The organism is Alteriqipengyuania triglochinis (assembly GCF_054655655.1).
In genome coordinates, this window is sequence record NZ_BAAHNC010000001.1 from 1,007,479 (window position 1) to 1,197,117 (window position 189,639).

Consider the following 189,639-nt stretch of genomic DNA (forward strand, 5'->3'; position numbering starts at 1 on the left):
GCTCGGCGACCGCCTCGGGCAGTGTCGGCGCGTCAGGCAGCTCGACCCCGCGCTTGGTCAGCGCCCCGAACACGCCGTGCGCCAGCCGCTTGGGCCCGCCCGAGAGCAGCGGCAGCGCGGTGGCGATCACCGCGTGCGGCGGCGTGTCGAGCCGCAGCCATTGCGCCAGCATAAGCCGCAACACCGTGCGCGGCTTGGCATCCTCGGGCAAAACCTCGCGCGTCGCGCTGTCGATCAGGGCGTCGAAATCGACCAGCCAGCGCAGCGTTTCGGCCGCGATCGCGCGTGCCAGCCCGGCATCGGGCGCGGGCAGTCCATGGAGCGCCGCCGTCTCGTTCTGCTCCAGCGTTTCGCCGCGGCGCAGCACGCCGTCGAGCATGCGCAGCGCTGCGCGACGGGCAGGCAGGCCGGGCACATCGCCCCCGGCTTTGGGCTTACCGGCTTTAGTCATGCTTGAAACCGGGTGCGAACAGGATCATTTCTCTCATATGAAACGCGCTACCGAACGCCCCGAAGACTTCAAGAAGCCTGCGCACTGGAGCGACGATCCCCCGCCCGCGCCCGAACCCATCGACGCGAGCGTGGAAGACCCCAAGGGCCTCAGCCCCACGCGCTACGGCGACTGGGTGAAGGACGGGATCGCGATCGATTTTTGAACGCTAGTCGACCGGCTTGAGCACGATGTGCAACCCGTCCTTGGGCTGCGGAATCGGCCAGGGCTGCCAGTCGGGCGCATAGCCGTCTGCCACCTCAATCCGGTAGCGGGTCAGCATATGCGCCATCAGGATCTTGATCTGCATATAGGCGAAGTGGAGTCCCAGGCACATGTGCGCGCCGCCGCCGAAAGGCACCCAGGCATATTTGTGCCGCGCCTTTTCCGCTTCGCGCGTGAAGCGCATGGGGTCGAACTTCTCGGGCGAGTCCCAGATTTCCGGATCGTTGTGGACGAAGGTGGGGTTCACCCCCACCGGCGTGCCCGCCGGGATGTGATAGCCGCCGAACTCGAACGCCTCGAGCGCCCGTCGCGGGATCGAGGGCACCGGCGGCATCATCCGTAGCGCTTCCTTGAACGCCATTTCGGTCAGTTCGGCCTTGGCCAGATCCTCGTATGCGAGCGCACGCCCTTCTCCGCCGGTGATCGCGCGCAGTTCCTCGCGCAGCTTCTCCTGCCATTCGGGGTTCTTCGCCAGCAGATAGACCAGCGATGTCGCGGACGAGGTGATCGTGTCGTGCGCCGCCATCATCAGGAAGTTCATGTGGTCGACCACTTCGTCGACCGGCAACAGCTCGCCGTCATCGCGCGTGGCGGTGGCGAACTGGCTGAACATGTCTTGCCCGCCGCCTTCGGCGCGGCGGCGCTGGGTTTCTTTGGTGAAATACTCGACCAGATAAGCGCGGCCATCGGTGCCGCGCTTCATCTTGGTGAAGGGCAGCGAATGGCGAATCGGCGCGACCGAGGCCTGCACCATGTCGACGAAGGCTTGGTTCACCTTGCGCGATTCCTCGCCGAAGGGGATGCCGATGAAGCTGTCCGCCGCCAGGTCCAGCGTCAGCTGCTTGATCGCGGGGTAGAACTTCATGCCACCTGCGCCCCATTCCTCCATCCGCTCGGCAATGCCGCGGTTGAGGCTGCCGACGTAATGCCGCATCGGCTCGGGCTTGAAGGCGATCGACAGCGCCTTGCGGTCGGCGCGGTGATGGTCGAAATCCATCAGCATCAGCCCGCGCGGGAACAGCTTGTCGAGGATCGGGCCCCAGCCCTGTTCGCTGGAGAAGATCTTCTGGCGGTCGAACAGCACCAGCTCGTTCGCGTCCGCGCCGATCAGCGATACCGTGGTCCCTCCAAAGGCGTTGTTGCGATAGACCCGGCCGTATTTCTCTACCATGCGCTGGATGAAGCCGGGCGGATCGGCGAGGAGTCGGAAGGTGTTGCCGACGATCGGCAGCCCGGTTTCGCCCGGAATGTGCGAAAGATCGCCCGGGCTCGGATTATCCTCTTTCCAGTGCTGCGGGCGGGCGGATGCGGGCTGGTGAGCTGCAAGCGTTGCCATTGGGTGTCCTCTCCTTATTGACCCCAATGTAAGTTAATCGCTCAATCAAATCCATCCTGCAAGTTCACGCCGCAAGATCGCCTCGAGCATCGCCAGCCCGGCGTCGGACGTGTTGAGACATGCCAGCGCGGCGAACTGCTCTCCGCCCGCTTCCTCGAACTGTTCGTGGCCCTGGATCGCCAGTTCCTCGAGCGTTTCTAGACAGTCGGCGGAAAACCCGGGCGCGACCACGGCCAGCCGCTTGGTGCCCGCCCGCGCCTCTTCCTCCAGCACCGCGTCGGTCGCGGGTTCGAGCCACTTGGCCCGCCCGAACCGCGACTGGAAGCTGGTGCGGAAGCGGAGCCCCGTGCGCCGGCCGGTCTGCGCCATTCTGGCTTCGAGCAGCCGTGCGGTCTTGTGGCAGTGGCAATGGTACGGATCGCCCAGCGCCAGCGTGCGCGCGGGCATGCCGTGGAAGCTCAGCAGCAACAGCTCCGGATCGAAATCGAGCGTGCCCAGCTGCCGGTCGATGTCGTTCGCCAGCGCATTGATGTAGAGCGGATCGTCGTGATAGGGCGGCAGGGTTCGCAGCGAGGGCTGCCAGCGCTGCGCGGCGAGCCATTCGTTCGCCTTGTCGACCACCGTGGCCGTCGTCGCGGCGCAATATTGCGGGTAAAGCGGCGCGAGGAGAATCCGGTCGCAGCCAGCTTCCTGCAAGGCGGCCAGCCGGTCGGGAATGGTCGGCGCGCCGTAGCGCATCGCCCAGTCGACGATCACGCGTCCATCCCCCTCGGAGCCAAGCATCTTGTGCATCGCCCGCGCCTGCGCCTTGGTGATCGCGGCGAGCGGCGAACCGTCCTCGCTCCACACCTTGCGGTAGGCCTCGGCCGATTTCGCGGGGCGCGTGTTGAGGATGATGCCGCGCAGGATCGGCTGCCAGGCGATCGGCGGGATCTCGATCACGCGCCGGTCGGACAGGAATTCCGCGAGGTAGCGCTTCACATCGGCCGCCGTCGGCGCAACGGGCGTGCCCAGGTTTACGATCAGAACGCCGATCCTGCCGGAGCGGACCGGGGGGTGATCCGGAGGAAGCTGCTGGTCTTGCCAAGTCATGCCGGACGCCAACGGCAAGCGCGCCTGTTCGTCAAGACGGCATTATTCACGAAGCGCCGGTGGCGCGGTCCGGGCAGCGGCGAGATCGAGCGGAAGCGAACGGAACCGCTGCCCCGTGGCAGAGGCAAGCGCATTGGCGATCGCGGGCGCGGCGATGACGGTTCCCAGCTCGCCGGGATCGAAGGGTTCGGCGTCGCTCGTCACGAAATCGATCGCGATTTCGGGGCTTTGGGCGAGCGTCGGCAGGTCGAGCGCGGCGAGGCGACTTGTCGTCGGCAGCCCCCCGGCAAAGCCCATTCCCGATCCCAGCGCCAGCGACAGGCCGAAGATCAGCCCGCCCTCGATCTGCTGGCGGGCAAGGTCACGGTTGACGATCCGGCCTATATCCACCGCCACGCTGAGGCGGCTCACGCGCACGCCCCCTTCCCCGGGGGTGGCCTGCGCGACGCAGGCGATCCGGCCGAAACGCTCGCCGAGCATCATGCGGTGACAGGCGATGCCCTGCCCGTTCGCCACCTCGCCGCCATCCCATTCCGCCAGCCGCGCGGCGCGCTGGAGCACTTCGACCATCCGCAGGTCCTGCCCCAGCATGGCGATCCGGTAGGAGAGCCGCTCCCGCCCCAGCGTCTCGGCCACTTCATCCACGAAGCTCTCGGTGAAAAAGGCGGTCAGCGCGTCGCCGCCGCCGCGCATCCGCGCGACCGGCAGGCCGATCGCCACCGGCACGTGATCGATCGCGAGGTTGGGTATGTCGTACACCGGCACGGCGCCCGCCACCGCCAGCGAATCCGCCTGACCCGCCGTATCCTCGCGCGCGGCCCACGTCGTATGGTTGGCAAACAGGCGGGCCCCCTGTTCGCGCATGAAGGGCGGCACCGCGATCCGCCCGGTCAGCGCGACGATCTCGCCGTCGCGGCCCAGCCGCGCACCGATCTCGGCCGCGGCCGGCGCACGCGGGGGGCTCGCGATCATTTCCTGCCAGCGCGACCAGACCAGCTGGACGGGGCGGTCCAGCTCGCGCGCGATCACTGCGGCCTCGATCGCATGGCTATGGTCGAGCCGCGCGTCGAAGCTGCCGCCCGCCGCCATCGGCACCAAGATCACATTCTCCACCCCGATGCCAACCGCGCGCGCGGCCGCGACCCGGGCGCGCTCGGGTGCCTGGCTCGCGATCCACAGCGTCAGCTTGCCATCGTCGAGCCATGCGGTGGCGGTGGCGGTCTCCAGCGGCGCATGGACCGCCGGGGCAATGTCGTAGCGCCGGGTGAGCGTGGGCTTGCCCTCGATCACCTCGCGCGCGCCGACCAGCGCGACACGCTCCGACTCGCCCTTGGCCAACCCATTGCCGAGCGCTTCGGCAATCGCGTCGCTATCGACCGGGTCGTTCACCCCGAAAACCGGCTTCATCGCGGCCAGCGCCTGCTCGGCCGCCCACCAGGTTTCACCCGCTGCGGCTAGCCAGCGATTGCCTTCGACGATCCCGAGGAGGCCGCGCACGTTTGCTGCGGCCTCCTTCTCGTATCGCTTGAGGCGGCTGCGATCGAGCGGCCCGTGGCGAATAGCGACGAAGGCCATGCCGGGCAGGCGGATATCCCCCGCGAACAGGAAACTGCCATCGACCTTGGCCGGAAGGTCCAGCCGGGGGAACGCCGTTTCTGCGGTGGTGCCCGCACCGCGAGGCGGCTCGGCAGGTGGCTCGCTACGCAGGGGCGCGACATCCGGCGGCTCGCGACCGGCCGCGCCTTGCGCAAGCTCCGCGAAACGCAGACGACGCTGGCCGGCGATCACGAAACCGGCCTGCGTCCGGCACTCCTCCGGCGCGACGTCCCAGCGCGCAGCGGCTTCCGCGATCAGCATTGCGCGCGCGGTGGCCGCGGCCTCGCGCGCTGGACGCTCATAGGCAGCAAGCGTGGTCCCTGCAGCAGTCGCAGTGAAGCGGGTACGCTCGGCAAAGCGGCGGGCCAGCAGCGAATCCTCGTCGCTGGCGATTTCGGCCCCGCCCGCCATCCAGAGCGGCGCCCAGTGACTCGCCAGCGGGACATTGGGATAGGCCCCGGTAGGCGGTGCAGGTTCGACCGCGATCTGCCGCCAGTCGGCCCCCAGCTCCATCGCGACGATCTGCGGGAGCAGCGTGCTGACACCCTGCCCCATCTCGCACTGCGGCACGGCAACCGTGATGACCCCGTCGGCCGCGATCTTGAGCCAGGCATCAAAACCGGCCTCGCCCTCTGCGGGGGCAAGCGGTGCGTCAAAGCGCTGGGGTAGCAGCAGGTAGGCTACGACCAGGCCACCGCCCGCCGCCGTGCCTGCCAGCACACCCCGGCGCGAAATTTTCACGCAGCGCCCACGTTGAGCGCGGCGGCGATCTTTTGTGCAATCGCGCGGAACGCCTCACCCTCGGGGCTGTCTCCCAGTGCGATCGGCGTGCCTTCGTCGCTCGATTCGCGCACCGCGTGGCTGAGCGGGATGCGCCCCAGGAACGGCAGTTCGAGGCGGCCCGCCGCGCGCTCCACGCCGCCACTGCCGAAGGGATCGCTCGCCTCTCCGCAGTGGGGGCAGACATAGCCCGCCATATTCTCGACCAGCCCGAGGATCGGCACCTCGCCCTGGTCGAACAGCGATCCCGCACGCGCCGCATCGGCCAGCGCGAGATCCTGCGGGGTCGAGACGATCACCGCGCCATCGGGGCGGAATTTCTGCAGCATCGTGATCTGCACGTCGCCGGTGCCCGGCGGCAGGTCGACCAGCAGCAGCTCGGCATCGCCCCAGTTCGCCTCGAACAGTTGGGCGAGCGCGCGGCCCGCCATCGGCCCGCGCCAGGCCAGCGCGCGCCCCTTGTTCACCAGGTGCCCCATCGAAAGCATCGGAATGTCCGCCGCGCCGACCACCGGCTGCAGGGTCTCGCCCACCGCCTCGGGCTTGAGATGCTCGCTCTTCAGCAGGATCGGTTGCGAAGGGCCGTAGATATCGGCATCGATCACGCCGACCTTCACCCCGGTTTGCTTCAGCGCGACCGCGAGATTGGCGGTGACGGTGGACTTGCCCACGCCGCCCTTGCCCGATCCGATGGCGATGATCCTGCGCTGCACGCGTTCGCCCATGAAGGCGACCGCGACCTGCCGCCCCCCGGCAAGACCGGCCAGCGCTGCGCGAATCTCCTCCTCGGCTCTGGCGCGTGCGCTCTCGCCGAGGCCGCTGCCATCGGCCACCAGCGACAGCGCATCGTCGCGCGCCCGCACCGCTGCCACCCGTTCTGCGAGCTGCGGGGGCAACGCTGCCCGCACCTCATCAAGCTCGATCTTCCGGTTACTCGTCATCGGCGGCTCAATAACAGCAAAAATGCGCGGGCAACCCCTGTTTTTCGCTCGCAACGCTCCCTATAACCAATGCCATGAAAATCTTGGACGGGTTTCACTCGAGAATAGCGCTGGCGATGGCCGGCAAGAATCCATGGGGCGGATCTTCTGACGGCGACGGGCCGGGCGGCGACGAACCGCGTGGCGACAAGGCCGGTGACGGCAAGCCCGGCGAGGGCAAGCCGAAGGGCCCGCGCAATCCATGGCTGCCACAAGGCGGCGACGGCGAGCGGCGCTCCGCCTCGATCGAGGATATCTTCAAGAACCGCGGCCCCGAAGGCCCGCGCCGCCGCTCCGGCGGGCCGGGCGGCCCCGGCGGCCCGAACTTCCGCATGCCCCAGCGCCCCGGCGGGAAGAGCTGGGTGCCTTTCATCATCGGTGCCGTCGTCCTGGTCTGGATTGGCGTGACCAGCACGCACCTGATCGGCCCGCAGCAGAAGGCGGTCGTGAAGACGCTGGGCAACTACACCCGCACGCTCGATTCCGGCCTCCAGTTCACCGCGCCCTTTCCCTTCGAAACGGTCGATATCGAGGATGTCGAAGGTGTGCGCTCGGTGCGCATCCCCGGCGGCGATAGCCAGGCCAAGCTGATCCTGACCGGGGACCAGAACCTCGTCGATCTCAGCTACATCGTGCGCTGGAACATCAAGGACCTCGAAGGTTACAAATTCCGCGTCGTCGACCCGATCGAAACCGTGAACGAAGCTGCCGAGGCGGCGATGCGCGCATCGGTTGCCGAGACCGAACTGGACGAGACGTTCTCCGGTCAGGGACGTGCCGCGATCGAACTGGACGTGCGCGAGCGCATGCAGGCCACGCTCGACAGCTATGGTGCGGGCGTGCGCGTGCTGGGTGTTGAGGTCGAGAAGGCCGATCCGCCCGCACAGGTGGTCGACGCCTTCCGCGACGTGCAGGTCGCCGAACAGAACGCCGACGCGGCACGCAACCAGGCACAGGGCTATGCTCAGCAGGTTCTCGCCAACGCCGAAGGTGAAGCACAGGCCTTCGACAAGGTGTATCAGGAATACCGCATGGCGCCCGAAGTGACGCGCCGTCGCATCTATTACGAGACCATGGAGCGCGTTCTGAGCAAGACCGATAAGACCATCGTCGAGACGGACGATGTGACGCCCTACCTGCCGTTGCCGGAGATCAATCGTCGCCGGACCACGCCGACACCGCCGCAGGCAACCACGCCTGCAGGGGGCCAGTAATCATGACCAGTGTCTGGGACAGATATCGCGCAATTATTCTTGTCGTGGGGATCGTGATCGTCGCTCTCCTGATGAGCATCTTCATCGTGCCCGAGGAAGAACAGGCAGTGATCGTACGGACCGGTGAACCGGTCGCCACGGTCAACACGATCGGCGGCGATGCAAACGCGGGGCTCTACCTGCGCGTGCCCTTCATCGATTCGGTTCGCATGGTGGACAAGCGCCTGCTCGATCTGGAAATGAACGACGAGGAAGTGCTCTCGGCCGACCAGCAGCGCCTGCTCGTCAATGCCTATGCGCGGTTCCGGATCGTCGACCCCGTGCGGATGGTCGAACGCGCCGGATCGACCGATGGCGTGCGCAACGCGCTCGAGCCGATCCTGAACTCGGTCCTGCGCCAGGAACTCGGCCGCCGCACCTTCCAGTCGATGCTGACCGCCGAACGGGGCAATGCGCTCGCCAACGTGCGCGCCAATCTCGACCGGCAGGCCCGCCAGTACGGGGCCGAGGTGGTCGACGTGAAGATCATGCGGACCGACCTGCCCGAAGCACCGCTGCAATCGGCCTTCCGCCGGATGGAATCGGACCGTGAGCGCGAAGCACGCACGATCCGCGCAGGCGGCAGCCGCGATGCGCGCATCATTCGCGCCGAAGCGGATGCGCAGGCGGCCCGGATCTATGCCGAAAGCTTTGGCCAGGACCCGGACTTCTACGATTTCTACCGTGCGATGCAGAGCTACGATTCGACTTTCGAAACCTCGCGCGATCCAGCGACCCAGCCGCAGAGCGAAAGCAGCATTATCCTGTCGCCTGAGAACGAGTATCTCCGGCAGTTCCGCGGACGGCGTTGACGGTTCGTCGAACGGCGTCGGGCCTCCATGGAGTGACCCGGCGCCGTTCAAACGCGATTAAGCGCCTGCGTCCTTGAGTGTGATGCGGGAAAGAGACCGCCCCTTCGCGCGTTGATCGCGCAAGGAGAGGCCGACGAAATGAAAAGGAACCAGAAGGACGTGAGACCCGTGCGATATGCTTATGGCCTGACCACTGCGCTGCTGCTCGGCGGCGCCACCGTTTCCCTCGTAACCGGACAGCCTGCCGGCGCGCAGGTCGCCCAGAACGCCGACCCGCGGATCGAGACCGCGGTACCGCGCGCCGGGGCGCCCGCAAGCTTCGCCGACCTGACCGAACAGCTTGCCCCGGCGGTGGTCAATATCTCCACCCGCCAGCGGGTCGAGGTGCAAACGAACAATCCGTTTGCGGGCACCCCGTTCGAAGGCATGTTCGGCGATCGCCAGCAGGGCCAGCCGACCACCCGCGAAGGCCAGTCGCTCGGCTCGGGCTTCATCATCTCGGCCGACGGCTACGTCGTCACCAACAACCACGTGGTGACGCCGCAGGGTCGCGGGACGGTGGAAGAGATCACCGTGACCATGCCCGACGGCACCGAATACGAGGCGGAACTGGTCGGCAAGGACGCCGAGTCGGACCTCGCCGTGCTCAAGATCGACCGCAGCGAACCCTTCCCCTTCGTGCAGTTCGGCGATTCCGAACAGGCTCGCGCAGGTGACTGGGTGGTGGCCATCGGCAACCCGTTCGGCCTCGGCGGGACGGTCACCAGCGGGATCATTTCCTCGGTCCTGCGCACCGCCGGTGCAGGCGCCTATGATCGCTACATCCAGACCGATGCCGCCATCAACCGCGGCAACTCGGGCGGCCCGCTGTTCGACATGCGTGGCAATGTGATCGGCATCAACAACGCCATCCTTTCGCCCTCGGGCGGCAGCGTGGGCGTTGGCTTCGCGATCCCTGCGGATACCGCAGCGCCCATCGTCGAGCGGCTCCGCCGGGGCGAGGAGATCGAGCGCGGCTACCTCGGCGTCAGCATCCAGCCGGTGACGGACGATTTCGCCGCCGCGCTTGGCCTGCCGCGCAACCGCGGTGAACTGGTGCAGACGGTGGTCGATGGCGAAGCAGCCGCGCTTGCCGGGATCGAGCCGGGCGATGTGGTCATTTCCGTCAACGGCAAGGAAGTGACGACCGACCAGACGCTGTCCTTCCTGGTTGCGAACGTGGCCCCGGGTACCACGATTCCGGTCACGCTGATCCGCGATGGCAAACGCCGTAAGGTCAACGTCACGGTCGGCACCCGCCCCAGCGCGGAAGAAATCGCCCAGTCGCAGATGTTCGGCGGCGAGGACGAAGACGACGATGCGATGAGCGCGGAGATCGACGAAGGCGAGTTCCTGGCCGAGAAGCTGGGCCTGGGCGTCGTGCCGATCAACCCGGCGATTGCGCGCCAGCTGGGCGTTCCGGCAGACACCGAAGGTCTGGCGATCGCCGGGGTGGATCGCAATTCGGATGCCGCCCGCAAGGGGCTGCAGCGCCGCGATATCATCCTGTCGGCAAACTACCGCACGATCACCTCGACCCAGGAGCTTGAGGCCATCGTCCGTGAAGCCGAGGAAGAAGGGCGTCCTTCGGTTGTCCTGCGCATTCAGCGTGCGCGCGGACCGGCTGGCTATATCGCGGTACGCATCCAGTAGGGGTGCCGCCGCTTCCAAAACTTCAAAGGCCCCGTCGGAGCGATCCGGCGGGGCCTTTTTCTTGTGTTACCTGCGGAAGGCGGACGATGACGGCGACGATCCGGGCTGCGTAAGCACGGACCGCTCGCGTTCGTTTCGGCACCGCTGGGCGCGCTAGTAAATCTGCTCGCGTTGTTGCGGCGGGATTGCGGGTGCCTCGCCCCGGCCCGGCTGGGCTGGCTGCGGCGAGGGGCGCGGGGTCGGCGGAGCCTGCTGCTGAGGCGGCTGCGGGCGGGTCGTCTGCCCCTGGTTCCCGCCACCGATCGCGCGTTCGAGGAAGTCGTCGTCGACCGCCTGCCGCTCCCCATCGGCACCTTCGCCGGGCTGCGGACGCGGACGCTCGGTCGCGCCCTCGCTCGCCGGGCCTTCTTCGCCCCCGCGCCGGCCCGGCTCGATCAGGTTGCCCTGCTCGTCGATGAAGTAATAGTCCTCCGGGTCGCCGTAGTAGAACTCCTCGTCCGGCTCGACCTGCCAGTCGGGCAGGTCGGTCTCGGTGTCGAAAGGTTCGACCGGGCGATCCTTGACCGCGAAGCGCATGAAGGCGGAGAACGCCTGCGCAGGGGCCCGCCCGCCCGACAGGCCGCCGACCGCCTTGCTGTCGTCGCGGCCCATCCACACGCCGGTGGTAATCCCCGAGGAGAAGCCGACGAAATAGCCGTCCTTGTTGGAGCTGGTCGTGCCCGTCTTGCCCGCGACCGGACGCCCGATCTGCGCGGCCCGACCGGTCCCTGTCTGCACCGCCGCCTGCATCAGATCGGTCATCTGGGTGGCGACATAATCGGGCACCAGCCGCACCTCGCGCGGGGTTTCCCGCTCGTAGAGCGTTTCCCCGCCGGTCGTCGTCACCTTGGCGATGCCATAGGGCTCGACCGACATGCCGCCCGCAGCCACCGAGGCGAAGGCGCGTGTCATGTCGATCAGGCGGACTTCGGACGTGCCCAGCACCATCGAGGGGTAGGTGGAAATGTCGGAGGTGATGCCGAAGCGGCGGGCCATCGAGGCGACGGTACCGAAGCCGACCTCGTTGCCGAGCTGTGCGGCCACGGTGTTGACCGAATAGGCGAAGGCCTGGCGCAGGCTCATCTCGCCTGCAAAGCGGCCGTTGGAATTGCGCGGGGTCCATCCGTCGATCGAGATCGGCGCATCGACCACGCTGTCATCCACGCGGTAGCCCGACTCCAGCGCGGCGAGATAGACGAACAGCTTCCACGCCGATCCCGGCTGGCGCTTGGCCACCGTGGCGCGGTTGAAGTTGCTTTCGACATAGTCCTTGCCGCCCACCAGCGCGCGGATTGCCCCGTCGCGGTCGAGCGCGACCAGCGCGCCTTGCGCACCATCGGGCGCATTGGACTTGATCGCGGCGGTCGCCGCGTTCTGCATACCGACATCGATCGTGGTCCACACCTCGATCGGCTCGAGCGTGTTGGGCAGCAGGATATCGAGCTGGGGTAGCGCCCAGTCGGTGAAGTAGCGGACCGAGTTCTGACCCGTCTCTTCCTTCAGCTTCACGGCGGACGGATCGACCGATGCCTGTGCGGCGGTGATCCGCCCCTGCTCGCGCATCAGCCGCAGCACGACCTGCGCACGGCCGACTGCGGCATCGACATCGGCGGTCGGCGAATAGCGGCTCGGCGCCTTGACCAGCCCCGCGATGATCGCGGCTTCGGCGGTCGAGAGTTCGGTCGCGGGGTGGCTGAAGAACTTTCGGCTGGCGCTGTCCACACCATAGGCACCGCCGCCGAAGTAGACCTTGTTGAGGTAGAGTTCGAGGATCTGTTCCTTGCTGAACTTCGCCTCCAGCGCCAGCGCGAGGATCGCTTCGCGCGCCTTGCGGTCGAGCGTGCGGTTCGAATTGAGGAAGACGTTACGCGCAAGCTGCTGGGTGATCGTCGACGTACCTGCAACGCGCGCGCGCGAGCCGAGAACGGGTTCGAGGAACGCGCCCCCGGTTCGCACCGGGTCGATACCGAAATGCGAATAGAAGCGACGATCCTCGACCGCGATCATCGCCTGCTTCATGACTTCGGGAATTTCTTCCTTGTCGAGCCATTCGCCCGGGCTCGGCCCCAGCTCCACGATCGCGCTGCCATCGGCCGCGCGCACGACGATGGTCTGCGCGGTCTGCGCCGCCTTGAGCTCTTGGTAGGAAGGCAGTGAGCGCGCGGCGAAAGCCACGGCCAGCAGCAGGAAGACGACCGCCAGCACGCCGAGCCCGAAGAGCCACATAATCGTCAGACGCAGCCAGCGCGGCGTCTTCTCCCAGGTTCGCGCTCCGGGGAAACGACGTCCCTCCTTTACGCGCACCGTCTTCCGTCCCGCCATTGACCCGCTTTATCCCAGCCTGCGGTGCGTCATCGCACCTTTCATGTGGCCGCTATGCATAGGTGAAGCTCAATGCCGAATGAACGACATTTTTTTGCCGCAATTAGCCGATCAGTTGCCGACCGGCGGATCGCCCGCAGCTTCGAACTCCAGCGCGACCGAATTGATGCAATAGCGCAAGCCCGTAGGCTTCGGGCCGTCGGGGAATACGTGGCCCAGATGCCCTTCGCAGGATCCGCACAGCACCTCGGTGCGGGTCATCCCGTGCGATACGTCCTGCCGCGTTTCGACGACACCATCATCCGCCGGGGCGTAGAAGCTGGGCCAGCCCGATCCGCTGTCGTATTTTTCGTTGCTGCGGAAGACGAGCGTGCCGCAGGCAGCGCAGTGATAGTCGCCCTCGTCCTTCAGCTTGTCGTAGGCGCCGGTGAAGGCACGCTCGGTCCCTCCTTCGCGCAGGACGGCGAACTGCTCGCGCGTCAGGCGCTCGCGCCATTGGTCTTCGGTCAGGTCCATCTTATCGGGCATGGTCGGAAAAACTCCTTTCGCACAGCGCATATGGTCCTGCGCAAGCGATCTTCCAGCTCAATCGTCGAGCTGCCCGTAATGCGGCGGCGGCTGGATCGTATCCATCCGCTCGCCCAGCAGGGGATTGAAGCTCGGCCGACTCTTGAAGGCGGCATACCAGTCGCGCGTCGGCCCATGGTCCTTCCAGTCGATCCCGCCGAGGTAGTCGGCGACGGATAGCTGCGCGGCGGCGGTTATGTCGGCGAGGCTCAACTGCGGCCCTGCGACCCAGGCGCGGTGGTCGAGCAGCCAGTCGAGATAGTCGAGATGCGCGTGCGCCAGCTTCATTGCCTCGCGGATGATGCGCGAATCGGGCGGCTGACGCAGGACGAGGCGCTTGCGCATTCGCTCGTGCAGCAGCGGCATGGTGACGTCGCCGAACAGGTTTTCCTCGAACAGCGCGACGAGCCGCCGGATCTCCGCACGATTGAGCGCAGAGCCATTGATCATCGGCGCCTTGTCGACCGTCTCTTCGAAATATTCGCAGATCGCGGTCGAATCGTTAAGGACAATGCCCTTCTCGGTTTCCTCGACCACAGGCACGCGGCCTGCATGGTTCATGTCGAAAAAGTCGTCGTCGGCCTTCCACGGGTCGAGCCGCTGGAGAGCGAAGGGCACGCCTTTCTCACGCAGCAGGATCCGGACCTTACGGCTGAACGGGCACAGGGGGAATTGGTGGATGGTCCACATATGATTTGCGAATGGACCAATCGCGCCTGCAAATCCAGATGCTTGCGACCCGCTTGTCGACAGGCGGTGCTACAGTCCCGACGCGTCAAGCAGCAGCAGGCACGGTGGCATGATCTCGTCCAGCGATTTCTCGGCGAGGATCGTGTCCGCCTCGGCGCGCATGCGCGCGGCCATAGCCTCGCGCGTCAGGCCCGCATCGTCCATCAGCCGTGCGCCGACCTGCACGAAGAACTCGCGCCCGCGCTCCACCATCGGCGGATAGGCCAGCGCGTCCTCATCCCCCGCCCGCTGCCGCTCCGCGACCAGCGCGAAGGCCGCCGCGCAGCGCAACGCACCCTCCTGCTGCGCGGATAACGGCGCGGCTTGCATCGGCTCTGCGGGCTCGGCGGTGCCCAGCGTGGGCTGAAAGGCAAGAAAAACGAGGCTGAGGAGGTTGGCGATCATGCCCGGGGCCTATACCTGAAGGCCACACGTGGCGCTGCCCCTTTCTGGAGAGCGGCACGAAAACAAGACGAACCGTTTGCGACAGGAGCCTGCCATATGACCGACCATTCCTCCCTTCACCTCCTTATCGGTGGCGAAAAAATCTCCGGCGGCGGGCGCGAGACGCAGGACGTGATCGACCCCGCCACGGCCGAAGTGCTCGGCAGCCTGCCCCATGCGACCAGCGAAGATCTCGACACCGCGCTGGCCAATGCCGACAAGGGCTTCCATTCCTGGCGCAAGGAAAGCGCGGACAAGCGCGCCGCCGCGCTCAACAAGGCAGCCGGCCTGATCCGCGAACGCGCAGGCGACATCGCCAAGCTGCTGACCCGCGAACAGGGCAAGCCGGTCAAGGAAGCCTATGGCGAGGTCATCTTCTGCGCGATGCTGTTCGAATTCTACGCCGGAGAATGTAAGCGCACCTATGGCCGCACGCTGGTGCGCCCAGAAGGGCAGAGCGCGCGTGTGATCTACGTGCCCGTCGGGCCCGTCGCAGGCTTCGCGGCCTGGAACTTCCCCGCCATCAACGTCGCGCGCAAGATCGGCGGCGCGATCGCCGCAGGCTGCTCGGTCATCGTGAAACCGTCCGAAGAAACGCCTGCTGCGGGCCTCGCGCTGGTGCAGTGCCTGCTCGACGGCGGCGTACCGGGCGATGTCTGCCAGGTCGTATTCGGCGTTCCGGACGAGGTCAGCCGCCACCTCCTCGCCTCGCCCATCATCCGCAAGGTGACCTTCACCGGCTCGACCCAGGTGGGCAAGCACCTCACCAAGCTGGCGGCCGACGATCTGAAGGTAATGACCATGGAACTGGGCGGCCACGCGCCGGTGATGGTGTTCAAGGACAGCGATGTCGAAAACGTGCTCGACACGATGGTCGGCGCGAAGTTCCGCAATGCCGGGCAGGTCTGCGTCAGCCCCACGCGCTTCCTCGTCGAGGAAGACCTCTTCCCGCAGTTCCGCGACGGTTTCATCGAACGGGCCAAGGCGATCAAGGTCGGCAACGGTATGGAAGACAGCACACGCATGGGCCCGATGGCGAACGAGCGCGGGCCCGAAGGCCTCGCGAAGAAGATCGCCGACGCGAAGGGCAAGGGTGCGAAGCTCGGCACCGGGGGCGAGCGGATCGGCAACCAGGGCTTCTTCTTCGAGCCGACCGTGCTCAGCGAAGTGCCGACCAATGCTGAAATCATGAACGAAGAGCCGTTCGGCCCGGTCGCAATGGTCAACCCGATGGCGAACGCGGACGCGATGATCGAGGAGGCGAACCGCCTTCCCTATGGCCTGGCCGCCTATGCATGGACCAGCGATCCCAAGCTGCGCAGCCGCCTTGCCGCAGACGTCGAAGCGGGCATGCTGGCGATCAACGGCGCCAACGTGAGTGCACCCGATGCGCCCTTCGGCGGCGTCAAGTGGTCCGGCTTCGGCCGCGAGGACGGGGAAGAAGGCGTGATGCACTGCATGGTCCCCAAGACCATCCACGAAAGCTGATGACTGACGAGGGGGCCTTCGCGCCCCCTCCCTTCCTGTCTTTTTCAAATCGAGACTTGCGCGAATTGCATAACGGCGAATAGTCGCGCGCGATGTCTTGCGGGCATCGCCTTTTGCAATCACCACTATTGGTGTATTGCACATCATGGCCTTCACGGAGCATCCCTTGCGGCGTGAACTGGTGCACGAGATGCACCTGCGCCGCTTCGCCCCAGTGAAAGCCCCCGCCCGCATCGTTCAGATGGTGTGCCTCGTCGAAGAGGAACTGCGGGATGCGGAGCAGGACCACCTCTCGCGCCCTCCCGTGCCACCGAGTTCGGCCGAGCGGGAAAGCCGCTACGCGGTGCTGGAATTTGCAGGCGGCACCACCTTCCTGTGGGAACGCCATACCGAAGCGACCACGATCACCCTCATTGCGCCGGGGCGCGATGGCGATGCGATGGACGCGCTGGTCGACTGGCTTGGCTCATGGCCGGGCGCAGTGCTGCGGGCCACGAAAGTATTCGTCGAAGCTAGCGAGGCCGATGCGCAGGCGCTGCTGCCGCAGATGGGGTTCGAGCGGCAGGATCTCGTCTCCTGCCATGTGTGTTCGAACGTACGGGTCTGGTCCGACTTCCGCATTCGCGAGGACGGCCACGGACGCCTGCTGATCGCCGCCCCGATGCACGAGCCCGACGATCTGGGCCGGATCGTCCAGCGGCTGCAGGAGCTCGGCAATTACCGCAATCTTGCGCTGGTCGGCCTGCCGCAGGTCCAGCGCCTCATGCCCGAACTCAAGGCGCTCGAAGCGCGACTGGCCCAGCATGCACAGGCGCTGGCGGACGACGCGGAGAGTGATGACGAGGCCCTCCTGGGCGAGCTTTCCGGCCTCTCCGCCCAGCTGGCCCGGATTCGCGCAGAAAACAGCTACCGCATGAGCGCCAGCCAGGCCTACGCGCAGATCGCGGCGGATCGCCTGGAGGGGCTCCACGTCCAGCCGATCGACGGCTTCCAGAGCCTGACCGACTTCACCGAACGCAGGCTGGTGCCCGCGACGCGCACGATCGAGACCTTCGTCGGACGTCTGCGGCGCCTCTCCGAACGCAGCGGCGATGCCATCGCCCTGCTCAACACCCGGATCGACACGCGGATCAAGGCGCAGAACCTCGACCTGCTACGGTCGATGGAAAGCAGCTTCAACCTACAGCTGCGGTTGCAGAACCTGGTAGAGGTCCTCTCGGTGATCGCCGCGAGCTATTATGCGGTCGCGCTGATCGCCTACATGGCCAAGGGAGCCGAGGCCTTCGGCAAGGGCGATATCGTCGGCATCGCAATCGGTCTGGTGACCCCGGTCGTGATCCTGACGATCTTCCTTCTCGTCTCACGAATTCGCAATCGTTTCATCAGGGAAACCGAAGACGTCACCAATCGTTCATATAAAGGCCGTGCTTTGAAACATGGCAAAAAGGGTCTATAGCTGATGCGTCGAGGACTCAGGCGTGGGTGAGGAGAAAAATATATGAAAAAATCTCATGGTTTTGTCGGAAGCATGGCACTGGCCTGCCTGCTTGTTTCTGCCGGTTGCAACAGCCGCGCCGATGAAGAAGCTGCCGCTCCCGAAACGACGGCCGAAACGCCCGCAACCACGGCTGCGGAAACCACCGCTCCGGCAGCGGATGTCGATTTTGCCAGCCTCACCGGCGATGCGGCTGCGGGCGAGAAGGTCTTCGCCAATTGCATGAGCTGCCACAGCGTGGAAGAGGGCGTGAACAAGGTCGGCCCGTCACTCCACAACGTCGTCGGTCGCGAGGCCGGTTCGGTCGAAGGCTTCAACTATTCGGATGCCAACAAGAGCAGCGGCATCACGTGGACTCCGGAAGAGCTGTTCGTCTACCTCGCCGATCCGCAGGGGACCGTTCCGGGGACCAAGATGATCTTCCCGGGCATCAAGGACCCGCAGCAGCGGGCGGACCTGATCGCCTACCTGCAGACGCAGTCCTAACCACACCCGGGACAGCCACAAAAAAGGCGCTGCCGCGATATGCGGCGGCGCCTTTTTTGTGTGGGATCTGTGGAGCGGGCGTGCCCTCCGACCTCGGAGAAATGGGTCGCTCGGCGGGCGATCAGTCGACCTTGGGGCGGCCTTCCTTGCGGCGTTCCTCTTCCGCCTCGCGGCGGCGCATGTCCTCCGCGGCCTTGCCTTCGGGCGTATCCATCGGATGGCGGTTGGACCGCTGGCGTAGGAAGAACAGGAATGCGACCGCGACCACAGCCAGCACAACCAGCATCGTCACGAGGTTGAGCGGTGCAGCGACCGCGAGGATCGGGAAATTCATGGTAGCCATAGTAATTTCTCGCTTTCTCCCCCATCACCCCTGAAGATCAACGATCTCAAGGGCATACCCGTTCCGCGCCCGACGCGATCACGTCAGGCGGCCGCGCTCATCCGGGCGAGTTCGCACTGCGACCAGATTTCGCTCAGCGCGCCGATCAGCCGGTCGACGTCGCCATCGTCGTGAACGGGCGACGGCGTGACCCGCAGGCGCTCGGTCCCGACCGGGACGGTCGGGTAATTGATCGGCTGCACATAGATGCCGTGGTTGTCCATCAGCCAGTCGCTGATCCGTTTGCACTTGTGCGCATCGCCGACCATCACCGGGATGATGTGGCTCGGATTGTCGAGATGCGGGATGCCGATCGCATCGAGCCTGCGCCGCACCTTCTGGACCCGCTCGCGGTGGATCGTTCGTTCGACATTGCTCGCCTTGAGATGCCGGATGCTCGCCGCCGCGCCCGCGGCCACTGCAGGGGGCAGCGCAGTCGAGAAGATGAAGCCGCTGGCGAAGGTGCGCACGTAGTCGACCAGATCGGCGCTCGCAGCGATATAGCCGCCCATCACGCCGAACGCCTTGCCCAGCGTCCCTTCGATCACGGTGATCCGGTCCATCAACCCCTCGCGCTCGGCAATGCCGCCGCCGCGCGGACCGTAAAGGCCGACCGCGTGAACCTCGTCGATATAGCTCATCGCGCCGTGGCGCTCGCACACGTCGAGGATCTCGGCGATCGGGGCGATGTCGCCATCCATCGAATAGACGCTTTCGAAGGCGACCAGCTTGGGCACGTCGGGCCCGTATTCGGACAGCTGCCGGTCGAGATCCGTCGGATCATTATGCGCCCAGATGCGCCGTTCCGCCTTGGAATGGCGGATACCTTCGATCATCGATGCGTGGTTCAGCGCATCCGAAAAGACCACGCAGCCCGGGATTCGGCTCGCCAGCGTGCCGAGCGCGGCCCAGTTGGAAACATAGCCGCTGGTGAACAGCAGCGCCGCCTCCTTGCCGTGCAGGTCCGCCAGTTCGCGCTCGAGCAGCACGTGGTGGTGGTTCGTGCCCGAGATATTGCGCGTACCGCCCGCGCCTGCGCCGCATTCGTCGAGCGCGGCGTGCATCGCATCCACCACCACCGGGTGCTGCCCCATGCCGAGGTAATCGTTGGAACACCACACGGTGACGTCCTGCGTCTCTTCGCCCACGAAGCGCGTCGCCTGGGGGAAGGAGCCGCGATGGCGCTTGATATCGGTGAACACGCGATAGCGGCCCTCCTCGCGAACCCCATCCAGCTGGTCCTTGAAAAAAGCTTCGAAATCCATCGCGGAAGGTTCCCTCGTCGTCATGGCAGACCCCTCATCATATTAGCAGGTTCTCGCTTGTCCCGGGCAGCGATGGCCCAGCCCCACAGCGCACCGTCACGCAGCGGCAGGGCGAAAAACAGATATTCCAGCGCGCCGAGCGCGGCGAGCGCAAACAGCAGGCTCGCGCCCGTGGCCGCAGCGCCGGGTGCAGCAAGGGCCGCCTCTACGCCGAGCCATGTCGCGAGCGCGATCGCCATTCCGAGACTCAGCGCCAGCAGCGGCGTGAAGCGGTTGGGCCCGAAATAGCTGGTCAAGTAGCGCAGGTGGCGCGGCATGATGTCGGTGCTCGCATTGGGCACGCCTGCGAACAGGTTCAGCTTGGCCAGCAGGCGCAGCGCGAAGAGCAGCGCGAAAACCTGCGCGCCAAGCGGATTGGGCTGGCCCCAGCCAAGCGCGACGAGCATCGCCGCTGTGCCGGCGAGCGCGAGTTCGTGGTGGATGACAGCCGCGCTCGCCTGACGGAAGCGGGCGAGCCCGCGCGCGTGCGGCGCTGCCGGTTCGCGGCGCGGCCCGGTAACGCCGCCGGTAAGGAAGGCCAATTCGTGCCAGCCCCAGATCGACAGCACACCCACAAAGCCAAGATAGGCACCCTCGGTTCCGGTCATCTGCTGCGATGCGAGCACCGCTGCCAGCCCCGCGATCCCGGCCATGCCAGCCAGCACCAGGCTGCGCGCAAAGCCCGCGCGCGGCGCGTTCGCCGCCCACGCGATCAGCCCGGTGGCGAAGAACCACACAAGGATGGTTGCCATCACCGGCAGGATATGACCGGTGAAGCTCACCACGCGGGCTGCATCCTGACGCTTTGCGGCAGCTCGTTGCGGCGCGCGCGATGGAAATACATGCTCGCGAAAGCCAAACCCACCCGCCCCATGCCGTGGGCGCGCTTCGCGAGGCCGCCGATGCCGCCCTGCGTCTTGCCCGCCTCGATCCGGCGGGTGGCGGCGAGCAACCGGTCCATCTTGGTGCGGAAGGCAGGATCGTCGGTCTCAAGTTCCACCGGGAAGACTTGCCGGGCAATCTGGCTGCAGATCGAGAAGACTTCGTAATCATAGTCGGTCGGGTCGATCCCGAGCGCTTCGTGGAAAACGGGACGGCCGTGATCGCGAACATACATCGTGGCGTAGACCGCCAGCAGGAAGAACCGGATCCACAGCTTGTTCGCGCCTTTCAGCAGCTTCGGGTCCGCCCGCATCAGCAGCGCGAAAGCCTCGCCATGACGGAACTCGTCGTTGCACCACTCCTCGAACCACTGGAAGATCGGGTGGAACTGCCGGTCCGGATTGCGCGCGAGATGGCGGTAGATCGTGATGTAGCGCGAATAGCCGATCTTTTCCGACAGATAGACCGCGTACCAGATGAATTTCGGCTTGAAGAAAGTGTATTTCTTGGTCCGCGTCAGAAAGCCCAGGTCGATCCCGATCCCGGCATCCTTGAGCGTGTCGTTGATGAAGCCTGCATGCCGGCTCTCGTCCCGCGCCAGCAGCTTGAACAGACGCTTCACATCGGGGTTCTTCGTCCGCTTCGCGATCTCCGCATAAAGCACGCAGCCCGAGAACTCCGCGGTCAGCGAACTGACCAGGAAATCGATGAACTCGGCGCGAAGGGCCGGATCGAGACTTTCGATCACGCCATCGAAGCTGGCATCGCGCTTGAAGTGATAGCGGTTCGGGTCCGCTTCCATCTCGGCCAGCAGGCCGTCCCACTCGCCGCGCACCAGCGACACGTCGATCCCGTCGAGCGCATCGAAGTCGGTCGTGTAGAAGCGCGGGCTGAGCACGGTCTCGTGCGTCGCCATGGCATAGGTGTCCGGCCGTTGATCCGGACGGGCGGCGAATGCGGTCTGGGCGTTCATTTGAGGCTCCCTGCGCTGAAACTGACTTCGTAGAGCTCACGAAGATCTAGATAGGCGACCAGCTTGGTCCATTCGCGCATCAGCGGCCCGGCGCGGGTGACCGTGGCCATGCGTTCGAACTGCGCGGTTTCGCCGAAGGCGATCTGGATCGGCGCACCGTGGACGCGCACCTTGTCTCCCGGACGGATGCCGACATCCTCGGCCAGTTCGACATGGGCATGGAAATGCTCGTCGCTCTGCTCGACACTGATCCGGCAGGGGATGTCGAACCGCCGGTGCCTGTTGGTCGTTTCCGCCATCACGCCGTCTCCTGTTCCAGCAGCACGGCGAAGGCCGCCCGGTTGCTCTCTCCGAAGCCGACCAGCTCGCGGCTCTCGCCAGTGGCCGGATCGCTCAGCGTCAGGCCGCCATCCTCCCATCCGGTCAGCTCGAAGGGGGTGTCGGGGCCGATGCCGGCGCGCTTGCGGACCAGCACCAGGCCCCGCATCGTGGAGCGCACGAAACCGCCCGTGCCCGGCTCGACCCGCGCGATCGCTTCTCCTGTCGCCGCGTCGGACACCAGCACCGCGCCGTCGGGCGCATCATGGAAATAGAGGCTGCGGCGCGCGGTCTCCTGCGTGCCCGCAGCGATGCGCGATGCCTGCGGCACGGCGTCACGCCCGACGAGGCCAAAGCTAACCGATGCCGCCAGCAGGATCGCAAGCACCGCGATCCCGGCAATCAGCGCGAGCGGAACCTTGAGAACAGGCGCGTCGTGGTCGTGATGCAAGCTCATGCGAAGGCCCCTTCCAGCGTAGGCCGGACGCGGCCCGGAGCCGGCGGCGGCGCCTCTTCGGCGCGCGCGATCGCTTGATGAGCGGCGACCGCCTCGGCCAGACGTTCCGCGACCATCGCCGCCTGCGGCAGGCCGCGCAGCATCGGTTGCGGATGGGCAAAGTGCCATGGCCGCGCGTGCGGCCACAGCAAGAGGTAGCCCAGCGTATGTTCGCCCGCGGGCTCCAGCGCGATCTCACCGAAACCGTTGCTCCTGTCGTTCAGGCGAGCCGCGCCGATCCTGCCGAGCGGGAGGTTGACCGTCTTCTCGATCGCCATGCCGATGTGCAAAATGATCCGGCGGTCGGTCAGGATGTAGCTCGTCGTCCGCGCCGAAATCAGGGCCAGCGCGTAGACGAGCGCGAGCACACACAGGCCCGCGCCCAGCGTGGCCAGCGCGCCGCCCGCGCTGCCCTCTGCCAGCGCCCACAGCGCCAGAGCCACGAAATAGCCTGCGATCCACGGGCTGCGAAACGCGCTGCGCGCCAGCACGCGCGCGTCGGGCTTGCCCTGCCAGAGCACGCTCTCGTCGCGCTGCGGGCTCCACAGCGCCTCGACCTGCGCGGCGCTGAGCGCCGTGCGCGGGCGGGCCGGCTGGCGATCCTGCGCGCTCATAGCAGCGGCTCCTGCCTTTCGGGCGTGGCATAGAGGTAGCCGCCGCCGAAATAGGCGACGATCCGCTCTTCCTCATACATCGTGATCTGATCGGGCGCCGCCGGGGCCGGTGCGCCCGCGAACTGCGCGGCGTTGAGCGCATCGATCACGATCACGCCCCTGCCCTTCTTCACCACCGACATGGCCATCGGTGCGAGCACGGTCCTGCCGCTCCCGGTGGCGATCTGGAGATAGCGGATGACATGCTCGGCCCGGTCGATCCACACCTCGGTCACCTCGCCCACCGGCTGGAAATCCGCGCCGACCACCATCATGCCGACGGGATTGGCGTCGCGCGCGGCGATCGCGATGTCCGATTCCAGGCTCATCGGCACGATCCGCGGGCGCCCGTCATGCGTGACGTCGGGCACGGGCTTGCGGTTCGCCCACGATGCCGGGCCGAGCCCGTCGATCAGCGGATCGCCGGTGGGCACATAGGGCGCGCCATTGGAGCCGAACGCCCGCTTTGCCGGAACATCCACCCGCTCGCGCGCGCCGCTTTCGGGCGAGGACAGCCCGTGCCCGTGGGGCAGCCGGAAGGTCTTGGGGCTCGCGCGGCTCAGCGGCCCGCCGAGACTTTGGACGAAGCCGGTCCCCTCGTCTTCCAGCGGATAGCCTTCGCGCCGGTCTTCGCGCCGCAGGTAAAAGACGAGCGCGATGAAGAACAGCACGAAGGCGAGAAACACCAGCTCCGTGATATCGAGCGTTCCCACCAGATAGGGATCGGTCATTGGGGCTCTCCTTGGGTGGCAGTCATGTCGGGAACTCGCGCAGGCCAAAGGGTCCCGCGAAGGGCTGCACGAAGTCCGGGCCCCGGCGACGTGCGACGAGCGGGCCGAGCGCCACGAGCGCGGCCAGCAGCAGCATGATTTCGATGATGTAGACGCTGCCATAACCGGCGGCGGGATCGTTCAGCGCGCCCGACAGGCCGCCAGCGGTGGCGGTCTGCGAGATGATGTCGCGGATCGTGCCGCCCACCGCGATCGCCAGCCCCGCACAGCTTGCCTGCACCGCGCCCCATGCGCCCAGCGCCAGCCCTGCGCCTTCGCCGCTTGCGCGGGCCATCGTTTCGGTCAGCGTGCCGACCGAAAACAGGCCGAGGCCGAGACCGATTGTGCTTGCACCCGCGAACAGCAGCAGGCTCGACTGGAAGGGTGCGGCGAACAGCACCAGGAGGAAGGCCGTGATCCCCGCGACGAGGCCGGTCCCTGCTAGGCGCAACGGGTCTCCCCCGCGCGAAAGGCTGCGCCCGGCGAGACAGAATCCCGCGAGCGCTCCTGCTGCCCAGGCACCCGTCAGCATCGTCGTGCTGCCGACACTCAGGTCGAGAATTTCGCCCCCATAGGGCTCCAGCAGCGCATCCTGCATCGCGAACGCCGCCGCGCCGATGCCGATCGCGGCGAGCAGGCGTGCGGTGCGCTCCTCCGCCACGAAGGCGCGCCACAGCGCGGTGAAGCTTGGCCCATCCGGGCCGTCAGGCAGGCGCGAGGCCCCGCGCGGCTCCTGCTTCCACAGCGCCACGATGTTCAGCACCATCGTCAGCAGGGCGGCACCCTGGATCACTTGCACCAACCGCGTGGGCGAGAAATCGACCAAAAGCGATCCGATGACCAGCGCGGCGAGCATCGTACCCGCCAGCAACATGACATAGAGCAGCGCGACCGCGCGCGGGCGTTTGTCTTCGGGGGCAAGGTCGGTCGCCAGCGCCAGTCCCGCGGTCTGCGTGGTGTGCAATCCCGCGCCCGTCAGCAGGAAGGCAAAGGCGCTGGCAGTGACGCCCAGCGTGGCGTGCGCAGGATCGGACATCAGCAGCAGCGCGAAGGGCATGATCGCCAGCCCGCCGAACTGCATCAGCGTGCCGAGCCAGATATAGGGCACCCGCCGCCAGCCCAGCAGCGAGCGATGGGTGTCCGACTTGTGGCCGATCAGCGCCCTCAACGGCGCAACCAGCAGCGGCACCGCGATGATCGTCGCGACCAGCCCGGCGGGGATCGACAGCTCGACGATCATCACGCGGTTGAGCGTGCCCGTCAGCAGCACCGTCGCCATGCCCACACTCACCTGGAACAGCGCAAGGCGCAGCAGGCGCGCCAGCGGCAGCTCCACACTCGCGGCATCGGCGAAGGGCAGCCATGCCGTGGCCACCTTCGTCCAGCGTGCAGCAAGAGGCGCGGGATCGTTCATCCGCGGCGCACCAGTTCGATCGCATGGCTGGTATAGAAACCGCTGGAAATGCGCTGGCTGCGCGCAATGCGCCAGTCATGCAGCGGCGCAAGACTTTGGCGCAGGCGGTCCTCGGCGATCGGCACCAGCCGAGGCGAGCGGTCCGAACGCGGGAACAGCTTGCCCGTCTGGTACATCGCGAACAGCAGCGGCGTGCGCGGCACAAAGGTGAAGAGGATGCTGTGCGAAGTCCGCTCACCCAGCCGGGCGAGCGCGGCGACAAGGTCTTCCTCGCGGTAATGGATCAGCGAATCCATCGCGACCACATGGGCGAACTCGCCCAGCGCGGGGTCGAGCATGTCGCCTGCGCGCCAGTGTATCCGGCCGTGCCCGGTAAATGGCTCGCGCTGTCTTGCGACGCCCACCAGCCCGGCGGCGACGTCGACGCCCGTCACCTCCGCCCCGCGACAGGCCGCCTCGATGCTGAAGGCACCCGTGCCGCATCCAGCGTCGAGCACGCGGGTACGGCGCAGGTCCTGCGGCAGCCAGCCGAGCAGCGTGTTGCGCATGGCCTCGCGCCCTGCCCGCACGGTCGCGCGCACGCCGCTGACTTTCGCGTCGGACGTCAGGTCGATCCATGCCTTTTGCGCGGTGCTGTCGAAATAGGTCGCCAGCCGGTCGCGGTTGAGATCGTAGGGGGTGGTTGCGCGGGTAGCCATGCGAATGCTCCTATTCGAAGCCCAGGAAATCGAAGATGTCGCGGTCCTTCATCGCGGTCGCTTCGGAAGGGTCGACCCCGTCCCACAGCAATTGCGCGAGGCGGATGTATTCGAGTTGCGCAGCGAGCACTTCGGGGCACTCCTCCATCTCGAACAAAGTGCATTTCTTGAGACGCGAGCGGCGGATCGCATCGAGATCCCGGAAATGCGCCAGCCGCTGCATCCCGATCTCGTCGCAGAAGCGGTCGATCTCGTCGGTCTCGCGGCTGCGATTCGCGACCACGCCTGCAAGGCGCACGTCGTAGTTCTTCGCCTTCGCGCCGATCGCGGCGACGATCCGGTTCATCGCGAAGATGCTGTCGAAATCGTTCGCGGCTACCACCAGCGCGCGCTCGGCATGTTGCAGCGGCGCGGCGAACCCGCCGCACACCACGTCGCCCAGCACGTCGAAGATCACCACGTCGGTGTCTTCGAGCAGGTGGTGCTGCTTCAGCAGCTTCACCGTCTGCCCGACCACGTAGCCGCCGCAGCCGGTGCCCGCAGGCGGGCCGCCCGCCTCGACGCACATCACGCCGTTGTATCCTTCGAACATGAAGTCCTCGGTCCGCAGCTCCTCGCTGTGAAACTCGACCTGCTCCAGCGCGTCGATCACCGTCGGCATCAACTTCTTGGTCAGCGTGAAGGTGCTGTCGTGTTTGGGATCGCAGCCGATCTGGAGCACCCGGTGGCCAAGCTTGCTGAACGCGGCAGAGAGGTTGGATGACGTGGTCGACTTGCCGATCCCGCCCTTGCCGTAGACCGCAAAAACCTTCGCGCCCTTGATCTTGTCGCTCGGGTCGAGCTGAACCTGGACGGAGCCGTCGCCGTCGGGCGGTGCAAGTGTGCCGGCGTCTAACATTGCATTCTCCTCATTCGGCAGCGACCACGCCTTCGAGCCGATCTTCCAGATCGTCACTCGCCGCGCGCAGGGCTGCCAATGTGTCTTCGTCGGGTTCCCAGAGCTTGCGCTCGCAGGCTTCGAGCAGGCGGTTCGCCACCCGCGCAGAGCTTTTCGGATTAAGCGCGGCGAGCCGCGCGCGCATCGCGTCGTCGAGCACGAAGGTCTCGCTGATCTGCTGGTAGACCCACGGCTTCACATCGCCGGTCGTCGCCGACCAGCCGAGCGTGTTGGTCACGTGGCTCTCGACATGGCGCACCCCTTCGAAGCCGTGCTTGAGCATACCCTCGTACCATTTCGGGTTGAGCGTGCGGGTGCGCGTTTCGAGGTCGATCTGCTCGCCCAGCGTGCGCACCTTCGCTGCACCTTGCGTGGCGTCGAGGATATAGACCGGGGCCTCGCTTCCTTTCGCGCGCGAGATCGCACGGTTCATCCCGCCCAGGCCGTCGACATACTGGTCGAGATCGGTGATCCCGACCTCCACGCTTTCGAGGTTCTGGTAGGTCAGATCGACGCTGGCGAGGGCGGCGGCGAACAGCTCGCGCCGCTGCACGGGCGCGCCCTTGGGCCCATAGGCATAGCCCTTGTGCGTCTCGAACGCGTTGGCCAGCTCGTCCGGATCGGTCCACACGCCGCCGTCGATCAGCTGGTTGACGTTGGCGCCATAGGCACCCTCGGCATTGGAGAAGACGCGCAGCGAAGCAGTTTCCATGTCGCAACCATGCGCCTGCGCAAAAGCAAGGCTGTGCTTGCGCACGTAGTTCTGTTCGACCGGCTCGTCCGCGATGCTGGCCAGCCACGCGGCTTCGGCGAGCATCCGGGTTTGCAAGGGCAGCAGGTCGCGGAAAATGCCCGAGAGCGTTGCGACGATGTCGATCCGCGGACGCCCGAGCTCTTCCAGCGAGATCAGTTCGGCACCGCTCAACCGGCCGTAGGAATCGAGCCGGGGGCGCGCGCCGATCAGCGCCATCGCCTGCGCGAGCTGCGTCCCCTCGCTCTTGAGGTTGTCCGTGCCCCACAGCACCATCGCGATGCTTTCGGGCGTCTTCTGCTCGGCGGCGCGGTGGCGGGCGAGCAATTGTTCGGCCTGCCGCGCACCCTCGGCAACCGCGAAGCTGCTCGGGATGCGGAAGGGGTCGAAGCCGTGAATATTGCGGCCCGTCGGGAGGACGTCCGGGTTGCGGAGCACGTCGCCACCCGGTGACGGCAGCACGTAGCCCCCGTCGAGCGCGTGGATCAGCGCGGACATTTCGTCATTGCTGTCGAGCTTGTCTTCCAGCGCTTCGCGATCGGCATCGGGGTCGGCCTGCTCGATCGCGTCGAGCAGGTTGTCGCGTTCCTCGCCTTCCGGGTTCGCGCCGAACACGTGCAGCCCGTGCGGGATCAGCGTGCGCTCCAGCTCATAGAGGCGGCCCGACAGGTCCTCGATATCGCCCATCTCTATTTCGAGCGTGTCGCAGGCATCGGCGATCATCGCTTCGATCGAGGCGCGTTCTTCCGCGTCGGTCGACGCGCGCCAGCGTTCGGTTAACGCCTTGAGGTCGGCGAAACCCTTGTAGAGCCCGGCCTCGGCCAGCGGCGGCGTGAGGTAGCTGATGAGCGTCGCGGCGGCGCGCCGCTTGGCGAGGATGCCTTCGGACGGATTGTTGGCGGCGTAGAGGTTGAAATTGGGCAGGTCGCCCAGCAGCCGCTCGGGCCAGCAATCGCCGCTCAGCCCCGACTGCTTGCCGGGCATGAACTCGAGAGCGCCGTGGGTGCCGAAATGCAGCACCGCGTCCGCGTCGAAGTCGCGGCGGATCCAGCGGTAGAAGGCGGAGAAAGCGTGGGTCGGTGCAAAGCCGCCTTCGAACAGCAACCGCATCGGGTCGCCCTCGTACCCGAAGGCGGGCTGCACGCCGATGAAGACGTTGCCGAGTTTGGCACCATAGATGTGGATCGTGGAGCCATCGGCCTGCTGCCTGCCCGGTGCGGGCCCCCATTGCGCCTCGATTTCCTTCAGGTGCGGTTCGGCGCGGACATGCTCGTCTGCGGGAATGCGCGCGGCGACATTGGCGTCGGCGCAGAACATATCCGCATTGCCGTGCAGCACCGCATCGCGCAGCGCGTCGATGCTCTCTGGCACATCGACCGCGTAGCCCTCTGCGGCAAGCCGGACGAGCGTGGCGTGGAGCGACTCGAACACCGCGAGGTGCGCGGCGGTGCCGGTTGCGCCCGAATTGGGCGGGAAGTTGAAGATGACGATGGCGAGCTTGCGGCTCGCGCGCGCGGCCTTGCGCAGCGCGACCAGCTTCGCGGCTTTGGCGGCAAGCGCAGCGGCGCGTTCGGGATGGCCACGCATCGCGCGCACCGGCCCCTCGGCATCGTCGCTGCGACCGCCGAACAGGCTCGGCGCGATGGCTCCGTCCAGCTCGGGGATCGCGACCATCATGGTGGTTTCGAGCGGGAGCAGCCCCAGCCGCCCCTCGGCCCAGGATTCGAGCGACTGGAACTCGATCGGGTGCGCCGCAATATAGGGCAGGTCGAGGCCCGAGAGCGTTTCGACCGCCGCTTCGGTGTCGTTATAGGCAGGCCCGCCGACCAGCGAGAAACCGGTCAGGTTGACGATCGCATCGACCGTGGGCTTGCCCTCCTTGACGAAGAATTTCTCGATCGCCGGCCGTGCGTCGAGCCCGGCAGCGAACGCAGGCACCACTTCGAGCCCGGCAGCCTCCATCGCCGCGATCACGCCATCATAATGCGCGGTGTCGCGACCCAGCAGGTAGGAGCGCAGCATCAGCAGGCCCACCCGGCCATGCGCGCCCTTCAGCCGCGGCAGCAGGCGCGTGCTTTCCGAAATGAGCTGATCGGTGCGCGGGTGATAGACGCCGACTTCGGGATATTCCTGCGGAGCCGCGGCATGGGTCGCGCCGCGCCGTGCCTCGCGCTCGCCCGCCGCATACCGGTCGATCAGCGCGCGCGCCATCGCGACCACATTGTCGTCCGACCCGGCGAGCCAGTATTGCAGGGTGAGGAAATAGGCGCGCACATCCTGCGCGGTGCCGGGAATGAACTTGAGGATCTTGGGCAAGCGGCGCAGCATCTTCATCTGCCCCGCACCCGAGCTGGCCCCCGGTTTGCCGGAGCCGCGCAGCTTCTTGAGCAGTGCGAGCGGGCCTTTCGCGGGCGCATCCATGCGATAGCCACCCATGCGGGTCAGCCGCACCACCTCGCCCGCCGACATCAGGCCCAGCATCGCGTCGCACTGCTCGCGGCGAGCCTTCAGCGCAGGCATGATCGCGCGGACATGATCGTCAAGGAACAGCATCGTCGCGATCACGATATCGGCCCGCGCGACGTCCATCTCCGCCTGTTCGAGCGATCCGGGCACCCGGTCCCAATCGGACGCCGCGTGCAGCGCGATCGCGATGTTCTCGCTCGCCAGCCGCGCGCTCGCGCGTTCGACCGCACCCTTGAGGTGGTTGTCGAGCGTCACGATCACGACGCGCGTCTGGGGGAGCGCACTAGCGGGCATAATGCGCCTTCGCGTCGTACAGCGTTTCGAGGTCGATCGCTTCGCGGCCCTGTTCGGCGGCGAAGCTCTCCGTGTTCCGCTTCGCCTTGCCGCGCACGAAGAAGGGGATCTTCTTCAGTTCACGCTCGGCCTCCGCGGTCCACAGCGAATTGTCTCCGTCACCCCGGACGTGTTCCGAGGCCCGGTCTTCCTCCCGACTGCTGGCTACAGCTTGAAGACCGGATGCTGAAACGGGTTCAGCATGACGAGAAGGCGAATGGGCAGCGAGGTGGCTCGCCCCCGCGTCGTCCGAAAACTCGAAATCCTCGCGGAACATGGTCAGCAGGTGCTCTTCCAGCCCCATGACCAGCGGGTGCACCCAGGTATCGAACAGCACGTTCGCGCCCTCGAAACCCATCTGCGGACTGTGGCGCGCGGGGAAGTCCTGCACGTGAACCGGGGCGGAGATCACCGCGCAGGGGACGCCCTGCCGCTTGGCGATGTGGCGCTCCATCTGCGTGCCCAGCACCAGCTCGGGCGAGGCGGCGGCGATCGCGTCTTCGACCTCCAGATGATCGTCGGTGATCAGCGGCTCGACGCCGTAGAGCTTGGCCGCATCGCGAATCTTGCGGGCGAATTCGCGGTTGTAGCAGCCGAGCCCGACCACCTCGAAACCCAGCTCTTCGTGCGCGACCCGTGCGGCGGCGACCGCGTGGGTCGCATCGCCGAACACGAACACGCGCTTGCCGGTCAGATAGGTCGAGTCGACCGAGCGGCTCCACCACGGCACCCGCGACTCACCGTCGACGAGCGCAGGCTCGGGATCGACCCCTGCAAGTGCGGCGACCTCGGCAATGAAGTCGCGCGTCGCGCCCACGCCGATCGGCACGGTTGTGGTGCGCGGCTGCTTGAATTCGCGCTCCAGCCAGCGGGCGGCGCTGTCGCCGATTTCAGGATAGAGCACGATGTTGAAGTCCGCCGCACCGATCCGCGCGATCTCGGCAGGCGAGGCCCCCAGCGGGGCGACGCAGTTCACGTCGATACCCAGCGTGTTGAGGATACCGCGCACTTCGCGCACATCGTCGCGGTGGCGAAAGCCCAGTGCTGCGGGGCCGAGAATATTGACCAGCGGCGCGCGCGCCCCACCGTCTTGGGCACGCGGCGCAGGGCGCACATCGCGGTCCGCGATATGGCGTACGATCTGGTAGAAGGTCTCGCCCGCGCCCCAATTTTCCTTGCGCGAATAGCTCGGCAGTTCGAGCGGGACGACCGGACACGGCAGGCGCATCGCCTCGGCCATCCCGGCGGGATCGTCCTGGATCAGTTCGGCCGTGCATGACGATCCGACCAGCATCACCTGCGGATCGAACCGCGCATAGGCATCGCGCGCCGCGCGCTGGAACAGGTCGGCGGTATCCTTGCCCAGATCGCGCGCTTGGAAGGTGGTGTAGGTCACCGGCGGGCGCGCATCGCGCCGCTCGATCATCGTGAACAGCAGGTCGGCGTAGGTGTCGCCCTGCGGCGCGTGGAGCAGGTAGTGGACGCCGCGCATGGCCGTTGCGACCCGCATCGCGCCAACATGAGGAGGTCCCTCGTAGGTCCAGACAGATAGCTGCACCGCTACACCTGCAAGACGTCGCGGCGGCGCAGCGGTCGCGCAAAGAGTTCGGCGAGGTCGCCCGCCTGCTCGAACCCGTGGATGGGGGAGAAGACGAGTTCGATCGCCCACTTGGTCGAAAGCCCTTCGGCCTCCAGCGGGTTGGCGAGGCCGAGGCCGCACACGGTCAGGTCGGGCCTGTCGGCGCGCACCCGGTCGAGCTGCCTGTCGACATCCTGCCCTTCGCTGATCCGCGTCGTCTCGGGCAATTGATCGAGATCGCGCGCAACCAGCTTGCGGTTGAGATAGGGCGTGCCGACTTCGACCGGCTCCATCCCCAGTTCGGTGGCGAGGAAGCGCGCCAGCGGCACCTCCAGCTGTGAGTCGGGCAGGAAGGTGATCCGCTTGCCCACCAGCTTTTCGCGATGATGTTCGAGCGCGCGCTTGGCCCGTTCGCGGCCCGGCGCGATCACGGCATTGGCGTGAATCTCGTCGATCCCGAAGGCAGCGGCGGCGGCTTTGAGCCAGGCGGTGGTGCCCTCCGCGCCGAACGGGAACGGCGCGTCGATCCGCTGCGCACCGCGCCCTTCCAGCGCCTGCGCGGTCTCGCCGAGGAAGGGTTGTGCGAGCAGCACGCGGGTGTTCGGGCCGACCGCGGGAAGTCCGTCCACCGTGCGCGCGGGCAGCACGCCGACGTTCTCGATGCCCAGCTGCGCGAAGAGGCGCAGGAACTGGTCCTCGACGATGTCCGGCAGAGAGCCGACCATCAGCAGTTCGGGCGCTGCGTCGGGCGCGCTTGCGGGCATTGCGGGGACCAGCGCAGCAAGGCACGCATCCTCGCCCTCGGTAAAGGTCGTCTCGATCCCGCTGCCCGAATAGTTGAGTATGCGGACCTGGCCTGCGTGTTTGGCACCGAGGCGCTCGGCAGCCTTGCCAAGGTCCAGCTTGATAACTTCGGAGGGGCAGGAGCCGACCAGAAACAGCTGCTTGATCTCGGGGCGACGGGCCAACAGCCGGTCGACCACGCGGTCCAGCTCTTCGTGGCAATCGGCCATGCCAGCCAGATCGCGTTCCTCGATGATCGCCGTGGCAAAGCGCGGCTCGGCGAAGATCATCACGCCCGCCGCCGACTGCAGCAGATGTGCGCAGGTACGCGATCCGACCACGAGGAAGAACGCGTCCTGCATCTTGCGGTGCAGCCACACAATCCCGGTCAGGCCGCAGAAAACCTCACGCTGGCCGCGCTCCCGCAAGACTTCGCGCTGCGGGGCAATCGAACATCCGCTATCGGCGGGAAGCGAGAATGCCCCGGCCTTCATGCCGGAGCCGCCTGCATGGTGCCCTCAAGGCGTGCGGCGCGCAGCTTGAGCAGGAACTGGCCCGCATTCACGACATAGGCCGCGTAACCGGCCAGCGCGACCAGCAGGCGGGCCTCCACGCTTCCCATCCCGCCCAGCAGCATCGCGAGATAAGTCGTGTGCAGGCCGATCACGACCATGCTGAAGACGTCTTCCCAGAAGAACGGACGGGCAAAGAGCCATTTGCCGAAGACTACCTTTTCCCAGATCGAGCCGGTGATCATGATCGCATAGAGAGCGAGGGTTTTCGCGATGACCGACAGATCGGCTGCGAAAGCTCCTTCGCCGGTCGCGAGCGTCCGGCCGACCAGCACCAGGCTGACAAGAAAGATGGCAAACTGGAGAGGCGCGAGCAGACCCTGAACGATGGTCCAGATGCTCGAGTCGCGGCGCACACGTTCCTCCGGGGTGTACAGCGCGGCCGCGCCGCACTCCCGGCTGTCGCGCGCCTTCGCTCCTGTATCTGGCATGGCCTCGCGTGTCATGGGACCGGGCGGACCTCCTCTCTCTCACAAGGAACCTACGCCTCAGCGAGAGGATGTGTCAATCTGCAGTGACGACAACTTGATTGGACACTCCACGATTTGCACTGGAATCGAATCAGGCGTACGCTCGTTCGAGCACGGGCGGAGTCGCAAGCTGGAATTGCACGCCCGGGCCGACGCAATCCGCGCCGCCACCAGACTGGGGAGAGTCTGCCAATGGCCTCGGTATTCGGAATGGGATCGACCGCTCTGCGGAATATGATCACCAACCCTCTGGGAGGGCGCAAACGCCCGAACGGCTCGCATATCCATCCGCCTGCCGAAATGCTCGAACACCAGGTGTTCGCACGCCTCATGCTGGCGTACCCCCTTGATCGTTACGCCGACGCCGTGGTCGAACTCGATCCTATCGAACCGCAACTTGCCGCGGATTTCGCGGTCAGCCTGCTGACCTGGGAGGCGGACCGCGCATTGCGCGAGGTCGAAGCGCTGCTGCAATGCGGCTACGACATCCAGGCGGTTTTCCTCGACCTTCTCGCACCGGCTGCACGCCAGCTCGGCACTATGTGGGAAGAAGACGAGTGCGATTTCGTGGAAGTCACGATGGGTCTGTGGCGCCTGCAGGAAGTGATGCGCGAAATCGCTTCCGTCGCCCCGCCGATTGCCCGATCGCTGCGCGCGCCCGCACGGGCGCTGTTTTCCCCCATGCCGGGCGACCAGCACGGCTTCGGCGCACTGATGATCGACGATGTGTTTGCCCGGGCGGGATGGGACAGCGAAGCAATGATCGATCCGCAACGCCGGGAATTGCTGACCCTTGTTTCCCAGAAGTCCTTCGATCTGGTAGGATTGACCATTACCACCGATTCACCTAGCAGCACCGTCCAATCCCTGATCCGGGCCATTCGCACGGTATCGGCCAATCCCTCGACGAGCATTTTGATCGGCGGACGGATGGTCAATGCCAACCCCGAAATCGCGGAGGAAGTCGGTGCCGATGGCACGGCGACCGATGCCTTCGCCGCGCTCGAGGTTGCGGAGCGATTGGTCACCAAAGCAGGACTGCACCTTAACCCCGCACCCTAAGGGGGCGAGTATCTGATGCTGACCACGAAGCACGGTAGTGATCCAGACCGTTCCTTCGACGATTCCGCCGAAGTGTTCGGCTCGCTCGACAGCCAGGCCGCACAGCGTCTTGCGCTGGCGGCGGGCGACATCGCGCTTGTAATCGACGATACCGGCGACATCCTCGATGTGGCGATCGACAGCCGGCAATTCCCGGAATTCGCGGATTGGGCGGGCGAGAACTGGCTCGACACGGTGACCGTGGAGAGCCGCCCGAAGATCATGGAAATGCTTGCGTCTGCCCGCAAGGGCGAGTCGCATCGTGCGCGCCAGGTCAATCATCCCACCACCGACATCGACGTGCCCGTGCGCTACACCATCGTGAACCTCGGCAATGGGCGGCATATCGCCCTGGGCCGGGATCTGCGCGATGTCGCCCGCACCCAGCAGCGGCTGCTGCAGGTCCAGCAGGCGCTGGAACGCGATTACATGCGCATGCGCCAGCTCGAAGCGCGCTACCGCATGCTGTTCGAACGTTCGCGCGAGGCCGTGCTGATCGTCGAAGCCGATACGCACCGCATCCGGGAAGCCAATCCCGCCGCCTGCCGCCTTGCCGGGGTCCGCGCCGACAGCCTGCAGGGCAAGAAGCTGGGCGGATTGTTCGACAGCGCCTCGCGCGACCGGCTGACAACCCAGATCGGCTCGGCACTGGGCTCGGATGCGGCCAGCCCGATCGAGGTCACGCTTTCGAAGGGCAGCCGCGAGGCGATGGTCGCGGCGACCGGCTTCAGCCAGTCGCGTCGCCAGTACCTGCTGCTGATCGTCACTCCGGTCGACGAACAGCCGCCACACGACGACAATAGCCTGTCCGATATTGTCGAGACGATGCCCGATGCCTTCATCCTCGCCGATGCGGACATGCGGATCGTGCGCGCCAATGCTGCCTTCGTCGAACTGGTCGACGCTGCGAGCGAAGAACAGCTGAACGGGCGATCGCTCGCCCGTCTGCTGGGTCGGCCCGGTATCGACCTCGACCTGATCGCGAGCCAGATGGAGAAGGACGGCGTCGCCCGCAACGTGACCAGCGTGGTCCGCAATCTGAGCGGCACGTCCGAAGAACCGGTCGAGATTTCCGCCGTGGCGACGGGCGAAGACAAGGACGGGGACTCGCGTCACTTCGGCTTCGTCATCCGCCCCGTCGGTCGGCGCCTGCGCGAAGCCGCGCCGGGCGGAGAAGACCTGCCCCGTTCGGTCGACGAGCTGACCGATCTGGTCGGTCGCATGCCGCTGAAGGACATCGTGCGCGAAAGCACCGACCTGATCGAACGGCTGTGTATCGAGGCCGCGCTACTCTACACTTCGGACAACCGCGCGTCGGCTGCCGAAATCCTCGGCCTCAGCCGCCAGAGCCTCTACTCGAAGCTCAATCGCTACGGCCTCGGCAAGCAGGGCGAGGATGCGCGCTAGCCCCAGCATGACACAACCTCTGTCAAAATGATTTGACGGCCATGACCGGCGGGCATACGCTCCCGGTCATGGATCGATCGGCGCTCTTCTACCGGACGTCGCCGCCGCCTGCGGCCAGCGATGTCCTTGCGCTGCTCAAGCCGATCACCTGGTTCCCTCCGATGTGGGCCTTCGCCGTGGGCGTGATTTCGTCCGGCGCGGGCATGGAGGGGCGCTGGCTGCTCGTTGCGGGCGGAGTACTGCTGGCCGGGCCGCTGGTCTGCGGCACCAGCCAGGCGGTCAACGACTGGTTCGACCGGCATGTCGACGCGATAAACGAACCCGATCGCCCGATCCCCTCGGGCCGCGTCGGCGGCCGCTGGGGCCTGTATATCGCCATCATCGGTACCGCCCTTTCGCTGCTGCTGGCGCTCGCGCTCGGCCCACTGGTGCTGGCGGCTGCGGCGATCGGACTTGCGCTCGCCTGGGCCTACAGTGCCCCGCCCTTCCGCCTGAAGGCGAGCGGGTGGTGGGGGCCGGCCACCGTCGGCCTGACCTATGAGGGGCTGAGCTGGTTTACCGGCGCCGCCGTGATGCTCGGCGCGATGCCTTCGGGCGACGTGCTGCTCGTGCTGTTGCTCTATTCCCTCGGTGCACACGGCATCATGACCCTGAACGACTTCAAGGCTGTCGAGGGCGACCGCGCGACCGGGCTGCGCTCGCTCCCCGTCACGCTCGGCGTGCGCAATGCCAGCCTGCTGGCCTGCGCGACGATGGCCGGCGCTCAGGCCATCGTCGTCGCAATGCTGTTCGCGTGGGAGTACCGGCTGTGTGCCGCGATCGTCGCAGCCCTGCTTGTCGCCCAATGCCTGCTGATGCCCCGCCTCCTGCGCTCTCCGGCGAAGAACGCCCCGTGGTACGGCGCAACCGGCGTCACGCTCTACGTGCTCGGCATGCTCGCTGCGGGGCTTGGCCTCGGGGGATATATTTCATGAATGCGCCCGCCCCTAGGGGTCTGGGCTGGATCGCCATTATCCGCCTCGGGCTGGTGCAGGCATCCATCGGCGCGATCGTGATGCTGGCGACCTCGCTGCTCAACCGGGTGATGGTGGTCGAGTACGCACTTCCGGCGGCGATCCCGGCCGGTCTGGTTGCGTGGCATTACGCCGTCCAGCTCGCCCGGCCGTTGTGGGGTCACGGGTCCGACCGAGGCCGGCGACGCACGCCATGGATCATCGGCGGAATGGCAGTGCTGGCGGGCGGAGCCCTGCTGGCGGTACAGGCAACCCTCGCCCTGCCCGATACGCCCGTGCGGGGTGCAGCGCTTGCCATCTTCGCCTTCACGATGATCGGCGCGGGCGTCGGCGCGGCGGGGACCTCGATGCTGGCGCTGCTCGCTTCGGGCGTGGCGCCGCAGCGGCGCGCGGCGGCCGCGGCCCTGACCTGGACGATGATGATCGCTGGCATCGTGATAGCGGCGGGTGTCGCGGGCGCGCTGCTCGATCCCTTCAGCGAGGAGCGCCTTGCGAGCGTCGCGACCGGCGTGGCGCTGAGCGCCTTCGCCCTCGCCTGCGTGGCAAGCTGGCGGCTCGAACCGCGTAGCATGGCGACGTTCGCCGCCGTGCAACGAGGCGAGGCCCCGCCTTTCGCCGAAGCGCTGCGCGAAATCATGCAGGAGACGGCGGCGCGGCGGTTCACCGTACTGATCTTCGTCTCGATGCTGGCCTATTCGATGCAGGACCTCATTCTCGAACCCTTTGCAGGCCTCGTCTTCGGCATGACACCGGGCGAGTCGACCAGCCTTTCCGGCATGCAGCATGGCGGCGTGCTGCTGGGCATGATTCTCGCCGGAGTGGGCGGCAGCGCCTTCGCCGGGCGCCTGCCGGTGGACCTGCGCGTCTGGATCGTCGCCGGGTGCGCGGGATCGGGCTTGGCGCTGGCGGGCCTCGCGCTCGCCGCAATCGCCGGTCCCGGCTGGCCGCTGACCGCCAACGTCTTCCTCCTCGGCTTCTGCAACGGCGTTTTTGCCGTGTCCGCCATCGGCGCGATGATGGGCCTTGCAGGCGCGGGCGAGAAAACCCGTGAAGGCGTACGCATGGGCGTGTGGGGCGCGGCGCAGGCGATCGCCTTCGGCCTCGGCGGGCTGACCGGTGCGCTGGGCGTCGATATGGCGCGCCGCGCAATGGCACAGGACGGCGCGGCCTTTCAGCTGGTCTTCGCGACCGAAGCCGGCCTCTTCATCCTCGCCGCCGCGCTGGCGGTGCAGGCGACGCGCAGGACACCGCGGCAAGCAGGGGGAGTCGCAACGGCATGAGCGAGACCATTTACGACGCCGTCGTGGTCGGCGGAGGCCCCTCGGGCGCGACCATTGCCAAAGATCTTGCCGAGGCGGGCCGCCGCGTCCTGCTGCTCGACCGTGGCGGACGCATCAAGCCGTGCGGCGGCGCTGTACCTCCACGCCTGCTCAAGGATTTCGACGTGCCGCAAAGCCTGCTGGTCGCGCGGGCGCGCTCGGCGCGCATGATCGCGCCCTCGGACCGCAAGGTGGACATGCCGGTGGGCGAGATCGGCTATGTCGGCATGGTCGACCGCGACATCTTCGACGAGTGGCTGCGCGAGCGTGCGGAACAGTCAGGCGCGCAGCGGCGCACCGGCACCTTCGAGACGATCGAGCGGGTCGAGGGGCAGGCCCCGACCGTTTGCTATCGCGAACGCCGCGGCGGCGAGTTGCTGCGCGTGCGCGCCCGCCTCGTCATCGGCGCGGATGGGGCTCGCTCGAAGGTCGCAGCCCAGAACATTGCGGGTGCGGAGCGGATGAAATGCGTCTTCGCCTATCACGAGATCATCCGGTCACCCGCCAACGATACAACCCATCCCGACACCGACTCCTTCGACGGATCGCGCTGCGATGTGTTCTACCAGGGGCACCTTTCGCCCGACTTCTATGCCTGGGTCTTTCCGCATGGCGAAACCGCCAGCATCGGGGTGGGCAGCGCGAACAAGGGTTTCTCCCTGCGCGGTGCAGTGGCGCGGATGCGCGGCGATCTGGGCCTTGCGAAATGCGAGACCCTCCGCCGCGAGGGCGCGCCCATCCCGCTGAAGCCGCTCAAGCGGTGGGACAATGGCACGGATGTGATCGTCGCGGGCGATGCCGCAGGCGTGGTGGCCCCGGCCAGCGGCGAAGGAATCTATTACGCGATGACGGGCGGGCGCTGCGTGGCCGAGGCGGCCGAGCGGTTCCTCGCCACCGGCCAGCCCGCCGCGCTGCGCAGCGCGCGCAAGGCCTTCATGCGCGAACATGGCAAGGTGTTCTGGATTCTCGGGATGATGCAGCATTTCTGGTATGCGAGCGACAAGCGGCGCGAGCGTTTCGTGACCATGTGTGCGGACAAGGATGTGCAGCAGCTGACCTGGGAAGCTTATATGAACAAGCGGCTGGTGCGCGCGAAGCCGATCGCGCATTTCCGGATTTTCGTGAAGGATTGCGCCCACCTGCTTGGCCTGAGGGCCCCGGCATGAGGGACGCCCTCTGATGGGTCGCAGTTGGGTATTGCCGATGATCGTTGCCGGCATCGCCGCGCTGGCGGTTGCGATGCTGGGCGGCACGATCACGGATCTTGGCCCCTGGTACCAGGCGCTGGAAAAGCCGGACTGGACGCCGCCGGGCTACGTCTTCCCGATTGCATGGACGACGATCTTTGCGCTGGCGGCGGTCGCGGCAGTGGCCACCTGGCGCGCTGCGCCCACCTCGCGCGTGGCCGATGCGGTGATCGGGCTGTTCGCGCTGAACGGCTTCCTCAACGTGCTGTGGAGCCTGATGTTCTTCCGCATGCAGCGCCCCGACTGGGCCTTTGCCGAACTGTTGCTGCTGTGGCTTTCGGTCGGGGCGCTCATGCTGTTCTGCGGGCGGCATTCCCGCCTCGCGGCAGTGGCGCTGGTGCCCTATCTTGTCTGGGTGAGCATTGCCGGCGCGCTCAACTGGAGCATCGTCGAGCTCAACGGACCGTTTTGACATGGCCGAAACGATGGAGGCGCTGTTCGCCAGCGGCCATGCGGCGGATATCGTCCTGGCGGTGCTGGCGCTCGAGGCGGTGCTGCTCGCGCGGCGAGGCTGGGGCGTGGGCGAAATCCTTGGACTGCTCGGTCCTGCCGCGCTGATCGTACTGGGTCTGCGCGCCGCGCTCACCGGTGCCGAGTGGCACTGGGTATCGCTGCCTCTCGCCCTTGCCTTCCCGCTCCACCTGCTGGATCTGCGCCACCGGTCGCAGCCGCGCGTTTAGCGCACAGCAAAAGGCCCGGCCGCTGTGGCCGGGCCCTTCGCGATCTGCAGTTTGTAAAAGTGGCCATCAGCCGCCGGGCGCGTAGTGATGTTCCTGCGCCCACAGGTACCAGTTATCGACCACCGTGCCGGTCAACAGGATACCGATACCCCCGGTCAGCGTCGTCAGCACCGCGAACCACCACGCCCAGCGGTGGATCGATTCCATCGTCGCGTTGAAGCCCATCGTCCAGCGCCAGAACAGGCCCGCGCGTTCCGCCGCGGTGCCGCGGTCGGTAATCTGCTCGATCTCGCGCTCTCCGCCGTAGCGGCCGACCGCGAGGATCGTGCCCCCGTGCATCGCGAAGAGCAGCGCAGACCCATAGAGGAATACGATCGAGAGGCAGTGGAACGGGTTGTAGAACAGGTTGCCGTAAACCAGCGACAGATTGTTGGTCCAATCGAGATGGGGGAAGATGCCGAAAGGCACCGCTTGGGACCAGCTGCCCATCAGCCCCGGGCGAATGAAGCCGAGTACGAGATAGAGCCAGATCGCGCTGGCGAAGGCCCAGGTCACGTGCAGGCCCATGCCCAGCGCTTTCGCGCGGCGATAGGTCCGCAGCCACCACAGCAGGATCGACGTGGTGAGGAAGAACCCGGCAAGGATCCACCACCCCCCTTCCGCCAGCGGAACGAAGGGCGAGAAGCCCCACTCCGGCCCCGGCGGATCGAGCGAGAGCCAGAAGAACTCGCGTACGAATGCCTGTGGGCTCCAGTTGACCGAAGCGAGCAGGTTGAGCCCGATGATCTCGATCGCGATGAACCCGAACAGGAGCGATGCGAGCCCCAGCCAGCCAAGATAGATCGGTCCGAGCTGTGCCTGGCCGAGCTTGCCGAACCAGTAGGCGTTCGAGTGCAGCGGAATGCGCGGCTCGTCGGCGAAGGGCAGAGCGATGCCCATCTCGGCCGGGGCGTCCAGCTGCACCTGCGTAAAGATGTTTTGGTAGCGTGCCATGACGTCGTACCCTCCTCAGGACCAGATCGGGATGCTGCGCCACCAGTCCCACCATTCGGGGAAGCTGCCCTGGTACAGCGGCCCGGCAAGGATCATGCACGCCGCGCTCCAGAAGCCGGCGTTCAGCGCCAGCAGCAGGCCGAGCCGGTGGATGCCGACGGTGCCGATCGAATAGCCGATGAAATCGCGGAAGAAGGTGTCTTCGTATTCCGGCGACTTGACCTCCGTCCCGCGCGGCACGTTGACCGCCGAGAGCACCAGGCCCCCGTGCAGCGCCAGCGCGAGACACGTTGTGAAGAAGAACGTGATCGCGACCATATGCAGCGGGTTGTAGTGGAAATTGACGTAGGAATAGCCGGTGTTCGACACCCAATCGAGGTGGGTGAATATGCCGTAGGGGAAGCCGTATCCCCATGCGCCCAGCCAGACCGGACGGATCACGACCAGCGTCGCATAGGCGAGGATCGCGAAGCTGAACGCGACCGGCACGTGATAGCCCATCCCCAGCTTGCGGCATATCTCGACCTGCCGCAGCGCCCACGAAACGAAGGCGATCAGGGCGCACACCGTGATGATCTGCCAGTATCCGCCGGCGTTGAGCGGCGCGGCGGCCAGTCCCGCATCGATGGGCGGCGGCTCGATCGAGATCAGCCACGGATTCCACGTCGGCCCCTGCGAGGCCGAGGCGAAGATCAGCAGCGTGCCCAGCAAGGCGGATATCGCCGCGGTGACCCCGAAAAAGCCGACGTAGAACGGACCCACCCAGAAGTCGAACAGGTCGCCACCGATCAGAGTGCCGCCACGCACGCGGTATTTCCGCTCGAAACTCAGGAGTGCCATAGGTCCATCCTTCCCGCCGCCATGGCGGGGCTTGCAGGTTTATCCCGGAGTGTTCCGCCAGTGCGCACGATGCACGCCCGGCTGCGGGGACGGATTTGGGCCCGTCCCCGTCATCGCGGCGGGATCGCTATCCCGTCGTCGCCGGGCCTTCGGCCGCCGCAGCGGTCGCTGCCGGGACGGCGGCTGCGCCATCCAGCCAGTTGTACCGGTTGGTGCTGAGCAGAATGAAGTGGATCAGCAGCGCGAGGACGAAGAGGAAGATGAACAGGGCGACAAGTGCCCTGCGCGGGTCGAAAATGAGCCAGATTCTCCACATTGTTGATGTCCTTTCATGTGGTTGCGGCATGGCCTGTCGGCGCGGGTGCGCGTCGGGCAGGCGCGACGGATAGATCGGATCAGATCCAGGGCTTCCAGACCCACACGAGGATATGCGCGACGACGGCAATCCCGGTGAAGCCGAGGAAGGAGCCCATGAAAATCTTGTGAAATTCCTTGGCTTCCTCGGGCGTCAGATAGGTCCTGAGACCGAAGCGATCGTCGCCAGGTGTCGGATCGTTCATTGGTCAATCTCCAAACTTGCTGGACTTGGATGAGGCGTTGCCGCCCCGGCGGCATCCGCGCCGGAGACGTGTCTCCAGCGCGAATTTCTGGGCCCGATCGAGGGCGCTAGGTGAGCAGGCACGGTCACCGCCCCGCCCCTTCGAGAAGTGCGTCGGCCAGCCGGTCGGCGGTCACGATGGTGTCGCCCGCCCTGCGCGCGGCGGCTTCGGCCGCGTCGCGCCAGCGCTTGGCAGCGGAGATGCGCACCAGGACGGGCTGCGACTCCACGATCTGGTCGAGCCGCGCCTTGGCTTCGGGTTCCCAGCGCAACTGGGCCTGCTTGCGCGTAGGCGTCGCCTCGGCCTTGTCCATCTCGGTTCCGAGCGGGAGGATGTGGAACAGCGCGTCGAACAGCGCATTGCACACCTCCTGCACGAGGTAGGTTGCGCCCGAGTATCCCATGAAAGGGGTGCCCGTGTGGCGCCGGATCGCCGCGCCGGGGAAGCTCGCAGGGATGAACTGACCTTGCGGTCCGTGCCCTTTGCCCGCGACCTCCGCCATGTACATCCGCTCGTTGTAGCTGCCGAACACGACCAGCGGCGGATTGGCGTGGATGGCGGCGCGCACATCCTCGTTCTTCGGCTTCACCCCAGCGCAGCGTCCGAAAGCGAAGCTGCAAGGAAGGCCCATATCCTCTTCGAGGAAGTGCCGGATGCCGCGCGCATAGGTTTCGTTCGCGCAGATCCCGAAATTGGCGGTGCCGAAGAAATCCTGCGTGACCGAACGCCACAGATCCCACAGCGGCTTGATCGTGGTGTGCTTTTCCTTCTCGATGAAGGGTTCGGGGTCGAGGCCCAGCTCTTCGCCTAAGGCGCGCAGGAAACTGGTGGTCGAACTCAGCCCGATGGGGGCCTGGAAAAATGGCCGCTCCAGCAGTTCGCACAGGTTGCGACCATATTCGCGGTACATGCAGATATTGGCGTGCGCATTGGCGAGCTTGCGCATGTCGGCCAGATGGCTGCCGAGCGGGAAGACGCAGTTTACCTCCGCCCCGATCCCTTGGACCAGACGGCGGATTTCGGCCATGTCGCTGGCCATGTTGAACATGCCGTAGGCCGGGCCGATAATGTTGACGAGCGGCTTTTCGCCCTCTTTCAGCGCCTTTGCCTTGGGCATCTTCTTCGGCCCGAATTCGGTCCACAGCCAGCTGAGCGCGCGGTCCGCGCTTTCCCACTGATCTTCGTCGATCGTGCGCGGCAGGAAGCGGCGGATCGTGGTGCCTTCGGGGGTCACCCCGCCGCCAATCATCTCGGCGATCGAGCCGGTCACCACGACCGAGGGCAGTTCGGGGTCGAGCGTTTTCCACGCGCGCTTCATCGCGGCCTCGGTGCCGGTCTTGCCCAGCTCTTCCTCGCCCAGCCCGGTGACGACGATCGGCAATTCGTGCGGCGGCAACCCGTCGGTGTAGTGCAGCACGCTGGTGACAGGCAGGTTTTCGCAGCCCACCGGCCCGTCGATGACGACCTGCAGGCCCTTGATCGCGGTGAAGACGTAGACCGCGCCCCAATAGCCGCCAGCCCGATCGTGGTCGAGAACGAGGGTCATGATCCCACCGCCTCTGCCGCCTTCAGCGCGGCGGCGGTTTGCGCGGCAAACTTCTTCTTGAACTGCGGGCGGTCGACCGGGGTGTCCTGCCAGATACCCGCGTTGTCGTCCGCGCCGACGCCTTCGAAAAAGTCGCGCATCCGGTCGAAGCGCGTCTTATTGCCCAGCGCGGCGTTGACCACCTGCGCAAGGCTGCCCGCCCCCGCCGGTCCCATCAGCGGGCGTGCCGAAATGAGGTTGGTGAAATAGAGCGCGGGCGTCCCGTTCTGTTTGGCGTGCTGGACCACAGGAGTGGTGCCGATAGCCAGATCGGGGCCGAATTCCTCAACCGCCGCGATGTCCTCTTCCAGACTGGCGCGGTAGTTGACCCGCACGCCCTTGGCTTCGAGCCATTCGCGGTCGGGATCGGACCAGCGCGTCTTGGGGCACGCAGTGCCGACGTAGGGGACCTCGGCACCGCTTTCGATCAGGAGCCGTGCAACGAGCAGTTCGGAACCCTCATAGCCCGAGACCGTGATCCGCCCCTTGACCGGCATCGCGCCGAGCGCGCCTTCGATCGCGGGCAGGAACGCGTTCTTGGCCGCATCGATCTTGTCTTGCGCCACGCCGCAGGCCGCGCCGATGGCATCGAGCCAGGCAGCTGTGCCGTCACGCCCCACGGGAGCAGAGCCGACGACGCCACGCCCGGCAGCCTCGAACTCGCGTACGCTGGCGGTGTAGAAGGGGTGGATCGCACCGACCACTGCACAGTCGAGGGCGCTGTACAATTCGCGCCACTCGCGTGTGGGAACTACCGGCCCTGCGGCGAGGCCCAAGGGCTCCAGCATCATCCCGATGCCGACCGGATCAGCGGGGAACATCTCTCCCAGCAGCGCCACGGTCGGGCGCTCTGCAATTGGGCCCTCGGGCCGCGCAACCGGGCCTTCCTCGGCCTCCTCGCGCGCATATTTGAGCATTGCGCCCGCCAGCACATCCTTCGCCTCGGCATGGGTCGGGATGCCGAAGCCGGGCACGTCGATGCCGATCACCCTCACGCCGTTGATCTGGTCGGGCAGCAGCCGCAGCGGCACGCCGCTGGCGGTGGGCACGCACAGGTTGGTGACGATGATCGTGTCGTAGTGTTCGGGGTCGGCGAGCTGCTCGACCGCTTCCTTGATATCCTCGAACAGCTTGCCGGTGACGAGCGTTTCGGAGCTGAACGGCACGTAGCCGACCGTCCGCCGCGCACCGTAGAAATGGCTGGTGAAGGTGAGGCCATAGACGCAGCACGCGCTGCCCGAGAGCACGGTCGCGGTGCGCTTCATCCGCAGCCCGACGCGCAGAGACCCGAAGGCGGGGCACATGCTCTGCGGCTGGTCGTGCGGGCCAGCCTTCGCCTCGTCGAGCGGATAGTCGCGTGCATACTGGTCGAGGATGTCGCTCTTGCCAGCCTTGCGGGCAGCCTCGCGCATTGTGTCGCCGCTGGCGCAGCCGCCCTCCTCGGGCTTGCCGAGATCGAGCCTGTCAGCTGCGCGGGTATCGGAAGTGATGGCGTCGCTCATCCCATCAAACCTCGTCGTAGACCACTTCGAGGCTCGGCTTGGGCTCGAAAGAGCCGCCGCGCATATCGGCCTGGGTGGCAGGGATCAGCTCGACATTGCCGCCGGTTTCTTCCGGGCTGAACAGGTCGAGCAGGCCGTCCTGCTCCAACGGCGTGGGCCGCTGCGGCGGTGCCTTGGCGACGTTGATCGCCAGCTCTTCGAACAGCGATGCCCACTCGCCACCGGGCGTGCCGATGATCTGGTAATTGGCCGACTTCTTGCGGATGTCGTCATTGGCGGGGATCGCGCACAGCACCGGGATATCGACCGCCTTGGCGAAGGCCTGCGCCTCGCCCGTGCCGTCGTCCTTGTTCACGATCATGCCCGCGACGCCGACATTGCCGCCCATTGAGCGGAAATATTCGACCGCCTTGCACACGTTGTTGGCGACGTAGAGCGATTGCAGGTCGTTCGACCCGACGACGATCACCTTCTGGCACATGTCGCGCGCGATCGGCAGGCCGAAGCCGCCGCACACCACATCGCCGAGGAAATCGAGCAGTACGTAGTCGAAGCCCCACTCGTGGAAGCCCAGCTTTTCGAGCAGTTCGAACCCGTGGATGATCCCGCGCCCGCCGCAGCCGCGACCGACTTCGGGCCCGCCCAGCTCCATCGCGAACACGCCGTCGCGCTGGAAGCAGACATCCTCGATGCTGACCTCTTCGCCCGCGAGCTTCTTCTTCGAGCTGGTTTCGATGATCGTGGGGCAGGCCTTGCCGCCGAACAGCAGGCTGGTCGTGTCGCTCTTGGGATCGCAGCCGATCAGCAGCACGCGCTTACCCTGCTGCGCCATCATATAGCTGAGGTTGGACAGCGCGAAGCTCTTGCCGCTGCCGCCCTTGCCATAGATCGCGATGACCTGCGTTTCCTTGGTCACCTCGCCATCGTGCACCGGATCGGGTTCGATCGCGGCCTCTTCGCGCAGGGCGTCCACGGCAGAAAATTGGTCGAGATGGGTCATGCAAGTTCGCTCCAGTCCAGCACCAGCTTGAGGCAGTCGCGGTCCTCGAAAGCTGTGGGGTACGCGGCGCACGCGTCGGTCGCGGGGGCCACATCGGTGACGAGGCCGGCAAGATCGAGCGTGCCGCTTTCGATCAGGGTTCGCGTGGTGGCGAGGTCGTCCGGGCGCCATTCGGCGGCCACGCGCAGCCGCGCTTCGGCGCGGAAGGCGGGTGCGAAATCGAACGCCAGCCGGTCGCGATAAAAGCCCGCGAGCACGATCTCGCCACCATGCCCAAGGCGGGAAATCAGTGTGTCGAGGGCCGAGGCATCACCGCTGACATCGTAGATCGTGCGATAGTCGCTCCGCTCGTCCGTATCGGGGTGCACGACCTCATAGCCATCTGCACCTCCGCAACGTGCCGGATCCAGTTCCCACACGGTCGGCGCAGGTGCGCCGCTCGCAATCGTGATCCGCGCCAGCAAACGGCCGAGAACACCATGGCCGATAATGAGCTCGGGCGGCTCGCCCCCTGCCAGCGCATGACGCGCGGTCGCGGCGAGCGCGAAGAGCACTCCGTTCTCGGCCAGCGACTCAGGAATGAGAAGCGCCCGGGCAGACGGCACGATCAGGGTTTGCGCCGTCCCGCCAAACAGGCCACGCGCGTCGGTATAGCAGTTCGCACCAGGGACGAAGACCCACTCGCCAATCCGCTCCCGCGCCTCTGGCCCGGCATCGACGATGCGGCCGACCGACTCGTATCCGGGCACGAGCGGATATCCCATGCCCGGGAAGGGCGGCATCTCACCGCTCCACAACAGCTTCTCGGTGCCCGAGCTGACACCGCTCCAGTGGACCGAAACGACGACATCGGCTGCCTCGACCGCCCGCAGCCCGAGTCGCTTGAGCGCCAAGCGCCCAGGCCCTTCGAGTGTGACGGCCACAGCTTCCATTGCGTCGCTCCCTCTCTTTTGTCGCGACCTGCCGCATCAAAACGAAGCGACGGTCTGGATGTTGGCTACGCCTTACATTGAATAGTGTCAATTCTAACTGACAACCTATCTGTCACGCCTGCGCGACGATCACCGAGGCGATGATTGGCTGACGCGCGGGAAGCACGCGGCTGCGGCCGAACCCGGCAGCCCGCAGCATGGCGCGAATTTCCTGCGCGGCTCGCGGGCGGCCTTGGCCCATCGCCCAAAGGTAGAGGCCGAAATAGCCGTCCCCCATCGACTCGGCGCCACGCACGCCCGCCATCGGCTCGGCGATGACAAGGGTTCCGCCGACAGGCAGCGCGGCGTGGATATTGGCGAGGATTTCCATCGCAGCTGCATCGTCGTGATCGTGCAGGATGCGGACCAGCGAGATGCAGTCGTACCCGTGAGGCAGCCTGTCGGTGAGGAAGCTGCCGGGATGCGGCGCGATGGCGCCGCTATCGAGTCGCGCGACGACGTTGGGCAGATCGAACAGGCCGAGCCGTAGCCCGGGATGCGCTGCACCGACCGCCTTGAGGAATGCACCATGCCCGCCGCCGACATCGAGCAGCGCGGCATGGCGCGAGAAGTCGTAGGCAGCCAGCACCTCCTGCGAAACCGCCGCCTGCGAGGCGGACATCAACTCGGAATAGGCCTGGGCTTCTGCCGGGCCAGCCAGGTCCCCACTCCCTGCGTAGGACCAGAAACGCGACAGCGCAGTCGGCTCTGCACGATCCTGCCGCAGGAGCGCTAGCGGATCGGCGAGATCGGCATAGAGCAGCCGGTGATGCCGGATCATCGCAAGAGCGCCCTCGTTGCCGTGGAGCGCCGCGCCATGGCGGCCCAGCATCCACCAGGCACCCTCACCCTTCTGGCCGACCTCCTGCGCAATCCCGATCGCGGCAGCGGCGCGCATCAACCGGCCGATCGCCGCGTGCGACAATCCCGCAATATCCGCCAGCTCGGCGCTCGACGCAGGCCCCTCTCCCAAGCGCTGCACACAACCGCTCTCAACCGCAGCTAACAGCACCTGAGAATAGGCGAACCCCGCCACAAGGTCGAACAAAGCCCCTGCACGGCGCCGTGCAATCGGACGCAGGAGAGGGTTGGCCGCAGCATGCCGCTGGAACGCGCCACTGCCGATAATCCGGTTTCGCCAGCCGAGCAGGCGAACCCGGAGGCCTCCGGGGATCTTCGCCATACCTGCCGTCGATTGCGCTTGACCTTGCCGCATATGTCCATTTGATTGGACGTCTGATATGTAAATAGCAATCGGTTTGCGGGAGAGCGCGAGGTGAAGGCCACGGTGGCAGACAGGGCCGTCGTCATAGGAGCGGGTATTGGCGGGCTCGTCAGCGCCGCGCTTCTCGCCGCGCGCGGCTGCGACGTCACCGTGATCGAGAAGGAGCCGAATGTCGGCGGCAAGGCACGTCAGCTCGCGGTCGATGGCGCGGCGATCGACGCAGGCCCGACGGTTTTCACCCTGATCGAGGTGTTCGAGGACATCTTCCGCAGCTGCGGTGGCGACCTCAGATCCGCGCTCGACATCCGGCCCGCGCAGATCATCGCGCGCCATGCCTGGTCGCCGGACGAACGGCTCGACCTGTTTGCGGATCCGCAGCGCAGCGAGGACGCGATCGGCGTCTTCGCCGGCGCGGACGCGGCACGCGGTTACCGCGCCTTCCGCACCGAGGCGCGGCGTATCTACAATATCCTCGATGAAAGCCTTCTGCGGCAGGGCAAGGTCTTCTGGCCGCTGCCGCTGATGCGCCGGATCGGCCTGACGCGCGTCGGCGATCTCGCCGCGATCCGCCCCTACGAGAGCCTGTGGAAGGTGCTGGGCGAGCATTTTGCGGACCCACGCCTGCGCCAGCTGTTCGCGCGCTACACGACCTATTGCGGATCCTCCCCCTTCGCCGCGCCCGCCACGCTGATGCTGATCGCGCATGTCGAGGCCAAGGGCGTGTGGCTGATCGAGGGCGGGATGAGCGCGCTGGCCGACGCGCTGCGCGCGCTGGCCGAACGCAATGGCGCATGTTTCCGCTTCGGTCAGACGGTCGCCCGGATCGAGGCCGGATCGCGCGGAGCCTCCGCCGTCCTGCTCGACGACGGCGATCGCCTGCCTGCCGATGCCATCGTGTGCAATGCCGACCCCGCCGCGATCGCGTCCGGATGCTTCGGCAAAAAGGTGCGCGGCGCTGTAGGCGGCACACCGCAAGGCCGCCGCTCGCTGTCTGCACTCGTCTGGCTCGCGCATGCAGAGACAGGCGGCTTCCCGCTGTCGCGCCACAACGTGTTCTTCTCGCCCGACTATCGCGCCGAGTTCGACCAGCTGGCGCGCGGCAGGCAGATCGCCGACCCGAGCGTCTACCTGTGCGCCCAGGACCGCGCCGCGTGCACGACCGACGCGCCGCCGCAGCCGGGCCGCGAACGCTTTCAGGTGATCGTGAACGCACCCGCCAATGGCGATCGCCATGCCTATACCCAAGAGGAGCTTGATCAATGCACGCAGGCCATGACGCGCAGCCTCGCACGATGCGGGCTGGAGCTGGAACCGCAGTTCCCGCACAAACTCGTCACCCCGGCGGATTTCGAGGCGCTGTTCCCCTCGACGGGTGGGGCCCTTTATGGACGGGCCTCGCACGGATGGGCGGCGTCCTTCCTGCGGCAGGGTGCGGGCACGCGGATCCCTGGGCTCTATTGCGCCGGGGGGAGCACCCATCCCGGCGCGGGCGTGCCGATGGCTGCCTTGTCCGGGCAGATCGCGGCGCGCGAAGCGATGGCACACCTCGCTTCGATGCGGAGATACCACCGGGCGGCTACGGCTGGTGGTACGTCGACGCGATCAGCGAAGACGCCCAGCACGGTCTGACGATCATCGTCTTTCTCGGCAGCGTCTTCTCCCCTTATTACAAGGCGAGCGGGCGCGGCGATCCGCTCGACCATGCTGCGCTCAACGTCGCGCTCTACGGGCCGAAGGCGCGCTGGGCGATGACCGAGCGGGGGCGCGGCGATGTGGAGCAGGGTCGCGATATTCTCTCCCTCGGCCCCAGCAGTGTGCGCTGGACGGGCCAGGCGCTGGAGATCGACATTGTCGAGCAGGACAAGCGCCTGGGCATCCCATGGCAGCGCCCGGTGCGCGGAAGGGTCAGGGTGATCCCCGAAGCGCTCAATCCGGTTTCCTTCGCGCTCGATCCGGCGGAAAAGCACCACTGGCATTGCCTCGCTCCGCGCGCGCGGATCGAGGTCGAGATGCATGAACCCGAAGTACGGTGGACCGGCCGCGCTTATCTCGATTCCAACTTCGGTGCCGAGTCGCTCGAAGAAGGCTTCGACGTGTGGCACTGGTCGCGCGCGCACATGAAGGAGGGGGCGATGGTGTGCTACGAGGGCAAGCGGTCCGACGGATCCCGCTTCGCCAGCGCCATCCGCTTCGACGCCTATGGCCTCCCACAACAGGCCGAATTGCCGCTGACAGCGCCGCTGCCGAACACTGCGTGGCAGATGGAGCGCAGGACGCGCGGCGACCGGGGGCATGCCAGCGTCATCAAGACATGGGAGGATTCGCCCTTCTACGCGCGCTCGACACTCTCGTCGCGGCTCTGCGGAGAGCAGGTGGTGGCAGTGCAGGAGAGCCTGGACATGAGGCGCTTTTCCTCACCGATCGTCCAGTTCATGCTTCCCTACCGGATGCCGAGGGTTGCGGGCTGACTCGCCCTCGCGCTTTGCCCCGTCGCGCTGTTCCCTGTCGCGCAGCTCTCTGTCGCGCCTGATCTCGCGGCTAACCGACCAGTACTGCCAGCCGCCGAAGCCCAGCGCGACGGCGGCGGTGAAGACGATCTCGATCCATCCGAAATGGTCTGCAAAGCTGCCCATGCCCTGCCGCCGATCAGTCCGCGCGCGGGCGTACATCGAGGAAATCGGCGATCAGCGCAGCGACCCGGTCGGGCGCTTCCTCGTGCGCCAGGTGGCCGAGGCCGGGCAGCACTTCCAGGGTTGCATCGGGCAGCGCGCGCGAGGCGTGTTCCACCCCTTTCAGCGGCACCGCATTGTCGCCGCGCGCATGGATCAGCAGCACGCGATTTGAGACCGTCGGCAGCAGCCGCTCGAGCGGCTCCAGATCCCAGTTGGCCATCATCGCAAGCCCGCCACGCGCGTGACGGCTGTTGCCGAGCAGCGCGGCATAGCATCGTGCCCCCCGCGCATCGATGCGCGAGCCGGTCGAGCGCTGGAGAAACCCCTGCGTATCGCCGGCAAGGCGCGTGATGCCCGAAAAGAGCCTGGGCACCAGCGGATTGAGAGCCAGCAACCGCGCCATTGCCGGAAACACCTGCGTCGCCGGCCAGGGAAACGGCGTCACGGCGGGATTGAGGCCGATCACCGCGACATCGGGATAGGCCTTCTGTGCCAGCGTCAGCGCGATGGCCGCGCCCGCCGAATGGCCGATGATCGCGTGAGGGAACAGGCCCATCGTCCCGAGCAGCCCCTGCACCGCATCGGCCATGCCCGGCAGGGTCATCTGGGCATCGCGCGCGCCGCCGGTGAAGGCATGTCCGGGCAGGTCCGGGGCGACCAGAGTGAACCGATCGGCCAGCTCGGGCATGATGCCGCGCCACGAATGGCACGAAGCTCCGGTGCCGTGGAGCAACAGCAGGACCGGCGCGGTCCCCGGTTCGGGCCCCATCACCTGCACGTGCCAGCGCAGGCCGCCACTCTCGATGAAGCGGCTCGCCTCGCGGTTGGGCCAGATGCGCCCTTCACGCTCCCAGTCCAGCGGCTGGCTCATGCGGCGACCGTCTTGGGCTGCGTGGCCTTCACCGCCGCGTGAAGCTTCGCCGCATCGGCCATCGGCAGGGCGAGGAAGCGCGCGTGCATCGCCTTTGCCAGTTCGGCCGCCTCGGGCGCGGTGCGGGCGGAAATATCGACCACCAGCGCATCGAGCGTGCGGGTGGCAATCGCCCTGGCTGCGGCAAGTGCGTCCTCGCGTGCCTGTGCGCGACCGCCCCTGCCCTGCGCGTCCATATTGGCACGCCCGTCGGTCAGTATGACGAGGTGCGCGGTGCGCCCGCGTGCCTCGACCATTTCGGCCACTTCGTGCCCCGCCTTCAGCCCCAGCGCCAGCGGCGTGCCGCCCCCGCCGGGCATCGCGTTGAGCGCCCTGCGCGCACGGGTGAGCGAGCGGGTGGGCGGCAGCAGCAGTTCCGCATCCTCTCCCCTGAAGGCGACCAGCGCGACCTCGCTGCGGGTGACATAGGCCTGCGCCAGCATCAGCTCGACCGCGCCCTTGGCCTCGGCCAGCCGCGCCGCCGCCGCCGAGCCTGATGCATCGACGCAGAAGATGGTGACGCGTCCGCTGCGCTCTTCATAGCGGCGCACGCGAATATCGGCCTTGCGGATGATAAGGCTGTCGCTTGCCGCCCCGCCCTTCTCGCGCCGGATCGCCTGCCACGGAACCGCCGCGCGCAGCGTATCCACCAGCGCGAGCCGCGCTCCGCCGCGCGGCATGCCGGGGCGCGCGCCCAGCGGTTTGCCGCGCTGGCCCGAAACGCGCTTCCTGCCACCGCCGCTGCCGGAGCTGCGGCGCGTGCGCCCTTCGGCCAGGCGTACCAGCAGATCGGGCGGGATCGCAGCGAGTGCAGCTTCCAGAACGACATCGTCGAGCGGGGTCTCGCCCGGGTCTGAGGCATCGTCCCGCTCGCCCGCTTCGGATGGCTCTGGCGGTGGCGCAGGGGCATCGTCCGGCTGCTCGGGCATCTCGGGCCGCTGTGTCGCGCGCGGGGCCAGCACCAGCCGCGCTGCGGCGGCGATGTCCTCTTCCCCGGCAGACGCCCGCCCTTCGAGCGCCGCATGCGCCCGCGCGGCGTGGGCTGCGAAGTTCAGCGCGCGGATCGAGTGCACCCCCAGCGCGGTGGCGGTAGCGGCAAGCGCGTGGAGCGCGTCGCGATCGAGCGGCGCGACAGGCCCCGCCTCTGCGCGCCGCACCGGCCCGTTGGGCATGGCGGCGAGGGTCAGGTCGCAATGAAAGGCCACCCGCTCCAGCAAGGCGATCGGCGGCAACTCCTCAGCCACCCCGTCGTCGAGCAGCACCAGCCCGAACCGCGCATCGCCGTCCAGAGCCTGCGCCAGCCGCCCGGCGGTCGCCGCATCCAGCCGCTCGGCCAGCGGGACCACCAGCGCACCACCCGTCACCTCTTCCAGCAGGCCGCGCGCGCGCACCGTGCGTCCGCTGGCGAGACTGGCGGCGAGATCGACCCCGCCCAGCAGGCGCTCGTCGTCGACATGCGCGGGCATCCGGCGCAGCGGCATGGCCTCGGCCAGCCTGTCGAGCAGTGCATCGCGCGCCGGCCCCGCCCCCCGCAGGCACACGCCGCCCAGCAGGTCCGGCGCGGCGAGGAAGAGCGAAAGCGCCAGCAGCGCGTCGTTTTCGGGACCGGCAGGCATCGGCCGGTGCGCCATCAGAAAATCTCGGCGATCGCGCGTTCGATCCGCGCTGCGGAGCCCGTCTCGTCCAGCACATCGCGGCGCAGACGGTGCCGCAGGGCCGAGGGGGCGACCGCGACCAGATGGCCCTCGCCCAGCTTTTTCGCCCCTTGCAGTGCGGCCAGCGCCCGCGCGGCACGCATCACGGTCAGCTCACCGCGCAGGCCATCCGCGCCGACAGCCATGCACAGCTCTGCCGCGCGGGTCAGCATCGCATCGGGCACCGCCACCTTGGCCAGCCGCTTGCGTCCCCGGTCGATACGGTGGAGCACTTCGTCCTCTTCCTCCGCCCATTCGGCGACGAAGGCTTCGGGGTCGCTCTCCTGCCGCGCGCAGCGGCGCATGATCTCTACCCGCGTCTCGATGTCCTGGGGCGTGCGCACCTCGACCGAGAGGCCGAACCGGTCGAGCAACTGCGGGCGCAGCTCGCCCTCTTCGGGATTGCCGCTGCCGATCAGCACGAACTTCGCGGGGTGGCGCACGGAGAGCCCTTCGCGCTCAACCACGTTCTCGCCCGAGGCGGCCACATCCAGCAGCAGATCGACGAGGTGATCCTCCAGCAGGTTGATCTCGTCGATATAGAGAAAGCCGCGATGCGCCTTGGCTAGCAGCCCCGGCTCAAACGCCTTTTCGCCGGAGCGCAGCGCACGTTCGAGGTCGAGCGCACCCAGCACCCGGTCCTCGGTCGCACCCAGCGGCAGGTCGACGAAGGGCACGGGGCGTTTGCGCAGCGGGCCGGTGCCGCAGACATGGGGATAGCGCGCCTGATCGTCCTTCGAGCAGCCATAGGGGCAGTCCTTCACCGCCGAAATCGGTGGCAGGAGGTTCGCCAGAGCGCGCGCGGCGGTCGACTTGCCCGTCCCCCGATCGCCGAACACCATGACCCCGCCGATGGCCGGATCGACCGCTGCGATCAGGAGCGCCTGCTTCATCTCGTCCTGACCGACGATTGCGGAGAAGGGAAAACGCGCCATCGGGTTGGAAGACTGTCGCAGCATGTCGCCGCTGGCAAGGGCATTGATGGCTTGGCGATTGTGCGCCGCGCTCGCGATGCTAGGAACAGGTTGCAAAACACGACCCACAAAGGAGAGATGAATGTTCAGCCACGTGATGCTCGGCGCCGACGATATCGACGCCTCCAAGGCCTTCTACGATGCGTGCTTCAAGGCGCTCGGCGGGCGCGAAGGCTCGGTCGATCCCAAGGGCCGGGTGATGTACATCCACAACGGCGGGATCTTCATGCTCACCAAGCCGATCGACGGCCAGCCTGCGAGCTGCGGCAATGGCTCGACCATCGGTTTCGCCGCGACAAGCGAGGAACAGGCCAATGCATGGCATGAGGCAGGCCTCGCCCATGGCGGCACCGCGATCGAAGACCCCCCGGGCATCCGTGAAGGCGCAGGCATGAAGCTGTATCTCGCCTATCTGCGCGATCCGGCAGGCAACAAGATCTGCGCGATGTATCGCCCGGGCTGAACCGGCCTGGCTCCTCCCCCTTCAGCGGAAGGTCGGGTGGTGGGGGTACGACGTTCATGGTTTGGCGGAATAAACCACCAGTGCCGAACCCCCACCCCCGGCCCCTCCCCACGGGGAGGGGAGAAGCGGGCCTAACCCCGCTCCACCAGGAACAGGGCGAATTCGGCGCGCAGGTTCGCGCCGAATTCGCCGATCTCGCGGCCCTTGGCGAAGTACCAGCTGCGCGCAATCCGTGCGCCGCGATCGCCCACCAGTTCCTTGAAATCGACCACGGTCAGGTTGCGGATATTGCCGGTCGCGTGCCAGCTTTCGGGCAGCGCGGGTGTCACCGGCATGCGCCCTCCCAGCCCCAGCGCAACCCGCATTCGCCAGTGCGCGAAGTTGGGGAAGCTGATGAAGGCGGCAGCGCCCACCCGCAGCAATTCGTCAATCACCTCGGCAGGCCGGTCGACCATCTGGATCGTCTGGCCGAGGATCGCGTAGTCGAACGCATCGTCGGGGTAATGCACCAGATCCGCCTCGGCATCGCCCTGCACCACCGAAAGCCCCCGTGCCACGCAGGTGGCCACGCGTTCGGGATCGATCTCCAGCCCGCGCGCATCGACACCCTTGTGCTCCGCCAGCGCGGCAAGCAGCGTCCCCTCACCGCAGCCGATATCGAGCACCCGCGATCCATCGGGAATGATCCCGGCAATGGCGGCCAGGTCGGGGCGCAGATCGGGAAGTTTGCTCATGCGTAGATGTCCGGGAAATGGCGCTGCATGAAGATGTTCGGGTCCGGCAGCGACTCCCAACCGAGACTTTCATACAATCCGTGCGCATCGCGGGTCGCCAGCATCCAGCGGCGCAGGCCCTGCAACTCGGCGTGGCCTTGCAGATGGCCGACCATGGCCTTTGCCAAGCCCTTCCCGCCATGCCCGTCGAGCACATAAACGTCCGCGAGATAGGCGAAGGTGGTCCGGTCGGTGATGACCCGCGCCATACCGACCTGCGCGCCGCCATACAGCACGCTGACGCACACGCTGTTGGCCAGCGCCTTCTCGACCGTCTCGAACGGGATGCCGGGCGACCAGTAGCTGTGGGTCAAAAAGGCGTGCGCGGCGCGGGCATCGGCCCCGTTGCGCAATTCGTAGCCGTCGGGAAGATCGCTCACGATACGAACCCCTGCACAACCTCGTCCAGCCCTGGCGTTTCCAGCAGGAAGCCATCGTGGCCGTATGGCGATGACAGCTCGACGAAGCTGACCGGCGCGCCTGCGGCGTTGAGCGCGCGCACGATGTGCCGGCCCTCCTCTGTCGGGTAGAGCCAGTCGGTATCGAAGCTGACCACGCAGAAGCGCGCGGTGGCGTTCGCGAAGGCGTCGGCCAGCCGCCCGCCATGCTCTTCTGCGAGGTCGAAATAGTCCATCGCGCGGGTGATATAGAGGTAGGAATTGGCATCGAACCGCCGGGTGAACCCGCTGCCCTGATAGCGCAGGTAGGATTCGACCTCGAAATCTGCCTCGAACCCGAAGGACTTCGCGCCATCGCTACCATCGGGGCGCTGTTGCAGCCGTCGCCCGAACTTCTCGGTCAGGCCTGCTTCTGAAAGATAGGTGATGTGCGCCGCCATCCGCGCGACTGCCAGCCCTGCGTCGGGGTGCGGGCCATCGTGATACTCGCCGCCGTTCCAGTTCGCGTCCGCCATGATCGCCTGCCGCCCGACTTCGTGGAAGGCGATGTTCTGGGCGGACTGGCGCGCCGCGCTCGCCAGCACCAGCACCCGGTCCGCGCGGGTCGGGAACTGCGATGCGAAGGCCAGCGCCTGCATCCCGCCCATCGACCCGCCGACAAGCGCATGCACCCGGTCGATCTCCAGCGCATCGAGCAGGCGACCGATGGCGCGGACCATGTCGCGGATCGTCACCACCGGGAAATTCAGGGCGTAGGGCTTGCCATCCGGGCCTTCACTCGCCGGGCCGGTCGATCCCATGCAGCCGCCGATTACATTTGCGCAGATGACGCAGAACCGATCCGTGTCGATCGGCTTTCCGCGGCCGACCATGCGATCCCACCAGCCGGGCTTGCCCGTCGCGGGATGCGGACTGGCCACGTACTGGTCGCCGGTCAGTGCGTGGAAGATCAGCACGACGTTGTCGCGCGCTGGCGAAAGCTCGCCATATTGCTGGTAGGCGATGGTGACCGGCGACAGCGTTGCCCCGCTATCCAGCGGCAGGGGTTCGGGCAGGGTAAGAGAATGCTGCGGCGTAATCATGGTCACTTGCGCTGAAAGAGGAAAAACAGCCCTTCGACAAGCTCAGGGCTAGCGGTTAGGGGAAATTCTTCTCACATCCGCCCGTGCTGAGCCTGTCGCAGCACCGCTCTTCTTATGGTTGCGCCTCTATGAATTCGCCGGTTCCCCAGCCCAAGCCCTACATCCTCGACATCGCACCCTATGTGCCCGGCGTGGCGAAGGCGGCGGACGGGCGCCCGCTGACCAAGCTTTCCGCCAACGAGAACCCCTTGGGGTGCAGCGAAGCGGCGCTGGCGGCGATGATGCAGAGCCGCGAGGCGGCGCGGTATCCCGATCCTGACAGTATCGCGCTGCGTACCGCACTGGGCGACCTGCACGGGATCGACCCGGCGCTGATCGTGTGCGGCACCGGATCGGACGAGCTGCTCAACCTCGCCGCACAGGCCTTTGCCGGTGCGGGCGACGAGGTGCTGATGCCGCAATATTCCTTCTCGGTATACCCGATCGCCGCGCGGCGCGTGGGTGCGACGCCGGTCGAGACGCCAGCGAAGGACTTCGGCACGGATGTCGATGCACTGCTGGCGGCGGTTACGCCTGCAACGCGCATCGTCTTCGTCGCCAATCCGAACAATCCGACCGGCACCTACCTGCCCCACTCCGAAATCCTGCGCCTGCACGATGGGCTGCCGGACGACGTCCTGCTGGTGCTCGACCAGGCCTATGCCGAATATCTCGATGACGAAGGCGCACCGGGCCTCGCGCTGGCGGGCAAAGCGGACAACGTGCTTGTCACGCGCACCTTTTCCAAGATCTACGGCCTCGCTTCGGCGCGGGTCGGCTGGGCGACCGGCGCACCGCATCTGGTCGATGCGCTCAACCGCATTCGCGGACCGTTCAACGTGACCGGCGCGGCGCAGGCAGGCGCGCTCGCAGCCCTTGGCGACCGGGATTTCGTGCGGCATTCGCGCGAAGAAAACACGCGGTTGCGTGCCGCTTTCGTCGCGCGGCTCGATGCGCTTGGAAATCACGGGGTCTCGGCCGTGCCGAGCGAGGCCAACTTCGTGCTGGTGCGCTTTCCCGACCAGCCGACGGCGGAAAAGGTTCGCGATGCCATCGCCGATGCGGGCTATGCCGTGCGCCACCTGCCCGGACAGGGCCTTGGCGAAGCGCTGCGCATTACCATCGGCTGTGAAGATGACATGGCCCGCGTGGGCGATGCCATCGAAGCTGCGCTGGGATAGGCTATCGGACGGGCGCCGACGGACGAGCCGCCCTTATCCGTTCAGCGCGTTGATTCCTTCCTTCACGCGCGCCTCCACCGTCTTGCGGTCGAGCCCCGGCGGGATCGGCTCGCCGAAACGATAGGTGATCTGGCCGGGGCGCTTCACGAAATCGCGATAATGCGGCCCGCTGTTCGCCGCGACCGGCACCACCGGCAGGTCGAGGAGCTTGTAGAGACCTGCAAAGCCCGACGCCAAAGGCCCGCTCTGCCCGTGCGGCGTGCGGGTACCTTCGGGGAAGATCACGAACGGTCGCGCTTCGGCCTTCGCGGCCTTCGCCGCGCGCATCAGCGCGCGCAGCGCCTTGGCACCGTCCGCCCGCGCAACGGGGATAAGGCCGTAGGTCGCAGCGGCCCGGCCCCATACCGGTATCTCGAACAGTTCCTGCTTGGCGAAGATCACCGGCGAGCCGAACATGCACGGGGCGTCGATCGCCTCGAAAAAGCTCTCGTGCCGCATGGCATAGAGCGCGGGCCCATCGATCGGGGCCCCCTCCCCGATCACGCGGATGCGCAGCAGGTGCCGCACGCACCAGCGGTGCAGCGCGCTCCATGCGCTCGCCAGTCGCCGTGCACCACGCGCACGCAGAAACGGCACCAGCAACAGGAGCAGAACCGTGCCGGTGTAGAAGACCGCGTAGAACAGGAGGCTGCGCAGCACGCTCATGTCAGGCAAACAGCGGCCCGACGGTGCGGCTCACCAGCCACTTGTGATATTCGACGAACAGCATCCACAGGCTCGGCTCGCTGCGCACCGCATCCTTGATGAGGCGCACGTCGTCCGGCAGTTCGCGCCGCAATTCGACCGAGGCACGGCGCATGTGCCAGTCGCTGGTGACGAGGCGCAGGCTCTTGATGCCGTTCTCTTCCGCCCATGCGCGGGTTTCTTGCGCGTTGCCGCGGGTGTCCGTGGCGGCAAAGCCCAGCGTGACGCAGCATTCCATCACATCGTCGGGCACTTCGAACTCGGCGGCGAATTCGCCCGGCTTCACCTCGGGATCGACCCCGGTGACCAGCAGCGTGTCCGCACTGTCGGTCTGCACGACCTCGAGGCCGCGCGGGATGCGCCCCGGCCCACCGGTCGGCACGATTACCGCATCGGTCCGCTCCATCGGCGCAGGCTCGGGTAGCCACCCGGCAAACCAGATGAAACCGAGCACCCAGACGAGCAGGGCCCCAAGTCCGATACGCCAGATCAAAGCATCTTCCTTACTGCCGACAACACCGTGAAGCGCGCGGTCGCGACCGCGAGGATGACCCCGAAAATAGGGATCAACGCGATCAGTATCCAGTCCACCCAGTCGAGCCCGGCACTGTTCACCATCCCGCTGCCCAGCGCGGCGAACTGGTAGCCGAGGCCGAGGACGGCAGCGACGCCGAGGATTAGGCCGACGATCCCGCCGAGGATCGAATCGTACAGGATGGCGCGCTGGAACAGCAGCGCGATCTGTCCGTCGGTTCCGCCCAGCAGGTGGACGATCGCGATCGTCTCGGAATTGTTGCCCAGTGCACTGCGCGCGGCGAGGAACACCGCCGCCGCGCTGGTCACCGCGAGCAGCAGGACCAGCGCCAGCGCGAGATATTGCAGCGAAGACAGCGCGTCGAACACCGGCTTCAGCCACGAGGACTGCGCGTCCACCCGCGCGTCCGGGGCGATATCCGCAATCCGGTCGCGCAATGCGGACAGCGCGTCTTGATCCGCCCGGCCCGCGAGCCGGACGTCGATCAGCGCGGGCACGGGCACGGTTTCCGCATCGCCCGATCCTCCCAGCCACGGCTCGATCAATGCATCGAGCTCTTCCTGCGGGATCACCCGGCTCTGCGCGACGATATCCATCGCCGCCAGCGCGTCCTGCGCCGCCGCGGCCTGTTCCGCCCGCGTATTCGGATCCGCGTCGAGGATCTGGACCGTCGCTCCTCCGGACAGTTCGGAGCGGGCATCGCCCACGATATTGCCGAGAGCGAGACCCGCTCCCGCAGCCAGCACCGTCAGCGCGACCATGATCGCCAGCACCCACGGCATCGGCCCCGCCAGCCGCGCCTGCGGGATGAGCGCGCGCGCCTTGTCGCCGTCGAAAGACGCATGGCCGCCGCGGACGGCATCGGTGAGCGGGGGCTGCTGGCTCACGTGCGGTCTCCGCTCATCGCGCATCCCCCGAGCCGGAGGGCTTGCGCGGCGGATAGCGCAGCGCGCCGGTTGGATCGGCCAGCCGCCCCTTGTCGAGCCGCATGATCATCGAACTGCGCACGTTCTGGAGCAGGTGCACATCGTGCGTCGCCACGATCACCGTCGTGCCGAGGCGGTTGAGCGATTCGAACAGCCGCATCAGCTTCAGCGCCATGTCCGGATCGACATTGCCGGTCGGCTCGTCCGCCAGCAGCATGTCGGGCCGCCCGATCACCGCCCGCGCGATGGCCACGCGCTGCTTCTCCCCGCCCGAAAGCGTCTCGGGCCGCGCCTCGGCGCGGTGCGCGAGGCCGACCCATTCGAGCATGTCGGACACCGGCTGCACCAGCTCTCGCTCGTCCACCCCGGCAATCCGCAGCGGCAGGGCGACATTGTCGAACGCGGAGAGATGTTCGACGAGGCGGAAATCCTGGAACACAACGCCCAGCCGGCGGCGGAAGCCGGGCAGGCGCGAACGTGGCAGGGTGATCACGTCGCTGCCGAACATGCGGATGACCCCGCGCGAGGGGCGCTGCGCGAGATAGAGCAGCTTCAGCAGGCTGGTCTTGCCCGCGCCGCTGGCACCGGTCAGGAAATAGAAGCTGCCCGGCCAGAGCGAAAAGCTGACGTCGGTCAGCACTTCCTTGCCGGCGCCGTAACGCAGGCCGACATTGTCGAAAAAGGCGACTTCCCCGTCACCCCCCGACATCGTCAGTTCCTGCTATCGCCATCATTTCTCGCCGACCCGTCCCGTGGTTAACGCGCGGGGATATAGGCGGCATTGCGTGTGGAAAAAAGGCGCTAAACCGTCCCGTCCACCGACGGGGCGCTTGCCTACCAATGCTTGGCGGGCGTAATGGATCGAACACCATGATCCTTACATGCCCAGCCTGTGACACGCGTTATGCCGTGCCCGACAGCGCCATTGGTGCGGACGGCCGCACGGTGCGCTGTGCACGCTGCCGCCATAGCTGGTTCCAGGAAGGGACCGAGCTGGATCTCGAAACGCTGGAGAAGGAAGGATTGGTCGAGGCCGAGCCTTCACCCCCGCAGGCCGAGCGCCAGCCCTGGCACGACGTTCCCCCGATCGGCGGCGAAGACCGGCCCGAGAAGCCTTCGGTCGACGACCGCTCGCAATTCTCGGCCGAGCCGCCCTTCCGCCCGCGGCGCAATCCGCTCAAGATGTGGGGCATGGCGGCCAGCCTGTTCGCGGTGATCGCGATCGGAACGATTGCGGCGGTCAGCTATGCCGGGCTGCCCGACTGGGTGCCGGTCAGCCGCCCGACCTTCGCCATGAACGAGCCCGATCTGGTGCTGGAATTCCCGGCGGACCAGCAGGACCGGAGGACCCTGCCCGATGGCAGCGAGTATTTCGGCGTCGCGGGCCAGATCAAGAATGTCGGGCGCGAAACCAAGGCGGTGCCGCCGGTGCTGATCGTGCTCTACGATTCGCGCAATCGCCGCGTCTACAACTGGGAAATCCTGCCGCGGCAGGGCCGCCTCCGCCCGGGCGAGACGCTGAGCATCAATGAAGCGATCACCGACCTGCCGAAATCCGCGCGTTTCGCGGAGATCGGGTGGAGCCCGTCCTGAGCCGCAAGGCGTGCGGAAAAAAGGCTCTGCAAAGGTGCTTGCAGGGTGTCTGCACCCCTGCTAGGTGGCCGCTTCCTCACGGGGCGACGCCCAGCGCGCCCCGGTTACCGGCCCTCTTGAAAAACAGGGCATGTGTGCGGTCGTGGCGGAACTGGTAGACGCGCAACGTTGAGGTCGTTGTGGCCGCAAGGCCGTGGAAGTTCGAGTCTTCTCGACCGCACCATTTTTTAAAAGAAGCCGGGCGAACTGCCCGTGTCTCTTGAGCGCGAGGCGATACCAGCGCCTCGCATCACTCCTCGCGCCACTTCTCCAGCTTGCGATAGATGGTCGATGAATTGACCTCCAGAAGCTTGGCGGCGCGGGTGACGTTGCCGCCAGCCCGCTGGATCGCCTGCTCGATCGCCTCGCGTTCGATCTGAGCGAGAGTCATTCCCTCGAACGACAGCCGCTGCGGCCCCGGTTCCGGGGCGGGCGCCAGTGCAGGCGCAGGCGCGGGCTCGAATGCGCGCGGAGCCATGCTCGGCGCACCCGGCACCGCATCCACAGGGTCGATCGGCGGCGGAGCCTGGCCGGGCCGAACCAGCGGCTTGAGCTGGTCGGACAGGTCGATCGTCCCGCTTGCCGAAGTGATCATCGCGCGGCGCAGAGTATTCTGAAGCTCGCGGACATTGCCGGGCCAGGGTCGCGAGAGCAGCGCGGAACGGCTTTCGGCATCGAAACGGGGCGGATCGAGCCCCTCTTCGCCCGCGATCCGCTCGGCCAGCTTTTCGGCCAGCAGCAGGATGTCATCGCCCCGCTCGCGCAAGGGGGGCAAGGATATCGGGATAACGTTGAGGCGGTAGAGAAGGTCTTCGCGAAAACGCCCTTCGGCCACTTCGCGATAGGGATCGCGATTGGTCGCACACACGATCCGCACATCGACCGGCTCCACCTGCGAGGATCCCACACGCTGGATCATCCCGGTCTGGATGAAGCGCAACAGCTTGACCTGCAGCTTCAGTTCCATCTCGCATATTTCATCGAGGAACAGCGTGCCGCCATCGGCCGCCTTCGCCGCGCCGATGCGGTTCTCCACCGCGCCGGTGAAGGCCCCCTTCACATGACCAAACAGCTCGCTTTCGAGCAGGTTTTCAGGGATCGCCCCGCAGTTGATTGCGACGAAAGCCTTGCTCTTGCGCCGCCCGGCGGCGTGGATCGCCTCGGCCGTCACTTCCTTGCCCGTCCCGCTTTCACCGGTGACGAACACCGCGGCGCGCGAATCCGCGACCTGCTGGATCGTCTGATAGACCTGACGCATCGCCGGCGAGCGCCCGATGAAGCCGTGGAAGCCGTCCTTGCTGGCCGAGACCTTCGGTTTGGCAGGCGCCTTGTCTGCCGGCGTCTGCTCGCAGGCCGTGCGCACCGTAGACAGAAGGCGTGCCCCGGCGACCGGTTTCACGAGGAAGTCGAACGCGCCCAGCCGCATCGCCGCGATCGCGCGGGACAGCGACCCGTCGGCCGTGATGACGACGAATGGCGGCGTATTCAGGTCCGTCGCTTCGAGCAGCGAGAGGCCGTCGCCATCGGGCAGTTGCAGATCGAGCAGTGCGGCCGAAAACGGCGCTTCGGCCAAAGCGGCTTTCGCCTCGGCGAGCGACGCGGCGAGGCTGACCGAATAGCCCGCCTCCTCCAGCTGCGCGGCATAGCCCAGCGCAAGCGATTCGCTGTCCTCGATTATCAGGACCGACGGTTTGGTCATCAGGCGGAGCGCACCAGAACGAAGGCCGCACGCGATCCGTCATCGCTGGCGTGAAGCCATTCGAGCCTGCGCGTATCGCCGAAGTGCTTCATTGCGCCTGCGACGAGGCCATGGGCGATATGGGCGAAGGGCCGGTGCGATGCATATTCGACGATCAGGTCTCCGGAATCGGTGCGCGTCGTGATGGCGGGCGGGCGCGCGTCGGGATAGATCACACGCACTTCCTCATGAATGTGGCCGCCCACATGGGTGAGCAGGGCTTCCGCGCTGGGGTAGCGTTGCACGATGTCGGCGTAGAGAATGGTGAACCGCTCGAACAGGAAGCGGCCAAAGGCCTGGCAAAGCTCGTCCGCCTTGGTCCCGCTGGCACGTGCGGCGGCCTCGACGATCCGCACCGCTTCTTCCCACGGATAGAGCGCCACGCGCGAATAGGCACCGCCATGGGGCAGGTCCGCATCGGCGAGCACCTGCTCGGCAAACAGCGGCCCCCCGGTCCTGTCGAGAAATTCGAGCATCTCCGAAAAAACGATACCTTTCACAATTCGCGCTCCTTGCGTGATCCCAATCTGCCTGGAGGATGCAAGGAGCGTGCCGGGATTTTGCCGCAGAATGTGCCATTTTGCGGCCCGGAACGCCTGCAATATGCGGAATTCGTTTGCAAAATGCAAAAGAGCCCGCCGCATTTTGCAAATTTCGCTTCGCAGAATGCGAAACTGCGATGGCACTCGGTTGGAAAACACTCTGTGTCCCGCGGAAATCCGGGATTGGTACGGCCCTTGAAGAGTGGTGGGCAATAATTTCCCACCGGAGACTGAGACCGTGCCCATTTCCATTACCCGCAAGACGACCGCCGCCCTCGTCAGCGCCACCATGCTGGCCGGCTGCGTCGCGGGGCCTGCGCCGGCCAACTACCAGAGCGCACTCTACGCGCCGCAGCAGGTGACCGAGCGTGGCAGCGAGCATCCGCGCGGCGACTGGATCGAAGCGACCCCGGTCGCCCGCGGTGCGCCGACCTGCGACTGGACCGTCCCGCGCGAGCTGGACAATTACCGCCGCGCGCGGATCGAGGAATTCGCGGACATCAATGCTCCCCTCGCTCCGGGAGACCGCCTCGCCATTCGCGTGATGGGCGATCCTGACGGTCTTTCGGGCACCTATGTCGTCGATACCGACGGCACCGTCTCCCTGCGCGGTGTGCCCCCCACCCGCGCAGGGGGCGGCTCCCCCGATCAGCTTGCCGCGGCCCTGCGCGCGAAGCTCGTTTCCGCCAACATCGTGCGCCCCTTGCGCAACGCCGTGTCCGTCTCGCTGATCGAGGCGGCGGGCGTGTCGGTGTCGGTCAGCGGCGCGGTGTTCGAACCCGCCGCCGTGCGGGCGGGCGAGCGTACGCCAGATAGCCGCATCGGCCTGAAGGAAGGCGAGGTTACCGGCGACGCCAACGTGTCGCGCAGCGTCGCCACCGCGATCCGCGCGGCGGGCGGTGTGCGCCCCGATGCCGACGTGCAGCGCATCTACCTGATCCGCGATCGTGCCTTCGTGGAGCTGGACCTGTCCGGCCTGATCCACGGATGGGCCAGCCGCGATATTCCCATCACGACGGGCGACCGCATCATCGTGCCCAGCCGTACCTGCTTCGATCCGAAGCTGGTCCGTCCGACCCCGCTGACCGCTCCGGGGATTCGCGTCTACATGTCGAACCTCACCCGCAGCGCGAACAACAACGCGGGCGCCGCGATCGGCCAGGAAACCACGTCGCTGCCCTACGGCACGCGCTTCCTGCAGGCGCTGGTCGCCGCGAACTGCGTGGGCGGCAGCTACATGCAGTCGGACCGGCGCGCGGTGCTGATTTCGCGCAATCCGATCAGCGGCCGCAGCGTCGTGATCGAGCGCGATATCGAGAAGCTGGTGCGCGAGGCGAACCGTGACCAGTACGATCCCTACCTGATGCCGGGCGATGCGATCGCCTGCTACGACAGCCGCTGGACCAACCTGGCCGAAGCCATCGGCATGGTCACGCAGGGCGTCAGCGCCGTGACCCCGGCCCTGCTGCTGGACAACGCGCTGTGAAGCACTCTCTCCCCACCTATACGCCGCCTACGCCGCCGCGCTGGCTGGCCAAGGCCTGGATGCTGGTACGCGACGGCCTGCCATCGGTCGGCCGTTACCGCCGGTACTTTGTGGCGCTGGCGATCCCGATGGCCGTTATCTGGGGTCTGACGATCGCCTACATCCTTTTTGCGCCCGATCGGTATGATAGCCGGATGACGCTGATCCTCCCCGGCACCGGCGTGGGCGGTTCGATCAACCTCGAGTCGATCGGCCAGGCGACCACGAACACGAGCTCGGCCTTCTCGAGCCCGTCGCTGAGCCCGACCGAGAATTACAAACGCCTGCTGACGTCCGACGTGGTGCTGCGCGATGCGGCGGAGCGTGCGGGTGAGGCGGAAGGCGGCTTCCCCGCACCCGGGATCAAGCTGATCGACCAGACCAACCTGATCGAAGTGCAGATCGCGGCGGGCGATCCGGAGACCGCGCGCGACCGCATGGAAGCATTGCAAGCCGCATTCCTCGACGCGCTCGAGTCGCTGCGCACCGACGAAGCGCAGCGGCGCGAAGACGCCGATGCAGAGCGTATCCACGAGCTGGAGTTGAAGGTGGACGAAGCGCAAAAGGCGTTGCTGGCCTTCCAGGCGGAAACCGGGCTGGTCTCGCTCGACCAGTTTGCTGGTCGCGTGACCTCGCTCGACCGCCTGAAGGAAAGCGAGCGCGACCGGCGCGTGCTGGTCGCCGAAAGCGGCGCGGCCGCCGGGCGGCTGGCTTCCACGCTGGACATCTCGCTGGGGCAGGCACGCATGGCGATGCGCCTGAAGGCCGATCCCGAGTTTCGCGAGCTGCTGTCTCGCTATGCCAAGACGAGCGCCGAGCATACCGAGCGCGGCGCGACCTTGGGCGATGCCCACGAAGCAATGGAAGAATTGGGCGTCGAGCGTGCGGCCCTGCGCGATGCGCTGAGCGCACGTGGTGCGCGCGTGGCCGGCACCAGCCGCTCCGCCGTGGTCGCATTTGCCGATCTGGCCGTCTCCGACACGCGCGAACGGCTGTTCGCCACGCTGACGGAACGCGATGCGGGCCGGGCGGGTCATGGGGCCGCGCTGGCCGAACTGCGCCGCCAGATCTCGCAAGAATCCGCCAATTCGCAGCAGCAGGTGGAGCAGGCCGCGCGCCTGGCCGACCTGACCCGCGACCTGCGCGTGGCAGAGGCCGTCTTCAGCTCCGCGCTGGCACGGCTGGACACCAACAAGTCGGACCCGTTTGCGTCCTACCCGCTGGTCCAGACGCTGGAAGTCCCCTCGCTGCCGCGTGACCGTTCTTCGCCCTCGCCCATGCTCGCCATTGCCGGCGCGTTCGGGGCGAGCCTGTTCACCCTGTTCGGGTTCCTGCTGTTATGGCTGCGCCAGCCCATCATCCGCAAAATCCTGCCGAACGCCTGATCTCGGTCTCGATCAAGGCCACGTGGATCCTGTGGCTGTTCGGCGGGCTCTACGTGGCCGGACCGGTGATCGGGTGGCTGCTGGCGATGCTGGTCTTCGGCGAACTGTACCTGGGCCGCAAGAACATCGCCGTCATCCCGCTGTCCGTCTGGTTATGGCTGGCAGGGATGGCGGCGATGCTTCCCATACTGTGGATCGGCCACTTCAATTTCGAACTGAGCACGGGCCAGACGATCAAGAGCACCATCGGGTGGGCCAAGGGCTGGGCGCTGATCGCGCTCTTCCCGCTGGCGGGCGCGGTGCTGGATGTGCGGATGGAAGTGATTGCGCGGGCCGCCTGCCGCCTGGGCATGTGGACGCTGGTGATGCTGCCGCTGTTCCTCGTCGCGCCCTTCATCGGCTTGCCGGAAACGCTGTGGGTCTCCCCCCTCAAGGCGATCGGCGGGCCGGGGCCGGAATATTTCGCGACGATCCTCTACACGATCGAGCCGGGCGCGGGCACGCCGCGCTGGCAGTTCTTCGCGCCGTGGTCGCCCGCCGCCGGGATGGTCGCGCTGGTCTACATCTTCCTGTGCGCGCAGGAAAAGAAGCTGGCGTGGAAGGTCACCGGCATTGCAGCATTCCTGCTGGTCGCGCTGCTCTCGCAATCCCGCCTCGCACTTGTCGCGCTGGTCGTGATCGCGCCCTTCGCCTGGGGTTCGGGCCGGATCGACCGCGGGTCGACCTGGCTGGTGGCCGCCCCGGTCATGCTGTTCGTCGGCTTCTTCGGGGCCGACCTGCTCGCGTTTCTGGAGCAGCTGATGGCGGATTTCAGCTCCGCCCGCGCCGATTCCAGCCGCGTGCGCGCAGCGTTGGGCCGGATCGCGGTCGACCGGTGGCAGGACGAGGCGTACTGGTTCGGCCACGGCATCGTCGAGAACGGGCCGCATCTTGTCGAATACATGCCGATCGGCAGCCATCACTCGTGGTATGGCCTGTTGTTCGTGAAGGGGCTGACCGGCGCACTGGCGCTCGCTCTCCCGCTGTTCGCGACCTTCGGCGTGCTGTTCTGGCGCGCCCGCGAGAGCGCGCTGCACCGCTGCGCACTGGCGATGGTCACGATCCTGATCCTGTATTCCTTCGGCGAGAACCTCGAAATCCTCGCCTACCTGTTCTGGCCCGCGCTGATCATCGTCGGCCGCGCATTGGCCGCCCCGCCCCCGGACCTCGAGACCGCTCCGGTCGACTGAACGCCAGCCTCTGGAAGCGGCGTAGGCATCCGGAGGTTACCGGCTGCCTGTAAGAAGAAGCCCCAGCCCCAGCCGCAGCCGCCGGCAGCAGACCGCTTGCGGCATCGAGCTTCTGACGATCCGGGGCCCCTTCGAGAGCCACCTTCAGCCTGCACCTGGTACGCGTGATATGCCTGTCGCAGGCCGCCCCTGCCAAGGGCCTTGCCGCACACCGCCAGGGACACGGCGCACGGCGTCAGGGGGAACACCGCGCCGTAGGGCGACCCGGAGCACCGGACGAAGCGGCAGATCGCTATCGCCCTCCCCTGTCATGTCCGCGATGCTCTGCTCGAAGGGAACAGAGCCGTGTCTCTTCCCTTCGATCAAACCGCCCTCCATCTTCCCGACCGGGTATGGCCCACAGCGACGCCGAGCACAAAAGAAGGGAGCCGCCCCGCCACCTTCCAGCAAAAGGTGAACGGGACGACTCCCTCGCATGCCCGACCAGACGGAGAGAGGAGGTCAGGCTGCGTTCGCTACCTCGATTCCCGGGTGGACACCCGAAGAAGGCCAGTGTCTGGCGGCGCGGCCGATGATGGCGTGCCACCCGGCGATAATGGTGTTGTGCTGGTGCGCGACCGAGTAGCGGCCGGCGGTTCCCATCGCCACGACATCATCCTGCGCCAGCTGGCGGATGCCGTAGGCAATGTCCTCTACCGTGCGCATGGGCCGCACCAGGCCACCGCCGTCGCGCAGTTGCTCGGGCAGGCCGTCGACATCCGCCACCAGAACCGCGCGGCCGGCCATGCGGGCTTCGGTCGCAACGAGCCCGAAGGCTTCCTGGTGCGAAGGCACGATCACCGCGTGGCACTGCGCAAGATATCGCCCGGGATCGGGGCACGGCGGGAGGATGGACACGTTCGGCAGGTCCGCAGCCAGCGCCTCCAGCGCCTCCTGCTCCGGTCCTGCGCCGAACAGCGTCAGCCTGACCTGATGCGGCGCGAAATGCACCATCGCCTGTACCAGCGCAGCGAAGTTCTTTTCCGGCGAGAAGCGGCCATAGGCAAGCAGCTCCAGCGGTCCTTCGCGACTGGGCTTCGGCGTGGGCGGCACATTGGCCAGCTCGAAGCGCCCGCACCACGGACTGATGGTCGCGATCTTCTCGGGCGGGACGCCCACCTCGATCAGCCACTTGCGCTGTGCGTGAGAAACGCTGACGATCTCGTCCACCAGTGCCGCGGCCGTGCGCAACAGCGTGCGGAAGCGCGCACGGCTCGGCACATGGCGGCTTTCGAATGCGCGGGTATAGGAATGTTCGACCTGCACGATCCGGGCATGCGGGTTTTTGACCCGCAAGGCCCCCAGATAGGGCAGCCGGCTCCAGCACGGCGGCACGTGGATCACGATCAGGTCGGCATCGAGGTGCGGCGCTTCGCGCACAGTGCGCCCGATCTCGAGCTTGCGCGACACGGCCTTGCGGCGAATGCGCGGGTTATCGAACAGCGACAGCGCGCGGGTGACCCCGCCCATGCTGAAGTCGTCGAGCAAATGTACGATCCGGATCATGCTGCTGCCCTCAGATAAGGCCGCATCAGCTGGCGGAAGCGATCCGCGCCGATGAGACGTGCCAGACCGATCGCGCCCCAGGTGGCGGCGGACTTGACCGGTTCTTCGATGAAGATGCGCGGGGACAGGGCCTTCGCGCGGGCGAACAGATCCCTCGCCAGATCGACCTTGCCGAGCTGGATCGACCGCCGGGCGAGGTAGCGCATCTGGTACGCACGGGCGGTATCGCCATATTCCTCGACCAGTTCGGGGGCGTATCCACGCGCCTTTTCCAGCATGCGGGTCCAGCTGAGGTACTGCTTGACCACATTCGCCGAAAGCGCCCCGCCGATGATCCGGTATTCGGTCAGCAGTTGGTCGATCCCTTCGAAGCGGACCGCGTGCGCGGCCACCAGGCGGACCCACAGCTCGATATCCTCCGACTGGCGGAAGCTCTCGTTGAACCAGCAGACCCGCTGCGGCTCGTCGGGATGGCGGAATGCCGCCCGGTCGAGCGCGCTGCGGCGCAGCACCGGGGCACTGCCATTGCCGACCGGATTGCGGCACAGCACATCGCGTGCGGTGACATTGGTCAGTTTCGGTCGCTGGGCGACGGCCAGCGGGGTGCCATTCTGGTCGATCAGGCGCGAACCGCAGTAGCTGACGCCGATCTCGGGATTGGCCTCGAGGTGAACGTAGTGCAGCAGCAGCTTGTCGCGGTGCCAGCGGTCGTCGGAATCGAGCAATGCGACATAGGGTGCGCTGGAACGGGCGATCCCCGTGTTGCGCGCGCCGGCCAGGCCCCGATTGGGCTGCGACACGATCTTGATACGATCATCCTCGAAGCTGCGGGCGATCCTGATCGACCGGTCCGCACCGCCATCGTCGACGATGATGAGCTCGAAATCCTTGAACGTCTGGTCGAGAACCGACTGGATCGCTTCGGCGATATAGGGCTCGACATTGTAAACGGGCATCACGACGGACATGCGGGGGGCAGACATTGCTATTCTCCTTGGAATCTTGTGATCAGGCAAACAGGGCGCTTCGGGCCCGGGCTGGCATCGCGCTTCCGGCAACGGTGGCTCCGGCAGTCAGCACGCCGCGCGCGCCGCCGGAGAAAAACGCCTTTCGGTCGCTATCGAGGGCGATCCGCACGAAGTTGCGGCTCGTCTCCATCGTGCTGCCCGCACGCAGTGCGCGGCGCGCCAGGTAGCGGCAGTAGAGCGCCTCGCCCCGGCGCACGTCGATCACGTGCGACCAGCGATCGGCCAGTTCCTTCCACGCGGCGAACATCGCGTCGAAATCGCAGCTCAGGCCGTCATTGCTCATGCGATAGCCGACCAGCGTTTCGGGGATCCCGCGCAGCAGGTGGCCGTAGCCGACGACGCGGGCCAGCAGGTCCTGGTCCTCGACGTAGCGCATGGACCGTTTGAAACCGCCCAGTTCGAGGAAGACATCGCGTTCGATGACCAGGTTCGACATAGTGCAGACCGCGTTCTCGATCACGACGTCTTCCAGATCGCAGTACCCTTCGGGCACGCTGGAGCGGGTCCGCCCCGGCCGCAGCGGGCCGTCGGTACGGTCCGGGCAGAAGGCGATGCGGGCAAAGCTCGCTTCGACCATCGGGTCCGACGCATGCAGCGCATCGTGCCGCGCCAGTTTGTCCGCGTGCCAGACGTCGTCGGCATCGAGGAAGGCGATCAGCGTGCCGCGGGCGATGGAGACGCCGCGGTTGCGTGCGGCCGAAACACCCTGGTTGGTCTGCGAGACCACGAAGATCTTCTCGTGCGCCTCGGCATATTGCAGGACGATCTTGAGCGTATCGTCGCTCGATCCATCGTCGACCACGACGATCTCGAAGTCCTGATGGCTCTGCGCGAGAACGCTGTCGATCGACTCGGCGATCGTGCGTTCGGCATTGTAGGCAGCGACGACGACGGAGAAACGGGGATCGGTCATTTTCAGGCTCCTTGGGTTTTTGTGAAGACACTCGGGGTGCGGGCCATCAGGCGGCTCGCGGCTGCGGGGATGGTCACCAGGGCAAGCCCGGCGCCGTAGCCAAGGCAGGCGGCAGCCAGCCCGGCGGGTGAGAAGAGGGCCAATCCGGCGAGCGCGGCGGCGCAGGCCCAGGCGGTCAGGATGGTTTCACGCTCCGGGCGCCCCTCCACCCGCATCGCCGCACCGACCAGCGAACCGGCGTAGAGCGGCAGGGCGGCCAGCGAGAGCAGCGCGATAAAGGGAACCGCGGGCACCCAGGTCTGGCCGAATACGATCGGCACGTAGATCGGCGACAGCAGCGCCTGGGCCGCGACCACGGGGGCCAGCATCGCGATGCCGGTGCCGAAGGCCTTGCGGAACTCGCTGCGAGCATGCGCCTGGGCCGTCCGCGCCAGGTGCGGGAATACAACCGTGTTGCACGCCGCGACGAAGCTTTGCGTGATGCCCAGCCCCGCATTGAAGGCGAAGAAGTAGACGCCCAGCGTCTCCGTCCCGAACAGCGCGCCGACCACCAGCTTGTCGCCGTGCAGCCGCGCTGCGCCCAGAACTTCGGTCGCCATGATGGCGGGGCCGAACAGCGCGAATTCGCGCATGGGGGCCGGGCTGATGTGCCCATCGGGGCTCCAGCGGGTGCTGCGGCGGGCCAGCAGCGTCCATACCGGCGCGGCCAGCAGCTTTGGCAGCACGATCGCCCATGCGCTCGGCCACACGATCGCCAGAGCCAGCGTCAGCGCGCTGTCGGCAACATTCTGCGACGCCGCGATCCGTGCGACCGCGCCCATGCGGTTATCGCGCATGGTCAGGAAGATCTGCACCAGGCCCGGCGGCATGATGACATAGACCAGCGACAGGCACGCCAGCATCGCGGCAGGCTCGCGCAGGTCGAACAACAGCGCCAGGATAGCCGCTGCCATCAGCTGCACGGCCGCGACGCCGAGGCACACGATCCAGAACAGCCTGTGCGCGGTGCGGCACAGCGCAGGCAGGTCTTCCTCGGTCGCCAGTATCAGGCGCTGGCCGATGCCGGCATTGGCCAGCACGCGGATCAGTTCGAACAGGCTGAGCGCGAGCGCGGCAGCACCGAACATCTCGGGCGACAGGCGCCGCGCAACGATCAGCAAGGCCGCCAGCCGCACAACACGGGTCGCCGCTTCGGCCGAGCCGAAGGCAACAAGCCCCGAGACGAGCGGCTGGCTCGCGATGCGGGTAATAGTGGTGCGAATGGCGAACATTGTGGTCCTCGAAATGCTGAGGTCCGCAACCTTTCAAGGACTGTGCCAATTCCCGAAAATCCAGGGGTTTCTCGAGAATTCGCGGCGAAGCCCACGCCGTTTCGCATTCTGCGCCGCGATATGATGCAAATCGCAACGATTCAGTGTCGCAATTTGCGAAAAGCACCGTGAACGCTTGGGCGGCACTTTCGCCTGCACATGTATTATCGTTCTAAATCAATACGATATGGAAACTGGCACGGTGATTGCGGGTTGGCCGGCATCTTTCACAGGAGCCAAGCCATGGAATACATCCCCGCATCCGCTTTCGAAGCCCCCGCCGGGCCGGCTCGCTTTCGCGATCTCGGTGCTGTCTTCGGCGGTCCTTTCAAGAAGCTGGAGCTCTTCGGGCTCGAGCTCAGCAATGCTCCGCGCGGCGATGTCGCACGCTACATCGTCGATCGCGCGCAGTACGGTCGCAAGACCACCGTCAACTTCATCAATGCCCACTGCGTGAATGTCGCACGGGAAGATGCACGCTATCGCGATGCTCTGGCCCAGAGCGATCTTCTGCTGCCCGACGGCATCGGCATCGAAATCGCGGCGAAGATGTGCATGGCGCCCGCGCCCGCCAATCTGAATGGAACCGACCTCTTCCCGGAAATCTGCCAGCGCGCGGCCGTGGAAGGCGTCGGCATCTTCCTCCTCGGCGGCCAGCCCGGCGTTGCCGAAGACGCAGCCGCATGGGTCTGCGAAACCTGGCCCTCGCTCGCCGTTCGCGGCACTGCCGACGGCTATTTCCGCGAGGAAGACGAAGACGGCCTGATCGAGCGCATCAATGCCTCGCGCGCCGGCATTCTGTTCGTCGGCCTCGGGGTTCCGCTTCAGGAAAACTGGATCGCGCGCAATCGCCACCGGCTCAACATTCCGGTCGTGCTCGGCGTGGGCGGGCTGTTCGATTACTACTCGGGTCGCATTGCCCGCGCGCCGCAGATCGTGCGTGCCTGCAAGAGCGAGTGGATGTGGCGTCTCGCGATGGAGCCGCGCCGGATGGCCAAGCGCTACCTCGCCGGCAACATCGCCTTCCTCGCCTATGCCGCCCGCGAAGCGGCGCGGATCAGGGGGATCGACCAGGCCTGCAGCGACGCGGCCAAGCGCACGCTCGACATCGTCGTTGCCACGCTCGCGCTGATGGCGCTGCTGCCGGTCTTCCTCGTCACCGCACTCGCGATCCGTCTGGAGGACAAGGGTCCGGTGTTCTTCCGCCAGTCCCGCATCGGGGCCAACGGCCGGGTGTTCAGCATGATCAAGTTCCGGTCGATGTTCACCGATGCCGAGGAACGGCGTGCCGCTCTGCTCGCGCAATCGGACCGGGCGGGTACGTGCTTCAAGATGCTGGACGATCCGCGCATCACCCGGGTCGGCAAGACGATCCGCCGGTACTCGATCGACGAGCTGCCCCAGGTGTTCAACGTCCTGGGCGGGAGCATGTCGCTGGTCGGCCCGCGTCCCGCGCTCGCCACGGAAGTGATCGAGTACCGCGGTCGCCAGTGGGAGCGTCTGGGCGGCAAGCCGGGGATCACCTGCGTGTGGCAGGTGAAGGGTCGCGCGGAAATCCCGTTCCACCGGCAGGCGATCATGGATCGCGCCTACCTGCGCCGCCGCAGCCTGCTGACCGACATCAAACTGCTGGCTCTCACCGTGCCCGCCGTGGTGACGGGCCGGGGCGCCTATTAGAAGTCGCCAACCAGAGCGTCGTATAGGTCGTCGATTGCCAGCAGGCAAGCGGCGACCTCTGCACGGAAAGCCTCCGGCGATGCGGCAGGATCCTTCGCGCGCTCTTCCCTGAAGCGCGCCAGTTCCTCCACGATACCGATCGCGCCCACGTTCAGGGCGACCCCGGTCAGGGAATGCGCCATCCTGGACAATTGCTCGTCCTCCTGCGCGTGCGCGGCGGTCAGCACCTCGGTCGCGTAGCGCGTGATGTCCTTGCGCGCGGCGGTGCGCATCCTCTCACGGTACGCGGGCGGCAGATCGGTGAAGCCGCGCCGGAACAGGTCGTGATCGAACCGGGCCTGGTGCGCTTCGGAGCCGCCACGACCGGAAATGATCGCGGTCTTGACCGCGTTCTCCAGCGCATCGCGACGGACGGGTTTGGCGAGGCAGACGGTCATGCCGGAGGAGACCAGCCGGTCCCGCTCCGCCGCCAGGCTATGGGCGGTGATCCCGATGATCGGAACCCGTGCGACCGATCCCGGCAATGCACGGATGGCCTTCGTCGCCTGTTCGCCGTCCATGATCGGCATCATGACATCCATCAGGATGCAGTCGAAATTCGATCGGCGCACCTCCTCCACCGCCGCCGCGCCGTTCTCGACCGCGACGACCTCGCAATTCATCTCTTCGAGCAGGCGCCGGATGACGTAGCGATTGCTCTCGGTATCTTCGGCGACCAGCACGCGTGGCGACTCGGGGATCGCATCCGAGCGGCTGGGTAGCGGTACCGGGGCCCCGGCCAGATCCGGACCGGTCGGATCGTTTGCGTCGGCTTCCTCGAGCAGGCGCGCGGCAATCTGTCCCAGCTGTTCGGATGCCTCCCGGACGACCTTGAGATCGGAATCGTCGGCGGCAAGCTTTCCGCTCACGAGGTCCAGCCCTCCCGCGAGCCCCGAGAGGGGCGTGCGGACCGCGTGCGCCATTTCGGAGATGAAGCGAACCCGGTCTTCAAGCGCGCCCTCGGCCGTGTCCTTCGCCGCCTGCAGTTCCTTGCGCAGGCCTTCCAGCTCTCTCACCCGGCGCTCGGCCAGCAGTTGGAGCGCGCGCACGCGCCGTTCGTTCGCCCGCGCTTCGGTGACGTCGCGGACGGTGCCCATGACGTAGCCCGGCCTTTCGGGCGTGCTGCGCTCGCGCCGGACCGACCAGCTGAGCCAGCGCGTCTCGCCCGTGTCGGCCCTCACGATGCGATGGGCGTAGTGATGGTCCTGACCGGCCGGTTTCTCGCGAAAGAAGGCCATCCCTTCGCGCGTGATCCGCTGCCGGTCCAGCGGATGGAGGGCGGCCATCAGGTCCTCGAGACCGGCCTCCTGATGCGCGGGCAGGCCCAGCATGGCGCCGCCCCCCTGGGAAATCGTGTAGCCGCGGTCACGCTCGCCGTAGATCGTGACCATGCCCGCCGTGGCGAGTGCCCCCAGCAGGAGCGCGCTTTCGATATCGAGCCGCGCGGCCAGTTCGCTTTCGCTTTTCGAAAGCTCTTCGTTGGCGTGCACCAGATCGCGCATCCGCTGTTCCAGCGCCTTCTCCGCATCGAGAAGCGCCCGCTCGCTCCGCTCAAGCCTGGCGGCAAGGATTTCGGCTCGCCGTTCGGGTTCGATATCGTCTAAGCTATTCATCGAGGTTTTCCCGCAGGATATCGGGCAGGTTGTCGACGACGTTCGTCGGTGAAGCTGTCACGATCTTTCCACCTTTCGGCTCTGGCGGCACGGTCTGCTCGTCGACGACCAGCACGGCGAGCGTGCCGTCGAAGTCCGCGACCTCGGCCGGGTCGTCGGTGAGCAGGATGTCCGGTTCCGCATCGTCCTGGATCGGACTGAACCCCTGTGCGATCGCGGCGATTTCGGCCCGCAGCGCCAGCGATTCCTGCGCCAGCGCGATGGCAATCGTGCCGCGCTCGGCATGCTCTTCTTCCTCGACCACAGGCTCGAGCGGAAGCGTCAGGACCATCCGCGTGCCCCCCTCGGCCCGATTTTCCGCCGTCAGCGTGCCTCCCATCTCCATGACGAGATTGTGCGTGATCGACAGGCCCAGACCCGATCCGGACCGGCGCCCCAGCGTGTCGGGCGCGGACCCGGCAAACGGTTCGAAAATCCTGCCGAGGCGGTCTTCGGGAATGCCGGGCCCGGTGTCGGACACCGCGATGGTCCACGGTTCCGACTTTGCTTCCGGTTCGGTCATCGTGATCGTGACCTTGCCTACCGCAGTGAACTTCAGCGCGTTGGAAACGAGGTTCGCCAGCACCTGCTGGATGGGCCCCTGCCTCGCCCGCACCTGCGCGTCGCTGCTGACGTCGACTTCGATGGCCAGACCCTTGCGTCGCGCCAGCGGGCGAAACAGGCCGGCCACCCGCGCAGCGAGATCTGCCGGCCGGAACAGCGCCTCCGCACGCTCGGCCTCTTCGCGTTCTAACCGGCGTTTCTGGAGCGTCGCATCGAGCGTCTGGAGAAGCGCTTCCGATGATTCCTCGATCATACGCAGCGCCCGCTGCCGTTCCTCGGCCGATTCCTCCCGCCGGATCTGGTCGATCAGGCCAAGCATGCCCGATATCGGCGTGCGGATTTCGTGGGCAACAACCGCGAGAAGATCGCTGCGCGCGCGCGCTTCGGCCTGCGCTTCGTCGCGCGCACGGACGAGAGCCTGCTCGGCTTCGCGTTCTTCGCCGATATCGCGAAGAATGCCGAAAAAGCCGATCGGCTGCCCATCCGTACCTTCGGGCCCGAATGCAGCGGTTCCCTGGATCATCACCGGCACCGTCTTCCCCGCCGCATCGACGCCCTCTGCTTCGAAGGAGAAATCGTCCTGCGCAAGGATCAGCTGGTAAATCTGCTCCACGGTCTCCTCGCGCGTCTCTTCGGAGAAATGCTCGGCTACGCGAACCAGCGGCAGGCGTGCTTCCTCGATCCCGAAACGCTCGCGAATCCAGCTGGAGATGGTGACCTCCATGGTGACCGGATCGAGCGCGAAATGCCCGACCTTGGCACTCGCTTGCGCCAGTTCGAGAAACAGCATGCTTTCTTCCAGCTTGCGCTCGTTGGCGGTGATTTCGGTGAGATCGTGGGCCACGAACGCGTACCCGAAAACCTCCTGCGCATCGTCGACCAGCGGGATCAGCGCCTCGCTCAGCGAAAGGACGGTGCCATCGGGCAGCTCGCGCCTCGCGACGCTCACGGTCTCGTCCGGCAGATCGTGATCGGCGTCCTCCTCACCCGCGAGGCGTGCAGCAAGCGCGCGCTGGATACCGGCGATACCCGCCGCGCCCAGCAATTCCTGCGCGCCCCGGTTCGCGCGAATCAATTCCCCCTGCGCATCGAACAGGACCATTGCATAGCCGTCCGCCGCGTCGACCAGCATATCGAACGAGCGGCGTTCGCGCTCTTCGGCCTGCGCGATGCGCCCCTCCATCCGGGCGAAGGAGCTCTCCAGCCGTTCGATTTCATCGCCGGAGCCACCGGCGACCACGGCCGCGCTTTCGACTCGTGCCGAGACCTGATCCGCCCGCCTGGCGAGAGCAATTATGCGCCGCGCGACCACCGAATGGAACAGCGCGCCAATGATAAGCGCGAGGGCTAGGGCCCCCAGCGACCCGATCAGGATCACGCGGCTGGCGATGTTCCATGCCCGTTCGCTGAGCGCGGCATCCGGCATCGCGGTCAGGACATACCAATCGGGCGCATCGAGTTTCTCGATGACGATCTGGGCCTCGATCGGCTCCCACCGGACGGCCCCGTCTGCGGGATCGGAACGCACGAACTGCCACAGGCCCGACAACAGGGGATCGTCCGAGGACGCAAGATCGATATTGGCGGCCAGCCGCTCCTTCGCGATACCCGCGATGGCCGAGTGGTGGATCAGGCGCCCCTCCGCGCTGACGATGATCGTGAAGGCGCCATCGGGCGGCGGGCGCAGCCCTTCGACCATCTCGGGCAGCGGGATGCTGACACCCCAGGCGCCCAGATGGCGGCCCTCGCGGCGCATCGGGTACATGCAGCCGGTCGTCCACGCGCGCCCGGTTTCGTCATAGGCGGGGTTCTGCAGGCTGGTGCATCGCAGACGGGCATCGGGATTATTGGCCGGCAGGGTGATCTGATTGAATTCGGAATCCTGGAAACCGAAATCGGCGGGCGCATTACGGTAGAATTCGAGGCGGTCCGCGCGGTCCGGCGCATAGATCAGCAGATCGTTCGCAGGAGAGAAGAAATACAGGCTTTCGATCTCATCGGAGAGACCGTTCGACATTGCGCGAATGGTCTCGAATGCGGCGAGAATGCTGTCCTCGCGCCGGCCCGACGGCGTGGGTGGCGGGAAGAACCCGGCAACCCCTTCGAGACGGACACCGCCGGGCATCTCCTCTCCCGACCAGAAGGTATCGGGGGTATGCCATGCTCCATCCTCGGCGCGATCCGCGATCGCTGCGAAGCGTGTGCCCGGACCGCGATCGAGGCGAGCGTTCATGATCTCGACTGCCTTGCGTTCGGTCGTGGCAATCAGCTGCAGTTTGCGCCCAAGAGCGGCCGCATTGGTATTGTTGGAGATCGCCAGTTCGGACTGGGCGCTGCGCCGGAAATCCGAAATCGCAGATCGATAGGAAAGCCACGTCATCGCCCCGACCACAAACGCGATGACGGGGAGAAATATCAGCAAACCTCTTATCGATAAGGACAATCCGTTCCCCCGGTTTCGCAGTTTCCATCTGCGTCTCTTTCGGCGAGCATTATCGCTGTCGTACTCACACCTTCAACAGGTAAGTGTGGGATTAACATGTCGTATTCCAACTAACACACCCAAATTCCGCAAAGCTGACGGAGAAGATCCAGCGGCTGCTCCCGGCGAGCTACTGGAAGATCATCGGGCGAGTCGCCTGCCCGCGAAGGGATGCGGGAGGGGGGAAACCGCCACAGGATTGGACAAGCGCCTCCTCCCGCCTACAAAGCCCGCTCGCCCTCCCCCGTGGCAAGACGAGCGAGCATTCATGACCGAGACCACCCGTGCCTGGCGTTTCGCCGTCGATCGTGGCGGGACCTTCACCGATGTGGTCGCCATGACTCCCGCAGGACGGCTGGTGACCGACAAGCTGTTGTCCGAAAACCCCGGCCATTACGACGATGCCGCGACCGAGGCGGTCCGTCGGCTGATGGCGGAACATGGCGAGGCACCGATCGCGGAGCTGCGCATCGGTACGACCGTCGCCACCAATGCCCTGCTCGAACGCAAGGGAGAGCGGCTGGCGCTGGTCACCACGCGCGGCTTCGGCGATGCGCTGCGGATCGGCACGCAGGCCCGGCCCGAGATTTTCGCGCGGCACATCATCCTGCCCGAGCAGTTGCCCGCCAGCGTGGTAGAGATCGAAGAGCGGATCGGCGCCGACGGCGATGTCCTGCGCCCGCTCGACGAGGATGCGGCCCGCACCGCGCTGGAAGCGCTGCGGGCGGACGGCATCGAGGCGCTTGCCATCATCCTGATGCACGGGTGGAAATATCGCCATCACGAGGCGCGGCTGGCCGAAATCGCGCGCGACATCGGCTTCGCGCAGGTCAGCGTCAGCCATGAGATCGCCCCGCTCATCAAGCTGATCCCGCGCGGCGACACCACCGTGGTCGATGCGTATCTCTCCCCGGTCCTCAAGCGCTATACCGACGGCCTGCAACGCGACCTGCCGCCGGTCGAGCGGCTGCGCTTCATGCAGTCTAACGGCGGGTTGGCGGAGGTCGGTGCGTTTCGGGGCAAGGACGCGATCCTCTCCGGCCCCGCAGGCGGCGTCGTCGGCATGGTCGCAGCGAGCGAACCGCTCGGCCATAACAAGCTGATCGGTTTCGACATGGGCGGGACCAGCACCGATGTCGCGCATTACGCGGGCGAACTGGAGCTGGCGGCGGAAAACATGGTCGCGGGCGTGCGCGTCGCTGCGCCGATGATGCAGATCCATACCGTTGCGGCGGGCGGAGGCTCGATCTGCAGTTTCGACGGTGCGCGTTTCAAGGTGGGCCCGGAAAGTGCGGGTGCGGACCCGGGACCGGCCTGCTACCGCAAGGACGGGCCGCTCACGGTGACCGACTGCAACCTGTTCCTCGGCCGGATCGACCCGGCCTTCTTCCCCAGCGTGTTCGGGCCGGATGGCGACCAGCCGCTCGACCCGCAGGCCTCACGCGCCCGGCTCGAGCAGATCGCCCGGTCGCTTCCCGAACCGCGGCCGCTCGATGAGATCGCGCGTGGCTTCCTCGCCATCGCGGTCGACAACATGGCCAACGCGATCCGCAAGATTTCGGTCGCGCGCGGGCACGACGTCACCGAATATGCGCTCGCCTGCTTCGGCGGCGCTGGCGGGCAGCATGCCTGCAAGGTGGCGGACGAGCTGGGGATCGAGACGGTGCTGGTCCATCCGCTGGCGGGCATCCTGTCCGCCTACGGAATCGGCCTCGCCCCGGTGAAGGCGATCCGCGAGGTAAGCCTCGTGCGGCCGCTGCACGACGGCTTCGAGGACGAGTTGCAGGCGCTGGAAGACGAGGCGCGCGGCGACCTGACCGAGCAGGGCATTGCCGCCGACCAGATCACGCTGACGGGCAAGGCGCGGTTGCGCTTCACCGGCAGCGATTCGATGCTGACCGTCACCTGCACCGATGCGGACGCGATGGATGCGGCGTTCCGCGTGCTCCATCGCCAGCGCTACGGCTATTCCGACAACGAGGCGGCGATCATCGTCGAGGCCTTGAGCGTCGAAGCCAGCGGCACTTCGGGCGGGCTCGACCATACGGCGATCGATCCGGTCGCCGTGAATGGCGAGGCTTCGGGCGACTGGACCACCTGCGAGCGCGCTGCACTCGACACCGGGCAAGCCGTCGCAGGCCCTGCGCTGGTGATCGACCCGGGTTCGACCACCGTGGTCGATCAGGGCTGGGAAGCGACCCTTGCAGAGGAAGGCAGCCTCGTCCTGACTCGCACCAAGCCGCTGGAGCGCGCGCAGGTGGCGGGCACTGCCGCAGCGGCGGAGGTCGATCCCGTCCGGCTGGAAATCTTCAACAATCTGTTCATGGCGATTGCCGAGGAAATGGGCGTGGTGCTCCAGAACACCGCCACCTCGGTCAACATCAAGGAGCGGCTGGATTTCTCCTGCGCGCTGTTCGATCCGACCGGCGCGCTGATCGCCAATGCGCCGCACATCCCCGTGCACCTCGGCAGCATGGGCGAGAGCATTGCGCGCGTAATCGCGGTGCGCGGCGACGCGGGGCACGGCCCCAGGGATGGACGAGGCATCCGGCGCGGCGATGCCTATGTGCTCAACGATCCCTTCCGCGGCGGGACGCACCTGCCCGACATTACGGTGATCGCGCCGGTGTTCTACTCGGACGACGGCGACGCGCCCGATGCCTTCGTCGCCGCACGCGGACACCATTCCGACATTGGCGGGATCGCGCCCGGCTCGATGCCGCCCGAGAGCACGACCATCGCCGAAGAAGGCGTGCTGATCGACAATTTGCTGCTGGTGGACGAAGGCACCTTCCGCGAGGATGCCGTGCGCGCCGCGCTGGCCGATGCGACATACCCGGCGCGCAATCCGGATCGTAACCTGTCCGACCTGCGCGCGCAGCTGGCCGCGTGCACGCGCGGCAGCGAACTGCTCCATCAGGCGGCGCGCGATCGCGGCGCGGAGGTGGTCTCGGCCTATATGGACCACGTGCTCGCCAATGCGGAGGAAAGCGTGCGCGCGCTGCTCGGTGGGCTTGGGGATGGGTCCTTCTCCTACGCGATGGACAATGGCGCGCAGGTCAGCGTCGCGATCCGGATCGACGACGAGACCCGGTCCGCGGTGTTCGATTTCACCGGCACCAGCGATCAGCAGCCGAACAATTTCAACGCCCCGCGCTCGATCACCCGCGCTGCGGCGCTGTATGTGCTGCGCACGCTGATCGACGATCCGATCCCGATGAACGATGGCTGCCTGCGCCCGGTCGAACTGATCGTGCCCGAAGGATCGATGCTCAATCCGAAACCCGGCGCGGCGGTGGTCGCGGGCAATGTCGAGACCAGCCAGGTGGTGACCGATTGCCTGTTCGCCGCGACCGGTCGCCTCGCGCCCAGCCAGGGCACGATGAACAACTTCACCTTCGGGAACGAGAGCAACCAGTATTACGAGACCATCGCGGGCGGATCGGGCGCGGGGCCGGATCACGACGGGACCAGCGCAGTGCAGACGCACATGACCAATTCGCGCCTGACCGACCCCGAAATCCTCGAAACGCGCCTGCCCGTGCGGCTGGAAAGCTTCGCCATCCGGCGCGGCTCGGGCGGCACGGGGGCGCATACCGGGGGCGACGGGGTGGAACGGCGCGTGACCTTCCTTGAGCCGATGCGCGCCAACATGCTCGCCAACCGCCGCAGCATCGCGCCGCGCGGGATCGCAGGCGGCGGCGATGCGCTGCCGGGCGCGAACTGGGTCGAACGGATCGACGGATCGCGCGAGGATCTTGGCGCGACCGATTCCGCACAGATGGAACCGGGCGATACCTTCGTGATCCTCACTCCGGGCGGCGGCGGCTTCGGCAGCGCCTGATCTCCGGTGGCCGATGCGGGGCTGGACCGCGCCCGGATTCGCCTGCAAGATCGCGGACCATCCGGGTCTTACCGACCCGCATCAGCCGAGGGGGAAATCGATGCGTCTGGCCTTTTGCATGATCGCGGGTGCAAGCCTCGCGCTGGCAGCATGCTCGCAGGAAGCGGATGAGCCGGCGGAAGACAGCGCGCCGCAGGCGGCCGCTGTCGACCAGACGGCAGAGGCCCCTGTGCAAGCAGACAGCGGCCTGCGCGAATGGATCGTCGGGACTTGGTCCTACGACGGCACCTGCGCCTCCGATTTCGCGGTCTTCTACGAAGCCGACGGCACGATGCACAACGACGGCGAAGCCGGTAGCTGGGATGTCTCGGGCGACACGCTGACCGAAACGATTACCGAGGAATTCGAGATGGGCGAGCCCGGCGTTACAAAGGTCGATCCACCCAGAGTGCGCGCGCTGGAGGTGGCCATGATCGACGAGGACAGGGGCAATCTGATCTTCGAAGGCGACACCTACGAGATCACCCGGTGCTGATATTGCCGATTAACTGCGCCGCGCGAGGAGACGCATGAACTACTGGCCGCTGATCGGCATTGTGCTGGTCGTCATCGGGTTTGCCCTCAAGTTCAATCCGCTGCTGGTGGTGGTCGGCGCGGCGATCGCGACCGGGCTGCTTGCCGGGCTCGATCCGGTCTCGGTGATCGAGGCGCTGGGGCAGGCTTTCAACGAGAACCGCTACATCTCGGTCACCTGGATCATCCTGCCGGTGATCGGCCTGCTCGAGCGGTATGGATTGCAGCAGCGCGCGCGCGGCCTGATCGAGAGCGTGCGCGGCGCGACCATGGGCAAGCTGCTGGTGATCTACCTCGCGTTTCGCCAGCTGACCGCCGCGCTGGGCATGAAGGACATCGGCGGCCATCCGCAGGCGGTGCGCCCGCTGGTGGCACCGATGGCCGAAGCGGCTGCGGTCAAGTCCCACGGCGACCTGCCCGGCGGCGAGCGGCAGAAGGTGCTCGCCATGTCCGCCGCGACCGACAATGTCGGGCTGTTCTTCGGGGAGGACATCTTCTTCGCCATCGCATCGATCCTGCTGATCCAGGGCGTGTTCGAATCGGCAGGCTATCCGATGACGCCACTGCAGCTTTCGGTCTGGGCGATCCCGACCGCGATCTGCGCCTTCCTGATCCATTCCAGCCGGATCATGGCGCTCGACCGCCGCCTGGGACGTCTGCCTTCCTCGATCAAGCATCGAGAGACCCCGGCAGAGCAGGCACCTATCGTTCCGACGAACCCCGGAGGTGGCCAGTGATCACCTACGAATGGCTCTATATCCTCGCCGGAATCTTCTTTGCCATCTGGGCCCTGCTCAGCGCGCGGGACAGGAGCAATGGCAAGCGCTGGGGCAATGCCGCCTTCTGGGGTCTGCTTGCGGCAAGCTTCCTGTTCGGCAGCCATCTTACCCCCCTGGCTAACGGCGTGCTCGTTCTGGCGCTGGTCGGCATTGCGGGTGGCGGCGGGCTGGGCCGCAGCGATCCGCCAACCACCACGCTGGAGGAGCGTCTCAAACTCTCGCAGCTGAAGGGCAACCGGCTGTTCATCCCTGCACTGATCGTGCCCTTCGTCGCGGTCGCGGGGACGCTCGCCTACAACTATACCCCGCTCAGCGGCACCGGCCTGTTCGAGCCGCGGCGCGAAACGCTGCTGCTGTTCGCGATCGGCGTGCTGGTGGCGCTGGCGGTGGCGATGGCGTGGCTCAAACCCCCGGCCCTCGCCCCGGCGGAAGAGGGCCGCCGCCTGCTCGATTCGATCGGCTGGGCGGCGATCCTGCCGCAGATGCTGGCCGCGCTGGGCGCGGTGTTCGCGCTGGCGGGCGTGGGCGACATCATCGGTGCGCTGGCCGGTTCGGTGATTCCGGAAGGAAGCGTTCTGCTGACCGTAATCGTCTTCTGCCTCGGCATGGCGATCTTCACGATCATCATGGGCAATGCCTTCGCCGCCTTTCCCGTCATGGCCGCCGCGATCGGCATTCCGCTGCTGGTGGAAGGCTATGGCGGCAACCCGGCGGTGATCGGTGCGGTCGGCATGCTGGCGGGCTTCTGCGGCACGCTGCTGACCCCGATGGCCGCCAATTTCAACATCGTGCCTGCCGCGCTGCTTGAACTCGACGACCAGAACGGCGTCATCAAGCAGCAGGTATGGACCGCGATCCCGCTGTGGGTCTGCAACGTCGCGATCATCTATGTGGGGGCGTTCCTGCTGTGGAACTGACGAAAGAAACCGCTGCGCGCTTCGCTCGGGCCGCGCTGGGCCATGTGGCGCGCGAATATCCGCACAAGCTCGACCATGTGATGGAAGGCGATGCGGATGTTCGACCGCCGCGTGCGTTGCACCCGTGCTTCTTCGGCAGTTTCGACTGGCATAGCTGCGTCCACGGCTGGTGGACGCTGCTGACCTTGCGGCGGCTGTTCCCCGGCCTGCCCGAGGCTGCACAGATCGCGGAACTGGCCGACAAGACCTTCGTCGCCGAGAATCTCGCGACGGAGCTCGCCTACGCACAAGCACCCAGCGCACGCGGGTTCGAACGGCCTTATGGCTGGGGCTGGCTGCTCTACCTGCATCACGAGGCGGCGCGACATGACGAAGAATGGGCCGCGCGCATCGAACCGCTGGCGCGCCACTTCGCCGCGCGCTTCAAGGACTATCTCGGCGTGCTCACCTATCCCGTCTTTGTCGGGACGCACTACAACACCGCGTTTGCGCTGACGCTTGCCCGCGAATGGGCCGCAGCCCGCGATGCCGAACTCGCCGCTGCAATCGATCGATGGTCGGGCAATGCCTTCGCGCATCGCAGCGATTACCGCGGGTGGGAACCGGGCGGCGACGAGTTCCTCTCCCCGGTGCTCAGCGCAGCGCTTCTGATGCACCGCGTGCTGCCATCACAGGAATTCGCCCCGTGGTTCGCCGCCCTCGTGCTAGACAACGGCTGGATTGCCGACCTTTCGCCCGCGACCGTATCCGATCGCAGCGACGGGAAGGTCGCCCATCTCGACGGGCTCAATCTCAGCCGTGCATGGGCGTTGCACGAAATCGCGCCGACACTTGGCCACTCGAACGACCGCGAGATGCTGTGCGCAAAGGCCGCCGCGCATCTCGAGGTGGCGCTGCCCCATGTCACCGGCGACTATATGGGCGAGCACTGGCTCGCGAGCTTCGCCCTGCTGGCGCTGTTGGCGGAGGGGAGCGATATCGGCGAGTGACGTAGGTGACAGGTGTCACCCAAGTGTCACCCTCGGAAAGCTCTTACCTCTCATAGGGTTACGTCCATGCGGTTGACGCATTTGCGATTTCGAGCCGCGCGAGCCCCTTGTTCGCGAGCCCTTGTACGCGAGCCTAGTGGACGACGATGGGAAAGAGCCGTCGCCACGCTAGCCTGCGCGCGTGATGTAGGAAATGCCCGCCGCCGTGATGCGCGATCCGTTCCTCCCCCAAGGGGGCTGAGTAGGGGATCGGGCAGTACCCCTACCCCCAACCCCTAACCACGGGGAGGCGGTGCAGCCGTCGCTAGAGCCCCTTACCCATGCGCACCGAACTGGTTGGCGATGGCGGTCGAGATGCGCAGGCACAGGTCGTAGGCCTGCTCGATCGGCTCGATATACTCGCGCCGGATCGCGGCGTAGCCATCGCCCTCGCCCGCCGGATAATTGCCCGGCTCGGCCACGGGAAAATCGCTCTTGCGTGCGATGTCGGTTGGGTACGCACGGCGCAGCTGCGCCAGCGCGTCGTCCACCCGCAGCGAGAAGACCATCTCCAGCACGTCGGTACGGCTGATGTCGTTCGCGCGGCTGAAGGCCGGCACCGAGACGACCTTGAGGAACATGTGCTGCAGCAGCGCCAGCCGCAGGGCCTGCAACGCTCCGATCGTGCGCCGCACGCTCTCGCGCTCGGGATCGGGTTCCTCTTCGGGCAGGAGGTCGAGCAGGCGGTGGAACTTGAGCGCATCGACCCGCAGGCGTGACGCAAGGCGGCGGAACACACCGGTGCGATCGTCGCCGATCAGGTACTCGGCCAGCGCCTCGCACGAGCGCGCAAGGTGGTCCTCGGTCCCGCGATAGGTGCGACTTGCCCAGTAGGCGGAATTGAACAGCTCGCCATGCGCGCCCACGGTCTTGATGCTGGCCAGAGCATCGGAAGCTCGCGCCAGCCGCATGATCTGCCGCCCGCGCGGACTTTCGGCGAGCAGCGCCGCGATGTCTTCATAAGTGCCATCCGCGGCGCTGCCGATCCCGGCGATGATGTTCACCGGATAGCCGAGCTGCTGGAGGATCGCGTTGTGCGGGATCGCGCGGATCTGCCGCAGGCTCATCTCGCGCTCGGCATTGATGTCGCTCTGGCGGCGCGACTTGCGGCTGCCGGTCTGATTGAGCAGGCCGAGGCCGAAGCTGGTAATCGCCCGCGAATAGGTGCGGCTCTCCAGATGATCGCGCTGGTGCTCCTTGACCGCGCGATAGAAATCGAGGCTGAGATCGGTCCGCCGATAGAACGGGTCCACCGGTGCATCGGCATCGGACATCTCGGGCGTCAGCGTCGCAATCTGCGTCAGCGTGGCAAGCGCCAGTTCGGGCCCGGCGAAGAACAGGTAACCATCGCCGCCCTGGAAGCTCGCCTCGGCCTCCAGCCTGATCCCGGCACGCGCAAAGCGACGGCGCGCCCACGGGCTGAGCGGCCATTCGAGGCGGTCGGCGAAGCTGGCCGGATGCGCGCCCCGGCCCATCCCTTCGCCATGCGTGTCGAACACCAGCGCGGCGACGTCGGTCAGGTCGTTGGCCGCCATTGCTTCGGCCATGCGGCCTTGCAGACGCTCGATCGCGAGGCTGGCGGGAATCTGGCCCACGAAGCGCCCTGCGTCCGAGAAACCCGTCTGGATTGCGATCCGGCCGCGCTTGCGCGCATAGGTCCGAAACGCCTCTTCGGCGAGGAGCGAGTCGAGGAAGCGCCCGCCATGTTCCAGCGCGCTTTCGGTTTCGAACAGCGGCGAGACGTCGATCCGGTCCTCGATCCCGAAAAGCCGCCCGAAGTACAACGCGGCGAGCACGGTCGCGGGCTGCTCGCATTCGGCGACCAGCATGCGGATCGGCGCTTCGCCGTCGATATGCTTGAGGATCTGCGCCATCGCCAGGAACTGGCGCACGGCGGTGCTGCTCTCGACCGCGAGGCTGGCGAAGTTCGCCTGTTGCGGCTCCGCGTTGTCGAGCAGGTCGCGCAGCGCTGCCATCGCGCCGCGGCTCGAAAGGTCGATCTCGGGATCGTTGAGTTCGCGCCGGATGGCGTTGTGCAACTGCTTGGCGTTCACCCGGAAGTGGATCCAGCCCATGCCCAGCCCGTCTGCGCGCATCGCGGCAGTCAGCGTGCGGAGCGCGACCGCCTTTTCCGGCTCGGCCTCGCGCGCTTCGGTTTCGATCCGCTCGATAACGGGCGCGAGGGTAAGCAGCTTGTCGTCCGATTCCTCGGTCAGATGATCGGCCGCTGCGGTCAGCGCCGCCGGATCGGACAGGTCGCCGGCGAAGGTGTCCGAAATCTCCTGCGTGTTGCGTTCTGCCGCGCGAAGCCGGCGCACGAGTTCATGGTCCGGCTCGATCCGTTCGAGCGCGGCGGCATAGCGGCCGAGGCGCTGCGCCTTCTCCGCCAGCCGGAACGCGATCGAGGTGTACCAGGTGATGTCGGTTCGCCCGTCCATGTCGTAGCCGACCCAGGTGGCGAAGCGGAAAGGCAGCGGATCGAGCTCGTGCCAGCGATCCGGCCACTGTTTCTGCGCCGCGCGCAGCACCGCCGCGACGATCGTGTCGCGCGCATCCTGCGCGTGCGCCATCGCCGCCATTGCACGCTCATGCTCGTAGCGGAGCGTGATTTCCGGGCCCTCATCGCCTTCTACGGCCGCCGGAGTGGTTCCGGTGAGCGCACCTTGCGCCACCGCCTCCGACTGGGCCGGGCTGAGGAGGAAGGTGGGATGCGCGGTAAACACCGCGTGCATGCGCGTGTGCGACCACGCTTCGCGGAAAGATTCGAAATCGGCCCCGGCATTGCCCGAAAGATCGGCGAGCCGCGCGCGCCGGTTTTCCGGATCGAGGAGCCTGCGCAGGCGCGAGGCCCGCGCGCCGAGAGAATTGCCGACCAGCTCGTCGACCAGCCCCGCCACGCCTTCCAGCGACATCTCGCCGCTTTCGAGCGCGCGCGAGATCTCGTGTGAAAGCTGGAATACCGGATTGAAGAGCGGCGTTTCCTGCGTGCGGCGGTGCAGCACCTGCAAACGCTCCGTCAGTCCGTCTAGGCTGTTCAAATTGGCTTGGCCGCTCACATTCCCTCCCTTGGTTGTAAGCATCGAACCGTTTCGCAAGTGCGAAGGTTCCGCATCAAGGGACGGAATGCAAGCGGCGCATAATGCCTATTCGGTCGCGACGATATTATCGTCCGAATTGCGATCGATATATTTGTTGTAGGGATCGATCCCGGCAAAGGCCGGCCGCGTGTCGGTCACGATCCGCACGCTCTGCGCGCCGGATCGGATCGGGTAGCGTCGCCGCACGATCACATCGTCCCCGTCGAAGGCACCCATCCCGGGCCGCTGCGCAAACAGGCCGATCTCGATCTGATCGTTCAGCAGCGCCTTGCGCTCCTCGCCCTGCCCGTTGGCGTAGAACTTCTCCGCATCGATCTCGACCACGGTCTCGAACCGGCCATCGTCAAGCTTGGTGACCTTCGCGGCCTCCGCCTTCAGGTCGTAGAGCGTGATGCGCTTCAGCAGGTCTTCGACCAGCTCGCGCTCCTGCTCGTCCCGCGCAAGCGACATGAACCCTTCGACCAGATCGGTCGAACTGGCATAGGGAGCGCCCTTGAACCGGTAGCGGTCCAGAAGGTCGGCCAGCATCGCGTTCACGCGGTCCTCGCCCAGCCGGTCCTGCAAGAGGTACAGCGCGACTGCGCCTTTGCGGTAATGGATGTAGCCCTGGTTCTCGACCCGCTCGAGCGGAAGCTCCTCGATCGCCTCGCTTCCGCGCGAACCCAGATACTGGTCCAGTTCGTATTTCAGGAAGCGCCGGATCTGGTCGTCCCCGTACAGCTCCTTCATCACCATCAGCGCCGAATACTGCGCCATCGTTTCGACCAGCATCGTCCCACCCTGCTGATCGGCACTGATGAGCTGGTGCGCCCAGTACTGGTGGCCCAGCTCGTGCGCGGTCACGTAGGTGACGTAGTCGATGCTCTCGGCATCGCCATTCTCCGCGATGAAGCCGATCCGTTCGGAAAAGGGGATCGTCCCGGCGAAAGCCTGTGCGAAGGACGAATAGCCCGGGAATTCGATGATCCGCGCGTAATCGAACTGGTACGGGCCGAAATTGGCTTCGTAATAGTCGAGCCCCGCCTCCATCGCATCGAGCATCCGCTCCACGTTGAAGTCGTGCGTGGGGTAGTGATAGATTTCCAGCGTCGTTCCGTCGTGTTCGCGCCGGGCGACCTCGTAATCGGCCGACTGGACCGAGAAGAAGGCGAGGATCGGCTCCTTCGAGACGAACCGTGCCACCCGCCGGTCGCCCTGCACCTCGTCCGACACGCGGCTGCCGGGTGCGATCGGGGTCTGGCCCGCGACGGTCGAGACCGTGATATCCGACATGACCCAGGGCGCATTGCCGACATAGTTGCGCTCCCGCGCGCTCTCATCCTCCAGCTTTGCCGGACGCAGCTCTGCTGGCAGGTCATATTTGCGCCGCGTCGCGCGATCGCTCAGCAGGCCCGAACGGTCCATCCCGATCTGCGGCATGAATTCGCTGTTGTTCAGGAAGGCCCCGTTGCGCACGAGGCGGGTGTCGTCGCCCTGGGCGCGGATACCCTGCTGCCACCGACGGGTGGTGAAGGTGAAGACCCCCTGCGCCCCCGGAGCCAGCGGTTCGTCGAAGCGGTAGATGCGGTAGAGGTTTTCCTCGTCATTCATGGCCAGCCTTGCACCGGCGACGTCCATCGAAAGGATTTCGGCGCTGGGATCGGGCATCCGCAGGTGCAGTTGCGCGATCGGCTCGTCGGTGTCGTTGACGAAGGTAATGCGCCCGCGTGCCTCCATCCGCGTTTCTTCGGGATAGAGATCGACCTCCAGCTTCACATCACTCGCTGCGGGCTGGGCGAGGGTTTCGTATTTCAGATACTTCTTCTCGTAGGCGGCGAGGCGCGCCTCGGCATCGTCCTGCGTGGTGTACTCGTTGAGGATGTTCATCTGGTAGTAGATGAAGCCGCCGCTCAGCAGGGCGACCAGCACCGCCGCTGCCATGACCGCGCCGGAGGGCGAGGCCATGCGCCGGGGCAGCTGCCTGAGCCTGGGCCGGAGCGCACCGTCCGCCCCGCGCCGCCACAGCAGGTGCGCCAGCACCGCCAGGATCAGCGCCACCGCGCCCCAGTAGAGCCGCAGCCACCAGCCCATCGCCCAGCCGACATCGGCGCCGTTGATATCGGACACGCGCATCGAACCGGTGCTGCCATAGAGGTAGAGCGGATGATCGAAGCCCATCGTGGCCAGAACGATCGTCGCGATGGCGTAGAGCACCATGATGCCCCAGCCGACGTACTTGTTCGGGCTGAGCGCCTGGACGAAGATCGACAGGATCGCGAGCAGCAGCATATCGACCGACAGCGGCAGGACATACCAGGCAAGATACTTGCCGATCTCGAAATCGGTGTAACCGCGTCCGGCCTGGAACAGCATGGCCGCGAAGACCGCGACCAGCAGCGTCGCGATCAGGACGAAGGCGACCGCGATGGTCTTGGGCACCATGTAGGACCAGCCGGGCACGGAGGTGGAATCGACGATCTCGTGGAACCTGCGATCCCGGTCGCGCCAGACGAGCTCGCCGCCGTAGTAGATCGCGATGATGATCGGGATGATGATGAAGCTGCCCATCAGCGGCTCGATCAGCGAGAAGGTGAGCGGGCGCGCCGGCGTGCCGTAAATCTCGTTGCCGAACCACAGCGCCCCGAAGGTGTTTAACAGGCCGATCAACAGGAGGATGAAGAAGGCCGGGCTACGCAGCACCTGCCCCATTTCGAACTTCGTGCGCGCGCGGAGCCGCGCGAACCCGGCCTTTTCGGGCGTGGGCTGCGGCAGCATATCGACCAGCACCGGCTCCTTGCGGGCAAGCTTCGCCTCCTTCTTCGCTACCTTGCGCGCCTTGCGCGCGGAGATTGCCTTGCTGGCGAAGCGGAAGCGCCAAAGGGCAAAGGCCAGCGCGAGGAATGCAACGCCCAGCCAGAGGGCGCGATTGACGAGCAACACACCGTCGACCGGCGGGATTAGCGTGTTGGACTCCGCTGCGGTCCAGTACCGCGTGGCATTGCCGAACGCGGCGAGCCCGAAGGGTTCGATATAGCTGGCCAGGTCGCGATATTCCGGCTGGCTCGACATCACCGCGTCGAAGACGATGTAGAGCACGAGGAACAGCACCACCGCCACGTAGGTGTACATCATAGACCGGGTTATGGTGGCGACCGCGAAGAACAGCGCGCTGACCATGAAGACCGACGGCAAAGCGAACACGAAATAGGCGATCGCGTAGTAAGCGAAGCGGTTGGGCCCGATGGTTTCGGGATCGAGCCAGGGCATCAGAGAGCCCAGCCAGATGCCGAGCGGCACGACCAGGAAAGCGAGCGCGGCGGCGATGAACGCGCCCGCAAAGCGGCCGAGAAGATAGCTGAACTTGCTGACCTGGGTGGACCGGATCAGCGGCCCGAACCCGCTTTCCTCGTCGCGCACGATCACGTTGGCGACGAAGGCGGTGGTCACGAACATGAAGAAGGTCGTCATCAGCAAGTGCGTGGTGACGATCGCGACCGGGCTGTTGACGTTGACATTGCCACCACCGCCGATGGTGAGGTCGTCGCTCGCCGTCGCGCCATAGGTCAGCAGGAAAAAGGCGACCGTTGCGACCCAGAACACGGGGTTGCGCAGCTGATACCGCAGCTCGAACAGGGCTATCTTGCCGAACATCGTGCCGCCCCCTTACGCTGCGATTTCGGTGTCGGCCGGCGAGCGGCGCGAGGTGGCAAGCGCCGAGAAATAGACATCCTCCAGCCCGCCCTCGACCGTGTGGAAGCCGGGCGCAGGCGCACTGTCGGACAGGACGTGAATGATCGTCTGGCCGGCGAAAAGGCGGGTGGAAATGACCTCGTACTTCGTCCGCATCTCGTCGAGCTCGGACCGGTCGATGGTTTTCGCCCACACGGTGCCGCGCGCCTTATCGATCAGTTCCTTGGGCGCACCCTGCAGGCTGATCTGGCCGTCGATCAGCACCGCCATGCGCGGGCACAGGTCGGAGACATCCTCCACGATGTGCGTGGAGAGGATCACGACGACATTCTCGCCGATCTCGGCCAGCAGGTTGAGGAAGCGGTTGCGCTCTTCGGGGTCGAGCCCGGCGGTCGGTTCGTCGACGATGATGAGGCTGGGGTTGCCGATCAGCGCCTGCGCAATGCCGAAGCGCTGGCGCATCCCGCCGGAAAAGCCTGCGATCGCCTTCTTGCGCACGCCCCACAGGTTCACCTGGTTGAGCAGCGTTTCGACCGTGGCCTTGCGGTCCGAGGCGGAGGAGATGCCCTTCAGAACCGCCATGTGATCGAGCATGTCGTAAGCCGAAACGCGCGGATAGACGCCGAAGTCCTGCGGCAGGTAGCCGAGCTGCCGACGCAGCGCATCCGGGTTTTCGAGGATGTCGACGTCACCGAACCGGATGCTGCCCGAGGTCGGCGTCTGGAGCGTCGCGACCGTGCGCATGAGGGTGGATTTGCCCGCGCCATTGGGGCCGAGCAGGCCGAACATCCCCTTCGGAATAGACAGGCTCACATCGTCCAGCGCGCGCACGCCATTGGGATAGACGTGTGTGACGTCTTGCAATTCCAGCATGATGTTCGCAACTCCCCTGTATGCGTTCGAACCTATCACGCCAGGGGGAAGCGTCTATTGCCGCGGTCGACGCGGGTATGCCACTGGTCGAGCGGACGGCCGGCGGAGCCGCTCAGGCGGGCGCGTCGCCTTCGTCCGCCAGCGCATCCCTGAGGGGGCCGAGCCACGGCTCATACGGCTTCCATGCACCCTGCCCGCTGCGATTGATCGGCTGGCGGACCTGTTCGCTGCTGGCGGTGCGGACCGCACGATCGGTCTTGTGAAATTCGAGGCACGCTTCCTCGAACGGCAGACCGCAGAAATCGAGCATGCGCCGCGTCTGGCCTTCCAGATCGTCGAGCACATCCTCGTGCTGTACGCGCAGCACCTTGCCCGGCAGCACTTCGTCCCAGTGGTCCATCAAGGTGATGTAGTCGGCATAGTACCGCCCGACCTCGGTCAGCCCGTAGGTGAACTCCTGCCCTTCGGCGAAGAGCTGCTTGAATCCGGAAAAGCAGCAATCCATCGGCGCGCGCCGCGCATCGATGATCTTCGCCTGGGGCAGGATCAGGTGGATCAGGCCGATATGGCGGAAGTTGTTCGGCATCTTGTCGATGAAGAACGGCGCGCCCTGCCGGTGGATGCGCGTGCTCTCGATAAAATCGGCGCCGAAGGTTTCGAGCTGGTCGCCCGTCAGGTCGTGCAGGATTTCGGGATAGCGCGACTGGCCCGCCTTGCGCCCGCGCAGCCGGTGGGCAAGCGCGAGGATGTTGGGCAGTTCCAGCGTCCCGTCGACCTGGCTGTGGCTGGCAAGGATCTGTTCGAGCAGCGTCGAGCCTGCGCGCGGCAGGCCGAGGATGAAGATCGGATCGGGCGCGGGATGTCCCGCCCCTGCATGCTTTGCGAAGAGATCGGCGGTGCACACCTCGCGCTGCCTGGCCAGCTCCGCGCTCATCGCATCGGCGCTGTAGCGTGTCTGCGCGCGCTTTAGCGTGTTGCCCTGTTCGTAGAAACGGAAGCTGTCCGCATATTCCTTGCGGTCCTCGTGCGCCTTGCCCAGCGCAAAGGACAGATGGACCCGGTCCATGAAGCCGAGCCCCGGGGCATCGACCCGCTCCTGCATCTCGGCGATCTCGTCCTCGGTGAAGCGATAGGTCTTCAGGTTGGCGAGCGCGTAGAACGCATCGCCGTGCCCCTGCTTCGCCGCGATCGCCGCACGGTAGCTGGCGACCGCATCGTCCTGTCGGCCGCGCGTCTTGAGCGCGTGGCCCCTGCTGGTCAGCGTGGCCGGATCGTTCGGCAGCTGTTCGAGGATGGCATCGAACAGGGCGAAGGCGCGATCATAGTCGCCGGTCTGCATGCTCTGGATCGCGAGATGCGACTGGAACAGCGGATTGCCGGGATCGCGTGCTTGGAGCGCCTCTGCCTCCACGCGGGCCTCTTCGAATTTCTGCCGTCGGCGCAGCGCGTCGATATAGTCGAGGCGGACCTGGATATTGTCCGGCTCGAACGCCTTCGCGCTTTCGAGCAGGAACTCCGCATCGTCGTTGATCCCCAGTTGCATGCCGATCTGCGCCAGCAGGCGCATGCCTTCGACATCCTTCGGATTGCGACGCAGGTAGTGGCGGCAGATTTCCTCCGCGCGAAGGACGCGACCTTCGTGCAGATGGTGCAACACCGCGACCAGTTCCTTGGGCAAAGCTGCAACCCGGCCTGCCTGCGCAGCGGCATTCTGCGCTTCCGCCCCGGACGAAAGTTCGGCCAGCGCGCGCCAGCTCGCCACCAGGGCCGGGTTGAACTGCGTGGCCCTGGCATAGGCGGCCCTGGCTTCCGCCAACTGGCCACGCGCGCGGTGCAGATGCGCGCTTTCCTGCCATGCGCGCCCGTGTTCCGGGCTGGTCGCGTGGAGCGCCTCGAGATGCGTCTGCGCATCCTCGAACCGTTCGAGGTAACGCGCGGCGACTGCCGCCATGTAACGCGCTTCGGTGTCGGTCTCGTCTGCCGCCAGCACTGCCTCGGCATGATCGAGCCCGCGCGTGAAATCGCCTGCCTGAAGCGCCTTTTGCGCGGCGTCCATGCGCTCTTGCCGATCGTCCTTCATAATCAGGACCCGTGCCAGAAATACGAAGCGGCGGGCAAGCCGCAAGGCCGCCCGCCGCCCCGATAATGTCAGCCGATCAGTAGTTGTAGCCGACCCGCAGGCCGACCGTCAGCGGACGGTTGGTGACGATGCGCGGACGATCATAGTAGAAGTCGCCAGCAATCTGCGCACGTTCATCGCTCAGGTTCTCGCCGAAGATCTCGACATTCCAGCGATCCGCCTTGATGCCGGTGGACAGGCCGAAGGTCGTGTACCCGTCCAGCTGCCAGCGGTTGATCTTGATGATGTCGGTATATTTCGACGCGGAATGGGTCACCTGCGGCATGACGTAAGCGTCCAGCGTGCTGCTGAGCGCCCACTCGTAGCGGATCCGCGCATTGCCCTGGAAGCTGGGCGCATAGGCGAGGTCGCTACCGACCTCGACGTCATCGGTCGGGGTCAGCTTGTCGGTGATTTCCGTGTCGAGGATCGAGAACGCACCCGCGAACGTCAGCCCCGGCACCGCGTACGGCGCGAAGGTGAACTCCGCCTCGACGCCCCAGATCTCCGCATCGGCCGCATTGTCCGAGAAGAACAGGTTGACGATGCTGGGATCGAAGATGGTCGTCTGCAGGTTGCTGATGTCGACGTAGAAGGCACTGCCGTTGAACTGCAACTGGCGGTCGAACAACTGGGTCTTCCAGCCCAGTTCGTAATTGGCGACCGTGTCGGTCTCCAGTTCGAAGGGCACCGTGAAGTTGCCCGGACCCTGCGCACCGCCCGGGCGGTTGAGCAGACCCGGACGGAAACCTTCCGAATAGGTCGCGTAGAGCAGAATGTCGTCGGCAGGCGTAAGGGTAACCGTGCCCTTGAAGATCACGCCCTCGGACTTCGCCACGTCGGGTGCGGTCAACGCGTTGAACACCTGGGTGGCCTGGGCCTCGGAAAGGCCGGCAGCCATGATGTCGTCCATCGTGTCGCCCAGGTTGAACGTCTGGCGAAGTGCGGCATCGCACGATCCGATGAAGGTGTACTGCCCGTCACCGTCGTACAGGTCCGACAGGTTGGTGCCGAACGCGTTCTGGTCTTCGGTAGCGCCTGCGTTGCAGAAGGCGCTGTTGGCGGTGCCTTCGAAATCGACCTCTACGTTATAGTAGCGCGCGCCGAAGCTGGCGGTCAGCAGGTCGGGCACGACGTCGAAGCTGGCTTCGCCGAAGAGGCCGATCTGCCTGTCCGTGCGCTTCACGTCGTTGCGGAAGATCGCGGTCTCGGGAAGCGGGCCGGCATCGCTGTTATACGCGCCCGGGAACGGGAAGTTGGGCGCGAAACCGCCAAACGGTGCCGCCTCGATATTGCCCGGATAGTTGTAGTCGTTGCGCTCCTTCAGGATCAGGTTCGAATAGAACCCGCCCGCAGTCACGCGGAAACGGTTTTCTTCCGGCGTGCTGACGCGCAGTTCCTGCGTGAACACCGTGGTATCGGTATCCGACGTCACGAACGCGTTCGGCGCCTGGCACGTGCCGCTGGGGTCGTTGCCGGCACCCGGATAGCTGACCGAGCCGTCGCAGATGTAATACGGCAGGTACTGACCGGCGAACATGTAATCGGTGTAGTCGACCTTCTGATCGACTTCGCGATCGGTGTAGGCGCCGTTGTAGATGACATCCAGCATGCCCAGCCGGCCTTCGAGGCTCCAGGCCGTGTTGGAGAAGGTATCCTCCATCCGGTCGTCCTCGTACCGCTGGATTTCCAGATTATCGAGATCGAGCTCCGGATCGGCGAAGAACACGCCGTCGGTCTCCAGCGACTGGCGGGTGTGCGAGAGGGTCAGCTTCCAGTCGGGCGAAAACTCGTACAGCGCGGAGGCGCGGAAGCCCGAATACTGGGCGTCGTTGAAGTTTTCTTCCACCAGCCCTGCATTGTTGGCTTCGATGAAGGTGACGTCCGACAGGTCAGCGCCCGCCTGGATACCTTCGCGGCGCGGCGCAACCGGCACGCCATTGCGGCGCACGGTCCCGGCTTCACGGAAACGGGCGCTCTCGCTGAGATCGCGGGTGCCCTGCACGTTGTCGATATAGCCGCCCTGATCGTCCAGATAGACCACCGCACGCAGGGCGAGGTTGTTGGTCACCGGCACGTTGATCATGCCTTCGGCCTTGTAGCTTTCCTCGCCACCCTTGGTGAAGGAGGTGCTGGCCTTGAAGCTGGCGTCGAACCCGGCAAGACTCGGCTTGTTGGTGATCAGGCGGACGACGCCCGCCTGCGAGCTGGCACCGAACAGCGTGCCCTGCGGGCCCTTCAGCACCTCGATCCGCTCAAGGTCGGCGGCATAGACGTCGAGGTTGCGGCCCGGCTGCGCCAGCGGCTGCTCGTCCAGATACATCGAGACATTGGGCGCAAGGCCCGCGACGCCGGCGGTGGTCAGGTTCGGCGTGGTGGAGGCGAGGCCACGAATATAGATCGTGCTCTGGCCGGGGCCCGATCCGCCAGCAGTCACCGACGGCAGCTGCTCCAGATAGTCGTCGAAGGTGTTGATGTTCAGCTCTTCAAGCTGCTCGGCGCCGATTGCGTTGACGGCGACAGGCACGTCCTGAAGGTCTTCGCTGCGCCGCTGCGCGGTCACGACGATGGTGTTCACGCCGCCCTGGCGTGGTTTCTTGGCTGCGGTAGTCTGCTGCTGCGGCTGCTGCGCATCGTCCTGCGCGACCGCAGGCGTGGCGATGGCGATGGCGAGCGCGCCCGCAGAAGCGCACGTTGCGAGATTCTTCATGATGTAGTTGCCCCTTTGATCGTTCGATCGTGTTCTTGTTGTGTCTTGAGCGGCGGTCCGTCGGGCTCGATCCAAGCTTTGAGTAGAGCGGATCGGATGATTGAGGATCGCCTGCGGCACGGGCCCATTATGCGAACCCGTTCGGATTTGGAACCGGACCACGAATAAATAGCCAAGCACTCCCGAGGCGTGGCATATTGGCAACACTCGGCGTGCAAGTGCAATCACATGTCATTTTCCAGCCACGGGAGACTGCATGCGCGCTGACCGGTATTTTTTCACATAGGCCAACTTCTGAAATACAGAGCCAGCGATTATTTTGTTTTCAAATATTACTCACAACTTATCTTACGAACGATAAATTTGTTCTCAAGTCGCTGAATGGCCTCAAACTACGGACGACTTCCGTTGGTCGGTTCCCCTTCCATTCGGGGCGCAACCGATGCCTGCCGGCGTCGCGCAGGCTTTGCCCATGCAAAAGGGGCCGGGCAGCTTAAGCTGTCCGGCCCCGTATCCAGTCGTCAGGTTCGTCGGGAGAGTCCGGCTATTCAGCAATCCGGTCGCACACCGCGCGGGTCACCTCTTCGCTGGTGTTCGCACCGCCGATATCCGCAGTTCCGAATCCCTCACGCAGGGCCTGGCCGACGGCGTGCTCGATAGTCTCGGCACACGCCGCTTCGTCCAGCGCGTGGCGCAGCAGCATTGCCCCACTCAGGATCGCGCCGACCGGATTAGCCTTGCCCTGCCCCGCGATATCGGGTGCCGAGCCATGGATCGGTTCGTACAGGCCGCCGTGGGTCTCCGACAGCGAGGCCGAAGGTGCGAGCCCGATCGAGCCGGTGATGACCGAAGCCTCGTCGCTCAGGATGTCGCCGAACATGTTCTCGGTCAGGATGACGTCGAAGGCGGACGGGCGTTCGATCAGCTTCATCGCCATCGCGTCGACCAGCACGTGGTCCAGTTCGACGTCGGAAAACTCGGCTTCGTGCAGCGCGATCACCGTCTTGCGCCACAACCGGCTGGAGGCGAGCACATTGGCCTTGTCGACCGAGGTGACCCGCCCGCGGCGCGGGCGCGCGGCCTCGAAGGCTATCCGCGCCACCCGCTCCACCTCGTGGCGCGAGTAGATGCACAGGTCCGAAGCGGTCTCGTCGCCCTCCTGCTTGTCGCCGAAATAGATGCCGCCGGTCAGTTCGCGCAGGATCAGCATGTCGGTGCCGCCCACCCGCTCGGGCTTCAGCGGAGAGAGCTCTTCGAGCCCCGGAAACAGGGTAATGGGCCGCAGGTTGGCAAAGGCTCCCAGCGCCTTGCGCAGGCCGAGCAGACCCGCCTCGGGGCGCGGACCGCCGCCGTCCCACTTGGGCCCGCCGACCGCGCCGAGAAATACTGCATCCGCCTGCGCACACGCTGTCGCGGTCGCCTCCGGAAAGGGATCGCCATGCGCGTCGATCGCGCAGCCGCCGAAGTCATGGCTTTCGAACGCAAGCGACACGCCATGGCGCTGGGCCGCAGCCTCCATCGCGGTGCGCGCGGCGGACGCGACTTCGGGCCCGATCCCATCGCCGGGCAAAAGCACGATTTTATGGGTCATGCTGCGGCGCGCTCGTATTCGGCGATCTGGGCTTCGTGCGCGAGGATGTGGCCGAGCGGGTCGACCCCGTCGAGCAGGCAGCGCCGGGCGAAGGGCTCCACCGTGAACTGTGCACGGATATCGTCCTCGGTTTCCAGCGTGCAGCTTTCCAGATCGATCACCATCGAGATCCCCGGCCGCTCGAGCAGGGCAGCATGCGTGCGTGCATCCACCTCGACCGGCAGCAGCCCGTTCTTGAGCGCGTTGCTCTTGAAGATATCCGCAATGTCGGAGCTGACCACGGCCTTGAAACCATAGTCGAGCAGGGCCCAGGGCGCGTGTTCGCGGCTGGAACCGCAGCCGAAATTGGCCCCCGCGACGAGGATCTGCCGGTCGCCCGCCCCCGCCCTCGGCAGCGGCGTATCGTTGCGCGGCTGGTCGTCGCCCGTGTAGCGCCAGTCGTAAAAGGCCTGCGCCCCCAGCCCCTCGCGCGTCGTGGTGGTCAGAAACCGCGCCGGGATGATCTGGTCGGTGTCGATATTGGTCTGCGGCAACACCAGAGTGCGCGAGTGCAGGCGGGTAAAGGGATCACGCTGCATGACGCGCCTCCATGTCGAGATAGTCGGAAGGATCGGCGATGTGGCCCGCGATCGCGCAGGCTGCGGCGGTCGCCGGCCCGGCGAGGACCGTGCGCACGCCCTTGCCCTGGCGGCCGACGAAGTTGCGGTTGGAGGTCGAGACGACGAGTTCGCCGGGCGCGCCTTGGTCGCCGTTCATCGCGATACACATCGAACAGCCGGGCATGCGCCATTCGGCCCCGGCATCGAGGAATACGGTATCGAGCCCCTCTGCCTCGGCCTGGCGGCGGATCGCTTCGGAACCGGGGACGATCAGCGCGGTGACGCCCTCGGCCACGCGCCGTCCGCGCATCACTTCCGCCGCTTCGCGCAGGTCCGCCATGCGCGAATTCGTGCAGCTGCCGATGAAGACCTTGTTCACCGCCATCTCGGAGAAGGGACGGTCGGCTTCGAACCGCATGTATTCCGCCGCATGACGCGCCGCATCGTCTTGCGGGGCGGGAGCGTTTGCGGCAGCGGGCGCGGCGGCATCGGGCGACACGCCGAAGGTGATCATCGGGCGGATCGCGCTGGCGTCGACCGTTTCCTCATGGTCGAACGCGGCGCCCTCATCCGACGGCAGTTCGCGCCAGCGGGCGAGCGCGGCTTCCCACGCCTCCCCCTGCGGCGCGCGTTCACGCCCCTCGATGTAGGCGAAGGTGGTCTCATCAGGCGCGACCATGCCGACGCGCGCGCCCGCCTCGATCGCCATGTTGCACAGCGTCATGCGGCCTTCCATCGATAGCGCTTCGACCGCTTCGCCCGCGAACTCGACCGCGTAGCCCTGCCCGCCATCGGCGCCGATCTGCGCAATCATGGCAAGCGCCATGTCCTTTGCGCCGACGCCCGGCGACAGCGCACCCTCGAAAGTGATCCGCATGCTCTTGGGCTTGCGCTGCAGCACGCATTGCGTCGCCAGAACGTGGCCGACCTCGGTCGTGCCGATGCCGAAAGCGAGGGCCCCGAAAGCCCCGTGGGTGGAGGTGTGGCTATCGCCGCACACGATCGTCTTGCCCGGCTGCGTCAGGCCCATTTCGGGACCGATCACATGCACGATCCCGCGTCGCGCGTCGTCGAGGCCTAGCAGATCGATACCGTGCTTGGCGCAGTTCGCCTCCAGCTGGTGGACCTGGCGTTCCGCCGCTTCGGTTGCATAGGGCAGGCGGCCATCCGGACCCGCCGGAAGCGTCGGCGTCGAATGGTCGAGCGTCGCCTGCGTCAGATCGGGGCGGCGCACGCCCAGCCCGCGCTCTTCGAGCACCGCAAAGGCCTGCGGCGAAGTGACTTCGTGCACCAGGTGCAGATCGATGAAGAGGATCGCCGGGCTCTCTTCGTTTTCGGGGGTCACGACATGCGCGTCCCACAGCTTGTCGAACAGCGAGCGCGGTCGGCTTTGGGCTTCGGTCATTGGTTTGGTCTCTTCAGGGTCTTGATGGCGTCAGGCCGCGTCGGCCAGCTGCGCGGACTGGCCCATCCGCTCGTGATTGTTGAACGCGGCGAGCAGGGCCTCGGCTGCGGCGATGACCACATCGGTGTGCTGGCTGCGGCCCGAGATCGCCATGCCGTCGACCATCAGGCCGACCTCGATTTCCATCTCGCGGCTGAGCTGGTGCGCATCGACCCGTTCGAGCGTGCCGGTCTCGACTTCGGCGGCGACGCAGAACGCGTCGGTCAGGGCCTCGAACGGACCGGTTCCGTGGCCGATCGTGGTCAGTCGGCCGCGCGTGGCGTGGTCCAGCGTGAGCTTGGCGGTCGGGCGTTCGCTCGCCTTGGTGCCGGTGCGCATCTCGACCCGCACCAACTCCCACGCATGGCCGCGCCCGTCCTCTGCCAGCAGGTCGCACAGATCGTTGTCGGTCACTTCGCGCTTGGTATCGGCGAGACGCTTGAAATCGGCATAGAGCTTCTCGAACCGGTTATCGCCCAGCTCGCCCTGGCCCAGCGCCTCGAGCCGGGCGCGCAATGCGTGCTTGCCCGAGTGCTTGCCCAGCACCAGCGCGTTGGAGGGCAGGCCGATATCCTCCGGGCTCATGATTTCGTAGGTGCGGCGGTCGGCGAGCACACCGTGCTGGTGGATGCCCGCCTCGTGCGCGAAGGCATTGCGGCCCACGATCGCCTTGTTGCGCGGGGGTGCATTGCCGGTGACTTCGCCCAGCAGGCGGCTCACCGCGAAGATCTCGCGCGTTTCGACGCCGCTGGTAGCCTGGTAGTGGTCGGGCCGGGTCTTGAGCGCCATCACCACCTCTTCCAGCGCGCAATTGCCCGCACGCTCGCCGATGCCGTTGATCGTGCATTCGACCTGGCCCGCACCGCCGCGCACCGCGGCTAGGCTGTTGGCGACCGCCATGCCGAGGTCGTTGTGATTGTGCGTCGAGAAGACGACGTGATCGGGCCGCGCGACATTGGCGGTGAGGTCCGCGAACAGCGCGTAGATTTCTTCGGGAGAGGTATAGCCGACCGTATCGGGCACGTTGAGCACGTCGGCCCCGGCGGCGGCCGCGCATTCGAGCGCTTCCTTGAGGAAGGCGGGGTCGGTCCGCAGCGCATCCTCGGCCGAGAATTCGATTTCGGTAAAGCGGCCCTTGGCCATCTTCAACGCCCGCTCGATCGTCGCGAGCGCTTCGGGTTTTTCCATCTTGTGCTTGGCCGCCAGGTGCAGGTCGCTGGTGCCGAAGAACAGATGCAAACGGCTGCGCTTGGCCGGGCCCAGGGCGCGCTCGGCGGCAAGAATGTCGCCTTCGGTCGCGCGCGCGAGCGAGCACAGCATCGGTGCATCGGGCAGATAGCCGATCTCGCTGGCGATCGCATGGATCGCCTCGGCATCGCCGGGGGAGGCGGCGGCGAAGCCGACCTCCATCACGTCCACCTTCAGCTTGCTGAGCGCATGGGCGAGCTTCAGCTTCTGCGCGGTGTTCATGGAGAAGCCGGGGGCCTGCTCCCCATCGCGCAGGCTGGTGTCGAAAATCGCGATCTGGCGCGGCGCTGCTTCAGGCTGTTGCGGCACGGGCTACCTCCATAACGGGCGGGGCATTGGTCAGGCGGATGGTCGTTTCGACATCGCGCAGGCGATCGACCTGGCGCAGCAGCGTTTCGGTCCGCCGGCTCTCGTCGCGCGGCTCGAGCGCGAGCGTCATCACCGCGCGGTCGCCGTCGCTGCCCATTTGCATCGAACGCACATCGAAGGCGCGCGCCTCGATCACGCCGAGAATGCGGCGAAGGGCCCCTTCGATGCAGCGAAATTCAATCCGGATATGTTCGATGCTCATGGTTTCTTCTCCATCATTTCGGCATTCGATTTGCCCGGCGGCACCAGCGGCCAGACGTTTTCCTCGGGGTCGATGCGGACATGGGCGAGGATGGGCCCGCGCGCCGCGATCAGGCGGTCGATCGCGCCGTCGACATCCTCGCGCCGCTCCACGCAGAACGCCTCGATCCCGAAGGCATTGGCGACCTCGACGAAATCGGGATTATCGCTCAGGTCGACCTCGGAATAATTGCCCGCGAAGAACAGCTCCTGCCACTGGCGCACCAGCCCCAGCATCGCATTGTCGAGCAACACGATCTTCACCGGGATCTGGTAACGGCGCAGCGTCGCCAGTTCCTGAATGTTCATCTGGAACCCGCCGTCGCCGCAGATCGCGAAGACGTCGCTTTCCGGCTCGGCCAGCTTGGCACCGATGGCGGCGGGCAGGCCGTATCCCATCGCGCCCAAGCCGCCGCTGGTCAGGTGCGCCTGCGGGCGCGAGAAGCGGCAGTGCTGCGCGACCCACATCTGGTGCTGGCCGACATCGCAGGCGGCGACAAAGCTGTCGCCCACCCGTTCGGACAGGCTCTTCAGCAGCGCGGGTGCATAGACGCCATTGCCCGGCGCATCGTAGCGCGGCGCATGATCGGCCTTCGATTTTGCGCAGGCCGCGGTCCATTCGTCGATATCGCCACGGGCGAAGTCGATCGCGCCCAAACTCGCCTTCAGGCTGCCGCAGACCGCCGCGTGGGCGACGCGCAGCTTGCCGAACTCGGCGGCGTCGGTGTCGATATGGACGACGCGCGCGTGCGGCGCGAATTCGGCCAGCTTGCCGGTCGCCCGGTCATCGAACCGCGCGCCGAGCACGATCAGCAGATCGCTCTCCTGCACCGCCATGTTCGCGGCGCGATGGCCATGCATGCCCAGCATCCCCAGCATCGCGGGATGATCGGGCGTCAGCACGCCCAGACCCTGAAGCGTCGCGACTGCGGGAATACCGCTTTCCTCGACGATGCGGCGGACCATTTCGCTCGCCTTGGCGCGGGCGATCCCGCCGCCCAGATAGAACAGCGGCCGCGTCGCGCTCGCGATCATGTCTTCGGCCTGGGCGATGGCATCGGCGCACGGGGCCGGGAAAACCTCGGCCTCGCTACGGCTGCGTCTGGGCGCCTGGCACGATGCCTGCTGCACGTCCTTGGGCAGGTCGACCAGCACCGGACCGGGGCGACCGCCCTCGGCGATGGCGAAGGCTTCCGCCAGCGCAGCGGGAATATCCGCCGGATCGCGCACGATCATCGAGTGCTTTACGATCGGCATCGTCATGCCGAAGATGTCGGTTTCCTGGAAAGCGTCGGTGCCCATCATCGGCTGCGCCACCTGCCCGGTGATCGCGACCATCGGGACCGAGTCCAGATAAGCATTCGCGATCCCGGTGATCAGGTTGGTCGCGCCCGGGCCCGAAGTAGCCAGGCATACGCCCGCCCGCCCCGTGATCCGGCCGTAAGCATCGGCGGCGAAGGCCGCCGCCTGCTCGTGACGGACCAGTATGTGGCGCGTCTTGCCGTGTGCGATCGCATCGTACACCGGCATGATGGCCCCGCCGGGGTAACCGAACACGCATTCCACGCCGAGCGCGGCCAGCGTGTCGACGACCAGCTGGGCGCCGGTTCGAATGGCGGGCTCGGTATCGGTCTCCGGTTCGGGACCGGGCTTTGGCTGTGTCATCGCGTTCATGGCTCTCACTCGGGGGCAGCAGGAAGGCGCGCTTACGCGGCCTTCTGCTCCTTTTTCTTCGCGTCGGTCTGCAACCACGGCATCATCGCGCGCAGTTCCTTGCCGGTGGCTTCGATCTGGTGGCCCAGATCGGCCGCCTGCATGCGGTCGTATTCCTTCTTTCCGGCCTCGTTCTCGGCGATCCAGTTCTTGGCGAAGGTGCCGTCCTGAATGTCGGTCAGGATGTCCTTCATCCGGGCGCGGGTCTCGTCGTTGATGACGCGCGGGCCGGAGACGAGATCGCCGTAGATCGCGGTTTCGGACACGAACTCGTGCATCTTCTCGAACCCGCCTTCGTACAGCAGGTCGACGATCAGCTTCAGCTCGTGCAGGCATTCGTAATAGGCGATTTCGGGCTGGTAGCCCGCGTTCACCAGCGTCTCGAACCCGGCCGCGACCAGCTCGGTCGCACCGCCGCACAGGACTGCCTGTTCGCCGAACAGATCGGTCTCGGTCTCTTCGCGGAAGGTCGTCTCGATCGCGCCCGCGGTGGTCCCGCCGATCAGGCTGGCGTAGGCCAGCGCACGTTCGCGCGCTTCGCCCGTGGCATCCTGGCGCACCGCGAACAGGCAGGGCACACCCGCGCCGCGCTCGTATTCGCGGCGGACGAGATCGCCCGGGCCCTTGGGCGCAACCAGGATCACATCGATCCCGTCGGCGGGCTGGATGCGTTCGTACAACACGGTGAAGCCATGCGCGACCAGCACGGCATCGCCCTGTTCGAGGTTGGGCGCGATCTCGCTCGCGAAGATCGCCTCGTGGCTCATATCGGGCGTCAGCAGGGCGACCAGCGAGGCGGCTTTGGTCGCCTCGGCGACCGACATCACGGTGTGTCCGTCGGCGCGCGCCTTCGCCGCGCTGGGCGAGCCATCGCGCAGGCCGATGATGACCTCGCATCCGCTGTCCTTCAGGTTGAGCGCATGGGCACGGCCCTGGCTGCCATAGCCGATGACGGCGACGGGCTTGCCCCGCACCAGTTCGGGCTTGGCATCGGAATCGGTGTAGACGGTGATGGTTTTCGGCATTGGTCGGGTCTCTCTTGCTGCGTTCTTACTGGGTGACGGGAGGGATCGTCGTCGCGCCGTAGGCGGCGGACGAGACGAGGCGGGCGTATTTGTCGAAAGCGCCCCCCATGCGGTTGGGTTCGCGCGGGGTGTGCGCCGCGCGGCGCGCATCCCAGTCGATATCGGCGTCGATCCGGCGGGCATCGGCATCGATACGGATGGTGTCGCCTTCCTCGATCAGCGCGATCGGGCCGCCGACTGCCGCTTCGGGCGAGCAGTGGCCGATCACGAAACCATGGCTGGCCCCGGAAAAGCGGCCATCAGTGATCAGGGCCACCTCTCCGGCGAGGCCCTGGCCCGCGATCGCTGCGGTCACCGCCAGCATTTCGCGCATGCCGGGGCCGCCGCGTGGGCCTTCGTGGCGGATGATCACGACATCGCCCGCCTTGATTTCGTTGGCGGAGACGGCGGCGAAGCACGCATCTTCGCCATCGAACACCCGCGCCGGACCGGTGAAGGACTGCGCGCCGTAGCCCGCGGTCTTCAGCACCGCGCCCTCGGGGGCGATATCGCCGTACAGGATGCTCAGCCCCCCGGTCGCCTTGACCGGGTCGGCGGGCGACTTGACGACCTGCTGGCCTTGGGTCTCTTCCGCATCGTCCAGTTCGGCGAACAGGCTGCGCCCGGTCACGGTGGGCGTATCTTCCAGCATACCGGCTTCGGCCAGCCGCTTGCCGAACAGGGGAACACCGCCCGCCTGATAGAGATCTCGCGCGAGGAAACGCCCGCCCGGCTTCAGATCGGTGATGACGGGCACTTCGCGCGACAATTCGTCGAACGTCTCGATCGGGAAGGCGAAGCCCGCCTCCGCCGCGATCGCGGGCAGGTGCAGCACCGCGTTGGTGGAGCCACCGCTCGCCACGACCGCGGTGGCCGCGTTGCGGATCGAGGCGGGGGTGAAGAAGGTGCGGGCCGACGTGCCCTCGTGCGCCAGCTTTGCAGCCAGCCGCCCGCAGCGCGCGGCTTCGACGCGCTTGGCGGCGTCGGTCGCGGGCGGATCGCCCGAACCCATCGGGGAAATGCCCATCATCGCCAGCGCCATCGCCATCGTGTTGGCGGTGAACTGCCCGCCGCACGCGCCCGCGCCGGGGCAGGCTGCGCGCTCGACCTTGTCTAGCTCGTCGTCGCTCATGTCGCCCTTGGCATGCGCGCCGACCGCTTCGAACACGTCCTGGATCGACAGGTCGCGATCGCCCAGCCGACCCGGCAGGATGGTGCCGCCGTAGAAAACCAGGCCCGGGATATCGAGCCGCGCCAGCGCCATCGCGGCGGCGGGGATGGTCTTGTCGCAGCCGACCAGGATGACCGCCGCATCGAGCGAGTGGCCCTTCACCGCCAGTTCGATCGAATCGGCGATCAGTTCGCGGCTGATGAGCGAGGCGCGCATCCCCTCGCCGCCCATCGTGATGCCGTCCGAGACGACGATGGTGTTGAAATCGACCGGCGTCGCCCCGCCGCCGCGCAGGCCTTCGCGAATCGGCTCGGCCAGCTGGTCGAGGTGCATGTTGCACGGCGTGATCGTCGACCAGGTGTTCACCACTGCGACCATCGGCTGCGCCATCTGCGCATCGGTGTAGCCCGCACCGCGCAGCATCGCACGCGCCGGGGCCTTGGCCGGTCCCTTGGTGATCGCGTCGGAGCGTTTGGAAGAATTTTCAGTCATCACATTGTCCCGGAACGGACCCAATAAAAAACCCCGCCATCCTGTTCGGAGAGCGGGGCTTCGGGAGGTCCGTCTGGCTAAGCCTAGCCGATGGGCACTCCCCCCCGCTGAATAAGAAGTACGAGTACAAGAATGAGGAGCAGCACAAAGGCCTGCGCGTTCAGCACAGTCGCTTTGGCAGTACGGATGGCGGCCTTCGCCTGCATTCGTCGATCCTCGTACGCGCAGCACGATTGCTGCGGTGCGGCGACGTTTATATCACCAGAGATTAAGATCAAGCAAAAATATTACCAATTTCCAGTGGAACGGGTTCTTTAGAACCTGAGGCTGCTCGAAAGGCCCACCAATCAGGTGCTTGCACTTGCTGCCGCGCTTTATGCGAAGATCCGCAGCAGCGCCGGACGCCGCCCCCGATCAAGCAGGGCCGAGCGCTGGAATTCCCACAGACGATCCCATAGCGTTGGCGCAGGAAATTCAGGGACAACAACAGGCATGACGGGCACCTCCGACGACATCGTCACCGGTTACGAGGAAACCTTCGACTGGCCACCCTTCGAAGGCGTCGCGCGCCCCTACCTCCTCGCCACGGTGCCCCGATCGGGAAGCACGTTTTTCAGCCACTTGCTGTGGGCGACAGGCTGTCTGGGCGCGCCGCTGGAATATCTCAATTTCGAGCCGACCGGCCCCTTCGGCGCAGCCCACGGATCGCCCGAATCGCAAAATGCACTCTGGCAGCGCGTTGTTTCCCGGCGGACCTCCCCCAACGGAATCTTCGGCCTGAAAGCCTTCCCGCTGCAATTGGAGCTGCTCGGCCAACATAATCCACAGCTGCTGGCCCATACGATGCGCTTCTTCCTGGCTCGACGCGCGAGCAGCAAGGTCGTCCAGCTGCGCCGCCGCGACCGGGCGGCACATGCCATCTCGCTTGCGCGGGCGAGCCTCAGGGGAGTCTGGAGGCAGGAACAGGAAAGCGACGGTCAGGCCGAACCCGCCTATTCCGCTGCGATGGTGGAGCGGGCGGAGCGAGAGCTAGCCGCGCAAGAAGACGCTTGGGGGGCGATGTACCGCGACCTTTCGATCACGCCCCTGGTGATCTGGTACGAAGATCTGGTGGACGATCCCGCAAGGGCGGTCGGTGCGGTGGCAGAGTATCTCGGAGTGACGCTAAATCCCGATGCGGTAGTCGACGTACCGAAAATCAGGCGGCAGGCGCAGGAAGGGGCGTTAGCCTGGAAGCGGCAGCATGCGTCCCGATAAAGGCGCGGGCCCAGGCGTCTCATCCGTATGGTCAGACGGTGCCGGTTTCGTCATAGATACACAGCACTACGGGGAGGCAAGATAATGAACGACAGCCAAAACGGACCTTTTTCGACGCGCCGTCAGGCGCTGAAGCTCGGTGCCGGCGCGGCGGCTGCGATGGCATCGGCCAGAGCGTTCGCGCAGGAAGCGCAGGGCCAGCCCCTGATGGGCAATCCAAACCTGCCGCAGCCCGCGGGCAAGCGGATGCGCTGGGCCATCGTCGGCCTTGGCACGTTCGGCGTCGGTCAGGTCATCCCCGGCTTCGATGGTGCGCGCTATTCGCGGATCACCGCCTTCGTGTCCGGCAACCCGGAGAAGGCGCGCAACCTCGGCAATCGCTACGGCGTGTCGCGCCTCTACGATTACGACAATTTCGATCGGATTGCGGACGATGAAGAGATCGACTGCGTGTACATCGTCCTGCCGGTGGGCCTGCATGCCGAATACACGATCCGCGCGCTCGACGCGGGCAAGCATGTGCTGTGCGAAAAGCCGATGGCCTCGACCAGCGCCGAATGCGAGGCGATGATCGCGGCGGCGAAGCGCAACAACCGCACGCTGGGTGTCGCCTACCGGGTGCAGTTCGAGCCGAACAACATGCACGTGCTCGAACGCGTGCGGAACGGCGACCTCGGCGCGATGCGCTTCGTCTCCGCCGATCACGGCTTCAACGCTAACCCCGACTTCCCGCCGCACAAGTGGCGGCTCGACAAGGTGCTGGGCGGCGGCGGCTCGATGTACGATATCGGCGTCTACGGCATCAACACTTCGCTGATGATGCTGCCCGGCGACACACCGGTGTCCGTATCGGCATATGATTCCACGCCCGCGGGCGACCCGCGCTTCACCGAAGTCGAGGGCGCGATGGAATGGCGCATCCGGATGGCCAGCGGGATCACCGTTCAGGGCTCCTCGTCCTACTGCTGGAACCCCTACATCTCGCGCCAGCACTATTTCGGCAGCGAAGGCTCGATCGAGATGAACCCGGCAACGACCTATTACGACAACCGTATCCGGGCAGAGATCGGCGGGGCGCCACGCGAATATACCGCCGGCATTGCCGCCAGCCAGTTCGCCGCGCAGGTCGACGGGTTCTCGCAGGCAGCCCGCAATGGCGAGGCCCATCGCACCCCCGGCGAGATGGGCTTGCGCGACATCCGACTGATCGAGGCGATGTACGCCAGTGCCGCGGCGGGCGGGCAGATCGTCGAGGTCTGATCCCGCCGCGCTGCGTCCAGCCTAGAAGGCGAGGCTCACGGCTTCGCCTTCGTAGGTCACCGTGCGGCCTTCTTCCGCCGCGAAGACGTCGCCGCCTTCCGTGCCATCGTGCAGCACCACGGTGACCGCGCGGGTCTCGGCCATGCCGGGGAATGCGCCCTCGCGCGCGCCAATCGTCAGCGTGCGGGTGGCATCGTCCCACGCCATCGGGATGCGGGCATACTCGCCGCGGGTGTAGCCCATGTCGGTGCCCTGATCCTCGTAGAGCGAGAATGCCCCGTCGGCCCCGGCGAAGACATGCACGGTCAGCGGGCCTTGCGGGTTCTCGCCGGTCCACTGCACGTCCTGCCCCATCGGCACGATCGCGCCCGCGCGCACGAATAGCGGCATGCTCTCGCGCGGAGCGGCAGCGGTAATCGTCTGCCCGCCCGCCAGCTTCGCGCCGCTGCGCGCATCATACCAGTCCGCGCCCTGCGGCAGGTAGACCTCGCGGCTGCGCGCCTCGTATTCGCTCACCGGAGCGACCAGCAGCGACGGGCCGAACAGGTATTCGTCGTCGATGCCCCATGTCGCGCGGTCGGCCTCGAAGTCCATCACGAGCGGGCGCATCATCGTGCCGTCATCGTAATGCGTGCCCGCCGCGACCGTGTAGATATAGGGCATCAGGCGATAGCGCAGCTTGTGATACGCGATCAGCGCATCGCGCATTTCGGGGTCGCCCTCGCTGATGATCGGCGTCTCGCGCAGCGGGAATTCGCCGTGGCTGCGGAACAGCGGAGTGAACGCGCCGAACTGGAACCAGCGCAGGTACAGCTCGCGCCATTCGGGCAGGTGCTCCGGGTCCTCGCTCGAATAGCGCTGCTCGACCGAGAAGCCGCCGATATCGTGCGTCCAGTTGGGGACGCCCGCGACGCTGAGGTTCAGCCCGGCGCTGATCTGGTCGCGCAGGTCGTCCCACCGCGCGGCGACGTCGCCCGACCATAGCGCCGCAGAAGCGCGCTGCACGCCACCGAAACCGCTGCGGGTCAGGATGAAGGGCCGCGTGTCGGGCTGCGCCTCGCGCAGGCCTTCGAACACGCCCTCGGCGTGGACCAGCGGGTACGAGTTGAAGATCGCGGCGCCCGGCGTGTCGGTCGCGGCGGAATACATCTGCCGCTTGCGCTCCTCGACCGAGAGGTTCGAATGCCAGTCGGGCTCGGTCGCATCCATCCACCAGGCATCGAAGCCCAGCGGCAGCAGATCGTCCTTCATCTGCCGCCAGTAGATGTCGCGCGCTTCCGCGGGATAGGGATCGTAGAAGGTGTTGGGATAGCCCTTGCCCACCCAGTCGAGCTGGCCCGCCTCCAGCGGCCGCTCGTACAGGTAGCCCTTCTCGCGCAGTTCCTCGCCGTTTTCGGTCGTGGGATAGAACTTGGGCCAGACCGACAGCATGATGCGACCGTTCAGATCGTGCACCTCGTCCACCATCGCCTGCGGATCGGGGAAACGATCGGGATCGAAAGCATGGCTGCCCCACGCATCCTCGGGCCAGTAGAACCAGTCCTGCACGATATTGTCGATCGGGATGTCCTGATCGCGGTACATCCGCATCACATCCAGCAACTCGGCCTGCGTGTTGTAGCGCTGGCGCGACTGCCAGAAGCCATAGGCCCAGCGCGGCATCATCGGCGCCTTGCCGGTCAGGCGGCGATAGCCCGCGATGGCATCGTCCATCGTCGGCGCAGGCACGACGTAATAATCGATCGCCCTGCCCGCTTCGCTCGCGAAGCTGACCGAGTGGCGATCGGCTTCGGGCAGCGGGTCGGCATGTTCGAGCGCGATGTAGCCCTGGTTAGGCTCCCACTCGATGCGCAGTTGCACCGGCTTGTCCTCTTTGAGGGCCAGTTCAAAGTTGTGGTACCACGGGTTCCAGTTCTGCCGCCATCGGTCGAGCACCAGCTCGTCGTCCGCGTAAACCTTCACGTAACTCGATGAATAGAGGCGGAATTTGTGCGTTCCGCTGTCCTGCGGATCGAACGTGCCAGTCCACACGACGCGCTGCTTCTCGATCGCATTGCCCTGCGTATTCTGCCCGGTGGTCGCGGCCTCCACCGCCGCCTTGGCCGCTTCCGGCCAGCGCTCCTGATCGGACAAATACTTGTAATCAATGGCGTTTTCGGCCTGCTCCACCACCATCCGGTCGCCAAGATAATAGCGCGCATTCCAGTCCAGCTGCAGCTTCTCATAGGGCTCGGGGTCGCCAACCCGCGTGATCGAGGCATTATCCCACAGGATGCCGTAGCCCCGGGTCGAGACCAGATAAGGCACCGTAATCGCCATATTATGCTGGGCGAGTTCCAGATCCTCGCCATTATAGTTCATCTGGCGGTTCTGGTGCTGGCCGAGGCCGTAGAGCCCCTCGTCGGTACCGCGGTTGAACTGCACGCGCGTGGAGTACCAGCGCTGCCCTTCCACCTCGACCGGATCGATCCGGCGCGCGTCCGCATGTTCTTCCAGCAACACCTTGCCCGCCGCATCGCGCACGATCAGCGCACCGTCTTCGTAGGAGACGGTGGCGGAGCCTTCGGGCGTGCGCAGGACGGCCTGATCGCCCTGCTCCGTCACCTTCGGATCGCCGTCGGGATCGGCGACGACCTGTGCGGTCGCGCGCTCCTCGGGCAGCGTTTCGCCCGCGGTGATGCGCAAGGTGTCGTCGCCATACGCCAGCACGCGGACCTTCTGCCCATCGTCGGTGGTGACCACCATGCCATGCGGAACCGGCGCCACGTCGCCCGCGAGCGCAGTGCCCGAGAGCGCCGAGCCCAGCAGCGCGGATGTGATGATAGCGCTAACAAAATTTGGCCGTGCCATGCAGTATCTCCCCTCGCCTGAATCGCCGGGACGTTTTCACCACGTCGGTCCGTACAGGTCTTTGGCGACCGTTTAAGTCGGTCACCGGTATGGGGCAAGCACCACCGGAAAATGTTCCTTCCGATGTGCACCTTCGGGGATTCCCCCCTTGCCCCACGAGCGTTTTGACGGAATGATACCGCTCACATAGAAAGCGCGGGTTCAGGCTGCGCGATGGAGAGGGTGGAATGACGAACTGGGCGAAGATGGCGAGCATGCTCGCGCTGGCGACTGCTGCAAGCGCGTGCGCGACGACGGCGGACACGGCGAGCGGTGCCCCGCAAACCACGGCTGCGACAACCGCGCCGGGTGCCGGGCAGGCCCATCCCGAGATCTGGCCGTCCTACGATTACCCCGTGACCGTGCCAGCCGAAGATAGCGCGATGATCGCCGACCTGCTCCAGCGGATGACGCTGGAAGAGAAAATCGGCCAGCTGGTGCAGGCGGACCTGTGCTGCGTCACGCCCGAGGATGTGAAGACCTACAATCTTGGCTCGATCCTCGTCGGCGGCAACAGCGGCCCGAACGGCAACGACCTCGCCCCGGCACCCGACTGGCTGGCCGCGGCAGACGATTTCTACGAGGAATCGGTCGACACCAGCGACGGCGGCGTCGGCATCCCGATCGTGTGGGGGACGGACGCGGTCCACGGCCATTCGAACATCATCGGGGCGACGCTGTTTCCCCACAATATCGGCCTCGGCGCGGCGCGCGATCCCGAACTGATCGAACGGATCGGTGCAGCGACCGCCAAGGAAATCCGGGTCACCGGGCAGGAATGGACCTTCGCGCCCACCGTCGCCGTGCCGCAGGATTTCCGCTGGGGCCGCGCCTATGAAGGCTATTCCTCCGATCCCGATCTCGTCGCTTCCTATGTCGGCGCGATGGTCCGCGGGCTGCAGGGCCCGCCCAGCAACGACGATCTCCTCGCCGGTCCTTACGTGATCGCGTCGACCAAGCACTTCCTTGCCGATGGCGGCACCGACGATGGCGTCGACCAAGGCAACAGCTCGGTCAGTGAGGAAGAGCTGCGGGACATCCACGGAAAGCCCTATGGCCCGGCAATTGCCGAAGGCGTCTCCACCGTCATGGTCAGCTTCTCCAGCTGGCAGGGCAAGAAGATGACCGGCAACAAGTCGCTCGTCACCGATGTCCTGAAGGGCCGGATGGACTTCGGCGGTTTCGTCGTGTCCGACTGGAACGCGCACGGCCAGGTCGAAGGCTGCACCAACGAAAGCTGCCCCGAAGCGCTGATGGCGGGCATCGACATGTACATGGCGCCCGATACCTGGAAGGCGATCTATGCCGACTTGCTCGACAAGGCGCGCAACGGCTCGATCCCCATGGAACGCATCGACGAGGCGGTGACCAAGATCCTCGAGGTCAAGGCGCGGCTCGGCCTGTTCGAGGCGGGCAAGCCCTCCGACCGGCCACTGTCGGGTGATTACGACCTGCTCGGTGCGCCCGAACATCGGGCGGTCGCCCGCGAGGCGGTGCGCGAGTCGCTCGTCATGCTCAAGAACCAGGGCGTGCTCCCGCTCGCCCCGGGCGGTCGACTGCTGGTCGCCGGCGAAGGTGCCGACGATATTGCGCGCCAATCCGGCGGATGGACGATCAGCTGGCAGGGCACGGGCCTGTCGAACGATCTCTTCCCCGGCGCAACCTCGATCTTCGATGGGTTCCGCGAGGCGGTCGAAGCGGGCGGCGGCACCGCCCAGCTCTCGCCCGACGGCAGCTTCACGCAGAAGCCCGACGCAGCGGTCGTCGTCTTCGGTGAGACGCCCTATGCCGAGTTCCAGGGCGACCGCGACACGCTGGCGCTCGATGCCGACCTGACCGGCCCCTACGCCACGATGGAGCGGCTGAAGGCGCAGGGCATCCCCGTGATCGCGCTGATGATCACGGGCCGCCCGCTCTACGTGAACGAAGCGCTCAACGATGCGGATGCCTTCGTCGTCGCGTGGCTGCCCGGTTCCGAAGGCGGCGGCATTGCCGATGTGCTGGTCGCCAAGGAAGACGGAACGCCGCACTACGACTTCGCGGGCAAGCTGCCCGCCGCATGGCCGCGCACGCCCGTGATGGCGGACGGGGAACTCTACCCCTTCGGCTATGGCCTCACCTACAGCTCGACGCCGGGCGCATGGAACATGCTGCCCGAGATCGACGCGAGCGCGGCGGGCGATACGCGCGTCTGGTTCGCCAACGGCAAGCCGGCGGCAAGCTGGTCGCTGCTGGTCGACGGGCGCACCGCGAGCGACCAGATCCGCGTGACCACCGTACCCGCGGAGGCAGCCAATGGACGTATCCGGGTGACAGCGGAAAACTTCATCGTGCAGGAAGGTGCGCGGCGCTTCGCAGTGGACAGCGGAGCTGCCGGTGTTTCGCTGCGCAATTTCGAGGCGATCGATCTCGACCGCGAAACCAATGCCGATATCCAGCTGCTCTTCACCGCCAAGGTGTGGGACGCGCCCGACAGTGCAACGATCGGCACTGGCAGCGCGGAAGATGGGACCCAGGTTACGATGAACCTGCCCGAAAGCGCCGAGTGGGTGCGCTATGGCATTCCGCTCAAGTGCTTCCGCCAGAAAGGCGCGGACATGTCGGCGCTGACCCATCCCTTCGTCCTGTCGACGCAAGGCAAGACCGACTACGCCATCGGCGAAGTGCGCTTGGGGATGGACGCCGAGGTCGAGCTACCCTGTTCGTAAGATAACGCTCGCGCTAGGGCGGGCGGCATGAATCCGATCGAGGAAATCGCGCCGCCCGACCGCGCCACCTTCGAAGGCGAGGTCCGCCCACGCTACACACCCGTAGTGATGCGCGGCCTCGCGAAGGACTGGCCGGTCGTGGCGGCCGGCCGACGGTCGGCCGAAGACGCGCTCGCCTATCTCGAGCGGCTCGACAGCGGCGCGCCGGCCGACATCATGCTCGCCCCACCATCGGAAAAGGGGCGCTTCTTCTACACGCCCGACATGCGCGGGTTCAATTTCCAGCGGCAGAAGGCCACGCTTACGCAGCTCGCGCGAGAGCTGCGCCGGATTGCGCCTGACCCGCAGCCCATCGGCGTCTATGCCGGAGCCGCCCCCGCTGCATCGCATGTGCCGGGGTTCGAGCGGGACAATCCCTTCACGCTCGGCGGGCATGAAAGCGGCGCGATCACGCGCATCTGGCTGGGCAATGCGACGCAGGTGGCGACCCATTTCGACCTGTCGGACAATTTCGCGGTCGTCGCGCTCGGCAAGCGGCGCTTTACGCTCTTCCCGCCGGAGGCAGTCGGCGACCTTTACGTCGGCCCGCTCGACATGACGATGGCAGGCCAGCCGGTCAGCATGGTCGATCCTCTGGCGCCCGATCTGGAGCGCTATCCGCTCTACGAAAAAGCACAGGAACTGGCGCTGACGGCCGAGCTGGAGCCGGGCGATGCGATCTACATCCCCACGCTATGGTGGCACCACGTCCAGGCCAGCGCGCCGATCAACATCCTCGTCAATTACTGGCACAACGACGCCGTGCATGGCGGCGGCTTCCTCGCGCTGATCCACGCGATCCTCGCGATCCGCGACCAGCCGCCGGGCCAGCGCGAGGCATGGCGCGCATGGTTCGACCATTTCGTGTTCGGGGAGGATGCGGCGGGCGCGGCGGACCATCTGCCGCCACCCGCCCGCACCGTTACCGGACCCGCCTCGCCGGAGCGCGACGAGCGGATCCGGCGGTTCCTGGTGAGCGTGCTGAGCGGGCGCTGAGCCCGCTCAGAACAGGGTCTAGTGGGCCGAAGCGCCCTCTGCCTCGCGGACAGGTACCGTGCGGCCCGCGGTCAGGGCAAACGCGCACAGCAACGCGTAGCACACGCAGGGGATGATGAACGCCGTCGTATAGTTGCTCGCGTCCGACACCGTCCCGACGAGGACGGGAATGGCCGCCCCGCCCACGATGCCGGTGCACAGCATTGCCGACGTCGCTTCCTCGCTCGCGGTGGAACGTTCGAGCGTCAGGGTGAAGATCACCGGGAACATGATCGAATTGAACAGGCCGATCGCCAGCGCGACATAGCCCGCGCTCACCCCGCCGACCGCAAAGATGTAGAGACACATCGCGCAGGTGATAGCTGTGAACAGCGCCAGCAGGCGGTTCGCCCTGACGAAATAGAGCAGGCCGCTGCCGACCAACCGCCCGACGAAGGCCCCGCCCCAGTAATAGGAGACGAGCTTGCCTGCATCTTCCAGATTGATGCCCCAGGTGTTGTCGCTTTGCAGGAACAGCGCCATCTGTGCGCCGATGGCGACTTCCGCCCCGACATACAGGAAGATTGCGCCCGCACCCAGCACCGCCCAGCGCGACGACACCGCATTGGCGAACAGCTGCGCGATGTTCTTGCCCGATCCGATGACGGGCGCCGCGCCGGACACCGTCTTGCGCGCGAGGAAGAAGAACGCGAACAGCGCAATCAGCAGGCCGCAGATCCAGAAATAGGCCGTATCGATGCCGAGCAGCGCGTTGTCGCGCACCTCTTGCGTCAGCGCCACGCCTTCCTCGACCTCGACGCCCTTGAGGAACAGGAGCGACCCGAGAAGCGGCCCGATGATGGTGCCGAAGCTGTTGAAGGTCTGCGCCAGCGTGAGGCGGAAGTGGCTTTTGGCAGGATCGCCCAGCGCGGCTGCCAGCGGATTGGCCGCAACCTGCAAGATGGTGATCCCGCTCGCCAGCACGAACAGGCCGAGCAGCACGAGGTTGTAATTGGCCACGTTCGCCGCACCCAGCATGATGAGACACGCGATCACCATCATGGCGAGCGCCAGCAGGATCGCGGGCACCGCGCGGATCTTCGCGATCAGCGCGGCCGCGGGGAAGCTCACCAGTCCGTAGGCGATGAAGAAAGCGGAAGCGGAAAGCATCGCCTGCCGGTCGCTCAGCGTGAAGATGCCCTTCACCGCTGCCACCAGCGGATCGATCAGGCTGGTGATGAAACCCCACGCGAAAAACAGCGTGGTAACAGCGATGAACGCTGCCAGCTGCCCGCTACGACTTTTACTCATCCGGCATTCCCCCCTCGGTATTTCAAAAGCTTTACCAGTAACCGGCCATTATGGTAGCGCTACCGGAAAGGCCGGTCGAGAAGAACCGGCGCGAGGGGAGATGCCGGATGAAATTGCCCGTGACAATCGGATTGTGTGCGCTGTCGATCGCTGCTTGCGGGGCGGTCGCGCAGGCCAGCGTGGCGGATGCCGGGGAGGCTGCGGTCGCTCCGCTGCCGGTCGGCACCTGCATCAACATGGGCAACACGCTGGAGACCATGCAGGAAGCCGAATGGGGCGGCGAGAAGGTCGGGCCGAAGGACTTCGAGCGGATCAGGGCCGCCGGGTTCGAGACCGTGCGCATTCCCGTGCGCTGGCACAACAAGACGCTGCAGCAGGCGCCCTGGACGGTCGACGAGGCATGGATGGACCGGGTCCAGGCGGTGGTGGACCAGGCACTCGCGGCCGATCTCAACGTGATCCTCAACAGCCATCACTTCGATCCGATCCACGAGGACCCGCTGGCCGTGGCCGAATGGCATGGCGCGGTCTGGGCGCAGATTGCCGACCGCTTCGAAGGCTATCCCGAAGAAACCCTGTGGTTCGAACTGGAAAACGAGCCGCACGACAAGTTCGACCACACGAACCTGCTCGAAACGCTGACGCCCGCGCTCGAGGCAGTGCGCGCGAAGCATCCGACCCGCGCGGTCATCATCGGTGGTGAGAACTGGAGCGGGGTCGATTCGCTGGCGGACCTGCCGCTGCCGGACGATCCCAATATCCACCCGACATTCCATTATTACGAGCCCTTCGCTTTCACCCACCAGGGAGCATCGTGGGTCGCGCCCGACGTTCCACCGACCGGACGCGACTTCCCGATGGCCGGAGATATCGAACGGCTTGCGAAAGATGCCGCGAAGGTGCGCGCCTATATCGATCACACCGGAAAGACGCCCTTCATGGGTGAGACCGGCGCCTATGAAGAACACACCTCGACCGCCCAGCGCGTTGCGTATCACACTGCGGTGAGGGATGCCTTCTCACCCATGGGAGTAGGGATGTGCATGTGGGCCTATGCCAACACCTATCCCTTCTGGGATCGCAATTCCGGCGAATGGCTGCCCGGCATGCGTGCAGCCATCGGCCTGCCCGAAACCGACCAGTAAGAAAGGAGCCCGTCATGCTTGCCCGCACCAGCACCATTGCCCTCGCCCTTTCCGCTTCGGCCCTCTGCCTCGCCGTATCACCTGCATGGGCACAGACTCTCCCGCCCGAGCTGCAGGCCTTCGACGAGCAGCTTCCGGGCAGCCTCATCAACGATCCGCGCGATCTGGTGTGGCCAACCGACGGCGCGACGCTCGACGTGGAAGGCGTGCAGGACGAAACGATTCCCGGCGGCGGCGCAGCGCGTCGTTATGAAACAAGCACGAAGGGGCCCGAACTCTGGTCGAGCCAGACCTATGTGCCCCTGCTCGACGGCATTGGTCGCGGCGACGCCGTGACCATCGGATTCCACGCCCGGACCGTTTCGGCCGATACCGACGACGGCAAGGGCGTGATCGCGGTCAGAGTGCAGCAGAACGGTCCGCCCTACGGCGGGTTCGCGGATGATACGCTGACCATCGGCTCCGACTGGCAATGGTACGAGGTGACCGGGACCGCCAATGCCGCCTATGGTCGGGATGAGGCGCGGGTCGTGTTCCAGCTCGGCGGAGCGAAACAGGTCGTCGAGATCGGCCAGACCATCGTGGTCAAGGGCGCGGCCTCGATCCTTGGCGCACCCCAGGAGGCCCAGCCCGAGCCGGTGGCTGCCGACGAGCCGCTGGTGCCCGACGTGCTCGCCGATGCGGGCACGCTTCTCAACCGGCCCGACATGCGCGAATGGACGCGCAGCGCGGTGGTCGGCACCATCGAGGGTCGCGACGATTCCACGATCTGGCTGGGCAAGACGACGCGTTTCTCGCTCGATGCGCCGGGCGAAAACGACTGGGATCTGGTTGCGGGCATTCCGATCGAAAAGCCGGTGGCGGCGGGCGACAAGCTGCTGATCGCGATCGCGGCAAAGACGGTCAGTGCGCAGACACCCGACGGCAAGGGCCTCGTCGCGATGCGGATCCAAGACCGCACGCCGCCTTACGACGGGTTCGCGGACAACCTGTTTACGGTGGGCGAGAACTGGCAGCTGGTCCGCGTCAACATCACCGCGCCGCGCGATCTGCCCGCCGGGTCGACCGAACTGGCCCTGCAATTCGCAGCAGAAGCGCAGTCGATCGACATCGGGCCGGTCTACATCTTCAAGACCGAGTAACCGGCCGGGAGATCACTCCCGGCCCGCAGCGGCTCCACCCGCAACGGCATAGGGGCCGACCACCAGCCCGGTGAACAGCCCGGCGTGGACCGAGGACAGCGGTTCGACGTCGATCGCCGGCGTTTCCTGCCACTGGGCGTCCTCGCCCGCACGCCATGCGGCGACCGCGCTGCCGCCGGTGAAGGTCAGCCGCAGCTGCGCGCTCGCGTCGTTCCATGCAGCGGTGTGGACGATTTCTCCCCGCTCCGAATCCCCGGGGTCCTTACGCAGGCGCACGACCATTTGACGGCCCTGCTCGCCCTGCTCGATCCCCACGGTGATGAAGTGGCCCTGATCCATGAAGGCGAGCAGCCCGGCATAGTCGCCTTCATCCTCGCTCGTGAAATCCACCGCCGTGGTGAAGGTCGCATCGTGGTGGCGCAGCCTGCGCCCGATGAAGGCGAAGCGGTTCAGGCTGCCGGCGGAGTCCGCCCCCGGCCGCAGCACGATCTCGCCCCGCTCGATATCGTGCAGCATCCGCGATTCATCCACCGGCGTACGCATGGTGATCCATTCGGGCGACAGGGCGGGCGCATCGAAGCCGTCGCGCCACTCGTCCCACTGCTCGCCCGGCGACGCCGCCAGATTTGGCTTGGGCACCAGCGGCGGCACCGCCTCACCGGGCTTGAGGAACAGCGGCCAGCCATTTTCCCAACGCACCGGGAGGAGGAAGGTCTCGCGGCCCAGCAGGGTCGACTGCCCGGCGAAGGGCCGCGTCGCGAGGAACAGCCCCCACCACGAGCCGTCGTCGAGCTGGACGATATCGGCATGGCCGGTCGCCTCGACCCGGTCGGGCCGGTCGGGCGAGAGGTCGCGCTGCGTCAGGATCGGATTGATCGGACCCGGCTCGTACGGCCCGTCGACCGAGCGCGAGCGATAGATCGTCTGCGAATGCTGCTCTGCAGTCCCGCCCTCGGCGGCAAGCAGGTAGTACCAGCCGTCGATCTTGTAGATGTGGGGCCCTTCCGCCCAGATCGGCTTGGTCGAAAAATCGACACCACCGTCGACGAGCAGCGTACGCTCCGGCTTGACCTGCATGGCCTCGGTATCGAATTCCTGCAGCCAGAGAGCGCGGTGCCCCTCATACTGTGGCTCTCCCGGAGGCGCGTCGTTGTAGACGACCCACGCCTTGTCGCCCTCGAAGTAGAGCGACGGATCGATCCCGCCGAAGTCGAGCCAGACCGGATCGCTCCACGGTCCTTCGGGGCGGTCGGCCGTCAGCACGAAATTGTCGCGACATTCGACGCAGGTGTTCATGATCCAGAACTTGCCGTCATGATAGGAAATCGTCGGCGCGAAGAGGCCGCGATCGGTTTCCAGACCCGCAAAGTTGACCTGTTCGGGCCGGTCGATCGCATGGCCGATCAGCTCCCAGTTCACGAGATCGCGGCTGTGCAGGATCGGCAGGCCGGGGAACCAGACGAAGGTGGAATTGACCGCGTAGAAATCGTCGCCGACCTTCACGACCGAAGGATCGGGATGGAAGCCGGGGAGCACGGGATTGCGGAAGAATCCCTCCGGCGCGGGCGGCGTTTCATCCATCGATTCGTATTCCACGAAATCGAACGTCGCGTGCGGCTGGGCCGCAGCCGCGCCGCCGCAGGTGAGCGCGAACGCCCCTGCTCCGCCCATCGCCCAGCGCTTCAAACTTGCCTTCAACACACCTGCTCCCTTTATCCTTGCTACCGTCATGCGGCGTCCATATGGTAGCGCTCCCACAGGGGAGGACAAGAGCCAGATATGGCCGTAAATCTGAAGGCAATTCTACCCGCAGACTATGCGGAAGGTACGTTTCTGGGCCGGGCGCTATCGCCCGACGGCCCGGTGGTATTCACGATCCGCGATGACACGCTGTTCGACCTGACCGAGGTGGTCGCGTCGGTTTCCGGCGCCGTTGCGCGGCGCATGTTCGACGGCGGAACCGAGCTCGGCCCGGTCGCCGGCGGCCTGCCGGAGGGATGGGAGCTGCTGAGCCCCATCGACCTGCAATGCATCAAGGCGAGCGGCGTGACCTTCGCGGTCTCCGCGATCGAGCGGGTGATCGAAGAACGCGCGCGCGGCGAGGCCGAACGGGCGAGCGAAATCCGCGCGATGCTGGAAGAGAAGGTCGGCTCGGGCATCCGCTCGGTCGTCCCCGGCTCGGACGAAGCCGCGCAGCTGAAGGCCGCACTGATCGAGCAGGACATGTGGTCGCAATATCTCGAAGTGGCGATCGGCCCCGATGCGGAGATCTTCTCCAAATCGCCGGTGCTCTCCTCGGTCGGGCACGGCGCACAGATCGGCGTCCGCTCCGATTCGAGCTGGAACAACCCCGAACCCGAAGTCGTGCTGGTGTCCGATGCCCACGGCGAAGTGGTCGGTGCGACGCTCGGCAACGACGTCAACCTGCGCGACTTCGAGGGCCGCTCGGCACTGCTGCTGTCCAAGGCCAAAGACAACACCGCGTCGTGCGCGATCGGCCCGCTGATCCGCCTGTTCGACGAGGGCTTCACGCTGGACGACGTGCGCAAGGCCAATGTCGAACTGACCATCGATGGCCCCGAAGGCTATCGGCTGGAAGGCACCAACATGATGGCCGAGATCAGCCGCGATCCGCAGGATCTCGTGAACCAGTGCCTCTCCGAACATCACTACCCCGACGGGTTCGTGCTGTTCTGCGGCACGCTGTTCGCTCCCACGCAGGACCGGGACGAACCCGGTGCCGGCTTCACCCACAAGCTCGGCGACGTCGTGACGATCCGTTCGGATCGGATCGGCACGCTGAGCAACACCGTAACCACGTCGCGCGACGCGCCTGCCTGGACCATGGGCTTCGGCGAATTCGCGCGCAATCTGGCCGAACGCGGCCTGATCGACAGGATTTGAGAATGGCCACTTCGAGACTTCAGGATGCCGACGCTTCCTCGCAGGAAGCGAGTCGGGCACAGGACGACGACTCGTCCCCGCACAATAGCGGTGCAATCTATCCCAGCCTGCGCGGCAAGCGCGTGATCGTGAGCGGCGGCGGATCAGGGATCGGCGCTGGCGTGGTCGAGGGCTTCGCGCGCCAGGGGGCGGCCGTCGCCTTCGTCGACGTGCAGGATGAACAGAGCAACGCGCTCGTCGATCGCCTATCCGATGCGTCCGTTGCCCCGGTCTACCACCAGTGCGACATCACCGATGTCACCGCTTACGGCGACAAGATCGAGGCCATGGCCAGTCATCTCGGCGGGTGCGACATCCTGATCAACAACGCCGCGAACGACGACCGTCACAAGGTCGCCGACGTCACGTCCGAATACTGGGACGATCGCATGGCGGTGAACCTCAAGCACCAGTTCTTCGCCGCCAAGGCGGTTGCGCCCAAAATGAAGCAGGCGGGTGGCGGCAGCATCGTGAACCTCGGTTCGATCAGCTGGCATCTCGGCCTCGAAGACCTGACGATCTACCAGACCGCCAAGGCCGCGATCGAAGGTCTGACCCGCAGCCTCGCGCGCGAGCTCGGGCGCGACAATATCCGGGTCAACACGATCATCCCGGGCAACGTCCAGACGCCGCGCCAGATGAAATGGTACACGCCCGAAGGCGAGGCGGAGATCGTCGCCGCACAATGCCTCGACGGGCGTATCCAGCCCGCCGACATCGCGGCGATGGCGCTGTTCCTTGCTTCCGACGATGCGCGTTTCTGCACCGCGCACAACTACTGGGTAGATGCCGGATGGAGATAGAGCGCTCGGTTCGCAGGGTCCTCGATGCCCAGAGCAGGCTTGGCGAGGGCGTGTTGTGGGATGCATCGCGCCAGATCGTCTGGTTCGTCGATATCAAGCGCCACCGGCTGTGGCACTACGACCCCGATACGGGCAGCAATTCCTTTGCCGAAGCGCCGGGCCAGATCGGCTGGGCCCTTCCCGCGGAAGGCGGCCTGCTGCTGTGCGGTCTGGAGGACGGGCTCTATACCTTCGATCCCGAAAAGGCGGCTTTCTCGAAACTGATGGCGGTTCCGGGCGAACCGGCGGGCAACCGCCTCAACGATGCCTGCACCGATCCGTGGGGCCGGGTATGGTTCGGTTCGATGGACGATAGCGAAGGCACGGCATCCGGACGCTTCTATGTCTTCGATCGCGGAGACATTCGCGCCGAAGGACCCGACGGCATCACCATCACCAACGGGCCGACGGTGAACGCGGCGGGCGACCGGATCTACTTCACAGATACCGGATCGCAAAAGATCATGGTGGCCGATCTCTCGCGCGACGGGGTCGGCGAAGCGCGGCCTTTTGTCGACACCGGCGCCTTGTTCCCGGATGCCTACCCGGACGGCCCGGTGGTCGACGCCGAAGACCACGTGTGGACAGGGCTTTATCTCGGCAGTCGGGTGGCCCGTTTCTCGCCCGATGGAAAACTGGTCGCGACCATTGCGATCCCCGCGCGCGACGTCACCAAGATGGCTTTCGGCGGGCCCGACTTCGCGACCATCTATGTCACTTCCGCGACCAAGAACATGGAGCCGTCCGATATGGCACAATACCCCCAGGCAGGCGGCCTGTTCGCCTTCGACGCGCCGGTCAAAGGCTTCGCCCAGCCGCTGGTGAAACTCTCGTGAAGCGGCTGTTCGGCCTGACGGCATTGATCGCGAGCGTTCCCGCAGCAGCGGCACCGGTCCTCGACCCCGGCTACGGTGACGGCATGGTCCTGCAGCGCGGCGAACCCATCGTCGTTTCCGGCACCGCAGAGCCCGGAGCCAGCGTGCGCGGCGAACTCGACGGATCGAGTGCCGACGCCACGGCCGATGCCGAGGGCCGCTTTGCGCTGTCCTTCCCTGCCCGCGCGGCGAGCGAAACTCCGCTCAGCATCACCGTGCAGGACGCGACGGGATCGACCGGTCTGGCCGATCTGCTGATCGGCGACGTCTACCTATGTTCAGGTCAGTCGAACATGGAACTGACGGTCAACCGCGCGCTCGATACCTGGAACCAGCTGCGCCTCGCACCGGACGACGGCATCCGCCTGCTCAAGGTGGCGCAGACGACCGCAGCGGTTCCGCAAAACACGTTCCCAGAACCGATCGACTGGCAGCCCGCCACGAGCGAGAGCGTAGCGGACTTCTCCGCCGCGTGCTTCTACATGGCCAAGCAGCTGCGCGCCGATCGTTCGGGCGTGCCGGTCGGGCTGATCCACTCGAACTGGGGCGGCAGCGCCGCGAGCGCGTGGCTGACGCCCGAAAGCGTGAAGGTGCTTTTCGGCCAACAGGCGCTTGACCAGCTTCGGCTCTACGAACGCGATCCGCTGGCGGCAGCGCAGTCCTTCGTGCCGCAGTGGTACGATTGGTGGCGCGCCAACGACGACGGCCGCGAACCGTGGACCGACTCTTCGATGCTGGACTGGACGCCGATCCCGCAGTTCTCCTTCTGGAACGACTGGAAAGGTACCGGGCTCGCTGAAAATCCGCGCGCCAATGTCTGGCTGCGGCAGACCTTCACGCTGACCGCCGAGCAGGCGAGCGGCGAAGGCGCGCTCTCGATCGGTGCGATCGACGATCTGGACCTGACCTGGGTCAATGGCAACCCGGTCGGCTACACCTTCGGCTGGGGGGTCGAGCGGACCTATCGCGTGCCCGCGCAGTACCTGCACGAGGGCGAGAACGAGGTGCTGATCGCCGCGAACAACATGTGGGATACCGGCGGCTTCTTCGCCGGGCCCGAACGGCTGTTCTTTACCTCTGCCGATGGCGCACAGGTCCCGCTCGGCGAAGACTGGGAGTACTCGGTGGGCACGGTCGACGGCGTGCCGCCACGCGCGCCATGGGATGCCAATGCGGGCATCGGCGTGATGCACAACGCCATGATCGCTCCGCTTGGCGCGATGCGCCTGGCGGGCGTCGCATGGTACCAGGGCGAGGCGGATGCGGGTCAGCCCGACTACGATGCGAAACTGCGTGAGCTGTTCGCCGGATGGCGGCGCCAGTTCGGCCCCGAGGCACGCACGCTGGTGGTCCAGCTTGCGGACTACGGCGCGCGGCAGAGCGAACCGGTCGAATCGGATTGGGCGCAGCTGCGGCAGGACCAGCTCGATGGCGTCGTCGCGGACAGCAACGCCGCGCTCGTCACCGCGATCGATATCGGCGAACCGACCGACATCCATCCCGCGAACAAGAACGACCTCGGCAAGCGACTGGCGGCGGCAGCGCAGAGCAAGCCGATGCCGATGCCGGGGAGCGCGACGTTCTCGGGCGATACGGTCACCGTATCCTTCACCGGTATTGAGGGTGGTCTCCAGGCGCTCGGCGGGCCCTATGCGCTCGGCGTCGAGCTGTGCGGCGATAGTCGCGAGAGTTGCCGCTGGGTGATTCCCGCGCTCGACGGGGACAGGATGCTGATCCCGGTCGCCAAGGGACAGCCCGCTTCGCGCGTCCGGCATGCATGGTCCGATGCCCCGATCGTCAACCTGTACGACGCGCGTGGCCTGCCGGTGCCCGGTTTCGAGCTGAAGGTTTCACGATGACCCTCGACCGGCGCAGCCTTCTGGCTGGCGGCATTGCCCTGGCGGGCGCGGCCACGTTTACCGGGTGCGTGACGCCGATGGTCGGCGAGACGGCCTTCGTGCGGCGGCAGGGCACGGGGCTCAGCCGTCGTGGCCTGCCCTACCGCGTCGTGGGCGCGAACATGTGGTATGCCGCATGGCTCGGCGCTGATGCGCCCTATGGCGACCGCGCACGGCTGGTGCGCGAGCTCGACCGGCTCAAGGCGATCGGCGTCAACAACCTGCGGATCATGGCCTCGGGAGAAGAAGGCCCGCTCAAGAACTCGATCAAGCCCGGCTTCACCGGCCCCGACGGCACGCTCAACGCCGCGCTGTTCGAAGGGCTCGACTTCGCGATGGCGGAGATCGCGAGGCGGGGTATGACTGCGGTGCTGGTCCTCTCCAACTTCTGGGAATGGTCCGGCGGCCTGCAGACGCTGCTGTGGCGCGCGACGGGCGAATACATGGACATGGGCGATCCCGCCCATCCCTGGCCCGCCTTCGCCGATGCGACGGCCGAGTTCTACGCCAACCCGCAGGCGCGTACGCTGTACGATGCCCATCTCGATCGCATGGTGGGCCGCACCAATTCCATCACCGGGCACCCCTATGCGGACGACCCCGCAGTGTTCTCGTGGCAGCTCGCCAACGAGCCGCGGCCGGGTGGCAGCGATGCGGCGATCGCGCGCAATGCCGATGCCTATGTCGACTGGATCGAGACCACCGCGGCACGCATCCGCAAGCTCGACCCCAACCACATGGTCAGCCTTGGGCAGGAAGGCACCCACGCCGCCAACGGGCAGGAAGCGCTGGTGCTGCGCGCGCATGGCCGCATGGACTACCTCACCGCGCATATCTGGCCGCTGGTCTGGGGCTGGGCCAAGGGTGACGATCTCGCGGGCACCTGGCCCACGGTCGAGGCGAATACCCGCGCCTATATCGCCGCGCACGAACGGCTGGCGCGCGAGGCCGGCAAGCCGCTGCTGATCGAGGAGTTCGGCTTCCCGCGCAACGGCGAAGCCTATGCCCCGTCGGCCACCACCGAGTTCCGCCAGCGCTTCTACCGTGAAGTCTACGACGCGGTGGAACGTGGCTGGGCAGCGGACGGACCGCTGCAGGGCAGCAACTTCTGGGCCTGGAACGGCGAGGCGCGTGCCGCGCATGACGACGCCCGCTTCCGCGACGGCGACCGGCAGTACATGGGCGATCCGCCGCACGAGCCGCAGGGCTGGTTCGGCAATTTCGACACCGACGCCGGGATGCTTTCGCTGATCCGGGCGCATGCTCAGGCGGGCGGGCTTGCCTGACATCACCTTGGCCGCGGGTGCGTGGGAGGCGCGGCTGCGCCCCGACATCGGCGGTTGCCTGTCGGCGCTGGCACGCGACGGCACCCCGGTGCTGCGAACCATGGCCGACGCGGCCGACCATCCGCTGCAGTCGGCCTGCTTCGCGCTGGTGCCCTATTGCAATCGCATCGCGCACGGCCGCTTCCACTTCGGCGGGCGCGAAGTAGCGCTGCAACCGAACCTCGGCGACCACCCGCATCCGCTCCACGGCACGGGCTGGCTGCGCGCATGGCGCGTCATCCGGCACGACCGCACCAGCGCGTTGCTCGAAGACGACTACGAAGGCCGCGCCGACTGGCCCTGGCCCTACCGCGCACACCAGCATGTCGCGCTGGACGAGACGGGCTGTACGATCCGCCTGATGGTCGAGAACCGGGCGGACGAACCCGCACCGCTCGGCCCGGGCCTGCATCCCTATTTCCGCCGTGCGCAGGGCAGCCGCGTGGCCTTCGCCGCGCACCGGATGCTCGGCATCGACGGCGACGCTCTCGCCGATGGCACCGCGCACCCTGCCGACAGCCTCGCGGCATGGAGCCAGGGCACCGCCCTGCCCGACGCGCTGGTCGACCACTGCTTCACAGGCTGGTCAGGCACCGCGCGCATCGCCGACAGCCACGGCACGATCCTCCTGCGCGGCTTCGGCGCGCCCCTCGCCCATGTCTTCGCCCCGCCAGCCGGCGAGGAGCTGTGCATCGAGCCGGTGAGCCACCCGCCCGACGCGCTCAACCAGTCGCCCGAGGCGATGCCGGTCGTGCACCCCGGCTGCGCTGCGGGCATCGCGCTGCGAATCGAAGCCGAAGCGGATTGAGGATGGCACCGGCACACCGACAGGGGTGTCTTACGAAAATACTGCTCGGCCCAGAAGCCTGCGTATCCGCGCCATCCCCCTCCTTGTCGCGTTTGCAGGTGTCACCTTCCATTCGGGCGCAGTGCGCCTTCATGGAGGCTGACTTCGCGGCGCACATCGCGACAGTCCAACAAGGTCAAAGAGCAGCGGCATCATGGCCTCTGCCGGCCAAGTAGGACAGCTTTACCGAGCGCTCAGTCCTCCGCCGGCTGCGCGTAGCCGCGCATGGCCAACCATGCGGCAAAGGCATCGAACCAGCCGGTGCTGGTGGTCTGCTTGGGATACATGCCGAAGCCGTGGCCGCCCTGTTCGTAGAGGTGGAACTCCACCGGACGCCCGGCCGCCCGCCAGCTTTCGATCAGGCCGAAACCGCTATTGCCGAACAGCGGATCGTCCGCCGCCAGCGCCACGAACAGAGGCGGCGCATCCTCTGGCACATCGACCGCGACCAGCGGGCCGTAGATATCGCCGATGAAGGCGGGGCGCGCTTCCTCGCTGGTGAGCGTGGTCGCCATGGTCAGCATCGCGCCTGCCGAGAAGCCGAGCATTCCGACTTTATCAGGATCGACGCCCCACTCGTCCGCCCGTGCGTGGATCAGTGCGAAGGCCGCGTTCGCATCGGCAATCTGGGGCGCGAGCATGGCGCCCGCCGCGTCCGGCGCGGGCCGCTGGGGCCGCGCAGCGCCAGCGAACATCTCGCGCATCGACTGCTCGAAGCCCGCCATGTCGGCGGGCGTCTGGTTGAGCCGGTACTTCAGCACGAAAGCCGCGACCCCGCGGTCGGCCAGCGCCTGCGCGACCTCCCACCCCTCGTTCGACATCGACAGCGTGCGAAAACCGCCGCCCGGTGCCACGATCACCGCCGCGCCGGTCGCCCGCGCGGGATCGGGCAGGAACGGCGTCAGCGTGGCCTCGGTCACGTTGCGGGCGAACTCGCTGCCATATTGCCGATGCCAGCTCTCGGAATTCTCGGCGTCGGGGAGCGGCCCGGTGGCCAGGTCGATCGCCTCGGGCTGTGCGGGCGCGGGGATCGGCATCATGCGATCGTCCTGCGCGGCCAGCGGGACAGCGATGGTCGCCATCGTCACCGCGAGTGCGAGTGCCAGCTTCCGGCCCGTACGATGTCTCATGCCCACTCTCCCCAAGGTCCGCGCCTAGTGATTGTGCCGCGGCAGCTTCCTCGATGTGCCCCGGTACTTGAGCGCGAAGTCCATCACCCCGCCCTCGCCCAACTGGCCGGTCTTTTCGCGGAACAGCTCTTCCCACGGAGTATTGTGGGCGGGCGTTTCCGGAATGCTGTCTTCGGCCAGCCGCCGTTCGATCTCCGCCTTCTCGACGTCGGCATTGCAGGTGCCTTCGTTGAGGTCGACGCGAATGATGTCGCCGGTGCGCAGCCAGGCGAGCCCGCCGCCGACCGCGCTTTCGGGCGAGATGTTGAGGATCGAGGGGCTGTCGCTGGTGCCCGACTGGCGACCGTCGCCCAGCGTCGGCAGCCATTGCGTGCCCGCGCGGATCAGTGCGTCGGGCGGCTGCATGTTGACCACCTCTGCGCTGCCCGGCCAGCCGATCACGCCCGATCCGCGTATGACCAGAATGCAATCCTCGTCGATGTTCAGGTCGGGGTCGTTGATCCGGTGGTGATAGTCGTCCGACCCGTCGAACACGATCGCGCGCGCTTCGAACACGCCTTCCTTGCCGGGCCGTGAGAGATAGCGAGCGCGGAACTCGTCCGAGATGACCGAGGTCTTGAGGATGCCGAAGTCGAACAGGTTGCCCGACAGGACGAGAAAGCCCGCCTTCTCCATCAGCGGATCGGCGAAGGGGCGGATCATCTCGCGATCCTTGGTTTCGCGGCCCGCGAGATTTTCCGCCATCGTGGCGCCCGTGCAGGTGCGTACATCGCCGTTGAGCACCCCGGCTTCCAGCAATTCCCACAGCACGGCGGGCACACCGCCCGCGCGATGGAAGCGCTCGCCCAGGTATTCGCCCGCTGGCTGCATGTTGAGCAGCAGCGGCAGGTCGTAGCCGTGCTCCTGCCACACGCTCGGCTCCAGCCGCACGCCCGCATGCGCCGCCATCGCCTGGATATGCGGCTGCGCGTTGGACGATCCGCCCAGCACGCTGACTGCGGCCACGGCATTGAGGAAGGCATCGTGGGTCAGGATGTCGGAGGGTCTCAGATCCTCGTGCACCATTTCGACGATGCGCCGCCCGGTCCGGTAAGCGACCTGCCCGCGCTCGCGATAGGGCGCGGGGATTGCGGCGCAACCGGTGAGGCTGAGGCCGAGCGTTTCGGCCACCGCGTTCATCGTGCTGGCAGTGCCCATCGAATTGCAATGCCCCGCGCTCGGCGCGCTGGAGGTCGCGCGGCGCAGGAACTCTTCCTCGTCGATCTCGCCCGCTGCCAGCTTGCGGCGGCTGCGCCAGATCACCGTGCCGCTGCCGACCAGCTCGCCTTCGTGCCAGCCGTCGAGCATCGGCCCGCCGCTGAGCACGATGGCGGGGATGTCGACCGTGCTTGCCGCCATGATCTGACTCGGCGTGGTCTTGTCGCAGCCGGTGGTGAGGACGACGCCATCGATCGGATAGCCGTTGAGCAGTTCGACCAGCCCGAGATAAAGCAGGTTGCGGTCGAGCGCGGCGGTGGGCCGACGGCAATTCTCGAAGATCGGGTGGACGGGAAATTCGATCGGGATTCCGCCCGCATCGCGGATGCCGTCGCGCGTACGTTTCGCCAGCTCGATATGGATGCGGTTGCAGGGGGAAAGGTCGCTGCCCGACTGCGCGATGCCGATGATCGGCTTGCCGCTGCGCAATTCCTCCGGCGTGATCCCGTAGTTCATGAACCGCTCCAGATAAAGCGCGGTCATGTCCATCCGTTCGGCATTGTCGAACCAGTCGCGGCTGCGCAGGCGGCGTTCGGGAGTGTCGGTCATTGTGAACTGGCTTTCTTGCGATGGCTCGCGAGGCTGGGCGCTGCATCCGAGTGCCGCCGGATGAGCGTGTAGGGCAGCGTTTCGATCTGCGTTTCGGAAGCGGCACCGTTCTTCTTGGCGCGCAGCGCACGGCTGATCGCGGTCACCGCATGGGCGGTCATCTCGCGGATCGGCTGGCGGATGGTGGTCAGTTCGGGCCAGATCGTGCTCGCCATCGCGGTATCGTCGAACCCGCACACGGTGATGTCGTTGGGTACGTCCAGATGCTCGCGATGCGCGACTGCCACGGCGGCGGCGGCCATGTCGTCATTGGAAGCGAAGATCGCGGTCGGCAGCGGGTCGAGCGCGAGCAACCGCTCGGTCGCGGCCATCCCGGACCGGTAGGTGAAGCGGCCCTGCACGACCCATTCGGGCCGCACCTCCAGCCCCGCATCGGCCATCGCCGCGCGATAGCCTTCGAGGCGACGCCCGCTCGCCACATGCGCGGCGTTGCCGATGATGAAGCCGATGCGTTCGTGGCCGAGATCGATGATATGGCGCGCCATGTCGTAGGCGGCCTGGTACTCGTCGATCACCACCGATGTCTGCGCGCCGGTCGCCCGGCCCTGCCCCACCGCGACCGCCACCGCACCCAGATCGGTAATGACGTCGAGCAGGCTCTGGTCGTCGCTCAGCGGCGCGGGCAGGATGAAGCCGCGAATGCCCGTCTTGGTCAGGCGCTGCACCAGCGGCTCCGCCTCGGCCATCGTCTCGCACCCGTGCACGACGAGATGGATATCGCCCCGGCTCGCTTCCTCCAGCGCGCCCATCAGGAATTCGCTGAGGTAGGATGCCGAAGGGTTGTAGAACAACAGCGCGACCCGCAGCTGCTCTCCGCCCGCGAGCGAACGTGCCGCGCGGTTGGGCGAGTAGTTGAGCTTGCGCACCGCCGCGAGCACCTTCTCGCGCGTTTCCTCGCGCACATTGCCCTCGCCGTTGATCACGCGGCTGACGGTCATCGGCGAGCAGCGCGCCTCGCTCGCGACATCGGCGATCGTGGGCGCGGAGTTTCCACGCCGCGATCCACGCCTGCCACCCCGATTGCTCTGTTCCGCCCCGTCTTGCATGGTCAGTTCATAGTCCCCGATTTCGATATTCAGCAAGCAGTGCTGTCATGCGACCGGTCATTGGCCCGGTGCCTCGGGGAAGTCGAGCGTGCGGTAATAATCGAGTTCGCGTTCGGGTGGACGCGTTCCGGCCGGCAGCTCGCGCCCGTTGACCGACTGCCAGTAGGCGATCGAGGCGTCGCGCCACCAGCGCGCCTCGCGCTGCTGGATCGCGAGGTTCTCCGCCACCGCGCGGTGGCGCTGCGCATCGACAAAAGGCGCAAGTGCGGCCCAGGTCGCCGCCATCGCGTCGACCTCGTCCACGCCCTGGTCGTATCGCGCGACCAGTTCGTGCCACAGGCTGCGCCCGCTCTGCATGCGGTGGGCCCATGGCAGGTGGTGGAACCACAGCAGAAACCGCTCGTCCATCTGCGCCGGATCGGCCCACTGCGCGGCCACCGAAGGCGCATACTGGGCCAGCGCGTCGGACCCGGTTTCCGTCCGGTCGAACCCGATGCCGTCCTGGTCGGCGCGATGGTAGTAGCACGGGTTCCACTCGGGCCGCGCAAGGTCGCAGACCCACGGACCCGGCCCGTAGTGGTGACCGGTCGCCATCTGGTGGGCGAGGCCGAGCGGGGTCATGTAGCGCGCCACCGTCTCGCGGCTGCCGAGCATCATCGGTACCACGGCATCGGCGAAAGCATCCTCGCGGCTGAAGGTCTGCGCGGCCCATTCGCGCGCGATCACTTCGGGCGAGAGCGACGGGTCCCACGCCAATCGCCCGAAGGCATACCAGTTCGCCTGGTCGAAGTCGGACCCGCTCCAGTTGCGGTCCGATCCGGTGTTGGCCACGCCCGCCATGCCGACAGGCCCCACGACCTGCGCAACCGTACCACCGCGTCCGGTATCCGCCTCCAGCACCTCGGCCCACATTGGCGCAAGGAAGGCCACGCCGGTCGCCTGCCCCAGATATTCGCGCGTGATCTGCGCTTCGAGCATCAGCCTGGTATTGGGCATCGCGCCGAACATCGGATGGAACGGCTCGCGCGGCTGGAAGTCGACCGGCCCGTTCTTGACCTGCACGATCACGTTGTCCGCGAACTGACCGTCGAGCGGCACGAATTCCTCGTAGGCCTGCTTGGCCCGGTCGGTCTCGTCCTGAGCCGAATAGACGAAGGCGCGCCAGATCACCGTACCCCGATCGCCGATTGCTGCGGCGAGCATGTTCGCCCCGTCGGCATGGGTGCGGCCGTAATCCTGCGGGCCGGGCTGGCCCTCGCTATTGGCCTTGACCAGGAAGCCCCCGAAATCGGGGATGGCCGCGTAAATCTCGTCCGCCTTCGCCTGCCACCATGCGGCGACCTGCGGGTCGAGCGGATCGGCCGTGTCGAGCCCGCCGATATCCTGCGGCGCACTGAACCGCGCGGACAGGTACACACGGATTCCATAAGGCCGCCACGCGTCGGCCAGCCGGGTGAGCTTGGCGATATAGCGAGGCTCCAGCATATAGGCCCGCGCATTGACGTTGTTCACGACCACGCCGTTGATGCCGATCGAGGCATTGGCACGGGCATAGTCGATCATCCGCTGGTCCAGCCGTTCGGGCAGGTGCCACCAGTCGAAGATCGAACGCCCGGCATAGCCGCGCTCCACATGGCCGTCGGGGTTGTCCCAATGGTTGAGCAGCCGCAGCGGCATTGCGGGCTGCTCGTCGAGCGTCAGCGTAACCGGGTCGCGACCAAGCGCCAGTTCGCGCAGCAGGGCGAACGCGCCGTAGATGCATGCTGCACCGTAATCGCCGCCGTTGATGCGCAGGCCGGGCTTGCCGTCCTCCTCGAAGGGTCGGATCCAGAACCGCTCGGGATTGACGCCCTGCAGGCGTTCGCAGCCGATGTCGATGATGCCGCCGTCGCGCGCACGCTCGTTACCCGGCACACCGAGCAATTCGGAAATCCCGCTGTCGATCTCGAACCCTGCGATCTCGTCCGATTGCGTAAAACTTCCGGCGTGACCGTCGATCCGGACCCGCGGGTCGAACGCCTGAAGTTTTGCAAGCGCTTCGCCTTCCAGCGGGGCATAGCGCAGCCACAAATCGTGCCCGTCTTCAGCACGCGCCGCGCCCGGCCAAAGCGCGAGCAACAGCAGCGCGGCGAGCAGCGCTCCAATCCGGTTGACAACCATTCAGCCTCTCCTCATGGTAGCGCTACCACATGATGCCGCCCAGTCAAGAATGGCGGCCAAGGGGAGAGAGACTAGCAATGCGTATGATGCTGCGTGCCAGCCTTGCCGCGGGCGCTGCCCTGATGGCGTTCACCGGACCTGTAACCGCCCCGCTTATGGCACAGGAGGTCGCGGTCGAAAGGCCGATGGCCGACGCGCCCTACTGGGACGCATCGCTGCCCGTGGAGCAGCGTGTCGAAGACCTGCTGGCCCGCATGACGGTGGAAGAAAAGGTCGCCCAGATCATCACCGTCTGGAACAGCAAGGCGGCGATCCAGGGCGAGGATGACGTGTTCGATCCGGCCAAGGCCCGCCAGGTCTATCCCAACGGCATCGGCCAGATCGCCCGCCCGTCCGACAGGCTCGGCCCGTCCTCCCCGCGCGAGGTGCCCCGCCGCAGCATCGAGGACAGCATCCAGTACGTCATCGACGCACAGAAATGGGCGATGGAAGAGACCCGGCTGGGCATTCCCGTGCTGTTCCACGAGGAATCTCTGCACGGGTTCGCAGCCAAGGACGCCACAGCCTTCCCGCAATCGATCGGCCTTGCCAGCACATGGGACCCCGATCTCGTGCGCGAGATCAACGACCTGATTGCCGCAGAAGTCCGCGCCCGCGGTGTTCATCTGGTTCTCTCTCCGGTCGTGGACGTCGCACGCGATCCGCGCTGGGGCCGGATCGAGGAGACGTTTGGCGAAGACCCGTTCCTCGTCGGCGAAATGGGCGTTGCCGCGGTCGAAGGGCTGACCGGCCCCGGCACTGACCTCAAGCTGAAGGACGGGCAGGTCACCGCTACGCTCAAGCACATGACCGGGCATGGTCAGCCGGAGAGCGGCACCAATGTCGGCCCCGCGCAGATCAGCGAGCGCACGCTGCGCGAGATGTTCTTCCCGCCCTTCGAACAGGTGGTCACCCGCACCGCGATCGACGCGGTCATGGCAAGCTATAACGAGATCGACGGTATCCCCTCGCACTCCAACAGCTGGCTGCTGAACGATGTGCTGCGCGGCGAATGGGGTTTCCGGGGCGCGGTCGTCTCCGACTATTACGCGATCGAGGACATGGCGCGGCTGCACAAGATCGTGCCGGACTACAAGGCGGCGGGCGAGCTCGCGATCAATTCGGGCGTCGACGTCGACCTGCCCGAAGGCGACGGGTTCGAGAACCTCGCCACCAGCGTTGCCGAGGGCAAGGTCTCGATGGAGACGCTCGATCGCGCGGTGCGCCGGTTCCTGACGATGAAGTTCAACGCCGGTCTGTTCGACAATCCGTGGCCGGATCTCGAAACCGCGCTGACTTCCAACGGGCCCGAAGGCGTCGCGCTTGCGAGACGGGCGGCGGAAAAATCGCTCGTCCTGCTCAAGAACGACGGTGTCCTCCCGCTCGACCTTCCTGCGGCAGGTGCACCCAAGCCGACCATCGCGGTGATCGGCCCCAATGCCGATGTCGCGCGCCTCGGCGGCTATTACGGGGAACCGCGCGCCAGCGTGACCCCGCTGCAGGGGATCCGCGCGCTGGTCGGCGACCGGGCGAACATCGTCCACTCGCTGGGCGTGGAAATCACGAAGGGCGACGACGACTGGTGGGACGACGAGGTCGAGCTCGGCGATCCGGAAGAAAACCGCCGCCGCATCGCCGAAGCGGTCAAGGCCGCGCGCAATGCCGACACGATCCTGCTGTTCATCGGCGATACGGAGAAGACCAGCCGCGAAGGCTGGGCGGACGAGCACCTCGGCGACCGCACCAGCCTCGACCTGGTAGGCGAGCAGAACGAGCTGTTCGCCGCGCTGAAGGAACTCGGCAAGCCGATCGTCGCGGTGCTCGTCAACGGACGCCCGCCGAGCTACCCGACGGTGGCCGAGGAGGCCGACGCCATCCTCGAGACGTGGTACGCGGGCGAGCAGCAGGGCACGGCCATCGCCGATGCGCTGTTCGGCAAGGTCAATCCGGGTGGCAGGATGCCGGTCACCACCGCGCGCAATGTCGGCCAGCTGCCCAACTTCTACAACTATAAGCCGAGCGCGCGGCGCGGCTACCTGTTCGATGAAGTCACCCCGCTCTACCCGTTCGGCTACGGCCTGAGCTACACCGACTTCACGATGAGCGCGCCCGTGCTCTCCTCCGCGTCGATCGCGGCGGGGCAGCCGGTCACCGTGGCCACCACCGTGACCAACACCGGCGACATGACGGGCGACGAGGTGGTGCAGGTGTATCTGCGCGACGAGATCAGCTCCGTCACCCGCCCGGTGAAGGAATTGGCCGGGTTCGAGCGTGTCACCCTGCAACCGGGCGAAAGCCGCACGGTTTCGATCACCATCGAACCGCGTTCCCTGATGATGTGGAACCGCGAGATGGAGCGGGTCATCGAGCCAGGCGAGTTCACGATCATGGTCGGGCCGAACTCCGAGGACGTCCAGAACGTCACGCTGACGGTCACGCCATGAGCGGCCTGGGGGGGATGACGCGGCGCGGCGCGCTCGGGCTGCTGGCGAAAAGCAGCCTGACCGCGCTCGCGGTGTCGCAGGCACCGATGGCGCTGGCGCAGTCCGGCCCGCTCTACCGCAATGCGAACGCGCCCATCGCGGCGCGGGTGGCGGACCTGATGGCGCGCATGACGCTGGCGGAAAAGATCGCGCAGACCCGCACCGCATGGGCGGACAAGGCGGACATGATCGACGGCCTCGCCTTCGATCCCGCCAAGGCGCGCGCGGCCTTCCCCGACGGGATCGGCCACGTCACCCGCCCCAGCGACAAGCGCGGCGTGCCCGGCATCTCGGGCGCGGCGGGTGGCACGGCGGCGCGCTGGCGCACGCCCGAACAGACGGTGGAGTTCATCAACGCGCTCCAGCGCTGGGCGCTCGAGGATACGCGGCTGGGCATCCCCGTGCTGCTGCACGAGGAATCGCTCCACGGCTACATGGCGACCGAAGCGACCATGTTCCCGCAGGCCATCGCGCTCGCGGGCAGCTTCGACACGGACCTGATGCGCCGCGTCCAGTCGGTGACCGCACGCGAGGTGCGCGCGCGCGGCGTGCCGCTGGTGCTCAGCCCCGTGGTCGACATCGTGCGCGACCCGCGCTGGGGCCGGATCGAGGAAACCTGGGGCGAAGACCCGTACCTTTGCGCCGAGATGGGCGTCGCCGCGGTCGAGGGACTGCAGGGTCCCGGCAAGTTCGAGAAATTGCGCGAGGGCAAGGTGTTCGCCACGCTCAAGCACATGACCGGGCACGGCCAGCCCGAGGCCGGCAACAACGTCGCCCCCGCTCAGCTTTCCGAACGCGAGCTGCGCGAGAATTTCTTCCCGCCCTTCCGCGAAGTGGTCCGCCGCACCAGCATCGGCGCGGTCATGCCGAGCTATAACGAGATCGACGGCATACCCAGCCACGCCAACACCTGGCTGCTGGGCGAGGTCCTGCGCGGCGAGTGGGGGTTCGACGGCGTGATCGTAAGCGATTACGGCGGCGTCCACGAACTGGCGACGCTGCATCACGTCGCGCGCGACCTTGAGGACGCCGCGCACCAGGCGTTGCTGGCGGGCGTCGATAGCGAACTGCCTGACGGCATGGCCTATGCCACGCTGCAGGAAGCGGTCGAGGCCGGGCGCATTCCCGTGGAGCTGGTCGACACGGCCTGCGCGCGGATGCTCGCCATCAAGTTCCGCGCCGGCCTGTTCGAGAACCCTTATGGCGACGCCGCACTAGCGCAGCGTATCACCGGCAATGCCGAGGCACGCGCACTGGCGCTGGAAGCCGCACGCAAGGGCCTGTGCCTGCTGACCAACAAGGACGCCACGCTGCCGCTCGACACGGCGACGATGGGCCGGGTCGCGGTGATCGGCCCGAACCACGCCATCGCGCGCCTGGGCGGCTATTCGAGCGTGCCCAAGCAGACCGTCAGCCTGATCGAAGGCTTGCGCGCGCTGGCACCCGATGCCGACTTCGTCACCGCGCAGGGCGTGTTCATCACCACCAGCGAAGATCGCTCGCAGGACATCATAGAACTCGCCGACCGGCAGGAAAACCTGCGCCTGATCGCCGAGGCAGTCGAGGTCGCGAAGGGCGCGGACACGATCGTGCTGGCGATCGGCGATACCGAACAGACCAGCCGCGAAGGCTTCGCGAAGAACCACCTCGGCGATCGGACCGACATCGATATCGTGGGCGAGCAGAACGAGCTGGTCGATGCGCTCGCCGCGCTAGGCAAGCCGCTGGTCGTGTGCGCGATCAACGGCCGTGCGCCGAGCTGGCCCAATGTGGCCGCGAAGGCCGACGCGCTGCTCGAATGCTGGTACGCCGGGCAGGAGGGCGGCACCGCAATGGCCGAGGCGCTGCTGGGCCGCGTAAATCCGGGCGCGAAGCTGCCGGTCTCGGTCGCGCGCAACGAAGGGCAGGTACCGCTCTACTACAACCACAAGCCGAGCGCGCTGCGGGGCTACCTGTTCGAAGAGGCAACCCCGCTGTTTCCCTTCGGTCACGGGCTGAGCTACACCACCTTCGCGATCTCCGAACCCCGCCCCGCGAAGCGCCGCTTCCGGGCGGACGAGCCGCTGCTTGTTGAGGCCGAAGTGCGCAACACCGGCGCAGTGGCGGGTGACGAGGTCGTCCAGCTTTACATCACGCGCACCGATGCCTCGGTCACGCAGCCCGTGCTCGAACTCAAGGGGTTCGAGCGGGTGACGCTGGCGCCGGGTGAGGCGCGCACGGTCCGGTTCGCAATCGAGCCACGCCGCCTCGCGATCTGGAATCGTGCCATGCAGGAAGTCAACGAGCCGGGCCCGGTCGCCGTGTCGGTCGGCAACAGCAGCGCATCGCTTCGCGCTGTCGAAGTGGAGATCATATGAGTATCGAAGGTATCGAGACGAGCCGCCGTGGCGTCCTCGCCGGGATGGCGTCCCTCCCCCTCGCAGGATGCGCGGCGCAGGGGCTGACCGCACCCGCCTCTCCTGCCGTTCCGATGGCACCCAGCGCCGATGCGAGCCTGGACGCGCTCGCGCGGCGCGGCGGTCGCCATTTCGGGACCGCGATTTCGTCCACTCCGGGCCGCACCGATGCCGGATCGGTCCAGAACCCGCGCTACACCGAGCTGGTCGAGGCCGAATGCGGGATGGTCGTGCCCGAGAACGAGATGAAGTGGCAGACGGTCCGCCCCGGCCCCGAGACCTTCGATTTCACGCGCATGGACCAGATCGCCGCCTATGCACAGGCCAAGGGCCTCGCACTGCGAGGGCACACGCTGCTCTGGCACCGCCCGCAGTGGTTCCCCGACTGGCTCAACACCTACGACTTCGGCGCCAACCCGGTGCGCGAGGCAGAACGTCTGGTGACCGAGCATATCCGCACGGTGACCGACCGCTATCGCGGCCAGATCACCAGCTACGACGTCGTGAACGAGGCGATCGACCATGATCGCAACATGCCGATCGAGACCAGCCTCAGCCGCGCCATGGGCAGCCCGGAGGCGGTGCTCGACCTCGCCTTCCATACCGCGCGCGAGCAGCTGCCGAACGGCCAGCTGGTCTATAACGACTACATGAGCTGGGAGCCCGACCACATCACCGGCAACAGGCACGTGCCCGATGTCCTCCGCCTGCTCGAAGGCTTCCGCAAGCGCGGGACGCCGGTGGATGCGCTGGGCATCCAGTCGCATATCGAGATGTTCGATATCGATCCCGCGACCGGCGTCGGCCCCTATGCGGAGCGCGAATGGCGCGCCTTCCTCGATGAGGTGGTCGACATGGGTTATCGCCTGCTGATCACCGAATTCGACGTGAAGGACACCGCCTTGCCCGGCGACATCCCGACGCGCGATGCCAAGGTCGCCGATTTCGCACGCCGTTATTTCGACCTGATGCTCGACTACGACGAACACCTCGACGACATCCTCGCCTGGGGCATGGTCGACAAGTTCAACTGGCTGCAATATTTCGAACCGGCCGAGCGCCCCGACAAGCTCGAGGTGCGCGGCACGCCCTACGATTCAGACTACCGGCCCAAGCCGCTGCGCTTCGCCATCGCGGACGCCCTGAAGAACGCTTGAACCCAGGGGTCGCGCCTGGGCGGCGCAAGGCTCAACACAAGCAGGCCCGTCCCGGACATTCGGGGCGGGCCTTTTCGTATGCAAGACGCCCCGCGCAATGCCGACGTCATCCCGGCTTGACCCTGGGTTGGTGCTTATTTTCGTGGACCTGCAGAAGGAAGAAGCGCCGTGGCGTTGACGCGCAGCCCCGACATGCACCCTCTCTCCGACTGCACCGACAAACCAAAAGGGGCCGTCACGCCTTGCAGCGTGACGGCCCCTTTCCCTGTGGCATCGCGGCCCTAGAAGTTGCCGCGAATGATGAAGGAGAACCGGCGGTCATTCATGAAGTAGGACCGCGGTGCCAGTGCATCCGGATCGCCCGCATAGGCTTGGGTCGTCTTCGTCACCTCGTTGAGGAGGTTCACGCCCTGCACGCCGACCTTGATGCTGTCGCTGACGTTGAAGAACACCGAAGCATCGAGTTGGCCAGTCGGCTCGTTGAAGATCGAGTAGTAGGGGAAGATCACGTCCGCCGCGGTCAGCAGGAAGCGCGAGCGCCAGTTATAGGCCGCGCGCAGCGAGATCGGACCCTTCTCGTAGAACCCGGCGATGTTGTAGTTGTGCTTGGACAGCTGCTCCAGCGGCAGGTTGCCCGAGGGCTCGATCGTGGAATCCTCCGGAACCGCCCCTGCATTGAGGAAGCTGTTCGGCAGGCCTTCGCTGTCGATATAGGTGTAGTTGGCCTGCACCCCGAACCCGTCGAGCGGAGCCGGAAGGAAGTCGAAGGTCTGCTGGTACGCGATCTCGAAGCCCTTGATCTTGCCCGTTCCCTCGTAGTTCGCGGGACCACGGACCGTCACGTCGCGGGTGTCGCCCGATCCGTTGGCGATCGTGTCCTCGCGGATCTCCTGATAGAAGAAGTCGTCGATTTCCTTGTAGAAACCGTTGAGCGTCAGCGAACCGACCCGGGCGAAGTACCACTCGAGGCTCGCGTCGAACTGCTTGGCGGACGCGGGCTTGAGCAGCGGATTGCCAGCCGTCCCGGTGAAGGTACCTTCCGGCGTAAGCGAGGCGGTGAAGTAGTTCCGGATCAGGCCGTTGTCGGGCGGTGTGATGACCTTCGACGCCGCGAAGCGCAGGATCAGGTCGTCGGTCAGGCCGAACTTCAGGTTCAGGCTCGGCAACAGGAAGTCGTAGTCGTTGCGGACCTGCGTGTAGGTGTAGCTGCCGTCGACGAACGCCCGCAGCGCGTTGTAGGCTTCCTCGCCCTGCAAGCAGATACCGCCCGGCCGCGTCGTCTGACCGGCATCAGGCCCACTACCGATCGTGCGTTCGGCGCAGCGTACGGAGAACGGATCGGCAATGTTCAGGTCAGCTTGCGAACCGGGTCCGCGCGCCCCGCGCGAGATCAGCGAGGTGTTGACGTAGCGCAGGCCGATATTGCCCGAGAAACGCACATCGCCGAGCAGCGTATCGCTGCCGAAGCTGAGCATGCCGTAGACCGCGTAATCATCCTGATCGACGCTCTGGATCTCGGTCGGCAGATAGCCTTCGGCGTTTGCCCCATCGCGCGCGGCGAGCGGGTTCCACGTCGGCGAGCCGCCAGCCTGGGTGGTGAGCGCCTGGACCGAACGGAGGAAGTCGACCGCTCCGTTATAGTCGCCGATCAGGTCGCCCGCGTAATAGTACGCCCCCGGCGCTCCCGGCGCCTGGCCGCGGAAGAAGTCCGGGAAGTCGTAACGGGTCATCTCATCTGCCGGCGTGTCGGCGAAATTGATCGGCCGCGTGCCACTCCAGACTTCGCTGAGCATGCCCCAGTTATACGTCGAATAACGAATATCCTGGTCGCGCCCCTGGAACCGCGCGCCGACCTTGGCCCGGCGGATGAAGGAGTCCGGACCGAATTCGTATTCGAGGTCCGCACGCAGCGCGAACTGGTCACCCGTGCTCAGTTCCTGATGGTCCATTGCAGAACGCCAGAACTGGAAGCGCGGGTCGCCGAAATAGGTCGCATCGTCGGCAGCGGCGGCGGCGAGCTCGGGGCTCGGGTCCGACCAGGTGTACCCAAGGAACTGCGGCGCATGCGGAATGACGACGGGCAGATCGCCGGTCAGGTCGAGTTCGGAGTCGGCGAAGTTCGACCCGTTGACGGTAAAGTCGAGGTTTTCCTTCTTCGAAGTCGCGTACTGTGCATCCATGCTCAGCGTCAGGCTGTCGGTCAGCTCGGAGCGCAAGTTGATGCTGTAGTCCGCGTTCGTGATCTCGTCCTTCACCTGGCGGCGGCCGAGCGAATACTGCGAGCCGCCGATCGGCACATATGGCGACCCGCCCGTACCGAGGGTGGGATCGTAGTTGTTGGTCGCGCCGCGATAAGCATTCGAAGCGTCGACGATGTAGCCCGACTGGAACAGGCCGTTCGCATCGTAGACCCAATCCTCGAACCCGCCGATCGGGCACTGCGCGCGCGGCGGCTGTTCGTCGTCGGGGTTCACGGTGCCGACATTGTCGGCCTGAGGAGGGCCACTATTGTTCTGCTGGCAACCCAGCGGATAGGTCGAATACTGGCTCAGATCGGAACCGACCTCGTAGGTGTATTCACCCCATTCGTTGGTCGAGTGCGAACGAATATATTCTGCGGTGATCAGTGTGCGGCCGTCGACGCTCTCGAACTGGCCCGAAAGCGCAAAGGCATCACGCTTGCGATCGAAATTCTGCGTGCGGAACTGGCCGCCCACGGGGGCGACGCGATAATCCGCGTAGTCGGCAAAGCCGTCCGCGCCGGGAGTGCCCTCGGCACCGCAACCTGCCTCCGGGCTCGGCAAGGTCACCTCGTCCACCTGCGAGGGCAGCGGATTGCGACAGATATATACGTTGTCGGCGTTCGCCGCGAGCACGGTCTTGCCGTCACGCGTCTGATAGTTGGCGACCTGCAGGCCGTCGGCCCGGCTCTTGATACGCGAATAGGACCCGCTGGCGAGCAGGCCAAAACGACCGATATCGGTGTCCCAGGTATTGCTGACCAGCAGCGAACCCGTGGGCGTCCATTCCTTGCGGAAATCGCCGTAGTTCGCTTCGCCGCTGAAAGCGAGGCGGAAGCCGTTCTTGTCGAAGGGCTTTCGCGTGTTGAGGTTCACGGTACCCGCAAGACCGCCCTCGATCTGTTCGGCGGTCGCGTTCTTGCTGATGACGACCGAGCCGAGCAGTTCCGGCGACACGTCGGCGAAGTTGAGCGCCTGCCCGCCGACACCGGCGCCAAAGGCGCTGCGGCCGTTGAATTCGGAGCGGACGAAGTTGAGGCCGCGAACGGTCACGCCCGAACCTTCGACCGAGAAGTGGTCGGGGTCGTTCGAACCGGCGAAACGGTTGATGGCAATGCCCGGAACGCGCTGCAGCGCTTCGGTCACGGAACGGTCGGGCAGCGCGCCGATGTCTTCGGCGGTGATCGCGTCGACGACCGTGTCGGCATCGCGCTTGATGTCCTGCGAGTTGGCAAGCGACTGGCGGATCCCGCTGACGACGATGACATTCTCGCTGACGACGGCGGGGTCGGCACCCTGTTCGGGCTGGCCAGCCTGCTCGGCTTCCGGCGTCTGTGACGCGTCCTGAGCGAACGCAGCCTGGCCGGTCAGCAGACCGCCAAGGACGAGCGACGAGGCACCCGCGCGCAGAAGAACCCGAAACCCATTGATCGAACGGTCGTCAGACCTGCCCTGAAGCATCTTAGCCATCTCGGCCACCTCTCCCGATGTTAGCGCTACCAAAAAACGGCGGAGCGCTTTGTTCTTTTCTGGACGGTCTTCCTATCGTCACAATCCGGCCTATGCAACATGCTTCAGCGCCATTAACCTCACGGGTGTTGCAAGAACGAAACAGGGTGAGGACCGACATGGCAGCGGGTGGTGGTATCGTTACCCCGAAACGGATCGCGAAGGTCGTGATCGTCGGCGGCGGGACTGCCGGATGGATGGCGGCGGCCGGCCTGTCGCGCTTTTTCGACGACGGCCAACGGACCGTGACGCTCGTCGAGTCGAGCGAGATCGGCACGGTCGGCGTAGGCGAGGCGACGATCCCGCCGATCCGCAACTTCAACGCGATGCTCGACATCCCGGAAAACGAGTTTCTCAAAGCGACCCGGGGGACGTTCAAGCTGGGGATCGAGTTCGTCGACTGGGGCAGGAAGGGTGATCGTTATATCCACCCCTTCGGCGAATACGGCCACTCCTTCCACGGGATCGATTTCCACCAGATCTTCCTGCGCGAGTGTGTGAGCGGCGGAGCAAGTCCGGCAACCATATCCGACTTCTCGATGTCCTGCGTGGCGGCGCAGATGCAGCGCTTCGGGCGTCCGTCGGCAGAGGCGCGCTCTCCCCTCACCCAGATCAATTACGCCTTCCACTTCGATGCCAGCCTCTATGCAGCGCTGCTGCGCCAGCGTGCCGAACGGCAGGGCACGATCCGGCGCGAAGGCAAGATCGTGCGGGTCCACCGCGATGCCGAAAGCGGCGATGTCCAATCGGTCGAACTGGCGGACGGATCGCGGATCGAGGGCGACCTGTTCCTCGATTGCTCGGGCTTTCGCGGCCTGCTGATCGAGGATGAGCTGCAAGTTGGCTACGAGGACTGGAGCCGGTGGCTGCCGATGGACCGCGCAATCGCGGTGCCCACCGCCAACACGGGCTCGCCCGATCCCTTCACCCGCGCCACCGCGCGCGATGCGGGCTGGCAATGGCGCATTCCCCTGCAGCACCGTACCGGCAACGGCCACGTCTTCTGCAGCAAGTACATGGACGAGGATGAGGCGCGCGAAACCCTGCTCGCCAATCTCGAAGGCGAGCCGCTGGCCGAGCCACGCACGCTGCGCTTCCTTACCGGCATGCGTAAGCAGGCGTGGAGCCACAATGTCATCTCGCTCGGCCTGTCGTCGGGCTTCATCGAACCGCTCGAGTCGACCAGCATCCACCTGATCCAGAACGGCATCCAGCGGCTCTTCGCGCTGTTCCCCGACACGCCGATCAGCCCGCTGGAGCGCGATGAATACAACCGCGGAATGCGCGAATTGTACGAGGACGTGCGCGATTTCGTGATCCTGCACTACAAGGCCACCCAGCGCGACGACACGCCCTTCTGGCGCTATGTGCGCGACATGGACGTTCCCGACAGCCTGCATCGCAAGATGGAGCTGTGGCGCCTTCATGGGCGCGTATTCCGGGAGAATGCCGAACTGTTCTCCACGCCCAGCTGGGTTGCCGTGATGATGGGGCAGAACATCATGCCGAACAGCTATGATGCGATTGCCGATACCCTGGATGAAGAGAAGGTGCGGGTCGCCATGCGCCAGCTGCGCGAAAGCTATCGCGCCACGGCCGAGCGGCTTCCCTCGCAGGAAGACTTCCTGCGCCGCGCGGGGGCCTGGCATGAGGAGATGCCGGCTGCGCCAGCGATGATCGGCGGACGATTGTGAGGATCGAAAGCACAACGAGCGCCGCGGTCGGCGCGCCCCGGTACCTGTCTGCATGACCGTCAGTCCTAGTCCGATAGACGAGCATGAGGGCCCGATCACGCCCGGCGTCCTCGCCGAAATCCGCGCCGCGGGCCGCCCCGTGGTGATGCGCGGCCTCGTTGCAGACTGGCCCGCAGTGTCCGCCGCGCGCGAAAGCGACGAGGCAATCGTGCGCTATATCCTGCAAGGCGGGGTGACGCGGCCCGTCGTGGCCATGGCCGCTCCGCCTTCTGAAAAGGGGCGCTTCTTCTACAAGCCCGACCTGACCGGCCTCAACTTCATGAAGGGCCAGGGCCATCTGCAGACTTTCCTGCAGGATCTGCTGCGTGCTGGCACCTTGCCCGATGCCCCGGCGATGGCGGTCCAGTCAGAACCGCTTGCCGAACTGCTGCCCACTTTTGCACGCGACAACCGGCTGGACCTGCTCCCTTCGGTCGAACCGCGCATCTGGATTGGCAACCGCATCCAGGTCGCGCCCCATTTCGACATCAAGGAAAACATCGCGGTGTGCGTCGCCGGGCAGCGGCGTTTCACGCTGTTCCCGCCGGGGCAAGCCGCCAACCTCTATCCCGGCCCGTTCGAACTGACCCCTGCAGGTACGCCGGTGAGCATGGTCGACATCGACGGTCCGGATTTTGCCGCGTTCCCCCGCTTCGCCGAAGCGATGGAGCATGCGACTGCGGCGACGCTCGATCCCGGAGACGCGATCTACATTCCCTATTGCTGGTGGCACGGCGTGCGCTCGCTCGCCCCGGTCAGCATTCTTGTGAACTACTGGTGGACGCAGGACCAGCCGCACGGGATCGGCAGCCCCTACGATGGCCTGCTGCATGCGATCCTGGCCTTCCGCCACCTCCCGCCGGAGCAGCGGGAGGCCTGGCGCGGCCTGCTGGACTATTACGTGTTCGACGAAAATGGCACAGCGGATGCGCATCTGCCGCACCATGCGAAGGGCGTGCTCGGCCCACCAAGCCCCGGCCTGTTCGACCGTATCCGCGGGATCATCCGTTCGGCGTTGCAGCCGCGCGGGTGATCGATTCCATCCACTGCGCATAAGGTGGCGCGAATTCGAGTGCAGCGCGCGCACGGCCGTCGAATTCGCCCTGCGCGGCCTCGACCTGGCGCGGGTCGGTGCCGACGTGCTGTGGCGCGAGGCCGCGTTCGTGGCCGAGCGCTTCGAGCAGTGCGACCATCTCCTGGCGCAGCAGCGCCGATTCCTCGTGGAATGGGAGGCGCCCGCGTCGGGTGAACTGGTCGACCGCGGTCTCGACGCTGCGCGGCATGGCGGCTTGTTCGAAGACCTTGCGAGCGCGGGGTGCAGCGTAATGCAGCGCCAGCGTATCGCGCACGCCGTCCAGCATCAGCCCGGCGCGGCGATTGAATTCGGCCCGCTCCAGCGCAAGGATGTCGCGTCCCGGCAGCATCTCCAGCAGCAGGTCGATCTGGCGATGCGCGAGATCGAGGTTGAGAAAGCCGAGCGGTTCGAACTGCGCGGTAGCATCGCCGATGGCAATGACATTGCCCTGCCACGCCTGCGCAATGCGGGCGGGGACCACGGGGATGATGGCCGCCGGTTGTTGCCCCAGTGCAGTAATCGCGTCTTGGTCCGGCACGCCCTCCCCCACGGCGAGTGTCGTCTGCAAGCCGTCGCGTCCCGCGAACTCGCATAGCCATCCCTGGTCGAGCAGCGAAAACCTGTCCTCCAGCGCGACCATCGCCTGCCCGCGCGGCGCAACCAGCAACCGCCTGACGGGCAGAACATCCCCCCAGGCGACAACTTCGAAACCGGGCAGGGCCGAAGCGAGCAGCGCGCCAGCGCCGCTGCAATCGACGAACAGGTCCGCCTCCAGCCGGCCCTGCCCGGCAATCGCGATCGCGGCGAGGCCGCCCCTGTCGTCCGGCTCCAGCGCGGCGATGTCGCCCGGGACGCGCCCGATACGCAGCTGCTGCGCGATGGCGATGAGCATCTCGCGATAGGCGTGCGGGTTCCAGCGCAGCGCGTAGTCGACCTGCGAGAGGGGCGTATCCTCGTCGGGTGGCGGCGGGGCGAAGCGGCCTGCCTGCATCAGCACCTCGGCCAGAGAGCCTGCGGGACGCTCCTCGCCCGCATGGCGCGGCCCGCCGCCCCAATCCTGCGCGAAGCGGGTCTGCAGCGCCGGGTCGCCGGTACCGCCATAGGGCATCACGCCCTGCGTCCCCTGCCCGCCCCAGCCGATATAGCGCGTGACCAGCCGGTGGCTCGCCCCGGCGGAGCGCACCAGCGCGGCCTCGTCGATCCCCAGCCGGTCGTGCAGCTTGTTGGTGAAAGGCAGCGCTGTCGCCGCATAGTCGGCGAAGGACGACGGCGCGGGGATCGTCGTGGCGACGACCACCTCGCATTGCGGCAGCGCGCGGCGCAGGCCGATCGCGGTCAGCAGGCCGACCGGCCCGCTGCCGACCACGACGATCCGACGCAGGGGTTCACGCGGCTGGCTCATGCCGGCTCCGCGAGCCGTGCGGACTCGCCGCGCAGATAGTCCTGGTGGCCCGGCATGCGCGAAACCTCGTAGCCGATTTCCTGCTGCAACCGGTCCGCCGCGGCCTTCAGCTTGTGCGGGTCGATCATGCCGGGGCGCGGATCGTGCCTCTCGGGCAGCCAGCCCTGCCCGACATAGACCGCGATCCAGCTGGCATCGTAGAACAATCCGTCCGAATAGCGCTCGATCCGGCCTGCCTTGCGCCACAGCTCCATCTTCTCGGTCAGGCTGTCGGGCACGGTCATGGTGCGGACGTGATTCCAGAACTCGGAATCATCGCGCGTGGTCGCATGGTAATGCAGGATCAGGAAGTCGCGCACCCGGTCGTATTCCATGTCGACCAGCCGGTTGAACTCGGCACGGTCGGCATCGGCGATCCGGCCATCCTGCGGGAACAGCTCGATCAGATAGGTGATCGCCATCTGCGCGAGGTAGATCGAGGTCGATTCAAGCGGTTCGAGAAAACCGCTCGCCAGTCCGACCGCGACGACATTGTGGCTCCACGAGCGTTTGCGGCGTCCGGGGCGGAAGCGCAGCACGCGTGGATCGGCCAGCGGATCGCCCTCGGCCGCGCCGCGAATGGTCTCGCACGCCGCATCCTCGTCGATGAAGGCGCTCGAGAAGACATAGCCGTTGCCCATCCGGTGCTGCAGCGGGATCTGCCAGCGCCAGCCGGCGGGCATCGCGGTGGCGGTGGTATAGGGGCGGATGTCTTCGGTGGCATGCGTGCACGGCATTGCGGCGGCACGGTCGCATGGCAGCCAATGGGTCCAGTCCTCCCACTCCTCGTCCAGCTCCTGCCCCAGCAGGAGCGAGCGGAAGCCCGAGCAGTCGATGAACAGGTCGCCCTCGATCCGGCGGCCGTCCTTGAGCAGCAGCGCGGTCACGTCGCCATTGCCAGCATCGCGATCGACGCCAGTGACCAGCCCTTCGTGCCGGGTCACCCCGATCGAGAGGCCGAACTCGCGCATGAACGGGCCGAACAGCGTGGCGTCGAACTGGTAGGCGTAGCCATAGGTGGAGCGCAGCGACATGTCCTGCGCGGGCGGTTCGAACCGGTTGGCCAGCGCAGCGGCGACGCACAGCGAATAATCGCCCAGCGGCTGCGCCATGCTGTGCCGCTGCAGTTCGAGCCAGTAATGGTGGAAGCCGACCCCTGCCAGCTCTTCCCCGAAGGAGCCGAAGGGGTGGATGTAGCTCTCGCCGATACGGCCGAAATCGCGGAAGTCGATGCCCAGCTTGTAGGTCGCATGGGTGGCCTTCATGAAGGCCGCCTCGTCGATCCCCAGCCGCTCCACGAAACCGCGGATATGCGGCAAGGTCGCCTCGCCCACGCCGATGATGCCGATATCGTCGCTTTCGACCAGCTGGACGTCCACCCGGTCGCCGAGCAGCCGGGCGATCCCGGCGGCGCTCATCCATCCGGCGGTCCCTCCGCCGAGCACCACCACCCTGGTCGGTTTGCGCTGTCCCATCATCGTGTATGCCTAGCCCAACTGCGGGCGACGAACCACCGTTCGCCGCCCGCGTGCAAGGCTCAGCCCTGCATGTCTTCCAGCTCGATCCCCTTGGTCTCGCGCACCAGCAGCCAGACGAAGACGACCGAGACCGCGGCGCTGGCGGCGTAGAAGCCATACGCCCCGCTCAGGCCAATGCCTGCCAGCATGATGGGGAAGGTCATCGTGATCCCGAAATTGGCAATCCACTGCGCGAACCCGCTCACCGCGAGGCCGGAGCCACGGATCTGGTTGGGGAACATCTCGCCCAGCATCACCCACATAACCGGGCCCCAGCTGAAGTTGAAGAACGCGACGTAGAGGTTGGCAGCGATCAGCGCAGTCAGCCCGGCATCGTCCGACAGTTGCAGCTTCTCGCCCACCAGCTGGCCGCTCATGAAGGCGATCGCGACCACGCCGAGCGTGATGGCCATGCCGATCGAGCCGATCAGCAGCAGCGGCTTGCGCCCGATCCGGTCGATCAGCAGGATTGCGAGGATCACCGCGCCGATCGAGATCGCACCGCTGAGGATATTGATCTTGAGCGCGTCGCTCTCGCTGAAGCCGACCGCCTGCCACAGCACCGCGCCGTAGTAGAACACCACGTTGATGCCGACGAGCTGCTGGAACACGGCGAGGCCGATGCCGGTCCAAACGATCGGGCGGATCTTGCCGCGCACCTTGTCGCGCAGGTCCGACAGGCGCGGGCGGTGGTCCTTGGCGAGCGAGGCCTCGATCTCGCTGACCTTGCGCGTGGCGAAGCTATTGCCGAACAAGCGTTCGAGCACGCCGTGCGCATCGCTCTCGCGCGAGCGGCTGACGAGATAGCGGGGGCTTTCGGGAATGAAGAGCAGAGCGACGAGGAAGATCGTGGCCGGGATCAGCTCGATCCAGAACATCCACCGCCATGCTTCGAAGCCGAGCCAGAATTCCTGGATCGACGAGCCCGCGAATTCGGCGAGCAGATAGTTCGAAAGGAACGCCGCCGTCAGGCCGACGATGATCATCACCTGCTGGATGCTGGCGAGGCGCCCGCGCATGTTCGCGGGGGTCACTTCGCTGATGTAGACCGGCGCGAGCACGCTGGCCGCGCCCACCGCGAGGCCGCCGATAATGCGGTAGATGACGAATTCGCCCGAAGAGCCCGCAATGCCCGAACCATAGGCGCTGACGATGAAGCAGGCCGCCGCGATCAGCAGCGTCTTCTTGCGCCCCATGATGTCGGCCAGCCGCCCGGCGAAGAACGCGCCGACCGCACAGCCGAGCAGCATCGAGGCCACGTTGAAGCCGGTGCCGACATCGTCCGAATCGAACGCAAGGCGCAGGCCATCAACCGTTCCGTTGATCACCCCGCTATCGAATCCGAAAAGAAATCCCCCCAGCGTCGCGACTGCCACGATCGCCGAGATCAGCGCCATATTGGCGCCATCGCGTGCGTTATCCAAAGTTCCGCTCCCCTACCTCCGGTTGCAACACCGGTTTATTATGTTAGCGCTACCTACGACGGAAACCGGGGCCAGCGCAAGCATGCAATGTTTGCTGTCGAACGGACTGGACCAACGGAAACACACAAGAGGAGAAGCGCGGATGACCATCACAGGCGAAAACTTCATTGCGGGCGAGCGGACCACAGGCGGCGCGACCTTCCAGGCGCGCGAAGCCGCGAGCGGAGAGGCATTCGGCGAAGCATTCCACGAAGCGACGCAGGACGATGTGGCGCGCGCCTGCAAGGCAGCAGCCGAGGCGCAGCGGACCTACGGCGCGTTGCCGCTGGCCAAGCGCGCGGCCTTCCTGCGGCTGGCTGCAGACAAGATCGACGCGCTCGGCGACACGCTGACGCAGCGCGCGATGAAGGAAAGCGGCCTGCCCGAGGCACGCCTCAACGGTGAGCGCGGCCGCACGGTCGGCCAGCTGCGGCTGTTCGCGGACGAAATCGAGAACGGCGCCTGGCAGGCCCTGCGGATCGACCATGCCGATCCGGCGCGCACGCCGCCCAAGCCCGATCTGCGCCTCCGCATGATCCCGCTCGGCCCGGTAGCCGTGTTCGGCGCGTCCAACTTCCCGCTCGCTTTCTCCGTCGCAGGCGGCGACACTGCCTCTGCCTTCGCAGCCGGCTGCTGTGTCGTGGTCAAGGGCCACCCGGCCCACCCCGGCACCAGCGAACTGGTCGCGGGCGCAATTACCGAAGCGGTCGCAGAAGCGGGACTGCCCGCGGGCGTCTTCTCGCTCGTCAACGGGACCGAGAACGCGCTGGGCGAAGCGCTGGTCAAGGATCCGCGGATCGCGGCGGTCGGCTTCACCGGATCGCGCAAGGGCGGCCTCGCGCTGATGGATCACGCCGCATCGCGCCCCGTGCCGATCCCCGTCTATGCCGAGATGAGCAGCGTCAATCCGGTCACCCTGCTCCCTTCGCGCCTTGCCGAGGCGCCCGAAGAGCTGGCGAAGGCCTATGTCGGATCGCTCTCGATGGGCGCGGGCCAGTTCTGCACCAACCCCGGCATCGTGCTCGCAATCGAAGGTGACGCGCTCGACACCTTCGTCGACGCCGCCGCCAAGGCGCTGCCCAATGTCGGCGGGCAGACCATGCTCACCACCGGTATTTCCTCCGCCTACGCCGAGGGGGCGAAGCGCCTGTCCGAACGCAGCGGCGCGCAGCTCGTCGGCCTCGGCGAAGAGGCACCGGGCACCTGCGGGCGCGCGCAGGTCTATACCGTGTCCGCCGATGCCTTCCTCGCCGATCCGGATTTCCAGGAAGAGGTCTTCGGCCCCGCATCGCTGATCGTGCGCTGCACCGATCTCGACCAGGTCGCGCAGGTGCTCTCCGGCATGGAAGGCCAGCTGACCACCACGCTGCACATGAACGACGGCGACCACGAAGCGGCCGCCAAGCTGATGCCCGTACTCGAACAGCTTGCCGGTCGCATCATCGCCAATGGCTGGCCGACGGGTGTCGACGTGACCCATGCGATGGTGCACGGCGGGCCTTTCCCTGCAACCTCGGACGGGCGCAGCACCTCGGTCGGCACGCTGGCGATCGAGCGCTTCGTGCGGCCGGTATCCTATCAGGACATGCCCGAAGCGCTGCTGCCCGAAGTCCTGCGCGAAGGTGCCTCGGGCACGCTGCGCCGCATCGACGGGTCCTACACCGTCTGAGTTCCGGCGGGAGCGACGCACCATGAGGGGTCTCGGCACGCTCGCTCTCGCCGGTATGCTCGCCTCCTGCGCCACTATTCCGGCGCAGGAGGCGACGACCTTCACCTACCAGGGCAACCCCCTGATCACGGATCGCTTCACCGCCGATCCCGCCCCGCTCGTGGTGGGCGACACGCTCTACCTGTACGTCGGCCACGACGAAGCGCGCGGCGAACAGATGTTCAACATTACCGAATGGCTCGCCTACTCGACGAAGGACATGGAGACATGGACCTTCCACGGCCCGGTGATGCGCCCGACCGACTTCGGCTGGGTTTCGCGCGATGCGTGGGCCAGCCAGGTGCATGAGAAGGACGCTCGCTACTGGTTCTACACCGCGGTCGAACATGACGAGGCGCAGGGCAGCCACGGCAAGGCGATCGGCGTGGCGGTGGCGGACAGTCCGCTCGGCCCGTTCGAAGATGCGCTCGGCCATGCGCTCGTAAAGAACGAGGACACCGACGGCCCGCACCATTGGGACGATATCGACCCGACCGTGTGGACCGAGGATGACGGCACCAGCTGGCTGATCTGGGGCAATGCCAATCTCTACATCGCGCAGCTGGCCGACGACATGGTCAGCTTCGCCTCGGCCATCCGCCAGATCGACCTGCCCGATTTCGAGGAAGGGCCGTGGATCTTCAAGCGCGGCGACATCTACTATCTCGCCTATGCTTCAATGGACAAGGCAATCAGCCCGGACGAGCGGATATCCTATGCCACCGCGCCCGCGATCACCGGCCCGTGGACATGGCGAGGCGAGGTGACCGGCAGCGCGGCGAACAGCTTCACGATCCACCCCGGCATCGTGCAATTCAGGGGCGAATGGTACCTGTTCTACCATGTCGGTACGCTCACCGTGGGCGATCAGCAGGGCGCGATCGGGCGCCGCGCGGTAGCGGTCGAGCGGCTCCGGTTCGACGAGGACGGGCTGATCCTTCCGGTCGAGCAGACCGCAAGCGGCATCCTGCCGCCCGGCTAGGCCCGGTGCCGGGCATGGGCCTTTCGGGCAGGGTCCGAAACCATCGCCGGGCCCGCGGGTTCGCTCAGTATGTCCGAAAAATACAGCAAGCTCGACCGCCTTTTCGTCGCCGGTGAATGGCGCAACGGAGAAGGCGATACCCTGAAAAACATCAGCCCGTGGGACGAGAGCGAGATCTTCTCGATGAAGACCGCCCGACCAGGCGACGTCGACGAGGCCTGCCATGCCGCCGCGGAAGCGCAGCGCGAATGGGCCGAATTGCCGCCATCCGCGCGCGCGGCCAAGATGCTGGCCATTGGAGACATCCTCGAGGCCCGCAAGGACGAGATCGCCGAGTGGATCGTCCGCGAGGTCGGCGGGACGCAGGTGAAGGCCGCGCTCGAACTGATGCTGGTGACGCAGGTCGCGCGGCAGGAGGCAGCGGCCCTGCCCTACATGGTCGAAGGCGCGATCCTGCCCGAAGAGATTCCGGGCAAGGAAAGCCGCGCCTATCGCCAGCCGGCGGGCGTGATCGCGCTGATCAGCCCGTGGAATTTCCCGCTCCAGCTGACCTCGCGCACGCTCTTCCCGGCGCTGGCGCTGGGCAACGCAGTGGTCATCAAACCCGCCAGTGATACGCCGGTCACGGGCGGAACGGTGTTCGCCGCGATCTGCGAGGAAGCGGGACTGCCCCAGGGCCTCGTTTCCGTCCTGCCCGGCAGCGGGTCCGAGATCGGTGACGCGCTGGTGCGCCACCCGATCCCCTCAGTCGTCAGCTTCACCGGCTCCACCCCTGTGGGGCGCGGCGTCGGCAAAGCCGCGCTCGATGGCGACCGGATCAAGTCGCTCGAGCTGGAACTCGGCGGCAATTCGCCGATCGTCGTGCTCGACGATGCGGATATCGACTATGCGGTCGAAGCGAGCGTGTGGGGCAAGTTCATGCATCAGGGCCAGATCTGCATGATTGCCAATCGCATCGTCGTCGAAGACGCAATTCATGACGAATTCGTCGAGAAGTTCGTGGCCAGGGTGAAGAAGCTGCCAGTCGGCAAGCGCGATGCGGCGGACTGTTTCATCGGCCCCGTCGTCAACCGCGATCAGTTCGACGGGATCATGGAGATGATCGGCAAGGCGAAGGATCAGGGCGCGACCTGCGCGCTCGGCGGAGAGCCCGACGGCCTCGTCATCCCGCCCCACGTCTTCACCGATGTGGGCGAGGACAATTGCCTCGTCGCGAACGAGATCTTCGGCCCCGTCGCGCCGATCCAGCGGGCGCGGGACGAGGCCCATGCGCTGGAGCTAGCCAATGCGACCGAGATGGGCCTGTCGAGTTCGGTCTTCAGCCGCAATGAGGGCCGCGCGCTCGCCTTCGCCAAGCAGATCGAGGCGGGGATGACGCACATCAACGACCAGCCGGTCAACGACAGCCCCTTCGCGCCCTTCGGCGCGGTCAAGAATTCAGGCGTCGGCCGGTTCAACGGCCGCTGGGCCATCGAGGCCTTCATGACCACGCACTGGATTTCCGTCCAGCACGGCAAGCGGCAGTTCCCCTTCTCGGCAGAGGATCTTTAAGCAATGGGCTTCCTGAAGAATGGGACCTGGCATGACGAGTGGGCGCATAACGACGAGGACAGCGGCGAGTTCGAGCGTGATGAAAGCGCGTTTCGCAACTGGATCACGCCCGACGGATCGCCCGGCCCGACCGGCGAAGGCGGTTTCGCGGCGGAGCCGGGGCGCTACCGCCTCTATATCAGTCTCGCCTGTCCATGGGCGCACCGCGCCAATGCCGCGCGCCACCTGAAAGGCCTGACCGACGCGATCGAGCTGAACGTGGTCCACTGGCTGATGAAGGAAGGCGGCTGGTCGTTCCGCGACGGCGAGTGCGTCACCGGCGACCCCGCGATCGGCGCGGATCATCTCCACCAGCTCTACACCCACGCCAAGCCCGACTATTCGGGCCATGTCACCGTTCCGGTGCTGTGGGACACGAAGACCGAGACCTTCGTCAACAACGAGAGCGCGGACATCCTGCGCATGCTCGGCACCGCGTTCGACGGGTGCGGCGCGAACGACCTAGACCTCTATCCCGAAGACCTGCGCGACGAAATCGATGCGCTGAACGATCGGGTCTACGATGCCGTGAACAACGGCGTCTACAAGGCGGGCTTCGCGACCACGCAGGATGCCTACGACAAGGCGGTGACACCGCTCTTCGCGGTGCTCGACGAACTGGAAGAACGGCTCGAAGGGCACGACTGGCTGGTCGGCGACCGCCTGACCGAGGCGGATATCCGCCTGTGGACCACGCTGATCCGGTTCGATCCGGTCTACCACACGCACTTCAAGTGCAATGTGCGCCGAATCGCGGATTACCCGAACCTCGCCGCGCTGACCCGCCGGGTCTACGACCTCGACGGCATCGCCGAGACGGTCAATTTCCGCCACATCAGGCATCACTATTACGAAAGCCACGAGCGGATCAATCCGAACGGCATCGTGCCCGCCGGGCCCGAGCCCCTTATACCAGGCACCGCCGGGTGAAGGAGCCGGCCTCGCGCGAGGCCGGCATCCCACCTACTGCGAGCGCCCTTCGGACAGCAGGCTCTGGAGAAGCTCGCGCTCGGCCTCGTCCGGGTCGACGACGACCTCCGGATCGGTGTCGAAGATCATGGTCGCGCGGTTCGCTTCGCTATAGCGCGGCCACTGCGGCAGCGCGGGCGTGTTTGGATTGCCCGTCTTCGCGAAGGCGATCCACGCTTCCGACATCAGATCCGCCATCCGCTGTTGGTCCGGCCCCGTCCCGGTATACGAGGTCGAGCGCGCGACATTGTCGAACACGAACGCGATATCGAGCGCGTGCGGCGACTTGAGTCGGCCGCCTTCGACCGGCGTTTCCCAGTCGAGCCTGTACATGTAGACCGGCGCTTGGTTCTGGGCACTCTTGCGTTCGGCCTGCCGCAGCGCCGTGCCGCGATAGTTCTGGAACGTGGCGGTCTGGAAGAAAATCTCGCTCGCATCGGCATCCGGATAGGCCGCCCGCATGCCCGCGATGACCTGATCGACGTCGGCATCGCCGACCACGCCTTCGATCTTCGCGGGAAGCTGGTCCCATGTGAGCGAGAAGTTGCCGGGATCGGCCAGCCCCGCCTGCAGGCGCATTTCGGTACGGTTCGTTCCCACCAGCAGCGGGATATCGGCAGATACGGGCGTCGCGTCGGGTGAGAACGGCTGCCGCATCAGCGAACTGCCATCGACCACCGGGCGGAAATAGGCCGCCCGCGTGCGCGATTTCATCAGCACTCGCACGTAGTCTTCCATCGGCAGCGCGGCGAGGCCTTCCACATCGCCCGGTTCGAGCCCGGCCGTTTCGAAGATATTCTTCGTCAGAGCCGTCGCTAGCCGCGGCTCGAAGCCCGCCAGCGACATCGAGCCCGATTGCGCGATGGCGCGATCGAACAATCCGTCCGCCGCCTCCATGGCCATGAGGGTGGAGACCTTCGCCGCCCCGCCCGATTCACCGAAAATGGTCACGTTGTCAGGGTCGCCGCCGATCGCCGCCGCATTGTCGCGCACCCATTCGAGCGCCCTGATCGCGTCGAGGCTGCCGAGATTGCCTGCATGTGCATATTTCGGATCGTCGGAAACCCCGCCCAGATAGAGGTAGCCGAACCCGTTGAGGCGGTGGTTGATGGTCACCACGACCACGTCGCCGCGTTGCGCCAGGCGCGTGCCATCGTAACCATGGCTCGAACCCGATCCGGTGACGTAGCCGCCGCCATGCAGCCAGACCATGATCGGGCGCTTCTTCCCGTCATCGATCCCGCGCGTCCAGACATTGAGGAACAGGCAGTCCTCGCTCTGCGGCAGGTCGTTTTTCCATGAGGCGAACACGGGCACATCCCCGCTCGGGCGCTGGGGGCAGTCGGGGCCGAACTGCGTCGCATCGAGGGGCGCGTCCCACGGCGCGGGATCGGCGGCTTCCTGGAACCGCATGCCTTCGGTCGAAGCCCCGTAGCGCACGCCGCGGAAGATCTTCACGTCGCCCGCCTCGCTGGTCGTGCCGCGCACGGGACCGAGGCTGGTCGACAGGATCGGCGCGTCGCTGGAGGCAATCGCCCCCGGGCCCGCATCGACTGCGCCCGTGCTCGCACACCCCGCCAGCGCCACGCCTAGCGCTGCCGAAATTCCATATCCCAGATTCCTGATGCTGCCGGCTCGTATCGCCATCTCGGTCGTCCTCTTCCCATGAATACGGGCTTTTGCGCCCTTGTTGTCCTCGCCGACCCTACGAAAAAATTTACCGACAGTCACGATTGTTTAATTCTTCCGCAGCGGTTACGCTCTCCGCGGATTTGGCAAAAGCCTTACCGATTTTGGGAGAGTATCGAATGGCATCGCCTTTTACGCCGAGTCGGCGGGGCTTCCTTGGCGCAGCAATGGCGGGAGGCCTCATCGCAGCGACGGGCCCGCTTTCCGCTGCTGACATCTTTCCGGTGGTCGAGACCACCAACGGGCGTCTTCGCGGGATGATGGCCGGTGGCATCGCGAAGTTTCTCGGCGTGCGCTACGGCGCGCCCACCTCCGGTGCGAACCGCTTCATGCCGCCGCAGCCGGTCGAGAAATGGGCGGGCGTGCGCAGCGCGCTGCATTATTCGGACACTGCGCCGCAGGTGCCGGGCGACCGGCGTCACGACTATGCCGACCTGATCATGTTCGACAACCAGCCGGCAGGCCCGGGGGAGGACAACCTCGCTCTCAACCTGTGGTCCCCCACCCTCTCGGCCACCGCGAAGAAGCCCGTCATCGTCGTGCTTCACGGGGGCGGTTTCTACGGCGGCTCGGGCAATGCGATCGGCATGGACGGCGAGGCGATGGCGCGCTTTTCGGACAGCGTGGTGATCTCGGTCACCCATCGTCTGGGCGCACTGGGCTTCCTCCATCTCGCCGAAGCCGGAGGCGATCGCTTCGCCTCGTCCGGCACGGTCGGCATGCAGGATATCGTCGCCGCGCTGGAATGGGTGCGCGACAATGTCGAAGCCTTCGGCGGCGATCCCTCGCGCGTGCTCGTCTACGGCCAGTCGGGCGGCGGCGCGAAGACCAGTACGCTGATGGCCATGCCGAGCGGCAAGGGCCTGTTCCACCGCGCCGGCGTGATGAGCGGGTCCGCCCTGCGAATGATGCCGGAAGAAATAGCCAATGCGAACGCCGCGCGGCTGCTCAAAGCGCTGGACATCGCGCCGGGCGATACCGACGCGCTGCAGGCCGTGCCGTGGACGACGCTGCTGGAGACGCAGGCGAAGCTGGAAGCCGCCGCGCGTGCCAAGGGCGAGGCGCCCACATCCTTCGCGCCCGTGGTCGACGGCAAGGTTCTGCCGCGCCATCCCTTCGCCCCCGATGCGCCCGAGGTCAGCCGCGATGTGCCGCTGATCGTATCCACCGCCCTCGACGAGCGATCCTACCGGATGGGCAATTTCGCCATGACCGAAGCCCAGTTGCTCGACTTCGCGCGCGAGCGTGCCGGCGACCGGGCCAAGGAGGTGGTGGACCTTTATCGCGACGAGAGCCCGGAGGAAAAACCCTTCCTGCTCGCCGCCCGGATGGACAGCGATATCTGGTTCAGGAAGGGCGCGTTCGCGCAGGCCGAACTCAAGGCGAAGCAGGGCGGCGCCCCGGTCTGGTCCTACCTGTGGACCTGGCCCAGCCCCGCCTATGGCGGACGCTACGGCGCAGTGCACGGCATCGATGTCGCCCCCAGCCTCCACAGCGTGCGTGGCGCGCTCAATGGACCGAGCGCCGACAGCCTCGCCATGGCGGATCGCATCGCGGGCAGCTGGGCGGCCTTCGCGGCCAGCGGCGATCCGAACAACACGTACCTGCCCGACTGGCCCGCCTACGACAGCGAGAGGCGCGCAACGATGATCCTCTCGCAGGACCCGCATGTCGAGAACGACCCGCGTGCGCAATTCCGGGATATCTGGGCGCAGATCGGCGCATCGCGCGGCTCCGCCGACTGACCGAAGCGGACGATCGGGTGGGCTCCGGCGTATCTCCGCCGGGCACGCACCGGTCGTCCGCACCCCATTCCACACGACGAAAATCAACAGGGCAAAAGCCCCGCACCGCAGCCACGCGGATGCAAACCGGGAGAGTTTTTATGCGTACTATCCGCTGGATAGCCTTGTCGGGAGTCAGCCTCTCGATGCTGGCCCACCCCCTTCACGCACAGGACATTCCGTCCTCGCAGACCGAGGATGAGGTCGGGCTGGAAGACAGCGAGACCGTTGCCGCGAGCGAGCCGATCGTCGTCACCGGATCGCGCATCGTGCGGCGCGACTATACGGCCGAAAGCCCGATCACGACGGTCGACGAAGAGTTCATCCAGAACGCCGGTCCGGCCACGATCGAACAATCGCTCAACGCCTTGCCGCAGTTTCAGGCAACGCAGGGCTCCCAGACCAATGCGGTTGCAGGCGGCGGCGGCGGCCGGGCCAACGCCAATCTTCGCGGTTTGGGCGCGGAACGGACGCTGATCCTCTTCGACGGCCGCAGGCTCCAGCCTTCCGATACGTCGGGCGCGATCGACCTCAACACGGTTCCCTCCGCGCTCGTCTCTTCGGTCGAAGTGATTACCGGCGGCGCGTCCGCCGTGTACGGATCGGACGCGATCGCAGGCGTGGTGAACTTCAAGTTCAACAACCGCTTTCGCGGCCTCGAATTACAGGGCGACGTCGGGCTTTCCGAGCTGGGCGACGCGGCAACCTATAGCGCATCGGCCACCTATGGCGGCAGCTTCGCCGACGACCGGGCGCGGGTGTTCCTCTCCGCTTCCTATCTCGAACGTGGCACGGCCTCGCAGAATGCACGGCCGTTCTTCGACAATGTGGACGGCACCTCTTCGCCGACCAGCGGCCTCATCATCCAGTCGGGCAGCAACCCCTTCGGCTTCGGGCGTCCCGCCAATGTCGCGGCCTTCCGCAACCTGTTCGCCAATACCTACGGCACCGAAATTCCCGGCGTATCGAGCAGCTATCTGGTCAATTCGGACGGGACCGTCATCGGGCGTAACGATGGGCTGAACCTGCGCGACACCGATAGCACAGGCTATCTGGTCGCGGACGGCGTGGTTCGGCAGCGCTCGCTCTACGATTCCACGGTGCAGCTGCCGATCGAGCGCTACACCGGCTTCGCGCGCGGCGAGTTCGACATCACCGATACCATCACCGCCTACGCGCAGTTCAACTACGCGACCTACACGGCACGGCAGAAATCGGCGTCCGGCGTGCTGCAGTCGGTGGTCGAGCCGATCCAGATCCCGGTATCCAACCCCTTCATCACGCCCGACCTGCGCACGCTTCTGAACGCAAGGCCCGTCCCCAACGCGCCGTTGTCCTACTACTTCACCGGCACGCGCATCGGCCGGCTGGAGATCGAGGAGGACTACGATGTCTATCAGGCGCTCGTCGGGATCGAGGGTTCGATCGGCCCGTCGCTCAGCTTCGACCTCTACGCGACCCGCGGGAAGACGACGAACGATTCGACCACCTTCAACCAGATCAGCCGGTCGCGTTTCAACGCAGTCGTCTCCGCACCCGATGGCGGGGCGAGTCTATGCGCGGGCGGCTATGATCCGTTCGGCTTCGCGCCGACATCGCAGGAATGTTCCGACTACCTGACGCTCGACACCGTGGATCGCGCGGTCTTCGACCAGACGGTCGTGCAGGGTAACCTGACAGGCACGCTTTTCGACCTGCCCGCCGGCCCGCTCGGCTTCGCGGTCGGCGCCGAATATCGCCGCAACGAATACCAGGCGACGATCGACCCGCTCAAGAGCCCGCAGCCGACCGGCACCCCGGGCGTGACAACCGCGCCCGAGGTACTGGGCACATCGGGCGCGCTGTCTTCCGGTGGGGATGTGTCGGTCGCTGAGATCTACGGCGAGCTTCTGATTCCCGTGTTCACCGGGTTCGAGGTCGATCTCGCCTATCGCTACTCCGATTACGACACCATCGGCGGCGTCAGCACCTACAAGGCGGGGGCGAACTGGAGCCCGCTGATGGGCCTCACGCTTCGTGGCGGCTATTCGCGCGCGATCCGTGCGCCCAGCCTCGGCAACCTGTATTCGCCGCGCGAGGGTGCGATCGGCGTCATCGGACGCGCGGCCGGCGGCGGTGGCGACCCGTGCGACGTGACCGGCGCAGCGCGCAACGGGGAGGTCGAAGGCGTCGATCCGGCGCAGGTGCGCGCGCTGTGCATCGCGCAGGGAGTCCCGGTATCGCTGGTGGACGGCTATACCTATTCGGGCAGCGCGAATGCGGCCTTCCGCATCGGCAACCCCGATCTGCAGGAAGAGACGGCGGACAGCTACACGATCGGGGCGGTCATCCAGCCGGACTTCATGTTCGATCTGCTGTCCAGCTTCTCGGCGTCGATCGACTACTTCAATATCAGCGTCGACGACGCGATCGGCTACCTGACGAGCCCGATCGCCCTGAACCAGTGCTACAACTTCACCGGACAGAACCCCGATTACGATCCGCAGAACATCAATTGCCAGCTGATCGAACGCGACGCGTCCGGCCTGCTGGCAGAGATCGAAGAGCCGCTGTTCAACCTGGCCAGCTACCAGACCTCGGGCATAGACTTCCAGCTGGACGCAGCGGTCGATATCGGCGGCGTCGGGCGGATGTTCCTGAACAGCGCGGTGACCTATGTTATCGACTACAAGATCCAGTCGACCTCCAGCGATCCGGTCCTCGACTATTCGGGTACCGTGGGCAATGCCCAGATCGACGGTTTCTCGTCGACGCACCCCGCGTGGAAGCACGTGACCACTTTGGGCCTCGCGGGCGATACCGGCTCGCTGTCCTTCCGCTGGCGCTACATCGGGCAGCAGGACAATTCGGCCATCGTCACCAACCCCGACAGCGAGGCGGAAGGCGTCCCAGCCGTCAGCTATTTCGACCTGATCGGGCGCCTGAACGTGCAGGACCGGTTCGAACTGCGCGCCGGGATCAACAACCTGTTCGACCAGCAGCCGCCCGAGTTCGGCGGCAGCTCGGTCACGCCGACATCGACCTACGACGTGATCGGGCGTCGGTTCTTCGTCGGCGCGACAGCGCGCTTCTGATCCGGGCGAATAGCCTCATGCGGGAACTTGTTCGGCGCTTTCATCGGCCTTAGGACCTGAAACCGAAATGACCGATAAAGCGCCGACACCCGCTCCCGGACCGAGCATCAGCGACACGGGGCGCCCGAAGAAGGTGCGCCGGACCCAGGCGGAACGCAGCTCGTCCTCCCGCAGGCGTGCGATCAACGCGGCGATTTTCAATCTTGCGGAGGAAGGCTATGCGGCGACGACGGTGATGCGCGTGGCCCAGCGTGCGGGGATCAGCCGGGGCGGCATCCTCCACCACTTTGCCGGCAAGGCAGAGCTGATGGAAGCGGTCGGCTATCGTGCCGTCGAGACGCTGCAGGCCAAGCGCAAGGAAGCCCTGCGCGACATCACGCCGGGCGTGGAGCGCTTCCACGCACTGACCAGGGCATCGTGGGAAACGATCCGCGAGCCGGAATCGATCGCCCTGCTGGAAATCCTGATCGGGTCGCGCGGCGATCCGCTGCTCGCGGAGATCATGCCGCGCTTCCTGCAGCAGCTGGACCAGATTCAGCTAGCCAAGACCAAGAATGTGGCCAAAGCGGCGGGGATCGAGAACGAAGCCCTGCTCAAGACGATGAACAAGCTCCACACGGCGGCGATGCGGGGCTTGCTGCTGGAATCGATCTATGATGACGGATCGACGGAAACGATCGCGGAATCGGTCAAGCTGCTCGAATGGTACAAGGAGCAGCTGACCGAGCGGCTGATCGCCGAAAACGACGCGTCCTGACGCCGCGCCCGGTTAGCCCGGCATTGCTTCGAAGCGCATCAACTCGATGATCGGGTCCACCCTCGCCAGCCCGTCGAGATCATTGCAGAGCGCGATCAGCTGCCGCGACTTCGCCTTGCCGAGGACCGGCTCCACCAGCTCGCGCGCCTTGGTTTCGACATCGCTCTTGCCCATGGGGTGCGTCGGAAAACCGGGCACGTAGGCGATGTAGCGCGACTTCGTGCTGCCATCTTTCATGGTGAGCGTGACGCGCGCGCTTTCGGTCCGGTCTTCACCCTCTCCCGTCTCCTGCGCCTCGTCGGCCACAACCTCGACCTTGCTCGCAAAGGCCTTCGCGGCCTGGTCATTGGTCATCCGGTCGAGCGACTGCGCATCGACGAAATCGAGCCGGCCATCGAGCATGATGATCGCGGCAAGATAGGGAATGTTGAGCGCGGGCATATTTGCCCTGCGGAAGGTCTCTGCCGCCCCCGGCATCTCCACCCTGATGGAGACAATGTCCTTCGCGTCGACCTCACGCTGGAGCTCTAGCAGCGCGCGCACCGCGGGCTGGGTCGGGCCACCGACCGGATAGCGCTTCATCGCCGCGTGCGAGAGTTCGAACTCCTCCCCCAAGCCGTCGATCAGGCGCGCGGGGTCCGATCCATCGCCGGTCAGCGCGGGCCAGCGGAACCAGCCCTTATCGGTATCGAAGCTTTCGGGGACGCCGGTGAAGCCAAGGTCGGCCATGATCGCCGCCTGCATCCCGTTGCGTGCACCCAGGCCGGCAAAGACGAAGGCCTTTTCGACGTGGCGCACGTCGAGCATCCACTGCCACGAGCCGGAGGCCTGCTGCGCACAATAGGCCAGCATATGGTCGCATTGCTCCCGATCGAGGCCGAGCAGCGCGGCGCTGGCGGCGGCGGTGCCGAAGACCGGGCCGACCCCGTGATTGGCGAGGCCGGCGTACCACAGGTTGCGCGTGCCGATTGCCTTGGGGATGCGTCCGGCCAGTTCGTATCCGGCGACGACCGCATTGACGAGATCGTGCCCGCTGCGCCCGTTCGCGCGCGCCAGCTCCATCGCGGCGCTGACGATGGAGGGGCCGGGCTGGACATAGGCGGAGGGGATGAAGTCGTTGATCTCGGCCGCGTGCGCGGTCATCGCATTGGCGAAGACGGCATCGATCGCGCTCGCCGTTGCGCGCGAACCGAACACCGGGCTGCCCCCACCCCCGCTTATCGTGCTGGCATATTTCCTGCCGAGCTGCGCCGCTTCGAGCGGATGGCATGCCACGATCGAGGCGAGCGTATCGAGGATATGGAGCCGCGCGCGTTCGCGGATCGCGGGCGGCACGGGCGCGGTGCGCGCCCCCGCCATATAGTCGGTCAGTGCGGGCACGACCGCGACGAAGCCGGGATCGCCGGGCGCAGGAGCTTCGGCAGCTGCATCGGACTGCATCACGCCGCCTCCCGCAGCGCTCAGCCGGCTGCCCGCAAGCAGCGCCATGATGCCCGCGCCCGCCATCGCGCCGCGCCTCGACAAAGCCAGCCGATCATCCATCACTCTCTCCCCTTATGTTCTCCGCGCAAGCCTACACGGGACCACGTAAAAAACAAACGCGCCTGTTTGTAAGTTGCCATCCCCGGGCATGGGGTCCATTCTGGGAGGAGATAGAGAGCGCCCCGGACACGACCGGGAGTGCGACGAACATCGGGAGAGACCTATGAAATGCCGCTTCATCGGCACCGTGCTTGGCGTGACACTGTGCGCGCTCTGCACCCCTGCCAGCGCTCAGCACGCCGAAGCACCCACCAGTGCGGCAGTCGAGAGGGCGGATGGCCTCTATTCGGACACCGACAAGTGGCTGTGCCTTCCAGGGCGCGAGGACACCTGCGATCAGGACCTCACGACCACGGTCGTCGCCGCCGATGGCACGATGACGATCGAGCCGTTCGAACCGCCCGCCGATGCCGCGGTCGACTGCTTCTATATCTACCCCACGATCTCGCTCGACCAGGGTGCCAATGCCGACTGGAACGAGGGGCCGGAGGAAGGCCGGGTCGTCCAGCAGCAGCTCGCCCGCTTTGCCGACGTGTGCCGGGTGTATGCACCCAAGTACCGCCAGATCACCATGATGGGCGCGTCGGGCAAGCTTCCCCGCGCCGAGATCATCGCAGCGTTCCGCACGGCTTACGGCGATGTCGCGGATGCGTGGAACTATTACCTCGAGAACTACAATCAGGGGCGCGGCGTCATCCTGATCGGTCATTCGCAGGGCTCGCGCATGATGACGCAGCTGATCAAGACCGAGATCGACGGCAAGCCTGCGCAGGGCCGGATCGTCGCGGCCTATCTCAACGGCACCAGCGTGCTCGTGCCCGAGGGCGAGGTGGTCGGCGGCGATTTCCAGTCGATGCCGCTATGCACCAGCGCCAAGGAAGCCGGCTGCGTCGTCGCCTATCGCAGCTTCCGCGACACGATCGGCCCGGTGAACGATTACGCCGCAACCTCGCGTCCCGGCATGGCGATCGCCTGCGTCAATCCGGCAGCGCCGGGTGGAGGCGAGGCGCCCCTGCACTCCTATCTGACGACCGACGCGCTGATGGAAGGCCCAGTGCCCGAGTGGACGACCGACGGCAGGGAGGTCCAAACGCCTTTCGCCTCGGTCCCCGGCCTGCTGACGGGCGAATGCGTGTCGAACGACAAGGGGCAGTATCTCACGATGAGGATCAAGGCCGACCCCGACGATCCGCGCACCGACGATATTACCGGCGACATCTATACCGACGGGCAGATCAACCCGGACATGGGCCTGCACCTGATCGACATCAATCTGGTGATGGGCAACCTGCTCGACCTCGCCCGTTCGCAGAGCGCCGCCTGGCTGGCGCGCGCGGAGGATTGAGGCGCGCGTCCGGAACCGGCGAATGGACTGATCATCGTCGCCAGCCTCCCGGCTGGCGCCTGGTCACCCCGCCTAGAAGCCGACCACCCACGCCGCATCGGCCGGAGTCTCGGCATTGACGACGGCGTCCCATGCGCGCTGCACGGCATCGGCGCCGCTCTCGTTGCGGATCGTCAGCCAGTCGCGCGAGTCGCGCGCGGCGTTCTTCCAGAAGCTGTGGGAGCGTTGCTCGAAGACGCCCGGACCCCACTCCCGCGTGCGCTTCTGGATATGGCCGGGTGCGAAGAACATCTCGCTGCGATCGCGGATGAAGCCGGGCGGCATGGTGTTCGCGTCGTAATGGGTGACGCCGACGTTGGAGGTGTATTTCATGGCGTCGCCGAGATGCTCGTGCAGGCGCCCGAGCACCTGGCCATTGCCTGACATGTCGATGATGAGCGCGGGGACGCTCGCGTCGATCGTCTCGATCCCGTCATAGGTCAGCACATCGCCATAGAGACCCAGATTTTCGACCGATGCCGCGTTGCGCGGCGAGGTGACACCGATCGTCTTGGGTGCCGCCGGATCGCCCGCGATCGCATAGGCGCACCCAATCGCGGTCTTGGACGAAGCGCTCAGCACGATCACCTGGTCCGCACCGTACCAGCCACGATCCTGCATGAAGTCGTAGATGCAGAACGACGTCGCATAGAGCGGGAAGAGCACCATCCGCGCATCGTCGAGACTCCCGTCGTAGTCCCCTTCTGCAGTGACGCGGGCGTAGGCGTTATAGACGGGCGGCAGGCCCGCACGATGCTCCGCCCCGTCGAAGAAGCGGGTTTCGCTGACCTTCGCGGGCTTCATGACGAGGTGGCTCGCCATCGGGAAAAAGCCATACAGACGCTCGCCGACGGGAATGTCGGGATGGGACGATTCGACGATGTCGGCGAAGCCCCAGACGGGAATGATGCCCTCGCCCTCCGCCTCGCCTGCGGCAGGAAAGAACTTCCAGTAGCCGATCCGATCCCCCATCACGCCATAGGTGACATTGTTGGCCGTCAGGGCGAAACGGTCGATCCTGGCGAGCACCTCGCCATCGTCCAGCGGCGGCAAGGTCTGCGTTTCGATGCGTCCATTGCGAAGCTCGTCCTTGCGGACGACGAATTGGGTAAGGCTCGTCATTCGCGGGATCATTGCCTTGGCGAGCAGGCACAGACAAGCGCGCTCGCCAAGGCCGCCGCCGGGAACGACCTGACCGGCTATGGCATTCCCGTCTACCGCCGATAGAGGTTAGGCTCATTGGCCCGAGAGACAGGAGACCATGGCGCGCATGACGCGCAGCCCGATCTGACGCGATGAACGACACGACCTTCAAGTTCGCCAGCTACAATATTCACAAGGCGGTCGGCACCGACCGGCGGCGCGATCCGCTGCGTATCCTCAATGTGCTGAGCGAGGTCGATGCAGATATCGTGGTGTTGCAGGAGGCGGACCGGCGCTTCGGCCTGCGCGAGCGCACTCTGCCCGACTTCCTCGTCGAACAGCATACCGACTATGTGCCCGTGCCCTTCGACGTGCAGCACGATTCGATGGGCTGGCACGGCAATACGATCATGGTCCGGCGCGATATCGCCATCCTCGATCACGATGTGCTCCACATTCCTTTTCTGGAGCCGCGCGGCGTCGTCACCGCGACCGTGCGACTGCCCGCAGGGCCCGAACTGTCGGTTTTCGGCATGCATCTGGATCTGTCGGGCCTGTGGCGCATGCGGCAGGCGCGCGCGATCGCCAGCCTCGCCCGGGCGGCGCAGGCGCAGCGGCCTACCCTGCTGGCGGGCGATCTGAACGAGTGGCGCCCCAATGGCGGCTGTCTGAAAGAGTTTTCACGCCATTTCACGCTGCTCGATTGCGGCCGCAGCTTCCACAGCCAACGGCCGATCGGGAAGCTCGACCGGATCATGCACGGCCCGCCGCTGAAGGCTGTGGAATACGGCGTGCACCATAGCGCGCTCGCCTCGCGCGCGTCCGATCACCTGCCGGTCTGGGCGGTCCTGCGCGTACCGGCGTAAGGCGCGCGCCCTCGCCGCCCCCCGCTACTTAGCGCCCATCATCAGTCGGCATTGAAACCCACTCTCGGCACCGCGGCCCAGCTGGAGTCCTTTCTGATGAACCGACGAATACCCAGAATGCGGTACCAGAGGTTCATCTGCCGGTACCCGAAATTCTCCAGCAGCGCGGCCGAGCCGAGCCGCATCAGGTCCTTTGCTGAAGGCGTACGGCGCAATTGCTGTTCTTCGAGGGCGAGCGTGCCCACGGTCAGCCCGCTGCCGAACACGATCGACACGAAGAAGAATGCGATGGCCATCACCGGATCCAGCAGCCCCATCAACGCCGCCGCCGGCAGGACGAGATAGCCCAGAAGCTCGGCAGGCGGGCCGAGGATATCTTCCAGCACGATATGCGGCATGGCCAGCAGTCCGATCCGCCCGTAGCGCGGGTTGCAGATCATCCGTCGATGGCGCAGCAGCGTCTCCATCGATCCCTGCTGCCAGCGCGCGCGCTGGTTATCGAGACCCTTCATGGCCGACGGCGCTTCCGTCCAGCAGACGATGTCGGGGATGAAGGCGAGGCTGTAGGGGCGCTTCTGCTCGCGCAGATGGCGATGCAAGCGCACGACCAGTTCGAGATCCTCGCCCACGGTATCGTGCCGGTAGCCGCCGATCTCGACAAGGGTGGAGCGGCGGAAGAGTCCGAATGCGCCGGAGATAAGCATCAGGGTGTTGGTCTGCGCATTGGCGACCCGGGCGGTCAGGAAAGCCCTCATGTACTCGACAACCTGAAAGCGCGGGACGATACCCTTCGCGAGACCCATCTCCTGCAGGGCTCCTCCCTTGACCGTGCACCCGTTGACGATGCGGATCGCCCCGCCGACTCCCACGAGACGACCATCATCATGCATGAAAGGCTCGGCCGCACGCAGCAGTCCATCGGGCTCGATGATCGAGTCTGCGTCGATGATGCAGACCAGCGGGGTCCGCGCAAAGCCCAGTCCGGCATTCGCCGCGTCGGCCTTGCGCCCGTTTTCCTTGTCGACCACGAACAGGTTCGGATAGCGCCGCGAAATGTAGGTCTGCCGGATTTCGGTCTTTTGCAGCTTCGCGATCTGCTGGCGCTTGCAGGGTTCCAAGTCGAAGGCGCGCGCCATCTGCCCCAGCGTATCGTCCTTCGACCCGTCATTGACCACGATCACCTCATGGTCGGGATATTCGAGCGAGAGCAGCGCCTTGACGCTTTCGACGATCGACAGCTCTTCGTTGTATGCGGGCGCGATCACCGAAATGGGAAGCGCCAGGTCGCCATAGCGTTGCCACAGCTCGCGCGCACTCTCGCTTGGCTCGATCCGCGTGGCAAAGACCCACGCTGCGATCAGCAACTGGGCGAGGCCGATCATGTTGCGCAGGAACACCACGATGAAGCAGAAGAATGCCAGCGCGATGATGATGCTCGCAGCGATGTCCTGAAGTTCGGCCCAGGTCACGCCACGTTCCTCGGTTCGGCGGAGAGATCAGCCACGGCGCCCGCGCCGAGACGGAGCGTTTCCAGAGCCTGTTCGGCCCGTAACCTAACCCACAGTTCGGGGTCGTCGCGAAGATCGTTCAGTGCACCCCGCGCATCCTTCAGGCCCAGCGCGGCGCAGGTATTGACCGCCTGGACGCGCACATTGGCAGCCGGATCGCGCAGCGCCCCCAGGATCCATTCCTTCCCGCCGGGATGGCCCAGCTTCGCCGACGCCCGCAACGCGGCAGCGCGAATTTCCGGATGATCGTGCCGCGCGGCTTTCTCCACCACGTCGATCACCGCCATGTCGCCGCTCCACCCGAGCGAGTCGATCAGCTGCGCCCGCCACACCGGGGTCAGATCGTCCTCCAGCAACAGCGCGAGCTGCTCGCGATAGTCGGGCGCGCTGGCACGCAGCAGCGCGACATCCAGCCTGCTGGGTGCACGCGCCGTCATGCGCAGGATGCGCATGGTCTCGCGCGGGGGCGGAAGTGCGTGCGCCGCCGCCAGCGCGAAAGCCGCCTCGACCCGGACGCGCGAACTGCGATCGCGGGCCATGAGCTCGCGCAGCCGCGCAATGCACAGCTCGCTGCCGAAGCGCTGCAGCAGGCGGATCGCGCTCACCCGGCGGGCGCGGCGCCAGCTGTGGGACCGGCGCACGGTTGTCGCCAGCAGCCCGTCGAGCTCGGCGATCTGCATCAGCCGGTCGCGCTCGCCCCCCCGAAGGAGCCCCTGGATCTGGCTGACTGCCGCCAGCCGCCGCTCGTCGGTCCAGCCCGTTTCGTCATCGTCCGGACGCTGACCCGCCACCCGGCGTAGGTAGCCGCGGGTGATCCGGGCATCGACGCGCTTGTGTTCGGCGGCCTTCCGCTCGGCAAGATGCCGGCGCACCACCAGCAGAAGGAAAAACAGCGTGATCCCGCCGGCCAGAGCGACGGACCCGAAGATGACGAGGTTGTAGATGCCGAACGGCAAGGTCATGGCGCACCGAAGCGCAGGCCCAGCACGAGCGTGCCCGAGAGCCGCCGGTAGCTGTTCTCGCGATCCTCATACGCGCCGACCGTGGTTAGCGTGAAGCGGTCGGCCAGCGGCACGATCAGGCCCAGCGCCCCGCTGCGCAGCTGGCGCACGCCGTCGGCCTCCACATCGGGATAGCTGGCGAGAACCGCGAAACCGCCCAGAGTGCTCTCGGGCCGATAATCGAACTGAAGCGAACCGCCGAGGCGGAAATCCTCACCGCCACCGACAAGGTTGATCGTGCGGGCGGTGACCGAGGTCGTATCGTCGAAGGCGTAGCGCAGGCCCGGCTGGGCGGCGAAGACGTTCCGGTCGCGATATTCGGCATAGCGCACGTCGACCAGCGCCGTGGCCTTGTCGCTCAGCGCGATTTCGCCGCCGGTACCGATGCTCCAGCTTTCGCGAAAATCGGCGTTGGGGACGACGCTGCCAGAGATATAGACCGAATTCCTCCCCAGCCGATGATCGACCCGGGTGGAGATGCGCACGTCGGTCGCCGCGCGCTCTTCGCGTTCGACTGCCAGGCTGGCGCCCGTATTGCGCGACAGCGCGAGGCCCACGGACGCGGTTTGCGAAGACCAGCTTTCGCCGTCCCGGTTGTCGAAGTCGATATCGGAGACCCCGGCGCCGATCGCGAGGGCGGTAACCCGGACGCTATCGCGCGCTGAATCCTCGGCAATGCGCGCCTGCAGCGAATCGAGCTCGGGGTAGTCCGGGGCGCGGACGGCGACTGCGTCGGCCTGCCTCTGCGCTGCGGCCCGCTCGCCGCGCCACAGCAGGATATTGGCGCGCGCCAGCTGGATATCGAGATCGTTCGGCGCCAGTGCGAGGGCGCGGTCGATCTGCTTCTGCGCCTGCGCCAGATTCCCTTGCGCCGCGCTGACCGAGGCAAGACGGCGGAGCAGATCGGGGTTGTCGGGATTGGCCGCGAGGAGCTGCTCCAGCCCGCGGCGGGCCTCTTCGTAGCGCCCCGCAATGCGCGCCTGCTCGATCCGCTCGAGCTGTTGCTCCCGCGTCTCGCCGCCGGCCTGCGCCAAGGCAGGCGAATGCAACGCGAGCGACGCGAGGCATCCAAGAGCGAGCAAACGGTTCACGCGGCGGCGCCAAGCAGCTTTTCGATGCGGACCAGCAGTTCCTGAGGAATGAAGGGCTTCGTGAGATAATCGGCCGCGCCCGATTTGATGGCCGCGACGACGTCTGCCTCGCCCTTGCGGGCGGTGAGCATCACGATCGGAATATGACTGGTTTCGGGATCGGCCTTGACGGCCCTGAGCACTTCGGGGCCCGGCACGATGGGCATCATGGAATCGAGCACGACAAGGTCCGGCTTGTCGGCGGCAATCTGCTTCAGCGCAGCCTCGCCATCATGGGCCACGCTCGTGACATGACCCGCGCCCTCCAGACGAAATTTGACCAGTTCGACGAGGATCGGATCATCGTCAGCAATGAGGATGTTAGCCATCAGGCTCTCCAAGGTGGAATCCCGCAAACCTTGCCTTAGGTTTGCTTAATATCTGTTAAATCTCGGCAATTCAAACAAAAGCCCGGTCCCGCTGCCCCACATGGCAGTTGGGGGACTGCTTGCATCACGCGGCCGGGGACGTAGCCGAGTCGACGGCGCGCTTCAAATCCGTCCTGACCGAGCGCAGGAGTTCGAGCCTTGAAGCCGGGTCCGCCGGGACCAGCAGCCGATGCTCGACGTCGCGGCAGGTTTCGCCCAGTTCGGCGTGATCGAAATAGCCCGCCACACCCGCAATCTGATGGAGCATGCCGGCGATTTCGATACTCTCTTCGTCCACGATTTCCTCGCGCGCGATCACGGCGTCGATCGCCTGCAACGCTCCCTCGACACGCTCGTTGAACATGCGGTTGAGGCGCGGATCGCTTTCCGGTTCTATTCCGGACGAAGCGGGCGCGGCAGACGCGGGGATGCGCACGGCCCATTTGCCGAGCGCTGCGCACAGATCGTCCATTCGCAGCGGCTTGGCGATGTGCGCCTGCATCCCCGCCTCGTGACAGCGACGAATATCGTCCGAATAGGCGTTTGCGGTAACCGCAATGATCGGAAGTTCGCTCGCCCCGACCCCGGCTTCGCGGATCGCAATCGTCGATCCGAGCCCGTCGAGAACCGGCATCTGCATATCCATCAGAACGATATCGTAGGGCGAGTTCCTCCTGCGCGCATCCATCACGCGCTCGAGCGCTTCCTGCCCATTGCGAGCGAGATCGCATACGTGCCCGGCCTTTTCGACCATCGCCATGGTCAGTTCCTGGTTCACCGGATTGTCCTCTGCCACGAGGATCCGCAGAGCCACGGGGTGCCCGCAATCCGAGCACTCGTCGCCATCGACCGGCAGGGGGCTTTCAGCGGCGACCTCGGTCTTGCGCAGCGGAAGGGTGAGGACGAAGGTAGAGCCCACGCCCACCTGGCTTTCCACGCTGATCGACCCGCCCATCAGTTCGGCCAGTTGCGCGCTGATCGGCAGGCCAAGGCCCGTCCCGCCATAGCGGCGTGCAGTCGTGTCGTCGGCCTGCGTGAACTTCTCGAAGATGGAGCCCAGCCGGTCGGCATGGATGCCGATACCGGAATCGCGCACCTGGATGATCATCCGGGGCAGCCAGTTATCCTCCTGCGGGTCCATCTTCACCGACACCTTCACAGTGCCCGCTTCGGTGAATTTGGTCGCATTGCCGAGAAGGTTCAGCATGATCTGGCGCAAGCGCATCTTGTCGATCATGACGAATCTGGGCAGCGCCGGGTCGAATTCGACCGTCAGGTCGATATTCTTCGCCTGCGCATTCGCCCCCATCAGGCGAACGATGGCCGTCAGCGTTTCCCGCAGATCGGTCGGTTCGTCGGCCACAGCCATCTGGTTGGCTTCGATCTTCGCGAAGTCGAGCAGGTCGTTCAGCAGGCTGAGCATCGCATTGCCCGAATCCGCGATCATCTGGAGCCGCCTACGCTGGGCCGGGTCCTTCTCCTCGCTTAGCGCCAGTTCGGTAAATCCGATGACCCCGTTCATCGGGGTGCGGATTTCGTGGCTCATATTGGCGAGGAAGTTCGTCTTAGACCTGTCGGCCGCACGGGCCTCGTCACGCGCCTTGGTAAGGCTTTCGCGCATGAGCATTTCTTCGGTGCGATCCATGATGACCCCCAGAAGGGAGGTAATCTCCCCATCGGGACCGGTGCTGACCTGACCGATGACCTCCACATGCCGCTGTTCGCCGTCGTCGCGGATCAACCGCGCGGCGAACCGGTAGGCGCTTCCGCTCGAGGTCGCTTCATCGAGCGCGTCGACGACCATCTCCCGGTCTTCCGGATGGTAGTAATCGAGGCCTTCCTCCAGCGTCGGAGGCTTCTGGCTCTTGCGCTTGTGGATGCGGTAGACCTCGTCCGACCAGAATACTTCTTCGGTTTCGACATCCACCCACCAGTGGCCGACGTGGGCGGTCGCCTCCGCCAGTTCCAGCATCTTGTTGCGCGCCTCGACCTCGGCGGTTGCCTCCTCGACCTTGCGCATCACCATGCCCTCGCGCCGCGTGAAGGCAGTCAGCAGCAGCCCCAGAAGGATCGAGACGACGATCCCGCTGATCAGCACCATGATCGGCGCCTGCGTCGACACACGCTTTTCGAAGGGCGGCAAGCTACGCCAGCGAAGCGTGATGTGCTGGTTGGCCATCTCGAAGCCGCGCACCTCTTCGAAGCGCGCATCGTCGCCGGGCTGGTTGGCGGTGGCGAACATCCGCGTTGCGGCCGAAGTCTCGTCGCCGAAAAACACCTCGAGCGAATAATCCCCACTTTCTCGCGGCGTGAGCCCGGTGAGGAACTCGTCGGCTACCAGCGGCGCAAAGGTCCATACCGGATTCCCGGATGCGTTGGCCCGCGCGACGGGTTTCATGAACAGGAAGCCGAACCGCTGCCTTTCATCCTGAACAAGGACAATGGGCCGCGTCATCGTGGTCTTGCCGTCCCGAAGCGATAGCGCGATGGCTTCGCGCCGGCCCTCCTCGAACGCCAGGTCGAGGCCGAGCGCGGCCAGATTCTTCTCCAGCGGTTCGATCCGGCTGATAACGAAATGCTCTTCGCGCTCTACATTCGGATGAATGTCGAAGCGATTGCCGAACTCGCGGCTGAACCTCTCCCGGAACGCCGGCATATCCTGCGCCGACACGGCTTCGAAAAAGCCGAGTCCCCGCATGCCGGGATAGCTGGTCTCGATATTCAGTCGCCTGACGTAATCGGTCCATTCCGCAGTGCTGACCTCTTCGGAATTGGCGGCAAACGCGGCGCTTGCGTCGAGCGCGCGCTCATAGACCGCGATCCGCGCGGCAAGCGCCTGTTCGGTGTCGGTCGCCAGCGCTGCGAACGTGGCCTGCGAGGTCTCGTACTCACGCTCCGCCACAATTTGCCAGGCATAGAATGTCAGCAGCAGGGTCGCCGTCATGCACATGGCGACCGCCGTGCTTGCCCCGGGCAAACGTTTCCCGCCCCAGCAGACCGGCAGGGGAGAATGGCTGGAGAACAGCAGGATCGGGAGCATGAAGATCACGCCCAGCATGTCGCCGCCCGCCCAGGTGAGCCAATTGCTGGCAATTGCCTCCACCTCGAGCAGGCCAGCCACGTAAAGCGTGGCGACGCCGAAGGATGGCGCAACGAGGCACGGAAGGATGACGACGCTCGCGATGAAGCGGACCGTCTGGCCTGGAGCCGAGAGTTCCAGCTCGCGCCAGTACCTGCGCACGATATGCCACCCGACCAGCGCCTGCGCGACCGCCCCGCAGGCGATCGCCGCCGCAACGGCCACGGTAGGCAGCACGCCCTCGGACGGGGGGCCGCCCTGCAGAGTGTTGTAGAGATTGAGGCCGAACGAGCCGAGCCAGATGCCCGGCCAGATGCTCGGTCCGCGCAAGAGAAGGCCGCACAGGGCAACGCCCGACGCCGGCCAGATGATCGTGGCATAGCCGGGAGGGACCGCCAGCTGAAGCCCGATATAGCCCGCAATGAAATACCCGACGGTGAGGATCGCGACATCGCGCAGCCACGGCACGAGGGTCATTTCCGGACGGGGTAGCCGTGCCTCCATTGCCGGCTGCGTGTGTCGGGTTTCCATAGGTCGTATCTGGTCACTCGGTTCTGGTTCCAAGCGTAATATAGCGCAAATAACACGTCCCGGCGCGTGCTTTCGGGTAATTAGGGAAGCAAAACAGCAACTACGTCCTTTCCGCTCTTAGCACAGCGGAGCGCAAATCACCAAAGCGGGCAGGCCAAGGACGGTTTCGGCGACGCCGGAATAGCGCCCGCAGCATGGGCAGTGACGGGGAGAAAATGTGGCACACGGCGCGAAGTACCGCTGGAGGAGGCGAAACGCCTTCGATGGCCGCAGCACGCACAGGCGGGCGGGATTTCGGCAAGGTGCAGATCCCTCGCCTTAGCCGATCCGCCCCGACGATCGTCGAGCAGCCCGCTGCAAAACGGACATCACCCTGCCGGAGGCTCTCCCCGGCAGGGTGATGGTATGTGGACGCTGGCGATCTTTCCGATCGGCGCAGGAGCACCATGCTGCTCGCCACCGATCAGCAGCGCAATGCCTGGAACATGCGCGCGTTCGCGGCGCGGCAGGGCCCATCCACCAAGCCGCGAGGCTTCGGCACAGGGCCCTGCGCTTACCTCACCTTCAATAGCGGAACGCGACCGACAGTATCGCCTGGCGCCCCTGCGCCGGTACCGCGAAGTGGGGCCTGCGCAGTTTTGTGATGTAGCGCTCGTCGCCGACGTTCTTCACATTGAGCCGCAGCCCGATCCTGTCGTTGAAGGCATAGGCCGCGAACAGGTCTGCCCGCACGAAGCCATCGGCCGAGATCAGGTTCTCCGCATCCGCGAAGCGACCGGACTGGTGATAGACCCCGCCACCGAAGCTGAAGCGGTCGGTCACTTCGACATTGGCCGTCAGCGTCAGGTTGTGCTCGGGCGTGTTGGGCAGTGCGTTGCCGACCGTCGACGCGGCGGGATCGGTCGCGCCGTCTTCGCGCACTTCGCTGTCGATATAGGTATAACCGCCAAAGAGCGAGACCGGGCCCGCCCGGCCGGTGACGCCGATTTCGAAGCCGCGTAGCCTGCCCGCATCGATGATCTCCTCATCAACGGCATCGAAAGAATCGGCCGGAAGTATGTTGCCGCGATCGACCTGGAAGGCAGCTGCCGAAATCTGCATCGCGCCGCCGAACAGTTCCGCCTTGGCACCGATCTCGTAGTTCTCGGTTTCCTGCGGGTCGTATCCGTCATCCCTGATCGAGAGATTGTCCGAACCGAGACCAACGTCGGTGCCCGGAGGGTTCTTCGCATTCGCGTAGGAGGCATAGATGCTGACCGAAGGCACCGGCTTGAAGATCGCACCCGCCTGCCAGCTGACGAAATCGGTCTGCGTCTTGCCCGAATAGCTGCCGCCACGGCCTGCACCCGACCCGCTGGCGCGGTAATCGGTGTAGCGCACGCCACCGTTCACGATCAGCTCCGGGATGAGCGTGATCGAGTCGAACAGGTAGACACTGATGTCTTCCGCATCCGCCAGCGTAGGAGTGGTCGCTCGCGTGATCGAACCGTTCCAAGGGTCGCCGGGGTTGGGATTCTGCAAGTCGGTACAGTTGAACGCCGCGATATCGTCAGCCGGGCAAGTGCGGTCGCCCGTATCGACACTGTAATTGAGGTTATAGGTGTCGGCCCAGCTGTATTCCGCACCCACCGACAGGCTGTGTTCGATGCTGCCGGTCGCGAATTTGCCGGAGAGGTTGGCGTTCGCCGCCATCGTCTCGGTGTTCGAATTGCGGCTCTTGATGGCGCGCCAGACCGTCCCGTTCGCCACGTTGCCGGCGCTGTCGTCCGGGTTGGTGACGATGTAGTCCATGTCGCTGTCGGAATAGCGCATCAGGGCCGACGCGCTCCAGCCATTGCCCAGTTCGTGATCGAACTTGAAGGTCGTGGTGTCGACCCGCGTCTTCTGGAAGTCGCGCGCCAGCAGACCGTAGAAATTGTCGTAATCGACATCGGCCGGCTCGCGCTTGCCACCCGGCAACTGGTCACGCGAGGTCAGCGGAATGCCGTAATCGGGCAGGCCATCGCTCTCGAAGTGATAATGCGTCAGGCTGACCACGGTATCGCCGCCGACGCCAAAGGCGATCGAGGGCGAAATGCCCCACTTGTCGTCGTAGACCGCATCGCGGCCTGGCGTGTTCGAATCGTGGAACAGGCCGACCAAGCGCACGGCAACCTTCTCGCCCAGCTGCTGGTTCACATCGGCGGTTACGCGGTACAGATCGGAGGTGCCGATCGATCCGGTCGCCGACACGAAGTTGCCTTCGCGCGCGGTCTTGCTGACGATGTTGATCCCGCCCGCCGCTGCGCCGCGTCCGCCCAGCGCACCGCTCGGCCCCTTGTAGACCTCGATCCGTTCCACCGCGAAGGTTTCGCGCGTCTGCGATCCGATGTCGCGCGCGCCATCGACGAAGACGTCGGCGGTAGCATCCACGCCGCGGATGAACGGAATATCGGCGGCCGACGTCCCGCCTTCGCCCGCGCCGAGCGTGATGCCGGGCACATTCAGCAGCGCATCCTCGAAGGAATAGGACGCGGTCTGCTCCAGCGTTTCTTCGGTGAGGACATTCACGATCCGCGGCGTGTCGAGGATCGGAGCGGTGCTTTCCTGCAACTCAAGCTCGTCCGCGCGCTTGCCGGTCACGATGATGTCGGTGGCCGGCTGTGCGCTCGCTTCCACCGCGCCATCTTCTGCGACAGCGGGCGCGCTTGCGATGAAGCCGACGCATCCCAGAGCGAGATAGGCGGCCGGTTTGCGGGCGGCGTTTGTGCGATTCATGATCGGATGCTTCTTCCCTGTCCGTGTGGTGAACGGCGCCTATGGGAGAGCATTTGATATGAGTCAATGAAATTGCGAACTATTCGCATTCGCAGCCAAAAATACCTGAAACCGGCGATTCGGCGATGTCAGGCGTCCGCCCAGCTGCGCATCAGGTTGTGGTACAGATTGGTCAGTTCGAGCACGGCCTCGTCCTGCGGGCCACGCTCTGCCGACAGGACGCGCACCGTCCGGTCGAGCCGGTAGAGCTGCTCGCGCTGGACCGGATCGCGGACCATGCTCTGGAGCCAGAAGAAACTTGCAACTCGCGCCCCGCTGGTCACCGGCGTGACGCGGTGCACGCTCGATGCAGGATACAGCACCATGTCGCCTGCGGGCAGCTTGACCCGTTGCTCGCCGAACAGATCCTCCACGACCAGTTCGCCGCCCTCGTAGCTCTCCGGATCGCACAGGAAGAGCGTTGCCGACAGGTCGCTGCGGATGCGGAAATCGGTGCCATCCAGCCGCCGGATCGAGTTGTCGACATGATTGCCGAAGGTCTCGCCCCCTTCATAGCGGTTGAAGAGCGGGGGAAAGACCTTGAGCGGCAGCGCCGCGGCGACGAACTCGGGCGTTCGGCCCAGCGCGTCGAGCACGACCCGGCCCGCCTGCTGCGCGACCTCGCTCCCCTTGGGCAATTGGCGGTTACGCTTGGCGGTGCGCGACTGGTGGCCCGACGTCTCGTTACCGTCGACCCACTCGGCCTGGTCGATCATCGCGCGCAGGCTCTGCACCTGTTCGGCGCTCAGGACGTTTTCGATCCGAACCATCATCGCAGCTCTCCTATTGTTTCCATGCGCGCCAGGCGGCGCTTTCGGCAACGCGCTGCAGCCCCACGATCCGCGCGGGCAGCCTGTGCCGGTCCGCAAAGGCTATGCCTTCGTCCATTCCCAGCACGATCAGCGCAGTCGCCAGCGCATCGGCCTGCATGCAGCCGGGATGGAGCACGCTGGCCGACAGCGCATCGTTGATCGGCAAACCGCTGGCGGGATCGAGCGTGTGCGACCACGAACGCTCTTGCGCGAAGCGTCGCCGCTCCCAGTGTCCGGAGGTGGCGAGCGCCGAGCCGGTCAGGCCGATCCGCGTGCGGCGCGCCGGCGATCCGGGCGGCACTGCAAGATCGATCCACCAGGGCAGCGCATCGGCCCTGAGGCCAATGGCCTTCGACTCGCCGCCAATATCCAGAAGCATGTGTTCGATGCCGAGCCGGCGCAGTGCAGCCATGCCCATATCGACCGCGAAACCCTTCGCGATGCCCGACAGGTCCAGCATGGCTCCGCCTGGCTGCACGATCGTGTCGGGGACGTCGGTCTGGATGGACGAGGCTTCGAAGCGGGCTGCGCGCGTGCGCGTTGGAGGCGCGTTGCCGACGGCATGGGGCCCGAACCCCCAGGCATTGCTCTGCCATCCCAGCAGCGGATCGAACGCGCCGTCGCTCGCGTGCTGGATCGAAAACGCACAGTCGAGCACCTGCCCGAACTGCGGCCCGATCCTGTGGCGGCTGCCTGGCGTGCCAGCATTAAAGCGGCTGATCTGCGAATCCTCGCGCCACTGGCTCATCTGCGCGATCACGGTTTCGAAGCATTGCTCAAGCGCTGCCTCGATCCGCCCGTCTGCCAGCCCCGGCGGCGCGAGCGCCTGGAGCGACCATCCGGTGCCCATCGTCGAGCCCGACAGCGCGACAGCGCGCGCGTCCGCCGGGGCGAGCGCGCATGCCGGCTCGCCCGGCGGCAACAGCAGATCGAGCTTTCCGTCTGCCCCGTTACGTGCAGCCGCCGTGCTCAAAGCGGCATGAATTCGAGCACGGCGGTGTAGGACATGCGGCGTGCCGTCCCGTCCTCGTACTCGCCGCGGCCCGCCGCCGCCTCGAGATAGTACATCCCGGGCTCGTCGGCGCTCAGCGTCACCATGCCGTCGGCATCGGTGGTCAGCGTCTGAATTCCCGGCTCGTCGCGATAGCGGGTGCCACCGGCCACGAATTCAAGCTCCAGCCCTGCGGCAGGCTCGCCATCCATGAGGAAGCGCATCTGCGCAGGCTCGCCCGCGATCAGATCGTTGGGGTGCGTCACCGGAATCATCTCGATCCCGACATTGGTGGGCGCCAGCGCGGTCTCGTTCGGCGCGCCGAGCGTCACGAAGGTTTCGGTGCGCCCGGAATTCTCGCCGATGCGCACGTTGGTTGCGCCTTCGGGGATCGCGGTTTCCATCTCCGCGCGGCTGCCGCGCCAGCGGCGGCGTTCACCGTCGAGCTCGTAGAACCCCATCATCCCGTTGCTGGCTAGCGCGATCCGGTAGGTCCCTTGCTGGGTGAGCTTCAGATCGAAAACGCTGCGATAGGCGCCGCTGCCGATGATCTCCGGCGTCACAGGCTCGCCGTCGGGGCCGGTGACCACCAGATCGTCGAGCCCCAGCCGGCGGTGTTCGAAAATGAACAGGCCGTTGGACGCGGCGGCATCGACGGTGACCGTCTCTTCCTCGCCCGCCATCACGGTGGCGGAAGGAAGCAGCCAGCGGCGGTGCGCTTCGGCTGCGCTCGGCGCGAGAGCGGACAGGCCGAGGGCAAGGCCGGCGGCGATCAGGGAAGGCTTGGCAAACATGGTTCGGTTATCCTCTGCGCGTGGGATCAGGGCTGGATGGAAAGGCGCACTTTGCCGAGTTCCTTCGAACCCGATTTCGTGCCGGTCATGGGCTTCTTGGGGGGCCATTGGAACGGGATGCTGACCAGTTCCCGGCCGCCGACTTCGCGGGCGGCCTCGACCCGCAGGACATAGGAACCTGCGGCCAGCTTGGGCAGCGGCCGGCTCCCTTCGCGAAACCGCAGCGTGTAGGTGCCGGGCACCTGGGTCGGCCCGCTGATGCCATCGGCGGGCATATCGGCAGAGCGCCCTGCACGGCGCCACCAGGTCCGCATGTCGGGCAGCCACTTGCGCGGATCGTCGCCGCGCAGGTCGACATCGTACCAAACGTCGAGGTTGGCGACCGCCTTGCCGTCGGCGTCTTCCAGCCACACCGCGACATAGGGATTGTGGTACTCGGCCACCCGCAGGCGCGGGATTTCGAGCTGTATCTGCATGTCGCCCGCCGCAGCGGGAGCCGCAAAGGCAGAGGCGGTCACGGGAATGGCGATCCAGTAGGCTTTACGCATGAGCAGGTCCTTGTCCGGCAAAGGTCAATGCATCAGGAAAATGATGAGAAACAACGGGATGACGAGCCCGGCACCGACGATCGGCCAGGTCGAGGGACGCTTGCGGGCATGGATCTGCAACAGCAGCAGCCCGGTCACGCAAAACACCACGCAGGCGGCCGCGAAGATATCGATGAACCACGACCACGCGAGGCCGGTGTCGCGCCCCTTGTGCAGGTCGTTGAGCAGAGAGACGAGGCCGCGATCGGTGTCTTCGAACTCCGCCGTGCCCGACGCGAGGTCGACGGCGATCCAGCCGTCACCGCCAGCGCGCGGCAGCGGCACGTAAAGCTCGTTCTCGGTCCATTCGGGACGCCGACCGTCGAGATCGATGTCGAACTCGCCTTCCAGCCAGTCCTTGGGGCCGTCGGCAGGCGGGCCTTCGGGCGTGGTCCGCAGCTGCGACAGCAGGTCGGCGGGCATGGTCGCCTCGCGCGTCTCCACCGTCGGATCCGCCTCGATCGCCCCGGCATGATTGAGCGTGATGCCGGTGATCGCGAACAGGATCATCCCGACCAGGCAGATCGCGCTGCTCATCCAGTGCCAGGTGTGAAACTGGCGCATCCAGAATGGCGATAGCCACCGGCGCGGCTTGCGCCGCGGAAGGTTCGATTGATTGACCAACTGATCCACGAGAAGTGCTGATTGATGACGGCTGGCATTCGCAATGCTTGGATTGCGAATGCATGTCAATAACAGTCAGCGTGGGGACGAAACCGCAAGCACTTCCCGCGTCAGCGGATCACGGTTTCCCGATGGATTCCCATTGATAGGCCAGCACCTCTTCCCCGCGAGGGAGATAGGTTATCTGCGATGATTCGCCATTGCGCAGGATATCGAGGGTCAACGTCGCCTGCTGGTCTGCCTGCATCGAATCCTGGGGGAATCGGTTGGTGATCCGGTCGCCATTGCGCAGGCCCGCACGCGCGGCATTCGATCCGGGCTTCAGCCCCCGCACGACCCGATCGGGGGAGACCAGCACCGCGGGATCGAAGCCGAGATCGAAGCGGCGCATCGGCTTTTGCACGCGCACGAATTTCGGCCCGAATGCATCGGGCGGGGGGATCGACACCGCGCCGTCCAGCATCGCCTCGAACTGTCTTACGCCCGCCTCGCCCAGCTCGGCACGCAGCAGCCGCTTCCACAGAGCAAGGTCCATCGGCTTGCCCGCCCTGCGTTCGCTCAGCATCGCGCGGACCAAATCGTCGAGACTGCGCGCGCCACCCGACATGGCGCGGATATCCGCATCGACCTTCGCGAAATAGAGCGAGCCGCGATCATAGGGCAGCACCCTGATCCGCGTATCGCGCCAGAAACCGCCTGGAATCTCGTCATTGGGCGTGTCGATCAGCGCGTTGGTGTAATAGCGGCCGGCAGTGCTGTTGAGGTCGGCGAGAAACGCCGCATCGTCTATCAGCCCGGCGCGCCAGGGCAGCAGCCGCTGGTAGTGGACGGCCAGACCTTCTCCGAACCACGACGAATAAAGCCCGCCCGGCGCATCCATCATCCCATCGAGCGAATTGACCCACGCATGCAGCATCTCGTGCGCCAGCAGGCCCTTCAGCTCATCGCGCGCAATCTCGTCGTCGAAGGTGAAGGCGAAGCTGTCGGTCAACCCGATACCGCTGCCCGGGTTGAGCGTGTTGGTCCGCCCGAACACGCCGAAATTGTCGGGGACCTGGTCGAAGAATGCGCCGTAATAGTGGTGCAGCTGCGCCGCCCATTCCATCAGGTCGCGGCCCTCGAACCCGAAATCGCCGAGCCATGCCGCGAAGAAGGCGTCGTCGTCGAACACGCCCGGCTGCCCGACCATGATATAGGTCGAGCCAAGCTCGCTGCTGCGCAGCGGGCGGGTGGAGCGCGCATCGCCCGGCCCAAGGCTCGACACCGCCTGCGCACCATCGGGCAGGCCGTCGAGATGCCAGTCGATCGTCACGCTCCGCGCCAGATCGTCCGCCGGCAAAACGAGGAACGCTAGCGCCGCGCCGGATACGCCGTTTCTGCCGCTGCGCAGTTCGTATTGCGGCAGCGCCAGTTCCTCGCGCGCGGGGTCGATCGTGAAAGCGTAGCTGACGGTCAGCGCGCCCGGGCCGCTCGGCACGCTCCAGTACCGGGCGCTGTTCGCGTCATCCTCTTGCTCGTCGCGGACCTCGGCAGAGAACGTGTGGCCATCGCGTGCGAATTCCAGATCGCTCACGTCCGGTGCGGATGTGACGACGTTGTTCGCCTGCGTGGCAAGCCGGAAGGTTTCGGGGGCCTGATCGATTCTCAACCGAACCGCCATGCGATCGATCAGCCCGTCGCCGTCCGCATCGCCGGGGGTCAGTTCCACGCGGATGTTCGCCTCGTCCTGCGCAGCGGCGGGAGTCACGGCGCCCAGCAGCAGGCCTAGCGAAAGAATGATCGATGCTTTCATGGGCTCGAGATTATGGCGAATGGCGCGCGATACATATGCAAATCGACCGATACGCAGCCCAAGGGCGCATAAACGATGCACCCGACGCGCTTACAGATCGGGCAGCGGGATCCGGTGCGTGTTCTTGAGTTCGGACAGCGTGGCGGTGGACCGCACGTCCTCCACCCCCGGGAGGCGCAGCAGGCGCCGGAAGGTGAAGTTCTGGTACCATGCGATGTTGGGCGCGAGCACTTTGAGCATCACGTCCATCTCCCCGAAAAGCGTATAGGCCTCGGTCACCTCGTCGATCCGCTCGAGCGCGGCGATGAATTCGTCCCGGTCGTCGTCCGACAGGCGAGCCATCTTCAGCTGAGCGAAGATATACATGCTCTCGCCGAACTTCTCGCGGTCGAGAATGGCGACCTGGCGCGCGACGTAGCCCTCTTCCTTCAATCGCTGGATGCGCCGCCAGCACGGCGATTGCGACAGCCCCACCTGATCGGCGATTTCGCTGGAGGATGCCGCCGCATCGATCTGCAGCCGGGCGAGGATTTTCACATCGAGACGATCGAGTTCCACGGACAATTTATGCTCCCCTGCTTAAATCGAACCATAAAGAATGCAGATATTGTTTCAGACAGGTTTCAAAAAGCAAGTGCGCTGCTCGGCACTTCGTTAAACTGCGTTCACGATTCGAGGGGCGGACGAATGGGAGAGGGAGAGCATGGATAAGGCGCAGCTTGCGATATTCGACAGCGCCGACGTGGCAGCGCAGCTGGACTATCCCGGTTGTATCGAGGCGGTGCGCGAGGCGATGATGGCCCTCTCCGCCGGGCACACCCGCCAGTTGCTACGCACGATGATTCACATGGGCGAAGGGCGGACTTTCGCGCAGATGCCCGGCGCGCTGGCCGACGACGCGATGTTCGGCGCGAAGATGATCAGCGTGTTTGGCGATCCCGACAATCCCGGAACGCGGCGTCATCGCGGAGTGATCGCGATGTTCGAACCCGAACGCGGCATACCCGTCGCCATCATCGATGCCGAGGAAGTCACCCATATCAGGACCGCCGCCGCGACCGCGGTCGCGACCGACGCGCTGGCCCGCAAGGATGCCCGCACGCTGCTGATCATGGGCACCGGCGGGCAGGCGCGCACGCACCAGA

At 66.2% G+C, this 189,639-nt stretch carries 145 protein-coding genes, 1 tRNA gene and 1 pseudogene (1 of these 147 only partly in view); 56 read left to right on the forward strand and 91 right to left on the reverse strand.

What is annotated here, in order from left to right; translation table 11 throughout:
• On the reverse strand, positions 1 to 451 hold the 5' end (the start) of the coding sequence (locus ACYQ0L_RS04960) for an RsmB/NOP family class I SAM-dependent RNA methyltransferase (RefSeq protein WP_459787823.1). The gene continues 809 nt to the left of window position 1, outside the view; the window shows 451 of its 1,260 coding nt (coding positions 1-451); its start codon is at positions 449 to 451; its stop codon lies off the left edge, out of view.
• Here ACYQ0L_RS04960 and ACYQ0L_RS04965 point away from each other — a divergent pair.
• Positions 450 to 656, forward strand: a complete 207-nt coding sequence (locus ACYQ0L_RS04965) for a DUF1674 domain-containing protein (protein ID WP_459787825.1) — start codon at positions 450 to 452, stop codon at positions 654 to 656. The genes ACYQ0L_RS04960 and ACYQ0L_RS04965 overlap by 2 nt on opposite strands.
• A 3-nt stretch (positions 657 to 659) precedes the next feature.
• Here ACYQ0L_RS04965 and ACYQ0L_RS04970 read toward each other — a convergent pair whose 3' ends face one another.
• The 4 genes from ACYQ0L_RS04970 to ACYQ0L_RS04985 are packed head-to-tail and all read right to left on the reverse strand — an operon-like array spanning position 660 to position 6,460.
• Entirely contained in the window at positions 660 to 2,051 is a 1,392-nt protein-coding gene (locus tag ACYQ0L_RS04970) for a cytochrome P450 (protein ID WP_459787826.1), read from the reverse strand.
• Between the two features lie 45 nt (positions 2,052 to 2,096).
• On the reverse strand, positions 2,097 to 3,143 hold the full coding sequence (gene hemH / locus ACYQ0L_RS04975; protein ID WP_459787828.1) for a ferrochelatase: 1,047 nt from the start codon (positions 3,141 to 3,143) through the stop codon (positions 2,097 to 2,099).
• 42 nt (positions 3,144 to 3,185) lie between these two features.
• Complete coding sequence (locus ACYQ0L_RS04980) at positions 3,186 to 5,480, reverse strand: molybdopterin cofactor-binding domain-containing protein (RefSeq protein WP_459787829.1); 2,295 nt, start codon at positions 5,478 to 5,480, stop codon at positions 3,186 to 3,188.
• A complete protein-coding gene (locus ACYQ0L_RS04985; protein ID WP_459787830.1) occupies positions 5,477 to 6,460 on the reverse strand; it encodes an Mrp/NBP35 family ATP-binding protein in 984 nt (327 codons plus the stop codon). Before ACYQ0L_RS04985 ends, ACYQ0L_RS04980 begins: the two co-directional genes overlap by 4 nt.
• Before the next feature lie 116 nt (positions 6,461 to 6,576).
• On the opposite strand from ACYQ0L_RS04985, the gene hflK reads away from it, so the two are divergent.
• From hflK to ACYQ0L_RS05000, 3 genes are all read left to right on the forward strand, one after another.
• A complete protein-coding gene (gene hflK / locus ACYQ0L_RS04990) occupies positions 6,577 to 7,713 on the forward strand; it encodes a protease modulator HflK (protein WP_459787832.1) in 1,137 nt (378 codons plus the stop codon).
• A 2-nt stretch (positions 7,714 to 7,715) separates the two neighbouring features.
• Positions 7,716 to 8,564 carry a protease modulator HflC gene (gene hflC, locus ACYQ0L_RS04995; RefSeq protein WP_459787833.1) on the forward strand — a complete coding sequence of 283 codons (849 nt, stop codon included), beginning with the start codon at positions 7,716 to 7,718 and terminating at the stop codon, positions 8,562 to 8,564.
• 138 nt (positions 8,565 to 8,702) lie between these two features.
• Positions 8,703 to 10,256 (forward strand): Do family serine endopeptidase, encoded by a 1,554-nt coding sequence (locus ACYQ0L_RS05000; RefSeq protein ID WP_459787834.1) that lies wholly within the window; start codon positions 8,703 to 8,705, stop codon positions 10,254 to 10,256.
• Positions 10,257 to 10,409: 153 nt separating this feature from the next.
• Here the strand turns inward: ACYQ0L_RS05000 and ACYQ0L_RS05005 are convergent, their stop codons facing one another.
• The 4 genes from ACYQ0L_RS05005 to ACYQ0L_RS05020 form a co-directional block, all read right to left on the reverse strand.
• Positions 10,410 to 12,521 carry a transglycosylase domain-containing protein gene (locus ACYQ0L_RS05005; protein ID WP_459788043.1) on the reverse strand — a complete coding sequence of 704 codons (2,112 nt, stop codon included), beginning with the start codon at positions 12,519 to 12,521 and terminating at the stop codon, positions 10,410 to 10,412.
• 207 nt (positions 12,522 to 12,728) lie between these two features.
• Positions 12,729 to 13,145, reverse strand: coding sequence for a peptide-methionine (R)-S-oxide reductase MsrB (gene msrB / locus ACYQ0L_RS05010; protein WP_459787835.1), 417 nt, complete (start codon positions 13,143 to 13,145; stop codon positions 12,729 to 12,731).
• Between the two features lie 57 nt (positions 13,146 to 13,202).
• Positions 13,203 to 13,874: a glutathione S-transferase family protein gene (locus ACYQ0L_RS05015; RefSeq protein ID WP_459787837.1), complete on the reverse strand. Its 672-nt coding sequence runs from the start codon at positions 13,872 to 13,874 to the stop codon at positions 13,203 to 13,205.
• Between the two features lie 69 nt (positions 13,875 to 13,943).
• Entirely contained in the window at positions 13,944 to 14,318 is a 375-nt protein-coding gene (locus ACYQ0L_RS05020; RefSeq protein ID WP_459787838.1) for a hypothetical protein, read from the reverse strand.
• Positions 14,319 to 14,414: 96 nt separating this feature from the next.
• Here ACYQ0L_RS05020 and ACYQ0L_RS05025 point away from each other — a divergent pair, with 96 nt between their 5' ends.
• The 3 genes from ACYQ0L_RS05025 to ACYQ0L_RS05035 all read left to right on the forward strand — a co-directional run bounded on the left by ACYQ0L_RS05025 (position 14,415) and on the right by ACYQ0L_RS05035 (position 17,826).
• On the forward strand, positions 14,415 to 15,845 hold the full coding sequence (locus tag ACYQ0L_RS05025; RefSeq protein ID WP_459787839.1) for an NAD-dependent succinate-semialdehyde dehydrogenase: 1,431 nt from the start codon (positions 14,415 to 14,417) through the stop codon (positions 15,843 to 15,845).
• Positions 15,846 to 15,990: 145 nt separating this feature from the next.
• A complete protein-coding gene (locus tag ACYQ0L_RS05030; protein ID WP_459787840.1) occupies positions 15,991 to 17,301 on the forward strand; it encodes a DUF3422 family protein in 1,311 nt (436 codons plus the stop codon).
• Between the two features lie 42 nt (positions 17,302 to 17,343).
• A complete protein-coding gene (locus tag ACYQ0L_RS05035; protein ID WP_459787841.1) occupies positions 17,344 to 17,826 on the forward strand; it encodes a c-type cytochrome in 483 nt (160 codons plus the stop codon).
• A gap of 121 nt (positions 17,827 to 17,947) precedes the next feature.
• On the opposite strand, the gene ACYQ0L_RS05040 is transcribed toward ACYQ0L_RS05035, so the two are convergent.
• The 15 genes from ACYQ0L_RS05040 to bchF form a co-directional block, all read right to left on the reverse strand.
• Complete coding sequence (locus ACYQ0L_RS05040; RefSeq protein WP_459787842.1) at positions 17,948 to 18,169, reverse strand: hypothetical protein; 222 nt, start codon at positions 18,167 to 18,169, stop codon at positions 17,948 to 17,950.
• An 83-nt stretch (positions 18,170 to 18,252) separates the two neighbouring features.
• Positions 18,253 to 19,473, reverse strand: coding sequence for a 5-aminolevulinate synthase (gene hemA, locus ACYQ0L_RS05045; RefSeq protein ID WP_459787844.1), 1,221 nt, complete (start codon positions 19,471 to 19,473; stop codon positions 18,253 to 18,255).
• Between the two features lie 20 nt (positions 19,474 to 19,493).
• Positions 19,494 to 20,294 (reverse strand): putative photosynthetic complex assembly protein PuhE, encoded by an 801-nt coding sequence (gene puhE / locus ACYQ0L_RS05050; RefSeq protein WP_459787845.1) that lies wholly within the window; start codon positions 20,292 to 20,294, stop codon positions 19,494 to 19,496.
• A complete protein-coding gene (gene acsF, locus ACYQ0L_RS05055) occupies positions 20,291 to 21,367 on the reverse strand; it encodes a magnesium-protoporphyrin IX monomethyl ester (oxidative) cyclase (protein WP_459787846.1) in 1,077 nt (358 codons plus the stop codon). The genes puhE and acsF overlap by 4 nt, the downstream gene beginning before the upstream one ends.
• On the reverse strand, positions 21,364 to 21,666 hold the full coding sequence (locus ACYQ0L_RS05060; protein WP_459787848.1) for a hypothetical protein: 303 nt from the start codon (positions 21,664 to 21,666) through the stop codon (positions 21,364 to 21,366). Before ACYQ0L_RS05060 ends, acsF begins: the two co-directional genes overlap by 4 nt.
• On the reverse strand, positions 21,666 to 22,142 hold the full coding sequence (gene puhC / locus ACYQ0L_RS05065) for a photosynthetic complex assembly protein PuhC (protein ID WP_459787850.1): 477 nt from the start codon (positions 22,140 to 22,142) through the stop codon (positions 21,666 to 21,668). Before puhC ends, ACYQ0L_RS05060 begins: the two co-directional genes overlap by 1 nt.
• Entirely contained in the window at positions 22,139 to 22,795 is a 657-nt protein-coding gene (puhB, locus tag ACYQ0L_RS05070; protein WP_459787852.1) for a photosynthetic complex putative assembly protein PuhB, read from the reverse strand. The genes puhC and puhB overlap by 4 nt, the downstream gene beginning before the upstream one ends.
• Positions 22,792 to 23,565, reverse strand: coding sequence for a photosynthetic reaction center subunit H (gene puhA, locus ACYQ0L_RS05075; protein WP_459787854.1), 774 nt, complete (start codon positions 23,563 to 23,565; stop codon positions 22,792 to 22,794). Before puhA ends, puhB begins: the two co-directional genes overlap by 4 nt.
• 22 nt (positions 23,566 to 23,587) lie before the next feature.
• On the reverse strand, positions 23,588 to 25,018 hold the full coding sequence (locus tag ACYQ0L_RS05080) for a BCD family MFS transporter (protein WP_459787855.1): 1,431 nt from the start codon (positions 25,016 to 25,018) through the stop codon (positions 23,588 to 23,590).
• Positions 25,015 to 25,716, reverse strand: a complete 702-nt coding sequence (gene bchM, locus ACYQ0L_RS05085; protein WP_459787857.1) for a magnesium protoporphyrin IX methyltransferase — start codon at positions 25,714 to 25,716, stop codon at positions 25,015 to 25,017. The genes ACYQ0L_RS05080 and bchM overlap by 4 nt, the downstream gene beginning before the upstream one ends.
• Before the next feature lie 10 nt (positions 25,717 to 25,726).
• Complete coding sequence (bchL, locus tag ACYQ0L_RS05090; protein ID WP_459787859.1) at positions 25,727 to 26,614, reverse strand: ferredoxin:protochlorophyllide reductase (ATP-dependent) iron-sulfur ATP-binding protein; 888 nt, start codon at positions 26,612 to 26,614, stop codon at positions 25,727 to 25,729.
• A gap of 10 nt (positions 26,615 to 26,624) precedes the next feature.
• On the reverse strand, positions 26,625 to 30,164 hold the full coding sequence (gene bchH / locus ACYQ0L_RS05095; protein WP_459787860.1) for a magnesium chelatase subunit H: 3,540 nt from the start codon (positions 30,162 to 30,164) through the stop codon (positions 26,625 to 26,627).
• Positions 30,154 to 31,761 (reverse strand): ferredoxin:protochlorophyllide reductase (ATP-dependent) subunit B, encoded by a 1,608-nt coding sequence (bchB, locus tag ACYQ0L_RS05100; protein WP_459787861.1) that lies wholly within the window; start codon positions 31,759 to 31,761, stop codon positions 30,154 to 30,156. Before bchB ends, bchH begins: the two co-directional genes overlap by 11 nt.
• A gap of 2 nt (positions 31,762 to 31,763) precedes the next feature.
• Entirely contained in the window at positions 31,764 to 33,059 is a 1,296-nt protein-coding gene (locus tag ACYQ0L_RS05105) for a ferredoxin:protochlorophyllide reductase (ATP-dependent) subunit N (RefSeq protein ID WP_459787862.1), read from the reverse strand.
• Positions 33,056 to 33,568 carry a 2-vinyl bacteriochlorophyllide hydratase gene (bchF, locus tag ACYQ0L_RS05110; RefSeq protein WP_459787864.1) on the reverse strand — a complete coding sequence of 171 codons (513 nt, stop codon included), beginning with the start codon at positions 33,566 to 33,568 and terminating at the stop codon, positions 33,056 to 33,058. The genes ACYQ0L_RS05105 and bchF overlap by 4 nt, the downstream gene beginning before the upstream one ends.
• A gap of 273 nt (positions 33,569 to 33,841) precedes the next feature.
• On the opposite strand from bchF, the gene ACYQ0L_RS05115 reads away from it, so the two are divergent.
• The 7 genes from ACYQ0L_RS05115 to ACYQ0L_RS05145 are packed head-to-tail and all read left to right on the forward strand — an operon-like array spanning position 33,842 to position 40,374.
• Entirely contained in the window at positions 33,842 to 34,669 is an 828-nt protein-coding gene (locus tag ACYQ0L_RS05115; protein WP_459787866.1) for a cobalamin B12-binding domain-containing protein, read from the forward strand.
• Positions 34,670 to 34,684: 15 nt separating this feature from the next.
• The gene (gene ppsR, locus ACYQ0L_RS05120; protein ID WP_459787867.1) at positions 34,685 to 36,115 is read left to right on the forward strand and encodes a transcriptional regulator PpsR; all 1,431 of its coding nucleotides are present in this window, start codon (positions 34,685 to 34,687) and stop codon (positions 36,113 to 36,115) included.
• Between the two features lie 41 nt (positions 36,116 to 36,156).
• Positions 36,157 to 37,089 carry a chlorophyll synthase ChlG gene (gene chlG / locus ACYQ0L_RS05125; protein WP_459787868.1) on the forward strand — a complete coding sequence of 311 codons (933 nt, stop codon included), beginning with the start codon at positions 36,157 to 36,159 and terminating at the stop codon, positions 37,087 to 37,089.
• Complete coding sequence (locus ACYQ0L_RS05130; protein ID WP_459787869.1) at positions 37,086 to 38,408, forward strand: BCD family MFS transporter; 1,323 nt, start codon at positions 37,086 to 37,088, stop codon at positions 38,406 to 38,408. Before chlG ends, ACYQ0L_RS05130 begins: the two co-directional genes overlap by 4 nt.
• A complete protein-coding gene (locus ACYQ0L_RS05135) occupies positions 38,405 to 39,613 on the forward strand; it encodes a geranylgeranyl diphosphate reductase (RefSeq protein WP_459787870.1) in 1,209 nt (402 codons plus the stop codon). Before ACYQ0L_RS05130 ends, ACYQ0L_RS05135 begins: the two co-directional genes overlap by 4 nt.
• 13 nt (positions 39,614 to 39,626) lie before the next feature.
• Positions 39,627 to 40,106, forward strand: coding sequence for a TspO/MBR family protein (locus tag ACYQ0L_RS05140; protein WP_459787871.1), 480 nt, complete (start codon positions 39,627 to 39,629; stop codon positions 40,104 to 40,106).
• A gap of 1 nt (position 40,107) precedes the next feature.
• The gene (locus tag ACYQ0L_RS05145; RefSeq protein ID WP_459787873.1) at positions 40,108 to 40,374 is read left to right on the forward strand and encodes a hypothetical protein; all 267 of its coding nucleotides are present in this window, start codon (positions 40,108 to 40,110) and stop codon (positions 40,372 to 40,374) included.
• Positions 40,375 to 40,440: 66 nt separating this feature from the next.
• Here ACYQ0L_RS05145 and pufM read toward each other — a convergent pair whose 3' ends face one another.
• The 9 genes from pufM to ACYQ0L_RS05190 form a co-directional block, all read right to left on the reverse strand.
• The gene (gene pufM, locus ACYQ0L_RS05150) at positions 40,441 to 41,367 is read right to left on the reverse strand and encodes a photosynthetic reaction center subunit M (RefSeq protein ID WP_459787874.1); all 927 of its coding nucleotides are present in this window, start codon (positions 41,365 to 41,367) and stop codon (positions 40,441 to 40,443) included.
• Between the two features lie 15 nt (positions 41,368 to 41,382).
• Positions 41,383 to 42,207: a photosynthetic reaction center subunit L gene (pufL, locus tag ACYQ0L_RS05155; protein WP_459787875.1), complete on the reverse strand. Its 825-nt coding sequence runs from the start codon at positions 42,205 to 42,207 to the stop codon at positions 41,383 to 41,385.
• Positions 42,208 to 42,334: 127 nt separating this feature from the next.
• Positions 42,335 to 42,523, reverse strand: a complete 189-nt coding sequence (pufA, locus tag ACYQ0L_RS05160) for a light-harvesting antenna LH1, alpha subunit (RefSeq protein ID WP_459787876.1) — start codon at positions 42,521 to 42,523, stop codon at positions 42,335 to 42,337.
• 79 nt (positions 42,524 to 42,602) lie between these two features.
• Complete coding sequence (gene pufB / locus ACYQ0L_RS05165; RefSeq protein ID WP_459787878.1) at positions 42,603 to 42,767, reverse strand: light-harvesting antenna LH1, beta subunit; 165 nt, start codon at positions 42,765 to 42,767, stop codon at positions 42,603 to 42,605.
• A gap of 124 nt (positions 42,768 to 42,891) precedes the next feature.
• Entirely contained in the window at positions 42,892 to 44,352 is a 1,461-nt protein-coding gene (gene bchZ / locus ACYQ0L_RS05170) for a chlorophyllide a reductase subunit Z (protein ID WP_459787879.1), read from the reverse strand.
• Entirely contained in the window at positions 44,349 to 45,893 is a 1,545-nt protein-coding gene (bchY, locus tag ACYQ0L_RS05175) for a chlorophyllide a reductase subunit Y (protein ID WP_459787880.1), read from the reverse strand. Before bchY ends, bchZ begins: the two co-directional genes overlap by 4 nt.
• 4 nt (positions 45,894 to 45,897) lie before the next feature.
• Positions 45,898 to 46,893 (reverse strand): chlorophyllide a reductase iron protein subunit X, encoded by a 996-nt coding sequence (locus tag ACYQ0L_RS05180; protein WP_459787881.1) that lies wholly within the window; start codon positions 46,891 to 46,893, stop codon positions 45,898 to 45,900.
• A complete protein-coding gene (gene bchC, locus ACYQ0L_RS05185; protein WP_459787883.1) occupies positions 46,890 to 47,825 on the reverse strand; it encodes a chlorophyll synthesis pathway protein BchC in 936 nt (311 codons plus the stop codon). Before bchC ends, ACYQ0L_RS05180 begins: the two co-directional genes overlap by 4 nt.
• Before the next feature lie 112 nt (positions 47,826 to 47,937).
• Complete coding sequence (locus ACYQ0L_RS05190) at positions 47,938 to 49,047, reverse strand: methyltransferase (protein WP_459787884.1); 1,110 nt, start codon at positions 49,045 to 49,047, stop codon at positions 47,938 to 47,940.
• Positions 49,048 to 49,152: 105 nt separating this feature from the next.
• Between ACYQ0L_RS05190 and crtD the strand changes: the two genes are divergently transcribed.
• Complete coding sequence (crtD, locus tag ACYQ0L_RS05195; RefSeq protein WP_459787885.1) at positions 49,153 to 50,718, forward strand: 1-hydroxycarotenoid 3,4-desaturase CrtD; 1,566 nt, start codon at positions 49,153 to 49,155, stop codon at positions 50,716 to 50,718.
• Between the two features lie 5 nt (positions 50,719 to 50,723).
• Positions 50,724 to 51,557 (forward strand): hydroxyneurosporene dehydrogenase, encoded by an 834-nt coding sequence (locus tag ACYQ0L_RS05200; RefSeq protein ID WP_488193060.1) that lies wholly within the window; start codon positions 50,724 to 50,726, stop codon positions 51,555 to 51,557.
• A gap of 178 nt (positions 51,558 to 51,735) precedes the next feature.
• Here the strand turns inward: ACYQ0L_RS05200 and bchO are convergent, their stop codons facing one another.
• The 3 genes from bchO to bchI are packed head-to-tail and all read right to left on the reverse strand — an operon-like array spanning position 51,736 to position 55,300.
• Positions 51,736 to 52,632, reverse strand: a complete 897-nt coding sequence (gene bchO, locus ACYQ0L_RS05205; RefSeq protein WP_459787888.1) for an alpha/beta fold hydrolase BchO — start codon at positions 52,630 to 52,632, stop codon at positions 51,736 to 51,738.
• Positions 52,629 to 54,287 (reverse strand): magnesium chelatase subunit D, encoded by a 1,659-nt coding sequence (locus ACYQ0L_RS05210; protein WP_459787889.1) that lies wholly within the window; start codon positions 54,285 to 54,287, stop codon positions 52,629 to 52,631. Before ACYQ0L_RS05210 ends, bchO begins: the two co-directional genes overlap by 4 nt.
• 14 nt (positions 54,288 to 54,301) lie before the next feature.
• The gene (gene bchI / locus ACYQ0L_RS05215) at positions 54,302 to 55,300 is read right to left on the reverse strand and encodes a magnesium chelatase ATPase subunit I (protein ID WP_459788044.1); all 999 of its coding nucleotides are present in this window, start codon (positions 55,298 to 55,300) and stop codon (positions 54,302 to 54,304) included.
• Positions 55,301 to 55,421: 121 nt separating this feature from the next.
• Between bchI and ACYQ0L_RS05220 the strand changes: the two genes are divergently transcribed.
• The gene (locus ACYQ0L_RS05220; protein ID WP_459787890.1) at positions 55,422 to 55,802 is read left to right on the forward strand and encodes a VOC family protein; all 381 of its coding nucleotides are present in this window, start codon (positions 55,422 to 55,424) and stop codon (positions 55,800 to 55,802) included.
• Positions 55,803 to 55,933: 131 nt separating this feature from the next.
• On the opposite strand, the gene metW is transcribed toward ACYQ0L_RS05220, so the two are convergent.
• Genes metW through metX form a run of 3 tightly spaced genes read right to left on the reverse strand, consistent with a single transcriptional unit; the run spans position 55,934 to position 58,055 of the window.
• Complete coding sequence (gene metW, locus ACYQ0L_RS05225; RefSeq protein WP_459787891.1) at positions 55,934 to 56,536, reverse strand: methionine biosynthesis protein MetW; 603 nt, start codon at positions 56,534 to 56,536, stop codon at positions 55,934 to 55,936.
• Positions 56,533 to 56,955: a GNAT family N-acetyltransferase gene (locus ACYQ0L_RS05230; RefSeq protein WP_459787892.1), complete on the reverse strand. Its 423-nt coding sequence runs from the start codon at positions 56,953 to 56,955 to the stop codon at positions 56,533 to 56,535. Before ACYQ0L_RS05230 ends, metW begins: the two co-directional genes overlap by 4 nt.
• Positions 56,952 to 58,055, reverse strand: coding sequence for a homoserine O-acetyltransferase MetX (metX, locus tag ACYQ0L_RS05235; protein ID WP_459787893.1), 1,104 nt, complete (start codon positions 58,053 to 58,055; stop codon positions 56,952 to 56,954). Before metX ends, ACYQ0L_RS05230 begins: the two co-directional genes overlap by 4 nt.
• 128 nt (positions 58,056 to 58,183) lie before the next feature.
• Between metX and hisC the strand changes: the two genes are divergently transcribed.
• Positions 58,184 to 59,275 (forward strand): histidinol-phosphate transaminase, encoded by a 1,092-nt coding sequence (gene hisC / locus ACYQ0L_RS05240; RefSeq protein WP_459787894.1) that lies wholly within the window; start codon positions 58,184 to 58,186, stop codon positions 59,273 to 59,275.
• Positions 59,276 to 59,308: 33 nt separating this feature from the next.
• On the opposite strand, the gene ACYQ0L_RS05245 is transcribed toward hisC, so the two are convergent.
• Genes ACYQ0L_RS05245 through ftsE form a run of 4 tightly spaced genes read right to left on the reverse strand, consistent with a single transcriptional unit; the run spans position 59,309 to position 62,189 of the window.
• Positions 59,309 to 59,980, reverse strand: coding sequence for a lysophospholipid acyltransferase family protein (locus tag ACYQ0L_RS05245; RefSeq protein ID WP_459788046.1), 672 nt, complete (start codon positions 59,978 to 59,980; stop codon positions 59,309 to 59,311).
• Position 59,981: 1 nt separating this feature from the next.
• On the reverse strand, positions 59,982 to 60,512 hold the full coding sequence (locus ACYQ0L_RS05250) for a YdcF family protein (RefSeq protein WP_459787895.1): 531 nt from the start codon (positions 60,510 to 60,512) through the stop codon (positions 59,982 to 59,984).
• On the reverse strand, positions 60,509 to 61,441 hold the full coding sequence (locus tag ACYQ0L_RS05255; protein ID WP_459787896.1) for a cell division protein FtsX: 933 nt from the start codon (positions 61,439 to 61,441) through the stop codon (positions 60,509 to 60,511). Before ACYQ0L_RS05255 ends, ACYQ0L_RS05250 begins: the two co-directional genes overlap by 4 nt.
• A 13-nt stretch (positions 61,442 to 61,454) precedes the next feature.
• A complete protein-coding gene (gene ftsE / locus ACYQ0L_RS05260; protein ID WP_459787897.1) occupies positions 61,455 to 62,189 on the reverse strand; it encodes a cell division ATP-binding protein FtsE in 735 nt (244 codons plus the stop codon).
• A gap of 161 nt (positions 62,190 to 62,350) precedes the next feature.
• Here ftsE and ACYQ0L_RS05265 point away from each other — a divergent pair, with 161 nt between their 5' ends.
• Together ACYQ0L_RS05265 and ACYQ0L_RS05270 are read left to right on the forward strand one after the other, a co-directional pair.
• Positions 62,351 to 63,073, forward strand: coding sequence for a zinc-ribbon domain-containing protein (locus tag ACYQ0L_RS05265; protein ID WP_459787898.1), 723 nt, complete (start codon positions 62,351 to 62,353; stop codon positions 63,071 to 63,073).
• A 136-nt stretch (positions 63,074 to 63,209) separates the two neighbouring features.
• Positions 63,210 to 63,296 (forward strand) — tRNA-Leu (locus ACYQ0L_RS05270).
• Positions 63,297 to 63,362: 66 nt separating this feature from the next.
• On the opposite strand, the gene ACYQ0L_RS05275 is transcribed toward ACYQ0L_RS05270, so the two are convergent.
• On the reverse strand, positions 63,363 to 64,811 hold the full coding sequence (locus tag ACYQ0L_RS05275; protein ID WP_459787899.1) for a sigma-54-dependent transcriptional regulator: 1,449 nt from the start codon (positions 64,809 to 64,811) through the stop codon (positions 63,363 to 63,365).
• The gene (locus ACYQ0L_RS05280; protein ID WP_459787900.1) at positions 64,811 to 65,350 is read right to left on the reverse strand and encodes a heme NO-binding domain-containing protein; all 540 of its coding nucleotides are present in this window, start codon (positions 65,348 to 65,350) and stop codon (positions 64,811 to 64,813) included. The genes ACYQ0L_RS05275 and ACYQ0L_RS05280 overlap by 1 nt, the downstream gene beginning before the upstream one ends.
• A 280-nt stretch (positions 65,351 to 65,630) precedes the next feature.
• On the opposite strand from ACYQ0L_RS05280, the gene ACYQ0L_RS05285 reads away from it, so the two are divergent.
• From ACYQ0L_RS05285 to ACYQ0L_RS05295, 3 genes are read left to right on the forward strand one after another with little or no spacing between them, the layout of a single operon-like run.
• Entirely contained in the window at positions 65,631 to 66,878 is a 1,248-nt protein-coding gene (locus tag ACYQ0L_RS05285) for a polysaccharide biosynthesis/export family protein (protein WP_459787901.1), read from the forward strand.
• The gene (locus ACYQ0L_RS05290) at positions 66,875 to 68,302 is read left to right on the forward strand and encodes a GumC family protein (RefSeq protein WP_459787902.1); all 1,428 of its coding nucleotides are present in this window, start codon (positions 66,875 to 66,877) and stop codon (positions 68,300 to 68,302) included. The genes ACYQ0L_RS05285 and ACYQ0L_RS05290 overlap by 4 nt, the downstream gene beginning before the upstream one ends.
• Entirely contained in the window at positions 68,257 to 69,531 is a 1,275-nt protein-coding gene (locus ACYQ0L_RS05295; RefSeq protein ID WP_459787903.1) for an O-antigen ligase domain-containing protein, read from the forward strand. Before ACYQ0L_RS05290 ends, ACYQ0L_RS05295 begins: the two co-directional genes overlap by 46 nt.
• A gap of 501 nt (positions 69,532 to 70,032) precedes the next feature.
• On the opposite strand, the gene ACYQ0L_RS05300 is transcribed toward ACYQ0L_RS05295, so the two are convergent.
• From ACYQ0L_RS05300 to ACYQ0L_RS05315, 4 genes are read right to left on the reverse strand one after another with little or no spacing between them, the layout of a single operon-like run.
• Entirely contained in the window at positions 70,033 to 71,076 is a 1,044-nt protein-coding gene (locus ACYQ0L_RS05300) for a glycosyltransferase family 4 protein (protein ID WP_459787904.1), read from the reverse strand.
• Positions 71,073 to 72,059: a glycosyltransferase family 2 protein gene (locus ACYQ0L_RS05305; RefSeq protein WP_459787905.1), complete on the reverse strand. Its 987-nt coding sequence runs from the start codon at positions 72,057 to 72,059 to the stop codon at positions 71,073 to 71,075. The genes ACYQ0L_RS05300 and ACYQ0L_RS05305 overlap by 4 nt, the downstream gene beginning before the upstream one ends.
• Before the next feature lie 25 nt (positions 72,060 to 72,084).
• Positions 72,085 to 73,017 carry a glycosyltransferase family 2 protein gene (locus ACYQ0L_RS05310; protein ID WP_459787906.1) on the reverse strand — a complete coding sequence of 311 codons (933 nt, stop codon included), beginning with the start codon at positions 73,015 to 73,017 and terminating at the stop codon, positions 72,085 to 72,087.
• Positions 73,018 to 73,019: 2 nt separating this feature from the next.
• On the reverse strand, positions 73,020 to 74,288 hold the full coding sequence (locus ACYQ0L_RS05315) for an oligosaccharide flippase family protein (RefSeq protein WP_459787908.1): 1,269 nt from the start codon (positions 74,286 to 74,288) through the stop codon (positions 73,020 to 73,022).
• 282 nt (positions 74,289 to 74,570) lie between these two features.
• Between ACYQ0L_RS05315 and ACYQ0L_RS05320 the strand changes: the two genes are divergently transcribed.
• The gene (locus tag ACYQ0L_RS05320; RefSeq protein WP_459787910.1) at positions 74,571 to 76,004 is read left to right on the forward strand and encodes a WecB/TagA/CpsF family glycosyltransferase; all 1,434 of its coding nucleotides are present in this window, start codon (positions 74,571 to 74,573) and stop codon (positions 76,002 to 76,004) included.
• Here ACYQ0L_RS05320 and ACYQ0L_RS05325 read toward each other — a convergent pair.
• Positions 76,001 to 77,656 carry a response regulator gene (locus tag ACYQ0L_RS05325; RefSeq protein WP_459787912.1) on the reverse strand — a complete coding sequence of 552 codons (1,656 nt, stop codon included), beginning with the start codon at positions 77,654 to 77,656 and terminating at the stop codon, positions 76,001 to 76,003. The genes ACYQ0L_RS05320 and ACYQ0L_RS05325 overlap by 4 nt on opposite strands.
• Complete coding sequence (locus ACYQ0L_RS05330; RefSeq protein WP_459787913.1) at positions 77,649 to 80,681, reverse strand: PAS domain-containing sensor histidine kinase; 3,033 nt, start codon at positions 80,679 to 80,681, stop codon at positions 77,649 to 77,651. Before ACYQ0L_RS05330 ends, ACYQ0L_RS05325 begins: the two co-directional genes overlap by 8 nt.
• A gap of 328 nt (positions 80,682 to 81,009) precedes the next feature.
• On the opposite strand from ACYQ0L_RS05330, the gene ACYQ0L_RS05335 reads away from it, so the two are divergent.
• The 5 genes from ACYQ0L_RS05335 to ACYQ0L_RS05355 all read left to right on the forward strand — a co-directional run bounded on the left by ACYQ0L_RS05335 (position 81,010) and on the right by ACYQ0L_RS05355 (position 87,843).
• Positions 81,010 to 84,585, forward strand: a complete 3,576-nt coding sequence (locus tag ACYQ0L_RS05335) for a hydantoinase B/oxoprolinase family protein (RefSeq protein WP_459787914.1) — start codon at positions 81,010 to 81,012, stop codon at positions 84,583 to 84,585.
• Positions 84,586 to 84,685: 100 nt separating this feature from the next.
• Positions 84,686 to 85,120: a hypothetical protein gene (locus ACYQ0L_RS05340; protein ID WP_459787915.1), complete on the forward strand. Its 435-nt coding sequence runs from the start codon at positions 84,686 to 84,688 to the stop codon at positions 85,118 to 85,120.
• Positions 85,121 to 85,154: 34 nt separating this feature from the next.
• Entirely contained in the window at positions 85,155 to 85,895 is a 741-nt protein-coding gene (locus tag ACYQ0L_RS05345; protein WP_459787916.1) for a DUF969 domain-containing protein, read from the forward strand.
• Positions 85,892 to 86,854 carry a DUF979 domain-containing protein gene (locus tag ACYQ0L_RS05350; RefSeq protein WP_459787917.1) on the forward strand — a complete coding sequence of 321 codons (963 nt, stop codon included), beginning with the start codon at positions 85,892 to 85,894 and terminating at the stop codon, positions 86,852 to 86,854. Before ACYQ0L_RS05345 ends, ACYQ0L_RS05350 begins: the two co-directional genes overlap by 4 nt.
• Complete coding sequence (locus tag ACYQ0L_RS05355; protein WP_459787918.1) at positions 86,845 to 87,843, forward strand: DUF2891 domain-containing protein; 999 nt, start codon at positions 86,845 to 86,847, stop codon at positions 87,841 to 87,843. Before ACYQ0L_RS05350 ends, ACYQ0L_RS05355 begins: the two co-directional genes overlap by 10 nt.
• Positions 87,844 to 88,157: 314 nt before the next feature.
• Here the strand turns inward: ACYQ0L_RS05355 and ACYQ0L_RS05360 are convergent, their stop codons facing one another.
• From ACYQ0L_RS05360 to ilvD, 13 genes are all read right to left on the reverse strand, one after another.
• Positions 88,158 to 90,938 carry a phosphoenolpyruvate carboxylase gene (locus ACYQ0L_RS05360; RefSeq protein ID WP_459787919.1) on the reverse strand — a complete coding sequence of 927 codons (2,781 nt, stop codon included), beginning with the start codon at positions 90,936 to 90,938 and terminating at the stop codon, positions 88,158 to 88,160.
• Positions 90,939 to 91,025: 87 nt separating this feature from the next.
• The gene (locus ACYQ0L_RS05365; protein ID WP_459787921.1) at positions 91,026 to 94,610 is read right to left on the reverse strand and encodes an ABC transporter permease/M1 family aminopeptidase; all 3,585 of its coding nucleotides are present in this window, start codon (positions 94,608 to 94,610) and stop codon (positions 91,026 to 91,028) included.
• Positions 94,611 to 94,622: 12 nt separating this feature from the next.
• Positions 94,623 to 95,522, reverse strand: a complete 900-nt coding sequence (locus ACYQ0L_RS05370) for an ABC transporter ATP-binding protein (protein ID WP_459787922.1) — start codon at positions 95,520 to 95,522, stop codon at positions 94,623 to 94,625.
• Between the two features lie 112 nt (positions 95,523 to 95,634).
• Positions 95,635 to 97,602: a tetratricopeptide repeat-containing sulfotransferase family protein gene (locus ACYQ0L_RS05375; RefSeq protein WP_459787923.1), complete on the reverse strand. Its 1,968-nt coding sequence runs from the start codon at positions 97,600 to 97,602 to the stop codon at positions 95,635 to 95,637.
• Between the two features lie 76 nt (positions 97,603 to 97,678).
• On the reverse strand, positions 97,679 to 100,351 hold the full coding sequence (locus ACYQ0L_RS05380; RefSeq protein WP_459787924.1) for a TonB-dependent receptor: 2,673 nt from the start codon (positions 100,349 to 100,351) through the stop codon (positions 97,679 to 97,681).
• A gap of 544 nt (positions 100,352 to 100,895) precedes the next feature.
• On the reverse strand, positions 100,896 to 101,942 hold the full coding sequence (gene leuB / locus ACYQ0L_RS05385; protein WP_459787926.1) for a 3-isopropylmalate dehydrogenase: 1,047 nt from the start codon (positions 101,940 to 101,942) through the stop codon (positions 100,896 to 100,898).
• Positions 101,939 to 102,520 carry a 3-isopropylmalate dehydratase small subunit gene (gene leuD, locus ACYQ0L_RS05390; protein ID WP_459787928.1) on the reverse strand — a complete coding sequence of 194 codons (582 nt, stop codon included), beginning with the start codon at positions 102,518 to 102,520 and terminating at the stop codon, positions 101,939 to 101,941. The genes leuB and leuD overlap by 4 nt, the downstream gene beginning before the upstream one ends.
• The gene (gene leuC, locus ACYQ0L_RS05395; RefSeq protein ID WP_459787929.1) at positions 102,510 to 103,946 is read right to left on the reverse strand and encodes a 3-isopropylmalate dehydratase large subunit; all 1,437 of its coding nucleotides are present in this window, start codon (positions 103,944 to 103,946) and stop codon (positions 102,510 to 102,512) included. Before leuC ends, leuD begins: the two co-directional genes overlap by 11 nt.
• A gap of 30 nt (positions 103,947 to 103,976) precedes the next feature.
• The gene (locus ACYQ0L_RS05400; RefSeq protein ID WP_459787930.1) at positions 103,977 to 105,542 is read right to left on the reverse strand and encodes a 2-isopropylmalate synthase; all 1,566 of its coding nucleotides are present in this window, start codon (positions 105,540 to 105,542) and stop codon (positions 103,977 to 103,979) included.
• Positions 105,526 to 105,804, reverse strand: a complete 279-nt coding sequence (locus tag ACYQ0L_RS05405) for an ACT domain-containing protein (protein WP_459787931.1) — start codon at positions 105,802 to 105,804, stop codon at positions 105,526 to 105,528. The genes ACYQ0L_RS05400 and ACYQ0L_RS05405 overlap by 17 nt, the downstream gene beginning before the upstream one ends.
• Positions 105,801 to 107,516, reverse strand: a complete 1,716-nt coding sequence (gene ilvG / locus ACYQ0L_RS05410) for an acetolactate synthase 2 catalytic subunit (RefSeq protein WP_459787932.1) — start codon at positions 107,514 to 107,516, stop codon at positions 105,801 to 105,803. Before ilvG ends, ACYQ0L_RS05405 begins: the two co-directional genes overlap by 4 nt.
• Positions 107,517 to 107,548: 32 nt before the next feature.
• Entirely contained in the window at positions 107,549 to 108,580 is a 1,032-nt protein-coding gene (gene ilvC, locus ACYQ0L_RS05415) for a ketol-acid reductoisomerase (protein ID WP_459787933.1), read from the reverse strand.
• A gap of 25 nt (positions 108,581 to 108,605) precedes the next feature.
• Positions 108,606 to 110,282, reverse strand: coding sequence for a dihydroxy-acid dehydratase (gene ilvD, locus ACYQ0L_RS05420; protein WP_459787934.1), 1,677 nt, complete (start codon positions 110,280 to 110,282; stop codon positions 108,606 to 108,608).
• 492 nt (positions 110,283 to 110,774) lie between these two features.
• Here ilvD and ACYQ0L_RS05425 point away from each other — a divergent pair, with 492 nt between their 5' ends.
• Both ACYQ0L_RS05425 and ACYQ0L_RS05430 read left to right on the forward strand, forming a co-directional pair.
• Positions 110,775 to 111,539: a Stf0 family sulfotransferase gene (locus tag ACYQ0L_RS05425; protein ID WP_459787935.1), complete on the forward strand. Its 765-nt coding sequence runs from the start codon at positions 110,775 to 110,777 to the stop codon at positions 111,537 to 111,539.
• An 84-nt stretch (positions 111,540 to 111,623) separates the two neighbouring features.
• Positions 111,624 to 112,799 (forward strand): Gfo/Idh/MocA family protein, encoded by a 1,176-nt coding sequence (locus ACYQ0L_RS05430; protein ID WP_459787936.1) that lies wholly within the window; start codon positions 111,624 to 111,626, stop codon positions 112,797 to 112,799.
• 21 nt (positions 112,800 to 112,820) lie between these two features.
• Here the strand turns inward: ACYQ0L_RS05430 and ACYQ0L_RS05435 are convergent, their stop codons facing one another.
• Entirely contained in the window at positions 112,821 to 115,649 is a 2,829-nt protein-coding gene (locus ACYQ0L_RS05435; protein ID WP_459787938.1) for a glycoside hydrolase family 31 protein, read from the reverse strand.
• A 227-nt stretch (positions 115,650 to 115,876) separates the two neighbouring features.
• Between ACYQ0L_RS05435 and ACYQ0L_RS05440 the strand changes: the two genes are divergently transcribed.
• On the forward strand, positions 115,877 to 118,396 hold the full coding sequence (locus ACYQ0L_RS05440; RefSeq protein WP_459787939.1) for a glycoside hydrolase family 3 protein: 2,520 nt from the start codon (positions 115,877 to 115,879) through the stop codon (positions 118,394 to 118,396).
• Positions 118,397 to 118,423: 27 nt separating this feature from the next.
• On the forward strand, positions 118,424 to 119,431 hold the full coding sequence (locus ACYQ0L_RS05445; protein WP_459787940.1) for a cupin-like domain-containing protein: 1,008 nt from the start codon (positions 118,424 to 118,426) through the stop codon (positions 119,429 to 119,431).
• Positions 119,432 to 119,449: 18 nt separating this feature from the next.
• On the opposite strand, the gene gluP is transcribed toward ACYQ0L_RS05445, so the two are convergent.
• Positions 119,450 to 120,721, reverse strand: coding sequence for a glucose/galactose MFS transporter (gene gluP / locus ACYQ0L_RS05450; protein ID WP_459787941.1), 1,272 nt, complete (start codon positions 120,719 to 120,721; stop codon positions 119,450 to 119,452).
• Between the two features lie 107 nt (positions 120,722 to 120,828).
• Between gluP and ACYQ0L_RS05455 the strand changes: the two genes are divergently transcribed.
• Together ACYQ0L_RS05455 and ACYQ0L_RS05460 are read left to right on the forward strand one after the other, a co-directional pair.
• The gene (locus ACYQ0L_RS05455) at positions 120,829 to 121,866 is read left to right on the forward strand and encodes a glycoside hydrolase family 5 protein (protein ID WP_459787943.1); all 1,038 of its coding nucleotides are present in this window, start codon (positions 120,829 to 120,831) and stop codon (positions 121,864 to 121,866) included.
• Positions 121,867 to 121,880: 14 nt separating this feature from the next.
• A complete protein-coding gene (locus tag ACYQ0L_RS05460) occupies positions 121,881 to 123,008 on the forward strand; it encodes a hypothetical protein (RefSeq protein ID WP_459787944.1) in 1,128 nt (375 codons plus the stop codon).
• 12 nt (positions 123,009 to 123,020) lie between these two features.
• Here the strand turns inward: ACYQ0L_RS05460 and ACYQ0L_RS05465 are convergent, their stop codons facing one another.
• Entirely contained in the window at positions 123,021 to 124,706 is a 1,686-nt protein-coding gene (locus tag ACYQ0L_RS05465) for a glycoside hydrolase family 43 protein (RefSeq protein ID WP_459787945.1), read from the reverse strand.
• An 81-nt stretch (positions 124,707 to 124,787) separates the two neighbouring features.
• Between ACYQ0L_RS05465 and ACYQ0L_RS05470 the strand changes: the two genes are divergently transcribed.
• Genes ACYQ0L_RS05470 through ACYQ0L_RS05495 form a run of 6 tightly spaced genes read left to right on the forward strand, consistent with a single transcriptional unit; the run spans position 124,788 to position 131,699 of the window.
• On the forward strand, positions 124,788 to 125,912 hold the full coding sequence (locus tag ACYQ0L_RS05470; RefSeq protein WP_459787947.1) for a fumarylacetoacetate hydrolase family protein: 1,125 nt from the start codon (positions 124,788 to 124,790) through the stop codon (positions 125,910 to 125,912).
• Between the two features lie 2 nt (positions 125,913 to 125,914).
• Positions 125,915 to 126,754, forward strand: coding sequence for a D-xylose 1-dehydrogenase (gene xylB, locus ACYQ0L_RS05475; RefSeq protein WP_459787949.1), 840 nt, complete (start codon positions 125,915 to 125,917; stop codon positions 126,752 to 126,754).
• Complete coding sequence (locus ACYQ0L_RS05480) at positions 126,745 to 127,629, forward strand: SMP-30/gluconolactonase/LRE family protein (RefSeq protein ID WP_459787950.1); 885 nt, start codon at positions 126,745 to 126,747, stop codon at positions 127,627 to 127,629. Before xylB ends, ACYQ0L_RS05480 begins: the two co-directional genes overlap by 10 nt.
• On the forward strand, positions 127,626 to 129,527 hold the full coding sequence (locus tag ACYQ0L_RS05485; protein WP_459787951.1) for a sialate O-acetylesterase: 1,902 nt from the start codon (positions 127,626 to 127,628) through the stop codon (positions 129,525 to 129,527). The genes ACYQ0L_RS05480 and ACYQ0L_RS05485 overlap by 4 nt, the downstream gene beginning before the upstream one ends.
• Positions 129,524 to 130,852: a glycoside hydrolase 5 family protein gene (locus tag ACYQ0L_RS05490; protein WP_459787952.1), complete on the forward strand. Its 1,329-nt coding sequence runs from the start codon at positions 129,524 to 129,526 to the stop codon at positions 130,850 to 130,852. The genes ACYQ0L_RS05485 and ACYQ0L_RS05490 overlap by 4 nt, the downstream gene beginning before the upstream one ends.
• Positions 130,845 to 131,699 carry an aldose 1-epimerase gene (locus tag ACYQ0L_RS05495; RefSeq protein ID WP_459787954.1) on the forward strand — a complete coding sequence of 285 codons (855 nt, stop codon included), beginning with the start codon at positions 130,845 to 130,847 and terminating at the stop codon, positions 131,697 to 131,699. The genes ACYQ0L_RS05490 and ACYQ0L_RS05495 overlap by 8 nt, the downstream gene beginning before the upstream one ends.
• A 233-nt stretch (positions 131,700 to 131,932) precedes the next feature.
• On the opposite strand, the gene ACYQ0L_RS05500 is transcribed toward ACYQ0L_RS05495, so the two are convergent.
• Genes ACYQ0L_RS05500 through ACYQ0L_RS05515 form a run of 4 tightly spaced genes read right to left on the reverse strand, consistent with a single transcriptional unit; the run spans position 131,933 to position 137,940 of the window.
• Positions 131,933 to 132,868, reverse strand: coding sequence for an alpha/beta hydrolase (locus ACYQ0L_RS05500; protein ID WP_459787955.1), 936 nt, complete (start codon positions 132,866 to 132,868; stop codon positions 131,933 to 131,935).
• Between the two features lie 24 nt (positions 132,869 to 132,892).
• Positions 132,893 to 134,674: an IlvD/Edd family dehydratase gene (locus ACYQ0L_RS05505; RefSeq protein WP_459787956.1), complete on the reverse strand. Its 1,782-nt coding sequence runs from the start codon at positions 134,672 to 134,674 to the stop codon at positions 132,893 to 132,895.
• Positions 134,671 to 135,780, reverse strand: a complete 1,110-nt coding sequence (locus tag ACYQ0L_RS05510) for a LacI family DNA-binding transcriptional regulator (protein WP_459788047.1) — start codon at positions 135,778 to 135,780, stop codon at positions 134,671 to 134,673. Before ACYQ0L_RS05510 ends, ACYQ0L_RS05505 begins: the two co-directional genes overlap by 4 nt.
• Positions 135,781 to 135,837: 57 nt before the next feature.
• Positions 135,838 to 137,940: an alpha-glucuronidase gene (locus ACYQ0L_RS05515; protein ID WP_459787958.1), complete on the reverse strand. Its 2,103-nt coding sequence runs from the start codon at positions 137,938 to 137,940 to the stop codon at positions 135,838 to 135,840.
• Positions 137,941 to 138,017: 77 nt separating this feature from the next.
• Between ACYQ0L_RS05515 and ACYQ0L_RS05520 the strand changes: the two genes are divergently transcribed.
• The 3 genes from ACYQ0L_RS05520 to ACYQ0L_RS05530 are packed head-to-tail and all read left to right on the forward strand — an operon-like array spanning position 138,018 to position 144,015.
• Positions 138,018 to 140,423 (forward strand): glycoside hydrolase family 3 N-terminal domain-containing protein, encoded by a 2,406-nt coding sequence (locus ACYQ0L_RS05520; RefSeq protein WP_459787959.1) that lies wholly within the window; start codon positions 138,018 to 138,020, stop codon positions 140,421 to 140,423.
• Positions 140,420 to 142,819: a glycoside hydrolase family 3 N-terminal domain-containing protein gene (locus tag ACYQ0L_RS05525; RefSeq protein ID WP_459787960.1), complete on the forward strand. Its 2,400-nt coding sequence runs from the start codon at positions 140,420 to 140,422 to the stop codon at positions 142,817 to 142,819. Before ACYQ0L_RS05520 ends, ACYQ0L_RS05525 begins: the two co-directional genes overlap by 4 nt.
• Entirely contained in the window at positions 142,816 to 144,015 is a 1,200-nt protein-coding gene (locus ACYQ0L_RS05530; RefSeq protein ID WP_459787961.1) for an endo-1,4-beta-xylanase, read from the forward strand. Before ACYQ0L_RS05525 ends, ACYQ0L_RS05530 begins: the two co-directional genes overlap by 4 nt.
• A gap of 281 nt (positions 144,016 to 144,296) precedes the next feature.
• Here ACYQ0L_RS05530 and ACYQ0L_RS05535 read toward each other — a convergent pair whose 3' ends face one another.
• Positions 144,297 to 147,725 carry a TonB-dependent receptor gene (locus ACYQ0L_RS05535; protein ID WP_459787962.1) on the reverse strand — a complete coding sequence of 1,143 codons (3,429 nt, stop codon included), beginning with the start codon at positions 147,723 to 147,725 and terminating at the stop codon, positions 144,297 to 144,299.
• A gap of 158 nt (positions 147,726 to 147,883) precedes the next feature.
• On the opposite strand from ACYQ0L_RS05535, the gene ACYQ0L_RS05540 reads away from it, so the two are divergent.
• Positions 147,884 to 149,458: a tryptophan halogenase family protein gene (locus tag ACYQ0L_RS05540; protein WP_459787963.1), complete on the forward strand. Its 1,575-nt coding sequence runs from the start codon at positions 147,884 to 147,886 to the stop codon at positions 149,456 to 149,458.
• A gap of 52 nt (positions 149,459 to 149,510) precedes the next feature.
• Entirely contained in the window at positions 149,511 to 150,530 is a 1,020-nt protein-coding gene (locus tag ACYQ0L_RS05545) for a cupin-like domain-containing protein (protein WP_459787964.1), read from the forward strand.
• On the opposite strand, the gene ACYQ0L_RS05550 is transcribed toward ACYQ0L_RS05545, so the two are convergent.
• The 3 genes from ACYQ0L_RS05550 to ACYQ0L_RS05560 are packed head-to-tail and all read right to left on the reverse strand — an operon-like array spanning position 150,499 to position 154,927.
• Positions 150,499 to 151,974, reverse strand: coding sequence for a tryptophan 7-halogenase (locus ACYQ0L_RS05550; protein WP_459787965.1), 1,476 nt, complete (start codon positions 151,972 to 151,974; stop codon positions 150,499 to 150,501). The two genes, ACYQ0L_RS05545 and ACYQ0L_RS05550, sit on opposite strands and share 32 nt — an antisense overlap.
• Positions 151,971 to 153,491, reverse strand: coding sequence for a tryptophan halogenase family protein (locus tag ACYQ0L_RS05555; protein ID WP_459787966.1), 1,521 nt, complete (start codon positions 153,489 to 153,491; stop codon positions 151,971 to 151,973). Before ACYQ0L_RS05555 ends, ACYQ0L_RS05550 begins: the two co-directional genes overlap by 4 nt.
• A gap of 59 nt (positions 153,492 to 153,550) precedes the next feature.
• Entirely contained in the window at positions 153,551 to 154,927 is a 1,377-nt protein-coding gene (locus ACYQ0L_RS05560) for a sugar porter family MFS transporter (RefSeq protein WP_459787967.1), read from the reverse strand.
• A gap of 169 nt (positions 154,928 to 155,096) precedes the next feature.
• Between ACYQ0L_RS05560 and ACYQ0L_RS05565 the strand changes: the two genes are divergently transcribed.
• The 4 genes from ACYQ0L_RS05565 (at position 155,097) to ACYQ0L_RS05580 (ending at position 160,203) form a co-directional block, all read left to right on the forward strand.
• Positions 155,097 to 156,662 carry an aldehyde dehydrogenase (NADP(+)) gene (locus tag ACYQ0L_RS05565; RefSeq protein WP_459787968.1) on the forward strand — a complete coding sequence of 522 codons (1,566 nt, stop codon included), beginning with the start codon at positions 155,097 to 155,099 and terminating at the stop codon, positions 156,660 to 156,662.
• 22 nt (positions 156,663 to 156,684) lie between these two features.
• A complete protein-coding gene (locus tag ACYQ0L_RS05570; RefSeq protein WP_459787969.1) occupies positions 156,685 to 157,683 on the forward strand; it encodes a family 43 glycosylhydrolase in 999 nt (332 codons plus the stop codon).
• A 69-nt stretch (positions 157,684 to 157,752) separates the two neighbouring features.
• The gene (locus ACYQ0L_RS05575) at positions 157,753 to 159,234 is read left to right on the forward strand and encodes an aldehyde dehydrogenase family protein (protein ID WP_459787970.1); all 1,482 of its coding nucleotides are present in this window, start codon (positions 157,753 to 157,755) and stop codon (positions 159,232 to 159,234) included.
• 3 nt (positions 159,235 to 159,237) lie between these two features.
• A complete protein-coding gene (locus ACYQ0L_RS05580) occupies positions 159,238 to 160,203 on the forward strand; it encodes a glutathione S-transferase family protein (protein WP_459787971.1) in 966 nt (321 codons plus the stop codon).
• Positions 160,204 to 160,236: 33 nt separating this feature from the next.
• Here ACYQ0L_RS05580 and ACYQ0L_RS05585 read toward each other — a convergent pair whose 3' ends face one another.
• Positions 160,237 to 161,889, reverse strand: coding sequence for a carboxylesterase/lipase family protein (locus ACYQ0L_RS05585; protein WP_459787973.1), 1,653 nt, complete (start codon positions 161,887 to 161,889; stop codon positions 160,237 to 160,239).
• Between the two features lie 209 nt (positions 161,890 to 162,098).
• On the opposite strand from ACYQ0L_RS05585, the gene ACYQ0L_RS05590 reads away from it, so the two are divergent.
• From ACYQ0L_RS05590 to ACYQ0L_RS05600, 3 genes are all read left to right on the forward strand, one after another.
• Positions 162,099 to 163,676, forward strand: a complete 1,578-nt coding sequence (locus ACYQ0L_RS05590; protein WP_459787975.1) for a carboxylesterase/lipase family protein — start codon at positions 162,099 to 162,101, stop codon at positions 163,674 to 163,676.
• A gap of 140 nt (positions 163,677 to 163,816) precedes the next feature.
• The gene (locus ACYQ0L_RS05595) at positions 163,817 to 166,789 is read left to right on the forward strand and encodes a TonB-dependent receptor domain-containing protein (protein ID WP_459787976.1); all 2,973 of its coding nucleotides are present in this window, start codon (positions 163,817 to 163,819) and stop codon (positions 166,787 to 166,789) included.
• A gap of 67 nt (positions 166,790 to 166,856) precedes the next feature.
• Entirely contained in the window at positions 166,857 to 167,546 is a 690-nt protein-coding gene (locus tag ACYQ0L_RS05600) for a TetR/AcrR family transcriptional regulator (protein ID WP_459787977.1), read from the forward strand.
• A 12-nt stretch (positions 167,547 to 167,558) separates the two neighbouring features.
• Here ACYQ0L_RS05600 and ACYQ0L_RS05605 read toward each other — a convergent pair whose 3' ends face one another.
• The gene (locus tag ACYQ0L_RS05605; RefSeq protein WP_459787978.1) at positions 167,559 to 169,088 is read right to left on the reverse strand and encodes an MmgE/PrpD family protein; all 1,530 of its coding nucleotides are present in this window, start codon (positions 169,086 to 169,088) and stop codon (positions 167,559 to 167,561) included.
• Positions 169,089 to 169,251: 163 nt separating this feature from the next.
• Between ACYQ0L_RS05605 and ACYQ0L_RS05610 the strand changes: the two genes are divergently transcribed.
• The gene (locus ACYQ0L_RS05610) at positions 169,252 to 170,433 is read left to right on the forward strand and encodes a DUF3089 domain-containing protein (RefSeq protein ID WP_459787979.1); all 1,182 of its coding nucleotides are present in this window, start codon (positions 169,252 to 169,254) and stop codon (positions 170,431 to 170,433) included.
• 72 nt (positions 170,434 to 170,505) lie between these two features.
• Here ACYQ0L_RS05610 and ACYQ0L_RS05615 read toward each other — a convergent pair whose 3' ends face one another.
• A complete protein-coding gene (locus ACYQ0L_RS05615) occupies positions 170,506 to 171,594 on the reverse strand; it encodes a DUF2855 family protein (RefSeq protein WP_459787980.1) in 1,089 nt (362 codons plus the stop codon).
• A 173-nt stretch (positions 171,595 to 171,767) separates the two neighbouring features.
• Here ACYQ0L_RS05615 and ACYQ0L_RS05620 point away from each other — a divergent pair, with 173 nt between their 5' ends.
• Positions 171,768 to 172,481 carry an endonuclease/exonuclease/phosphatase family protein gene (locus ACYQ0L_RS05620; RefSeq protein ID WP_459787981.1) on the forward strand — a complete coding sequence of 238 codons (714 nt, stop codon included), beginning with the start codon at positions 171,768 to 171,770 and terminating at the stop codon, positions 172,479 to 172,481.
• A gap of 41 nt (positions 172,482 to 172,522) precedes the next feature.
• Here the strand turns inward: ACYQ0L_RS05620 and ACYQ0L_RS05625 are convergent, their stop codons facing one another.
• The 13 genes from ACYQ0L_RS05625 to ACYQ0L_RS05685 all read right to left on the reverse strand — a co-directional run bounded on the left by ACYQ0L_RS05625 (position 172,523) and on the right by ACYQ0L_RS05685 (position 189,052).
• Positions 172,523 to 173,950, reverse strand: a complete 1,428-nt coding sequence (locus tag ACYQ0L_RS05625; RefSeq protein ID WP_459787982.1) for a glycosyltransferase family 2 protein — start codon at positions 173,948 to 173,950, stop codon at positions 172,523 to 172,525.
• Entirely contained in the window at positions 173,947 to 174,951 is a 1,005-nt protein-coding gene (locus ACYQ0L_RS05630; RefSeq protein ID WP_459787983.1) for a HEAT repeat domain-containing protein, read from the reverse strand. Before ACYQ0L_RS05630 ends, ACYQ0L_RS05625 begins: the two co-directional genes overlap by 4 nt.
• The gene (locus ACYQ0L_RS05635) at positions 174,948 to 176,024 is read right to left on the reverse strand and encodes a tetratricopeptide repeat protein (protein WP_459787985.1); all 1,077 of its coding nucleotides are present in this window, start codon (positions 176,022 to 176,024) and stop codon (positions 174,948 to 174,950) included. The genes ACYQ0L_RS05630 and ACYQ0L_RS05635 overlap by 4 nt, the downstream gene beginning before the upstream one ends.
• A 53-nt stretch (positions 176,025 to 176,077) precedes the next feature.
• Positions 176,078 to 176,449 (reverse strand): response regulator transcription factor, encoded by a 372-nt coding sequence (locus ACYQ0L_RS05640; RefSeq protein WP_459787986.1) that lies wholly within the window; start codon positions 176,447 to 176,449, stop codon positions 176,078 to 176,080.
• Positions 176,450 to 176,573: 124 nt separating this feature from the next.
• Positions 176,574 to 180,098 (reverse strand): CHASE domain-containing protein, encoded by a 3,525-nt coding sequence (locus ACYQ0L_RS05645; RefSeq protein ID WP_459787987.1) that lies wholly within the window; start codon positions 180,096 to 180,098, stop codon positions 176,574 to 176,576.
• Between the two features lie 564 nt (positions 180,099 to 180,662).
• Entirely contained in the window at positions 180,663 to 182,855 is a 2,193-nt protein-coding gene (locus ACYQ0L_RS05650) for a TonB-dependent receptor (protein ID WP_459787989.1), read from the reverse strand.
• Positions 182,856 to 182,983: 128 nt separating this feature from the next.
• Positions 182,984 to 183,667: a Fe2+-dependent dioxygenase gene (locus tag ACYQ0L_RS05655; protein WP_459787991.1), complete on the reverse strand. Its 684-nt coding sequence runs from the start codon at positions 183,665 to 183,667 to the stop codon at positions 182,984 to 182,986.
• Positions 183,668 to 183,677: 10 nt separating this feature from the next.
• Positions 183,678 to 184,679 carry an FAD:protein FMN transferase gene (locus ACYQ0L_RS05660; protein WP_459787992.1) on the reverse strand — a complete coding sequence of 334 codons (1,002 nt, stop codon included), beginning with the start codon at positions 184,677 to 184,679 and terminating at the stop codon, positions 183,678 to 183,680.
• Positions 184,676 to 185,491, reverse strand: coding sequence for a DUF4198 domain-containing protein (locus ACYQ0L_RS05665; protein ID WP_459787993.1), 816 nt, complete (start codon positions 185,489 to 185,491; stop codon positions 184,676 to 184,678). Before ACYQ0L_RS05665 ends, ACYQ0L_RS05660 begins: the two co-directional genes overlap by 4 nt.
• Before the next feature lie 26 nt (positions 185,492 to 185,517).
• Positions 185,518 to 186,039 carry a DUF2271 domain-containing protein gene (locus ACYQ0L_RS05670; RefSeq protein ID WP_459787995.1) on the reverse strand — a complete coding sequence of 174 codons (522 nt, stop codon included), beginning with the start codon at positions 186,037 to 186,039 and terminating at the stop codon, positions 185,518 to 185,520.
• 24 nt (positions 186,040 to 186,063) lie between these two features.
• Positions 186,064 to 186,702, reverse strand: coding sequence for a PepSY-associated TM helix domain-containing protein (locus ACYQ0L_RS05675; RefSeq protein WP_459788048.1), 639 nt, complete (start codon positions 186,700 to 186,702; stop codon positions 186,064 to 186,066).
• A 118-nt stretch (positions 186,703 to 186,820) separates the two neighbouring features.
• Entirely contained in the window at positions 186,821 to 188,494 is a 1,674-nt protein-coding gene (locus tag ACYQ0L_RS05680) for a peptidase M61 (RefSeq protein ID WP_459787996.1), read from the reverse strand.
• Positions 188,495 to 188,584: 90 nt separating this feature from the next.
• Positions 188,585 to 189,052, reverse strand: a complete 468-nt coding sequence (locus ACYQ0L_RS05685) for an Lrp/AsnC family transcriptional regulator (protein WP_459787998.1) — start codon at positions 189,050 to 189,052, stop codon at positions 188,585 to 188,587.
• Positions 189,053 to 189,197: 145 nt separating this feature from the next.
• Here ACYQ0L_RS05685 and ACYQ0L_RS05690 point away from each other — a divergent pair.
• Positions 189,198 to 189,639: pseudogene (locus ACYQ0L_RS05690) on the forward strand (ornithine cyclodeaminase family protein); the annotation flags it as partial.

Excerpts from the sequence above, each read along its gene's own strand:
- ACYQ0L_RS04965 (WP_459787825.1), top strand. The coding sequence starts at position 450 with ATGCTTGAAACCGGGTGCGAACAGGATCATTTCTCTCATATGAAACGC.
- ACYQ0L_RS04970 (WP_459787826.1), bottom strand. The coding sequence starts at position 2,051 with ATGGCAACGCTTGCAGCTCACCAGCCCGCATCCGCCCGCCCGCAGCAC.
- hemH (WP_459787828.1), bottom strand. The coding sequence starts at position 3,143 with ATGACTTGGCAAGACCAGCAGCTTCCTCCGGATCACCCCCCGGTCCGC.
- ACYQ0L_RS04985 (WP_459787830.1), bottom strand. The coding sequence starts at position 6,460 with ATGACGAGTAACCGGAAGATCGAGCTTGATGAGGTGCGGGCAGCGTTG.
- hflK (WP_459787832.1), top strand. The coding sequence starts at position 6,577 with ATGGCCGGCAAGAATCCATGGGGCGGATCTTCTGACGGCGACGGGCCG.
- hflC (WP_459787833.1), top strand. The coding sequence starts at position 7,716 with ATGACCAGTGTCTGGGACAGATATCGCGCAATTATTCTTGTCGTGGGG.
- ACYQ0L_RS05000 (WP_459787834.1), top strand. The coding sequence starts at position 8,703 with ATGAAAAGGAACCAGAAGGACGTGAGACCCGTGCGATATGCTTATGGC.
- ACYQ0L_RS05005 (WP_459788043.1), bottom strand. The coding sequence starts at position 12,521 with ATGTGGCTCTTCGGGCTCGGCGTGCTGGCGGTCGTCTTCCTGCTGCTG.
- msrB (WP_459787835.1), bottom strand. The coding sequence starts at position 13,145 with ATGCCCGATAAGATGGACCTGACCGAAGACCAATGGCGCGAGCGCCTG.
- ACYQ0L_RS05015 (WP_459787837.1), bottom strand. The coding sequence starts at position 13,874 with ATGTGGACCATCCACCAATTCCCCCTGTGCCCGTTCAGCCGTAAGGTC.
- ACYQ0L_RS05020 (WP_459787838.1), bottom strand. The coding sequence starts at position 14,318 with ATGATCGCCAACCTCCTCAGCCTCGTTTTTCTTGCCTTTCAGCCCACG.
- ACYQ0L_RS05025 (WP_459787839.1), top strand. The coding sequence starts at position 14,415 with ATGACCGACCATTCCTCCCTTCACCTCCTTATCGGTGGCGAAAAAATC.
- ACYQ0L_RS05030 (WP_459787840.1), top strand. The coding sequence starts at position 15,991 with ATGGCCTTCACGGAGCATCCCTTGCGGCGTGAACTGGTGCACGAGATG.
- ACYQ0L_RS05035 (WP_459787841.1), top strand. The coding sequence starts at position 17,344 with ATGAAAAAATCTCATGGTTTTGTCGGAAGCATGGCACTGGCCTGCCTG.
- ACYQ0L_RS05040 (WP_459787842.1), bottom strand. The coding sequence starts at position 18,169 with ATGGCTACCATGAATTTCCCGATCCTCGCGGTCGCTGCACCGCTCAAC.
- hemA (WP_459787844.1), bottom strand. The coding sequence starts at position 19,473 with ATGGATTTCGAAGCTTTTTTCAAGGACCAGCTGGATGGGGTTCGCGAG.
- acsF (WP_459787846.1), bottom strand. The coding sequence starts at position 21,367 with ATGAACGCCCAGACCGCATTCGCCGCCCGTCCGGATCAACGGCCGGAC.
- ACYQ0L_RS05060 (WP_459787848.1), bottom strand. The coding sequence starts at position 21,666 with ATGGCGGAAACGACCAACAGGCACCGGCGGTTCGACATCCCCTGCCGG.
- puhC (WP_459787850.1), bottom strand. The coding sequence starts at position 22,142 with ATGAGCTTGCATCACGACCACGACGCGCCTGTTCTCAAGGTTCCGCTC.
- puhB (WP_459787852.1), bottom strand. The coding sequence starts at position 22,795 with ATGAGCGCGCAGGATCGCCAGCCGGCCCGCCCGCGCACGGCGCTCAGC.
- puhA (WP_459787854.1), bottom strand. The coding sequence starts at position 23,565 with ATGACCGATCCCTATCTGGTGGGAACGCTCGATATCACGGAGCTGGTG.
- ACYQ0L_RS05080 (WP_459787855.1), bottom strand. The coding sequence starts at position 25,018 with ATGAACGATCCCGCGCCTCTTGCTGCACGCTGGACGAAGGTGGCCACG.
- bchM (WP_459787857.1), bottom strand. The coding sequence starts at position 25,716 with ATGGCTACCCGCGCAACCACCCCCTACGATCTCAACCGCGACCGGCTG.
- bchL (WP_459787859.1), bottom strand. The coding sequence starts at position 26,614 with ATGTTAGACGCCGGCACACTTGCACCGCCCGACGGCGACGGCTCCGTC.
- bchH (WP_459787860.1), bottom strand. The coding sequence starts at position 30,164 with ATGCCCGCTAGTGCGCTCCCCCAGACGCGCGTCGTGATCGTGACGCTC.
- ACYQ0L_RS05105 (WP_459787862.1), bottom strand. The coding sequence starts at position 33,059 with ATGAAGGCCGGGGCATTCTCGCTTCCCGCCGATAGCGGATGTTCGATT.
- bchF (WP_459787864.1), bottom strand. The coding sequence starts at position 33,568 with ATGCCAGATACAGGAGCGAAGGCGCGCGACAGCCGGGAGTGCGGCGCG.
- ACYQ0L_RS05115 (WP_459787866.1), top strand. The coding sequence starts at position 33,842 with ATGATCACCAACCCTCTGGGAGGGCGCAAACGCCCGAACGGCTCGCAT.
- ppsR (WP_459787867.1), top strand. The coding sequence starts at position 34,685 with ATGCTGACCACGAAGCACGGTAGTGATCCAGACCGTTCCTTCGACGAT.
- chlG (WP_459787868.1), top strand. The coding sequence starts at position 36,157 with ATGACCGGCGGGCATACGCTCCCGGTCATGGATCGATCGGCGCTCTTC.
- ACYQ0L_RS05130 (WP_459787869.1), top strand. The coding sequence starts at position 37,086 with ATGAATGCGCCCGCCCCTAGGGGTCTGGGCTGGATCGCCATTATCCGC.
- ACYQ0L_RS05135 (WP_459787870.1), top strand. The coding sequence starts at position 38,405 with ATGAGCGAGACCATTTACGACGCCGTCGTGGTCGGCGGAGGCCCCTCG.
- ACYQ0L_RS05140 (WP_459787871.1), top strand. The coding sequence starts at position 39,627 with ATGGGTCGCAGTTGGGTATTGCCGATGATCGTTGCCGGCATCGCCGCG.
- ACYQ0L_RS05145 (WP_459787873.1), top strand. The coding sequence starts at position 40,108 with ATGGCCGAAACGATGGAGGCGCTGTTCGCCAGCGGCCATGCGGCGGAT.
- pufM (WP_459787874.1), bottom strand. The coding sequence starts at position 41,367 with ATGGCACGCTACCAAAACATCTTTACGCAGGTGCAGCTGGACGCCCCG.
- pufL (WP_459787875.1), bottom strand. The coding sequence starts at position 42,207 with ATGGCACTCCTGAGTTTCGAGCGGAAATACCGCGTGCGTGGCGGCACT.
- pufA (WP_459787876.1), bottom strand. The coding sequence starts at position 42,523 with ATGTGGAGAATCTGGCTCATTTTCGACCCGCGCAGGGCACTTGTCGCC.
- pufB (WP_459787878.1), bottom strand. The coding sequence starts at position 42,767 with ATGAACGATCCGACACCTGGCGACGATCGCTTCGGTCTCAGGACCTAT.
- bchZ (WP_459787879.1), bottom strand. The coding sequence starts at position 44,352 with ATGACCCTCGTTCTCGACCACGATCGGGCTGGCGGCTATTGGGGCGCG.
- bchY (WP_459787880.1), bottom strand. The coding sequence starts at position 45,893 with ATGAGCGACGCCATCACTTCCGATACCCGCGCAGCTGACAGGCTCGAT.
- ACYQ0L_RS05180 (WP_459787881.1), bottom strand. The coding sequence starts at position 46,893 with ATGACCCATCTCGACCAATTTTCTGCCGTGGACGCCCTGCGCGAAGAG.
- bchC (WP_459787883.1), bottom strand. The coding sequence starts at position 47,825 with ATGGAAGCTGTGGCCGTCACACTCGAAGGGCCTGGGCGCTTGGCGCTC.
- ACYQ0L_RS05190 (WP_459787884.1), bottom strand. The coding sequence starts at position 49,047 with ATGGCGAAGATCCCCGGAGGCCTCCGGGTTCGCCTGCTCGGCTGGCGA.
- bchO (WP_459787888.1), bottom strand. The coding sequence starts at position 52,632 with ATGAGCCAGCCGCTGGACTGGGAGCGTGAAGGGCGCATCTGGCCCAAC.
- ACYQ0L_RS05210 (WP_459787889.1), bottom strand. The coding sequence starts at position 54,287 with ATGCCTGCCGGTCCCGAAAACGACGCGCTGCTGGCGCTTTCGCTCTTC.
- bchI (WP_459788044.1), bottom strand. The coding sequence starts at position 55,300 with ATGGCGCGTTTTCCCTTCTCCGCAATCGTCGGTCAGGACGAGATGAAG.
- ACYQ0L_RS05220 (WP_459787890.1), top strand. The coding sequence starts at position 55,422 with ATGTTCAGCCACGTGATGCTCGGCGCCGACGATATCGACGCCTCCAAG.
- metW (WP_459787891.1), bottom strand. The coding sequence starts at position 56,536 with ATGAGCAAACTTCCCGATCTGCGCCCCGACCTGGCCGCCATTGCCGGG.
- metX (WP_459787893.1), bottom strand. The coding sequence starts at position 58,055 with ATGATTACGCCGCAGCATTCTCTTACCCTGCCCGAACCCCTGCCGCTG.
- hisC (WP_459787894.1), top strand. The coding sequence starts at position 58,184 with ATGAATTCGCCGGTTCCCCAGCCCAAGCCCTACATCCTCGACATCGCA.
- ACYQ0L_RS05245 (WP_459788046.1), bottom strand. The coding sequence starts at position 59,980 with ATGAGCGTGCTGCGCAGCCTCCTGTTCTACGCGGTCTTCTACACCGGC.
- ftsE (WP_459787897.1), bottom strand. The coding sequence starts at position 62,189 with ATGTCGGGGGGTGACGGGGAAGTCGCCTTTTTCGACAATGTCGGCCTG.
- ACYQ0L_RS05265 (WP_459787898.1), top strand. The coding sequence starts at position 62,351 with ATGATCCTTACATGCCCAGCCTGTGACACGCGTTATGCCGTGCCCGAC.
- ACYQ0L_RS05275 (WP_459787899.1), bottom strand. The coding sequence starts at position 64,811 with ATGACCAAACCGTCGGTCCTGATAATCGAGGACAGCGAATCGCTTGCG.
- ACYQ0L_RS05295 (WP_459787903.1), top strand. The coding sequence starts at position 68,257 with ATGGCTGCGCCAGCCCATCATCCGCAAAATCCTGCCGAACGCCTGATC.
- ACYQ0L_RS05300 (WP_459787904.1), bottom strand. The coding sequence starts at position 71,076 with ATGATCCGGATCGTACATTTGCTCGACGACTTCAGCATGGGCGGGGTC.
- ACYQ0L_RS05305 (WP_459787905.1), bottom strand. The coding sequence starts at position 72,059 with ATGTCTGCCCCCCGCATGTCCGTCGTGATGCCCGTTTACAATGTCGAG.
- ACYQ0L_RS05310 (WP_459787906.1), bottom strand. The coding sequence starts at position 73,017 with ATGACCGATCCCCGTTTCTCCGTCGTCGTCGCTGCCTACAATGCCGAA.
- ACYQ0L_RS05315 (WP_459787908.1), bottom strand. The coding sequence starts at position 74,288 with ATGTTCGCCATTCGCACCACTATTACCCGCATCGCGAGCCAGCCGCTC.
- ACYQ0L_RS05320 (WP_459787910.1), top strand. The coding sequence starts at position 74,571 with ATGGAATACATCCCCGCATCCGCTTTCGAAGCCCCCGCCGGGCCGGCT.
- ACYQ0L_RS05325 (WP_459787912.1), bottom strand. The coding sequence starts at position 77,656 with ATGAATAGCTTAGACGATATCGAACCCGAACGGCGAGCCGAAATCCTT.
- ACYQ0L_RS05335 (WP_459787914.1), top strand. The coding sequence starts at position 81,010 with ATGACCGAGACCACCCGTGCCTGGCGTTTCGCCGTCGATCGTGGCGGG.
- ACYQ0L_RS05340 (WP_459787915.1), top strand. The coding sequence starts at position 84,686 with ATGCGTCTGGCCTTTTGCATGATCGCGGGTGCAAGCCTCGCGCTGGCA.
- ACYQ0L_RS05345 (WP_459787916.1), top strand. The coding sequence starts at position 85,155 with ATGAACTACTGGCCGCTGATCGGCATTGTGCTGGTCGTCATCGGGTTT.
- ACYQ0L_RS05365 (WP_459787921.1), bottom strand. The coding sequence starts at position 94,610 with ATGTTCGGCAAGATAGCCCTGTTCGAGCTGCGGTATCAGCTGCGCAAC.
- ACYQ0L_RS05370 (WP_459787922.1), bottom strand. The coding sequence starts at position 95,522 with ATGCTGGAATTGCAAGACGTCACACACGTCTATCCCAATGGCGTGCGC.
- ACYQ0L_RS05375 (WP_459787923.1), bottom strand. The coding sequence starts at position 97,602 with ATGAAGGACGATCGGCAAGAGCGCATGGACGCCGCGCAAAAGGCGCTT.
- ACYQ0L_RS05380 (WP_459787924.1), bottom strand. The coding sequence starts at position 100,351 with ATGAAGAATCTCGCAACGTGCGCTTCTGCGGGCGCGCTCGCCATCGCC.
- leuB (WP_459787926.1), bottom strand. The coding sequence starts at position 101,942 with ATGACCCATAAAATCGTGCTTTTGCCCGGCGATGGGATCGGGCCCGAA.
- leuD (WP_459787928.1), bottom strand. The coding sequence starts at position 102,520 with ATGCAGCGTGATCCCTTTACCCGCCTGCACTCGCGCACTCTGGTGTTG.
- leuC (WP_459787929.1), bottom strand. The coding sequence starts at position 103,946 with ATGACCGAAGCCCAAAGCCGACCGCGCTCGCTGTTCGACAAGCTGTGG.
- ACYQ0L_RS05405 (WP_459787931.1), bottom strand. The coding sequence starts at position 105,804 with ATGAGCATCGAACATATCCGGATTGAATTTCGCTGCATCGAAGGGGCC.
- ilvG (WP_459787932.1), bottom strand. The coding sequence starts at position 107,516 with ATGAACGCGATGACACAGCCAAAGCCCGGTCCCGAACCGGAGACCGAT.
- ilvC (WP_459787933.1), bottom strand. The coding sequence starts at position 108,580 with ATGCCGAAAACCATCACCGTCTACACCGATTCCGATGCCAAGCCCGAA.
- ilvD (WP_459787934.1), bottom strand. The coding sequence starts at position 110,282 with ATGACTGAAAATTCTTCCAAACGCTCCGACGCGATCACCAAGGGACCG.
- ACYQ0L_RS05425 (WP_459787935.1), top strand. The coding sequence starts at position 110,775 with ATGACGGGCACCTCCGACGACATCGTCACCGGTTACGAGGAAACCTTC.
- ACYQ0L_RS05430 (WP_459787936.1), top strand. The coding sequence starts at position 111,624 with ATGAACGACAGCCAAAACGGACCTTTTTCGACGCGCCGTCAGGCGCTG.
- ACYQ0L_RS05435 (WP_459787938.1), bottom strand. The coding sequence starts at position 115,649 with ATGGCACGGCCAAATTTTGTTAGCGCTATCATCACATCCGCGCTGCTG.
- ACYQ0L_RS05440 (WP_459787939.1), top strand. The coding sequence starts at position 115,877 with ATGACGAACTGGGCGAAGATGGCGAGCATGCTCGCGCTGGCGACTGCT.
- ACYQ0L_RS05445 (WP_459787940.1), top strand. The coding sequence starts at position 118,424 with ATGAATCCGATCGAGGAAATCGCGCCGCCCGACCGCGCCACCTTCGAA.
- gluP (WP_459787941.1), bottom strand. The coding sequence starts at position 120,721 with ATGAGTAAAAGTCGTAGCGGGCAGCTGGCAGCGTTCATCGCTGTTACC.
- ACYQ0L_RS05455 (WP_459787943.1), top strand. The coding sequence starts at position 120,829 with ATGAAATTGCCCGTGACAATCGGATTGTGTGCGCTGTCGATCGCTGCT.
- ACYQ0L_RS05460 (WP_459787944.1), top strand. The coding sequence starts at position 121,881 with ATGCTTGCCCGCACCAGCACCATTGCCCTCGCCCTTTCCGCTTCGGCC.
- ACYQ0L_RS05470 (WP_459787947.1), top strand. The coding sequence starts at position 124,788 with ATGGCCGTAAATCTGAAGGCAATTCTACCCGCAGACTATGCGGAAGGT.
- xylB (WP_459787949.1), top strand. The coding sequence starts at position 125,915 with ATGGCCACTTCGAGACTTCAGGATGCCGACGCTTCCTCGCAGGAAGCG.
- ACYQ0L_RS05480 (WP_459787950.1), top strand. The coding sequence starts at position 126,745 with ATGGAGATAGAGCGCTCGGTTCGCAGGGTCCTCGATGCCCAGAGCAGG.
- ACYQ0L_RS05490 (WP_459787952.1), top strand. The coding sequence starts at position 129,524 with ATGACCCTCGACCGGCGCAGCCTTCTGGCTGGCGGCATTGCCCTGGCG.
- ACYQ0L_RS05500 (WP_459787955.1), bottom strand. The coding sequence starts at position 132,868 with ATGAGACATCGTACGGGCCGGAAGCTGGCACTCGCACTCGCGGTGACG.
- ACYQ0L_RS05505 (WP_459787956.1), bottom strand. The coding sequence starts at position 134,674 with ATGACCGACACTCCCGAACGCCGCCTGCGCAGCCGCGACTGGTTCGAC.
- ACYQ0L_RS05510 (WP_459788047.1), bottom strand. The coding sequence starts at position 135,780 with ATGCAAGACGGGGCGGAACAGAGCAATCGGGGTGGCAGGCGTGGATCG.
- ACYQ0L_RS05515 (WP_459787958.1), bottom strand. The coding sequence starts at position 137,940 with ATGGTTGTCAACCGGATTGGAGCGCTGCTCGCCGCGCTGCTGTTGCTC.
- ACYQ0L_RS05520 (WP_459787959.1), top strand. The coding sequence starts at position 138,018 with ATGCGTATGATGCTGCGTGCCAGCCTTGCCGCGGGCGCTGCCCTGATG.
- ACYQ0L_RS05525 (WP_459787960.1), top strand. The coding sequence starts at position 140,420 with ATGAGCGGCCTGGGGGGGATGACGCGGCGCGGCGCGCTCGGGCTGCTG.
- ACYQ0L_RS05530 (WP_459787961.1), top strand. The coding sequence starts at position 142,816 with ATGAGTATCGAAGGTATCGAGACGAGCCGCCGTGGCGTCCTCGCCGGG.
- ACYQ0L_RS05535 (WP_459787962.1), bottom strand. The coding sequence starts at position 147,725 with ATGGCTAAGATGCTTCAGGGCAGGTCTGACGACCGTTCGATCAATGGG.
- ACYQ0L_RS05540 (WP_459787963.1), top strand. The coding sequence starts at position 147,884 with ATGGCAGCGGGTGGTGGTATCGTTACCCCGAAACGGATCGCGAAGGTC.
- ACYQ0L_RS05545 (WP_459787964.1), top strand. The coding sequence starts at position 149,511 with ATGACCGTCAGTCCTAGTCCGATAGACGAGCATGAGGGCCCGATCACG.
- ACYQ0L_RS05550 (WP_459787965.1), bottom strand. The coding sequence starts at position 151,974 with ATGAGCCAGCCGCGTGAACCCCTGCGTCGGATCGTCGTGGTCGGCAGC.
- ACYQ0L_RS05555 (WP_459787966.1), bottom strand. The coding sequence starts at position 153,491 with ATGATGGGACAGCGCAAACCGACCAGGGTGGTGGTGCTCGGCGGAGGG.
- ACYQ0L_RS05560 (WP_459787967.1), bottom strand. The coding sequence starts at position 154,927 with ATGGCGCTGATCTCGGCGATCGTGGCAGTCGCGACGCTGGGGGGATTT.
- ACYQ0L_RS05565 (WP_459787968.1), top strand. The coding sequence starts at position 155,097 with ATGACCATCACAGGCGAAAACTTCATTGCGGGCGAGCGGACCACAGGC.
- ACYQ0L_RS05570 (WP_459787969.1), top strand. The coding sequence starts at position 156,685 with ATGAGGGGTCTCGGCACGCTCGCTCTCGCCGGTATGCTCGCCTCCTGC.
- ACYQ0L_RS05575 (WP_459787970.1), top strand. The coding sequence starts at position 157,753 with ATGTCCGAAAAATACAGCAAGCTCGACCGCCTTTTCGTCGCCGGTGAA.
- ACYQ0L_RS05580 (WP_459787971.1), top strand. The coding sequence starts at position 159,238 with ATGGGCTTCCTGAAGAATGGGACCTGGCATGACGAGTGGGCGCATAAC.
- ACYQ0L_RS05585 (WP_459787973.1), bottom strand. The coding sequence starts at position 161,889 with ATGGCGATACGAGCCGGCAGCATCAGGAATCTGGGATATGGAATTTCG.
- ACYQ0L_RS05590 (WP_459787975.1), top strand. The coding sequence starts at position 162,099 with ATGGCGGGAGGCCTCATCGCAGCGACGGGCCCGCTTTCCGCTGCTGAC.
- ACYQ0L_RS05595 (WP_459787976.1), top strand. The coding sequence starts at position 163,817 with ATGCGTACTATCCGCTGGATAGCCTTGTCGGGAGTCAGCCTCTCGATG.
- ACYQ0L_RS05600 (WP_459787977.1), top strand. The coding sequence starts at position 166,857 with ATGACCGATAAAGCGCCGACACCCGCTCCCGGACCGAGCATCAGCGAC.
- ACYQ0L_RS05605 (WP_459787978.1), bottom strand. The coding sequence starts at position 169,088 with ATGGATGATCGGCTGGCTTTGTCGAGGCGCGGCGCGATGGCGGGCGCG.
- ACYQ0L_RS05610 (WP_459787979.1), top strand. The coding sequence starts at position 169,252 with ATGAAATGCCGCTTCATCGGCACCGTGCTTGGCGTGACACTGTGCGCG.
- ACYQ0L_RS05615 (WP_459787980.1), bottom strand. The coding sequence starts at position 171,594 with ATGACGAGCCTTACCCAATTCGTCGTCCGCAAGGACGAGCTTCGCAAT.
- ACYQ0L_RS05620 (WP_459787981.1), top strand. The coding sequence starts at position 171,768 with ATGAACGACACGACCTTCAAGTTCGCCAGCTACAATATTCACAAGGCG.
- ACYQ0L_RS05630 (WP_459787983.1), bottom strand. The coding sequence starts at position 174,951 with ATGACCTTGCCGTTCGGCATCTACAACCTCGTCATCTTCGGGTCCGTC.
- ACYQ0L_RS05640 (WP_459787986.1), bottom strand. The coding sequence starts at position 176,449 with ATGGCTAACATCCTCATTGCTGACGATGATCCGATCCTCGTCGAACTG.
- ACYQ0L_RS05645 (WP_459787987.1), bottom strand. The coding sequence starts at position 180,098 with ATGGAAACCCGACACACGCAGCCGGCAATGGAGGCACGGCTACCCCGT.
- ACYQ0L_RS05650 (WP_459787989.1), bottom strand. The coding sequence starts at position 182,855 with ATGAATCGCACAAACGCCGCCCGCAAACCGGCCGCCTATCTCGCTCTG.
- ACYQ0L_RS05655 (WP_459787991.1), bottom strand. The coding sequence starts at position 183,667 with ATGATGGTTCGGATCGAAAACGTCCTGAGCGCCGAACAGGTGCAGAGC.
- ACYQ0L_RS05665 (WP_459787993.1), bottom strand. The coding sequence starts at position 185,491 with ATGTTTGCCAAGCCTTCCCTGATCGCCGCCGGCCTTGCCCTCGGCCTG.
- ACYQ0L_RS05670 (WP_459787995.1), bottom strand. The coding sequence starts at position 186,039 with ATGCGTAAAGCCTACTGGATCGCCATTCCCGTGACCGCCTCTGCCTTT.
- ACYQ0L_RS05680 (WP_459787996.1), bottom strand. The coding sequence starts at position 188,494 with ATGAAAGCATCGATCATTCTTTCGCTAGGCCTGCTGCTGGGCGCCGTG.